Annotated in this window: 211 protein-coding genes, 7 tRNA genes, 3 pseudogenes and 1 riboswitch (2 of these 222 cut by a window edge); of the genes and pseudogenes, 159 read left to right on the top strand and 62 right to left on the bottom strand. The window is 70.6% G+C overall.

The features are described from left to right. From OHB49_RS33310 to prcA, 3 genes and pseudogenes are all read left to right on the top strand, one after another. Positions 1-135, top strand: a pseudogene (locus OHB49_RS33310) (endonuclease domain-containing protein) (its annotated part extends 51 nt beyond the left edge of the window); the annotation flags it as partial. Then, positions 87-932 (top strand): proteasome subunit beta, encoded by an 846-nt coding sequence (gene prcB / locus OHB49_RS33315; RefSeq protein WP_030968485.1) that lies wholly within the window; start codon positions 87-89, stop codon positions 930-932. The pseudogene OHB49_RS33310 and the gene prcB, both read left to right, overlap by 49 nt. A 58-nt stretch (positions 933-990) precedes the next feature. Next, complete coding sequence (prcA, locus tag OHB49_RS33320; RefSeq protein WP_030968487.1) at positions 991-1,818, top strand: proteasome subunit alpha; 828 nt, start codon at positions 991-993, stop codon at positions 1,816-1,818. A gap of 53 nt (positions 1,819-1,871) precedes the next feature. Here prcA and OHB49_RS33325 read toward each other — a convergent pair whose 3' ends face one another. After that, entirely contained in the window at positions 1,872-2,903 is a 1,032-nt protein-coding gene (locus tag OHB49_RS33325) for a LacI family DNA-binding transcriptional regulator (RefSeq protein WP_329164658.1), read from the bottom strand. Between the two features lie 139 nt (positions 2,904-3,042). Here OHB49_RS33325 and OHB49_RS33330 point away from each other — a divergent pair, with 139 nt between their 5' ends. The 12 genes from OHB49_RS33330 (at position 3,043) to OHB49_RS33385 (ending at position 15,078) form a co-directional block, all read left to right on the top strand. Then, positions 3,043-4,302, top strand: a complete 1,260-nt coding sequence (locus tag OHB49_RS33330) for an MFS transporter (RefSeq protein WP_329164659.1) — start codon at positions 3,043-3,045, stop codon at positions 4,300-4,302. A gap of 9 nt (positions 4,303-4,311) precedes the next feature. Then, positions 4,312-5,673, top strand: a complete 1,362-nt coding sequence (pafA, locus tag OHB49_RS33335) for a Pup--protein ligase (RefSeq protein WP_267006067.1) — start codon at positions 4,312-4,314, stop codon at positions 5,671-5,673. A gap of 125 nt (positions 5,674-5,798) precedes the next feature. After that, positions 5,799-6,734, top strand: a complete 936-nt coding sequence (locus tag OHB49_RS33340) for an FKBP-type peptidyl-prolyl cis-trans isomerase (RefSeq protein ID WP_030968495.1) — start codon at positions 5,799-5,801, stop codon at positions 6,732-6,734. Between the two features lie 43 nt (positions 6,735-6,777). Then, entirely contained in the window at positions 6,778-7,149 is a 372-nt protein-coding gene (locus OHB49_RS33345; RefSeq protein WP_030968497.1) for an FKBP-type peptidyl-prolyl cis-trans isomerase, read from the top strand. A gap of 140 nt (positions 7,150-7,289) precedes the next feature. Beyond that, complete coding sequence (locus OHB49_RS33350; RefSeq protein WP_030968499.1) at positions 7,290-8,243, top strand: helix-turn-helix transcriptional regulator; 954 nt, start codon at positions 7,290-7,292, stop codon at positions 8,241-8,243. A 13-nt stretch (positions 8,244-8,256) separates the two neighbouring features. After that, entirely contained in the window at positions 8,257-9,213 is a 957-nt protein-coding gene (locus tag OHB49_RS33355) for a helix-turn-helix transcriptional regulator (RefSeq protein WP_030968501.1), read from the top strand. Positions 9,214-9,231: 18 nt separating this feature from the next. Beyond that, positions 9,232-9,501, top strand: a complete 270-nt coding sequence (locus OHB49_RS33360) for a hypothetical protein (protein WP_329164661.1) — start codon at positions 9,232-9,234, stop codon at positions 9,499-9,501. 43 nt (positions 9,502-9,544) lie between these two features. Beyond that, positions 9,545-9,742 (top strand): hypothetical protein, encoded by a 198-nt coding sequence (locus OHB49_RS33365; RefSeq protein WP_030968505.1) that lies wholly within the window; start codon positions 9,545-9,547, stop codon positions 9,740-9,742. Positions 9,743-9,983: 241 nt separating this feature from the next. Beyond that, positions 9,984-10,274, top strand: coding sequence for a Sec-independent protein translocase subunit TatA (gene tatA / locus OHB49_RS33370; RefSeq protein ID WP_030918467.1), 291 nt, complete (start codon positions 9,984-9,986; stop codon positions 10,272-10,274). Between the two features lie 62 nt (positions 10,275-10,336). Further along, positions 10,337-11,287 carry a twin-arginine translocase subunit TatC gene (tatC, locus tag OHB49_RS33375; RefSeq protein WP_030968508.1) on the top strand — a complete coding sequence of 317 codons (951 nt, stop codon included), beginning with the start codon at positions 10,337-10,339 and terminating at the stop codon, positions 11,285-11,287. An 18-nt stretch (positions 11,288-11,305) separates the two neighbouring features. Further along, positions 11,306-12,196, top strand: coding sequence for a diacylglycerol kinase (locus tag OHB49_RS33380; protein ID WP_030968510.1), 891 nt, complete (start codon positions 11,306-11,308; stop codon positions 12,194-12,196). A gap of 50 nt (positions 12,197-12,246) precedes the next feature. Continuing rightward, positions 12,247-15,078 (top strand): DEAD/DEAH box helicase, encoded by a 2,832-nt coding sequence (locus tag OHB49_RS33385; protein ID WP_329164663.1) that lies wholly within the window; start codon positions 12,247-12,249, stop codon positions 15,076-15,078. 134 nt (positions 15,079-15,212) lie between these two features. Here OHB49_RS33385 and atzF read toward each other — a convergent pair whose 3' ends face one another. Genes atzF through OHB49_RS33405 form a run of 4 tightly spaced genes read right to left on the bottom strand, consistent with a single transcriptional unit; the run spans position 15,213 to position 21,837 of the window. Continuing rightward, complete coding sequence (gene atzF, locus OHB49_RS33390; protein ID WP_329164664.1) at positions 15,213-16,856, bottom strand: allophanate hydrolase; 1,644 nt, start codon at positions 16,854-16,856, stop codon at positions 15,213-15,215. A gap of 9 nt (positions 16,857-16,865) precedes the next feature. Then, positions 16,866-20,390, bottom strand: a complete 3,525-nt coding sequence (locus OHB49_RS33395; protein WP_329164665.1) for a 5-oxoprolinase/urea amidolyase family protein — start codon at positions 20,388-20,390, stop codon at positions 16,866-16,868. Continuing rightward, positions 20,387-21,022 carry an urea amidolyase associated protein UAAP2 gene (locus OHB49_RS33400; RefSeq protein WP_313936437.1) on the bottom strand — a complete coding sequence of 212 codons (636 nt, stop codon included), beginning with the start codon at positions 21,020-21,022 and terminating at the stop codon, positions 20,387-20,389. Before OHB49_RS33400 ends, OHB49_RS33395 begins: the two co-directional genes overlap by 4 nt. Continuing rightward, entirely contained in the window at positions 21,019-21,837 is an 819-nt protein-coding gene (locus tag OHB49_RS33405; protein WP_329164666.1) for an urea amidolyase associated protein UAAP1, read from the bottom strand. The genes OHB49_RS33400 and OHB49_RS33405 overlap by 4 nt, the downstream gene beginning before the upstream one ends. A 200-nt stretch (positions 21,838-22,037) precedes the next feature. Between OHB49_RS33405 and OHB49_RS33410 the strand changes: the two genes are divergently transcribed. Further along, positions 22,038-22,670, top strand: a complete 633-nt coding sequence (locus OHB49_RS33410) for a TetR/AcrR family transcriptional regulator (RefSeq protein ID WP_030968524.1) — start codon at positions 22,038-22,040, stop codon at positions 22,668-22,670. A 179-nt stretch (positions 22,671-22,849) separates the two neighbouring features. On the opposite strand, the gene OHB49_RS33415 is transcribed toward OHB49_RS33410, so the two are convergent. From OHB49_RS33415 to OHB49_RS33460, 10 genes are all read right to left on the bottom strand, one after another. Continuing rightward, entirely contained in the window at positions 22,850-23,287 is a 438-nt protein-coding gene (locus OHB49_RS33415; RefSeq protein WP_078852584.1) for an SPW repeat protein, read from the bottom strand. A 116-nt stretch (positions 23,288-23,403) separates the two neighbouring features. Next, a complete protein-coding gene (locus tag OHB49_RS33420) occupies positions 23,404-24,255 on the bottom strand; it encodes an ADP-ribosylglycohydrolase family protein (RefSeq protein WP_329164667.1) in 852 nt (283 codons plus the stop codon). Positions 24,256-24,259: 4 nt separating this feature from the next. After that, positions 24,260-25,792, bottom strand: a complete 1,533-nt coding sequence (locus OHB49_RS33425) for an amino acid permease (protein ID WP_329164669.1) — start codon at positions 25,790-25,792, stop codon at positions 24,260-24,262. Between the two features lie 44 nt (positions 25,793-25,836). Further along, complete coding sequence (locus OHB49_RS33430; RefSeq protein ID WP_329164671.1) at positions 25,837-26,856, bottom strand: isopenicillin N synthase family dioxygenase; 1,020 nt, start codon at positions 26,854-26,856, stop codon at positions 25,837-25,839. Further along, positions 26,856-27,716: a hypothetical protein gene (locus tag OHB49_RS33435; protein ID WP_329164672.1), complete on the bottom strand. Its 861-nt coding sequence runs from the start codon at positions 27,714-27,716 to the stop codon at positions 26,856-26,858. The genes OHB49_RS33430 and OHB49_RS33435 overlap by 1 nt, the downstream gene beginning before the upstream one ends. A gap of 188 nt (positions 27,717-27,904) precedes the next feature. Continuing rightward, entirely contained in the window at positions 27,905-28,549 is a 645-nt protein-coding gene (locus OHB49_RS33440) for a fasciclin domain-containing protein (protein ID WP_329164673.1), read from the bottom strand. Between the two features lie 87 nt (positions 28,550-28,636). Next, on the bottom strand, positions 28,637-30,172 hold the full coding sequence (locus OHB49_RS33445; protein ID WP_329166705.1) for a molybdopterin-dependent oxidoreductase: 1,536 nt from the start codon (positions 30,170-30,172) through the stop codon (positions 28,637-28,639). 321 nt (positions 30,173-30,493) lie between these two features. Further along, positions 30,494-31,858, bottom strand: a complete 1,365-nt coding sequence (locus tag OHB49_RS33450) for a cryptochrome/photolyase family protein (RefSeq protein WP_329164676.1) — start codon at positions 31,856-31,858, stop codon at positions 30,494-30,496. Positions 31,859-31,871: 13 nt separating this feature from the next. Continuing rightward, positions 31,872-32,627, bottom strand: a complete 756-nt coding sequence (locus OHB49_RS33455) for an anti-sigma factor (protein WP_329166706.1) — start codon at positions 32,625-32,627, stop codon at positions 31,872-31,874. 14 nt (positions 32,628-32,641) lie between these two features. Continuing rightward, positions 32,642-33,226, bottom strand: coding sequence for a sigma-70 family RNA polymerase sigma factor (locus OHB49_RS33460; RefSeq protein ID WP_313936426.1), 585 nt, complete (start codon positions 33,224-33,226; stop codon positions 32,642-32,644). 190 nt (positions 33,227-33,416) lie between these two features. Here OHB49_RS33460 and OHB49_RS33465 point away from each other — a divergent pair, with 190 nt between their 5' ends. The 3 genes from OHB49_RS33465 to OHB49_RS33475 all read left to right on the top strand — a co-directional run bounded on the left by OHB49_RS33465 (position 33,417) and on the right by OHB49_RS33475 (position 36,107). Next, on the top strand, positions 33,417-34,079 hold the full coding sequence (locus OHB49_RS33465) for a PadR family transcriptional regulator (protein WP_030968545.1): 663 nt from the start codon (positions 33,417-33,419) through the stop codon (positions 34,077-34,079). 238 nt (positions 34,080-34,317) lie between these two features. Next, entirely contained in the window at positions 34,318-35,331 is a 1,014-nt protein-coding gene (locus OHB49_RS33470) for an ATP-binding cassette domain-containing protein (RefSeq protein ID WP_329164677.1), read from the top strand. Continuing rightward, a complete protein-coding gene (locus tag OHB49_RS33475; protein ID WP_030968549.1) occupies positions 35,328-36,107 on the top strand; it encodes an ABC transporter permease in 780 nt (259 codons plus the stop codon). Before OHB49_RS33470 ends, OHB49_RS33475 begins: the two co-directional genes overlap by 4 nt. 152 nt (positions 36,108-36,259) lie before the next feature. Here the strand turns inward: OHB49_RS33475 and OHB49_RS33480 are convergent, their stop codons facing one another. Together OHB49_RS33480 and OHB49_RS33485 are read right to left on the bottom strand one after the other, a co-directional pair. Further along, entirely contained in the window at positions 36,260-37,102 is an 843-nt protein-coding gene (locus OHB49_RS33480) for a siderophore-interacting protein (RefSeq protein WP_329164679.1), read from the bottom strand. A 46-nt stretch (positions 37,103-37,148) separates the two neighbouring features. After that, on the bottom strand, positions 37,149-38,057 hold the full coding sequence (locus OHB49_RS33485) for a 5'-3' exonuclease (protein ID WP_329166708.1): 909 nt from the start codon (positions 38,055-38,057) through the stop codon (positions 37,149-37,151). 286 nt (positions 38,058-38,343) lie between these two features. Here OHB49_RS33485 and OHB49_RS33490 point away from each other — a divergent pair, with 286 nt between their 5' ends. The 4 genes from OHB49_RS33490 (at position 38,344) to OHB49_RS33505 (ending at position 43,477) form a co-directional block, all read left to right on the top strand. After that, positions 38,344-39,411, top strand: coding sequence for a quaternary amine ABC transporter ATP-binding protein (locus OHB49_RS33490; protein ID WP_329164680.1), 1,068 nt, complete (start codon positions 38,344-38,346; stop codon positions 39,409-39,411). Further along, positions 39,404-42,031 carry an ABC transporter permease/substrate binding protein gene (locus OHB49_RS33495; protein ID WP_329164681.1) on the top strand — a complete coding sequence of 876 codons (2,628 nt, stop codon included), beginning with the start codon at positions 39,404-39,406 and terminating at the stop codon, positions 42,029-42,031. Before OHB49_RS33490 ends, OHB49_RS33495 begins: the two co-directional genes overlap by 8 nt. Before the next feature lie 153 nt (positions 42,032-42,184). Next, positions 42,185-42,730 (top strand): helix-turn-helix domain-containing protein, encoded by a 546-nt coding sequence (locus OHB49_RS33500; protein WP_030918529.1) that lies wholly within the window; start codon positions 42,185-42,187, stop codon positions 42,728-42,730. 6 nt (positions 42,731-42,736) lie between these two features. Further along, positions 42,737-43,477 (top strand): helical backbone metal receptor, encoded by a 741-nt coding sequence (locus OHB49_RS33505; protein WP_329164683.1) that lies wholly within the window; start codon positions 42,737-42,739, stop codon positions 43,475-43,477. On the opposite strand, the gene OHB49_RS33510 is transcribed toward OHB49_RS33505, so the two are convergent. Then, the gene (locus OHB49_RS33510; protein WP_329164685.1) at positions 43,416-44,570 is read right to left on the bottom strand and encodes a TDT family transporter; all 1,155 of its coding nucleotides are present in this window, start codon (positions 44,568-44,570) and stop codon (positions 43,416-43,418) included. The two genes, OHB49_RS33505 and OHB49_RS33510, sit on opposite strands and share 62 nt — an antisense overlap. A 70-nt stretch (positions 44,571-44,640) precedes the next feature. Here OHB49_RS33510 and OHB49_RS33515 point away from each other — a divergent pair, with 70 nt between their 5' ends. Both OHB49_RS33515 and OHB49_RS33520 read left to right on the top strand, forming a co-directional pair. Further along, positions 44,641-45,582 (top strand): LysR family transcriptional regulator, encoded by a 942-nt coding sequence (locus OHB49_RS33515; RefSeq protein WP_329164686.1) that lies wholly within the window; start codon positions 44,641-44,643, stop codon positions 45,580-45,582. An 88-nt stretch (positions 45,583-45,670) separates the two neighbouring features. Next, the gene (locus OHB49_RS33520; RefSeq protein ID WP_329164687.1) at positions 45,671-46,639 is read left to right on the top strand and encodes an aminoglycoside phosphotransferase family protein; all 969 of its coding nucleotides are present in this window, start codon (positions 45,671-45,673) and stop codon (positions 46,637-46,639) included. Between the two features lie 18 nt (positions 46,640-46,657). Here OHB49_RS33520 and OHB49_RS33525 read toward each other — a convergent pair whose 3' ends face one another. Next, a complete protein-coding gene (locus OHB49_RS33525; RefSeq protein ID WP_329164688.1) occupies positions 46,658-47,353 on the bottom strand; it encodes a gamma-glutamyl-gamma-aminobutyrate hydrolase family protein in 696 nt (231 codons plus the stop codon). A 92-nt stretch (positions 47,354-47,445) separates the two neighbouring features. Beyond that, the gene (locus OHB49_RS33530; protein ID WP_052189308.1) at positions 47,446-48,189 is read right to left on the bottom strand and encodes a FadR/GntR family transcriptional regulator; all 744 of its coding nucleotides are present in this window, start codon (positions 48,187-48,189) and stop codon (positions 47,446-47,448) included. Between the two features lie 75 nt (positions 48,190-48,264). Here OHB49_RS33530 and OHB49_RS33535 point away from each other — a divergent pair, with 75 nt between their 5' ends. From OHB49_RS33535 to OHB49_RS33550, 4 genes are all read left to right on the top strand, one after another. Continuing rightward, entirely contained in the window at positions 48,265-49,626 is a 1,362-nt protein-coding gene (locus tag OHB49_RS33535) for a glutamine synthetase family protein (RefSeq protein ID WP_329164689.1), read from the top strand. 8 nt (positions 49,627-49,634) lie between these two features. Further along, the gene (locus OHB49_RS33540; protein ID WP_030968569.1) at positions 49,635-50,999 is read left to right on the top strand and encodes an aldehyde dehydrogenase family protein; all 1,365 of its coding nucleotides are present in this window, start codon (positions 49,635-49,637) and stop codon (positions 50,997-50,999) included. A gap of 6 nt (positions 51,000-51,005) precedes the next feature. Further along, positions 51,006-51,794: a 3-oxoacyl-ACP reductase gene (locus tag OHB49_RS33545; protein ID WP_030968571.1), complete on the top strand. Its 789-nt coding sequence runs from the start codon at positions 51,006-51,008 to the stop codon at positions 51,792-51,794. A 98-nt stretch (positions 51,795-51,892) separates the two neighbouring features. Next, positions 51,893-52,810 carry a DUF2510 domain-containing protein gene (locus OHB49_RS33550; RefSeq protein ID WP_329164690.1) on the top strand — a complete coding sequence of 306 codons (918 nt, stop codon included), beginning with the start codon at positions 51,893-51,895 and terminating at the stop codon, positions 52,808-52,810. A 31-nt stretch (positions 52,811-52,841) separates the two neighbouring features. Here the strand turns inward: OHB49_RS33550 and OHB49_RS33555 are convergent, their stop codons facing one another. Next, a complete protein-coding gene (locus OHB49_RS33555) occupies positions 52,842-54,044 on the bottom strand; it encodes an amino acid deaminase/aldolase (RefSeq protein WP_329164692.1) in 1,203 nt (400 codons plus the stop codon). 634 nt (positions 54,045-54,678) lie between these two features. Between OHB49_RS33555 and OHB49_RS33560 the strand changes: the two genes are divergently transcribed. Both OHB49_RS33560 and mycP read left to right on the top strand, forming a co-directional pair. Further along, a complete protein-coding gene (locus tag OHB49_RS33560; RefSeq protein WP_443079681.1) occupies positions 54,679-55,578 on the top strand; it encodes a hypothetical protein in 900 nt (299 codons plus the stop codon). Further along, positions 55,575-56,783, top strand: coding sequence for a type VII secretion-associated serine protease mycosin (gene mycP / locus OHB49_RS33565; protein ID WP_329164694.1), 1,209 nt, complete (start codon positions 55,575-55,577; stop codon positions 56,781-56,783). Before OHB49_RS33560 ends, mycP begins: the two co-directional genes overlap by 4 nt. Before the next feature lie 43 nt (positions 56,784-56,826). On the opposite strand, the gene OHB49_RS33570 is transcribed toward mycP, so the two are convergent. Then, complete coding sequence (locus OHB49_RS33570; protein ID WP_329164695.1) at positions 56,827-57,756, bottom strand: serine hydrolase; 930 nt, start codon at positions 57,754-57,756, stop codon at positions 56,827-56,829. 87 nt (positions 57,757-57,843) lie between these two features. On the opposite strand from OHB49_RS33570, the gene OHB49_RS33575 reads away from it, so the two are divergent. Then, positions 57,844-58,572 (top strand): SseB family protein, encoded by a 729-nt coding sequence (locus tag OHB49_RS33575; protein WP_329164696.1) that lies wholly within the window; start codon positions 57,844-57,846, stop codon positions 58,570-58,572. Positions 58,573-58,663: 91 nt separating this feature from the next. Here OHB49_RS33575 and OHB49_RS33580 read toward each other — a convergent pair whose 3' ends face one another. Further along, the gene (locus OHB49_RS33580; RefSeq protein WP_030968584.1) at positions 58,664-59,026 is read right to left on the bottom strand and encodes a DUF1844 domain-containing protein; all 363 of its coding nucleotides are present in this window, start codon (positions 59,024-59,026) and stop codon (positions 58,664-58,666) included. A gap of 306 nt (positions 59,027-59,332) precedes the next feature. On the opposite strand from OHB49_RS33580, the gene infC reads away from it, so the two are divergent. The 9 genes from infC (at position 59,333) to OHB49_RS33625 (ending at position 69,444) form a co-directional block, all read left to right on the top strand. Continuing rightward, a complete protein-coding gene (gene infC / locus OHB49_RS33585; RefSeq protein WP_313936408.1) occupies positions 59,333-60,082 on the top strand; it encodes a translation initiation factor IF-3 in 750 nt (249 codons plus the stop codon). 120 nt (positions 60,083-60,202) lie between these two features. Continuing rightward, positions 60,203-60,397 (top strand): 50S ribosomal protein L35, encoded by a 195-nt coding sequence (rpmI, locus tag OHB49_RS33590; RefSeq protein WP_030918579.1) that lies wholly within the window; start codon positions 60,203-60,205, stop codon positions 60,395-60,397. Between the two features lie 106 nt (positions 60,398-60,503). Then, on the top strand, positions 60,504-60,887 hold the full coding sequence (gene rplT / locus OHB49_RS33595) for a 50S ribosomal protein L20 (protein WP_003970214.1): 384 nt from the start codon (positions 60,504-60,506) through the stop codon (positions 60,885-60,887). A 132-nt stretch (positions 60,888-61,019) separates the two neighbouring features. Further along, the gene (locus tag OHB49_RS33600) at positions 61,020-61,862 is read left to right on the top strand and encodes a TrmH family RNA methyltransferase (RefSeq protein ID WP_326744005.1); all 843 of its coding nucleotides are present in this window, start codon (positions 61,020-61,022) and stop codon (positions 61,860-61,862) included. 156 nt (positions 61,863-62,018) lie between these two features. After that, complete coding sequence (locus OHB49_RS33605; RefSeq protein ID WP_443079588.1) at positions 62,019-63,143, top strand: ATP-binding protein; 1,125 nt, start codon at positions 62,019-62,021, stop codon at positions 63,141-63,143. Positions 63,144-63,342: 199 nt separating this feature from the next. After that, the gene (gene pheS / locus OHB49_RS33610) at positions 63,343-64,482 is read left to right on the top strand and encodes a phenylalanine--tRNA ligase subunit alpha (RefSeq protein WP_329164699.1); all 1,140 of its coding nucleotides are present in this window, start codon (positions 63,343-63,345) and stop codon (positions 64,480-64,482) included. After that, entirely contained in the window at positions 64,482-66,992 is a 2,511-nt protein-coding gene (gene pheT / locus OHB49_RS33615) for a phenylalanine--tRNA ligase subunit beta (protein WP_329164701.1), read from the top strand. Before pheS ends, pheT begins: the two co-directional genes overlap by 1 nt. Positions 66,993-67,507: 515 nt before the next feature. Beyond that, complete coding sequence (locus OHB49_RS33620) at positions 67,508-68,848, top strand: transcriptional regulator (protein ID WP_329164703.1); 1,341 nt, start codon at positions 67,508-67,510, stop codon at positions 68,846-68,848. Positions 68,849-68,913: 65 nt separating this feature from the next. Next, entirely contained in the window at positions 68,914-69,444 is a 531-nt protein-coding gene (locus OHB49_RS33625; RefSeq protein ID WP_030968591.1) for an NUDIX hydrolase, read from the top strand. 101 nt (positions 69,445-69,545) lie between these two features. On the opposite strand, the gene OHB49_RS33630 is transcribed toward OHB49_RS33625, so the two are convergent. Then, positions 69,546-70,406 carry a 3-hydroxybutyryl-CoA dehydrogenase gene (locus OHB49_RS33630; protein WP_329164705.1) on the bottom strand — a complete coding sequence of 287 codons (861 nt, stop codon included), beginning with the start codon at positions 70,404-70,406 and terminating at the stop codon, positions 69,546-69,548. Between the two features lie 189 nt (positions 70,407-70,595). On the opposite strand from OHB49_RS33630, the gene OHB49_RS33635 reads away from it, so the two are divergent. After that, positions 70,596-71,891 (top strand): glycoside hydrolase family 10 protein, encoded by a 1,296-nt coding sequence (locus OHB49_RS33635; protein WP_443079682.1) that lies wholly within the window; start codon positions 70,596-70,598, stop codon positions 71,889-71,891. A 68-nt stretch (positions 71,892-71,959) separates the two neighbouring features. On the opposite strand, the gene OHB49_RS33640 is transcribed toward OHB49_RS33635, so the two are convergent. Together OHB49_RS33640 and OHB49_RS33645 are read right to left on the bottom strand one after the other, a co-directional pair. Next, positions 71,960-72,172 (bottom strand): DUF1918 domain-containing protein, encoded by a 213-nt coding sequence (locus OHB49_RS33640; protein WP_030968594.1) that lies wholly within the window; start codon positions 72,170-72,172, stop codon positions 71,960-71,962. A 74-nt stretch (positions 72,173-72,246) separates the two neighbouring features. Further along, positions 72,247-72,911: pseudogene (locus OHB49_RS33645) on the bottom strand (EamA family transporter). Here OHB49_RS33645 and OHB49_RS33650 point away from each other — a divergent pair. From OHB49_RS33650 to OHB49_RS33665, 4 genes are all read left to right on the top strand, one after another. After that, the gene (locus OHB49_RS33650; protein ID WP_329164707.1) at positions 72,910-74,391 is read left to right on the top strand and encodes an aminotransferase-like domain-containing protein; all 1,482 of its coding nucleotides are present in this window, start codon (positions 72,910-72,912) and stop codon (positions 74,389-74,391) included. The pseudogene OHB49_RS33645 and the gene OHB49_RS33650 overlap by 2 nt on opposite strands. Beyond that, a complete protein-coding gene (locus tag OHB49_RS33655) occupies positions 74,384-74,830 on the top strand; it encodes a GNAT family N-acetyltransferase (RefSeq protein ID WP_030968597.1) in 447 nt (148 codons plus the stop codon). Before OHB49_RS33650 ends, OHB49_RS33655 begins: the two co-directional genes overlap by 8 nt. A 49-nt stretch (positions 74,831-74,879) precedes the next feature. Next, positions 74,880-75,455 carry a histidine phosphatase family protein gene (locus OHB49_RS33660; RefSeq protein ID WP_329164709.1) on the top strand — a complete coding sequence of 192 codons (576 nt, stop codon included), beginning with the start codon at positions 74,880-74,882 and terminating at the stop codon, positions 75,453-75,455. Positions 75,456-75,569: 114 nt separating this feature from the next. Beyond that, positions 75,570-76,721, top strand: coding sequence for a serine hydrolase domain-containing protein (locus OHB49_RS33665; RefSeq protein WP_329164710.1), 1,152 nt, complete (start codon positions 75,570-75,572; stop codon positions 76,719-76,721). Between the two features lie 140 nt (positions 76,722-76,861). Here the strand turns inward: OHB49_RS33665 and OHB49_RS33670 are convergent, their stop codons facing one another. The 3 genes from OHB49_RS33670 to OHB49_RS33680 form a co-directional block, all read right to left on the bottom strand. After that, complete coding sequence (locus tag OHB49_RS33670; protein ID WP_030968600.1) at positions 76,862-77,053, bottom strand: hypothetical protein; 192 nt, start codon at positions 77,051-77,053, stop codon at positions 76,862-76,864. 49 nt (positions 77,054-77,102) lie between these two features. Then, positions 77,103-77,846 (bottom strand): Clp protease N-terminal domain-containing protein, encoded by a 744-nt coding sequence (locus OHB49_RS33675; protein WP_329164712.1) that lies wholly within the window; start codon positions 77,844-77,846, stop codon positions 77,103-77,105. Positions 77,847-78,074: 228 nt separating this feature from the next. Beyond that, entirely contained in the window at positions 78,075-78,572 is a 498-nt protein-coding gene (locus tag OHB49_RS33680; RefSeq protein WP_030968602.1) for a peptidylprolyl isomerase, read from the bottom strand. A 281-nt stretch (positions 78,573-78,853) separates the two neighbouring features. Here OHB49_RS33680 and argC point away from each other — a divergent pair, with 281 nt between their 5' ends. From argC to OHB49_RS33705, 5 genes are read left to right on the top strand one after another with little or no spacing between them, the layout of a single operon-like run. Next, positions 78,854-79,882 (top strand): N-acetyl-gamma-glutamyl-phosphate reductase, encoded by a 1,029-nt coding sequence (argC, locus tag OHB49_RS33685; protein ID WP_030968603.1) that lies wholly within the window; start codon positions 78,854-78,856, stop codon positions 79,880-79,882. Beyond that, complete coding sequence (argJ, locus tag OHB49_RS33690; protein WP_329164713.1) at positions 79,879-81,033, top strand: bifunctional glutamate N-acetyltransferase/amino-acid acetyltransferase ArgJ; 1,155 nt, start codon at positions 79,879-79,881, stop codon at positions 81,031-81,033. The genes argC and argJ overlap by 4 nt, the downstream gene beginning before the upstream one ends. Next, on the top strand, positions 81,030-81,950 hold the full coding sequence (argB, locus tag OHB49_RS33695) for an acetylglutamate kinase (protein WP_030968605.1): 921 nt from the start codon (positions 81,030-81,032) through the stop codon (positions 81,948-81,950). The genes argJ and argB overlap by 4 nt, the downstream gene beginning before the upstream one ends. Then, positions 81,947-83,158 carry an acetylornithine transaminase gene (locus OHB49_RS33700; RefSeq protein WP_329164715.1) on the top strand — a complete coding sequence of 404 codons (1,212 nt, stop codon included), beginning with the start codon at positions 81,947-81,949 and terminating at the stop codon, positions 83,156-83,158. The genes argB and OHB49_RS33700 overlap by 4 nt, the downstream gene beginning before the upstream one ends. A gap of 10 nt (positions 83,159-83,168) precedes the next feature. Continuing rightward, positions 83,169-83,705, top strand: a complete 537-nt coding sequence (locus OHB49_RS33705; protein ID WP_329164717.1) for an arginine repressor — start codon at positions 83,169-83,171, stop codon at positions 83,703-83,705. A gap of 18 nt (positions 83,706-83,723) precedes the next feature. Here the strand turns inward: OHB49_RS33705 and OHB49_RS33710 are convergent, their stop codons facing one another. Continuing rightward, positions 83,724-84,425 (bottom strand): L,D-transpeptidase family protein, encoded by a 702-nt coding sequence (locus tag OHB49_RS33710; protein ID WP_329164719.1) that lies wholly within the window; start codon positions 84,423-84,425, stop codon positions 83,724-83,726. A 64-nt stretch (positions 84,426-84,489) separates the two neighbouring features. Beyond that, entirely contained in the window at positions 84,490-85,080 is a 591-nt protein-coding gene (locus OHB49_RS33715; RefSeq protein ID WP_030968613.1) for a pyridoxamine 5'-phosphate oxidase family protein, read from the bottom strand. A 217-nt stretch (positions 85,081-85,297) separates the two neighbouring features. Between OHB49_RS33715 and OHB49_RS33720 the strand changes: the two genes are divergently transcribed. From OHB49_RS33720 to sigJ, 4 genes are all read left to right on the top strand, one after another. Beyond that, positions 85,298-86,491 (top strand): argininosuccinate synthase, encoded by a 1,194-nt coding sequence (locus tag OHB49_RS33720; RefSeq protein ID WP_329164720.1) that lies wholly within the window; start codon positions 85,298-85,300, stop codon positions 86,489-86,491. Positions 86,492-86,580: 89 nt separating this feature from the next. Then, a complete protein-coding gene (gene argH, locus OHB49_RS33725) occupies positions 86,581-88,014 on the top strand; it encodes an argininosuccinate lyase (protein ID WP_329164722.1) in 1,434 nt (477 codons plus the stop codon). A gap of 71 nt (positions 88,015-88,085) precedes the next feature. Continuing rightward, on the top strand, positions 88,086-89,057 hold the full coding sequence (locus OHB49_RS33730; RefSeq protein ID WP_329164724.1) for an aldo/keto reductase: 972 nt from the start codon (positions 88,086-88,088) through the stop codon (positions 89,055-89,057). A 113-nt stretch (positions 89,058-89,170) separates the two neighbouring features. Beyond that, on the top strand, positions 89,171-90,070 hold the full coding sequence (gene sigJ, locus OHB49_RS33735; protein ID WP_329164725.1) for an RNA polymerase sigma factor SigJ: 900 nt from the start codon (positions 89,171-89,173) through the stop codon (positions 90,068-90,070). A 227-nt stretch (positions 90,071-90,297) separates the two neighbouring features. Here sigJ and helR read toward each other — a convergent pair whose 3' ends face one another. Both helR and OHB49_RS33745 read right to left on the bottom strand, forming a co-directional pair. Further along, positions 90,298-92,466, bottom strand: a complete 2,169-nt coding sequence (gene helR / locus OHB49_RS33740) for an RNA polymerase recycling motor ATPase HelR (protein ID WP_329164726.1) — start codon at positions 92,464-92,466, stop codon at positions 90,298-90,300. Positions 92,467-92,657: 191 nt separating this feature from the next. Beyond that, positions 92,658-93,899 (bottom strand): glycosyltransferase, encoded by a 1,242-nt coding sequence (locus OHB49_RS33745; protein WP_329164727.1) that lies wholly within the window; start codon positions 93,897-93,899, stop codon positions 92,658-92,660. A 574-nt stretch (positions 93,900-94,473) separates the two neighbouring features. Between OHB49_RS33745 and OHB49_RS33750 the strand changes: the two genes are divergently transcribed. Further along, positions 94,474-95,025 (top strand): TetR/AcrR family transcriptional regulator, encoded by a 552-nt coding sequence (locus tag OHB49_RS33750; RefSeq protein WP_329164729.1) that lies wholly within the window; start codon positions 94,474-94,476, stop codon positions 95,023-95,025. Continuing rightward, complete coding sequence (locus OHB49_RS33755) at positions 95,022-96,566, top strand: MFS transporter (RefSeq protein ID WP_030968628.1); 1,545 nt, start codon at positions 95,022-95,024, stop codon at positions 96,564-96,566. The genes OHB49_RS33750 and OHB49_RS33755 overlap by 4 nt, the downstream gene beginning before the upstream one ends. A 112-nt stretch (positions 96,567-96,678) precedes the next feature. On the opposite strand, the gene OHB49_RS33760 is transcribed toward OHB49_RS33755, so the two are convergent. Then, positions 96,679-97,350 (bottom strand): lysophospholipid acyltransferase family protein, encoded by a 672-nt coding sequence (locus OHB49_RS33760; RefSeq protein WP_329164730.1) that lies wholly within the window; start codon positions 97,348-97,350, stop codon positions 96,679-96,681. A 235-nt stretch (positions 97,351-97,585) separates the two neighbouring features. On the opposite strand from OHB49_RS33760, the gene OHB49_RS33765 reads away from it, so the two are divergent. The 3 genes from OHB49_RS33765 (at position 97,586) to OHB49_RS33775 (ending at position 99,960) form a co-directional block, all read left to right on the top strand. After that, the gene (locus tag OHB49_RS33765; RefSeq protein ID WP_030968631.1) at positions 97,586-98,761 is read left to right on the top strand and encodes a glycerophosphodiester phosphodiesterase; all 1,176 of its coding nucleotides are present in this window, start codon (positions 97,586-97,588) and stop codon (positions 98,759-98,761) included. A 99-nt stretch (positions 98,762-98,860) separates the two neighbouring features. Then, entirely contained in the window at positions 98,861-99,409 is a 549-nt protein-coding gene (locus tag OHB49_RS33770) for a sigma-70 family RNA polymerase sigma factor (protein ID WP_329164731.1), read from the top strand. 47 nt (positions 99,410-99,456) lie between these two features. Next, on the top strand, positions 99,457-99,960 hold the full coding sequence (locus OHB49_RS33775; RefSeq protein ID WP_329164732.1) for a GNAT family N-acetyltransferase: 504 nt from the start codon (positions 99,457-99,459) through the stop codon (positions 99,958-99,960). An 18-nt stretch (positions 99,961-99,978) separates the two neighbouring features. Here OHB49_RS33775 and OHB49_RS33780 read toward each other — a convergent pair whose 3' ends face one another. Beyond that, positions 99,979-100,416: a hypothetical protein gene (locus OHB49_RS33780; RefSeq protein WP_030968637.1), complete on the bottom strand. Its 438-nt coding sequence runs from the start codon at positions 100,414-100,416 to the stop codon at positions 99,979-99,981. Positions 100,417-100,418: 2 nt separating this feature from the next. Further along, positions 100,419-100,778 carry a hypothetical protein gene (locus OHB49_RS33785; RefSeq protein ID WP_030968639.1) on the bottom strand — a complete coding sequence of 120 codons (360 nt, stop codon included), beginning with the start codon at positions 100,776-100,778 and terminating at the stop codon, positions 100,419-100,421. Between the two features lie 71 nt (positions 100,779-100,849). Here OHB49_RS33785 and OHB49_RS33790 point away from each other — a divergent pair, with 71 nt between their 5' ends. The 9 genes from OHB49_RS33790 to OHB49_RS33830 all read left to right on the top strand — a co-directional run bounded on the left by OHB49_RS33790 (position 100,850) and on the right by OHB49_RS33830 (position 112,693). Then, positions 100,850-101,497 (top strand): HAD family hydrolase, encoded by a 648-nt coding sequence (locus tag OHB49_RS33790; RefSeq protein ID WP_030968641.1) that lies wholly within the window; start codon positions 100,850-100,852, stop codon positions 101,495-101,497. 388 nt (positions 101,498-101,885) lie between these two features. Then, positions 101,886-102,965: a methionine ABC transporter ATP-binding protein gene (locus tag OHB49_RS33795; protein ID WP_329164733.1), complete on the top strand. Its 1,080-nt coding sequence runs from the start codon at positions 101,886-101,888 to the stop codon at positions 102,963-102,965. Beyond that, positions 102,962-103,633, top strand: a complete 672-nt coding sequence (locus OHB49_RS33800) for a methionine ABC transporter permease (RefSeq protein WP_030968645.1) — start codon at positions 102,962-102,964, stop codon at positions 103,631-103,633. The genes OHB49_RS33795 and OHB49_RS33800 overlap by 4 nt, the downstream gene beginning before the upstream one ends. 74 nt (positions 103,634-103,707) lie before the next feature. Then, complete coding sequence (locus OHB49_RS33805; RefSeq protein WP_329164734.1) at positions 103,708-104,574, top strand: MetQ/NlpA family ABC transporter substrate-binding protein; 867 nt, start codon at positions 103,708-103,710, stop codon at positions 104,572-104,574. 102 nt (positions 104,575-104,676) lie between these two features. Then, positions 104,677-105,354 carry a GNAT family N-acetyltransferase gene (locus OHB49_RS33810; protein WP_030968649.1) on the top strand — a complete coding sequence of 226 codons (678 nt, stop codon included), beginning with the start codon at positions 104,677-104,679 and terminating at the stop codon, positions 105,352-105,354. Between the two features lie 118 nt (positions 105,355-105,472). Then, positions 105,473-106,708 carry a precorrin-6y C5,15-methyltransferase (decarboxylating) subunit CbiE gene (gene cbiE / locus OHB49_RS33815; RefSeq protein ID WP_030968651.1) on the top strand — a complete coding sequence of 412 codons (1,236 nt, stop codon included), beginning with the start codon at positions 105,473-105,475 and terminating at the stop codon, positions 106,706-106,708. A gap of 333 nt (positions 106,709-107,041) precedes the next feature. After that, positions 107,042-110,317 carry a nicotinate-nucleotide--dimethylbenzimidazole phosphoribosyltransferase gene (gene cobT / locus OHB49_RS33820; RefSeq protein ID WP_329164737.1) on the top strand — a complete coding sequence of 1,092 codons (3,276 nt, stop codon included), beginning with the start codon at positions 107,042-107,044 and terminating at the stop codon, positions 110,315-110,317. A gap of 236 nt (positions 110,318-110,553) precedes the next feature. Continuing rightward, positions 110,554-111,810 carry a uroporphyrinogen-III C-methyltransferase gene (cobA, locus tag OHB49_RS33825; RefSeq protein WP_329164738.1) on the top strand — a complete coding sequence of 419 codons (1,257 nt, stop codon included), beginning with the start codon at positions 110,554-110,556 and terminating at the stop codon, positions 111,808-111,810. Between the two features lie 64 nt (positions 111,811-111,874). Continuing rightward, a complete protein-coding gene (locus tag OHB49_RS33830) occupies positions 111,875-112,693 on the top strand; it encodes a TrmH family RNA methyltransferase (RefSeq protein WP_329164740.1) in 819 nt (272 codons plus the stop codon). Positions 112,694-112,711: 18 nt separating this feature from the next. On the opposite strand, the gene OHB49_RS33835 is transcribed toward OHB49_RS33830, so the two are convergent. Beyond that, complete coding sequence (locus OHB49_RS33835) at positions 112,712-114,028, bottom strand: protein kinase domain-containing protein (protein WP_030968658.1); 1,317 nt, start codon at positions 114,026-114,028, stop codon at positions 112,712-112,714. Positions 114,029-114,233: 205 nt separating this feature from the next. On the opposite strand from OHB49_RS33835, the gene OHB49_RS33840 reads away from it, so the two are divergent. From OHB49_RS33840 to OHB49_RS45905, 6 genes are all read left to right on the top strand, one after another. Then, a complete protein-coding gene (locus OHB49_RS33840; protein ID WP_030918716.1) occupies positions 114,234-114,491 on the top strand; it encodes a hypothetical protein in 258 nt (85 codons plus the stop codon). A 189-nt stretch (positions 114,492-114,680) separates the two neighbouring features. Beyond that, positions 114,681-114,890: a hypothetical protein gene (locus OHB49_RS33845; RefSeq protein WP_030968659.1), complete on the top strand. Its 210-nt coding sequence runs from the start codon at positions 114,681-114,683 to the stop codon at positions 114,888-114,890. Between the two features lie 321 nt (positions 114,891-115,211). Beyond that, complete coding sequence (locus tag OHB49_RS33850; protein WP_329164742.1) at positions 115,212-116,207, top strand: phosphotransferase family protein; 996 nt, start codon at positions 115,212-115,214, stop codon at positions 116,205-116,207. A 67-nt stretch (positions 116,208-116,274) separates the two neighbouring features. Then, positions 116,275-116,559: a TFIIB-type zinc ribbon-containing protein gene (locus OHB49_RS33855; protein ID WP_030968663.1), complete on the top strand. Its 285-nt coding sequence runs from the start codon at positions 116,275-116,277 to the stop codon at positions 116,557-116,559. 148 nt (positions 116,560-116,707) lie between these two features. Continuing rightward, the gene (locus OHB49_RS33860) at positions 116,708-118,054 is read left to right on the top strand and encodes an L-lactate MFS transporter (RefSeq protein WP_329164743.1); all 1,347 of its coding nucleotides are present in this window, start codon (positions 116,708-116,710) and stop codon (positions 118,052-118,054) included. After that, on the top strand, positions 118,035-118,151 hold the full coding sequence (locus OHB49_RS45905) for an MFS transporter small subunit (RefSeq protein ID WP_415924710.1): 117 nt from the start codon (positions 118,035-118,037) through the stop codon (positions 118,149-118,151). The genes OHB49_RS33860 and OHB49_RS45905 overlap by 20 nt, the downstream gene beginning before the upstream one ends. Positions 118,152-118,214: 63 nt before the next feature. On the opposite strand, the gene OHB49_RS33865 is transcribed toward OHB49_RS45905, so the two are convergent. The 5 genes from OHB49_RS33865 to OHB49_RS33885 all read right to left on the bottom strand — a co-directional run bounded on the left by OHB49_RS33865 (position 118,215) and on the right by OHB49_RS33885 (position 118,659). Next, positions 118,215-118,289: transfer RNA gene (locus tag OHB49_RS33865), tRNA-Val, on the bottom strand. A 23-nt stretch (positions 118,290-118,312) separates the two neighbouring features. Beyond that, a tRNA-Val gene (locus OHB49_RS33870) sits at positions 118,313-118,384 on the bottom strand. 18 nt (positions 118,385-118,402) lie between these two features. Beyond that, positions 118,403-118,474: transfer RNA gene (locus tag OHB49_RS33875), tRNA-Val, on the bottom strand. A 1-nt stretch (position 118,475) separates the two neighbouring features. Beyond that, positions 118,476-118,549 (bottom strand) — tRNA-Cys (locus tag OHB49_RS33880). Between the two features lie 37 nt (positions 118,550-118,586). Beyond that, positions 118,587-118,659: transfer RNA gene (locus OHB49_RS33885), tRNA-Gly, on the bottom strand. Positions 118,660-118,822: 163 nt separating this feature from the next. Between OHB49_RS33885 and OHB49_RS33890 the strand changes: the two genes are divergently transcribed. From OHB49_RS33890 to OHB49_RS33900, 3 genes are all read left to right on the top strand, one after another. Continuing rightward, the gene (locus OHB49_RS33890; RefSeq protein ID WP_329166713.1) at positions 118,823-119,857 is read left to right on the top strand and encodes a chorismate-binding protein; all 1,035 of its coding nucleotides are present in this window, start codon (positions 118,823-118,825) and stop codon (positions 119,855-119,857) included. Next, complete coding sequence (locus OHB49_RS33895; RefSeq protein ID WP_030968668.1) at positions 119,857-120,678, top strand: aminotransferase class IV; 822 nt, start codon at positions 119,857-119,859, stop codon at positions 120,676-120,678. Before OHB49_RS33890 ends, OHB49_RS33895 begins: the two co-directional genes overlap by 1 nt. 72 nt (positions 120,679-120,750) lie before the next feature. After that, positions 120,751-121,590, top strand: coding sequence for a GNAT family N-acetyltransferase (locus OHB49_RS33900; RefSeq protein WP_329164746.1), 840 nt, complete (start codon positions 120,751-120,753; stop codon positions 121,588-121,590). A 39-nt stretch (positions 121,591-121,629) separates the two neighbouring features. Here OHB49_RS33900 and OHB49_RS33905 read toward each other — a convergent pair whose 3' ends face one another. Then, a complete protein-coding gene (locus OHB49_RS33905; protein ID WP_313936361.1) occupies positions 121,630-122,145 on the bottom strand; it encodes a DsbA family protein in 516 nt (171 codons plus the stop codon). A 224-nt stretch (positions 122,146-122,369) separates the two neighbouring features. Between OHB49_RS33905 and OHB49_RS33910 the strand changes: the two genes are divergently transcribed. The 4 genes from OHB49_RS33910 (at position 122,370) to OHB49_RS33925 (ending at position 125,389) form a co-directional block, all read left to right on the top strand. Beyond that, on the top strand, positions 122,370-122,819 hold the full coding sequence (locus tag OHB49_RS33910; RefSeq protein WP_030968674.1) for a hypothetical protein: 450 nt from the start codon (positions 122,370-122,372) through the stop codon (positions 122,817-122,819). A 156-nt stretch (positions 122,820-122,975) separates the two neighbouring features. After that, on the top strand, positions 122,976-123,995 hold the full coding sequence (locus OHB49_RS33915; RefSeq protein ID WP_030968676.1) for a LacI family DNA-binding transcriptional regulator: 1,020 nt from the start codon (positions 122,976-122,978) through the stop codon (positions 123,993-123,995). Between the two features lie 101 nt (positions 123,996-124,096). Beyond that, entirely contained in the window at positions 124,097-125,068 is a 972-nt protein-coding gene (locus OHB49_RS33920; protein WP_329164748.1) for an acetylxylan esterase, read from the top strand. Between the two features lie 165 nt (positions 125,069-125,233). Then, positions 125,234-125,389, top strand: a complete 156-nt coding sequence (locus OHB49_RS33925) for a hypothetical protein (RefSeq protein ID WP_176902249.1) — start codon at positions 125,234-125,236, stop codon at positions 125,387-125,389. Between the two features lie 15 nt (positions 125,390-125,404). Here OHB49_RS33925 and OHB49_RS33930 read toward each other — a convergent pair whose 3' ends face one another. Both OHB49_RS33930 and OHB49_RS33935 read right to left on the bottom strand, forming a co-directional pair. After that, positions 125,405-125,977, bottom strand: coding sequence for a CGNR zinc finger domain-containing protein (locus tag OHB49_RS33930; protein ID WP_329164750.1), 573 nt, complete (start codon positions 125,975-125,977; stop codon positions 125,405-125,407). A gap of 354 nt (positions 125,978-126,331) precedes the next feature. After that, on the bottom strand, positions 126,332-126,745 hold the full coding sequence (locus OHB49_RS33935) for an SsgA family sporulation/cell division regulator (protein WP_003959770.1): 414 nt from the start codon (positions 126,743-126,745) through the stop codon (positions 126,332-126,334). 190 nt (positions 126,746-126,935) lie between these two features. Here OHB49_RS33935 and OHB49_RS33940 point away from each other — a divergent pair, with 190 nt between their 5' ends. The 3 genes and pseudogenes from OHB49_RS33940 to OHB49_RS33950 all read left to right on the top strand — a co-directional run. Beyond that, the gene (locus tag OHB49_RS33940) at positions 126,936-127,427 is read left to right on the top strand and encodes a TIGR02611 family protein (protein WP_329164752.1); all 492 of its coding nucleotides are present in this window, start codon (positions 126,936-126,938) and stop codon (positions 127,425-127,427) included. A gap of 54 nt (positions 127,428-127,481) precedes the next feature. Beyond that, positions 127,482-127,553: transfer RNA gene (locus tag OHB49_RS33945), tRNA-Val, on the top strand. Positions 127,554-127,683: 130 nt separating this feature from the next. Then, positions 127,684-128,128: pseudogene (locus OHB49_RS33950) on the top strand (exo-rhamnogalacturonan lyase family protein); the annotation flags it as partial. On the opposite strand, the gene OHB49_RS33955 reads toward OHB49_RS33950, so the two are convergent. After that, positions 128,129-130,600: an SCO7613 C-terminal domain-containing membrane protein gene (locus tag OHB49_RS33955; RefSeq protein ID WP_329164754.1), complete on the bottom strand. Its 2,472-nt coding sequence runs from the start codon at positions 130,598-130,600 to the stop codon at positions 128,129-128,131. An 83-nt stretch (positions 130,601-130,683) separates the two neighbouring features. Here OHB49_RS33955 and OHB49_RS33960 point away from each other — a divergent pair, with 83 nt between their 5' ends. Together OHB49_RS33960 and OHB49_RS33965 are read left to right on the top strand one after the other, a co-directional pair. Then, positions 130,684-131,130, top strand: a complete 447-nt coding sequence (locus OHB49_RS33960) for an SRPBCC family protein (protein WP_030968689.1) — start codon at positions 130,684-130,686, stop codon at positions 131,128-131,130. 39 nt (positions 131,131-131,169) lie between these two features. After that, a tRNA-Val gene (locus tag OHB49_RS33965) sits at positions 131,170-131,241 on the top strand. A 92-nt stretch (positions 131,242-131,333) separates the two neighbouring features. Here the strand turns inward: OHB49_RS33965 and OHB49_RS33970 are convergent. Further along, positions 131,334-132,059, bottom strand: a complete 726-nt coding sequence (locus tag OHB49_RS33970; RefSeq protein WP_030968691.1) for a 3'-5' exonuclease — start codon at positions 132,057-132,059, stop codon at positions 131,334-131,336. 195 nt (positions 132,060-132,254) lie between these two features. On the opposite strand from OHB49_RS33970, the gene OHB49_RS33975 reads away from it, so the two are divergent. The 3 genes from OHB49_RS33975 (at position 132,255) to thrS (ending at position 136,239) form a co-directional block, all read left to right on the top strand. Beyond that, entirely contained in the window at positions 132,255-132,851 is a 597-nt protein-coding gene (locus OHB49_RS33975; protein WP_030968692.1) for a DUF4365 domain-containing protein, read from the top strand. After that, complete coding sequence (locus OHB49_RS33980) at positions 132,851-134,134, top strand: hypothetical protein (protein ID WP_329164756.1); 1,284 nt, start codon at positions 132,851-132,853, stop codon at positions 134,132-134,134. Before OHB49_RS33975 ends, OHB49_RS33980 begins: the two co-directional genes overlap by 1 nt. Before the next feature lie 128 nt (positions 134,135-134,262). After that, positions 134,263-136,239: a threonine--tRNA ligase gene (gene thrS / locus OHB49_RS33985; RefSeq protein WP_329164757.1), complete on the top strand. Its 1,977-nt coding sequence runs from the start codon at positions 134,263-134,265 to the stop codon at positions 136,237-136,239. Between the two features lie 31 nt (positions 136,240-136,270). Here thrS and OHB49_RS33990 read toward each other — a convergent pair whose 3' ends face one another. Beyond that, entirely contained in the window at positions 136,271-136,948 is a 678-nt protein-coding gene (locus OHB49_RS33990; protein WP_329164758.1) for a potassium channel family protein, read from the bottom strand. 66 nt (positions 136,949-137,014) lie between these two features. On the opposite strand from OHB49_RS33990, the gene OHB49_RS33995 reads away from it, so the two are divergent. Beyond that, positions 137,015-137,575: an HIT family protein gene (locus tag OHB49_RS33995; RefSeq protein ID WP_267006182.1), complete on the top strand. Its 561-nt coding sequence runs from the start codon at positions 137,015-137,017 to the stop codon at positions 137,573-137,575. 69 nt (positions 137,576-137,644) lie between these two features. On the opposite strand, the gene OHB49_RS34000 is transcribed toward OHB49_RS33995, so the two are convergent. Next, positions 137,645-139,315, bottom strand: coding sequence for a hypothetical protein (locus OHB49_RS34000; RefSeq protein ID WP_329164759.1), 1,671 nt, complete (start codon positions 139,313-139,315; stop codon positions 137,645-137,647). Between the two features lie 145 nt (positions 139,316-139,460). Beyond that, positions 139,461-141,686 (bottom strand): elongation factor G-like protein EF-G2, encoded by a 2,226-nt coding sequence (locus OHB49_RS34005; RefSeq protein ID WP_329164760.1) that lies wholly within the window; start codon positions 141,684-141,686, stop codon positions 139,461-139,463. A 268-nt stretch (positions 141,687-141,954) separates the two neighbouring features. Here OHB49_RS34005 and pgsA point away from each other — a divergent pair, with 268 nt between their 5' ends. The 15 genes from pgsA (at position 141,955) to OHB49_RS34080 (ending at position 157,499) form a co-directional block, all read left to right on the top strand. Next, positions 141,955-142,626 (top strand): phosphatidylinositol phosphate synthase, encoded by a 672-nt coding sequence (gene pgsA, locus OHB49_RS34010; protein WP_030968704.1) that lies wholly within the window; start codon positions 141,955-141,957, stop codon positions 142,624-142,626. Next, positions 142,623-143,558: a phosphatidylinositol mannoside acyltransferase gene (locus tag OHB49_RS34015; protein ID WP_329164761.1), complete on the top strand. Its 936-nt coding sequence runs from the start codon at positions 142,623-142,625 to the stop codon at positions 143,556-143,558. Before pgsA ends, OHB49_RS34015 begins: the two co-directional genes overlap by 4 nt. Further along, positions 143,555-144,715, top strand: coding sequence for a glycosyltransferase family 4 protein (locus tag OHB49_RS34020; protein WP_329164762.1), 1,161 nt, complete (start codon positions 143,555-143,557; stop codon positions 144,713-144,715). The genes OHB49_RS34015 and OHB49_RS34020 overlap by 4 nt, the downstream gene beginning before the upstream one ends. A 214-nt stretch (positions 144,716-144,929) precedes the next feature. Further along, on the top strand, positions 144,930-145,475 hold the full coding sequence (locus tag OHB49_RS34025) for a hypothetical protein (protein ID WP_030968720.1): 546 nt from the start codon (positions 144,930-144,932) through the stop codon (positions 145,473-145,475). 258 nt (positions 145,476-145,733) lie between these two features. After that, a complete protein-coding gene (gene pdxS, locus OHB49_RS34030) occupies positions 145,734-146,654 on the top strand; it encodes a pyridoxal 5'-phosphate synthase lyase subunit PdxS (protein ID WP_030968722.1) in 921 nt (306 codons plus the stop codon). Positions 146,655-146,660: 6 nt separating this feature from the next. Beyond that, positions 146,661-147,254 carry a pyridoxal 5'-phosphate synthase glutaminase subunit PdxT gene (pdxT, locus tag OHB49_RS34035; protein ID WP_329164764.1) on the top strand — a complete coding sequence of 198 codons (594 nt, stop codon included), beginning with the start codon at positions 146,661-146,663 and terminating at the stop codon, positions 147,252-147,254. A gap of 62 nt (positions 147,255-147,316) precedes the next feature. Beyond that, positions 147,317-148,069 (top strand): YebC/PmpR family DNA-binding transcriptional regulator, encoded by a 753-nt coding sequence (locus tag OHB49_RS34040; protein ID WP_030918812.1) that lies wholly within the window; start codon positions 147,317-147,319, stop codon positions 148,067-148,069. Positions 148,070-148,190: 121 nt separating this feature from the next. Further along, on the top strand, positions 148,191-148,763 hold the full coding sequence (gene ruvC, locus OHB49_RS34045) for a crossover junction endodeoxyribonuclease RuvC (RefSeq protein ID WP_030918815.1): 573 nt from the start codon (positions 148,191-148,193) through the stop codon (positions 148,761-148,763). Then, positions 148,760-149,386 carry a Holliday junction branch migration protein RuvA gene (gene ruvA, locus OHB49_RS34050; protein ID WP_030968728.1) on the top strand — a complete coding sequence of 209 codons (627 nt, stop codon included), beginning with the start codon at positions 148,760-148,762 and terminating at the stop codon, positions 149,384-149,386. Before ruvC ends, ruvA begins: the two co-directional genes overlap by 4 nt. 71 nt (positions 149,387-149,457) lie before the next feature. Then, positions 149,458-150,531 carry a Holliday junction branch migration DNA helicase RuvB gene (gene ruvB / locus OHB49_RS34055; RefSeq protein ID WP_329164766.1) on the top strand — a complete coding sequence of 358 codons (1,074 nt, stop codon included), beginning with the start codon at positions 149,458-149,460 and terminating at the stop codon, positions 150,529-150,531. A 165-nt stretch (positions 150,532-150,696) separates the two neighbouring features. Then, complete coding sequence (gene yajC, locus OHB49_RS34060) at positions 150,697-151,212, top strand: preprotein translocase subunit YajC (protein WP_329164767.1); 516 nt, start codon at positions 150,697-150,699, stop codon at positions 151,210-151,212. A gap of 147 nt (positions 151,213-151,359) precedes the next feature. Further along, entirely contained in the window at positions 151,360-153,102 is a 1,743-nt protein-coding gene (secD, locus tag OHB49_RS34065; RefSeq protein WP_329164769.1) for a protein translocase subunit SecD, read from the top strand. 1 nt (position 153,103) lies between these two features. Beyond that, a complete protein-coding gene (secF, locus tag OHB49_RS34070; protein ID WP_030968736.1) occupies positions 153,104-154,207 on the top strand; it encodes a protein translocase subunit SecF in 1,104 nt (367 codons plus the stop codon). Then, entirely contained in the window at positions 154,204-154,755 is a 552-nt protein-coding gene (locus OHB49_RS34075) for an adenine phosphoribosyltransferase (RefSeq protein ID WP_030968737.1), read from the top strand. The genes secF and OHB49_RS34075 overlap by 4 nt, the downstream gene beginning before the upstream one ends. Positions 154,756-155,057: 302 nt before the next feature. Beyond that, positions 155,058-157,499 (top strand): RelA/SpoT family protein, encoded by a 2,442-nt coding sequence (locus OHB49_RS34080; protein WP_392757770.1) that lies wholly within the window; start codon positions 155,058-155,060, stop codon positions 157,497-157,499. A 77-nt stretch (positions 157,500-157,576) separates the two neighbouring features. On the opposite strand, the gene OHB49_RS34085 is transcribed toward OHB49_RS34080, so the two are convergent. Together OHB49_RS34085 and OHB49_RS34090 are read right to left on the bottom strand one after the other, a co-directional pair. Continuing rightward, positions 157,577-158,806 carry a DUF349 domain-containing protein gene (locus tag OHB49_RS34085; protein WP_329164772.1) on the bottom strand — a complete coding sequence of 410 codons (1,230 nt, stop codon included), beginning with the start codon at positions 158,804-158,806 and terminating at the stop codon, positions 157,577-157,579. A 204-nt stretch (positions 158,807-159,010) separates the two neighbouring features. Then, entirely contained in the window at positions 159,011-159,796 is a 786-nt protein-coding gene (locus tag OHB49_RS34090; protein WP_030968742.1) for a peptidylprolyl isomerase, read from the bottom strand. A gap of 159 nt (positions 159,797-159,955) precedes the next feature. Between OHB49_RS34090 and OHB49_RS34095 the strand changes: the two genes are divergently transcribed. From OHB49_RS34095 to OHB49_RS34110, 4 genes are all read left to right on the top strand, one after another. After that, positions 159,956-160,642 carry an MBL fold metallo-hydrolase gene (locus OHB49_RS34095; protein WP_327123876.1) on the top strand — a complete coding sequence of 229 codons (687 nt, stop codon included), beginning with the start codon at positions 159,956-159,958 and terminating at the stop codon, positions 160,640-160,642. A gap of 14 nt (positions 160,643-160,656) precedes the next feature. Continuing rightward, a complete protein-coding gene (gene hisS, locus OHB49_RS34100; RefSeq protein WP_329164774.1) occupies positions 160,657-161,919 on the top strand; it encodes a histidine--tRNA ligase in 1,263 nt (420 codons plus the stop codon). A gap of 359 nt (positions 161,920-162,278) precedes the next feature. Then, positions 162,279-162,914, top strand: coding sequence for a vitamin K epoxide reductase family protein (locus tag OHB49_RS34105; protein WP_329164775.1), 636 nt, complete (start codon positions 162,279-162,281; stop codon positions 162,912-162,914). A gap of 66 nt (positions 162,915-162,980) precedes the next feature. Continuing rightward, entirely contained in the window at positions 162,981-164,354 is a 1,374-nt protein-coding gene (locus OHB49_RS34110) for a replication-associated recombination protein A (protein ID WP_030968749.1), read from the top strand. 30 nt (positions 164,355-164,384) lie between these two features. On the opposite strand, the gene OHB49_RS34115 is transcribed toward OHB49_RS34110, so the two are convergent. Continuing rightward, positions 164,385-165,086, bottom strand: coding sequence for a DUF2470 domain-containing protein (locus OHB49_RS34115; protein WP_030968751.1), 702 nt, complete (start codon positions 165,084-165,086; stop codon positions 164,385-164,387). 188 nt (positions 165,087-165,274) lie between these two features. On the opposite strand from OHB49_RS34115, the gene rpsD reads away from it, so the two are divergent. Further along, a complete protein-coding gene (rpsD, locus tag OHB49_RS34120; RefSeq protein ID WP_030918857.1) occupies positions 165,275-165,889 on the top strand; it encodes a 30S ribosomal protein S4 in 615 nt (204 codons plus the stop codon). 17 nt (positions 165,890-165,906) lie between these two features. Here rpsD and OHB49_RS34125 read toward each other — a convergent pair whose 3' ends face one another. Continuing rightward, positions 165,907-168,120 (bottom strand): ATP-binding protein, encoded by a 2,214-nt coding sequence (locus tag OHB49_RS34125; RefSeq protein WP_329164777.1) that lies wholly within the window; start codon positions 168,118-168,120, stop codon positions 165,907-165,909. A 163-nt stretch (positions 168,121-168,283) separates the two neighbouring features. Here OHB49_RS34125 and OHB49_RS34130 point away from each other — a divergent pair, with 163 nt between their 5' ends. From OHB49_RS34130 to nusB, 14 genes are all read left to right on the top strand, one after another. After that, positions 168,284-168,733: a DUF948 domain-containing protein gene (locus OHB49_RS34130; protein ID WP_030968755.1), complete on the top strand. Its 450-nt coding sequence runs from the start codon at positions 168,284-168,286 to the stop codon at positions 168,731-168,733. 7 nt (positions 168,734-168,740) lie between these two features. After that, positions 168,741-169,109, top strand: coding sequence for a DUF6167 family protein (locus OHB49_RS34135; RefSeq protein ID WP_329164778.1), 369 nt, complete (start codon positions 168,741-168,743; stop codon positions 169,107-169,109). Next, on the top strand, positions 169,109-171,778 hold the full coding sequence (gene alaS, locus OHB49_RS34140; protein ID WP_329164779.1) for an alanine--tRNA ligase: 2,670 nt from the start codon (positions 169,109-169,111) through the stop codon (positions 171,776-171,778). Before OHB49_RS34135 ends, alaS begins: the two co-directional genes overlap by 1 nt. Positions 171,779-171,795: 17 nt before the next feature. Further along, positions 171,796-172,260 (top strand): Holliday junction resolvase RuvX, encoded by a 465-nt coding sequence (gene ruvX, locus OHB49_RS34145; RefSeq protein ID WP_030918871.1) that lies wholly within the window; start codon positions 171,796-171,798, stop codon positions 172,258-172,260. 95 nt (positions 172,261-172,355) lie between these two features. Then, the gene (gene mltG, locus OHB49_RS34150; protein WP_329164780.1) at positions 172,356-174,149 is read left to right on the top strand and encodes an endolytic transglycosylase MltG; all 1,794 of its coding nucleotides are present in this window, start codon (positions 172,356-172,358) and stop codon (positions 174,147-174,149) included. Continuing rightward, positions 174,146-174,976 carry a shikimate dehydrogenase gene (locus OHB49_RS34155; protein ID WP_329164781.1) on the top strand — a complete coding sequence of 277 codons (831 nt, stop codon included), beginning with the start codon at positions 174,146-174,148 and terminating at the stop codon, positions 174,974-174,976. Before mltG ends, OHB49_RS34155 begins: the two co-directional genes overlap by 4 nt. A 159-nt stretch (positions 174,977-175,135) precedes the next feature. Beyond that, positions 175,136-175,546 carry a serine/threonine protein kinase gene (locus OHB49_RS34160; RefSeq protein ID WP_329164782.1) on the top strand — a complete coding sequence of 137 codons (411 nt, stop codon included), beginning with the start codon at positions 175,136-175,138 and terminating at the stop codon, positions 175,544-175,546. Between the two features lie 241 nt (positions 175,547-175,787). Next, positions 175,788-176,972 (top strand): chorismate synthase, encoded by a 1,185-nt coding sequence (aroC, locus tag OHB49_RS34165; protein WP_030968769.1) that lies wholly within the window; start codon positions 175,788-175,790, stop codon positions 176,970-176,972. Further along, positions 176,969-178,615 (top strand): 3-dehydroquinate synthase, encoded by a 1,647-nt coding sequence (gene aroB / locus OHB49_RS34170; RefSeq protein ID WP_329164783.1) that lies wholly within the window; start codon positions 176,969-176,971, stop codon positions 178,613-178,615. The genes aroC and aroB overlap by 4 nt, the downstream gene beginning before the upstream one ends. Beyond that, complete coding sequence (gene aroQ / locus OHB49_RS34175) at positions 178,612-179,052, top strand: type II 3-dehydroquinate dehydratase (protein WP_313936329.1); 441 nt, start codon at positions 178,612-178,614, stop codon at positions 179,050-179,052. The genes aroB and aroQ overlap by 4 nt, the downstream gene beginning before the upstream one ends. A 138-nt stretch (positions 179,053-179,190) precedes the next feature. Then, complete coding sequence (locus tag OHB49_RS34180) at positions 179,191-180,024, top strand: Pro-rich N-terminal domain-containing protein (RefSeq protein WP_329164784.1); 834 nt, start codon at positions 179,191-179,193, stop codon at positions 180,022-180,024. A gap of 112 nt (positions 180,025-180,136) precedes the next feature. Beyond that, the gene (locus tag OHB49_RS34185; protein WP_030968777.1) at positions 180,137-181,243 is read left to right on the top strand and encodes an aminopeptidase P family protein; all 1,107 of its coding nucleotides are present in this window, start codon (positions 180,137-180,139) and stop codon (positions 181,241-181,243) included. A gap of 49 nt (positions 181,244-181,292) precedes the next feature. After that, complete coding sequence (gene efp, locus OHB49_RS34190) at positions 181,293-181,859, top strand: elongation factor P (protein ID WP_030918902.1); 567 nt, start codon at positions 181,293-181,295, stop codon at positions 181,857-181,859. A 2-nt stretch (positions 181,860-181,861) separates the two neighbouring features. After that, positions 181,862-182,293 (top strand): transcription antitermination factor NusB, encoded by a 432-nt coding sequence (gene nusB, locus OHB49_RS34195; RefSeq protein ID WP_030968779.1) that lies wholly within the window; start codon positions 181,862-181,864, stop codon positions 182,291-182,293. A gap of 507 nt (positions 182,294-182,800) precedes the next feature. Here the strand turns inward: nusB and bldD are convergent. After that, complete coding sequence (gene bldD, locus OHB49_RS34200) at positions 182,801-183,301, bottom strand: transcriptional regulator BldD (protein ID WP_014157378.1); 501 nt, start codon at positions 183,299-183,301, stop codon at positions 182,801-182,803. 197 nt (positions 183,302-183,498) lie between these two features. On the opposite strand from bldD, the gene pyrR reads away from it, so the two are divergent. From pyrR to OHB49_RS34270, 14 genes are all read left to right on the top strand, one after another. Beyond that, on the top strand, positions 183,499-184,083 hold the full coding sequence (pyrR, locus tag OHB49_RS34205) for a bifunctional pyr operon transcriptional regulator/uracil phosphoribosyltransferase PyrR (RefSeq protein WP_267006215.1): 585 nt from the start codon (positions 183,499-183,501) through the stop codon (positions 184,081-184,083). 91 nt (positions 184,084-184,174) lie between these two features. Beyond that, positions 184,175-185,200, top strand: coding sequence for an aspartate carbamoyltransferase catalytic subunit (locus tag OHB49_RS34210; protein WP_329166715.1), 1,026 nt, complete (start codon positions 184,175-184,177; stop codon positions 185,198-185,200). A 2-nt stretch (positions 185,201-185,202) separates the two neighbouring features. Continuing rightward, positions 185,203-186,489 (top strand): dihydroorotase, encoded by a 1,287-nt coding sequence (locus OHB49_RS34215; protein WP_093775360.1) that lies wholly within the window; start codon positions 185,203-185,205, stop codon positions 186,487-186,489. Then, positions 186,486-187,067: a PH-like domain-containing protein gene (locus OHB49_RS34220; RefSeq protein WP_329164788.1), complete on the top strand. Its 582-nt coding sequence runs from the start codon at positions 186,486-186,488 to the stop codon at positions 187,065-187,067. Before OHB49_RS34215 ends, OHB49_RS34220 begins: the two co-directional genes overlap by 4 nt. Next, on the top strand, positions 187,064-188,206 hold the full coding sequence (gene carA / locus OHB49_RS34225; RefSeq protein WP_030968790.1) for a glutamine-hydrolyzing carbamoyl-phosphate synthase small subunit: 1,143 nt from the start codon (positions 187,064-187,066) through the stop codon (positions 188,204-188,206). The genes OHB49_RS34220 and carA overlap by 4 nt, the downstream gene beginning before the upstream one ends. Further along, on the top strand, positions 188,199-191,507 hold the full coding sequence (carB, locus tag OHB49_RS34230) for a carbamoyl-phosphate synthase large subunit (RefSeq protein WP_329164790.1): 3,309 nt from the start codon (positions 188,199-188,201) through the stop codon (positions 191,505-191,507). The genes carA and carB overlap by 8 nt, the downstream gene beginning before the upstream one ends. Positions 191,508-191,571: 64 nt before the next feature. Beyond that, positions 191,572-192,681, top strand: coding sequence for a quinone-dependent dihydroorotate dehydrogenase (locus OHB49_RS34235; RefSeq protein WP_329164792.1), 1,110 nt, complete (start codon positions 191,572-191,574; stop codon positions 192,679-192,681). Further along, complete coding sequence (gene pyrF, locus OHB49_RS34240) at positions 192,678-193,517, top strand: orotidine-5'-phosphate decarboxylase (RefSeq protein ID WP_313936320.1); 840 nt, start codon at positions 192,678-192,680, stop codon at positions 193,515-193,517. Before OHB49_RS34235 ends, pyrF begins: the two co-directional genes overlap by 4 nt. 244 nt (positions 193,518-193,761) lie before the next feature. Next, positions 193,762-194,085 (top strand): integration host factor, encoded by a 324-nt coding sequence (locus OHB49_RS34245; protein ID WP_014157387.1) that lies wholly within the window; start codon positions 193,762-193,764, stop codon positions 194,083-194,085. 38 nt (positions 194,086-194,123) lie between these two features. Beyond that, positions 194,124-194,741 (top strand): guanylate kinase, encoded by a 618-nt coding sequence (gmk, locus tag OHB49_RS34250; RefSeq protein ID WP_037851577.1) that lies wholly within the window; start codon positions 194,124-194,126, stop codon positions 194,739-194,741. 83 nt (positions 194,742-194,824) lie between these two features. Further along, the gene (gene rpoZ, locus OHB49_RS34255; RefSeq protein WP_030610454.1) at positions 194,825-195,097 is read left to right on the top strand and encodes a DNA-directed RNA polymerase subunit omega; all 273 of its coding nucleotides are present in this window, start codon (positions 194,825-194,827) and stop codon (positions 195,095-195,097) included. 142 nt (positions 195,098-195,239) lie between these two features. Further along, positions 195,240-196,442 (top strand): bifunctional phosphopantothenoylcysteine decarboxylase/phosphopantothenate--cysteine ligase CoaBC, encoded by a 1,203-nt coding sequence (gene coaBC, locus OHB49_RS34260; RefSeq protein WP_329164795.1) that lies wholly within the window; start codon positions 195,240-195,242, stop codon positions 196,440-196,442. Positions 196,443-196,686: 244 nt separating this feature from the next. Further along, complete coding sequence (gene metK, locus OHB49_RS34265; RefSeq protein ID WP_030918939.1) at positions 196,687-197,895, top strand: methionine adenosyltransferase; 1,209 nt, start codon at positions 196,687-196,689, stop codon at positions 197,893-197,895. A gap of 138 nt (positions 197,896-198,033) precedes the next feature. Further along, positions 198,034-200,178 carry a primosomal protein N' gene (locus tag OHB49_RS34270; RefSeq protein WP_313936316.1) on the top strand — a complete coding sequence of 715 codons (2,145 nt, stop codon included), beginning with the start codon at positions 198,034-198,036 and terminating at the stop codon, positions 200,176-200,178. Positions 200,179-200,249: 71 nt separating this feature from the next. Here OHB49_RS34270 and OHB49_RS34275 read toward each other — a convergent pair whose 3' ends face one another. Continuing rightward, on the bottom strand, positions 200,250-200,798 hold the full coding sequence (locus OHB49_RS34275; RefSeq protein WP_329164798.1) for a hypothetical protein: 549 nt from the start codon (positions 200,796-200,798) through the stop codon (positions 200,250-200,252). Positions 200,799-201,192: 394 nt separating this feature from the next. On the opposite strand from OHB49_RS34275, the gene fmt reads away from it, so the two are divergent. The 4 genes from fmt to OHB49_RS34295 all read left to right on the top strand — a co-directional run bounded on the left by fmt (position 201,193) and on the right by OHB49_RS34295 (position 205,904). After that, positions 201,193-202,125, top strand: coding sequence for a methionyl-tRNA formyltransferase (fmt, locus tag OHB49_RS34280; protein ID WP_329164799.1), 933 nt, complete (start codon positions 201,193-201,195; stop codon positions 202,123-202,125). 147 nt (positions 202,126-202,272) lie between these two features. Next, positions 202,273-203,706, top strand: a complete 1,434-nt coding sequence (locus tag OHB49_RS34285) for an RsmB/NOP family class I SAM-dependent RNA methyltransferase (protein ID WP_030968810.1) — start codon at positions 202,273-202,275, stop codon at positions 203,704-203,706. A 322-nt stretch (positions 203,707-204,028) separates the two neighbouring features. Next, the gene (gene rpe / locus OHB49_RS34290; protein WP_030968812.1) at positions 204,029-204,712 is read left to right on the top strand and encodes a ribulose-phosphate 3-epimerase; all 684 of its coding nucleotides are present in this window, start codon (positions 204,029-204,031) and stop codon (positions 204,710-204,712) included. Between the two features lie 175 nt (positions 204,713-204,887). Then, positions 204,888-205,904, top strand: a complete 1,017-nt coding sequence (locus OHB49_RS34295) for a sugar-binding transcriptional regulator (protein ID WP_030918957.1) — start codon at positions 204,888-204,890, stop codon at positions 205,902-205,904. A gap of 108 nt (positions 205,905-206,012) precedes the next feature. Here the strand turns inward: OHB49_RS34295 and OHB49_RS34300 are convergent, their stop codons facing one another. Beyond that, positions 206,013-207,035, bottom strand: a complete 1,023-nt coding sequence (locus tag OHB49_RS34300; protein WP_329164800.1) for a terpene synthase family protein — start codon at positions 207,033-207,035, stop codon at positions 206,013-206,015. Between the two features lie 305 nt (positions 207,036-207,340). Here OHB49_RS34300 and OHB49_RS34305 point away from each other — a divergent pair, with 305 nt between their 5' ends. After that, the gene (locus tag OHB49_RS34305) at positions 207,341-208,807 is read left to right on the top strand and encodes a GuaB1 family IMP dehydrogenase-related protein (protein WP_030968818.1); all 1,467 of its coding nucleotides are present in this window, start codon (positions 207,341-207,343) and stop codon (positions 208,805-208,807) included. 96 nt (positions 208,808-208,903) lie between these two features. Here OHB49_RS34305 and OHB49_RS34310 read toward each other — a convergent pair whose 3' ends face one another. Beyond that, a complete protein-coding gene (locus OHB49_RS34310) occupies positions 208,904-209,899 on the bottom strand; it encodes a GDSL-type esterase/lipase family protein (RefSeq protein ID WP_329164801.1) in 996 nt (331 codons plus the stop codon). A gap of 157 nt (positions 209,900-210,056) precedes the next feature. On the opposite strand from OHB49_RS34310, the gene OHB49_RS34315 reads away from it, so the two are divergent. The 3 genes from OHB49_RS34315 (at position 210,057) to OHB49_RS34325 (ending at position 213,318) form a co-directional block, all read left to right on the top strand. Beyond that, a complete protein-coding gene (locus OHB49_RS34315; RefSeq protein ID WP_030918969.1) occupies positions 210,057-210,512 on the top strand; it encodes an Lrp/AsnC family transcriptional regulator in 456 nt (151 codons plus the stop codon). A 253-nt stretch (positions 210,513-210,765) separates the two neighbouring features. Beyond that, on the top strand, positions 210,766-211,563 hold the full coding sequence (locus tag OHB49_RS34320; protein ID WP_329164802.1) for a carbon-nitrogen hydrolase family protein: 798 nt from the start codon (positions 210,766-210,768) through the stop codon (positions 211,561-211,563). A 48-nt stretch (positions 211,564-211,611) separates the two neighbouring features. After that, positions 211,612-213,318: a flavin monoamine oxidase family protein gene (locus tag OHB49_RS34325; protein WP_329164804.1), complete on the top strand. Its 1,707-nt coding sequence runs from the start codon at positions 211,612-211,614 to the stop codon at positions 213,316-213,318. A 123-nt stretch (positions 213,319-213,441) separates the two neighbouring features. Here OHB49_RS34325 and OHB49_RS34330 read toward each other — a convergent pair whose 3' ends face one another. From OHB49_RS34330 to OHB49_RS34340, 3 genes are all read right to left on the bottom strand, one after another. Then, entirely contained in the window at positions 213,442-214,161 is a 720-nt protein-coding gene (locus tag OHB49_RS34330; RefSeq protein ID WP_443079589.1) for a DUF5995 family protein, read from the bottom strand. 141 nt (positions 214,162-214,302) lie between these two features. Continuing rightward, the gene (locus tag OHB49_RS34335) at positions 214,303-215,208 is read right to left on the bottom strand and encodes a UTP--glucose-1-phosphate uridylyltransferase (RefSeq protein WP_329164805.1); all 906 of its coding nucleotides are present in this window, start codon (positions 215,206-215,208) and stop codon (positions 214,303-214,305) included. Positions 215,209-215,227: 19 nt separating this feature from the next. Then, positions 215,228-216,619 carry a uracil-xanthine permease family protein gene (locus tag OHB49_RS34340; protein WP_329166719.1) on the bottom strand — a complete coding sequence of 464 codons (1,392 nt, stop codon included), beginning with the start codon at positions 216,617-216,619 and terminating at the stop codon, positions 215,228-215,230. 267 nt (positions 216,620-216,886) lie between these two features. Here OHB49_RS34340 and OHB49_RS34345 point away from each other — a divergent pair, with 267 nt between their 5' ends. Continuing rightward, positions 216,887-218,182, top strand: coding sequence for an alginate lyase family protein (locus OHB49_RS34345; protein ID WP_329164807.1), 1,296 nt, complete (start codon positions 216,887-216,889; stop codon positions 218,180-218,182). A 50-nt stretch (positions 218,183-218,232) separates the two neighbouring features. Here the strand turns inward: OHB49_RS34345 and OHB49_RS34350 are convergent, their stop codons facing one another. Next, positions 218,233-219,459, bottom strand: a complete 1,227-nt coding sequence (locus OHB49_RS34350; protein WP_329164808.1) for an MFS transporter — start codon at positions 219,457-219,459, stop codon at positions 218,233-218,235. A 149-nt stretch (positions 219,460-219,608) separates the two neighbouring features. Here OHB49_RS34350 and OHB49_RS34355 point away from each other — a divergent pair, with 149 nt between their 5' ends. From OHB49_RS34355 to OHB49_RS34405, 11 genes are all read left to right on the top strand, one after another. Continuing rightward, positions 219,609-220,814, top strand: a complete 1,206-nt coding sequence (locus tag OHB49_RS34355) for an ROK family transcriptional regulator (protein WP_329164809.1) — start codon at positions 219,609-219,611, stop codon at positions 220,812-220,814. Positions 220,815-221,060: 246 nt separating this feature from the next. Next, positions 221,061-221,191: riboswitch (FMN riboswitch) on the top strand. Between the two features lie 159 nt (positions 221,192-221,350). Next, positions 221,351-222,451 carry a bifunctional diaminohydroxyphosphoribosylaminopyrimidine deaminase/5-amino-6-(5-phosphoribosylamino)uracil reductase RibD gene (ribD, locus tag OHB49_RS34360; RefSeq protein WP_329164811.1) on the top strand — a complete coding sequence of 367 codons (1,101 nt, stop codon included), beginning with the start codon at positions 221,351-221,353 and terminating at the stop codon, positions 222,449-222,451. Next, a complete protein-coding gene (locus OHB49_RS34365) occupies positions 222,452-223,060 on the top strand; it encodes a riboflavin synthase (protein ID WP_030968842.1) in 609 nt (202 codons plus the stop codon). After that, positions 223,057-223,701 (top strand): nicotinamide mononucleotide transporter family protein, encoded by a 645-nt coding sequence (locus tag OHB49_RS34370; protein ID WP_030919002.1) that lies wholly within the window; start codon positions 223,057-223,059, stop codon positions 223,699-223,701. The genes OHB49_RS34365 and OHB49_RS34370 overlap by 4 nt, the downstream gene beginning before the upstream one ends. Then, positions 223,698-224,996 carry a bifunctional 3,4-dihydroxy-2-butanone-4-phosphate synthase/GTP cyclohydrolase II gene (locus OHB49_RS34375; protein WP_329164812.1) on the top strand — a complete coding sequence of 433 codons (1,299 nt, stop codon included), beginning with the start codon at positions 223,698-223,700 and terminating at the stop codon, positions 224,994-224,996. The genes OHB49_RS34370 and OHB49_RS34375 overlap by 4 nt, the downstream gene beginning before the upstream one ends. A gap of 29 nt (positions 224,997-225,025) precedes the next feature. After that, the gene (ribH, locus tag OHB49_RS34380) at positions 225,026-225,511 is read left to right on the top strand and encodes a 6,7-dimethyl-8-ribityllumazine synthase (protein WP_030919009.1); all 486 of its coding nucleotides are present in this window, start codon (positions 225,026-225,028) and stop codon (positions 225,509-225,511) included. A 35-nt stretch (positions 225,512-225,546) separates the two neighbouring features. Then, positions 225,547-225,819, top strand: a complete 273-nt coding sequence (locus OHB49_RS34385; protein WP_018524273.1) for a phosphoribosyl-ATP diphosphatase — start codon at positions 225,547-225,549, stop codon at positions 225,817-225,819. 64 nt (positions 225,820-225,883) lie between these two features. Then, entirely contained in the window at positions 225,884-226,732 is an 849-nt protein-coding gene (gene hisG, locus OHB49_RS34390) for an ATP phosphoribosyltransferase (RefSeq protein WP_030968848.1), read from the top strand. A gap of 58 nt (positions 226,733-226,790) precedes the next feature. Then, a complete protein-coding gene (locus OHB49_RS34395) occupies positions 226,791-227,255 on the top strand; it encodes a PH domain-containing protein (protein WP_030968850.1) in 465 nt (154 codons plus the stop codon). Between the two features lie 186 nt (positions 227,256-227,441). Further along, a complete protein-coding gene (locus tag OHB49_RS34400; protein WP_329164814.1) occupies positions 227,442-228,812 on the top strand; it encodes a hemolysin family protein in 1,371 nt (456 codons plus the stop codon). Further along, a protein-coding gene (locus OHB49_RS34405; RefSeq protein ID WP_030968855.1) for a hemolysin family protein crosses the window boundary here: on the top strand, positions 228,809-228,980 show its 5' portion. It continues 941 nt past the right edge of the window; 172 of the gene's 1,113 nt are visible here — the first part of the coding sequence; its start codon is at positions 228,809-228,811; the stop codon falls past the right edge of the window. The genes OHB49_RS34400 and OHB49_RS34405 overlap by 4 nt, the downstream gene beginning before the upstream one ends.

Here is a 228,980-nt window from a genome sequence, read left to right on the forward strand (position 1 = left end):
TGCTTCAACTGCAATTCGGCCATCGGCACGTTGGGAGATGATCCTGACACCTTCCGCAGGGCCATCGCTTACCTGGAGGGAAACGCGTGGAAGCCAACACTCGTAGCACCGGGCGTCTACCAGCTGCCTTCCTGACGCCGGGATCCTCTTCGTTCATGGACTTCCTGTCCGACCAGTCGCCCGAGATGCTCCCGGGCAACCGGCACCTGCCGCCCATGCAGGGGGCCATCGAGGCGCCGCACGGGACGACCATCGTCGCCGCGACGTTCCCGGGCGGCGTGGTGCTCGCCGGTGACCGGCGGGCGACCATGGGCAACATGATCGCGCAGCGCGACATCGAGAAGGTCTTCCCGGCCGACGAGTACTCGGCGGTGGGCATCGCCGGCACGGCCGGTCTCGCGGTGGAGATGGTCAAGCTCTTCCAGCTGGAGCTGGAGCACTTCGAGAAGGTCGAGGGCGCCCAGCTCTCCCTGGAGGGCAAGGCGAACCGGCTCTCCACGATGATCCGCAGCAATCTGGCCATGGCCATGCAGGGCCTCGCCGTGGTCCCGCTCTTCGCCGGCTTCGACGTCGACCGCGAGAAGGGCCGGATCTTCTCGTACGACGTCACCGGCGGGCGGTCCGAGGAGCTCGGCTACGCGGCCACCGGCTCCGGGTCGATCTTCGCCCGCGGGTCGATGAAGAAGCTCTACCGCGAGGACCTGACGGAGCAGCAGACGCTCACCCTGGTCGTACAGGCGCTGTACGACGCCGCGGACGACGACTCGGCGACCGGCGGTCCGGATGTGGCCCGGCGGATCTATCCGATCGTCACCGTCATCACCGACGAGGGCTTCAGGAAGCTCACCGAGGCGGAATCCTCCGAGATCGCCCGGGCGATCCTGGAGCGCCGGCTGGAACAGCCCGACGGCCCGCGTGCCGCGCTGCTCTGATCCCGGTTCCAGGGCCTCTTCGATGGACTCGTCACTGACAGAAAGGGACGGATAGCCGGTGTCGACGCCGTTCTATGTCTCACCTCAGCAGGCCATGGCCGACCGGGCGGAATACGCCCGGAAGGGCATCGCCCGTGGTCGCAGCCTGGTTGTGCTGCAGTACGCCGACGGCATTGTGTTCGTCGGCGAGAACCCGTCCCGTGCGCTGCACAAGTTCAGCGAGATCTATGACCGGATCGGTTTCGCCGCTGCCGGTAAGTACAACGAGTACGAGAATCTCCGCATCGGCGGTGTCCGTTACGCCGATCTGCGCGGATACACGTACGACCGTGACGATGTGACGGCCCGCGGACTGGCCAACGTCTATGCGCAGACGCTGGGCACCATTTTCTCCAGTGCGGCCGAGAAGCCGTACGAGGTGGAGCTGGTGGTCGCCGAAGTGGGCGCCAGGCCCGAGGGCGACCAGATCTACCGGCTGCCGCACGACGGCTCGATCGTGGACGAGCACGGCTCCGTCGCGGTCGGCGGCAACGCGGAGCAGATCAGTACGTTCCTGGACCAGCGCCACCGTGACGGGATGACGCTGGCCGAGGCCCTCAAGCTGGCCGTGCAGGCGCTCTCCCGTGATCCCAACGGGAGTGAGCGGGAGATCCCCGCCGAGCGTCTCGAGGTGGCGGTCCTGGACCGTACGAGGCCTCAGCAGCGGAAGTTCAAGCGGATCGTGGGGCGGCAGCTGGCGCGGCTGCTGGAGGCGGACGGTGGCTCCGCGCCGACGGACGCCCCCTCCGACATCGAGGACGGCGAGGGTTCCGAGTCCTCCGCGAGCACGACGGATGTCACCAAGTCCAGTGATTCCGGTGGCGACGTGGAGTCCCCCGACAAGTAGTCCATCGCTGTGTCCGTGCCCCGGTCCGCCGTTCCTGGTGGGCCGGGGCACAGTCATGACCGGGGCGGCGGGGGCGCGGAGGAGCCGCGCACGACCAGGTGCACGGGCAGGCTGCCGGGTTCGGCCGGGCGGCCGTCCAGGACGGCCAGCAGGGCGGTCATGCCGCGCTCGCCGACCTGTTCGGCGGGGAGCCGCACGGTGGTGAGTTCGGGTTCGACGGCGGTCGCCAGGGCCAGATCGTCGAAGCCGGTGACGGAGACGTCGTCGGGGACCCGGAGCCCGAGCCGGCGGGCCGCCTTGCAGGCGCCCGCGGCGAGGATGTCGTCGTCGCAGATGATCGCGGTCGGCCGGGGGCCGGGGGCGGCCAGCGCGTGCTCCGCGGCCGCCCGGCCGGCCCGCACGTCGAGTGCTGCGGGCACGGTCCGCACGACGGCGCCCGGCACCCCCTGTACGGCGTCGTGGACGGCCCGGGCACGGACGGCGAAGGTCCAGGAGTCGATGGCCGACGCGAGATGGATGAAGCGGCGGTGGCCGAGGGCGAGCAGATGGTCCGTCACCTGCCGCATGCCGTCGGCGATGTCGAGGTTGACGCGGGCCGCGACGCCCGTGTCCGCGGGGTCGCTGTCCAGCATGACCAGGGGCAGGTCGGCGCCGTGCAGGGCACCGAGTGCGTCGGCGGCCATCGAGGAGGCGATGACTCCGTCGAGTGCTGCGCGGGCGGAGGCGAAGGGGTCCCGGGCCGGCCCCGTGCCGTCGGGGGAGGGGTACAGGACGACCCCGAAGCCGTGCTCAGCGGCGACCGCGGCGGCGCCGGTGTAGACGCGGGCGAAGAACTCGTTCGTGAGGGCGGGGACGACCAGCAGTGCCGTCCTGGTGCGGCCGAGGCGGAGGCTGCGGGCGGCGAGATTCGGCCGGTAGCCGAGGTCCTGGGTGGCGCTGCGGACACGCTCGGCGGTGGCCTCGGAGACCCTGCCGCGCCATTTGTCGCCCAGCACGAGCGAGACGGTGGCCTGCGAGACGCCTGCGGCCCGCGCGACGTCGCGGCTGGTGGGCCGGGCCGGGGCGGGCTGTGATGCGCTGGTCACTGGGACCTCCGGACGGGTGCGGTGCTGGTGCGTGCGGTGAGGTGGACCTGTGGACTGGGCACATGGTACGTATGAACCTCGACGTTATACGTAAAACGTCGGGCGTCGGAAGAACGTCCGAGAGAGATGGGGGCGAGACATGGCCGCGGGTTATCTGGACATCCTCCGGGCGCGGCATGCCACCCGGCTGCTGGTCGGCACACTGGTGGGCCGGCTGCCCAGCGGCACCGCGCACATCGCGATCGTCCTGTTCACCCGTGCCGAGGGCGGCAGCTACACCCTCGCGGGGGCCCTCGCGGCCGTGTACGGCCTCTCCACGGCGGTCGGGCAGCCCCTGCTGGGCCGGGCCGTGGACCTGTACGGCCAGCCTCGCGTCCAGCTCCCCGCGTCCGTGCTGTCCGCGCTGGGCATGGCCCTGCTGGCCCTGGCAGGCCTCGGATCGCTGCCGCTGGCCTACGCCGCCGTGATCGTGGCCGGCGTCTGCACACCGCCGCTGGAGGGCGGCCTGCGGGCCCTGTGGCCGACGGTCCTGGGGCGCGAGGACCGGGTGCACCGCGCGTACGCCATGGACGCGGTGGCCCAGGAGGTCATGTTCACCGTGGGGCCGCTGCTGGTGACGGTGCTGGTCTCGCTCTGGTCGCCCGCCGCCGCGCTGCTCGTCATCAACGCGATCGGGGTGCTCGGGGCGCTCTCGGTGGTGGTCTCGGAGCCCTCCCGTACCTGGCGTTCGGCGCCCCGCGAGGCGCACTGGCTGGGCGCTCTGCGCTCACCGGGCCTGCTGGCGCTGCTCGGTTCCTTCTTCTTCGTCGGACTCGCCCTGGGGTCCATCACGGTGGCGGGTATCGCGTACGCCGACGACCACGGCCGGGAGTCGGTGTACGGCTGGCTGATGGCGGCGCTCGGACTGGGCGCGCTCATCGGCGGCGTGGCGTACGGGGCGTGGCAGTGGGCCGGGGCGCCGGAGCGCCGGCTGCGGGCCATCGTCGCGCTGCTGGCACTCGGCTATCTGCCGCTGATGCTCACGCCCGGGGTGGTGCCGATGACCGTACTGGCCGCGCTCGCCGGGGTGTTCCTGGCGCCCGCGATCGCGTGCTCGTTCATCGTGGTGGACCGGCATGCTCCGCGGGGCACGGTGACGGAGGCGTTCTCCTGGCTCGTGACGACGTTCGGGGTCGGCGCGGCGGCGGGAACGGCCTTGGCGGGCCCGGCCGTAGAGCTGGGCGGGACGGCGCAGGGCTTCGCCGTCGCGGGGGCCGGTGGGGTGGTCGCGCTGCTGGTTCTGCTGGCCACGGGAAGGGTCCTCGCAGTTCCCGGGCGTACGCCGGTTGCTGTGCGGGTATCGGAAAATGATCGAAACGGTGCTGTCGAACCCGGTTTCAGCTCGGGCCATCAGGCGTAATGTTCAGTCATGGACCGCCGCATTTTCGGGCTGGAGAACGAGTACGGCGTCACGTGCACGTTCAGGGGACAGCGCCGACTGTCTCCTGACGAAGTGGCGCGCTACCTCTTCCGCCGTGTTGTGTCATGGGGCCGCAGCAGCAATGTCTTTCTGCGGAACGGCGCCCGCCTCTACCTCGACGTGGGATCGCATCCGGAATATGCAACCCCCGAATGCGACAATCTGACCGAGCTGGTCACCCACGACAAGGCAGGCGAGCGCATTCTCGAAGGCCTGCTCGTCGACGCCGAACGCCGCCTGCACGAGGAGGGAATCGCGGGCGACGTCTATCTCTTCAAGAACAACACCGATTCGGCGGGAAACTCCTACGGGTGTCACGAGAACTACCTCGTGGCGCGACACGGAGAATTCTCCCGGCTCGCGGACATCCTCATTCCTTTCCTCGTCACGAGGCAGCTGCTCTGCGGAGCGGGCAAGGTGCTGCAGACCCCGCGCGGCGCGGTCTACTGCGTCAGCCAGCGTGCCGAGCACATCTGGGAGGGCGTCAGTTCCGCGACGACGCGCTCCCGTCCGATCATCAACACACGTGACGAACCGCACGCCGACGCGGAGCGGTACCGCCGCCTCCATGTCATCGTCGGTGACTCGAACATGTCCGAGACGACGATGCTGCTCAAGGTCGGCGCGACGGACCTGGTGCTCCGGATGATCGAAGCGGGCACGGTGATGCGCGATCTGACACTGGAGAACCCGATCCGGGCGATCCGCGAGGTCAGCCACGACATCACGGGGCAGCGCAAGGTCCGCCTCGCCAGTGGCCGCGAGGCGTCGGCCATCGAGGTGCAGCGCGAGTACTACGAGAAGGCCGCGGACTTCGTCGATCGCCGAGGCATCCGCACCGGCACCGTCGCCCAGGTCCTGGAGCTGTGGGGGCGCACGCTCGACGCGATCGAGGCCGAGGACCTCGACCGGATCGACACCGAGATCGACTGGGTGATGAAGTACAGGCTCATCGAGCGGTACCGGGCCAAGCACAACATGACCATGTCGCATCCGCGGGTCGCCCAGATAGATCTCGCGTACCACGACATCCACCGTCGGCGCGGGCTGTACTACCTGCTGGAGCGGAAGGGGCAGGCAGCCCGTATCTGCAACGACCTGAAGATCTTCGAGGGCAAGTCGGTGCCCCCGCAGACCACCCGGGCGCGGCTGCGCGGCGACTTCATCCGAAGGGCGCAGGAGCAGCGGCGGGACTTCACCGTCGACTGGGTCCATCTCAAGCTCAACGACCAGGCACAGCGCACGGTGTTGTGCAAGGACCCGTTCCGTTCGGTGGACGACCGAGTGGAGAAGCTGATCGCGGGTATGTGAGCCGGCGCAGGACGCGCCTCGGCACTTGTGCGACTCGGGCCCCGTACGTCCTCGTACGGGGCCCTGTGCACGCCCTAGAGTGTCGGGGACTCAACCATCTGTGTCGTCTGAGATCTGAGGAACCAGTGCGCCGACTTGCCGCCCTTCTCGTTGTCCCCCTGCTGCTGTTGACGGCGGCGTGCGGTGGCGACGGCAAGGGCTCCGACTCCGCCTCGAAGAACGGATTCCCCGCGATCACCGCGGGTGCGAAGTTCGGCGAGAAGCCCACCTTGTCCAAGGGACAGGGCGATCCGCCCAAGGAGCTGAAGACGCAGGTCATCAGTGAGGGTGATGGCGCGAAGCTCAAGAACGGCGACGCGATCCAGGTCAACTACCTCGGACAGGCGTGGGACTCCACCAAGCCGTTCGACAACAGTTTCGACCGCAAGCAGCCCTTCGATCTGACGCTCGGTGCGGGCATGGTCATCAAGGGCTGGGACCAGGGCCTCGTCGGCCAGAAGGTCGGCAGCCGCGTCGAGCTGGTCATTCCGCCCGACCTCGGTTACGGCGCGCAGGGCCAGGGCGACATCAAGCCGAACGCCACCCTCGTCTTCGTCGTGGACATCCTGAAGGCCACGCAGATCCCGACGTCCGCCAAGGGCACCGCGGTCGCCCAGGACAACGTCGACCTGCCGAAGGTGGGCACCAACACCGACGGCAAGGCGCCTTCGGTCAAGATTCCGGAGAAGACCGACCCGCCGAAGAAGCTGGTCTCCAACTACGTCCTGGAGTCCAACGGCGAGGTCATCAAGGAGACCGACAGCGTCGTCGTGAACTACGTGGGCCTGCTGTGGAAGGACGGGAAGACGTTCGACAGCACCTACGCCCAGGGCAAGACCCAGACCTTCCCGCTGGCCCAGGTCACCCTCAAGGGCCTGAAGAACGGTCTGATCGGCAAGAAGATCGGCAGCCGTGTCCTGCTGGTCATCCCGCCGGACCAGGCGTTCGGTGACAAGGCGCAGCAGTCCATCCCCGCCAAGTCCACCCTGGTGTTCGCCGTGGACCTGCTGGCAAAGATGTAAGACTGTCCCGGTTGTCCAGTTCATCATTTGGAGGAGCAGTTCAGTGAGCATCGAGAAGCCCGAGATCGACTTCCCGGGTGGCGAGCCGCCGGCCGACCTGGAGATCAAGGACATCTGGGAGGGCGACGGCGAGGTCGCCAAGGCCGGCGACATGGTCAAGGTCCACTACGTGGGCGTGGCCTTCTCCACCGGCGAGGAGTTCGACGCCTCCTGGAACCGTGGCACCCCGCTGCAGTTCCAGCTCGGTGTCGGTCAGGTCATCTCCGGCTGGGACCAGGGCGTGCAGGGCATGAAGGTCGGCGGCCGTCGCCAGCTGACCATCCCCGCGCACCTCGCCTACGGTGACCGCGGCGCCGGCGGCCGTATCGCCCCGGGCGAGACGCTGATCTTCGTCTGCGACCTGGTCGCCGTCTGATATCCGTCCCCGGACGCATCTCGAGGGCCCGTGCTGGACTGCACGGGCCCTCGTTCCGTCCGGTGCAGGCCCTCGCTTTTGTCCGGACACCCGGGAGCGGTACGGTCGATCGTCGTAGAGCAAGTAGAAAAGGGGCGTCGATGGCCATTGCCAAGGCCGAGCGGCTGATGAACCTGGCGCTGTGCCTGCTGGGGACCCGGCGCCCGCTCAGCAAGCGCGAGCTGCGCGGGTCCATCGAGGCGTACCTGGAAGCGGGCTCCGACGACGCCTTCAACCGGATGTTCGAGCGCGACAAGGACGATCTGCGCGAGCTCGGTCTGGTCATCGAGACCGTGGACAACCTGGACGGCGACACCGGCTATCTGGCCCGCCGGGACAGCAACCGGCTGCCGCCGATCACGCTGGACGCCGAGGAGGCCGCGGCGCTCGGTCTGGCCGCGAAGGTCTGGCAGCAGGCCCGGCTCGCCGGCGCGGCCAGCGGTGCGCTGCAGAAGCTGCGGGCCGCGGGGATGCCGGAGGCCGAGGACGCGTACGAGGTGCACAGCGCGCTCGAACCCCGCATTCCGGTGCATGAGACCGCGTTCGAGCCGTTGATGCTGGCGTGCCGCGACCGCCGTCCGGTCACCTTCGACTACCGCAAGGCCAACGCCGCCCGGCCCGAGCAGCGCCAGGTCGAGCCCTGGACGCTGGAGTGCTGGCGCGGGCACTGGTATCTGGCGGGCTGGGACCGGGACCGTGCCGCCGAGCGGGTGTTCCGGCTGTCCAGGATCACCGGCCGGGTCCGCTCGCGGGCCGGGGCCTTCACCGCCGAGGTGCCCGATGTGGTGACCGTCCGGGAGACCGTGGAGAGCTGGGCGGGGGAGACGGCGACCCGGACCGCGCTGATCAGGCTGCGGTCGGGTTCCGGCTACCCGCTGCGGTCGCGCGCGATATCCGTGCGGGAACTCGGAGACGGCTGGGACGAGTTGGAGATCCCGTACGGACACGGTCTGGACGCCTGGCTCGTCGAGTTCGGCCCGGACGTCGTCGTGCGGGAACCCGCGGATCTGCGGGCCGATGTGGTGGACCGGCTGCGCGCCGTGGCCAAGGACTGAAGGGACCGTATTCATGGCGACGAACGCGATCGACCAGACGCGCCGGATGCTGTCCCTGGTGACGTATCTGCGGGAGCGCCCCGGCGCCCATGTGCAGGACGTCGCCCGTGCTTTCGGGATCACCGAGGACGAGCTGATCTCGGACCTGGATGTGCTCCCCATGTGCGGGACGAGCTTCCGCGGCGGCGATCTGCTGGACATCGACACCGACGGCGACCGGATCTGGTGGCACAACCCGGACGACGTGGCCGAGCCGCTGCGGCTCGCGGCCGACGAGGCGACGGCTCTGCTGGTCGCCGCGCGCGCCGTGGCCACACTGCCGGGGCTGCGGGAGAGCGACCGGCAGGCGCTGCTGCGGGCCACCGCCAAGCTGGAGACGGCGGCCGGTGAGGCGGCGGCGGCGAGCTCCCGGCTCTCGGTCACCTTCGAGTCGGAGGGCGGCGTCTTCGCCGATGTCGACCGGGCGATCTCCGAGCGGCGCAGGCTGTGGCTGCGGTACTACTCGCCCGCGCGCGACGAGCTCACCGAGCGTGAGGTGGACCCGATCCGGCTGTTCGCCGTGGGGCACACGTACATGGAGGCCTGGTGCCGGCTCTCCGAGGCCCGGCGCACGTTCCGGCTGGACCGGGTCGCCGAGATCCGGCTGCTGGACGAGCCGTCCGCGCCCCCGGAGCTGGAACTGCGGGATCTCTCCGAGGGGCTGGTGCAGCCGGCGGCCGAGGATCCCGAGGTCGTGATCGAGGTGGGGCCCGGTGGCCGCTGGGTCGCCGAGTACTACCCGCACGACAGCGCCGAGGAACTGACCGACGGCGGACTGCGGATCACGTTGCGCACCCCCGATCCGGCCTCGCTGCGCAGGCTCGCGCTCCGGCTCGGCGGGGAAGGGCACATCGTCGCCCCGCAGGAGCTGGCGCAGAGCGCACGGCAGGCGGCGCGGGCGGCGCTGGCGGCCTATGACGGCCCGGCCTGAGCGGATACCTGAGGAGATATGAGCAATATGTCTGTGGTGTCAGGTATCTCGACTGTGGTGGTACCCGAGTCCGTACGGTTCAGGGCCGCCTGCCCGGACTGTCGCGGGCGCTTCGAGCTCGCGGCGGGCGCCCTGCGCCTCGCCATCGGCGCCAGCCGCCGTACGACGTTCTACTCCTTCACCTGCCCCGAGTGCGGAGCAGCTGTCCGCAAGCCGGCCGGGGAGCGGATCATTGAGCTCCTGACCGGCGGCGGTGTGCGGACGCTCCGCCTCCACGCCGGGCTGTAGCGGTCCGGACACCGGCCCACCTAGACATATCGAGGCTCTGCGCATGTTCTGGCCCATGCTCGCCATCGCCCTGGGGTTCCTCGGCATCGCCGTCCTCGGCGTGCTGGCCGTCAAGGTCTTCGTCGAGGCCCAGCGCCTGGGGCACCAGGTGACCCGCACCACTGAGCGCATCAACCGGGCGGCCGAGGATCTCGAACGGGCCGCCACCGACCTCGCAGCCACCGGTGAATCCCTCCGGTAGACCAGGTCTTTCGGGTCGGGCCGGTCGATCGGGGAGGGCGCGGCCTCCAGTTTCTCAGGATCGGAGGGTACGCTGCACTGGCGGCCCTGAGAGCGAGGCGTGGGCCGTAATCGCAAGGATGCATGGGTATTGCCCTGCGTTTACTCCTGCGGGATACGATCGCTGACAGTACGAAGATCGGACGTCTGTCCGACGTTCGATCAGCCCCACCCCTGCTGCCTCGGTGAGAAGGTACACGCATATGTTCGGAAGGCTCGGCGCTCCCGAGATCATCCTGATCCTCGTCGTCATTGTTCTGCTGTTCGGCGCGAAGAAGCTTCCTGACATGGCTCGCTCGCTCGGCAAGTCGGCCCGCATCCTCAAGAGCGAGGCCAAGGCCATGAAGTCGGAGGGCAACCCGTCGGCCACCCCCGCCGACCCGCCGCACGACCCCGCTCAGGACCAGGCTGCCCCGCGCACGATCAAGGCCGCACCCGGCGATGTGACGAGTTCGCGGCCGGTCGCCGAGCCGACCGACTCGACCAACCGCTGACAACTGGGCCGACGCAGGCGCCGTGATCGGTGACGGCCTGCTGCACGAGATGAGGACGTGGGTTGCTCAAGTCTGCCCGCAAACAGGAGACGGACCCCGAGGGCCGCATGCCCTTGGTGGAGCACCTGCGTGAGCTGCGCAACCGGCTGGCGAAGGCTCTCCTGGCGATCGTCGTCGTCACGATCGTCGCCGCGTTCTTCTACAAGGGGATCATCGAGTTCTTCACCGACCCGGTGCTGAAGGCGGTCGGTTGCGATTCGAGCTTCGCCGAACTCGCCAAGAAGGAGGACGGCACCTGTGCGCGCATCGTCCTGAACGGTCTGCTGACGCCGTTCACCCTTGCGCTCAAGGTCTCCCTGATGGCAGGCGTCGTCCTTTCGTCGCCGATCTGGCTCTACCAGCTCTGGGCGTTCATCGCCCCGGGGCTGCACAGGCACGAGAAGAAGTACTCGCTGGCCTTCGTCGGCGCGGGCTTCCCGCTCTTCCTCGCCGGTGGGTTCTTCGCGTACAAGACGCTGCCCACGATGGCGAAGGTCCTGCTGGACTTCTCGCCGGCCGGTCTGGACAACCAGCTGCCGCTCGACGACCTGCTGGACCTGATCACCCGCATGGTGGTGGTCTTCGGGCTCTCCTTCGAGCTGCCCCTGCTGCTCGTCATGCTCAACCTCGGTGGCGTCATCACGGGCAAGCGGATGCTCGGCTGGTGGCGCGGCATGATCATGGGCATCACGGTCTTCGCCGCACTGGCGACGCCCAGTACGGACCCGCTGACCATGCTGGCGCTCGCCGGGCCGATCTGGGTCCTGTACTTCTGCGCGACGGCGCTGTCGCTCCTCAACGACCGCCGCAAGGCACAGCGCGCGGCGGAGGGTCCCGCCGATGACGAGGCGTCGGAGCTGGACCTCACTCCGGAGGACGTCGGTGAGATCGAACCGGTCTCGTCCGTCAGGTCGCTGCCGGCGCAGTCGGGGCCGGACCGTGACCGGGTGAACGGTTACGACGACATCACCTGACCTTGTAAGGTCCCCCGGGTGACCAGCGAGATCACCCTTTTCGTCAATCCCACCGCAGGACGCGGCCGGGGCGCGCACGCCGCGCAGCCGGCCGCTTCCGCATTGCGGGACGCCGGATTCTCCGTACGTACGGTCCTCGGCGAGGACGCCGACGACGCGCTGCGGCGGGCCCGTGAGGCAGTCGACGGCGGGACCGGCGCACTGATAGCCGTGGGCGGGGACGGCATGATGTCCCTCGCCCTCCAGGCCGTGGCCGGGACCATGACGCCGCTCGGTGTGATCGCCGTCGGCACCGGCAACGACTTCGCCCGCGCCCTCGGCCTGCCGATACGGGACCCGGCCGCTGCGGGCCGGCTCGCCGCCGAGGCGCTCAAGGGCGGGGCGATCAGGGACATCGACCTCGGCCGGGTCGGCGACCGGTGGTTCGGGTCCGTGCTCGCCTCCGGCTTCGACTCCCGGGTCAACGACCGGGGCAACCGGATGCGCTGGGTCGGCGGACGGTTCAAGTACGACCTCGCGATCCTCGCCGAACTCGCTGCGTTCCGGACGATCCCGTACCGCATCAGGCTCGACGGCGGGCCGGTCCAGGAGATCGAGGCGACGCTCATCGCGGTCGGCAACGGCTCCACCTACGGCGGGGGCATGCGGATCTGTGCGGACGCCGTCATGGACGACGGGCTCTTCGACGTGACCGTCGTCGGCGACTGCAGCCGTACGACGCTGCTCAAGGTGTTTCCCCGGGTCTACCGGGGAACGCACCTCGACCACCCCGCGGTCACCGTGCACCGGGTCTCGTCGATCGAGCTGGCCGCCGCCTCCGTCACCGCCTACGCGGACGGCGAACCGCTCGGTGCGCTGCCGCTCACCGCCACGTGCGTGCCGGCTGCGGTCAGGGTTCTTGCACAGTGAAATAAAGATCGCGCTGACTGTCAGAGGTGACGGGTACGCTCGTAAGCAAGATGACAGAGGACCTCTCACCAGCTGAGCGATACCAGGCATTCCGGATCCGCGCCGCCGAGCAGGCCACGGCACTCGCGCCCTTCCGCGAGATGTACGAGTTCGATCTGGACCCGTTCCAGATAGAGGCATGCAAGGCCCTGGAAGCGGGTAAGGGGGTGCTGGTCGCCGCCCCGACGGGGTCGGGCAAGACGATCGTCGGCGAGTTCGCCGTGCATCTCGCGCTCCGCCAGGGGCGCAAGTGCTTCTACACCACGCCCATCAAGGCCCTGTCGAACCAGAAGTACGCCGATCTGGTCAAGCGCTACGGCGCGGACAAGGTCGGCCTGCTGACCGGCGACAACAGCGTCAACGCCGATGCCCCGGTGGTCGTCATGACCACCGAAGTGCTGCGGAACATGCTGTACGCGGGCTCGCAGGCGCTCCGCGGCCTCGGTCATGTCGTGATGGACGAGGTGCACTACCTCTCCGACCGCTTCCGCGGCGCGGTGTGGGAGGAAGTGATCATTCATCTGCCGGATTCGGTGACGCTGGTGTCGCTCTCGGCGACCGTGTCCAACGCCGAGGAGTTCGGCGACTGGCTGGACACCGTCCGCGGCGACACCGAAGTGATCGTCGCCGAGAGCCGGCCCGTGCCGCTCTGGCAGCACGTACTGGCCGGCCGCCGGATGTACGACCTCTTCGAGGAGGAGACCGACCACGGCGGCCGTGGCGCCGGCCGCCGCGAGGTCAACCCCGACCTCGTCCGGCTCGCCCGCATGGAGAACCAGCGCGGGTACAACCCGCGCGAGCGCCGCCGCGGAAAGATGGTGCGCGAGGCGGACCGCGAGCGCGAGCGGCGCCAGCGCAGCCGGATCTGGACCCCGTCCAGGCCCGAGGTCATCGACCGGCTGGACGCGGAAGGGCTGCTGCCCGCGATCACGTTCATCTTCAGCCGGGCCGGCTGCGAGGCCGCCGTGCAGCAGTGTCTGCAGGCCGGACTGCGCCTCAACGACGAGGACAGGCGCCGGCTGGTGCGGGAGATCGTCGAGGAGCGCACCGCGTCCATCCCCGGCGAGGACCTCCACGTCCTCGGCTACTACGAATGGCTCGAAGGGCTGGAGCGGGGTATCGCCGCCCACCACGCGGGCATGCTGCCGACCTTCAAGGAGGTCGTCGAGGAGCTGTTCGTACGCGGGCTGGTCAAGGCCGTCTTCGCGACGGAGACCCTCGCCCTCGGCATCAACATGCCCGCGCGCTCCGTGGTGTTGGAGAAGCTCGTCAAGTGGAACGGCGAGCAGCACGCGGACATCACCCCCGGCGAGTACACCCAGCTGACCGGTCGTGCCGGGCGGCGCGGGATCGATGTCGAAGGCCATGCGGTGGTCCTGTGGCAGCGCGGCATGGACCCGGGGGCGCTGGCCGGACTCGCGGGTACGCGCACCTATCCGCTGCGGTCCAGCTTCCGGCCCTCGTACAACATGGCCGTCAACCTGGTGCACCAGTTCGGGCGGCACCGGTCGCGCGAGCTGCTGGAGACCTCGTTCGCACAGTTCCAGGCCGACCGGTCGGTCGTCGGGATCTCCCGGCAGGTGCAGAAGAACGAGGAGGGCCTGGCGGGTTACCGCGAGGGCATGACCTGCCACCTCGGTGACTTCGAGGAGTACGCGCGGCTGCGCCGCGACCTCAAGGAGCGGGAGACGGAGCTCGCCAAGCACGGTGCTTCGCAGCGCCGTGCGGCGGCTGCGGCGTCCCTGGAGAAGCTGAAGCCGGGCGACGTCATCCACGTGCCGACCGGGAAGTTCGCCGGGCTGGCGCTCGTGCTGGACCCGGGGCTGCCGGCCGGGCGGGTCAACGGGTACCGGGGGCTCGAATACAACGACGGGCCGCGGCCGTTGGTGCTGACCTCCGAGCGACAGGTCAAGCGGCTCGCCGCGATCGACTTCCCCGTGCCGGTCGAGGCCGTGGAGCGGATGCGGGTGCCCAAGTCCTTCAACCCGCGGTCGCCGCAGTCGAGGCGGGATCTGGCGTCGGCGCTGCGGACGAAGGCGGGGCACATCGTGCCGGAGCGGCACCGCAGGGGCCGGGCCGAGGCCGCCGACGACCAGCAGATCGCCCGCTACCGGGCCGAGCTGCGGGCGCACCCCTGCCATGGGTGCGCCGAGCGCGAGGACCATGCGCGGTGGGCGGAGCGGTACCACCGCCTGCAGCGGGACACGAAGCAGCTGGAGCGGCGGATCGAGGGGCGGACGAACACGATTGCCCGCACCTTCGACCGGATCGTCGCGCTCCTCACCGAGCTGGACTATCTGCGGGGCAACGAGGTCACCGAGCACGGGCGGCGGCTGGCCCGGCTGTACGGCGAGCTGGACCTGCTGGCGAGCGAGTGTCTCCGGGCCGGTGTGTGGGAGGGGCTGAACCCGGCGGAGCTCGCCGCCTGTGTGTCGGCGCTGGTGTACGAGGCGCGGCAGGCGGACGACGCGGTGGCACCGAAGCTGCCGTCCGGGCCGGCGAAGACGGCGATGGCCGAGATGGTCCACATCTGGGGGCGGCTCGATGCCCTGGAGGAGGACTTCAAGATCAACCAGGCGGAGGGGGTCGGGCAGCGGGAGCCCGATCTCGGGTTCGCCTGGGCGGTCTACATGTGGGCGTCGGGGCGGACGCTGGACGAGGTGCTGCGCGAGGCGGAGATGCCGGCAGGGGACTTCGTACGGTGGTGCAAGCAGGTGATCGATGTGCTGGGGCAGATCGCTGCTGCGGTACCGGGGGGCGGGGAAAGCTCCGTGGCTCGCAATGCGCGCAAGGCGATGGACGCGGTGCTGCGGGGGGTTGTGGCTTACAGCTCGGTGGGGTGACGGGGCCTCTGCCCCGACCCCGGTCCTCAGCGCCGGAGGGCTGGATCACTGACCGGACGGGGTGGGGCCGGGTGGATCGGCCGCCCGTCCGGGGAGAGGGCCGGGGGTCGGTACTGCGCCAACCGTGCTCCCGGTCAGTGGTCGAGGTAGCCGCGCCAGCCGCGGTGCACCGTGATGTCCGTTGCGCTGCGCAGGGCGTAGGGCTCGCACAGGAAGCCGGGCGCGGTTGTGCCGTCCGAGAGTTCCACCCGGCCCAGTGCCATGGGGGACGGGAGCTCCGCCGTGAGGCGGCCCAGACCCTCAGGGGGCAGTTCCCACACTTCCACCTCGATCTCAGCGCCGCCTTCGCCCACCCGTTCCAGGCCCGGCTTGGGCGGGTCGGTGCGTAGGGCGTGCAGGCGGTACACCGGGGCCGTGGTCGTCGTGCGGAGCAAGTGGGCACCCAGGGACAGGAGTTGAGGGTTCAGGGGCTGGCCCGTCAGATGGGCGCCCGCGACGACCAGCCTGGTGGGCGGGGTCAGCAGCGCGGTGATGCGTGCCAGGCGTTCATCCGTGTGGGCCGGGCCGATCAGCATCACGCCGAAGGGGTGTCCGGCCACGTCGCCGGCCGGGGCGGCCACCGCGCACAGGCCGAACAGGTTGGTGGAGTTGGTGAACCGGCCCAGCCGTGCGTTGGCGCCCAGCGGGTCCGCGGCCACCTCCGCCAGCGTGGGGTGACCCGGTGCGGTGGGCAGGAGAAGGGCGTCGGCGTCGGAGAGGGCCGCCATGGCGGCATCACGCAGAACCGCCAGCCGGTCCCGGTCGGCGAACAGACGGTGTGCCGGGATGTCCCGGGCCGCCGTGATGATGTGGGCGACGGTGGGGTCGAGATCGGCGGCGGGGGCGGTGTCGACGAATGCGCCGACCGCCGTGTAGCGCTCGGCCACGAATGCTCCGTCGTACAGCAGGGCTGCGGCTTCGAGGAAGGGGGCCAGGTCCACCGGTTGCAGATGCGCGCCCGCCGCGTGGAGGCGGACGGCCGCTGCCTCGTACGCCTCCGCCCAGCCGGGGTCCAGCTCGCCCAGCTGTCCGGTCGCCGGGACCGCGATACGCCAGGGACCCGGTGTCCGGGCGGGTGCGGACCGCGGCGTGGCCGTGGTCATCAGGGCGAGCGCCTGCTCGGCCTCGGGGAGCGTACGGGCGAAGACGGTGACACAGTCCAGGCTTGCGCAGGCCGGGACCACACCGTCGGTCGGGACCAGGCCGCGGGTCGGCTTCAGGCCCACGATCCCGTTGAACGCGGCCGGGATCCGGCCGGAGCCCGCGGTGTCGGTGCCGAGCGACAGGTCGGCGATGCCGAGCGCGACGGCGACCGCGGAACCGGAGCTGGAGCCTCCGCTGATCCGCGACGGGTCATGGGCGTGGCGGACCGCTCCGTAGGGGGAGCGGGTGCCGACCAGCCCCGTGGCGAACTGGTCGAGGTTGGTCGTGCCGATCACCAGGGCTCCGGCCGCACGGAGGCGGGCCACGGCCGGGGCGTCGGCCGTCGGCTTGTACGCGTACGAAGGGCAGCCCGCGGTGGTGGGGAGGCCGGCGACATCGATGTTGCCCTTGACGGCCAGCAAGCGGCCGGCGAGGGGGAGATGTTCCCCCGCGGCCACGCGGGCATCGAGGGTTCCGGCCTCGGCCTCCACCTCGGGCAGCGGGCGCAGGTCGATCCAGATCTCCGGACGGTCGACGGCCTCGATCCGGGCGTGGGCGGCGCGGACCCGGGCCAGTACGGGTGTGGACGTGGTCATGTGTGCTCCTCAGTTCGTGGGGGGCGGGGCCAGGACCAGCAGTGCCGTGCCCGGTTCCACCTGGGCACCCGGCCGGGTGAGGATCTCCACGACGATGCCGTCCGCCGGGGCGTGGACCCGGGACTCCATCTTCATCGCCTCCAGTGCGAGAAGAGGCTGACCCGCCGTCACCGTGTCGCCCGCGGCGACGTTCAGCTGCCAGACCGACGCCGCGAACTCGGCCTCCACCAGCCGGCCGCCCGACGGCACCGTCACTTCGGCCGCCGGTGGCGCGGGTTCCGTGGCGGCCTCCGCCCGCGCGAACTCGCCGGCCGCCTCCCAGGCGTCCCGTTCCGCCGAGAAGGCGGCGCCCTGACGGGTGCGGAACCCGGCGATCGAGTCGGCGTTGTCGGCCAGGAACTTCTCGTACCGCGCCAGGGAGAACTCGCCCTCCTCGATGCGCGGTACGAACCGGCCCGACGCGATGTCCGCGCGGAGCTCCAGGAGTTCGTCCGCCTCCACCGGGTACCACTTGATCCGGTCGAAGAACCTCAGCAGCCACGGTGAGCCGGGCTCGAAAGCGCCGCGCTGCTGCCACCCCGACCACACCTGGGTGGTGCGCCCGACGAACTGGTAACCGCCCGGCCCCTCCATCCCGTAGATGCAGAGATAGGCGCCGCCGATGCCGACCGAGTTCTCCGCCGTCCAGGTGCGGGCCGGGTTGTACTTGGTGGTGACCAGACGGTGCCGGGGGTCGAGCGGGGTGGCTACCGGTGCGCCCAGATAGACGTCGCCGAGCCCCAGCACCAGATACTCGGCGTCGAAGACCGTGCGGTACACGTCGTCGACCGAGTCCAGGCCGTTGACCCGGCGGATGAACTCGATGTTCCACGGGCACCAGGGGGCGTCGTCGCGTACCCCCGCCATATAGCGGGCGATGGCCTCGCGGGTCGCCGGATCGTCCCAGGACAGCGGCAGATGCACGGTCCGCGACGGCACGGTCAGAGCGTCCGTGGGCGGGAGCGCCGCCTCGGTGGCGTGGAGGAGTGCCAGGAGCCGGTGCTGGGGGAGTAGTTCCGGATCCGTCTGGATCTGGAGCGAGCGGATGCCGGGTGTGAGGCCGGTGATGCCGGGTACGGCCGCCGCGGTCAGCGCCTCCATCAGGGCGTGCACCCGCATCCGCAGGGCCAGGTCCAGCTGCATCGGGCCGTACTCGACCAGCACGTTGTCGTCGCCGCTGCGGCGGTACGTGACATCGTCGCTCCGGTACAGGATGCCGCCGTCGACGATGTCCGGGCGCCGCTCGCCGGTGATCGTCACCGGTGTGAAGCTGACCGTGTCGCCGGGCCGTAGCTGGCCCAGCTTCCACCGTTCGCCCGTCACCACGGTCGCCGGGCAGACGAAGCCGCCCAGCGACGGCCCGTCGGGGCCGAGCAGCACAGGCATGTCTCCCGTGTAGTCGACGGCGCCCACCGAGTACGGCGTGTCATGGATGTTCGAGGGGTGGAGTCCGGCCTCGCCGCCGTCGGTGCGGGCCCAGCGCGGCTTGGGGCCGACCAGCCGGACACCGGTGCGGGCCGAGTTGAAGTGGACCTTCCAGTCGGCGGCGTAGAAGTCGTGGATGTCCTCCTCGGTGAAGAACTCCGGTGCGGCGTGCGGGCCTTCGGCCGCGCCTATCTGCCAGCTGCCACCGATGTGCGGACGGTCGGACTCCGGTACGGGGGCGCTCGGGGTACGCGCCGCGCCGCCGTGCAGGACGTCGCCCGTGCGCAGGGCCCGGCCGCCGTGTCCGCCGAAGCCGCCGAGGGTGAAGGTCGCCGCGCTGCCTAGGAAGCCGGGCACGTCCAGGCCGCCGCCGGCGAAGAGGACGTACGTACGCAGACCGTGTCCGTCCGGTGCGCCGACCGCGAGTGTGGAGCCCGCCGGGACGGTGAAGGGTTCCCACAGGGCGACCGGTTCGCCGTCGACCGTCACGGCGGCGGGTGCGCCCGTGACACAGACCGTGGTCGGGTGGGTGAACCGCAGGGCCGGGCCCTGGAGCGTGCATTCGAGACCGGGTGCGCCCGCGTCATTGCCGAGCGCGGTGTTGCCGAGGCGGAACGACAGGTCGTCCATCGGGCCCGACGGCGGGACGCCGACCTGCCAGTAGCCCGTGCGGCCGGGCCAGTCCTGCACCGTGGTGAGGGTGCCGCCGGAGACCACCTCGATGCGCGGGGTCGGGTCGCTGACGGTGGCGAGCGTGGCCGTGGAGTGCGTGGCGGTGTGGACCCGGTCATCGGCCAGAGCGGCCCGTACCAGTCCGAGGTTGGTCTCGATGCCGTCGATCCGGGTGGCGGCGAGTGCCGTGTCCAGCCGTGCGAGGGCGTCGGCGCGGTCGGTGCCGTACGCGACGACCTTCGCCAGCATCGGGTCGTACGACGTCGTCACCTCCGTCCCCGTCTCGACCCAGGTGTCGACACGGACTCCCTCGGGGAACGCGACCCGGGTCAGCAGGCCCGCGCCTGGGCGGTGGTCGCGGGTCGGGTCCTCGGCGTAGACCCGGGCCTCGACGGCATGGCCGCGCGGCGTATCCGGTTCGCGTACGACGTCCGTGTCGCCCTGGGCGAGGCGCAGCATCCACTCGACGAGGTCGACGCCGTAGATCTCCTCGGTGACCGGGTGTTCGACCTGGAGGCGGGTGTTGACCTCCAGGAAGTACGCCTCCGCGCGCGCCGCGTCGTAGACGAACTCCACCGTGCCCGCCGAGCGGTAGTCGACCGCCGCGCACAGATCCTGGGCGGACGCGGCCAGTTGTTCACGGACGTGCGGCGGCAGCCCCGGGGCGGGGGCTTCCTCCAAAACCTTCTGGTTGCGGCGCTGCAGGGAGCAGTCGCGGTCGCCGAAGGTCACCACCCGGCCCCGGCCGTCGCCGAAGACCTGAACCTCGACATGGCGGGCGTCCTCCACGAGGCGTTCGAGGAAGACACCGGCGGAGGAGAAGGACGCGGCGGCGACCCGCTGCACCCGCTCCCAGGCGTCGGCGAGTTCGTCGACGGATCGACATGACGACATGCCGATCCCGCCGCCACCGCCGGTCGCCTTGAGCATCACGGGATAGCCGATGCGGTCTGCCGCCGCCACCGCCGACGGCAGGTCGGGGAGCAGCCCGGTGCCGGGGGCGAGCGGTACGCCCGCGGCCTCGGCGGCCGCGCGAGCGGTGTGCTTCGCTCCGAACAGCTCCAGCTGCTCGGCGGTCGGGCCGACGAAGACGATCCCCGCGTCCTCGCAGCGCCGGGCGAACCCGGCGTCCTCGGAGAGGAAGCCGTAGCCGGGGTGGATGGCTCCGGCCCCGGTGTCCTTGGCGGCCTTCAGGACCAGGTCGGCGTCGAGGTACGAGTCCTTGGCGGGCGCGGGACCCAGCCGTATCGCCGTGTCGGCGAGGCGGACATGGGGCGCTGAGCGGTCCGGGTCGGAGAAGACCGCGACCGTGCGGAGACCGAGGCGGCGGGCGGTGCGGATGATCCGTACCGCGATCTCGCCCCGGTTGGCCACCAGCAGTGTGTCGAAATTCGTCATGCGGTGGCCTCACCGATGGTGGCTTCGACGGCCGTCGGGTCGAAGCCGTTGCAGGGGTTGTTGATCTGGGGGCAGTTGGAGACCAGGACCAGGACGTCCCGTTCGGCGCGCAGGGTGACCCGCAGACCGGGGGCGGAGATGCCGTCGACGATGCCGAGCGTGCCGTCCTTCTCCACGGGGACGTTCATGTACCAGTTGATGTTGGAGACCAGATCGCGCTTGCCGAGCCCGTGCCGGGCGCCCTCCGCGAGGAAGTTGTCCACACAGGCGTGCTGCGACCAGGTGTGGTGCCCGTAGCGCAGGGTGTTGGACTCCTTGGAGCAGGCGCCGCCGACCGTGTCGTGGCGGCCGCAGGTGTCCTCGGTGACCGTCATCAGCGGGGTGTGCTCGTTGGACAGCAGCACGCTGCCGGTGGTGAGGAAGATGCTGCCCTGTGCGTGGACGGTGTCCGGGGCGCTGTAGCGGACGGCGGTGTCCTGGGCGTCGTACACCAGGAAGTCCACGGCCTGATTGCCGTGCAGATCGGTCAGCGTGAGCTGTTCGCCGGCACGGACGACGGCGGACCAGGCGGCCCGCGCGGGGATCACGTCCGAGCTGCGGACGGTGCCGGTGACAGTGGTGGCGACGGTCATGCGAGCCCCCTGGCGGTGAGGAAGTCGAGCGTGTTGAGGAAGGCCCGGCGGCCCTCCGGTGTGGCGTCCCAGAGCGGGTCCCCGGGCGCGGTCGGGCGGGCGCGCCAGGCCAGCACCTCCAACGGGGTGCAGACGTAGTCGGGGCGCGGGTCCAGCGGATGCGGGACGTTGGCGATGAGCACGGTCAGGTCCTGCTCGGCGCGGAGCGTCACCGACGCGCCGGGCCCGGCGGAGCCGGTGAAGTCCAGGGCCCCGTCCTCACGTACCTCGACACCCTGGAAGAAGGAGAGCGACGGCGGCAGATCGCGCGGCCCGAGCCCGTTCTTCGCGGCAGCGAGCTTCAGCAGCTCCCGGCCCGCCGGGGACGGCGACTGCGGGGCGCCGTCCCCGTACCGCTCCGTGTTGCGTACGAGGGTCGACGTGCCGCACACGGCGTCGTGCCGGCCCGAGCCGTCGGCGACCACCGAGGCGAGGACCCGCCCCTGGTCGGAGAGGAGCAGCCGGTCGGCGCCGAGGTAGGCGTTCCACTGGACCTTGACGGTGTCCGCGGTGTTGAGCCGCTCCCAGGGGCGCCCGTCCACGTACAGCAGCAGATGGGCGCAGGCGTCCCCCGCGAGATCGGTGAGCCGGAGCTCGGTGCCGCGGGCGAGTACCCGGTGGGTGTAGTTGCCCCCTGCCACGGTCTCGGCCCAGACCGGCGTGCCGGGGACGGCCGCGGGCCAGTCGCTCGCGGGTACCACCGGCATGGTTTCGGTACGGATGCCGTGCTGGGCGCGGGCGTGGTCCCGGGCTCCGTGTGTCGTCGCTGTCGCCATGGCTGGACCCTCCGGCTCGACGTGCCTGTGTCGATCGCGCACTGCTGTCGCGCACCTCTGTGGTGCATTTCCGTCGCTTATTTCTGTCGCGTGACAGAAATTAGGACGCGGGCGAGTCGGGGCCATTGCCCGTCCGTTGCACGGGAGTTACCGAGTGCTCACCAAGATCGGGTCGGGCACGGATGTGCGACGATCGGCCCATGTCCACCACCGGGAGACGGGTCGGCCGGCCGCGCGCCCAGCAGCGCGCGGACAGCGGACTGTCCGCGCGCGAAGAGCTGCTGACTGCCGCCGCCGAGCTGTTCACCACCCGCGGGTATGCCGCGACCACCACCCGGGCCGTCGCGGAACGGGCAGGCATGCGGCAGGCGACGATGTACCACTACGTCGCGGGCAAGGAGGACCTCCTGGCGGAGCTCCTGGAATCCACGGTCACTCCGTCGTTGGCGCTGGCCGGGAAGCTGCTCGCCGACGATGCGACGGCCGCCGAGGACCGGCTGTGGGAACTCTGTCGCTCCGACGTGGCGTTGCTGTGCGGCGGGCCGTACAACCTGGGCGCCCTGTACGTACTGCCCGAGGTGCGGGCCGAGCGGTTCGCCGGCTTCCACCGGGTGCGGGACGAGCTGAAGGAGGCGTACGGGACGCTGCTGGCGGCGACCCGGGCGGGGGCGGCGCTGGACGAGGAGGAGCTGGCCCTCCGTACCGATCTGGTCTTCGGACTCATCGAGGGTGTGATCCTGGTCCGGCGTTCGGGGCCGGAACGGCCGGTGGCCGCGTTCGCCGCGGCGACGGCGGATGCGGCGCTGAGAATTGTGGGGGCGCGGTCCGACTGAGGACCTGCCCGCCCGGCCAGGGGGTGTGTGCCGTTGCGGCGGACCATGCCTCGGTCGGCCCGGCGCCCGGCCGGCACGCGCGGTGCGGACGGGGCACGCCTCGGCCGGCCCGCTCGGTGCGGACCGGCCGACGGCTTTCCGTCCTCCGTTCGTCCCGGCGGCGATCCGCCGGGCAGGTGCTAGGTCCGACTGCTCTTCATCGAGGCACCGACGCAGATCAGCCCGAGCACCAGCGCCAGACCGCCGATGATGACGTTGTTGAGGATGACGCCCATGTCGGGGCTGCTGCCGACGATCCACGGCGACAGGATCATCCAGATGCCCATGGCGCAGATGGCCCAGCTCAGGCCGTACATCCGGGCCGGCATCACGGTGAACCCGAGTCCCAGCACCGCGATCGCGATCCCCATGATCAGGTTGTGCTGCACGAGTGTGGGTTGGCTCGCGGTGAAGTGGAGCACCCAGGGCGAGATGGCGCAGTAGAGGCCGACGAGGAACACCGGTCCGTCCACGAGTGCCACATCGCGACCACCGAGCATGCGGGCATAGCGTTCCCGCATTTCGGAAACATCCGGGTGACTGGTTATGTCAGCGCGGGTGTGTGAGACGTTGGACATGAGAGTCGTCTCCTTCGATCCTGCAGGCCCGACCGCGGAGGGTGAGGGTGAAGTGCGGTAGGCGCCTCCTCCCACCATTCTGCGCTTATCTGGGCCTTATGTGCATGTTTCGTCCCCTAGGAACGGTGCGAATCCAGGTTGCGGGCCAGGGCCGTCAGCTGTGCCGTTCGCAGGACCCGGTCCCCGAACCCCGGCAGCGGGACATGCAGCGGCTCCGTCCAGCGCGACGGGATCGCCCCCCTCCCGTGCACCGCCCCGGCCAGGCCGCCGGTGACGGCCGCGACCGTGTCGGTGTCCCCGCCCACGTCGATGGCGGCCGCCAGCGCGGCCTCGAAGGTATGTGTCGTACGCAGCGCCCACACCGCGGTGCCCAGGCACGGCCACACCGCCCCGTTGAACTCCGTCGCCAGGCCGGGGTGCCAGTCGGGGGTGAGGACCGACGCCCAGCGTTCGCGCTGGTCGTCGTGTACGGCGGCCAGGGCGCCCGGGAGGGCGGCGTCCATCGTCGCCGCCCGCGCCGCCGGCTCCGGGCCGTCGGCCCGTGCGAAGTACACGGCGGAGGTCGCCGCCCGCATCAGCGAACCGTTGCCCGCCGCACGCCCCTCGACCTGGAAGTGGAGTGCGGCGGCCACATCCCAGGGATCGCCGCTCGTCAGGACGTACTCGGTCTGCAGACCGATGTCCTTCGGCTCGCCCGCCGCCCACCGCCGGAACCTGCCGAACATGTCGGCGAGGTCGAGGCCGTCCCGCTCCAGCAGGGACTCACCGACCAGGACGGCCATCTGGGTGTCGTCCGTCGCCTCGCCCGGATCCCAGCCACCGCCCCCGCACATCGCTCCGACGCCCTCCGGGAACCGGGTCGTGTACACACCCGCAGGACCGAACTCGAACGGCGCCCCGAGCGCGTCCCCGACCGCCGATCCGACGACGGCGCCCACCACCCGGTCCTGCCTGCTCCCCTGGTCCATGGAGTCAGCGTAGGGAGACCGACGACCTGCTCCGGTACACCCGATATGCCGCGCCCACCAGGACCGTCGCGGTCAGGAACAGGACCGTGAACCACTGGAAGTACCAGTGCCCGCCCGCGGGGTCGTACACCGCGGCCCGCGGCCAGGCGAGATTGACGGTCATCACCAGCCCGTACAGCAGCGCGAGCGCGTTGACGGCAATGCCCCAGCGGCCCAGTGAGAACAGCGGCCGGCCCGTCTCGTCCACGGCGTCCGTCCGAGCGGCGAACGTACCGCGCAGCCGGCGGACCAGCAGCGGGCCCGTCACCATCGAGTACGCCAGGTACAGCATCACTATGCAGGTGGTGCCGATCGCCAGGAACGCGTCGGGCGACGCGAAGTTGAGCAGCAGCAGGACCGCCGAGAGCACGCCCACGACGACTGCCGGGGCGGTCGGCATTCCGGTACGCGCGTTTACCTTGGACAGCAGGGCGGAGCACGGCAGCTGGCCGTCGCGGGCCATCGAGAACAGCATCCGGCAGGCCGCCGTCTGCACGGCGAGGGTCGCCACGGCGATGGCGATCACCACGTCGACCAGGAGCACCCGGCCGACTCCGTCGCCGAGACTGCTGGTCAGCACGTAACTCATGCCGTCGACGGCGAGATGACCGTCGGTCAGGCTGGGCGCCGCCAGCAGCCCGCCCAGCACCAGCAGTCCGCCGAGCAGACCGGCGGCGCCCAGGGCGGAGAGGATGGTGCGAGGCGCGGTACGGCGCGGGTCGCGGGTCTCCTCGCTCATCTCGCCCGCACTGTCGAAGCCGATCATGACGTACGCGGCCGTGAACGAACCCACCAGCAGCGCGCCGAACACTCCCGTCCCGGCGCCACCGGTGTGGAAGGTGACGGACGGGGTGCGTTCCGAGTGGGTGAGGAGCAGCACAACGATCAGCGCGGCGCCGATGATCTCGGCGGTGACACCGATCCGGTTGATGATCGACATCACGCGGTTGTCGACGATGTTCACCAGCGTGGTGAGGACCAGCAGGATGGTGCCGAGCAGCGCCGCGTTCGTGGCACCCGTCGGGGACAGCGGAGCCGGGTCGCCGCCGATCAGCTGGAACCCCGACCAGATGGGCGGCATGACCATCTGCAGGGCCAGCGCGGCCGCGGCGACCACCACGATCTGGCCGATGACCATGATCCAGCCCGCGAACCAGCCGAAGGTCAGGTTGGACAGCCGCGACGACCACTGATAGATCGCGCCGGATATCGGGTAGCGGGCGGCGAGTTCGGCGAAGCAGGCGGCGACGAGCAGCTGGCCGATCAGCACTGCGGGCCACGCCCAGAAGAAGACCGGGCCGCCGAAGGAGTAGCCGACGGCGAAGAACTGGAAGACCGTCGTCAGCACCGAGATGAACGAGAAGCCCGCGGCGAAAGAGGCGTAGCGGCCGAGGCTGCGGTGGAGCTCCTGGCGGTAGCCGAACTCCTGCAGGAGAGGGCCCGATTCGGCGGGGACGGGTGGATCGGGGAGTACGTCGGTGGGCGCGGTGACGGACATGGCAGCACCTGCTCTCAGGGGCGAGGAGGGGAAACGGACGGAGTTCAGGAACGAGGGGCGTGGCGGGCTTCCTGGCCGAACGAGGAGAGGGGTAGGGCCCCCGCGGGCAGCGCTGTCTCGCCGTCGGCCAGCCGCCGCCCGAGATAGCGGAAGGTCTGGACGGTCTGCGCGTAGAGGTGTTCGCCGGCGACGACCCCGGGGCGCGCGGGCCGGCCGGGACCGGTGAAGGCGGGCAGCGGAGCGATGGTCGTGTCGTAGTCGACTGTGCAGAACAGCGGGAAGGAGTAGCGCTCCTCGGTGACCTTGCGGACCCGGTGGGAGGTGGCGGCGAACTCGCCGTTGGTCCAGAGCTCCAGCAGATCACCGGTGTTGACGACGAAGCAGTCGTCGAGCGGCGGTGCGTCGATCCACTCGCCGGCGCCGTTCATCACCTCCAGACCGGGGGCGGTGGGGCGCAGCAGGGTGAAGCATTCGTAGTCGGTGTGGGCGCCGATGCCGGGGCGGTCCTCCGCTGTCGGGTCGTACGGGTAGTGGATCAGCCGGAGCTGGCTGGTGGGCCGGGTGAGATACGGGGCGAACGCGTCCCGGGGCAGACCGAGCGCCTCGGCGAAACCCCCGAACAGGGTGTGGCCCAGGGCGAGGACGGCGTCGTACCAGGCGGTGACCGGCTCACGGAACCCGGACACTGCCGGCCACTGGTTGGGGCCGAGCAACGGACCTGTGGCGTCGGGGAGTTCGAGGGAGAGGTCGAAGGCCTCCTTGCGGTCGGCGGTGGCGCCGGCGAAGACTTCCTCGCCCTCGGGGACGTAACCGCGATGGTTGGACGACTTCCCGATCCAGCAGGCCATCTTCTCCTCGACGGGCCGGGCGAAGAACGCCTTCGCGGCGTCGAGCAGCCGGTCGAAGAGCGCGGGGTCGATGCCATGACCCGAGAGGTAGAGGAAGCCGGTCTCGCGGGCGGCGCGGCCCAACTCGGCCACGGCGCGGGCGCGTTCCTCGGGCGGGCCGACGCGCAGGGCCGTGATGTCCACGACCGGTAGCTCGGTGAAGGAGGTCGGGGACATCAGCGGAGGCCTTCCGGTGCGGGCGCGGACGCGGTCGCGGATGCGGCGAGGGCAGTGGTTGCGGTGGAGTGGAGCGCGGCGAGGAGTCCCTCGGCGGCGGTGATCTCGAAGGCCCGGGTGTACGAGGTGCCGTCGGGCCGCGCGTCGTTCACCACCAGTCCCGCGCAGCCGTCGAGCGCCGGGGCCGGTACGGCGCCCACACGGTGGGGCAGCGTCGAGCGCTCGACGGTCCACCGGCCGTGGTCGATCCGCCCGAGGGAGAGCTCGAAGTCGAGGAGGGCACGGGCCCGGCCGATGTCGGCGGCGCCGCGTACCAGTTCGGCCAGCGAGGCATCGGCGGGCAGCGGTTCGGCGCGGTCGCGCACCTGGGCGAACCGGTCGCCGGCCCGGATCAGCAGCCCCGTGCAGCCGGTCTCCGGATCGAACAGCTCGACGGCGGCGGACGGTCCGGCGCTGCGCACCGGGCGCCAGTGTTCGAGGTATGCGACGTGTACGCCCGTCTCGACGAGCACGGCGCCCTCGCGGCGCAGCCGCCCGGCGTCCGGGAGTCCGACGGGCCCGAAGTCGAGGGTTCGGGCCCAGTGGAACACGTCGGAGCGCTGCCGCAGCCGCCCCGCGAAGGCCTCCTGGCGGGTGAGCCCCAGAAGTTCCTCGAAACGGAGGTCGGACAGGGAGGTGACGCCGGGGTGGCGGGGGTGGTTCGCGGGCTGCCGCAGATCCGCGTACCGGGCAGGGCCCTGCACCCAGGTCACGGCAGTGGTGGTGTCCCGGCGCCCGTCCGCGTCGACGAGCAGCGAACGGTGCCAGACACCGGTCAGTTCGGGGACGGACGGCGGGAGGGCGTGCGGCTTCGCGGACATGGCGGCCCCTTGCGGCGCAGCGGCCGGAGCCGCATTCCTGTCGGATGACAGAAATTAGGGAGAGCCTGTTTCCGCTGAATGACACGGCCGTGTCCGTGCGGCGCCGAAGTGCTCACTGTGGTCGGGCACGGCAGAGACCGGCCGGGGCGGTGACGCAGCCCCGGCCGGCCGATGGCGACCTTGTGGCGCTACTGCGGGGGCATCAGCACGGTGTCGACGATGTACACCGTGGCGTTGGCGGTCGGGACATTGCCGCAGACGACCTTCGAGTTGTCGTTCACCGTGTACGCCAGGCCCGAGCCGGAGGTCGTCAGCTCGCTCTTGGCCAGCGTGGCGAAGGACCCCTTGTCCAGCTGCTGCGGCGCCAGCTTCCGCCCCACCACGTGATACGTCAGGACCTTGGTGAGCTGCTCCTTGTCCGCCAGCAGCTTGTCCAGGTCGGCCTGCGGGATCTTGGCGAACGCGTCATCGGTCGGGGCGAACACGGTGATGTTCTGCGCGTTGTTGAGGGTGTCGACCAGACCGGCCTTCTTCACCGCGGCGACCAGCGTGGAGAGCGCCGGGTTGTGCGAGGCTGCCGTGGCGACCGGGTCCTTCGCCATACCTGCGAAGCTGCCCGCACCGTCCTTCGGCACGGACGAACAGGCCGGTCCGAACGCCTCGTTCATATCCATCGAGTCGCTCGCCGCGGCCGACGGCGATGTCTTGGCCGCGCTTGCGGTGGAGCCGGACGAGGAGTCCTTGGAATCGCTGGAGCAGGCCGTCAGGGCCAGCGGCAGAAGCGCGGCGGCGGAGACGGCGACGGCGGCACGGCGAAGGTGCAGAGGGGGCATGTGATTCTCCTGGGGAGAGATGCGCGAGGCGCGCGAGACGGGTGGGAACGAAGAAGTGAATGCGGCTGCGTGTGGGGGGTGTTCAGGTCAGGACACGTCGACCACCACCGAGTGCCAGCCGGTCGCACCGTTCGGGACGGTGCCGACGCGTTCGCCGGTCTGGGTGGCCCCGGTGCCGTCGGTCGCACGGACCTCCAGCGTGTGATGGCCGGAGGTGGCCGGCCACTCCCACACCCACTGGCGCCAGGTGTCCCGGTTGTCCTGTGCCGCGAGCCGGGCCGGATGCCACGCGCCGCCGTCGACCCGTACCTCCACCCGGGAGATCCCCCGGTGCTGGGCCCAGGCCACCCCGGCGACGGGCACGACGCCGGGCTTCGGCGAGGCGAACGGACGCGGTGTGTCGATCCGGGACTCCGTCTTGACCGGCGCCTGCCGGGACCAGCTGCGCCTGACCCAGTAGGCGTCGTACGAGGCGAACGTCGTCAGCTCGATGTCCTTGATCCACTTGCAGGCCGAGACGTACCCGTACAGTCCCGGCACGACCATGCGGACCGGGAAGCCGTGCGCGAACGGCAGGGGTTCGCCGTTCATGCCGAGGGCGAGGATCGCGTCGCGCCCGTCCATGACCGTCTCGACCGGCGTGCCGATCGTCATGCCGTCGACGGAACGCGCCACGATCTGGTCGGCGGGACCGCCCCGCGAAGGCGGTTTCACCCCGGCCTCACGCAGCAGATCGGCCAGCCGCACACCGATCCACCGGGCGTTGCCCACGTACGGGCCGCCGACCTCGTTGGAGACGCATGCCAGGGTGATGTCGCGTTCGATGATCTCCCGCCCCAGCAGGTCCTGGAAGCTGACCGTGAGAGGGCGGGCGACTCCCCTGCCGTGGATCCGCAGCCGCCACGAATCGGCGTCGACGCGCGGCACGACCAGGGCGGTGTCCACCCGGTAGAAGCTCTTGTTCGGGGTGATGAACGAGCTCAGCCCGCGAATCCGCAGATCCGCCCCGGGCGGCACGGCGGGCGCCGGCGACTCGGGTACCGGGAGGACGAGATCACGCCGTGAGGCGGCGGCACCGGCCTGGACGGAGGACGTCAGTCGCCGTCCCAGGAACCCCGCACCGGCCGAGGCCGCCGCCGCAGCGGTCGCCGCGATCACGAAACCGCGCCGGTCGAAGGCGCCGTCCCGCTGCCCGTCCCTCACTCCAGCCGCGGGAGAGGGACGGAGCACCGGGCCGAGCCGTCCGGCCAGGAGATACAGCACTCCTGCGGCCACCACGGCACCCACCACCGAGGGCAGGGCATCGGTGGGGCTGCCTTCCGGCCGTCCCACCGCCGCCACTGCCCCGACCACGCCGAAGACCAGAACGGCCGCCGAGCCGAGCCGCCGGTGCCGCGACGCCAGGATCCCGACCGCCACCGCGAATACCGCCAGCAGCGCCAGGATGCCGAGTTGGAGCACCAGTTTGTCGGCGGTGCCGAAGTGCCGTACGGCGAAGTCCTTCACGGCTGGGGGAGTGCGGTCGATGACCGCCCCGCCCACCGCCGCGATCGGCCCCGCCTCCGGACGTACGACAGCCGAGGCCAGTTCGGCCACGGCCAGGGCGCAGAACCCGGCGATCAGACCGCTGAGCCCGGCGAAACCGGCACGTGTCCAGCGGGATCGCCGGGACCCGGTGGCCCCGTGCTCCTGCACATCGTTCTGTTCTTCGCTCACATCTGGGGTTCGTCACCGGTCGGCCTGCGGATTGGTCCGTCACCCGATCGAATGAGAAACGGTCATCGGCCAATCCCTCGGGGCGCCGGCTACGGATCACCTTCGAGGGGCCCTGCGCGAGGGCGCGTTCGGCGCGCACCGGGCTCCATCCGGCACGGGTCGGCACCCGCCGGACCCGGATCGGCGGGTTCTTCACCGGCCGCCGTGGAAGCGCTGAGCAGCCGGCCGTCAGCCGAGGCCGCGCGCCTGTTCGAACCGGGCGCGGGCCTCGTCCAGGTCCACCACCGGATCCGGGTAGCCGAGCCGCGCCCGGTCCGGGCCGGTGAGCTTCCACGGCTCGTGGACCACAGCGTCCTCCACGCCTGCCAGCTCCGGCACCCAGCGCCGTACGTACCTGCCCCGCGGATCGAACCGCTTGCCCTGGACCACCGGATTGAGCACCCGGTTGGGGCGGGTGTCCGTACCGGTGCCCGCCACCCACTGCCAGTTGAGCTGATTGTTCGCCAGATCCCCGTCGACCAGGAGATCCAGGAAGTGACGGGCGCCGACGCGCCAGTCCACGTACAGCGTCTTCGTGAGAAAGCTCGCGACCAGCATCCGGCCCCGATTGTGCATCCAGCCCTCGTGCGCCAGCTGTCGCATCGCCGCGTCGACCAGCGGATAGCCGGTGAGTCCGGCACACCACGCCTCGATCTCGCCGGGGTCGGACCGCCAACTGTCGCCCCGCGGACGGTAGTCGGCCCATGCCGCGTCCGGCCGGGCGGCGAGGACCTGGTGGTGGAAGTCCCGCCAGGCCAGCTGCCGTACGAACGCGTCGGCGCCCGGTCCGCCCTTCTCCCGTGCCCGGTTCACCAGTTCGGCGGCGGAGAGGCAGCCGAAGTGCAGATACGGCGACAGCCGGGACGTCGCGTCCCCGCCGAGGTCGTCGTGGCCGGTCCCGTAGTCGGCCATCGGGCCGTGCAGCCAGGATGCCAGCAGCCTGCGCCCTGCCGTCTCGCCGCCCTCGGCGAGACCCGGTGAGACGCCCGTGACCTCCGCTCGCGTCGGCAGCGGTGCGGAGGTTGCGGTGTCCGGCACCCGTACCGTCCGGGGACCGGTCAGTGTGCCCCGTACCCCTTCCGCCTCCCAGCGGCGGAAGTACGGGGTGAACACCGCGAAATGGTCGCGTCCCGCCGGCACGACCCGGCCCGGTGCGAGCGCGGTGACCACTGCGTCATGGACGTGCAGGGTGCAGCCGGCAGCCCCGAGAGCCGTACGCAGACGGTCCTCGCGTTCCCGCGCGTACCCGCTCACCCCGGCCGCGATGTGCAGACTCCGCGCACCGGTCTCCGCGACCACGGCGCATGCCTCGGGGACGACGTCGCCGCGGCGGACGACGAGCCGGCCGCCCCGGCGGCGCAGCTCCGCGTCGAGACCGACGAGGCAGTCGGCGAGGAACGCCCGCCGGTTCGGCGCGTCGAAACCGGCCCGGCGGATCCCGTCGTCCTCGACGAAGAGGGGGACGACGGCATCCGTCCCGCGCACGGCCGCGGACAGGACGGGGTTGTCGTGCAGCCGCAGGTCGGAGGTGAACAGCGCCACCGAGACGGTCATGGCAAGGAGCCCCTCATGCGGTCGGGAAGGTCAGCAGCGCCAGCGGCGCGGACGTCGGCTGTGTGGAGCCGCCGGCCGGCTCGAGGGTGATCCCTATGCCCGACGCCTCGTCGACGGGGCCGTCCAGCAGCACGGTGTTGCTGGTCGCCGCCCGGTTCATGAGGCCCGCGGACCGCATGGTCCCGCGGTCGTCGAACCACAACTGGTACACCTTGCCGCCGGGGGGCGGCGCCATCCCCGAGGTCACGAACACGGCCCGGTTCTCGCTCTGCGAGACCACGACCGTGCCCTTCGCCCCGCCCTTCAGCGCGCCGGACCTCGTCCTCGCGTCCGGCGCCGCGAGGACCTGCGCCATCTGCTCACTCCGCTGCTGCGCCCGCTGCGTCTCCTGCTGCGCGTCCCGGGCGACCTGGTTCTGCCACACCGCGATCCCGCCGAACCCGGCAGCGGCGGCCAGAGCCGCGGCAAGTGCGAACTTCGGCCAGCGGCCGGCCCGTTGGGCCGAAGGGGCCGAGTGGGAGCGCCGGCCGTGCGACGGGGATTCCTGCCGCACGGCCGTGATCTCCCGCAGCACCCGGTCGCGCAGCTCGCGCGGCGCGGCCGCGGACACCGCGAGCCCGAGCCGGGTGGCGGTCTCGGACAGCTCCCGCACCTCCACCGCGCAGGCCTCGCAGTCGCCGAGATGGCGTTCGAACTCCCTGCGCTCGGCGTCCGGCAGCGCGTGCAGGGCGTACGCCCCGGTCAGCGTGTGCAGTTCGGCCCCGCTCATGCGATCCACCTTGCTCATGCGCTCACCCCGAGGCAGTCGCGCAGCCGGATCAGCCCGTCGCGCAGTCGTGTCTTGATCGTCCCGAGCGGTACGGAGAGGAGTTCCGCCACTTCGCGGTAGGTCAGACCGCGGTAGTAGGCCAGCGTGACGGACTGTCGTTGCAGCTCGGTCAGGGTCCGCAGGCAGCGGCGTACCTGCTCCCGCTCCAGCCGGCTCTCGACCTGCTCGGTGACCTCGTCGAACTCCGGCGTACGGTCCAGCAGCGCCGCCCGGTGCTCCCGGGCCGTCGTCGCCTCGACGGAGCGCACCCGGTCCACCGCCCGGTGATGGGCCAGGGTCAGCACCCAGTTCATGGCGGTGCCGCGGGAAGCCTGGAAACGCGGGGCGGTCCGCCACACCTCGACCAGCACCTCCTGCGCCACCTCCTCGGACTGTGCGGGGTCGCGCAGCACACTCCGTACAAGACCGAGGACCGGGCCGCAGACCACGTCGTACACCCTGGCGAACGCATCCTGGTCGCCCCGGGCCACCAGCTCCAGGAGCTCCTGGAGATCGGGCCCCGCCGATGGTGCTCCGCTGATGTGCACGGCTACTTTCACGCGGGCTTCCTCCCAGGATGCGCATCGGTTCCGTGAGGTGATTCGGAGCCGACGGCAGCGCGGATTGGTCAGTGCGCGAAATCCTTCCACGTGGCTCCGAATTCGCGATACATCGTGGTTGACGTGTCGTGGCACTCGCGATATGTTCGTCCACGAGTATTCGATGGCGGAGTGAAGGGTGGTGGGGGCGGTGGCCAAACGGCGCAAGCTCACCAATCCACTGGCGCTGACGGTGATGGTGCTGCTCGCGGAGCGGTCCATGCATCCGTACGAGATCGCCCAGACGCTTCGCCGACGCGGCAAGGAACACAGCGTCAAGATCAATTTCGGCTCGCTGTACACCGTCGTCCAGAACCTGGAGAAGCACGGTTACGTCGAAGTGGCCGGTGTGCAGCGCCAGGGCAACCGCCCCGAGCGCACGCTCTACGGCCTCACCGAGGCGGGGCGCGTCGAAATGGTCGACTGGCTCTCCGATCTGCTGGCCGCGCCGGCCGCCGAGTACCCGGTCTTCGAGACCGCGCTCTCGCTGCTGCCGGTGCTGCCGCCGGAGGACGTGGCGGAACTGCTGGAGACCCGGGAGGCGGCACTGGAGCTCCAGTCCGCAGCGCTCCGGGGTGTCCTCGGTCAGCTGACGGGGAAGCTGCCCCGGGTGTTCGTCGTGGAGACCGAGTACCAGCTCCACATGATCGACGCACAGCTGGAGTGGATCAAGAAATTCCGCACCGAGCTCGCCGACGCCACGATCAGCGGTATCGAGGAGTGGAAGTCCTTCCACGAGACCGGCGAAGTGCCGCAGGACTGGCAGGACCTGGACGAACAGGAGATCGTCCTCGACCCGGAGCGGAAGACGTAGCGCAACGAGGACCGCACGAGCACAGGAGCACTACCGGAGAAGAAGTACCGGAGACGAAGAAAGACCCTGGCAGGGGGCTGTTGGAGCAGCGCCCGCCAGGGTCTCGAACCCCGGACCGGCCACGCCGTGAGGGCGAGCCAGGCGATCGAGGTGCGGCACACCCAGGATAGCCCGGCTCCTTTCACGTGGATCGGTTCGGTATGCCCGAACACCCCACTGACCACAGGAGAGCTCTGTCATGAGCACCCGTGCGCCCGCAGTAGAGGCGCGACAACTGATCAAGACCTATCCCGGCGATGTCACCGCGCTGAACGGCATGGACCTCAGCGTCGGCGCCGGCACGGTCTTCGGACTCCTCGGCCCCAACGGTGCCGGAAAGTCCACCACCGTGAAGATCCTCACCACCCTCGCCCGCCCGGACTCCGGAGCCGCGACGGTCGCCGGACACGACGTCCTGCGCCACCCCGACCGGGTCCGCCGCGCGATAGGTGTCGTCGCCCAGAAGTCCGGCGCCGACCCCGTCGCCACCGGCCGGGAGAACCTGCTGCTGCAGGGCAGGCTCTACGGGATGCGGGGTGCCGCGATCCAGCGCCGCGCCGATGAGCTCCTGGACCGCTTCGATCTCGCCGACGCCGCCAAGCGCCAGGTCAAGGGGTACTCCGGCGGCATGCAACGCCGCCTCGACGTGGCGCTCGGTCTGGTCCACCGGCCCGAGGTGCTCTTCCTCGACGAGCCCACCACCGGACTCGACCCCGAGGCCCGGACGGCCATGTGGGACGAGATCTCCCGGCTGGCCGGCGACGAGGGCCTCACGATCGTGCTTACCACGCACTACCTGGAGGAGGCCGACCGGCTCGCCGAACGCATCGCGATCGTCGACCGCGGCCGGATCGTCGTCGAGGGCACCCCCGACGAGCTCAAGGGTGAACTCCGGGGTGACGCCGTCCACATGGAGCTGCGCGCCGACGGCGACCGTACGGCGATCACCGCCGCCCTCACCGGACTGCCCGGGGTGTACGAGGTGCAGGCCGACGGGCGCCGGGTGAGCGTCCGCGCCGAGGACGGCGCCGCCGCCGTCCCCGTACTGCTCACCGCTCTGGAGCAGGCCGGTGCGTCGGTCGCCGCCGCCACCGTCGCCCGCCCCTCCCTCGACGACGTCTATCTGCGCTACGCGGGACGCCGCTTCTCCGAGGCCGAGGCCGCAGATGACGGGCAGGCCCCCGCTCCAATTGCCGCAGGAGGCCCCCGATGAGCAGCCAGACCCTCGCCCAGACCTGGTACATGACGCAGCGGCAGCTGATGGCGATCATCAGGCAGCCGGTCTTCCTGGCGATCTCCCTGATCCAGCCCGTGATCTGGCTGTTCCTGTTCGGCAACCTCTTCAAGAAGGTCGTCGAGCTCGGCGGCTTCGGGACAACGTCCTATCTGGACTACCTGATCCCGGGCATCGTGGTGATGAGCGCCCTCGGTTCGAGTATGTGGGCCGGGATGGGAACCCTGGAGGAGATCGAGCGGGGCACGCTCAACCGTTTCCTGACCACCCCGGTGAGCCGGAACGCGCTGATGAACGCCAACGTCGTGCAGAACGGCATCAGCACCGCCGTGCAGTCGGTGATCATCGTGCTGCTCGGCTGGGCCGCCGGTGCCACCTACCCGGGCGGAGCGGGCGGACTGCTGATCCTCCTCGTCGCGTCGATCCTGCTCGGTACGGTCTTCGGCGCGCTCTCCAACGCCTTGGGGATGCTGGTCCGCCAGCGTGAGTCGATCATCGGCATCAACACGTTTCTCCTGCTGCCGCTGACCTTCCTCTCGTCCTCGTTCATGGCGCCGAGTCAGATGCCGTCGTGGATGCGGCAGATCGCGGACTTCAACCCGGTCAACTGGGCGATGGTGGCGGGCCGTTCGGCGCTGACCGCCGACCCCGACTGGGGTCTGGTGCTCAGCCGCGGAGGAGCGCTGCTGGCCCTCGCGGTGGCGGCGGTCTGGCTGTCGACCCGCACCTTCCGCTCGTACCAGAAGTCCGTCTGACGGTCGGGGGTGCGGCGGGGACTACGACAGCGGCGCGTCCCGGAGCCGGTCCGGGTGCGTGGACCCCGTGACACGCGTACGCCCCGGTCGCCGTCCGTCCTGGACGGTGACCGGGGCGTACGTGCCCACAGGAGGCGGCCGGATGCGGTGACTTACGCCGCGCGCTCCTGCTCGCGCTCCACCTGCTCGTTCCACTCGCGCTTCACCGAGCGCCAGGCGTCGTCGTTCTGGCCGAGGCGCCAGTAGCCGGAGATCGACAGCTGCGACAGCGGGATCTTCCGGTCGAGACGCAGGTGCCGGCGGATCTCCTTCACGAATCCCGCCTCGCCGTGCACGAACGCCTGGACCTCGCCCGCGGGGAAGTCCAGCGACTTCACCGCCGCGGTCACGGCCTCGCCGACCGGACGCTCACCGCGGTGCAACCAGGTGAGCTCCACCCCGTCGGCCGTCTCGATCTTCTGCTCCTCGGACGCGTCCGCCACCTCGATGTACGCGTGCGCCACCGCGCCCGTGGGCATCTGCTCCAGCGCCGCCGCGATCGCCGGCAGAGCGCTCTCGTCACCGGCCAGGAGGTGCCAGTCCGCAGACGCGTCCGGCCCGTACCCGCCGCCGGGGCCCAGGAACGTCACCTGATCGCCCGGAGCCGCCCGCAGCGCCCACGGGCCGGCCAAGCCCTCGTCGCCGTGCACCACGAAGTCGATCGCCAGCTCCCGGGTGACCGGGTCCCAGGAGCGGACCGTGTAGGTGCGGGTGGTGGGCCACAGCTCGCGCGGGTACTCCTCGCGGATGCGGGCCATGTCGAACGGGTGCGCATAGTCCGCGCCGTCGGGTGCGAAGCACAGCTTGACGTAGTGGTCGGTGAACCCGGACAACGTGAAACCGGCCAGGCCGTCACCACCGAGTACCACGCGCACCATGTGCGGGGTTATCCGCTCGGTGCGCAGGACCTGGGCCCCTTGCGCCGTGGGTGCCTGCCGCGCCGGTCGTTCTGCCACGAGGTTCTCCCTGCTCCGAATGCTTAGGCTTGCCTAAGTTAGCACCTCATGCCCGGAGCGCGGAGAGCAGGCGCTGCAGGGCGCCGCCCAGGCCCCACTGGTCGGCCAGTGCCTCGAGGGAGGCGGGATCGCGCGGCTCGGTGGGCAGCGCGGGATCGAACTCGGGCAGCGGCACGTCACCGGCGACCCGGACCACCGTCGGTGCGACGGCCACGTAGTCCCGCGCCTCGTCGAGCCGTTTGCGCTGCGAAGGCGTCAGCCTGGACGCCGGATCGTCCACCGCGGCCATGATCCCGGCCAGGTCGCCGAAGGTGTCCAGCAGTTTCGCCGCCGTCTTCTCGCCGATGCCGGGGACCCCCGGCAGCCCGTCGCTCGGGTCGCCGCGCAGCAGCGCCAGATCCACATAGCCGGAGCCGTCCACCCCGTACTTCTCGCGCAGCCACGCCTCGTCCGTGAGCTGGAGCGACCCGACACCCTTCAGCGGGTAGAGCACCCGTACCCCGCGGGCGTCGTCGACCAGCTGGTAGAGGTCCCGGTCGCCGGTGACGATGTCCACCGGGCCGGGGGACAGGCCGGTGAGCGTGCCGATCACGTCGTCCGCCTCGTACTCCGCGACACCGACCCGGGCGATGCCGAGCGCGTCGAGCACGTCCTCGATGATCGGGACCTGGGGGGCAAGTGTGTCGGGGGTCTCCTCCTCGTCGGGCAGCCCGTCGGCGGTCTCCACCGCGACGCGGTGTGCCTTGTACGAGGGAATCAGCTCGACCCGCCAGTGCGGCCGCCAGTCCGCGTCCATGCAGGCCACCAGATCGTCCGGCCGGTGGTCCTGGACGAGCCGACCGATGAAGTCGAGCAGGCCGCGCACGGCGTTGACCGGCGTGCCGTCCGGCGCGCGCACCGAATCGGGGACCCCGAAGTAGGCGCGGTAGTAGAGGGAAGCGGTGTCGAGGAGCATCAGGCGTCGCGTCACACCTCGATCATGCCGCACGCCACTGACACCGGCCCGGAAGTGAACTGGATCACTCTTCTGTTTGGTCCAGGTAAGTGTGGGCAGGCGCGGCACCGGAGCGGATCACGTCGCAATTGCAACTCATGCGCGTGCCAAGCGGGCAGAATCCGCGCCGCTCCACGGTCTGCCGGAGGGGGTGGCAGACCGTTTCGGTTCAACGCGTGAGGTGTATGTGTCAAGGCTGCAAGCCGAACACTTGTACAAGGTATTCGGCAGACGACCCGATCAAGCCGTGCAGAAGCTCGAGAGCGGCACGGACCGCGACGAGCTGCGCGCCGACGGAACGACCGCAGCGGTGATCGACGCCTCGTTCACCGTCGAACCGGGACAGATCTTCGTCGTGATGGGTCTGTCCGGATCCGGCAAGTCCACGTTGTTGCGGATGCTCAACGGCCTGCTGGATCCCACAGCCGGACGCGTGCTGTTCGACGGCCAGGACCTGACCGCCCTGAGCCCGCGCGAACTGCGCACCGTCCGCTCCTCCAAGATCAGCATGGTCTTCCAGCACTTCGCTCTCTTCCCGCACCGGAGCGTCCTGGAGAACGCCGGGTACGGCCTCGAGGTGCAGGGCGTGCCGCGCGCCGAGCGTGAGAAGCGTGCTGCCGAGGCGCTGGAGCTGACCGGCCTCGCCGGCTGGGAGAAGTCCTGGCCCGACGAATTGTCCGGCGGTATGCAGCAGCGCGTCGGCCTGGCCCGTGCCCTCGCCACCGACGCCGATCTGCTGCTGATGGACGAGTCCTTCAGCGCGCTCGACCCGCTGATCCGCCGCGACATGCAGGACCAGCTGCTCGAACTCCAGAAGAGGCTCAAGAAGACCATCGTCTTCATCACCCACGACCTCAACGAGGCCATGCGCCTCGGTGACCGGATCGCTGTGATGCGGGACGGAAAGATCGTCCAGCTCGGGACGGCCGAGGACATCCTCGTCACCCCGGCCAACGACTACGTCGCCTCCTTCACCCAGGACGTCGACCGCTCCCGGGTGCTGACCGCGGGCGCGATCATGGCCGAGCCGCACACCGTCCTGGGCACCGAGGCGGACGACGGCACGGAACTCCGTACGCCCGCCGACATCCTCCGGTCGGCGCCGGCCACGGTCTCCGAGTCCACCCCGATCATCGAGCTGTTCACGCCCTGCTCGCGCAGCGGAGTCGCGGTCGCCGTGACCGGCGCCGACGGCCGACTCGTCGGGGTCGTGCCCCGGTCCCGGCTGCTCGCCGTCCTCGGCGAGCCGATGAGCCCCACCGAGCTCCCGCAGGACGCCGCCACCACGATGAAGAAGGTGGCCGCCGATGTTTAGGATCCCGCTCGGTGAATGGGTGGACACTGCGGTCGACTGGCTGCAGACCCACCTGGCCTGGCTGTTCGACGCGATCAGCTCGGTCGTCAGCGGCATGTTCGACGGCATAGCCGCCGTACTCTCCGCCCCTGCCCCGCTGCTCTTCGCGGGCATCCTCGCCGTCATCGCCTGGTGGCTGCGCGGCCTGCTCCCGGGTGTGCTCGCCTTCGTGGGCTTCGCGCTCATCGACTCCGTCGAGCTGTGGGACGAAGCGATGGACACCCTCACCCTGGTGCTCGTCGCCACCATCGTCACGCTTGTGCTGGCCGTGCCGCTCGGAATCTGGGCGGCCCGCTCGAAGGCCGTGTCCGCGGTGACCCGGCCGGTCCTCGACTTCATGCAGACCATGCCCGCCATGGTCTATCTGATCCCCGGCGTCATCTTCTTCGGCGTCGGCGTGGTGCCCGGCATCATCGCCACGATCATCTTCGCGCTGCCCCCGGGCGTCCGGATGACCGAGCTCGGCATCCGTCAGGTCGACGGCGAACTCGTGGAGGCTGCCGAGGCCTTCGGCACCACCTCGCGCAACACCCTGCTGCGGGTCCAGCTGCCGCTCGCCCTGCCCACGATCATGGCGGGCATCAACCAGGTCATCATGCTGGGCCTGTCCATGGTGGTCATCGCCGGCATGGTCGGCGGCGGCGGCCTCGGCGGTTCCGTCTACCGCGCCATCGGCAACGTCGACGTCGGCCTCGGCTTCGAGGCGGGCGTCTCCATCGTCATCCTGGCGATGTACCTGGACCGGATGACCGGCGCGCTCGGCCGCGAGGTCTCCCCGCTGGCCCGTCGCGCCCTCGCCAGGGCCCAGTCGGTGGCCGGCGGACTGAAGATCTGGAACCACCGGCCGCAGCCCGCCGTCGCGGTCGTCGGCGTCGTCGTCCTGGCCCTCGTCGCAGGCGGCATGGGCATGTTCGGTACGTCGAAGTCGGAGACCGGCACCGTCACCGACGCCGCGAACATCGGCAAGGGCAAGAAGATCAGCATGGGATACATCCCGTGGGACGAGGGCATCGCCTCCACCTTCCTGTGGAAGGAACTGCTGGAGCAGCGTGGCTTCGAGGTCGACGTCAAGCAGTACGAGGCCGGCGCGCTCTACACCGGTATGGCGGGCGGCCAGATCGACTTCGAGACCGACTCCTGGCTGCCGGTCACCCATGCCACGTACTGGAAGAAGTACCAGGACCGCCTGGAGGACATGGGCTCCTGGTACGGCCCCACCTCCCTGGAGCTGGCCGTTCCCTCGTACGTGAAGGGCGTCGACTCGCTCGACGACCTCAAGGGCAAGGCGTCCGACTTCAAGGGACGGGTCGTCGGCATCGAGCCGAGCGCCGGTGAGACGGGCCTGCTCAAGGACAAGATCCTGCCGGGCTACGGCCTCGACAAGGAGTACAAGGTCGTCGACGGCTCGACGCCCTCGATGCTCGCCGAGCTGAAGCGCGCGTACGCCAAGAAGGAACCGATCGTCGTCCCGCTGTGGTCGCCGCACTGGGCGTACAACCAGTACGACCTCACCAAGCTCAAGGACCCCAAGAACCTCTGGGGCAAGGGCGACGGCATCCACACCCTGACCCGCAAGGGCTTCGCCGGCGACAACCCCGAGGTCAGCAAGTGGCTCAAGAGCTTCAAGATGACCGAGGACCAGCTCACGAGTCTTGAGGCGAAGATCCAGACGACCGGCAAGGGCAAGGAGCAGGACGCCGTCCGTGCCTGGCTGAAGGACAACCCGGGCGTCGCCGACAAGTGGACGCCCGTCGCCAAGGCGGCGAAGGGCGCGAGCGGCAAGGACGAGCGCGACCGTACCGTCGAGATGGCCTGGTTCCCCTGGGAGGAGGACATCGCCGCCACGTACCTGTGGAAGGCCGTCCTGGAGGACCGCGGTTACAAGATCAACCTGAAGCAGTTCGAGGTCGGTCCGATGTATGCCGCGATGTCCCGCGGTCAGCTCGACGTGCAGTTCGACGGCTGGCTGCCGTACACCCAGAAGAACTACTGGAACAAGTACGGCTCCCAGCTCACCGACCTCGGATCGTGGTACGGGCCGACCTCGCTGGAGATCGCCGTCCCCTCGTACGTCAAGGGCATCGAGTCGTACAAGGACCTCAAGGGCCGCGGTGACGAGTTCAAGAACCGCATCATCGGCATCGAGCCCGGCACCGCCACCATGGCCAACCTGAAGAACAACGTGCTGCCCGCCTACGGCCTGGACAAGGAGTACAAGGTCGTCGACAGCTCGACGCCCTCGATGCTCGCCGAGCTGAAGCGCGCGTACGCCAAGAAGGAACCGATCGCGGTCCTGCTCTGGACGCCGCACTGGGCGTACAACCAGTACGACCTCACCAAGCTGAAGGACCCCAAGAAGGCCTTCGGCAACGGCGACACCATCCGTACGATCGCGAGCAAGGACTTCCCGAAGAACTACCCGCAGCTCACCAAGTGGTTCAAGGACTTCAAGCTCAGCGAGCAGCAGCTGGCCGGCCTGGAGAACGAGATCCAGAAGCGCGGGACGGGACACGAGGAAGAAGCCGTGAAGGCCTGGATGGACAAGAATCCGGGCATCGCGGACAAGATGGCTCCCCAGTAGCAGGAGCCTGACACAGCCGGAAGGGGTGGGTGCCGCCGATGGGCGGACCCACCCCTTCCGGCTGTGTGACGTTCCTTTACCGGCCGTCCTTGCGTAACCGTGTGCGTAAGGTGCTGGCAGCCGGAAGGATGACGAGTCGGGAGGGAGCCGGACATGGACGACAAGGAAGCACTCCGCGTGGGCGCCGCGGTCCGCCGACGGCGCAGAACTCTGGGGCTCACACTGGCCGCGGTCGCCACCCGCAGCGGCCTGTCCGTGCCGTTCCTCAGCCAGATCGAGAACGAGCGGGCCAGACCCAGCGCCCGGTCGCTGGACCGGGTGGCCGACGCCCTGGAGACCACCACGGCGCGGCTGCGCGCCGCCGCCGACTCGGCGCGCGCTGTCGAGCTGGTCCGGGCGGGCGAGGGCGACGGGGCACGCCGAGTGGTGCGAGGGCGGCATCAGCTCAGTGCGCTGGAGTTCACCGGCGAAATGGATCTCGGGCGGGAGTTCCAGCACCGCAACGACGAGGTGATGTACGTCGTGGAGGGCGCCGCCGAGGTGGAGGCGGAGGGGCAGGCGTACCGGCTGGAGCGCGGCGACACCCTGTTCCTGTCGGGTGGCGTACGGCACCGCTGGCGGGCCACGATGCCGGAGACCCGGCTGCTGGTCGTCGCGGTCGCGGAACATGTCGACGCCACGAACGACCCGAGGCGCTGAGACCCGGTGTCCGAATCGGTGTCCGTCCCGGCCCCGGCGCTCCGCGTCGTCTCGCTCGTCCCCTCGCTCACCGAAGCCGTCGCCGCCACCGCCCCCGGCCTCCTCGTCGGTGTCACCGACTGGTGCACCCATCCGGCCGGTCTGACCGCCGCACGCATCGGCGGAACCAAGAACCCCGATGTTGCCGCGATCGTCGCGCTCCGCCCCGATCTCGTCGTCGCCAACGAGGAGGAGAACCGCGCACCCGACCTCGCCGCGCTGCGTGCCGCGGGCATCGAGGTCCTCACCACCGAGATCCGCAGCCTCGACCAGGCCTTCGCCGAACTGCACCGTGTCCTGGTGACCGGCTGCGGGCTGGCCAGGCCACGCTGGCTCGACGAGGCCGAGGCCGCCTGGGCGGCGCTCCCGCCGCCGGACGAGCCGCGCCGCGCGATCGTGCCGATCTGGCGCCGGCCCTGGATGGTGCTGGGCCGCGACACGTTCGCGGGCGAACTGCTGGCCCGGCTCGGTGTGCGGAACGTGTACGCCGGTCACACCGAGCGCTACCCCCGCATCCCGCTCGACGAACTGAACGCGGCGGGCGCCGACCTGGTCGTCCTGCCCGACGAGCCGTACCGCTTCACCGCAGGCGATGGACCCGAGGCCTTCCCCGCACTGCCCGCCGTACTCGTCGACGGGCGGTACCTCACGTGGTACGGGCCGTCACTGGCCGGGGCGCCTGCGGCGCTGCGAGCAGCGCTCCGCTGACCAGCCCGCGCAGCGTCCGCAGCCCTGCCACCGCCCACGCCGACACCAGCAGCACGTACAGCGCGACGGCCAGCCAGGTGAACGCCGTCAGCCCGGTGTGCCGGGCCAGCCCCGCCGCGCCGGTGACACACGTGCCGACGGGGAAGGTGAAGCCCCACCAGGTCATGCTGAACGTCATGCCGCCCCGTAGCGCCCGCACCACCATCGACACGGCCAGCGCCAGCCACAGCAGCGCGAACCCCATCACCGGCACCCCGTACAGCACGGCGAACGCCCCGGGCGCGGAGGCGTACGGCGCCCCGATCGCACCCGGCGCCACATCGGCGAGCTGACCGACCGCGGTCGTCGACTGGCCCAGCGGACCGAGGACCAGGAACAACGTGGGGGTCAGGGCGAGCGGCAGCGGACCCTGGTGGACCAGCCGCGCGAAGATCAGCGGCAGCATCGTCAGCGTCGCCAGCAGGCTCAGCCCGAACATCGCGTAGCAGGCGAGCAGCATCGCCTCCTGCCACTGACCGGCGGGCAGCTCCGGCACCAGCAGCGGGCCGAGTGCCGCGGAGACCATCGGCGCCACCACCGGCAGCAGCCAGACCGGCGACGCCGTCCCGGGTGCCGGACGGTGGCGTACGACCATCAGATACGGGATGGCGACCGCGACGGCCAGGCCGATCGCCGTGCCCGCGCTGTAGAGCACCACGTCCACGGCGAGGGCCGCCCGATGCCCGACGACATCCCGGCCGACCACCATCGTGGAGCCGCCGACGGCCAGCAGCGCCATCGAGAGGCAGCCGTAGAACGGGGCGACGGCCGGGTCGAGGAGATGGGCGCGGGCCTGGTCGCGGTGGGCGGACCAGTGCCCGGCGCGGGCGGCGAGAACCGCCATGAGGAGTAGCGCCGAGAGCGCCCACACCACCGTGCAGGCAGCGCGCAGCCCGGGCACGTGCACGGGAAGCGCCGCGCCCGCGCCGGCCACGATGGCGGTGCCCATGACCGTCGCGTACCAGTTGGGGCCGATGTACCGCAGAGAAGGAAGCCGCACAGCGGCGGAGTACGGGGCGCTCGTCCGGGCGCGGGTCTGCGGAAAGATGGCCATGCCACGATCCTTGCCCCGGGGGCCGTCCCCCACCAGGGAGCTTGTCTCTATGAGGTCATAAGCTGGCTTTATGCCCAGCGACGCACCCGCACCCGTCCTCCTGTCCCACCGGGTCCCCGACCTCGGAGCGCTGGAGCTGCTGCTGGCCGTCGCCCGGCACGGCAGCCTGGGACGGGCGGCACGGGACGTCGGCATCACCCAGCCCGCCGCCAGCAGCCGCATCCGGTCGATGGAGCGACAGCTCGGCGTGGCCCTCCTCGACCGCTCGCCGCGCGGATCCCGGCTCACCGACGCGGGCGCGCTCGTCACCGACTGGGCGCGCCGGATCGTCGAGGCCGCCGAGGCATTCGATGTGGGCGCGCAGGCGCTGCGCGACCGGCGCGACTCCCGGCTGCGGGTCGCCGCCTCCATGACCATCGCCGAATATCTGCTGCCCGGCTGGCTGATCGCGCTGCGCGCCGCACGGCCGGACACCGCGGTCTCCTTGCTCGCGGGCAACTCGGCGGCGGTCGCGGGGCGCCTGCTCGCCGGGGAGGCCGACCTCGGATTCGTGGAGGGACTGTTCATACCGGAGGGCCTCGACGGCACGGTGATCGCGCACGACCGTCTCGTCGTCGTGGTCGCCCCGTCCCACGCGTGGGCCGGCCGCCGCACCCCGCTGACGCCGCAGGAACTGGCTGCGACCCCATTGATCCTGCGCGAGCGCGGCTCCGGCACCCGGCAGGTCCTGGACGCGGCACTCGCCGTGCACGGCGGGCTGGCGCAGCCATTGCTCGAACTGTCGTCCACGACGGCGGTGAAGGGGGCGGCGGAGAGCGGCGCGGGGCCGTGCGTGCTGAGCGAACTGGCGCTGGGGGAGGAGCTGTCCTCGCGGCGGCTGGTGAAGATCCCGGTGGCGGGGGTGCGGCTGAGGCGGCAGCTGCGGGCGGTCTGGCCCTCGGGACACCGGCCGGCGGGCCCGGCTCGCGACCTGCTGTCGCTGACGGGGCGATCGAGCCCGTCCGACGGTTGAGGACACAAGGTCAGGACAGGGGCTCAGGGACGCCTTCCCCCGCGAAAATGGGTTGGCCGGCCTGTGCCGGGGGGCCAAGGATGCACAGATGACAGTGACCGCCCCGCCGGCCTCGGGCGTCCGCCACCACTGGGCCGACCTCCCGGACTCCGTACGCAGCGCCGTCGAGGACATCCTCGGTGCCCGCGTCGTCCACGCGCAGAGCCAGAGCGGCGGGTTCTCACCGGGAGTCGCCGCCCGGGTCCGGCTCACCGACGGACGACGCGCGTTCGTCAAGGCGGTCAGCGCCGAGGCGAACCCGGGCAGCCCCGACCTGCACCGCGCCGAGGCCCGGAACACCGCCGCTCTCCCGCCCGGCGCCCCCGTGCCGCGGCTGCTGGGATCGTACGACGACGGGACCCGGGTCGCCCTCGTCCTCCAGGACATCGACGGCCGCCAGCCGCGCATCCCCTGGACGTCGGCGGAGCTGGACCGGGTCCTGACAGCGGTCGGCGAGCTGAACCGGACCCTGACTCCGGCCCCGATCGAGGCGCCCGCCGTCGCCGACAGCGAGGCCGAGACGTTCAGCGGCTGGCGGACCCTGCTTGCCGCGCGTGACTCCGACGGTCTGCCCGGGCGGCTCGACCCGTGGGCCGCACGCCACCTCGACGTACTCGCGGGGCTGGAGTCCGGCTGGTCCGGGCCCGCCACCGGCGACAGCCTCGCCCATGGGGATCTGCGCGCCGACAACATCCTGCTCACCGACGACCGGGTGGTGTTCGTCGACTGGCCGCACGCGCTGCGAGCCGCGCCCTGGTTCGATCTGCTGGTGATGCTGCCGTGCGTGGCCGCCCAGGGCGGCCCCGACCCGGACACCGTGTTCACCACGCACTCCCTGGGGCGCGCCGCCGACCCGGCCGGAGTGAACGCGGTCCTTGCCGCGCTCGCCGGCTACTTCGTCGCGCACTCGCTGATGCCGGACCCACCGGGGCTGCCGACCGTAAGGGCGTTCCAGGGCGCGCAGGGGGCGGCGGCGCTGGAATGGCTGCGCGGCAGGCTCGGACGGCGCACGCGGTAGCCGCCGGACGGTGAACGATCAGCCGCGCGCCGCCTCCGTCACCAGCGCCTGCATGACCCGCAGGTCGTCACCCATCTCCGGATGCCACTGAACCCCGAGCGCCCACCGGGCCCCCGGCAGTTCGACCGCCTCCACCGTGCCGTCCGCCGCGTGGGCCGACGCCACCAGGTCCGGTGCGAGGCGGTCCACGGCCTGGTGGTGGTAGGTCGGCACGGCGGTCTCCTCGGGCACGATCGATGCGTAGCGCGTCCCCGGCACAGGTGTCACCGGGTGCTCGCCGAGGACCCCGGCCTTCCCGTCCGGCCCGGCATGCCCGTCCAGGTGCTGGACGAGGGTGCCGCCGAACGCCACATTCATGAGCTGCATGCCACGGCAGATGCCGAGCACCGGTGTGCCGGACCCCAGGGCGGCATCGAGCAGGGCCAGCTCCCAGGCGTCGCGCTCCCGGTTCGGCGGCCCCGTCCTCGGACCGGGCTCCGCGCCGTACCGTGCGGGCTCGACATCGGCGCCGCCCGCGATGACGAGCCCGTCCAGCCGGGCCACGGCGGCCGCCGCCCGGTCAGGGGCGTCCGGCGACAGGAGGGCGGCGAGGCCCCCGGAGCGCTGGACCAGCCGCGGGTAGGCGGACGGGAGCAGCGCGGCGGGCAGTTCCCAGACACCCCAGCGGGCGACGGGCTCCAGATAGGTGGTGACGCCGATGAGCGGTACGGACATGGCGGGACCTTCCGGTCGGCCGCCTGCGGGCGGACTCGGTTCAATGGTGCTCATGAATACCTTTGCGTTGCGGTGGGTCGCCGCGCAAGCGGTCAGGCCAGGAATCCGCGCAGCAGCGCCGCCGTGCCCGCGCAGTGTTCACGCATCACGGCGCGCGCCGCTTCGGCGTCCCCGTCGAGCACCGCCTCGACGAGCGCGGTGTGCTGATGCTGCGAGTGCTCCAGGTTCCGCACGAGCAGCGGTATGCAGTCCAGCAGGTCGTTCACGGTGGCCCGGACGGCCGCGTACTGCGCGGTCAGTGAAGCGGAGCCGGACAGCTCGGCCAGTGTCAGATGCAGAAGGGTGTCGCGCCTGCGGTAGTCGGGCAGAGGTGCATCGTGTGTCGCCGCCAGAGCCGTACGCAGCCGTTCCGCGCCCTCGTCCGTCAGTCCGTGGGTGGCGCACAGTTCGGCCGCGCCGGTCTCCAGCGCCTCACGGAAGCGCAGGACGTCCTCGATGTCGACGGCCGCCACCCGGCGGCGCAGTTCGTCCTCGCCGGGGCTGTCGGTACGGGGGAGCACGAAGGTGCCGCCGTACCTCCCTCGTCTGCTCTCCACCAGCCGCTGGTCCTGCAGCACCTTCAGCACCTCGCGCAGCGTGACCCGGCTGATCCCGAGCAGCTCGGCCAGGTCGCGCTCGGCGGGCAGCCGCTCGCCGCCGGGCACCAGGCCGAGCCTGACCACCTGGAGGATCTGTTCGAGCGCCTCCTCGAAGCCGTTGCCCGCGCGCACGGGCCGCAGCACGGGTCGCAGTTGCCGCACGGAGCCGTGCCGGCCGGACTCGCTTTCCTGCGCCACGTCCCGTCCTCTCTTCCCAACAATGGTTCTTCCCCATACCTTATGACTTCCGGCTGACCGAAGGAGGATCTTCCCGTGGCAGACCGCACACCCCCGCTGGAGGTCGAGGAACTACGGATCCTCGTCGAGAGCGGTGAGATCGACACTGTCGTCCTGGCCTTCCCCGACATGCAGGGACGGCTGCAGGGCAAGCGGTTCGCCGCCCGCTTCTTCCTCGACGAGGTCCTGGAACACGGCACGGAGGGCTGCAACTATCTGCTCGCCGTCGACACCGACATGAACACCGTCGACGGCTACGCCATGTCCTCCTGGGAGCGCGGCTACGGCGACTTCGCCATGCACCCCGACCTCACCACCCTGCGGCGCGTCCCATGGAACGACGGCACGGCCATGGTCGTCGCCGACCTCGCCTGGGAGGACGGCACACCCGTTGTCGCCGCGCCCCGCCAGATCCTCCGCCGCCAGCTGGAGCGTCTCGCCGAGCACGGTTTCACCGCGCATGTCGGCACCGAGCTCGAATTCATCGTCTTCAAGGACACCTACGAAGAGGCGTGGGACCGGAACTACCGCGATCTGACCCCGGCCAACCAGTACAACATCGACTACTCGGTCCTCGGCACCGGCCGCATCGAACCCCTGCTCCGTCGCATCCGCAACGAGATGGCGGCCGCGGGCCTGACCGTCGAGTCCGCGAAGGGTGAGTGCAACCCCGGACAGCACGAGATCGTCTTCCGGTACGACGAGGCCCTGGTCACCTGCGACCAGCACGCCGTCTACAAGACCGGTGCCAAGGAGATCGCCGCCCAGGAGGGCGTCGCGCTCACCTTCATGGCCAAGTTCAACGAGCGCGAGGGCAACTCCTGCCACATCCACCTCTCCCTCCAGGACGCGGACGGGCGCAACGTCATGGCGGGCGAAGCGGGCGGCATGTCCCCGGTGATGCGCCACTTCCTCGCCGGACAGCTCGCCGCACTGCGCGATTTCTCCCTGCTCTACGCGCCGAACATCAACTCGTACAAGCGCTTCCAGCCCGGCTCGTTCGCCCCCACCGCGGTCGCCTGGGGCCACGACAACCGCACCTGTTCGCTCCGCGTCGTCGGTCACGGCCGCTCGACCCGGTTCGAGAACCGGCTGCCCGGCGGTGACGTCAACCCGCACCTCGCCGTCGCCGGTCTGATCGCCGCCGGCCTGCACGGCATCGAGCAGAAGCTCGAACTCCCCGAACCCTGCGAGGGCAACGCCTACACCACCGCGTACGACCACGTCCCCACCACACTCCGTGAAGCCGCCGGCCTCTGGGAGAAGAGCGACCTGGCGAAGGCGGCCTTCGGCGACGACGTCGTCGCGCACTACCGCAACATGGCGCGCGTCGAACTCGAAGCATTCGACGCAGCGGTGACCGACTGGGAGCTCCGTCGCTCCTTCGAACGTCTGTGAGGCACTCCGTGACCACCGAGCACCAGGTACTCAACCCGGCGACCGAAGAAGTCGTAGCGATCGTCCCGGCCACCACCGCGGCCGAGGTCGACACCGCCGTGCGCCGGGCAGCGGCCGCCCAGCGGATCTGGGCGGCAATGGCCCCCGCGGACCGCGCGCGCCTGCTGCGCCGCTTCGCCGCGGCCGTCGACGAACACCGCGAGGAGCTGGCCCGGCTGGAGGTCCGTGAGGCCGGCCACACCCTCGCCAACGCCCGGTGGGAAGCGGGCAACGTCCGCGATCTGCTCGAATTCGCCGCCGGGGGAGTCGAGCGGCTCAGCGGCCGGCAGATCCCGGTCCCGGGCGGCATCGACCTCACCCTGCTCGAACCCCTCGGCGTCGTCGGCGTGATCGCCCCGTGGAACTTCCCGATGCCGATCGCCGCCTGGGGCGTCGCCCCCGCCCTCGCGGCAGGCAATGCCGTCCTCCTCAAGCCCGCCGAGACCACCCCGCTCACCGCACTGCGACTCGCCCGACTCGCCCTGGAAGCAGGCCTGCCTGAGCATCTCTTCCAGGTGCTGCCCGGAGCCGGTGCCGAAACGGGCAACGCCCTCGTCGAACACCCCGGTGTCGCCAAGATCGTCTTCACCGGCTCCACCCGGGTCGGCAAGCAGATCATGGCCAGGTGCGCCGAGCGCGTGAAGCGACTCACCCTCGAACTCGGCGGCAAGAGCCCCAACATCGTCTTCGCCGACGCCGACATCGAGGCAGCCGCGGCCGCCGCGCCCATGGCGTTCCTCGACAACGCGGGCCAGGACTGCTGCGCCCGCACCCGCATCCTCGTCCAGCGCTCCGCCTACGACCGCTTCCTCGAACTCCTCGCCCCGGCCGTCGCCTCGGTCGTCGTCGGCGACCCCTCCGACGAGAAGACCGGGATGGGGCCGCTGATCTCCCGGGCCCAGCTGGAACGCGTACGGTCGTACGTCCCCGAGGGCGCGACCGCGATCCGGGGCGGCGCACCCGAGGGCCCCGGGTTCTGGTTCCCACCGACCGTGCTGACCGACGCCCGCCCCGACTCGCCCGTGGCCACCGAAGAGGTCTTCGGACCGGTCGCCGTCGTCCTGCCCTTCGAGGACGAAGCCGACGCCGTCCGGCTCGCGAACGCGACCGAGTACGGCCTCGCCGGCTCCATCTGGACCCGGGACGTCGGCCGCGCGCTGCGCGTCTCCCAAGCGGTCCAGGCCGGGAACCTGTCCGTCAACTCGCACTCCAGCGTTCGCTACTGGACCCCGTTCGGTGGCTACAAGCAGTCCGGTCTCGGCCGGGAACTGGGCCCCGACGCCCTGACCGCCTTCACCGAAACCAAGAACGTCTTCATCAGTACGGAGGCCTGAACCAGCATGACCACCGACACCGAGAACATCTGCCGCCGCCTGGTCGGCCGCACCGCCGTCATCACCGGCGCCGGCAGCGGCATCGGCCTCGCCACCGCGCGCCGCCTGGCATCCGAGGGCGCCCACGTCGTCTGCGCGGACATCGACGAGACCGCGGGCAAGGCCGCGGCCGACGAGGCCGGCGGCATCTTCGTACGCACCGATGTCACCGACCCCGAACAGGTCGAGGCGCTCTTCAAGGCCGCGTACGACACCTACGGCTCCGTCGACATCGCCTTCAACAACGCGGGCATCTCGCCGCCCGACGACGACTCCATCCTCACCACCGGACTGGAGGCCTGGAAGCGCGTCCAGGACGTCAACCTCACCTCCGTCTACCTCTGTTGCAAGTCCGCCCTCCCCTACATGCGGCGCCAGGGCCGCGGCTCGATCATCAACACCGCGTCGTTCGTGGCCGTCATGGGCGCGGCCACCAGCCAGATCTCGTACACCGCGTCCAAGGGCGGCGTGCTCGCCATGTCCCGCGAGCTCGGTGTCCAGTTCGCCCGCGAAGGCATCCGCGTCAACGCGCTCTGCCCCGGGCCGGTCAACACCCCGCTGCTCCAGGAGCTGTTCGCCAAGGACCCGGAGCGCGCGGCCCGCCGGCTGGTGCACATCCCGGTCGGCCGGTTCGCGGAGGCCACCGAGATCGCGGCGGCGGTCGCATTCCTCGCGAGCGACGACTCCTCGTTCGTGAACGCCACGGACTTCCTGGTCGACGGTGGAATCTCCGGCGCGTACGTCACGCCCGTCTGACCGGCGCCTCGTCATGTGCGAGCTCATGACTCCACGCCCGCCCACGTCGAACCGCCCGCCCTGGGCTCCCGTTGACGGCTGAACCCTAGAGTGGAGGCATGAGCAACGCGACACCGCCCGGCTGGTACCCGGACTCCGCGACCCCGGGCACCGACCGGTGGTGGGACGGCACGGCATGGACCGCTCACACCCGGCCGAACACGCCCGCACCGCAGCAGCCGGTCCCACCCCCGTACGCAGGCGGAGGCAGCGGCGGCGGGGGCGGCGTCCGGACCGTGGCGATCGCGACGGCGGCCCTGGTCGTAGTCGGTGCCGCCGTCACCGGGGCCGTCCTGCTGGGCGGGGACGACGGAGGTACGGATTCCAAGTCGTCCGGGCCGACCCGCTCCGCACCGCTCCCCACCGCCACCGCCACCGCCACGGCCGGCGGGGACGGTCCGGCGACGGACCCGACGCTGCTCGTCGACCAGCTCAACGGCATCACCCTGCCGATCCCCGACGGCTGGGAGAAGCCTGAGAGCACTGTTGACAAGGCCCTCACCATGCGCACGGCCGGCTCCTACGCCTGCCCCGGCGACTCCTCCGCCTTCTGCTACCACGGCACGGTGACCACGCGTACGGCGAGCGAGACGGACCTCGCTTCCGCCGAGGCCCTGGCCAAGCAGGACATCACCACCGCGGCCGACAAGGCGTACGAGGAGAACATCGTCGGCGACCGGATCCACGGAGGCATCACCTCCCATGAGCAGCTGAGATCGGCATCGGTCAGCGTGGCGGGCCGCACGGGCTACGAGGTGCGCTGGCGGGTCCACACGGCCAAGGGGCCCGGCGGCTACGTGCAGTCGCTCGTCTTCCCGTCGACGGTCGGCAGCGAATCGCCGGTCATCGTGCGCTACGCCTTCGACGCGGGACCCGGCGGACCGCCGCTCTCCCTCATGGACACCCTCACCCGGGCCATCCGGCCGATCGACGACAGCGAGACCGGCGGCGGCGTCGGCAGCTCCGTGGCTCCCTGACGTCCGGTCAGGAGGTCAGGGAGCCAGAAGGTCAGAGGAACGTCTGCCCCTCGCCGCGGTACGTCGGCACGGTCGCCGTCACCCGGTCGCCCTCGATCAGCTGCAGCTCGTCGAAGCGCTCGCACAGCTCACCGGCCTTCGCGTGCCGGAACCACACCTTGTCGCCGATCAGCAGATCGTCGGCCGGGGCACCGAGCAGCGGTGTCTGCACCTCGCCGGGCCCTTCCTGCGGGTCGTAGCGCAGTCCCTCCGGCAGATACGGAACGGGCAGCCGGTCCGCCCCCGCGGCCCCCGACGCCGGGTAGCCGCCGCCGAGCACCGTCACCACCCCTACGCCGGGCCGCCGCACCACGGGCTGCGCGAACAGCGCCGCCGGGCGGGCCGCGAACGACGTGTAGTTGTCGAACAGCCGCGGCGCGTAGAGCCCCGACCCGGCCGCGATCTCGGTCACCGCCGGCTCCGCCGCCGTGTGCTGCACACTGCCGGTGCCGCCGCCGTTCACGAACTCCAGATCCGGTGCCACCGCCCGCACGGCCCGGACCACCTCCGCCCGCCGGGCCGCCAGCTCCTTGCGGGCGGTCGCCTGCATCAGCCGGATCGCCCTGGAACGCAGCGGCCGGCCCGCGACCGAGTCCCCGACCCCGGCGATGTGCCCCTCGTACGCCATCAGGCCGACCAGCCGGAAACCGGGCCTGCGCGCCACCGAGCGGGCCAGCTCCGCGAGCTGGGCGGGCGAGCGCAGCGGCGAACGCAGCGCCCCGATCCTGACCCGGCCACCGAGCAGCCGCAGCGACGTGTCCAGCTCCAGACAGACCCGGATCTCTTCCTGGCCACCGGCCCGCGCCGCGTCGATCAGCTCCAGCTGCGCATGGTCGTCCACCATCACCGTGACCGCGGCGGCCAGCTTCGGGTCCCCGGCCAGCTCGGCGAAGGCGGACCGGTCGGCCGACGGATAGGCCAGCAGTACGTCGTCGAAACCGGCTCGGGCAAGCCACAGCGACTCGGCGAGCGTGAACGACATCACCCCGGCGAACCCCGGCCGCGCGAGCACCCGCTCCAGCAGCGCCCGGCAGCGCACCGACTTGCTCGCGACCCGGATCGGCTTCCCCGCCGCCCGGCGGATCAGGTCGTCGGCGTTGGCGTCGAAGGCATCCAGATCGACCACGGCGATCGGGGCGTCGAGATGTGCGGTGGCCCGCTCGTAGCGGGTCCGGTCAGCGGCACGCGCAGTCATGGCCGCAGCTTGCCAGACACCTTTACCACTGGGTAGGGGGACGATCGGGGCAGATCTCCCAGGGGCGCGACGCCCGACTCCCGCCGGGCCCGTCGCAGCCCGTAGAGTAACGGGACGCGGTGACCAACAGGCCTGCCTGTGAAGGTGATCCGCGAGCGGTACGGAACGTGGACCAGGGGGGCGGATGAGTACCGAGGCGCAGCGCGCTCCCGTGCCGCCCCGTCCGACGGCGCCACCACGCCCGGCCGCACCACCGGACGCCCACGGGAACCCGGGGCGTACGACCGGGGCGGCGCCCCCGCCCCCGGCCCAGCCGCCGCAGCCGGCGGCTCCGGCCCGCCAGGGAACGGCCCCGGCCGACCAGGCTCCGGATGCGTCGGCGTTCGGCGCGCCCACGCCCGCACCTGAGCGCACCGCACCCGCCGTTCCCGCGCAGGACGCGCCGACGCGCGAACCGCATGCCGCTGCCGCATCCCCGACCTCCCCGGCCACGCACCCGTCGGAGCCGGAGCCGGTGGAGACGACCACTCGGCTCCGCGTCGTGCCCGCGGCCGCTGCCGCACCGGCCCCCACCACCCCGTCCCGCCTCGGCACGACGCCGCCCCCGCCGACCCGGCGACGGCCCGTGGGGGCGGTGGATCTCACCCCGCGTCCCGGCGCGACCCCGCCGCGCCCCGGCGGCTACTTCCCGCCCGCGCAGACGCACTCCCACGCCCTGCCGTACCCCAGGCCCGAGACGCCCGCAGAGACCACCACCCGGCTGCGTCCGGTCCGTACCCGCCGCCCCGCACGGACCGCCGCCGCGGCGGCCTGTGTGGTGCTCGGGCTCGGACTGATCGGCGGAGCGGTCACCGGCAGCTGGCTCATCAGCGACTCCTCGGCCGACGCCGGTGCACGCGACCCCTACGCCACCGGGCGCACCGTCTGGCACAACGTCCCCGTGGACACCCTGTTCCCCCGCACCCTCAAAGGGGACGGCGCGGGGCCCGGCGGCGCGGACCGGGTCTGGACCCGGATCGCCGTCGCCCCGGACAGCGGCTGCACGACCGCCCTGGACCCGCTGCTGCTCAAGACGATCCGCCCGGTCGGCTGCGAGCGGCTGCTGCGCGCCACCTACGTGGACGCCACCTCCAGCAGTGTCACCACGGTCGGCATGATCTTCACCCAGGGCTCCACCGACGCCATGCGAGCGCTGAGCACCAGATTCTCCGATCAGCACCTCGACGCGCGCACCGACCTGATGCCCCGTACGTACGCGGTCAAGGACACGGCCGCGGCCGGATTCGGCGACCGGCAGCGCGCCAGCTGGACCGTCCATGTGCTGACCGAGGTGCCGGTCGTCGTGTTCGCCGTCTCCGGGTTCGCGGACGGACGTACGGTCGGCGATCCGCAGCCGGTCGCGAAGGCGATCGCCGCGGACGCGACCACGGCCGCCGCCCAGGCCGGCCTCGGCCATGAGGCCAAGGGCATCGCCGACCGGATCGAGCGCGGGCTGCGCCGGACCGTCACCGACGTCTCGGAGCAGCCGCGATGAACAGCCGCCGCCACCGCCGCGCCGTCGGCGCGCTCTGCGCCGCCACCGCGTTCACGCTGCTCCCCGCCGTCCCCGCCCGCGCGGACACCATCCGGCCGCAGCAATGGGGGCTGCAGGCGCTCCACACCGACCGGGCCTGGCAGACGACCAAGGGCAAGGGCATCACCGTCGCCGTCGTCGACACCGGGGTCGACGACAGCCTCCCCGACCTGGCGGGCCAGGTACTGCCCGGCAAGGACCTGATCGGCTTCGGCGCCGGGCGCGGCGACCGTTCGTGGGCCCGGCACGGCACCGCGATGGCCGGAATCATCGCGGGCCGCGGCCACGGCGTCGGCCGCGCCGACGGAGTGCTCGGCATCGCCCCCGAGGCGAAGATCCTCCCGGTCCGGGTGATCCTCGAAGCCTCCGACCCGTCCCGTGACAAGGCCCGCGAGTCCCGCGGTACGGCCCTGGCCGACGGCATCCGCTGGGCCGCCGACCACGGCGCCGACGTCATCAACCTCTCCCTGGGCGACGACAGCGCGTCCGCGCACCCCGAGGGCGGCGAGGACGCCGCCATCCAGTACGCGCTGAAGAAGGGCGCCGTCGTCGTCGCGTCGGCGGGCAACGGAGGCGAGAAGGGCGACCACATCTCGTACCCCGCCGCCTACCCCGGCGTGATCGCGGTCGCCGCCGTCGACCGGTACGGCACCCACGCGGCCTTCTCCACCCGCCACTGGTACGCCACCGTCAGCGCTCCCGGCGTCGACATAGTGGTCCCGGCCCCCGACCGTCACTACTACATCGAGTGGGGCACATCGGCCGCCTCCGCGTTCGTGTCCGGCGCGGTCGCGCTGGTCCGGGCCGCCCATCCGGGACTCACGCCCGCCCAGGTGAAGACGCTCCTGACGGACACGGCCCGCAGCTCCCCGGAGGGTGGCCGCGACGACTCCCGGGGCTACGGCATCGTCGACCCGGCCGCCGCGATCAAGGCGGGCGGCAAGCTGCGCAAGGCCGGTCTGCGGGCAGAGGCGGAGTCGGCCGGCTCCGCCGACTCCGCAAAGGCCGGCTACCGCAAGCGGTACTTCGGCCCCGGCCCCACCGCGCAGCACCGGGACGACGGCCCATCAGGCTGGCTCGCCCCGGCCGCGGGCGGCCTGGGAGCCGTACTGCTGGCACTGGCCGTGCTGCTGTGGCGCGACAGGAGAACCTCCGCACGCCGCTGAAGCCGTGGCGGCGATCCGGTCGTCCGGCCGCGAGGCCCGTACGTCATCGGTCCGCCCCGTCGAGCACCCCGATCGCCGCCTTCGCGACCGACTCCACCCGCTCGATCCCCGTCGCCATCGTCTGCTGCCCGGCGGATAGCACCGCCACCAGGTACGTGTGCCCGTTGCTCTTCACCTGCCCGATGCTGTTGATGTCCCAGAGGCCGGTGGCGCTCCGCGGCATCCACCCGTTCTTCAGCGCCCAGTCGCTGCCCGCCGCGGACACCCCCCAGTGCTGATCGGCCGCCACGTTCCGCATCAGCCCCTGCAGATAGGCGCGGGAGTCCTCGGTCAGCTTCGAGTGCGTACCGAACACCGTCTTCAGCAGCATCAGCTGATCCGCCGCCGTGGTCCTGGTCAGCCCCCACGCAGCCGCAGCGGTCGTGCCGACCAGGCCGAACCGGGCGTTGGCCGTGTCGAGCCCGGCCGTCCCGCCGATCGTCCGCAGCAGCGTGGTGGCGGCGGCGTTGTCGCTGTTCTCGATCATGGTGACGGAGCGGCTGCGTTCGTACGCGGTGAGCTCCCGCCCCTGGTCCTGGGCCCGGAGCAGCAGCGCCGCGAGGATGTCGACCTTGACGATGCTCGCGGTGGCGTACGTCCCGTTCCCGTACACCGCACCGGCCCCGACCGCGGCGTCCAGCACCGCGACCGACACGCTGGAGTCGCCGGCCAGCGGCGCCACCGCCTCGGCCAGCTCCGCGTCCAGATCCACCTCGGGCTCCTCGCTCGTCACCACCGGAGCCGGCGGGCCCGGAGCCGGTGAGTCCGCGGCCGACGACACGGAGGCGACGGGGCCGGGTCCCGGATCCGACCACCGGCCCACCAGATACATCCCGCCCGCAACGGAACCGGCCAGCAGGAACACGGTGGCCACGGACGCGGACAGTACGGACGTACGCATCTTCGTACTTGTCTTCGGTATCGGCAGGGTCATGGAACCGGACGCTAGGAAGGGCACCTGGCAACGGGCTGTGGTCCACCTGAGGGCATCGTGAGAAACCGCACCGACTACGCTCACCCTGTGGCGCAGAAGAACATTCCGGACTCCGGTTACTCCGACGACGATGGCACGGCCGACCCCGTACTGACCGCGGCACTCGCCGCCTGGGCCGGGGACCGTACGGCCATCGGCCCAGTCCTCGAGGCGCTCAAGGGCGCCCGCCTCCTGGTCCCCGTCGTAGCCGTCCTCGGGGAAGTGGAGGAGGACGAAACCGGGCTGCGCCGGGAGAAGACCAGTGACATGGCCGTGCCCACGCTCCAGGCCGGGGACCGTCGCGCCCTGCCCGCCTTCACCTCGACCGACTCGCTGGCGCTCTGGGACCCGCAGGCCCGCCCCGTCGCCGTACCCCTGCACCAGGCGCTGCAGGCCGCCGCGCACGAGAAGGCGGACACGGTGGTGCTCGACCTCGCAGGTCCCGTCGCGTTCGAGCTGACCGGCTCCGCACTGCTCGCGCTCGCCGAGGGCCGCACCAGCGCCGACCCGCTGGACGACCCGGCGGTCACCTCCGCGGTACGCGAGGCGGTCGCCGCCGAGCCCGCGGTGATCCGCGCCCATCTCGTCCCGGGCCGGGACGGCGGCACCCTCGCCCTGGTCCTGGCGCCCGACGCGGCCCCTGCCGACGCGGCCCGCCGGGTTGCGGAGTCCCTGGCTGCCGACGAGGTGCTGCGCGCCCGGCTGGTGCGGGGCCTGGACCTGGCGCTGCTTCCGGCCGACGCGATCACTCCCGGTGAGCCGCTCTTCGCACGCTGATCACCCGACCGGCCCGCGAACGGCGTGAGCCCCCCGCCCGGACGGGCAGGGGGCTCACGGTCGTCGAAGGAGGGAAAAGGGCGGGGCGGGCTCAGCCGAAGACGGGGCCGGTGTACTTCTCGCCGGGGCCCTGGCCCGGCTCGTCCGGAACGAGCGACGCCTCGCGGAACGCCAGCTGCAGCGACTTCAGACCGTCCCGCAGCGGCGCCGCGTGGAACGAGCTGATCTCGGTGGTGCTCGCGTCCAGCAGGCCGGCCAGCGCGTGCACCAGCTTGCGGGCCTCGTCGAGGTCCTTGTGCTTGTCGCCGTCCTCGGTCAGACCGAGCTTCACGGCGGCGGCGCTCATCAGATTGACGGCGACCGTCACGATCACCTCGACCGCGGGGACCTCCGCGATGTCGCGGGCCATGTCGTCGAAGCCGGGGGTTTCACTGCTGGGGGTCGCGTCACTCATGAGCCATACGATAGGCCCACGCCTGCCTGCCCCCGTCCGCGGGAGCTGCGCGAGCGGTGCACGGGTCGCACCACCCCGGGGGAGCTGCTAACCTTGTGTAACGACCGGCTGGGCATCTATGTGCCCGGCCCACAAGTGGAGGCTCCGATCTCCCACCTGACCATCCTTCGGGACGGCAGGTCACCGGTCAGGTGGCGCCCATCGTTCCGTACGGACGATGGAGCCGCCCGATGCGCCCCGCGGTTGACCGCGGCGGTGTTCCGGTTTTCCAGGAGCCCCGCCTGTGTCCCGTCCGGGGCATTTTTGATGTGCTGGTGCGGTTGGTCTCAGGAAAACAGACGTTACGTGGCTGTCCGCCAGGCGGCCGCGTGGTGCTACCGAGGAGGATCCATCAGCGCCGAGCCCCGCATCAACGACCGGATTCGCGTTCCCGAGGTGCGACTTGTCGGTCCCAGCGGCGAGCAGGTCGGGATTGTTCCGCTTGCCAAGGCCCTGGAACTCGCACAGGAGTACGACCTCGACCTGGTCGAGGTGGCGGCGACCGCCCGTCCGCCCGTGTGCAAGCTCATGGACTACGGGAAGTTCAAGTACGAGTCGGCCATGAAGGCCCGTGAGGCGCGCAAGAACCAGGCGCACACGGTCATCAAGGAGATGAAGCTCCGGCCGAAGATCGACCCGCACGACTATGACACCAAGAAGGGTCACGTCGTCCGGTTCCTCAAGCAGGGCGACAAGGTCAAGATCACGATCATGTTCCGTGGTCGTGAGCAGTCCCGTCCTGAGCTGGGCTTCCGACTGCTTCAGCGTCTCGCTTCGGACGTCGAGGAACTCGGCTTCATCGAGTCGAATCCGAAGCAGGACGGCCGGAACATGATCATGGTTCTGGGCCCGCACAAGAAGAAGACCGAAGCCATGGCCGAGGCCCGCGAGGCTCAGGCCGCCCGCAAGGCGGAGCGTCAGGGTTACACGCCCGACGCCGAGGCTGCGGAAGAGGCTGCCGAGGCTCCGGCCGAAGCGCAGCCCGAGGCTTCGACCGATACACCTTCCGAGGCGTGACCTCAGGGGGCGCCATCCAGGCGGCCCCGGGTCCCCCCGGAATTCCCACCAAGATCTGACGCCCCTGCTGTCCGGTGCCCGCACCGCGAGGGGCGCCACTGACGAGGAGAGAACGGCGCGATGCCGAAGAACAAGACGCACAGCGGTGCCAGCAAGCGCTTCAAGATCACCGGCTCCGGCAAGGTGCTCCGCGAGAAGGCCGGCAAGCGCCACCTGCTCGAGCACAAGTCGTCCAAGAAGACTCGCTCGCTGACCGGCACGGTCGTCGTGGCTCCGGCCGACGCCAAGAAGATCAAGAAGCTTCTCGGCAAGTGAGGCCAGGCCCCCGGTGAGTCCGGGGGCACGACCTCTGTCACACCGGGACCAATTCGTTTCCGGGCCGTGTGAGTCCAACCACGGCCCCGCTACAAGGAGTTAACAAGTGGCACGCGTCAAGCGGGCAGTCAACGCCCACAAGAAGCGCCGGGCAATCCTCGAGGCCGCCAGCGGTTACCGCGGTCAGCGCTCGCGCCTGTACCGCAAGGCCAAGGAGCAGGTCACCCACTCCCTGGTCTACAACTACAACGACCGCAAGAAGCGCAAGGGCGACTTCCGTCAGCTGTGGATTCAGCGCATCAACGCCGCTGCCCGCCAGAACGGCATGACGTACAACCGCCTCATCCAGGGTCTGAAGGCCGCCAACATCGAGGTGGACCGCAAGATCCTGGCCGAGCTCGCGGTCAACGACGCCAACGCGTTCGCCGCCCTCGTCGAGGTTGCCCAGAAGGCCCTCCCGAGCGACGTCAACGCCCCGAAGGCCGCCTGATCCAGGGCACACTTCTTGGCTTTGAGCCGGACCCGCAGGCGCTCGTCGCCTGCGGGTCCGGTGCGTTGCACGAGGTGTTCCGCACCTCCGCCCGATCCGTACCTCCGCACGCAGAGAGGCCCGCCGCCGACCATGGGCACCCCCGAACTGATCTCCCCGCGATCGCCGCGTGTCGCCGCCGCCCGGCGCCTTGCCAGGCGCAACTTCCGCGGCAAGGAGCGACGGTTCATCGCCGAGGGGCCGCAGGCCGTGCGCGAGGCCGCCGAGCACCGCGGCAGCGACGGTGAGCCGACGCTGCTGGAGCTCTTCGCCACCGTCGAGGCGGCCGAGCGGTACGCCGGCATCGTCGACGCCGCCCACGCGGCCGGCGCCCGGGTGCACCTCGCCGACGGCGACACGCTCGCCGAGATGTCGCAGACCGTCACACCGCAGGGCCTGATCGGTGTCTGCCGCTTCCTCGACTCGCCGTTCGAGTCCATCCTCGCCGCGAAGCCCACCCTGGTCGCCGTCCTCGCCCATGTACGCGACCCCGGGAACGCCGGCACGGTGCTGCGCTGTGCCGACGCCGCCGGTGCCGACGCCGTCGTGCTCACGGACGCCTCCGTGGACCTGTACAACCCCAAGTCCGTGCGTGCGTCCGTCGGTTCGCTATTCCATCTGCCGGTCGCCGTCGGTGTACCGGTCGAGCAGGCGGTGCAGGGGCTGCGGGACGCGGGCGTACGGATCCTCGCCGCCGACGGCGCGGGCGACGACGACCTCGACGACGAGCTCGACGCGGGCACCATGGGTGGGCCGACCGCCTGGGTCTTCGGCAACGAGGCCTGGGGCCTGCCGGAGGAGACCCGGGCGCTCGCCGACGCCGTCGTACGGGTGCCGATCCACGGCAAGGCGGAGAGCCTCAACCTCGCCACCGCCGCGGCCGTCTGTCTGTACGCCTCGGCGCGCGCCCAACGCCCCCGCCGCACCACCGGCTGAGCGTCCCGCGCCCCCAGGCCCGTATCCGGCCGTCCGGCGCATCACAGCGGTGCGCTGCCGCAGGGTGTCGCTCCGTGACCGACGACTAGTAGGGTGACGGACTCGGGGCCCACTGCACCGGTTCGAGAGGTGGGGTACGGGAATATGGCAGTCGGCATGAGCAGGCCGCGCGAGTCGCACATCGGCCGCGCGGACAGCATCGCGACCGTCACAACGGTCGCGGACGCGGACGGAGCCATCGACCCCGACGACCTCCCCGACGGTCTCGTCATCGCCGACGAGACGGGCCGGGTCATCTGCTTCAACTCCGCCGCCGCCCGGATCACCGCCGTCCCCCGGGCCGCCGCTCTCGGCCGCCCGCTGGAACACGCACTGCCGCTGGAGGACCTGAAGGGCCGCCGCTGGTGGGCGCTGACCGACCCGTACGGCGGCCTCGCCACCCGGGTCGGACAGCCCGAGCGGAATCTGCTGCTTCCCGGCGGCCGTGAGGTGCTGGTCTCCGCCCGGTACGTACGCGAGCGCCCCACCGGGCCCGTACGCCGGCTGGTGATCAGCCTGCGCGGCACCGAGGCCCGCCGCCGCACCGAGCGCAGCCACGCCGAACTGATCGCGACCGTCGCCCATGAGCTGCGCTCCCCGCTGACCTCGGTCAAGGGCTTCACCGCGACCCTGCTCGCCAAGTGGGAGCGGTTCACCGACGACCAGAAGCGGCTGATGCTGGAGACCGTCGACGCCGATGCCAACCGCGTCACCCGGCTCATCGCCGAACTGCTCGACATCTCCCGGATCGACTCGGGGCGCCTGGAACTGCGCCGCCAGCCGGTCGACCTCTCCGCCGCCGTCGAGCGGCACATCCAGGCCCTCACCGCGACCGGTCTGGCCCCCGACCGGTTCCTCGTCCGCACCCGGCAGCCGCTGCCCGCCGTCTGGGCCGACCCGGACAAGGTCGACCAGGTGCTGGGGAACCTGCTGGAAAACGCGGTGCGCCACGGCGAGGGAACCGTCACCATTGAGGTCGCACCCGCACCCGTGACCAGCGACGAGAAGGGAACGGCCGTCACCGTGAGCGACGAAGGCCCCGGCATCCCCGAGGAGTCGATGGGCCGTGTCTTCACCCGCTTCTGGCGCGGGAGCAAGCGGGGCGGGACGGGACTGGGCCTCTACATCGTCAAGGGCATCGTGGAGGCGCACGGCGGCACGATCACGGTCGGCCGAGGGCCCGGCGGCGGTGCCGAGTTCCGATTTATTCTGCCCGTGGGGGCGCCGGCCTACCTGAAATAGGCGAGCTTGCGCAGCAATCAGGCAGGGTGGCGGTGGGCGACGGGAGGGCCTGAGCAGCCCGCGGGCCTCTTCGACCCCTCGCGGCCTTTAGACTCGACCTTTGGCACCTTTGTGTCCTCCAGTCGTCGAGCGGGGCCACGGGGGTCCGGGGGTATCCCCCGGTAAGAGCAGTATCAGCCAATCGGAAGCACGGGAAGAGATGTCGGCACCGAACAAGTCGTACGACCCAGTCGAGGTCGAGGCACTGAAACCGGAAGCGATCGAGCGCATGCGGGACGAGGCGTTCGCTGCCTTCGCCGCCGCGGGCGACCTCGACGCGCTCGCCCAGGCGAAGACCGCGCACACCGGCGGTACCTCGCCCCTGTCGCTCGCCAACCGGGAGATCGGCGCCCTGCCGCCGCAGGCCAAGGCCGAGGCGGGTAAGCGCGTGGGCCAGGCCCGCGGCGCCGTGAGCAAGGCCCTCGCCGCCCGTCAGGCGGAGCTGGAGGCCGAGCGGGACGCCCGTGTGCTGGTCGAGGAGGCGGTGGACGTCACGCTGCCGTACGACCGCACTCCGGCCGGCGCCCGCCACCCGCTGACGACCATCATGGAGCGCGTCGCGGACGTCTTCGTGGCCATGGGCTACGAGGTCGCCGAGGGCCCCGAGGTCGAGGCGGAGTGGTTCAACTTCGACGCCCTGAACTTCGTGCCCGACCACCCGGCCCGGCAGATGCAGGACACCTTCTTCGTCCAGGGCACCACGCCCGAGGGGAAGCCGACCGCGGGCGACGAGTCCGGCGTCGTGCTGCGCACGCACACCTCGCCGGTCCAGGCCCGCACCCTGCTCGACCGCGAGCCGCCCGTCTACGTCGTCTGCCCGGGCCGGGTCTACCGGACCGACGAGCTCGACGCGACACACACGCCGGTCTTCCACCAGATCGAGCTGCTCGCCGTCGACGAGGGCCTCACCATGGCCGACCTCAAGGGCACCCTCGACCACATGGTCCAGGCGCTCTTCGGCCCGGACATGAAGACCCGGCTGCGGCCGAACTTCTTCCCGTTCACCGAGCCGTCCGCCGAGATGGACATGGTCTGCTACGTCTGCCGCGGCGAGTCCGTCGGCAACCCGGACCGCCCCTGCCGCACCTGCGGCAGCGAGGGCTGGATCGAGCTCGGCGGCTGCGGCATGGTCAACCCCAAGGTGCTCATCGCCTGCGGTGTCGACCCCCAGAAGTACAGCGGATTCGCCTTCGGGTTCGGCATCGAGCGGATGCTGATGTTCCGCCACAACGTGGAAGACATGCGAGACATGGTCGAGGGTGACGTCCGGTTCACCCGGCCGTTCGGGATGGAGATCTGATGCGCGTCCCGCTTTCCTGGCTGCGGGAGTACGTCGACCTGCCGGCGACGGCGACCGGCCGTGACGTACAGGCCAAGCTCGTCGCCGTCGGTCTCGAGGTCGAGACCGTCGAGCAGATCGGCGCCGGCCTCAAGGGCCCCCTGGTCGTCGGACAGGTACTGACCATCGAGGAGCTGGAGGGCTTCAAGAAGCCCATCCGCTTCTGCACCGTCGACGTCGGCTCCGCCAACGGCACCGGTGAGCCGCAGGAGATCGTCTGCGGAGCCCGCAACTTCGCCGTCGGCGACAAGGTCGTCGTGGTCCTCCCGGGCGCCGTGCTGCCCGGCGACTTCGCGATCGCCGCGCGCAAGACGTACGGCAGGACCTCGCACGGCATGATCTGCTCCACCGACGAGCTCGGCATGGGCGACGACGGTACGCACGGCATCATCGTGCTGCCGCCGGAGCACGAGGTCGGCACCGATGCGATCGAGCTGCTCGAGCTCGTCGACGAGGTCCTCGACATCGCCGTCACGCCCGACCGCGGCTACTGCCTCTCCATGCGTGGCGTGGCCCGCGAGACCGCCATCGCGTACGGGCTGCCGCTGCGCGACCCGGCGCTCCTCGACGTTCCCGCGCCGAACGCGTTCGGTTACCCGGTGAAGATCGCCGACCCGATCGGCTGCGACAGGTTCACCGCGCGCACCGTCGTCGGCCTGGAGCCCGAGGCGCGTTCCCCGATCTGGCTGCAGCGCAGGCTGCAGAAGGCCGGGATGCGCCCGATCTCGCTCGCCGTCGACATCACCAACTATGTGATGCTGGAGCTCGGCCAGCCGCTGCACGCCTACGACCGCACCCGCATCGACGGGCCGATCGGGGTGCGCCGCGCCCAGCAGGGCGAGAAGCTCACCACGCTCGACGGGACGGTCCGCGTCCTCGACGCCGAGGACCTGGTCATCACCGACGACCGCGGCCCGATCGGCCTCGCGGGCGTCATGGGCGGCGCCAACACGGAGATCGCCGACGTCAAGAACGGTGAGAACACCACCGAGGTCGTCATCGAGGCCGCGCACTTCGACGCGATCTCGATCGCCCGGACCGCGCGCCGCCACAAGCTGTCCTCCGAGGCGTCCAAGCGCTTCGAGCGCGGCGTCGACCCGCAGGCCGCGGCCGCTGCCGCGCAGCGCACCGTCGACCTGCTGGTGCTGCTCGCCGGCGGCACCGCCGAGGCCGGTGTCACCGAGGTCACCGCCCCGTCCGCGCCCCGCACCATCGCGATGCCCGCGGACCACCCCGACCGGGTGGCCGGTGTCGCGTACGGCCGCGAGACCGTGGTACGCCGCCTCCAGCAGGTCGGCTGCGACGTCTACGGGCAGGACGAGCTCCTCGTCACTGTGCCGTCCTGGCGGCCCGACCTGAGCGAGCCGAACGACCTCGCCGAAGAGGTCATCCGGCTCGAGGGGTACGAGAACCTTCCGTCCACCCTGCCGACGCCGCCGTCCGGCCGTGGGCTCACCGACCGCCAGCGGCTGCACCGCAGGTTCGGCCGGGCGCTGGCCGGAGCCGGCTATGTCGAGGCCCTGAACTACCCGTTCATCGGCGACGCCGTGCTCGACCAGCTCGGACTCGACGCCGACGACGCCCGCCGTCGTACGGTCAAGCTCGTCAACCCGCTCTCCGACGAGGAGCCGGCGCTGCGCACCACGCTGCTGCCGGGCCTGCTCGGCGCACTGCGGCGCAACGACGGCCGCGGCAGCCACGACCTCGCGCTCTTCGAGACCGGTCTGGTCTTCAGGCCGACCGGCGACGAGACGCAGACCGAACGGCTGACCGTCGACCGCCGTCCCACCGACGACGAGATCGCCGGCCTGAATGCCGCACTGCCGCGTCAGCCGCGCCGCGCCGCGGTCGTCCTCGCGGGCGCCCGCGAGCAGGCCGGCTGGTGGGGCAAGGGCCGCCCGGCCGACTGGGCGGACTCCATCGAGGCCGCCCGCACGATCGCCCGTGAGGCCGGCGTCGAGCTGACCGTCCGCAGCGACCAGCACGCTCCGTGGCACCCCGGCCGCTGCGCCGCGCTGTTCGTGACGGTGGGCGGCGAGGAGACGCTCGTCGGACACGCCGGTGAGCTGCACCCGCGTGTCATCAAGGAGCTCCACCTGCCGGAGCGGACCTGCGCCATGGAGATCGAGCTCGACCTCCTGGAGCAGGCCGTCCACGGTGCGCTCCAGGCGCCGCGGATCTCCACCTTCCCGGTGGCGACCCAGGACGTCGCGCTGATCGTCGCGCAGGACGTGCCCGCCACGACGGTGGAGGATGCGCTGCGGGCCGGCGCCGGTCAACTCCTCGAATCGCTGCGGCTGTTCGACGTCTTCACCGGCGAACAGATCGGCGAGGGCAAGAAGTCGCTGGCGTACGCGCTGCGGTTCCGGGCCCCGGACCGCACGCTGACCGTCGACGAGGCCACGGCCGCCCGCGACGCGGCGGTCGCCCTGGCCGCCGAGCGGACCGGTGCGGTACTGCGCGGAGCGTAGTAGGCCCACGGCGACCGTCCGGCGGGTGCGCGTGCCTTCCCGGGCGCGATCTCACCTGCTGCCTCGACGGCATGGGAGGGATCCCTCGACGGGCTTGAAGGCAAGTGGTGAGGAGGGGGCGTATCCGGTGGACGGATACGCCCCCTCCTCCTGTGCTCGCCGAACGGCGGGGGACCGCACGCGGGCCCCGTCCCGGCCCGGGGGAACCCGGTTCCGGTACGGCCCCGCAGCCACCCTCCGATCAGTGGGCAGTGGGTCGTGCGATCCTGCGCCGCCCGCGCTGCCACGGAGTGTCGGGCAGGTCGGCAGGGCGAACGGCGCGGGTGCGGGTCGTCGACTGTACGAGGGGGAGCAGACGACCCGGCCGCCTCTTGCGAGGCGACTGATTCAACCGATCGGCGACCAGGCGCAACAGAGTGCGCAGCGGGACGGTTCGGGCATTCCGTTCACACCCCGTGTGAAACGTGCTCCACTGGGGCGACACGCCTCAAGGCGTATCCGGCGGAGGAGGGGCAATGGAGCCCAACATTCTGCTCGAGGCCCTGATCGACGAGGCGGGCGTCTCCCGGGCGGGCCTCGCCGCGCACGTCAATCGGGCCGGGCGTGCCCGAGGGCTGTCCCTGCGGTACGAACACACCGCCGTGGCACGCTGGTTGAAGGGCCAGCGCCCGCGCGGTCAGGTGCCCGACCTGATCTGTGAGGTGCTCGGCGACCGGCTGCACCGGCCGGTTTCGCTCGCCGACATCGGGATGGCGTGCCCCGGCGGCAGTGCACCCGTGCCGGCCTCCACGCTCACCGGGTTCGTCGAGCGGGCCACCGCGCTGTGGCGGTCCGACGAACAGCAGCGCCCGCACGTCCTCGCCTCGGCGGCCGTCACCGGTACGACGGCGGTGATGCCGGTCTGGGAGTGGGAGAACCCGCCGGAGGACGCCGATGTCTCCCGTGCCGGTACGACACGTGTCTCCCCGGCCGACATAGCGATGCTGCGTGCGGCCCGTTCCCACTACGAACTGATGTACCGCAGGGCAGGTGGCATCGCGACCCGTTCCCGCATTGTCGGTTTCCTCAACGCCGAGACCGCCCCGCTGCTGCGCGGCGGCTACAGCGATGCGCTGGGCCGCCAGCTGCACCGGGCGACCGGCGGGCTGGTGGCCGTCGCGGGCATCTGCGCCTACGACTCCGACGCGCACGGTCTTGCCCAGCGCTACTTCCACCAGGCGCTGCGGCTGGCCAAGGCGAGCGGGGACCGGGGGCTCGGCGGGTATGTGATCGCTCTGCTCGTCAACCAGTCGCTGTTCCTGGCGGAGTACCGGCAGTCCGTCGCGTTCGCGGAGGCGGCGCTGCGGGCCGCCGGCCGGGACATCACACCCGCGCTGGCCGCCGATCTGTACGCGATGCAGGCCAAGGCGTACGCCCATCTCGGCGACGGCCACAGTGCCCTGGAGCGCATCCGGCGCGCCGAGTCGGAGGCCGGACGCATCCGTCCCGGGCACGAGCCCGACGAGACGGGGTACGTCGAGCCGGGCCTGGTCAATGTGCAGGTGGCCGAGGCGCTGCTCCGCCTCGGCGATCTGCCGGGGGCGCGGGAGCACGCCGCCGCGGCGGTACGGACGCCGGCGCACGACCGGGGCCGCGTACACCGGCTGGCCATACTGACGCACATCGAGCTGCGGCAGGGGGAGGCGGACCGAGCGGCCGGCACGGCGGCCGAAATGGCGGAACGGGTCCGGGGGATGGAGTCGCAGCGGCTGCGGGACCGGCTGCGCGCGGTGCGCCAGGATCTGATCGCGAGTCGCTGCGCCGACGCGGAGCGGGCCGCCGAACTCATCGAAGGCGCGTTGCGCGTACCGCTCTGAACGTTCCCCTCCGGCGCTGCTCCTGCTGCGATGTTGCCACCAACATGTCGGAAGGTGGCAGAACTGTGCAGTGGACGAATCTGAACGAACAAACCGTGTATGAAAACCGCTGGTTCCGGGTCAATCTGGCGGACGTCGCACTCCCCGACGGCCGACACCTCGACCACTACCTCGTGCGGCTGCGCCCCGTCGCGGCGGCAACCGTCGTCAACGAGGCCAATGAGGTACTCCTGCTGTGGCGGCACCGGTTCATCACCGACAGCTGGGGGTGGGAACTGGCCGCGGGCGTCGTCGAGGACGGCGAGGACATCGCCGCCGCGGCCGCCCGGGAGATGGAGGAGGAGACCGGCTGGCGCCCCGGCCCGCTGCGGCCGCTGCTGACCGTGGAGCCGTCGAACGGCCTCACCGACGCCCGGCACCACCTCTACTGGGCCGAGGAGGCCAGCTGGACCGGGCATCCGCAGGACGACTTCGAGTCGTCGCGGCGCGAGTGGATTCCGCTCAAGCTGGTGCCCGACATGATCGCCCGGGGCGAGGTCCCGGCCGCCAACATGGTGGCCGGGCTGATGATGCTCCATCACTTACGGCTGGGGTGAGCCCGGACCACCGCCCGGACGGGACCCGGGCTCCGTGACAGCCACGCACGCGGGGCCGGCCGGGGCGTCCCCGGCCGGCCCCGTGCGGCCCCGATCAGCGGTCAGGAGTACGGGTAGAAGCCCGAGCCCGTCTTGCGGCCGAGCCGGCCCGCGTCCACCATCCGCTGGAGCAGCGGGGGAGCGGCGTACAGCGGCTCCTTGAACTCGGCGTACATCGAGTCGGCGACCGAGGCCACGGTGTCCAGACCGATCAGGTCGGAGAGCTTCAGCGGGCCCATCGGGTGGGCGCAGCCGAGCTCCATGCCGTTGTCGATGTCCTCGCGGCTGGCGATCCCCGACTCGAACATCCGGATCGCGGAGAGCAGATACGGGATCAGCAGCGCGTTGACGACGAAGCCGGAGCGGTCCTGGGCGCGGATCGGGTGCTTGTCGAGCACGTCCTGCACCAGGGCCTCGGCGCGCGTGACCGTCTCGTCGGACGTGGTCAGCGCGGGGATCAGCTCGACGAGCTTCTGCACCGGGGCCGGGTTGAAGAAGTGGATGCCGATGACCTGGTCCGGGCGGGAGGTCGCGACGGCCAGCTTCACCAGCGGGATCGACGAGGTGTTGGAGGCCAAGATCGCGTCCCGCCGGGTCACCACCTGGTCGAGCACCTGGAAGATCTCGGTCTTGACCTGCTCGTTCTCCACGACGGCCTCGATGACGAGATCGCGGTCCGCGAACTCGCCGAGGTCGGTGGTGAAGCTGAGGCGACCGAGTGTCTCGTCGCGCTCCACCTCCGTGATCTTGCCGCGTTCGGCGGCCTTGGAGAGGGAGTTGTGGAGCCGGGTGCGACCGATCTCCAGCGCCTCGCCGGTGGTCTCGGCCACCTTGACCTCGAGGCCGCTGCGGGCGCACACCTCCGCGATGCCTGCGCCCATCTGGCCACAGCCCACCACTCCGACGCGTGCAATGTCGGCCATAGAGTCCGTCACCTCGTGCCTTTCGCTGATCTCCGTTCGGCGGACACCCGTCTGATTCCGGGCCCTGCCTCGACCCCCCGACGTTACTCCGCGACCTATGGACCATGACGGGCCGGGGCGGGCATGCTCAGCGTTACGCCCGATACCAGGGTGATGGATGAGGACACAGAGACGGCAGGTGGCAACGGAATGCGGCAAATCGCCCGAAGGGGCTTTGTGGCGGGTGCGGCCGGAGTGGTCGCGGGGGTAGTTGCAGGAACCGCGGGGGCGGGTGAGGCCGTCGCCGTGACGCAGACTGTTCCAAAGGCCCGGACAGGTGCGTCGTCCGAGCAGCAGGCCCGCTCCCACTCCGTCGCCCGGCGTGAGCTGCGCGGCATGTGGGTCGCCACCGTCGCCAACATCGACTGGCCGTCCGCGCCCGGCCTGACAGCGGCGGAGCAGCAGGCCGAGCTGATCGACTACCTCGACGAGGCGGTCGACCGGCGGCTGAACGCCGTGATCCTCCAGGTCCGCCCGACCGCCGACGCGTTCTGGCCGTCGCCCTACGAGCCGTGGGCCCAGTACCTCACCGGGGTCCAGGGTCAGGACCCCGGCTGGGACCCGCTGGGCACGGCCGTCCGCGAGGCGCACCGGCGCGGCCTCGAACTGCACGCCTGGTTCAACCCGTACCGGGTCGCCAACCACACCGACCCGTCCCGGCTGATCCCCACCCACCCCGCACGTCTGCACCCGGACTGGGTCCTGCCGTACGGCGGGAAGCTCTACTACAACCCCGGACTGCCCGAGGTCCGCCGCTTCGTCCAGGACGCCATGCTCGACGCGGTCCGCCGCTACGACATCGACGCCGTCCACTGGGACGACTACTTCTACCCGTACCCGGTCGCCGGACAGGTCTTCGACGACGACGCCACGTACGCGAAGTACGGCGCGGACTTCCCGGACAAGGCCGCCTGGCGCCGCGACAACACCGACAAGCTGGTGCGTGAGACCGCCGAGCGGATCAAGAAGATCAAGAAGAACGTCCAGTTCGGGATCAGCCCGTTCGGAGTCTGGCGCAACGCCGCGACCGACCCGCTCGGCTCGGACACCAAGGCAGGTGTGCAGACCTACGACGATCTGCACGCGGACACCCGCGGCTGGGTCAAGAAGGGCTGGATCGACTACATCTGCCCGCAGATCTACTGGAACATCGGCTTCGCCGCCGCCGACTACGCCAAGCTGCTGCCCTGGTGGGACGAGGTCGTACGGGGCACGGGTGTCGATCTCTTCGTCGGGGAGGCGCTCTACAAGGCCGGTGACCCGGCCCAGCCGGCCGCCTGGCAGGACCCGGCCGAACTCTCCCGTCATCTGGACTTCGCCGCCGCCTACGACCAGGTGCGCGGCCATGTCTACTTCTCAGGGAAGGACGTCGTGACCGACCGGATCGGCACGATGGCGCAGGTGGTCGCCGACCACTATCGACACAGGGTGCGCCCTCCTCGCTGACCCGAGGGGGCCGGAGGGGAGCGCACCTGGCTGTGGTGGTGCGGTCGGGGATGGTCCGCCCGGGGGCCCTACAGGGTCTCCGGGCCCCGGTGCCGGACCACGGTGTGCTGAACGACGGTGTCAGGACCTGGCGAAACCAGGTGTTCGTGGCCGTCGTCGGCGCGGACGCGGTACGGGGGAGCGCCCCCGTCACCGAGCACTTCGACGATCTCTGCGACCCTGTCGTGCTGTCCCACGGTCCTGCCGTGCGTCAGCAGCCGGTCGCCCGGGTGTGCCTCCATCGGGAGTGACCTCCTCACGGGTGGCGGTCCTTGTCGACAAGTCTATGACCGGATGCCCTTGCGCACCGGGCGGACTACCGCCGAGCCCCCGACCGCTGGGTTGCCGCGATACAGACGAGCACGGCCACCGCCGCTACCGGCGCGGCCGCCGAGACCTCCTCACCGAGCAGCAGGAACGACCACACCAGAGTCAGCAGCGGCTGCGCGAGCTGAAGCTGACTGGCCCGCGGAACGCCGATCTCCGCCATGCCCCGGTACCAGATGTACAGGCCGACGAAGGTCGAACCCACCGCGACCCACACCAGGCCGATGATCCCGTGCGCGGTCAGCCGCACCGGCTCGAGGGGGAGCGCGACCGCCGCGCCCGCCACCATCAGCGGAGCCGCGAGGACCAGCGCCCAGCCGATCACCTGCCACCCCGGCATCACCCCCGCCAGCCTGCCGCCCTCCGCGTACCCCGCCGCGCACACCAGCAGACGACCGCGAGCCCGCTCCAGTGGCGGCGGTCCGGTATCGGGACCCGTCCCGCGAGCAGCATCCCGCCCGCGATCAGCGCGGCCAGCAGGCTGCGCAGGATCACCAGCGACCAGGGGCCGAAGCTCTCCAGCCCCCAGACGGTGGACGGAAACGTCAGCGAGAAGGCGACCACGCCGAGTCCGGCGAGAAGACTGCCGGTCCTGCCCGTCGGCGGGGCGACCGCTATCGGCGTGGATCGGGTAGCGCTATCCTTTGCTCTCATGCAGGAGCGTAGCAGCGTCGCCGAACTGACCAGTTCCCTACGGGCTGAGCTGAACCGCTACTCACCAGGTGGGAAGCTGCCGTCGAGTCGGGCTCTCGTGGAGCGATTCCGGGTCAGCCCCGTGACCGTCTCCCGGGCCATCGCGCAGCTCGCTGCCGAGGGGCTCGTCGTCACCCGCCCCGGCTCCGGCGCCTTCCGGGCGCAGCCCCGTACCGACGTGTCCCCGCCCGGCGACACCTCCTGGCAGGAGATCTCCCTCAGTGGCGACGGCGGCCCCGAGGTCGTGCCGCGAACCGTCGACGCGTCCGGTGTCCTGATCACACTCGTCGCACCGCCGCCCGGCGTCATCGAACTGAACGGCGGCTACCTCCACCCCTCGCTCCAGCCCGAACGGGCCCTCGCCGCCGCCCTCGCCCGGGCCGGCCGCCGCCCCGGCGCCTGGGGCCGCCCGCCCACCGACGGTCTCACCGAACTGCGCGCCTGGTTCGCCCGCGAGATCGGGCCCTCGCTCACCGCCGCCGACGTGCTGATCACCGCGGGCGGCCAGAGCGCCCTGGCCACCGCCCTGCGCGCCCTTGCCCCGCCCGGCGCCCCCGTCCTCGTCGAATCGCCCACCTACCCGGGCATGCTGGCGGCCGCCCGCGCCACCGGACTGCGGCCGGTCCCGGTGCCGGTCGACGCCGACGGGGTGCGACCCGAACTGCTCGCCGCAGCCTTCCGGGCCACCGGCGCGCGCGTTTTCGTATGTCAGCCGCTCTTCCAGAACCCGACCGGTGCGGTCCTCGCCCCGGCCCGGCGCGGCGAAGTCGTCCGGATCGCCCGCGAGGCGGGGGCCTTCGTCGTCGAGGACGACTTCGCCCGCCGGCTCGTCCACGACGACGCGGGCCCGTTGCCGGCGCCGCTTGCCGCCGACGACCCCGACGGCGTCGTCGTGTACGTCTGCTCCCTCACCAAGGTCACCGCACCCAGCCTGCGGGTGGGTGCGCTGGCCGCCCGCGGACCGGTACGGGAACGGCTGCGTGCCCTCCAGGTCGTCGACAACTTCTTCGTCCCCCGCCCGCTCCAGGAAGCCACCCTGGAACTGGTCGGCTCCCCGGCCTGGGGTCACCATCTGCGGTCCGTATCGACGGAGCTGAAGAACCGGCGGACCGTCATGACGGCCGCGCTGAGGCTGGAACTGCCCGACTTCTCGCTCCCGCACATCCCCGCGGGCGGCGGCAGTCTCTGGCTGCGGCTGCCGGACGCGGCGACGAGCGCGGACGAAGCGGCGTTCGTCTCGGCCGCACTGCGCGCGGGCGTCGCGATCGCGCCGGGCCGCCCCTACTACTGCGCCGAACCTCCGTCCGCCCAGGTGCGGTTGAGCTTTGCGGCCGTCGCCGGAGCGGGCGAGATCACCGAGGGAGTGCGCCGACTGCGCTCCGCCTGCGACAAACTCTTCGCCGCCTCCGGCCCGCACCATCTATCCTCCGGGCATGACTGACAGCCCCCAGCAGCGTTACGAGATCTCGTCCGATCCGGCCCGGCTGGACCCGGCCCGGATCCATCACTGGCTCTCCACCGACGCCTACTGGGCCCTGGGCCGTACCCGCGAGAAGCAGGACCTGGCGATCGCCGGCTCGCTCAACTTCGGTGCGTACGACACCATTTCGGGGGAACAGGTCGGCTACGCCCGGGTGGTGACGGATCACGCCACCTTCGCCTGGCTCTGTGACGTGTACGTCGACCGGCCGGCCCGCGGTCACGGTCTCGGCACCCGGCTCGCCGCCGCCGTGCGCGACCACCTCGCCCCGACCGGCCTCCGCAGGCTCACGCTCGCCACCGACGACGCCCACGGGGTCTACGAGAAGGTCGGCTTCAAGCCGTTGGGGAGCCCCGAGAAGTGGATGCATCTCCGGCTCGACGCCGTCGGATCCGTCTGACCAGGCGCCCCCTTGACCTGGGCGGGCGTTCCGCTCCACGATCTGCGCCATGAGTGTTCGAGTCTCGCTCGTCGCCGCGGCGCGCAGCTCCTCACTGCTCGCCGAGCGCTTCGACGACGACCGGCCGCTCGACCAGGCCGGCTGGCACGAGGTGCAGCTCGCCGCGCAGGCCCTGGTGCCCCTGGGTGCCGCCGAACTGCGCTACTGCTCGCCGACGGCACGCAGCCGCGCCACCGGGGAGGCGCTCGGTTACGCCCCGATGGCCCAACCGGCTCTGCGCGACTGCGACATGGGCCGCTGGCGCGGCTTGACCCTCTCCGATGTGGCGGCCCGCGAACCGGCCGCGGTGGACGCCTGGCTCGCCGACCCGCGCTCGGCGCCGCACGGCGGTGAACCCCTGCTCGCGTTCATCTCGCGGATAGGGGGCTGGCTGGACACCCGCCCCGCCTGCGAGGGTTCGATCGTCGCCGTCGCGGAGCCGGCCGTCGTCCGGGCAGCCCTCGTCTACGCGCTGGGGGTGCCGCCCTCGACGTACTGGAACGTGGACGTCCGACCGCTCTCCATCATCACGCTCATCGGCGGGCCGGGCCGCTGGTGCCTGCGGCTCGAAGCGGGACCCCGCTGATCCGGTGAACCGTTCCGCCGTGGGAGTTCCCGACATCTTCCCGCCGGTCCGACCAGTCGGTATGTTGCCCATCGACCCTGCACCACCAGGCATGTCCAGGCGAGGGAGGCCACCGTGCCGCAGATCCACGGCCACTGCGACGACCGATTCTCAGGTGTACGCGCCGCATTCGAAGCGAATTTCCGGGAGCGCGACGAACTCGGCGCGGCCGTCACGGTCCTGGTCGACGGGGAACCCGTGGCCGACCTCTGGGGCGGCTGGGCCGACGAGGCCCGGACCCGCCCCTGGGAGCGGGAAACCCTGGTCAACGTCTGGTCCACCAGCAAGGGCCCGACCGCGCTCTGCGCCCACATCCTCGCGGACCGGGGGCTGCTCGACTTCGACGCCCCCGTCGCCACGTACTGGCCGGAATTCGCCGCGGCCGGCAAGGAAGCCGTTCTCGTACGCCATCTGCTCTCGCACCGCTCGGGTGTGGCCGGGCTGCGCGAGCCGCACAGCCTGGACGACCTGTACGACTGGGAGGTGACCACCACCCGGCTGGCGGCGACCGAGCCCTGGTGGGAACCCGGAACCCGATCGGGATACCACGCGCTCTCGTACGGCTTCCTGGTCGGCGAGGTCATCCGCCGGATCACCGGACTGCTGCCGGGCGAGTTCCTCCGGCAGGAGGTCACCGGACCGCTCGGTATCGACTTCACCATCGGCCTTCCGGAGAAGGAGGCGGACCGCGTCGCGGAGCTCGTCGTGCCGAAGTCCGCCGCGGGCGAGCAGGCGGCGCTGTTCGCCCGGATGGCGCCGGTGGCCGTCGCTTCGCTGCTCAACCCGCCGACCGGCGCGCCCGCAGCCAATACGCCCGAGTGGCGGGCCGCCGAGATCCCCGCGGCCAACGGCCACGGCACCGCCCGCGCCGTCGCCGCGCTCTACGGGATCTTCGCCGGCCGGGGCCGGCTCGGCGACCGGCGGATCCTCTCCGAGGCGGCCGCCGAGCGAGCCCGCGAGGGTCAGGGCAGCTGCCGGGACCTGGTGCTCGGCATCGGCTTCGACCACGACACGGAGATCGCCCTCGGCCTGTGGCTGAGCGGCCCACAGGCCTCGTACGGCCCCAATCCGCGCGCTTTCGGTCATGACGGCGCGGGCGGCTCCTGCGGCCTCGCCGACCCGGAGGCGGGCGTCGCCCTGGGGTACGTCATGAACCGGATGGGCCCGCACATCGCAGACGACCCGCGCAAGATGGCGCTGATCGAGGCGGTGTACGAGGCGCTCTGACGTGTCGGCCGGGCCGGTTCCCCGGCCCGGCCGCGAGGCCGCTTCACAGGTGCCGGGCGCTCGGCCCCCGGCGTCGGCCACGAGAAGACGTGTGCCGCGGCGGGCTCGTGCGTGTGTCCGTATGTGATGCGGGGTGGGGTTCAGGCGAGCTGGGTGGGCTCGTCCCGCAGTCCGGCCCCGGTCTGCTCCCGGATCTCCCGGTCGTCCGCGTGACCGTGCACCGACACGGCCAGATCGCTCGTGGCGCGGACCACTTCCTCCGGCTCACCGGAGAGGGCAGGGGTGCATTTCGTCTCGCTGGGATACTCCCGGCAGTCGGTGACCTTCCGCATGAGGCACCTCCTTGCTCCCTTCCACTCTATTGCGGCCGTTCGCGCCGGGTCAGTCCTCCTGGCGTGCGCCGGCGGCGGCGAGCGTGACGGCCTCGGCGATGCCGGTCTCCGCGGTCGCCTTGTCGATGCCCAGCCCGCTCAGCACGCCAGAGCCGTCCTCGTGCTCCAGCAGGGCGAGCAGGATGTGCTCCGTGCCCACGTAGTTGTGGCCCAGCCGCAGGGCCTCCCGGAACGTCAGCTCGAGCACCTTGCGGGCCCCGGCGTCGTACGGGATGAGCTCCGGGAGCTCGTCCGCCGCGGGTGGCAGCGCCTCGGTCGCGGCCTGGCGGACGGAGTCCAGGGCGATGCCCTGCGCCTTGATGAATGCCGCGGCGAGCCCCTCCGGCTCGCTGAGCAGTCCGAGCGCCAGATGTTCGGGCAGGATCTCGTCGTTGTCTGCGGCGCGGGCCTCGTTCTGTGCGGCCATCACGACGTTCCGCGCCCGCGGGGTGAACCGGCTGAACCCCTGACCGGGGTCGAGGTCCGACGGTTCGCCGGGAGCCTTGGCGACGAAGCGCTTCTGGGCCGCCTGCCGGGTGACGCCCATGCTCTTGCCGATCTCCGTCCAGGAGGCCCCGGAGCGCCGGGCCTGGTCGACGAAGTGGCCGATCAGATGGTCGGCCACGTCACCGAGGTGGTCCGCGGCGATGACCGCGTCCGAGAGCTGCTCGAGAGCGTCGGAGTGGACATTCTTGATGGCCTCGATCAGGTCGTCGAGCCGAACCGGGTTCGTCATGCGTACGGGTTTCGTCATGTGTCAACCGTAGGTTGACGGTCATGCAGTGTCAATCATCGGTTGACACTGCATGGAAGACGGAAGGTGTGCGCAGACACGCAGAGCGCGCCGGACCGGCAGGTGGCCGGCCCGACGCGCTCGGGTGCGGTGCGCGAGGGGAGGAGTGGTGTCGCGTCCGGAGGGGGTCAGGCGGTGTAGTCCATCCCGGCCAGGCACCTCAGGTGCGCCCGCGAGTCCCTCGTACGGTCAGAGGACGCCGCAGTCGGCGATGGTGACCTTCGCCCGGGTCTTGCCGCTCTGCGAGCCGTAGCTCTCGATCTTCTTGACCAGGTCCATGCTCTCCTGGCCGTCGACCTCGCCGAACACGACGTGCTTGCCGTCCAGCCACGACGTCACGATCGTGGTGATGAAGAACTGCGAGCCGTTGCTGTTCGGGCCCGCGTTCGCCATCGAGAGCAGACCGGGCTTGTCGTGCGTGAGCTTGAAGTTCTCGTCGGCGAACTTCTCGCCGTAGATGCTCTTGCCGCCGCGGCCGTCGCCGCTGGTGAAGTCGCCGCCCTGGAGCATGAAGTCGGGGATGACCCGGTGGAAGGAAGAGCCCTTGTAGCCGAAGCCCTTCTCGCCGGTCGCCAGCGCGCGGAAGTTCTCCGTGGTCTTCGGGACCACGTCGTCGAACAGGTTGAACGTGATCCGCCCGGCGGGCTCGTCATTGATGGTGATGTCGAAAAAAACCTTGGTCGTCATGGTTCCATCCTGACATCCGGGCTGTCGGCCACCACCGCAAGGGGTGGCCCGAGGGCCCGATCGGCCGGGGGCGGCCAGGTGGGACCCCTGCGGGCGGGGTGCTCGTCATCGGGCGCCGGCGGAACTGCAGGGGTGTGCCGTCCGCGCCAAAAGGGCCGACTGGCACGCTCGGACTCGGCGGCGCGGCCGATCGGCTCGTGTACGCGGCCGATCGGCTCGTGTGGCCTTTGCATAAAAGTGCAGCGATGCGTATAGTCATGCCATCGACGAGGAGGATTTCGATGCCGGTACGTGCAGCGGTAGCAGGAGCGAGCGGATACGCCGGCGGGGAGCTGCTCCGTCTGCTGCTGGTTCACCCCGAGGTCGAGATCGGGGCCCTCACCGGCAACACCAACGCGGGGCAGAAGCTCGGCGCCCTGCAGCCCCATCTCCGGCCGCTCGCCGACCGGGTCCTGCAGCCGACCACCGCCGAGATCCTCGCCGGGCACGACGTCGTCTTTCTCGCCCTGCCGCACGGGCAGTCCGCCGCCGTCGCGCAGCAGCTCGGTGACGAGGTGCTCGTCGTCGACATGGGCGCCGACTTCCGGCTGACGGACGCCGCGGACTGGGAGAAGTTCTACGGGTCGCCGCACGCCGGGACCTGGCCCTACGGTCTGCCCGAACTGCCCGGTGCCCGCGCCGCGCTGGCGGGGTCCAAGCGGATCGCGGTGCCCGGCTGCTACCCGACGGCCGTCTCCCTCGCGCTCTTCCCGGCGTACGCCGCCCAGCTCGCCGAGCCCGAGGCCGTGATCGTCGCCGCGTCCGGTACCTCCGGTGCGGGCAAGGCGGCCAAGCCGCATCTGCTCGGTTCCGAGGTGATGGGCAACATGTCCCCGTACGGCGTCGGCGGTGTCCACCGGCACACCCCGGAAATGATCCAGAACCTCAGCGCCGCGGCCGGCGAGCCGGTCACGGTCTCCTTCACGCCGACCCTGGCGCCGATGCCCCGCGGCATCCTCGCCACGTGCAGCGCAAAGGCGAAGCCGGGTGTGAGTGCCGAGTCGGTTCGTACCGCGTACGAGAAGGCGTTCGCCGAGGAACCGTTCGTCGACCTGCTCCCCGAGGGGGAGTGGCCCGCCACAGCGTCCGTCTACGGTTCCAACGCCGTACAGATTCAGGTCGCCTACGACGAGGCGGCAGGCCGGATCATCGTCATCAGCGCCATCGACAACCTTGCCAAGGGCACCGCCGGCGGCGCCCTGCAGAGCATGAACATCGCCCTCGGACTCCCCGAGGACACTGGTCTTTCCACGATCGGAGTGGCACCGTGAGCGTCACGGCAGCACAGGGGTTCTCGGCGGCGGGTATCGCCGCGGGGATCAAGGAGAGCGGCAACCCGGATCTGGCCCTCGTGGTCAACAACGGGCCGCGCCGCGCCGCCGCGGGAGTCTTCACCTCGAACCGCGTGAAGGCCGCCCCCGTCCTCTGGTCGGAGCAGGTCCTCAAGGGCGGCCAAGTCACCGCCGTCGTTCTCAACTCCGGTGGCGCCAACGCCTGTACCGGCCCGCAGGGCTTCCAGGACACCCACGCCACCGCCGAGAAGGCCGCCGAGGTCCTCGTCGGCCACAGTGCCGGTGAGATCGCCGTCGCGTCGACCGGGCTGATCGGCACGCTGCTCCCGATGGACAAGCTGCTGCCCGGCATCGAGACCGCCGCCGCGGCGCTGAGCGAGCACGGCGGCGAGAAGGCCGCCATCGCGATCAAGACCACGGACACCGTCCACAAGACCGCCGTCGCGGGCGGCAACGGCTGGACCGTGGGCGGGATGGCCAAGGGTGCGGGCATGCTCGCGCCGGGACTCGCCACCATGCTGGTCGTCCTCACCACCGACGCCGATGTGGAAGCGGCCGGTCTTGACTCCGCGCTGCGCGCCGCCACCCGCACCACCTTCGACCGGGTCGACTCCGACGGCTGCATGTCGACCAATGACACCGTGCTGCTGCTGGCTTCCGGTGCGAGCGGTGTCACCCCGGAACAGGGCGAGTTCGCGGAGGCCGTACGGACCGTCTGCGCCGACCTGGCCCGGCAGCTGATCGGTGACGCCGAGGGCGCCTCGAAGGACATCCGGATCGAGGTCATCAACGCCGCGACCGAGGACGACGCCGTCGAGGTGGGCCGCTCCATCGCGCGTAACAACCTCCTCAAGTGCGCCATCCACGGCGAGGACCCCAACTGGGGCCGGGTCCTCTCCGCGATCGGCACGACGAAGGCGGCCTTCGAGCCCGACGAGCTGAACGTCGCCATCAACGGCGTCTGGGTCTGCAAGAACGGCGGCGTCGGCGAGGACCGCGACCTGGTCGACATGCGCTACCGGGAGGTCGAGATCACCGCCGACCTGGCCACCGGAACCGAGTCCGCCGTCATCTGGGCCAACGACCTCACCGCGGACTACGTCCACGAGAACAGCGCGTACAGCTCATGAGCGCGGCGCGGAAACACACCGCACTCCCGAAGGCGGAGATCCTCATCGAGGCGCTGCCCTGGCTGACCCGGCACAACGGCAAGACCGTCGTCATCAAGTTCGGCGGCAACGCCATGATCGACGAGGAGCTGAAGGCGGCCTTCGCCCAGGACGTCGTCTTCCTGCGGCAGGCCGGCCTCAAGCCCGTCGTCGTGCACGGGGGTGGCCCGCAGATCAGCGCCCAGCTCGACAAGCAGGGCCTGGTCAGCGAGTTCAAGGCGGGGCTGCGCGTCACCACGCCCGAGGCGATGGACGTCGTACGGATGGTGCTGGCCGGACAGGTCCAGCGCGAGCTCGTCGGCCTGCTCAACCAGCACGGCCCGCTCGCCGTCGGCATGACCGGCGAGGACGCCCACACCATCACCGCCACCCGGCACCGCCCCACCATCGACGGCGAACTCGTCGACATCGGCCGGGTCGGCGAGATCACCGCGATCGACACCGGGGCCATCCAGGCGCTGCTCGACGACGGCCGGATCCCGGTCGTCTCCTCCATCGCGCGCTCCGCCGACGACAACCACGTCTACAACGTCAACGCCGACACCGCGGCCGCCGCACTCGCCGCCGCGCTGAACGCCGAGACGCTGATGGTCCTCACCGACGTCGAGGGCCTCTACGAGGACTGGCCCAACAGCGACGACGTGATCAGCAGGCTCACCGCGACCGAGCTGGAGAAGCTGCTGCCGGAGCTGTCCAGCGGCATGGTCCCGAAGATGCAGGGCTGCCTGCACGCCGTACGCAACGGTGTCGAGACCGCCCGGGTCATCGACGGCCGGGTCCAGCACTCGATCCTGCTGGAAATCTTCACCGACGAAGGCATCGGCACGATGGTCGTGCCCGACGCGGCCGACGTACCCGACGCACAGGGGGAAGCATGACCAACGCCGAGCTTTCGCAGCGCTGGCAGGGCTCGCTCATGGACAACTACGGCACCCCGCAGCTCTCCCTGGTCCGCGGCGAAGGTGCCCGTGTGTGGGACGCCGACGGCACCGAGTACCTCGACTTCGTCGGCGGCATCGCGGTGAACGCGCTGGGCCACGCCCACCCCGCCGTCGTCGAGGCCGTCTCGACCCAGATCGCCTCGCTGGGCCATGTCTCCAACCTTTTCATCGCCGAACCGCCCGTCGCGCTCGCCGAACGGCTCCTCCAGCTCTTCGGCCGGACCGGCCGCGTCTACTTCTCCAACTCGGGCGCCGAGGCCAACGAGGCCGCCTTCAAGATCGGCCGGCTCACCGGGCGGACCCATATGGTCGCCACCGACGGCGGCTTCCACGGCCGGACCATGGGCGCGCTCGCCCTCACCGGCCAGCCGAAGAAGCGGGAGCCCTTCCTTCCGCTGCCCGGCGACGTCACACATGTGCCGTACGGCGACGTCGACGCCCTCCGGGCCGCCGTGACCACCGACACCGCGCTGGTGATCATCGAGCCCATCCAGGGTGAGAACGGTGTGGTCGTCCCGCCCAAGGGCTATCTGGAGGCGGCCCGGGAGATCACCCGGGCCACCGGCACCCTGCTCGTCCTCGACGAGGTGCAGACCGGTGTCGGCCGGTGCGGCCAGTGGTTCGAGTACCAGGCCCACCAGGGCGTCGAGCCCGACATCGTCACCCTCGCCAAGGGGCTCGGCGGCGGGCTGCCGATCGGCGCCACCGTCGCCTTCGGCGCGACGGCCGACCTGCTGAAGCCCGGCCAGCACGGCACGACGTTCGGCGGCAACCCGATCGCCTGCGCCGCCGGTCTCGCCGTTCTGGACACACTCGCCGCCGACGGCGCCCTGGACCGGGTGAAGCGGCTCGGCGAGAGGATCCGGGACGGTGTCGAGGCCCTGGGGCACCCATTGGTCTCCCACGTCCGTGGCTCCGGTCTGTTGCTGGGTATCGTGCTCACCGAGCCCCTTGCGCCGCAGGTGCAACAGGCGGCTCAGGGAGCCGGACTCCTGGTGAACGTGCCCGCCCCCGATGTCGTACGGCTCATGCCGCCGCTGATCATCGGTGACGCAGAGGTGGATGCGTTCCTGGCGGCACTGTCCGGCGCTCTCGACGCGGCACACGGGGACGGACAATCCGGAGAGAAGCGCTCCGGAGAATGAGGCGACGACGATGACCGAGGCGCAGGAATCCGAGTTCGGCGGGCCGTCCGTGCCGCAGACCCGCACGGCACGCCACCGCCGGATCGTGGACATCCTGAACCGGCTGCCGGTGCGCTCGCAGAGCCAGCTGGCGAAGCTCCTGGCCGACGACGGACTGAGCGTCACCCAGGCGACGCTCTCCCGCGATCTGGATGAACTGGGCGCGGTGAAGATCCGCAACACCGGCGGCGAGCTGATCTACGCCGTGCCGAGCGAGGGCGGCTTCCGCACCCCGCAGGCACCCCTCGGCGAGTCCGCAAAGGAGGAGCGGATGCGGCGCCTCTCCTCCGAACTGCTCATCTCGGCGGAGGCCTCGGCCAACCTCGTGGTGCTGCGTACGCCCCCGGGCGCGGCCCAGTTCCTGGCCTCGGCCATCGACCAGGCGGAGCTGCACGACGTCCTCGGCACCATCGCGGGCGACGACACGCTGATGCTGATCAGCCGGGACCCGGCGGGCGGTCAGGGGCTCGCCGACCACCTGCTGCGGCTGGCACAGAACAGTCGCTGAGCGGCCCGGAGAGACGGATCAGTAGCGGGTGATCGCGGTCGTGCCCGAATGGGTCCCGATCGCGATGTGCGGTCGGCGGGCCGGGTCCGCCCAGGCCAGGATCCGATCCATCGAAGGCGCCGGTACCGAGACGCAGCCGGCGGTCGCACCGCTCCCGTTCACATGCAGGAAAATCCCCGCACCCCGGCCGCGCACCGGCCGGTCGTAGTTGAACCCGATGACCAGTGCGCGGGCGTACTGCTTCGGGTACGCGACCAGATGCTCGGCCTCGCCGGCCCCGCAGTCCGCGGGCAGCGGCTCCACCCAACGGTTGTAGGCGCGCGCCGCGTTGTCCTGGCACCACCACGACCGGTCGCCGGCCCTGCGGTACGGATAGCGGGTCCCGGCCGGCACCGCTTCGACGCCGAAGGCGTACGGCAGGTCGTACAGACCGGTGGGGGTGGTGTTCGTGCCCTGGATCCGCGTGTCCCCCTCGGTCAGCCCCTTCGCCCCGAACCGGGCCGGCGCGGACCCGGCCCGTACCCACTTCCCCGACTGCAGGTTCCACCAGCTGACGGTGCCCGTGGTGGATCCCGTGCCGGGCGCCTCGGCCGTGATCAGCTGCGAGCCGCCGCCCGTGTCGGCCAGCCGCTCCGGCAGCGGGGGCGAATCGGCTTGGCGGGCCGCCGAAGAACCCACGAGGGCGAGCAGAACCGACCCGGTCACCAGAGATGTGCGCATGGACCGGACGGTAGACCCGACGGCGCCGGGCCGACCGCCGCACGTACTCCGTACGGCCCAGCGGTCAGTCCACGGTGGGCATCACGGGCAGCGGGAGCGGCAGTCCCGGCAGCCCGTCGATGCTCGCCGCGATGTACTCCTTCTTGCCGAAGTACTCGCTGAGCGAGGTGTCGTCCTCGCGCGCGAAGCGCTGGGCGTGCAGCGGCCGGTCCTCCTCGTAGGACATGTACGGCACCGCGAACCCGCAGGTGTCCCGGATCAGCTCGGCCGTCACCACGATGATGGCGCGTAGCCCGTGCGGGGCCGGGTCGACGGTAAAACGGCCGAGCAGCCCCGGGAACCGCGGATCGTCACGGAAGACCGGCTCGCCGCGGCCGTGCACCCGCACGATGTTCGGCGGCCCCTGGAAGGCACACCACATCAGAGTGATGCGACCGTTCTCCCGGAGATGGGCCACGGTCTCCGCATTGCTCCCGGCGAAGTCCAGATAGGCCACGGTCCGCTCGTCGAGGACCGCGAAGGAGCCGCTGACCCCCTTGGGAGAGAGGTTGACCGTGCCGTCACCGCCCAGCGGGGCGGTCGCGGTGAAGAAGATGTGCTGCTCTTCGATGAAGGTCCTGAGCCGTCCGTCGATACGTGCGTATGTCTTTCCCATGCGGCGAGTATCGGCGCCGAGGCGGCGCCCGGCAGGGGCATTTCAGCCGGCGGGACACCGCTGCCGGACCGATCGTAGAGGGCCGCACGGTGTCCCGGCCCGGCATTTACGGTCCGGGCTCGTGCGTTCGGGTGAGCCGTTGATCAGCGGCTTTGACAAACCATACGGAGGACTGCATAGTTATACCCAACAGTGAATGCACCGTAAGGAGAAACCCGTGACCGAGCGCGTCGTACTCGCCTACTCGGGCGGCCTGGACACCTCCGTCGCCATCGGCTGGATCGCCGAGGAGACGGGCGCCGAGGTCATCGCCGTTGCCGTGGATGTCGGCCAGGGCGGCGAGGACCTGGACGTCATTCGTAAGCGCGCGCTCGCCTGCGGTGCCGTCGAGGCCGAGGTCGCGGACGCCAAGGACGAGTTCGCCGAGGAGTACTGTCTCCCGGCGATCAAGGCCAACGCCCTCTACATGGACCGCTACCCGCTGGTGTCGGCCCTCTCCCGGCCGACCATCGTCAAGCACCTCGTCGCCGCCGCCAAGAAGCACAACGCAGGCATCGTCGCCCACGGCTGCACCGGCAAGGGCAACGACCAGGTCCGCTTCGAGGCCGGCATCTCCGCGCTCGGCCCCGACCTGAAGTGCATCGCCCCGGTCCGTGACTACGCGATGACCCGGGACAAGGCGATCGCCTTCTGCGAGGAGAAGAACCTCCCGATCGCGACCACCAAGAAGTCCCCGTACTCGATCGACCAGAACGTCTTCGGGCGCGCCGTCGAGACGGGCTTCCTGGAGGACATCTGGAACGCCCCGATCGAGGACATCTACGAGTACACCGAGAACCCGGCCACCCTGCGCGAGGCCGACGAGGTCGTCATCTCCTTCAAGGAGGGCGCCCCGGTCGCCATCGACGGCAAGCCCGTCACCGTCCTCCAGGCGATCCAGCAGCTCAACGAGCGGGCCGGCGCCCAGGGCATCGGCCGGATCGACATGGTCGAGGACCGGCTCGTCGGCATCAAGTCCCGCGAGGTGTACGAGGCCCCCGGCGCGATCGCACTGATCACCGCCCACCAGGAGCTGGAGAACGTCACCGTCGAGCGCGAGCTGGCCCGCTACAAGCGGCAGGTCGAGCAGCGCTGGGGCGAGATGGTCTACGACGGCCTGTGGTTCTCCCCGCTCAAGCGCGCCCTGGACGGCTTCATCAACGAGGCCAACCAGCACGTCACCGGTGACATCCGGATGACGCTGCACGCCGGCCGTGCCGTCGTCACCGGGCGGAAGTCCAGCGAGTCGCTGTACGACTTCAACCTCGCCACCTACGACTCGGGCGACACGTTCGACCAGTCCAAGGCACAGGGCTTCATCGAGATCTTCGGCCTTTCGTCGAAGATCGCCGCCAAGCGTGACCTGGCCTGACGCCGTCCCGTTTACGTCACCGCCTCCCCGTTCCTCCGCGGCGGGGAGGCGGTCGCACATCCACCCTCTTGTCTCTTGAGGAGCACGCAGTGAGCAATGGCAACGGCAACAGCGACGTACGCCTCTGGGGCGCCCGCTTCGCCGACGGTCCGGCCGAGGCGCTGGCGAAGCTGTCCGCCTCCGTCCACTTCGACTGGCGGCTCGCGCCGTACGACATCGCCGGCTCCCGCGCCCACGCTCGCGTCCTCAACAAGGCGGGCCTGCTCACCGATGACGAGCTGACCCGCATGATCGCCGGTCTCGACCAGCTCGAAGCCGATGTCGCCGACGGGTCGTTCACCGGCACCATCGCCGATGAGGACGTCCACACCGCGCTGGAGCGCGGCCTGCTGGAGCGACTCGGCCCCGACCTCGGCGGCAAGCTGCGCGCCGGCCGGTCCCGTAACGACCAGATCGCCACGCTCTTCCGGATGTACCTGCGCGACCACGCCCGGATCATCGGCGGTCTGATCGCCGAGCTCCAGGAGGCGCTGGTCGGCCTCGCCGAGGCCCACCCGGACGTCGCCATGCCGGGCCGGACGCACCTCCAGCACGCCCAGCCCGTCCTCTTCGCCCACCACGTCCTGGCCCACGTGCAGCCCCTGTCCCGGGACGCCGAGCGGCTGCGGCAGTGGGACGAGCGGACGGCCGTTTCCCCGTACGGCTCCGGCGCGCTGGCCGGCTCCTCGCTCGGCCTCGACCCGGAGGCGGTCGCCGCGGACCTCGGCTTCGAGCACGGTTCGGTCGCCAACTCCATCGACGGCACGGCCTCCCGCGACTTCGTCGCCGAGTTCGCGTTCATCACCGCGATGATCGGCGTCAACCTCTCCCGGATCGCGGAGGAGGTCATCATCTGGAACACGAAGGAGTTCTCCTTCGTCACCCTGCACGACGCCTTCTCCACCGGCTCCTCGATCATGCCGCAGAAGAAGAACCCGGACATCGCCGAGCTCGCCCGCGGCAAGTCCGGGCGGCTGATCGGCAATCTGACGGGCCTGATGGCGACGCTGAAGGCTCTCCCGCTCGCGTACAACCGCGACCTCCAGGAGGACAAGGAGCCGGTCTTCGACTCCTGCGACCAGCTCGAGGTCCTGCTGCCCGCCTTCACCGGCATGATGGCCACGCTCACCGTCAACCGCGAGCGGATGGAGGAGCTCGCCCCGGCCGGTTTCTCGCTCGCCACCGACATCGCCGAGTGGCTGGTCAAGCAGGGCGTCCCGTTCCGCGTCGCGCACGAGGTCGCGGGCGAGTGCGTCAAGGAGTGCGAGCAGCACGGCATCGAGCTCGACGAGCTCACCGACGAGCAGTTCGCGAAGATCTCCGAGCACCTCACCCCCGAGGTCCGCACGGTCCTCAATGTGCCGGGCGCGCTCGCCGCCCGTGACGGACGCGGCGGTACGGCCCCGTCGGCCGTCGCCGTACAGCTCGCCGAGGTCAAGAACGACCTGGCGGCACAGCACGCGTGGGCCACCGCCCGTCAGTAGGTCACGGGAACGGCATCGCGGGCTACGTTGGTCGGGACGGAGTTACGGACCCGACCCACGAGGAGCCCGCGATGCCCTTCGCCCGCCTGGCCTCAGCGACGACCCCGACCGCCCATATCGGGCTCGGCCTGGCCGCGGTCGGCAGGCCCGGCTACATCAATCTCCATCGCGACCGGGACCTGCCCGGGACCCGCAGCGTCGAGGCACTGCGCGAGCACACCCATGAGCTTCTCGACGCCGCCTATGCGCAGGGCGTCCGCTACTTCGACGTGGCTCGCTCCTACGGCCGTGCCGAGGAGTTCCTCGGCGACTGGCTGACCACTCGCCCGGACGTGCGTGACGTCGTCATCGGCAGCAAATGGGGCTACACCTACACCGCCGGCTGGAGCGTCGACGCCGAGGCGCACGAGGTCAAGGACCACAGCCTCGCCACCTTCGAACGTCAGCGTGCCGAGACCGCGGCGCTGCTGGGCGACCGGCTCGACCTCTACCAGATCCACTCCGTGACAGCCGACAGTCCGGCCCTCACCGACAAGGAACTGCACGAGCGGCTCGCAGCCCTCGCCGCGGACGGGGTCACCGTCGGCCTGTCCACCAGCGGCCCCGGCCAGGCGGACGCCATCCGCGCCGCCCTCGCCGTCACCGTCGACGGCGAACCCCTCTTCCGTACGGTGCAGGCCACCTACAACGCCCTGGAGACGTCGGCCGGACAGGCGCTCGCCGAGGCGCACGACGCAGGCCTGACCGTGATCGTCAAGGAAGCGATGGCCAACGGCCGGCTCGCCGGAACGGACGCTCCCGCCGTCGTCCAGGAGATCGCTGCCGAGGCGGGCCTCGGCAGCGACGCGGTCGCCCTCGCGCTGATCCTGCACCAGCCGTGGGCCGACGTCGTCCTCTCCGGCGCGGCGACCGTCACCCAGCTCGTCAGTAACCTCCACGCCCCTGTCCTCGACCTCGACGAGCAGCGGCGGGACCGGCTGGACGCGCTGGTGGAGGAGCCCGAGGCGTACTGGCGCCACCGCGCCGGGCTGCCCTGGAGCTGACCGGCGAAGCGCCTCGATTCCTTGATCACCGGATTCTGCGTCACTTCGGTGTGTCACATCGTTCTCGTTCGATTCGTCAGTGCGGTGACGGAACACGACGGAGGAATGGGCCTGTGGACGAGAACGAGTTTCTGGCGGAACGCTTCGAGGAGAACCGGACCCGTCTGAGGGCCGTGGCCTACCGGATGCTCGGCTCGCTTACCGAGGCGGACGACGCCGTCCAGGAAGCCTGGATCCGGCTCAGCCGCTCCGACGACCGGCAGATCGAGAACCTGAGCGGCTGGCTGACGACGGTCGTCGGCCGGGTCTGCCTGGACATGCTGCGCTCGCGCCGGTCCCGGCGCGAGGAACCCCTGGAGACGCAGCCGGCGGGCGCCGACGCCCCCGAGCCGGTCCTCGGCCCGCAGTCCGGAAGCGACCCCGAACACCAGGCGCTGGTCGCCGACTCGGTGGGGCTGGCGCTGCTGGTGGTCCTGGAGACCCTGGACCCCGCGGAACGGCTCGCCTTCGTGCTCCACGACATGTTCGCGGTGCCGTTCGACGAGATCGGTCGCATCGTGGACCGGAGCCCGGCCGCAGCCCGGCAGCTCGCCAGCCGGGCTCGTCGCCGCGTCCAGGGCGTGGACCGGGTGCCGGATCCCGATCTCGCTCGCAAGCGTGAGGTCGTCGACGCGTTCCTGGCGGCCGCCCGGGGCGGTGACTTCGAGGCGCTCGTCGCCGTGCTCGACCCGGACGTGGTGGCACGGTCCGACGGCGGCGCCGGCGGCGTCGGCGCTCCGTCGGTGGTGCGCGGGGCCGCTTCGGTCGCCCGCCAGGCGATCATGTTCGCACCGTTCGCGCAGTCGTCCCGGACGGCCCTGGTCGACGGGGCCCCGGCAGTCATCTCGATCCGCGACGGGCAGCGGTTCTCGGTCATGCGCTTCACGATCGAGCGCGACAGGGTCGTCGAGCTGTACGTGGTCAACGATCCGGCCCGCCTTCCCGAGCTGGACCTGACCGTCCTCGGCGACTGACGACGCCCGGGGAAGGGCGGGGCGGACCGGGGCGGGCCGGGCAGGACCGGGGGCAGCTCCCGCCCCGGTCCGCACCCACTGTGCCGGCGCGTCGAAGTCCGCCTGCTCGAGGCCGGTCCTCGGGTCGATCCGGCGCAGCGCCTCGCCCGGTCCGTGCCCGGCGACCCACTCCCGGTCCCGCTCGCCGATCTCGTCGCCGACCCCGGCGAACGGCCGCCCGGCCGACGTCAGGAGCTCGTGAGGATGACGAGTTGCTGGGTCGCTCGAGTCATCGCGACATAGCGGTCGACCGCTCCTTCGATGCCGTTGCCGAACTCCTCCGGGTCGATGAGGACGACCAGGTCGAACTCGAGCCCCTTCGACAGCTCCGGAGTCAGCGACCGGACACGGGACGTCGTCCGGAACGTGGGATCGCCGATGACGCAGGCGATCCCGTCGGCATGTGCGGCGAGCCAGGTGTCGAGGATCGAGCTCAGATCCGAAACGGATCCGTGTGCGACGGGGACGCCGCTGCTGCGGATGGAGGCCGGCACGTTGGCGTCCGGGAGCACGGCCCGGATGACCGGCTCGGCTTCCGCCATGACTTCTTCCGGCGTCCGGTAGTTGATGCTCAGGGAGGCCAGGTTGATCCGGTCGAGCCCGATCCGCTCGAGCCGTTCCTGCCACGACTCCGTGAACCCGTGCCTGGCCTGGGCGCGGTCCCCGACGATGGTGAAGCTCCGGGACGGGCACCGGACCAGCAGCATCTGCCACTCCGCGTCGGTGAGTTCCTGAGCCTCGTCCACGACGATGTGCGCGAACGGGCCGGCGAGCAGGTCCGGGTCGACGTTGGTCAGTTCGGACTCGTCGACCAGGCTGACCTGGGCGTCTTCGCCGCGCAGCATCGTCACCAGGCCTTCGCCCTCGTCACCGTCGGCGCCGGAGTTGGACACGGCCTCGATCAGGCTGTCGACGACCTGGGTCATGCGCTCGCGCTGGGCGGCGAGGATGGCCTTGTGCCGACGCTCGCGCCGCGCCGCCTCCGGATCGCCGAGCCGCTGCCGCGCCGCGTCCAGGAGCGGCAGGTCGGACACCGTCCAGGCCTGGGCGTCCCCGCGCTGCAGCTTCTGAACGTCGTCGGGGCTGAGCCAGGGAGCGCACATCCGCAGATAGGCGGGTACCGACCACAGGTCTCCGACGAGGTCAGCCGCTTCGAGCAGCGGCCACGCGCGGTCGAAGGCCGTGATCAGTTCCCTGTTCTGCCGCAGCGACTTGCGGAGCAGGTCGGCCGAGACGTCGCCGTCGTGCTTGTCCACCAGGATCGTGAGCAGCTCCTCCCAGACCTGTTCGCGCGCCTCGTTGTGCGGAGTACCGGGTTCTGCCGCTTCGAACGCCACGGCCCAGTCGTCGGCGCTCAGCCAGATGTCGGACCAGTGAGTCGTGACCGTCATCCCCTTCGTAGGCGGCTCCTCATAGAACCTGACGGTCGTCTCGATCGCCTTCACCAGGTTCGCGGACGACTTCAGGGCGGCCACGTCCGGGTCGGCCTCGACCGCTGCTGCGGCTCCCTCGGCGACGAGGTCCCGCAGCGTGCAGGTCTGCACGCCCTCCTCGCCGAGGCTGGGGAGGACGTCGGCGACGTAGGCCAGGTAGGGCCGGTGCGGACCGACGAACAGCACACCGCCCCGACGGTGACCGAGGCGAGGGTCGGAGTAGAGGAGGTAGGCGGAACGGTGCAGAGCGACGACGGTCTTCCCCGTACCCGGGCCGCCGTCGACGACGAGAGCGCCGCGGGATCCCGCACGGATGATGGCGTCCTGGTCGGCCTGGATGGTGCCGAGCACGTCTCGCATCCGTGCCGACCTGTTGCTGCCCAGGCTGGCGATGAAGGCGGACTGGTCGTCGAGCGCGGCGTGCCCGGCGAACCCGTCCGAGGTGAAGACCTCGTCCCAGTAGTCGCTGATCCGGCCGCGGGTCCAGCGATACCTGCGGCGGCTTGCCAGACCCATCGGGTTGGCGTGGGTGGCTCCGAAGAACGGCTCGGCCGCGGGGGAGCGCCAGTCGAGCAGCAGCCGACGGCCCGTGCTGTCCGTAAGGCCAAGTCGTCCGACGTACACCGGTTCGGGGTCGTCCGCGCTGACCATGTGCCCGAGGCACAGGTCCAGACCGAAGCGACGCAGTGCGCGCAGACGAGTGGTCAGCCGGTGGATCTCCGCGTCCCGGTCCATCGCCTGCCGGCCCACGCCGCCGGGTGCCCTGCGCTCGGCATCGAGGCGGTCGGACAGTTCGGTGATCGCCTGCTCAAGGCTCTCCGCGAGGGCCGCGAAGTGCTGCTCGTCACCGGCGATCAGCGTCGGGCCGGCCTTGGGGGAAAGGTGGTCGGGAAGGTCAAACACGCTGGTGGTCAGCGGGTTCACGTAATCGGCTCCGATCTGAGGTCGCTCGCGACCATGTGCGTGCGGCAAGGCGTCTGGACTGGGGTGACGAACCGGGTGGCCGTGACGAGCAACGCTCCGCCCGGCGTCGGACCCGTGGCCGTTGTCGGTCGAGGTCGTCAGGGTGTGCAGGTTCCCGTGCTCCGGGTCCTGGCTCGGTGATCCCTCGTGGTTCACGCGGACATCGGCGCCCTTTCCCGGCTGATCGTGTCGAGCAGCAGCTTCGCGGCCACCGTCGCCCCGTCGGCGCGGACCGCGCCGGCCACGGCCCTCGCTCGGGCGCGGGTCTCAGGTGTCAGGGCCGTCCTGAGCGCGGCGGACAGGGACTCGGTGGTCGGGGTAGGACCGTCGTGTGCCGCGCCGATGCCCAGGCCCGCCACCCGGCCGGCCCAGTACGGCTGGTCCGCCAACTGGGGTACCACCACTTGGGGAGCGCCGGCCCGGGCGGCCGTGGTCGTGGTGCCCGCGCCGCCGTGGTGCACGACGGCGGCCACCCGGCCGAACAGTGCCTGCTGGTTGACCTCGCCGACGACGAAGCAGTCGTCATGGTCGTCGATCAGGGCAAGGTCGGCCCAGCCGCGCGAGGCGAGTACGCGGCAGCCCTGCGCGCGGACGACCTCGACGGCCACCTGGGCGACGTCCTTCGAAGCGCGCATGGGCATGCTGCCGAAGCCCACGTACACCGGTGGTTCGCCGGCCTCGAGGAACGCTTCCAGGTCGTCCGGGAGCGGGCGTTCGTCCGGCAGGATCCACGCGCCGGTCTGCACGACGTCGAGGTCCGGTGTCTCCTGCCACGGGTCCAGGGTCGGGTCCGTCGCCAGCCACGGCCGGTCGCCGATGACGTAGTCGCGGACGTTGCCCACCGGGGGCAGGCCGATCGACGCCCGGTTGACGTTGAGCGCCTCACCGAACAGCGCATTGATGTTCTGGACGTCCAGGTCCCACAGCACCCGGTTGTCGGTCACGTCCGGCGGGAACGGCCGGCCCGGATAGGCCAGCGGCGGGTGGTGCGGCGACGGCAGGGTGAGCTGCTGGAAAGTCACGGACACGGAGCGGATGCCCAGTTTCTCGGCCACCGACCGCGCGCCGGCCGCGGCCGGCATCGCGCCGGTCGCCACCAGCACATCACATCCCTCGGCCGCCGCGGGGACCGCGGCGAACTGACTGGCGATCAACTCGGCGGCGCGCCGCGGCAGGTTCGCCGACGACGGCGGCGGCGACGCAGTCGTCAGCGCGCGCGCCGACTGGCCGACGGGCACCATCGGCACGCCGACATCGGCCAGTCGCTGCGCGAAGTCCTCGTCCGGCGGCGCGCACACCCGCACCTCCGCGCCGAGTGCCCGCAACTGCACCGCGAGTCCCACCAACGGCTCGACGTCCCCGCGCGACCCATACGTAGACAACAACACACGCACTCCGTGACTCTCCCAACTCCGTCGGTTCCGGCTTCGGCCGCCGATTCTGCGGCATGACCCGGGCCTTGCCGCAAGGCCCCCCATGCGCTATACGTTGAGAGTGGAAAGGAGTGGGTACTCCTCTTTCCTCTTCCTCGTCCGCTGTGAACGGACGACCTCCTCGAGAAGCGCCGCGCCTCGTACGGCACTGTCGGCCCTCTTCACGAGCCACTGGCGACTGGCTGTCCGCCCGTCCGGTGGATGCCTACGACCCGGGCCATGAAGCAGTCGGCGCGCAGACGCGCGACGGTGCGCGAACCGGTGAATCGCCGAGCCGCCCGGTCACGACGTGCCGGAGACGGTCCTGCGGGAGCCTAGGGTCGCTCGCATGACGACCATCGACGTGGCAGACCTCGGCCGAAGCATCGAGTCGAGGTCGCCCGCGACCGTGGTGCCCCGACCGGCTCGGATCTCCTCCTTTCCGGCGCCCGGACGCCGCCCCGGCGCCCGATAGGTGCCGGCAACCAGCACTTCGCACCGGAGAGCCAGGATCAGGAATGAGACGATGGTGTCTCATTTGGGTTATGGTTGTCTCATGACTGTCGACCGTGAGCAGGTGCTGCGCAGCGCTGCCGCTCTGCTGACCCGTAAATCGACCGCCACCATGGATGAGGTCGCCAAGGCCGCGGGCATCGGACGCGCCACCTTGCACCGGCACTTCGCCGGACGGGACGCTCTGGTCAGAGCGTTGGAGAACCTGGGGATCCAGGAGTTCGAAGCGGCCCTCGACGCTGCCGCGCTCGGCGAAGGGCCCTCGGAGCAGGCGCTGCGCCGGCTGATCGCGGCTGTCGAACCGAGCGCCGGACTGCTGTCCTTCCTCGTCACCGAGAACCAGCTCTTCGAGGGTGACGAGGTGAACGAGGGCTGGAACCGGCTGGACGCGCGGGTCTCCGCCTTCTTCCGGCGCGGCCAGGAGCGCGGCGAGTTCCGGATCGACCTGACCCCCGCCTGGCTGACCGAGGCCCTGTACGGGCTCGTCTCCACCGGCGCCTGGGCCGTCCAGGCGGGCCGGGTAGCCGGACAGGACTTCCAGTACATGATCGTCGAGCTGTTGCTCGGCGGAGCACGCCGGAGCGTGGAGCAATGACCAGCATCGAACAGTACGCGGCGACCTCGGACGAGCTGCGCCGCCCCGGACGGTGGATCGCGCTGGCCGTGCTCGTCCTCGCCGTGCTGCTGGTGGCCATCGACGCCACCGTCCTGGGCCTTGCGACGCCGTTCCTCACCGAGGATCTCGAGCCGACCGGCACCCAGCTGCTCTGGATCGGCGACGTCTACTCGTTCGTCATCGCCGGGCTCCTGGTCTCCATGGGCAGCCTCGGTGACCGCATCGGCCGCAAGAAGCTGCTGTTGAGCGGCGCCACGGCGTTCGGCGCGGTCTCCGTGCTCAACGCGTACGCGAACAGCCCAGAGATGATGATCCTGGCGCGGGCACTGCTCGGCGTCGCGGGCGCCACCTTGATGCCGTCCACCCTCGCCCTGATCCGCAACCTCTTCAACGACCCGCGCGAGCGCTCACTGGCCATCGGTATCTGGGGTGCCATGGCCTCCGCGGGCGCGGCCGTCGGCCCGGTCGTCGGCGGGTTCCTGCTGGAGCACTTCTGGTGGGGGTCGGTCTTTCTGATCAACCTGCCGGTGATGGCGGTCCTCGTGGTCGTCGGCGTCCGGATGATCCCCGAGTCGAAGAACCCGGCGCCCGGCCCCTGGGACCTGATGAGTGTCGCGCTCTCCCTGGTCGGCATGATCGGTGTCGTGTACGCCATCAAGGATCTGGCCGCACACGGGGCGAGCTGGGAGGTCGCCGTCGCGGGGATCGGCGGTGCGGTCGCACTCTGGTGGTTCGTACGCAGGCAGCTCAAGCTGCCGGATCCGCTGCTGGACATGCGGCTGTTCCACCACCGGGGTTTCTCGGGCGCGGTCCTCGCCGATCTGCTGACCATCCTCGGCCTGTCCGGACTGGTCTTCTTCCTCTCCCAGTTCCTGCAACTGGTTCAGGGGCGCGGCCCGCTGGAGGCCGGACTCGCCGAGTTGCCGGCCGCCGTCGGAGCGGTGACCTGCGGTCTGATCGCCGGTCAGGCCGCCCGCCGGTTCACGGTCCGGTTCGTGGTGTCCGCCGGGCTCGCGGCAGTCGGTCTCGCGCTCGCCGCCGTCACCTTCGTCCACCAGGAGACCGGCTATCCACTGATCGGCCTGCTGCTGCTGGTCGTCGGCATCGGCGCGGGCTTCGCCTTCACCGTGACCTCGGACGTGATCCTCTCCAGCGTCCCGAAGGAGCACGCGGGCTCCGCGTCCGCGGTCTCCGAGACGGCGTACGAACTCGGCGCCGCCCTCGGCATCGCCCTGCTCGGCTCCATCGTCACCGGCGTCTACCAGGACTTCGTCACCCCGCACGGCGTCCCGGCCGGTGCCGCAGCGGCGGCCCACGAGTCCCTGGGCGGCGCCGTCGAAGCGGCCCACGGCCTCCCGGCGGAGCAGGCGCACGCACTGGTCTCGGCGGCACAGGACTCGTTCGTCGACGGGTTGCACATCGCCGCGGGCATCGGCGCGGTGGTCCTGATCGCGACGGCGGCCGCCGCCTGGTTCCTGCTGCGCGGCCAGGCGCTGGAGGAGGAGATCGAGCATCCGTAGAGTTCTCCGCGAGCTGTCGCGCCTTCGGCCGTACGAGTGGTCGTGAGATACGGAAGGGCCCGTACCGCCAAGCGGGGTACGGGCCCTTCCGATGTCCTGCGGATCCGCCCGATCAGGCGGCCTTGGCTTTCGTCGCATACATGTCGACGTACTCCTGGCCGGAGAGCCGCATCACCTCGGCCATCACGGAGTCCGTCACCGCCCGCAGCACGTAGCGGTCGCGGTCCATGCCCTCGTAGCGGGAGAACTCCATCGGCTCACCGAACCGGACCGTCACCTTGCCGGGCCTGGGGAGTCCCGCACCACCTGGCTGCAGCTTGTCCGTGCCGATCATCGCGAACGGCACCACGGGCGCACCCGTCATCAGAGTCAGCCGTGCGATGCCCGTACGGCCCCGGTAGAGCCGCCCGTCGGGGGAGCGGGTGCCCTCCGGGTAGATGGCGAACGCCTTGCCCTGCTCCAGCACCCGACGGCCCGTCATCAGCGCCGCGACACCGCCGCGTCCGCCGTCCCGGTCCACCGGGATCATGCCGCAGCCGGTGAAGAACCAGGCCATCAGCCGGCCCTTGAGCCCCTTGCCCGTCACGTACTCGTCCTTGCCGATGTAGAACACCGGCCGGTCGCAGCAGATCGGCATGATCATCGAGTCGATGAACGTCAGATGGTTGCCCGCGAGGATCACCGGACCGTCTCCGGGGATGTTCTTCACGCCTTCCACCTGGGGGCGGAACATCAGGCGCAAGAGCGGTCCGAGCACTGCCTTGATGAGTGCGTGTCGGGACAACGGTTCCTCCGGTGTAGTGGCCAGGGCCGGCCGAGGCGCGGGATCGTGACGGTATATGCAGGTGAGGACGATACTCGCGGGTACTCGCTGATCGCACATCGGGTTCATCGAGTGGATACGCAGTGTTGACGTGTGTTTCCGCCATGTTCGTCCACGGGCTGCCGCACGGATGGCGCAGTTCCCTACGATCAGGCCTCGCTCGACGGTGCCACACATCACATGCGAGGGAGCAGTCATGACAGAGCGTGCGCAGGCGAACCCCGGTCGGCGGACCGTCCTGGGAGCGGGAGCGGCCGTCCTGGGCGCGGCCGCCCTCGGACTGCCGGGTACGGCGAACGCCGCCGAGAACACGGCCGGGTCCGTCGACGGTCGGTCCGGCGGTCACGGTCACCGGCTGGACCTTCCGGTGCCGACCGTCATCGGGCACCGCGGCACCAGCGGCTACCGCCCCGAGCACACCCTCGGCTCGTACCAGCTGGCACTCGACATGGGTGCGCACATCATCGAGCAGGACCTGGTGCCCACCAAGGACGGCCACCTTGTCTGCCGTCACGAGAACGACATAACCGCCACCACCGATGTCTCCGCCCACCCCGAGTTCGCGAGCCGCAGGACGACGAAGACCGTCGACGGCGTCTCCCTCACCGGCTGGTTCACCGAGGACTTCACCCTCGCCGAGCTGAAGACGCTCCGCGCCAAGGAGCGCATCCCCGGCAACCGTCAGAAGAACACCCTCTATGACGGCCGCTGGGAGGTCCCCACCTTCGAAGAGGTGCTCCAGTGGGCCGACCGTGAGGGCCGCAGGCGCGGGAAGCAGGTCTGGCTGTACGTCGAGACGAAGCACCCCACCTACTTCCGCGGCCTCGGCCTCGGCCTGGAGGAGCCGCTTGCCAAGCTGCTGCGCCGCTACGACCGCCACCGCAAGCAGTCGCCGCTCATCCTCCAGTCCTTCGAGCCCACCAGCATCCAGCGGCTCTCGAAGCTCGTCGCCACCCCGCGTGTCGTCCTGCTCTCCGGAGCGGGATCGAAGCCCTGGGACTTCGTGGCGACCGGTGACCCGCGCACCGTCGACGATCTCGTCAAGCCCTCGGGGCTGACGTGGCTGGCGTCCTTCGCGCAGGGTATCGGCCCCACCCTGGACCTGATCATCCCCAAGGACGCGTCGGGCCGGCTCGCCACGCCGACCACCCTGGTGAAGGACGCGCACGCGCAGGGCCTGATCCTGCACCCGTACACCATGCGCAACGAGAACACCTTCCTGCCCGCCGACTTCCGGCGCGGTACGGACCCCAACGCGTACGGCGACGCATTCGGCGCGTTCCAGGCGTACTTCGCGACAGGTATTGACGGGATCTTCTCCGACAACCCGGACACGGCTCTGCTCGCCGCGGCCGACTTCACCGGGAACTGACCCCGCCGCGCACGTCAGCACCCGGCCGGGCATGCCCCGGTCGGGTGGTGCGTCCCGCGGACGGGAACGGGCCGTCCGCGGGTGTACGTCGGGTGGGGTATGACGCTTCTCGCAGACGCCGCCGCGCAGGCTCCCACGGCCGTGGTCCACGCCCTGTACCCCCTCGTCAGTGCCGAGGCGACGGCCGAGGCGAGCGACGCGGCGGCGGGCGCGGCCGTCGAACCCGCCGATCTCGAACAGGCTGTCTGGCTGCGGCTGCTGGAGCTGCTCGCGGATCAGCGACCGCCGGCGGACCCGGCGCGCTGGGTCCGCGACACCGTACGGGCGGAGGTGCGCCGGGCCCGCCGTACCGCCCGGCGCGAACGTCCGTACGCCGACGAGCCCACCGCGGATCCTGCCCGCTGCCCCGAGCGTTTGGCGGTCGGCGCCGACGAACGCAGGGCGCTGCACGCCGCGGTGGGCCGGCTGCCCGGTCGGTGCGCCGGGCTGCTCACCGCGATGCTCGCTCCGGGCGACCCCACCTACCGGGAGATCGCAGGGAAGTTGGGTATGTCACAAGGCAGTTTGGGTCCGATCCGTTCCCGATGCCTTGGATGTCTGCGCAGAATGCTCGCTGCGGAGGTTGTCGTTCCTGAACTGCGGGGATAGGAGCTGTTAGGCAACCGGCGGATCAGGTGAGCGGGAGGCATGCACACATGGGCATGAGTGTGATCATCTCGGCGGCGACGACAGAGGACGCCGAACAGATCTTGAAGCTCCAGTACCTCTGCTTTCAGAGCGAGGCGGAGCTGTACGGGAACTACCGGATCGACCCGCTTGTGCAGACCCTCGAATCGGTCCGTGACGAACTGACCGCGAACCTGGTGTTCGTGGCGCGGCTCGGGGACGAAGTCGTCGGCGCGGTACGCGGATCCAGCGATCCGGACGGCATCGGGCAGATAGCCAAGCTCTGCGTCCACCCCCGGCTCCAGGGGCACGGGCTCGGCGCCCGGCTGCTGCGGGCCGCTGAGTCCGCGCTCGCGGACGAGCAGTCGGCCACCCGCTTCCGGCTGCACACCGGGCACCGCAGCGAGACCAACCTGCGGCTCTACCGGCGGGCGGGTTACGCACCCGTGGGCAGCACCACCGGTGAGGACGGTGTCCGGCTCATCCAGCTGGAGAAGGACGCCGTCGCGCCGGCCTTCGTCGCCAGCGCCTGAGCGGCGACGACGCGGACGTCACACGTTCTTGGCGCGACGCAGCCAGATCATCCCGGTGACCGGCAGGATCACCGGGATGAACAGGTAGTCCCGGCCCAGGTACGACCAGACGGTGGCGTCCGCGAAGGCCGACGGCTCGACCAGGGTCCACGTACCGACGAGAAGGACGCCCGCGAGCTCGGCGGCGCAGCACACCAGCGCCGTCCTGCGCGCCTTCTCGCCCCCGCGGACCAGCGAGTAAGTGATGAAGCCGTACACCAGGGCGGCGACGGCCGACAGCACGTAGGCGAGCGGCGCCCTGCCGAAGTCCAGGATCATCTGGACGATCGAGCGGGAGGCGGCCGCGACGGTGAACACCCCGTAGAACCAGACGAGTACGCGGCCGGGGCCGGTCCCCAGCTCGAACCGGGCCTTCTGCCCGGATGCGGAACCGGATGTGGTGTCGGTCTCGGTCACGGTCAGCTTCCCCAGATGTCGTAGAGCCGTACTTGCAGAACGGCCAGCACGACCGCGCCTGCCGCCACCGTCACCGAACCCCATCGGGTCCGCTCGGTCAGCGACAGGAAACCTGCCGCGGGCACGGCGGCGAACGCCCCGATCAGATAACAGATGAAGATCGTCATGCCCTGGTCCGGCCGCTCGCCCCGGGCAAGCTGCACGATCCCCACCACCAGCTGGGCCAGCGCCAGCAGCGACACCACGGCCATTCCGATGAAGTGCCAGTCCTTGGTCGGCTGGTCCCGGTAGGCGGCGAAACCGCACCAGGCGGCGAGGGCGAGCGCGGTCACGGAGACCGCGACCGTCAGGGCGTCAAGCATGAGCCGAGGGTATTACGGCCCAAACGGCCCCCTGCGTGCGCCCCCGTACCCGGGCGCTAGGGTCGGCGGACATGAAGATCCACGCCGAGGCCCTGCTGTTCGACAACGACGGAACGCTGCTCTCCTCCATCGAGTCCGTCCGCCGCTGCTGGACCAGGTGGGCGCAGGAGTACGGCGTCACGGCGGAGGATTTCTCCGGCATCGAACTGCACGGCCGTACGGCCGTCGAGATCATTGCCGAGCTGCTGCCCGCGGACCGGGTCGACGGGGCCCTGGCCCGTATCGAACAGCTGGAGGTCGAGGACGTCCCCGGCGGCGTCGTGGTGCTCCCCGGCACCAAGGAGCTGCTCGGTTCGCTGCCCGCACACCGCTGGGCCGTCGTCACCTCCGCCACCCGCCCGCTGGGCGAGGCGCGGCTGCGCGAGGCAGGCATCGACTTCCCGGTGATGATCGCCGCCGAGGACATCACCCGTGGCAAGCCGGACCCCGAGCCGTACCTCCTTGCGGCCCGTCGCCTCGGCGTCGACCCGGCCCGCTGCGTGGTCTTCGAGGACGCCCCCGCCGGGCTGCGGGCCGGACGGGCGGCTGGGATGACGACCGTGGCCTTGGCCACAACACACGAACGCGTCGAGCTGGTCGCCGACGCGGTCGTAACTGATCTATCCGCCATAACCGTGCAGGTCACAGCCGCGGGAGTGGAAATCTCCACCGCGGACTGAACCGGGCGGCACGGCGGTCCATGGCTGTCCGCTATACGGACAGGCGGGCAGGCCGGAACATTACGTCTGTTTTACTTGGCGCATGACCACGACGAGCAGCCGCACCCTTGCGACCGAGGCGATCACGACGCCCGGTGCTCGTTGTATGTGTCGAATGCGCGCCTTCTGAGGGCCCCCGCCTGAGCCTCGCGCCCCGAAGCGAGACCGAGCCCACGCCGTCCGCACCCAGCGGAACGAGCTGCTCCAGCACGTACCTGCCCCGGCCGACCGCCGCCGCAGCCGTGCCGAGACCCACCGGCCGAACACCCGAGTCCGAACAGTCTCTTCAGACGAATGCCCCGTGCCCGGCGGACACCGCGCCGTGCACTCGACAGTGACGGAAACCCCTGTGATCACCACTACGGGCCTCACGAAGGTCTATCAGTCGCGCGGCCGCGAGGTCACCGCCCTGGACGGCGTCGACCTGCACGTCCGCGAGGGCGAGGTGTACGGCGTCATCGGACAGAGCGGCGCCGGCAAGTCCTCCCTGATCCGCTGCATCAATCTGCTGGAGCGCCCCACCTCGGGCACCGTGACCGTGGCCGGCCAGGACCTCACCGCCCTCGCGGGCCGGGGCCGCCGGGCCGGCAAGGAGCTCCGCGAGGCGCGCAGCCGTATCGGCATGGTCTTCCAGCACTTCAACCTGCTGGCCTCGCGCAACGTCCAGGACAACATCGAGCTCCCGCTGGAGATCCTCGGCGTCCCCGGTCGCGACCGCACCCGCAAGGCCCTCGAACTCCTCGACCTGGTCGGCCTGGCCGACAAGGCGAAGGCCTACCCCGGCCAGCTCTCCGGCGGCCAGAAGCAGCGCGTCGGCATCGCCCGGGCGCTGGCCGGAGACCCCAAGGTGCTGCTCTCCGACGAGGCGACGTCCGCCCTCGACCCGGAGACCACCCGCTCCATCCTCCAACTGCTGCGCGACCTCAACCAGCAGCTCGGTCTGACCGTCCTGCTCATCACGCACGAGATGGACGTCGTCAAGACGATCTGCGACTCGGCCGCCCTCATGCAGAAGGGCCGCATCGTCGAGTCCGGCACCGTCGGCGAACTGCTCGCCACTCCCGGCTCCGAACTGGCCCACGAGCTGTTCCCGGTCGGCGGTACGGCCTCCGGTCCCGACCGCACGGTCGTCGACGTCACCTTCCACGGCGAGGCCGCGACCCAGCCGGTGATCTCCCAGCTCTCCCGTACGTACAACATCGACATCTCGATCCTGGGTGCCGCGATGGACACCGTCGGCGGCAACCAGGTCGGCCGGATGCGCATCGAGCTGCCCGGCCGCTTCGAGGAGAACGTCGTCCCGATCGGCTTCCTGCGCGAGCAGGGCCTGCAGGCCGAGGTCGTGGACACGGCCGACGCCGACGGCATCCCCGCACAGACCCCCGCCGCAGGCACCCAGACCCCGCTCACCGAGGAGGTGGCCAAGTGACCTGGTCCGAAATGCAGCCACTGCTGTCCCAGGGAACCGTCGACACCCTCTACATGGTGCTGTGGTCCGCGGTCGTCACCGTCCTCGTCGGGCTGCCGCTCGGTGTCCTGCTGGTCCTCACCGACAAGGGCGGACTGCTCCAGAACACCGTGGTGAACAAGGTCGTCGGCGTGATCGTGAACATCGGCCGCTCGCTGCCGTTCATCATCCTGCTGATCGCCCTGATCCCCTTCACCACCTGGGTCGTCGGAACCTTCATCGGCCCGACCGCGATGATCGTGCCGCTCGCCGTCGGCGCCATCCCGTTCTTCGCCCGGCTCGTCGAGACGGCCGTCCGCGAGGTCGACCACGGGCTCGTCGAAGCCGTCCAGTCGATGGGCGGATCCATCCCGACGATCGTGCGCAAGGTCCTGCTGCCGCAGGCTCTGCCGTCGCTCGTCTCCGCGGTCACCACCACCGTCATCGTGCTCATCGGATACTCCGCGATGGCCGGCGCGGTCGGCGGCGAAGGGCTCGGCTCCAAGGCCGTTACCTACGGATTCCAGCGCTTCGACAACCAGTTCATGCTCATCACCGTCGCGCTGCTGATCGTCATCGTGACCGTCGTCCAGCTGATCGGCGACGTGGCCGTGCGGCTGCTGGCCCGCCGGGGCCGCACCGCCTCCTGAGACCTTCTCTCCGCTCACAAGCCCGAACTCCTTGTCCGGGCGCACCACCTCACCATCAGAAAGAGGCACTTTTCGTGCGTAAGAACATCAAGATCACCGCAGCTGCCGCCGCCACCGCCGCCCTCGCCTTCGGCCTCACCGCCTGCGGCACGTCGTCCGACCCGGCCTCCACGAGCGAGACCGGCGCCAAGGCCGACACCTCCAAGGCGCTCGTCGTCGCCGCGTCCCCGACGCCGCACGCCGACATCCTGAACTTCGTCAAGAAGAACCTGGCGGCCAAGGCGGGCCTCAAGCTGGAGGTCAAGGAGTTCACGGACTACGTCCTGCCGAACACCGCCACCGAGAACGGCCAGGTCGACGCCAACTTCTTCCAGCACGTGCCGTACCTCGACGACTTCAACAAGAAGAACAACACCCACATCGTCGCGGTCGCCAACGTGCACCTGGAGCCGCTCGGCCTCTACTCCAAGAAGGTCAAGGACCTGAAGGACATCAAGGCCGGCCAGACCATCGCCGTACCGAACGACACCACCAACGAGGGCCGTGCGCTGCAGCTCCTCGCCGCGAACGGACTGATCACCGTCAAGGACGGTGTCGGCACCAACGCCAAGCTCAGCGACATCACGGACAAGAAGGGCCTGGAGTTCAAGGAGCTGGAGGCCGCAACCGTGCCCCGCGCCCTGAACGATGTCGACGCCGCCGTCATCAACGGCAACTACGCCATCGAGGCCAAGCTCCAGCCCGCCAAGGACGCCCTCGTGCTGGAGAAGGCGGAGAACAACCCGTACGCCAACATCCTCGCCGTGAAGGCGGGCAACGAGAAGGACGTCCGCGTCCAGAAGCTCGTGAAGCTCCTCCACTCCGACGAGGTCAAGAAGTTCATCGAGGACACCTACAAGGGCTCCGTCGTCCCGGCCTTCGGTCCCGTCGCCAAGTCCTGACCCCCGTACCGCATCCGCGTGGCCGAGCCCCGCGCACCCCACCGGGGTGTGCGGGGCTCCGCCGTGCGCACCCGGCCATGCACAACGTCCGCCCGATGCTGCATGCTGTGCCTTTACACGGTCTTCGGCATGGAGCTGCGCATGACTTCCACCTTTCCGTCCATCTCCATCAGCACGGATCGGTTGGTGCTGCGCCCGTTCGACATGACGGACGTCCCCGCGTACATCGAGATGATGAACGACGAACTCGTCACCGCCTGGACGGAGGCGCCCCACCCCTACACCCAGGTCGACGCGGAACGCTGGGTCCGCCGGATCGCCCCCGCGCAGCGCACCAGCGGTGACGGGATCGTCTTCGCCGTCACCGAGTTCCTCACCCAGCGCCTCGTCGGCTCGGTGCGGCTCCGGAACACCGACTGGCGCACCCTCGCCACCGAAGCCGCGTACATCACCGCTCCCTGGGCCCGAGGCGAGGGATACGCCACCGAGTCCCTGCTCGCCGTCGCCCAGTGGCTCTTCCGCGACCAGCGCTTCGAACGCATCGAACTGCGCACCGCCGCCGACAACACCGCCTCCCAGCAGGTCGCCCAGAAACTCGGCTGCATCAGCGAGGGGGTCCTTCGCAACGCCCGAATAGCGAGGACCCAGACCGAGGACGGCGGCTGGACCGACATCAGGACCGATCTGATCGTCTGGGGACTGCTTCCCGAGGACCTCGAAGGAGTCGCCGAGCAGCTGGCCGACGCAGGCGGATACGGCACCTACAGCGACTGGAACTGACGCCGGAACCGACGTCGGGGACCGCACCGGTCCGGACCGGTCGGGGACCAGGTACTCTCACCCTGCCCGCCGCTCGTGGGCAGCCCCACCTGCGACAACTCCAGGAGACTGACGAAAGATGGCCGACCGGGTCACGGTGATCGGCTGGGACGGCTCGCCACTGACCGCAGCGGCCGGGGCCGCGCTCTCGGCCGCCACCCTCGTCGCGGGCGCCGCCCACCACCTCGCACTCCCCGAAGTCCCGGCAACCGCCGAACGGATCCGCCTCGGCTCCATCGACCTCGCCGCCCGCAGGATCGCCGGCCACCGCGGCAGCGCCGTGGTCCTCGCCGACGGCGACCCCGGCTTCTTCGGAGTCGTACGCAATCTCCGCGCACCCGAACACGGCCTGGAAGTCGAAGTCGTGCCCGCCGTGTCCGCCGTCGCCACCGCGTTCGCCCGCGCCGGCATGCCCTGGGAGGACGCCCAGATCGTCGTCGCCCACCCCCGCACCCTGCGCCGCGCCGTCAACGTCTGCCGGGCCCACCACAAGGTCGCCGTCCTCACCTCGCCCGGCGCGGGTCCGGCCGAACTCGCCCTGCTCCTCGAAGGCGTGCACCGCACCTTCGTCATCTGCGAGGAACTCGGCACCGCACGCGAACAGGTCACCGTCGTCACCTCCGACAAGGCCGCCGACCACGTCTGGCGCGACCCGAACGTCGTGATCGTCATCGGTGGCGGCCCCGAGCAGCAGTCCACCGGCACCGGCTCCTGGATCGCCGGCCGCCACCCCCAGGGCGTACGCGGCTGGGCACTGCCCTCGGACGCCTACCCCGGCAGCGCGACGGACCCGGAAGGGGAGTCGAGCGAGGGCGAGTCCCCGGGGCTGCGGGCCGCCCAACTCGCCCGCCTCGGCCCGCGTACCGGCGACCTCGTCTGGGACATCGGCTCCGGCAGCGGAGCTCTTGCCGTGGAGGCCGCAGGGTTCGGTGCGGCGGTGCTGGCCGTCGACAGCGACCCGGACGCCTGCGCCCGGACGACGGCCGCGGCCCGGGCCTTCGGCGTACAGCTCCAGGTCGTCCAGGGCCGTGCCCCGCACGTGCTGGAGCGGCTGCCGGAGCCCGATGTCGTACGGATCGGTGGCGGCGGGGTCCCCGTCGTCACGGCTGTCGCCGACCGCAGGCCGGAACGGATCGTCACCCATGCGTCGACCCGGGACGAGGCCGAGGCGCTCGGTGCGGCACTCGCCGAGAACGGCTACACCGTCGAGTGCGCCCTCCTCCAGTCCGTCGAACTCGACACGGCCGCATGGTCGGAGCGCGAACGCACGGTCGTGTTTCTGCTCTCAGCGCTGCGGTCGGACCTCGCCCCCTGACCCGGTCGGTGTGCGGCGCGGGGTAGGCTGGCCGATCGTTGTACCGCACCCGGTCGTTCGTCGCTTCGTTCGTCAATGTCCGGAAAAGGGGACCGTTTTGGACCCCGTTGTGGTACGGCGGACCCGGGGGGTGCGCAACGTGGCGCAGTCCACAGCGAGCCGTGGCGGAACTACCTGCCGCGGCGGCGAACGGCCGCGAGAATGATGCGTGTCCGCGACCGATTCGTGCCGCGCGGCGAGCCCGCTCGTTCTTCATGACGAGCACCGGCGTGCCGTGTTCGGGCGTCCCGGGCGAAGGGCCGAAGGAGCACTGACGATGGGCGAGGGGTACGCATGAGTGACACCGGCCAGATCCCGGGCGAGGGACTGCCGGAGAACGCAGGCATGGTGGAGCAGCCGGGCAACCCCGCCCCGGGTGCGTACACCTTCCTCGCTCCCTCCGAGCATGCGTCCGAGGACGACGATCTTCTGCTGATGCCGAGCCCGCAGGGCGCCTGGAGCGAACCGCAGGTCGCCCCGGTCCCCGGTCAGCCGGTGGGCGGCGGCGACGTACAGGCACCGGCGCCGCTGGAGGGACAGGCCGCGTACCAGACGCAGCCGCAGGGCTATGTCGGTGGTGTGCAGGCCGTGCAGGCCCAGGGACCCGTGCAGGTCCAGGAGGCACCGGACCCGGCCGTGTACGCCGTTCAGCAGGCCGTGGCCGGAGCGATGACCGAGACCGGGCAGGGCACGCACGAGTCGGGCGGCCGTGACTCGGGTGCCGTCGATCTCAATGGCGTACGCATGCCGGCACCGGCCTCCGTTGCCGTACCGGTCGCGGCCGCCCCCGTGCGCCGGCCGCTGCACCGCGGCCCGGCCTCGGGCGAGTCGACCCCGTCGTACGGCGGGACGCCGACCGGCGGTGTGGTCCGTTCGCTCGCCGACCGCGGACCCGCCGAGGCGCCGCAGACCCCGATGCCCGCACGGCACGCGGGACCGCCCACCACCGGTCCCGAGTACCTCGACCTGCCGGGCCCGCAGCTCGGCGAGATCCCGCCGCAGGCCGGCAGCCCGTGGGCGGCGCACGTACCGGAACAGGTCGCGGTGCCCGTGGCAGTGGCAGTGGCAACGGAAGCCGTGACCGCGGAAGCGGCCGCAGAAACGGTCGTCCCGGAGCCGGTTGCCGAGCCGGTGCAGGTCGCACAGCTGGTCGAGGCCGCGCCCGCCGCTGCCGGGGCTTTTGCGGACGGCGCATCCAACGGCGCATCCATGGGCCGGTTCGTGCCCGTGGAGGGGTCCGTGCCGACGACTCCGCACCTGGCCCCGACGCCGGTCGTGGAGCAGGTCGTCACGGAGCAGGTCGCGCAGCCGGAAGCCGTCGTCGAGCCGGCGCCCGTGCCCGAACCCGCGTCCGTTCCGGAGCCCCAGGTCCGGCCCGAGCAGGTCGCGATCGCCATCGAGCCGGTGCCGGCCCCGGTTGTCGAGACCCCCGAGATCCCCGAGCCCGTCGCAGCCGTGCCTGCTGCGGCCGAAGTGCCCGCGCCCGAACCGGTACCCGCGCCGGAGCCGGTGGTCGTCCCCGCGCCCGTCGTCGTGGCCGAGCCCGACGCCGTACTCGTGGCAGAGCCGGAGCCGGAGCCGGTCGCCGCTCCGGAGGAACCCGTCCCCGCGCCCGTCGTCGGGACCGCCCCCGAACCGGTCCTCGTGCCCGAGCTCGAGACCGGCCCCGAGGTCATCGAGACCCCGGACCTCACGCCCATCGACGCCGGCCAGGACTTCGAGGCGCCCGCGGCGGACCAGGGGCCCACGGAGCCGGTCCGGACCCCTGCCGAGGGGACCCCGGTGGCCGAGGCGCCGGTCGACGAGGTGCCACCGCCCGCCGCGGAGACTCCCGACCGGGCCGCCGCCTCCGGGTACGACGACGCCGAGCGCGAAGCCGTGCTCCGGGTCATGCGCGAGCGTCGCGACATCCGCAACGGCTTCCGCAGCGACCCCATCCCGCACGAGGTCCTGCTCCGCGTCCTCGAGGCCGCGCACACGGCGCCCAGCGTCGGCCACTCGCAGCCCTGGGACTTCGTCGTCATCCGCTCCGCGGAGACCCGCCGCTCCATGCACGAACTGGCGCAGCGTCAACGCGACGCGTACGCCAAATCGCTGCCCAAGGGCCGGGCCAAGCAGTTCAAGGAACTGAAGATCGAGGCCATCCTCGACACCCCGGTGAACATCGTCGTCACCGCCGACCCCACCCGCGGCGGCCGCCACACCCTCGGCCGGCACACCCAGCCGCAGATGGCCCCGTACTCCTCGGCACTCGCCGTCGAGAACCTGTGGCTCGCCGCGCGCGCCGAGGGTCTCGGCGTCGGCTGGGTCAGCTTCTTCGACGAGCGCGAGATGGTCCGCGCTCTCGGCCTGCCCGAGCACCTCGAAGTCGTCGCGTACCTCTGTGTCGGTTATGTCGACGAGTTCCCCGAGGAGCCCGAGCTGATGCAGGCGGGCTGGTCCAAGCGACGCCCGCTGTCCTGGGTCGTCCACGAGGAGACGTACGGTCGCCGCGCGCTGCCCGGCGAGGAGCCGCACGACCTGCTGCAGGAGACCATCTCCAACATCCGTCCGCTGGACGCCAAGGCACTCGGCGAGGCCTGGGAACGCCAGAAGCGGATGACCAAGCCGGCGGGTGCGCTCGGCATGCTGGAGATCATCTCCGCACAGCTGTCGGGTCTCTCCCGGATGTGCCCGCCGCCGATCCCGGAGCCCGCGGCTGTCGCGATCTTCGCCGGGGACCACGGGGTGCACGCCCAGGGCGTCACCGCGTGGCCGCAGGAGGTCACCGGCCAGATGGTCGCCAACTTCCTCGGCGGCGGCGCGGTCTGCAACGCATTCGCGGCCCAGGTCGGTGCCGAGGTGTGTGTCGTCGACGTCGGCGTCGCCACGGAGCTGCCCGCGACCCCCGGCCTGCTGCCGCGCAAGGTGCGTGCGGGAACGGCCGACTTCACGACCGGTCCGGCCCTCACCCGTGAAGAGGTCCTCGCGGCCATCGAGGTCGGCATCGAGACCGCCCGCGATCTGGTGGCAGCGGGCAACAAGGGCCTGCTCACCGGTGAGATGGGCATCGCCAACACCACCGCGTCCGCCGCGCTGATCTGCGTGTACACGGGCATGGATCCGGCCGAGGTGACCGGTCGTGGCACCGGGATCAACGACGAGATGCACGCCCGCAAGGTCGACGTGGTCCGCCGTGGCCTCGAACTGCACCAGCCCGACCCGTCCGACCCGATCGGCGTGCTTGCCGCGGTCGGCGGCCTGGAGCACGCCGCGATGGCAGGATTCCTGCTGGGCGGTGCGTCGTTGCGTACGCCGGTCGTCCTGGACGGGGTGAGTGCGGGCGCCGCGGCCCTGGTCGCCCGGGCGATCGCCCCCGAGGCCCTGGCCGCATGCATCGCCGGTCACCGCAGCGCGGAGCCCGGCCATGTCGCCGCGCTCAACAAGCTGGGCCTGCGCCCGCTCGTCGACCTCGACCTCCGCCTCGGCGAGGGCACGGGTGCGCTGCTGGCGCTGCCGATCGTGCAGAGTGCGGCGCGGGCGATGCACGAGGTGGCGACGTTCGACTCGGCGGGCGTCACCGAGAAGTAGCGCCCGGGCTTGGTCGGCCTCGCCGGCGCTTGAGGCGCGGGGGACGGGCGGAGCCCGGGTTCCCGGAACGGGTGGGTGGGGGAGAGCTCCGCGCAGCGGCCCCCCACCCACCCCGCCGGCCCGCCCCGCCGCACCCCGTATCGTTGACCCACACCTCACAAAACCGCACGTCACAGCCGCTCCATCGCCGTAGCGGCCCGCACGCACCCCGTATCGCCCGAGGAGCCCGCACCGCCATGGCCGAGCACGCCGATCACCCCGCGTACCCCGTCGGACTGCGCCTGAGCGGGCGCCGCGTCGTCGTTGTCGGCGGCGGTCAGGTCGCGCAGCGCCGCCTCCCCGCACTCATCGCGGCGGGCGCCGACATCACCCTCGTATCGCCGTCCGCGACGCCGTCCGTCGAGGCGATGGCCGACGCCGGTGAGATCCACTGGGAGCGCCGCCGGTACGAGGACGGGGACCTCACCGACACCTGGTACGCGCTCATCGCCTCCGACGACGCCGCCGCGAACGAGGCCGCGTCCGCCGAGGCCGAGCGCACCCGCACCTGGTGCGTGCGCAGCGACAACGCCGACGTCGCCACGGCCTGGACCCCGGCCACCGGCCGCAGCGAGGGCGTGACCGTCGCAGTCCTCTCCACCGACGCGCAGGGCCGCGACCCGCGCCACTCCGCCGCCGTCCGCGACGCCATCGTCGAGGGTCTGCGCGACGGCACGCTCGCCGCCCCGCACCACCGCACCCGCCCCACCCCCGGCGTATCCCTGGTCGGCGGCGGCCCCGGCGACCCCGACCTGATCACCGTGCGCGGGCGGCGCCTGCTCGCCGAGGCCGATGTCGTCATCGCCGACCGGCTCGGCCCGCGCGACCTGCTCGACGAACTGCCGCCGCACGTCGAGGTGATCGACGCCGCGAAGATCCCGTACGGCCGCTTCATGGCGCAGGAGGCGATCAACCAGGCGCTCATCGAGCACGCCAAGGCGGGCAAGGCCGTCGTCCGGCTCAAGGGCGGCGACCCGTTCGTCTTCGGCCGGGGCATGGAGGAGGCACAGGCGCTCGCCGCCGAAGGCATCCCGTGCACCGTCGTCCCCGGGATCTCGAGCTCGATCTCCGTACCCGGCGCGGCCGGTATCCCCGTCACCCACCGTGGGGTCGCCCACGAGTTCACCGTGGTGAGCGGCCATGTCGCCCCCGACGACGAGCGTTCGCTGGTCGACTGGGCGGCACTCGCGCAGCTGCGTGGCACCCTCGTGCTGCTGATGGCCGTGGACAAGATCGGCGCCATCGCCAAGGCCCTCATCGCCCACGGCAAGGCGCCCGGGACACCGGTCGCCCTGATCCAGGAGGGGACCACGGCGGCGCAGCGCAGGGTCGACGCGACCCTCGCGACCGTCGGCGAACGGGCCGCCGCCGAAGAGGTACGTCCCCCGGCCGTGATCGTCATCGGTGACGTCGTCGCCGTCGGTACGGCCACCCTCCCGAATCCCGCCGAGTAACCAGCGGTAACGGATCTTCTTCCAAGCCGTTGGCACGACACACCGGACAAGGCAGTATCAACCTGTGGCAGATCTCATCACCGTCGACGACCCTGACGACCCGCGCCTGCGCGACTACACGGGCCTGACCGACGTCGAACTCCGGCGCAGGCGAGAGCCCGCCGAGGGCCTCTTCATCGCCGAGGGCGAGAAGGTGATCAGACGCGCCAGGCACGCCGGGTACGAGATGCGGTCCATGCTGCTCTCGGCGAAGTGGGTCGACCTGATGCGCGACGTCATCGACGAGGTCCCGGCGCCGGTGTACGCGGTCAGCCCGGAGCTCGCCGAGCGGGTCACCGGCTACCACGTGCATCGCGGTGCGCTCGCCTCCATGCAGCGCAAACCACTTCCGACGGCCGACGAACTGCTGACGAAGACCCGCCGGGTCGTCGTCATGGAGTCGGTCAACGACCACACCAACATCGGCGCCATCTTCCGCAGCGCCGCCGCCCTCGGCATGGACGCGGTGCTGCTCTCCCCGGACTGCGCGGACCCGCTCTACCGGCGCTCCGTCAAGGTCTCCATGGGCGCGGTCTTCTCCGTCCCGTACGCGCGTCTCGACAGCTGGCCCAAGGCCCTGGAGACCGTACGGGAGGCGGGCTTCAAACTCCTGGCACTCACCCCCGACGACAAGGCCAGCAGCATCGACGAGGCGGCGCCGCACCGGATGGACAAGGTGGCACTGATGCTCGGCGCCGAGGGCGACGGACTGTCCACGCAGGCCCTGGTCGCCGCCGACGAATGGGTACGCATCCCGATGGCGCACGGCGTCGACTCGCTGAACGTGGGCGCGGCCGCCGCAGTCGCGTTCTACGCGGTGGCGTCGGGCCGCCCGCAGGACTGACCGGCTGTTTGCCGGCGCCTACTGCCGGGGCAGCAGGTGCTGTTCCTGCGCTTCATGCTGTTCCTGCTGTCCCGGGGCCTGTGTGACGCCCAGCCCACGGGCCGGTCCCTGGCAACCCTGCGCCGCCGCGATCCCCAGCGCCACCAGCAGCGTCACCACGACGAAGACGACCAGACGCTGGCGCAGCAGTCGCGGGTTGGCCGGACGCCGACCCGTCGATGTCGTACGGGTCCCGGGCCGGGTTCCCGGTCGCCCCTTCGTGCCGTTCGTCCCGTTGGTGGCCTGGGGGCGCTTTCCGGAGCGCGTGGTGTTGCGCGGCGGCTGCGGCCGCGAGCCCCCCGTACGGGGCGACGTCGTGCGCGAGGGCGCCGTCTGCCGGGTCTGCGGACGCGGCGCCGGAGGGCTCGCCGCACGCCGGGTCTGCTGTTCGGTGTACGGGCCGTCGAGCCGGCCGGTCGGCCGGTCCAGCTCCTGCGCCGAGCGCTGCACGGGCGGCCGGCTCTCGTGCAGTCCCTGCGCCTCGCGGGCCGCGATCTCCTTGAGCCGCATGGAGAGTTGAAGCGTGCTCGGCCGCTCCTCCGGATCCTTCGCCAGGCAGGCACTCACCAGCGGCGCCAGCGCGTCGTGGACGTCGTACAACTGCGGTTCCTCGTGCACCACGCGGTACAGCATCACCTCGGAACTGCCGTGCCCGAAAGGCGAGTCGGCCATCGCCGCGTACGCCAGCGTGGCACCGAGCGAGAACACGTCCGTCGCGGGGGTGACCGCCGCTCCCCGCACCTGCTCGGGCGCCAGGAAGCCGGGCGAGCCCACGGCCGTACCGACATGCGTGAGCGTGCTCGCCCCGGTCGCCCAGGCGATCCCGAAATCGATGATCCGGGGGCCCTTGGGGGAGAGGAGGATGTTCGACGGCTTCAGATCACGGTGGACGACACCGGCCTCGTGCACCGCCACCAGCCCCTCGGAGAGCGCCGCCCCGATCGACGCCACCTCGGCCGCCGACAGCGGGCCTTCCTCGGCCACCTTGTCGTGCAGGGAGGGGCCGGGGACGTACTGCGTGGCGAACCACGGGCGGTCGGCCTCAAGATCGGCCGCCACCAGACGGGCCGTACAGCCGCCGCGGATCCGCCGTGCCGCCGACACCTCGCGCGCGAAACGCGAACGGAACTCCTGGTCCTCGGCGAGATCCGGGCGGATCACCTTGAGCGCCACCCGCTGGCCGCGCCGGTCCGAACCCAGATAGACGACACCCATGCCGCCCGCTCCGAGCCGTCTGTGCAGCCTGAACGAGCCGACGACACGCGGGTCCTCGCGCCGGAGCCGCATCATCGCCATGTCTGCCCATCCCCGCTGCCTGGTCCGCCTGACGTGGCACAGCTTACGTACCCGTGGCCCGGCGCGCTCAGAGGCCGCGCCCTCGTCCGCCCATCGATTGTCAGTGCCGGGTGGGAAACTTGAAGGGTGGTCAGGGAGCCGCGGATCCACGCTCCCCGGCCCGTGCGAGATCTCAAAGGTCCGTCGCAGAAGGGGGATTGGATCAGTGAAAGGCGATCGAGTCGAAATAGTCGTGGACGCCGGGGACACGACGCGTACCTACGAAGTGGTGGCCGGTAGAGCGGGTCGCCGGGTGGAGACGGCCGTCCGTCGAGGGGTGGTCGAAGTGAGTGAAGTCACTCGCAACGGCTCCGTGGTGCGCACCGCCCGCTTCATGGCGGCCAGGGTGCTCGCCCTGGTCGAACAGCCGGTCCCCCGGGAGGACGCGTCCGAGCGCCCCCTCCGGGAAGACCCCAAGGTCTAGTGCCCGATCTCCACCCAGAGGAGTACGCCGAGCAGCGACGGCTCATCCTCCGGGAGGCCCGGCATTCGATACGCGGGCATGACGACCCGCGCCCCGGGCGTCCCTAATGTTGAAGTCGAGCGGCGGGCGTTGCACTCGTCCCCCGAGGTCAGACGCCCGCCGCTCCCACAACAGGTCAGGAGAGGAACCATGGCGGACACGGCAGCGCGGACGATGATCCGTACGCAGGGGCGCAGGGCACATGCCGCGTTCGGCAGCCGCCCGTCGTCCGGTACCCGCCACCCGCTGGTGGCGACGGCCATGGTTCTTCCTCTGGCGGCCCTGCTCGTAGTCGTCTTCGGCGGCTGGGACGCAGTGGTCACACAGGCGTCGTCCGTGGGTGTGATGCTGGGGCGCTGAGCGGCGCCCCGGGTCCGGAAGAGCGGTCCGGACCGGGACATCGGGCCAACAGCCCCGTGGGGACGGGGGTGCGGCGGACGGCAGCGTTTGTCCGGTCAGCTGGGGAGCTGACCGGACATCGCGCTTTCCGGGGGTCCTCGCGCCCGGCTCCCGGGTACGCCGCGTCCGGCCGCGCCCCTGGGGCCGTCGCGCCCGGCCGCGCCCTGTACGGAGGGTTTCGCGTCGGCGCCCGGCGCCGCACCACGGCGTGCGCGGCGGCGCGTACGCTCATCGGCGGGCCCGGGCGGAACCGGACCGCATCTGCTGCCACCGGGGGAGACCGTGACCACCGCAGTCGTCCGCGCGCTGGGCGCCCTCGCTCATGACGTGGCCCACCCGCCCACGGGCACCGAGGCTCCGTGCAGCTGCCCGGCCCCGGCGGTGCTCGCGGACCGCGCCGACGGCACAGTCGTCCGCAGTGGTGCGGTGGTCGCGAAGGCCCACGCCCCGGACACCGACACCACGGCCCTGGCCGTCCGCCTCGCCCTGGCCGCGTCTCCCGCCCTGACCGGCATCCTCCTGCCACCCGTACCCCGGCCCGCCGGGGCCACCGCCCCCAACTCCACGGTGCACGGCCGCTCCGTGACCCTGTGGCCCCACGGCGAACCCGTGGACCCCGCAGACCCCGACGCCGCCCCCTGGGAGGAGGCAGCCGTCCTCCTGGCCCGGCTCCACCGCACCGCACCACCGACCCCACCCCGGGCCGTGCGGGCGCTCCCCGCGATGCGTGGCCCCGCGAAGGCCGCACTCGCCGTGGCCCGGATGTGCCGGGCCCGGCCCGGCGACCCGGCCACCGTCCCCGTACGCGAAGCATGGCGGCGGCTGCCCGCCTGGGCCCGCGACGAGGACGTCGCGCCCCCGCACCGCTCGCGCTTCCTCTGCCATGGCGATCTGCATCTCGGCCAGCTCGTCCGCCACCCCTCCCCGCACGGCCCCTGGCTGCTCATCGACGTCGACGACCTGGGCCTCGGTGATCCCGCCTGGGACCTCGCGCGTCCCGCCGCCTGGTACGCGGCCGGGCTGCTGCCTCCCGATGTCTGGCTGCGCTTCCTGGACGCCTACCGGGCAGCCGGCGGGCCGGCCGTACGCGCCGATGGCGACCCCTGGCCCGACCTGGACGTCCCGGCCCGAGCCCTGACGGTGCAGACCGCCGCGCTGGCGTTCGCCAAGTCTGCTGCGGAGCAGAGAACTCCGGATGAAGTGGAACAGATGATGATCGACGCCTGTGCCCGAATTGCGTCCCTCCCGCACGAGTTGGCCGCCGAACACTCGTCGTAGGGTGAACCGATCGTCTCCGGGCATGAATTCCGGGACGGCGAACCGACGGCGAGGAGCTGAGCCGACCATGCAGTGTCCCAAGTGCCACGCGCAGATGCAGACATACAACCGCAATGGCATCCAGATCGAGCAGTGCAGCGGCTGCCGGGGGATATTTCTCGACTACGGCGAGCTGGAGTCCCTGACCCGCATCGAGGCGCAGTGGACGCAGCAGGCGCCGCCCGTGCCGCCGGCCCCTCAGGCCTACCCGGCCGCACCCGCCCCCGCCTGGGGTGCTCCGCAACACCACGGTGGCCACCACGGCGGTCACTACCGGCACAAGAGTTTCGGCCACATGCTCTTCTCGTCCTGATCGGGCCGACGCCATGCTGCGGGCCCGGACGCACGGTGTCCGGGCCCGCAGCACGCACTGCGCACGGCCCGGACCGCAGTGCATACCGTCGACAAAGTCTTGTCGGACATCTAGGCACCGACATGGTTGATCCTTAAAGTTCCGGCCCATGACCTTCCTCGACAGGTCCCGGACCGTCGCACCACCCGGCTGGAGCCGCTGGCTAGTCCCGCCCGCCGCCCTCGCTGTGCATCTCTCGATCGGGCAGGCTTATGCCTGGAGCGTGTTCAAGCCCCCACTCGAGTCGGCTCTCGACCTTTCCGGTACCGCCAGCGCCCTTCCCTTCCAACTCGCCATCGTCATGCTCGGCCTCTCCGCGGCCTTCGGCGGCACCCTCGTCGAACGCAACGGACCGCGCTGGGCGATGTTCGTCTCCCTCGTCTGCTTCTCCTCGGGTTTCCTCGTCGCCGCCCTCGGTGTGGCCACCGGTCAGTTCTGGCTGGTCGTCCTCGGCTATGGCTTCATCGGTGGTATCGGACTCGGCATCGGCTACATCTCGCCGGTCTCCACGCTCATCAAGTGGTTCCCCGATCGCCCCGGCATGGCCACCGGCATCGCCATCATGGGCTTCGGCGGTGGAGCGCTGATCGCCTCGCCCTGGTCGACCGGGATGCTCGAAGCCTTCGGCTCCGACAGCGCGGGGATCGCCACTGCCTTCCTGGTCCACGGTCTCGCCTACGCCGGTTTCATGGCGCTCGGCGTCTTCCTCGTCCGGGTGCCGCCGGACGGCTGGCTCCCGGCCGGTCACCGGCCGGAGGCGGCGCCCCGCCGCCTCGTCACCACGGCCCAGGTATCCGCTCGCAACGCGCTGCGGACACCGCAGTTCTGGTGTCTGTGGGTGGTGCTCTGCATGAACGTCACCGCGGGCATCGGCATTCTGGAGAAGGCCGCGCCCATGATCTCGGACTTCTTCACGGGCACCTCGGCCCCGGTCACGGTCTCCGCCGCGGCAGGCTTCGTCGCCCTGCTCTCCCTGGCGAACATGACCGGCCGGCTCCTGTGGTCCTCGACCTCGGACCTCATCGGCCGCAAGAACATGTACCGCATCTACCTGGGCGTCGGCGCCCTGATGTACCTGACGATCGTCGAGTTCGGCAGCTCCAAGCCGCTCTTCATCTGCTGCGCGCTGGTGATTCTGTCGTTCTACGGAGGCGGATTCGCCACGATCCCCGCCTATCTGCAGGACCTCTTCGGCACGTATCAGGTCGGCGCCATCCACGGTCGGCTGCTGACTGCCTGGTCCACCGCCGGCGTCCTCGGCCCGCTGATCGTCAACTGGGTGGCGGACGCGGGCGAGCGGGCGGGCCACAGCGGGTCCGACCTGTACACGACATCGCTGACGATCATGATCGGACTACTGATCGTCGGCTTCGTCGCCAATGAACTCGTACGCCCCGTCCATCCACGCTTCCACGAGGCAGCGGAGAGGAAGACCCGTGCACACCAGCAGTCGTAGAACACTCACTGCCGTGGTCTGGCTCTGGGTCGCCCTGCCGTTCGCCTACGGGCTGTACGAACTGATCCGTAAGGCCACCCAACTCTTCACCGGCTGACCCCGGTCGGGCACACTGCGGAAACGACGAAGCCCCGGTCGTCGAGACGACCGGGGCTTCGGCTGGTGCGCGATACTGGGATTGAACCAGTGACCTCTTCCGTGTCAGGGAAGCGCTCTCCCGCTGAGCTAATCGCGCAGGGTGAACCTGCGTGTACTGCGTGCGCGATACTGGGATTGAACCAGTGACCTCTTCCGTGTCAGGGAAGCGCTCTCCCGCTGAGCTAATCGCGCGGGATCCTTGCGGACCAGTGGACGATACTGGGATTGAACCAGTGACCTCTTCCGTGTCAGGGAAGCGCTCTCCCGCTGAGCTAATCGTCCTTGGAGGTGGAGACGGGATTTGAACCCGTGTAGACGGCTTTGCAGGCCGTTGCCTCGCCTCTCGGCCACTCCACCAGGAGTGCAGGGGTTCGGGAAAAGATCCCCCACTTCGAGCGGACGACGAGATTCGAACTCGCGACCCTCACCTTGGCAAGGTGATGCTCTACCAACTGAGCCACGTCCGCTTGTCGTTTCCGGTTCACTTGCGTGTCCCGGCGACGTGTTGAACTCTAGCGGATTCCCGGGCCAGTACAAAAACGCGTTTGTGCAGCGTGCTGCGGTGCGTTCGCCCCGGCGCAGGTCACCGCGGGCCGTCCTAGACTCAGCAACGTGCACGACCTCGCCCCAATGGCCCGCTTCGACGGCCTCATCGCGTCCGATCTGCAGGACGTGACCAGTGATCCCGCCGCCCTCGACTCATCCGGCTTCTGGGCCGTATGTGCCGATTTCGAGGGCGATCTCGTCTGCGCCCGCTTCGGCACCGTACGGAGCGCGCCGGTGCCCGCGCCCGTGCCCGGTGCCTGGCGCGGCCCCCGGGCCGGCGACTGGATCTCGTCCCTGGACCGGGCCGCGTACACCGCCGGAGTACGTCGCATCCGCGAGTACATAGCGGCGGGCGAGGTCTACCAGGCCAACCTCTGCCGGGTGATGACCGCGGTGCTGCCGGACCCGGCTGCCGCGGACGTCGACGCCCTCACCGCGCTGCTGGCACTCGGCAACCCCGCCCCCTATGCAGGAACGATCCGGCTGCCCGCGCACGGCGTGGAGGTCGCCACCGCGTCCCCCGAACTCTTCCTGAAGCGGGACGGCCGGACCGTCGAGTCCGGACCGATCAAGGGCACCGGCCGCACCGAGGCCGATCTGCTGGAGAAGGACCACGCCGAGAACGTGATGATCGTCGACCTGGTCCGCAACGACCTGGGCCGGGTCTGCGCCACCGGATCGGTCACCGTCCCCGACCTCTGCGTGGTGGAGAAGCACCCGGGGCTCGTGCATCTCGTCTCCACCGTGCGCGGCCGCCTCGCCGACGGCGTCGGCTGGCCCGAGCTGCTCGCCGCCGCGTTCCCACCCGGCTCCGTCACCGGGGCGCCCAAGTCCAGCGCCCTCCGGATCATCGACTCGCTGGAGACCGCGCCCCGCGGTCCCTACTGCGGTGGCATCGGCTGGGTCGACGCCGACCGCTCCACCGCCGGCCTCGCCGTCGGTATCCGGACCTTCTGGGTCGACCGCACCGAAGTCGCCCCGGTCCTCCGGTTCGGCACCGGCGCCGGCATCACCTGGGGCTCCGACCCTGAACGGGAATGGGACGAGACCGAGCTGAAGGCGGCCCGGCTGCTCGCTGTAGCGTCGGGCGCTCACCGAGAGACTGGAAGGACCGCGTGATGAGGATCTGGGTCAACGGCGCACTGCGCGACGAGGCCGACGCCAGGGTGTCCGTGTTCGACCACGGACTGACCGTGGGCGACGGCATCTTCGAGACCGTCAAGACCACCGCCGGCCGGCCCTTCGCCCTCACCCGGCATCTCGACCGGCTGACCCGCTCGGCCCGCGGTCTCGGCCTGCCGGACCCCGACCTCGACGAGGTGCGCCGGGCATGCGCCGCGGTCATCGACGCCAACCCCATGGAGCTCGGACGGCTGCGCATCACGTACACCGGCGGTCTCTCCCCGCTCGGCTCCGACCGTGGCAACGAGGGGGCGGGCCTGGTCGTCGCCCTCGGGAAATCCACCCGACGCCACGACACCACCGCCGTGATCACCGTCCCCTGGACGCGCAACGAGCGCGGCGCGCTCGCCGGGCTCAAGACCACGTCGTACGCGGAGAATGTCGTCGCCCTCGCCCGCGCCCATGAACAGGGCGCCTCGGAGGCACTCTTCGCCAACACCGTCGGGCAGCTCTGCGAAGGCACCGGAACCAACGTCTTCGTGGTCCTCGACGGACGGCTGCACACCCCGCCGCTCGCGTCCGGCTGCCTTGCCGGGATCACCCGCGCACTGGTCGTCGAGTGGGCAGGGGCGCACGAGACCGAACTGCCCATGGACGTGCTGGAGCACGCCGACGAGGTGTTCGTGACCTCGAGCCTGCGGGACGTCCAGGCCGTCCACCGGATCGACGGCCGCGAGCTGCCCGGCACGCCAGGACCCGTGACGGCGAAGGCCATGCGAGTCTTCGACGAGCGTGCCGGGAACGACCTCGATCCGTGAGCCCGATCCGTCCCGCGGCCGGATCCGCAAAATCGGGTGACGGACCGCGGCTCAGCGGATAGAACACCGGTGATGACCACGACCCTCCGGCCGACCGGGCCGATCCAGCAAGGCGCCGACGGCGCGAGGATCCGCGTCTACGACGTGTGCGACAACGGACGGCCGGTCGGGGCCGTCGAGATCGGCACCGACCCGGGGTTCGGAGCGACGGCGGGGGTGCTCCGCTCCCTGCGGATCGACGAACCGAACCGCAGGCGCGGCCGCGGCACCATCGCCGCACTCGCCGCCGAGGAAGTGCTGCGCGGCTGGGGATGCTCCCGGCTGGCGCTCTCGGTGGAGCCGGACAACACAGCCGGCCAGCGGCTCGCCGCCGCGCTCGGCTACACCGAGCGCAGCAAGAACATGATCAAGGATCTGCCGCAGATCCCTCCCGTCCTGCCGGACGGCGTCACCGGGCGACCGATGACGCCGGAGGAGTTCGCGCAGTGGGAGAGCAGCGCCATCACCGGTTACGCGGAGACCTGGATCGCCCGCGGCGTCCCGGAGGTCGAGGCCATGCGGAAGGCCGAGATCTCCCACCGGACATATCTGCCGCACGGACTCGCCACGGAGGGCGCGCATCTGCACGCCCTGGTCCATGAGGACGACGGGACCGTGGGACATGTCTGGGTGTCGCGGTTCGAGATGCACCCGGGAACGGTGGTCGGGTACGTCTTCGACGTCGAGGTGAGGGAGGATTTCCGCGGCCGCGGGTTCGGCCGGGCGCTGATGCTCGAGGCGGAACGCATCGCGCTGGCCGCCGGGCACGAGCGGATCGGTCTGCATGTCCTCTCGTCCAACACTCCGGCGGTCCGGCTGTACGAGTCGCTCGGTTACGAAGCGACCCGGTACAACCTCGTCAAGGCCCTGTAGCCGTCGGCAGGTCCGGGGCCGGCTGCCGAGGGGGTGCCGTCAGGCCTGCTCGGCGAGCAGCCGGTCGGCGATCTCCTCGATCCGTTCGCGCAGCCCGTCCTGATTCCTGCTGCCGTCCAGCGTCTCGCCGCCGATCACATACGTGGGGGTGCCGGTCACGCCGATGGCCTTGCCCTCGGCCTGGTCGGCGTCGACCATCAGCATGTGCCGCCCGTCGATCAGGGCGGTGTCGAACTCCTCGGCGTCGAGACCGAGTTCACGCGCCACCTCGATCAGCAGCGGCTCGCCCGTGCGGCCGAGCTCGTCGGTCCTGGCCAGCACGGCCTCGATGTACGGCCAGTCCTTGCCCTGCTCCGCGGCCTCCTCGGCGGCCTGCGCCGCGGCGTAGGCGTGCTTGTGCTTCTCCAGCGGGAAGTGCCGCAGGCGCACGTCGAGCCGGTCCCCGTACCGGGCGCGAAGGGCGTGCACATCGGTGAGGGCATGGTGGCAGTCGGGGCACTGGAGCTCGCACCAGACATCGAGGACGACCGGGGCTGCGGGGGTGGAATCGCTCATGGATCCAGTCTCCCAGGGGCCGTGTGCGCATCCCAATCGGCATCCGCCCCGGCCCCGGGTGGACATCCGCCCGGGCCCCGTTCGGTATGCGACCGGACTCCGGTCGGCCACCTGGGGAGGATCCTGGCCCTGAAATGTCCCTGATGTGGTCCTGGATCATGGCGAGCCGCCGGGTGGGCGGTGCAGGATGGAAGGGACGTTTCCCCGCGCGCCTGGAGGCCCCGATGCTTGCCGAGACCATTTGCTCCGCGGTGTCCGCGGCGGGCTTGGGCATCGCCGCCGTGACCGCGTACCGGAAGCGCTTCCTGGCCGCGACCCGGATCGCCGCCTATTCCCTGGTCCCGATCGGTCTGGTGCTCACCGGGGTCGTCCAGTGGGTCTCCGACATCGCCTTCAAGCCCAGCGTCTGGCTCGGCTTCGGACTGCTCGGGCTGGCCTGGCTGCTCTTCATGACCACGCGTGCGATCGAACGCCGAGGTGTCGGCACCCGCAAGGAACGCAAGGCCGCCGCACGGGCGGCGCAGCGTGACGCCGTCGCGCCCGCTGTGTCGGCGCCCTCCCTCGGGGGTGGCCTACCGGCGGCCCAGCCGCAGGCGAAGCCGAAGCAGCAGACCACCGCCGCGGGTGAGGACTTCAGCGACATCGAGGCCATCCTGAAGAAGCACGGCATCTGAGATCCCGCAGGCAGGGCACCGGCGGCGGGGCAGCGGCCAATCACTGGTGAATCGATTCATGGATGATGGTTGACGCGCTCCCGTGATCCTTGACGCTCTACGGGGATGGGGCTAGCGTCCCGGTCGGATTGAAACAATTCAGGTAGGGCAGGCCAAGTGGCGCGTGTGGCAGGGATCAAGGATGTGGCCCGGCAGGCCGGAGTCTCCGTGGGCACCGTGTCCAATGTGATCAATCGGCCCGAAGCGGTGCTGCCGGAGACCCGGGCCAGGGTGCTGGCCGCGATCGAGGACCTCGGGTACGTACGCAGCGAGTCCGCGCGCCAGCTCAGGGCCGGCCGCAGCCGGATCATGGCGCTGCTGGTCCTCGACATGGGCAACCCGTTCTTCGTCGACGTGGCCCGGGGGGCCGAGCGCGCCGCGCGGCAGGCCGGCCTCGGGGTGATGGTCTGCAACAGCGGCCAGAGCCCGGCGGAGGAGGCCGAGTACCTGGGGCTCTTCGCCGAGCAGCGGGTGTGCGGTGTGCTGGTCACGCCGGCCGATGCGACCGGCCGCAATCTGGAGGCGTTCAGGCGCCACCGCATCCCCTTCGTGCTGGTGGACCGGGTCGCGTCCTCCACCGGGACCTGTGCCGTCTCCGTCGACGACGTGCGGGGTGGCGCCCTCGCCGTCGGTCACCTCGTCTCGGCCGGGCACCGCGCGGTCGCGTACGTCAGCGGCCCCGGCGACCTTCACCAGATCAGGGACCGCCGGGAGGGTGCCCTGTCGGCCCTCGCCGAGGCCGGGCTGGGGCCCGAGGCGCTCGTCGAGATCCCCTCCGAGCGCCTGGACGTGGCGGCGGGCCGCGACGCCGGGGCCCGGCTGCTCGGGCTCGTACCCCGGCCGACCGCTGTGTTCTGCGCGAACGACCTGCTGGCTCTCGGCGTACTGCAGTCGCTGTACGCGGCCGGCGTGCGGGTGCCGCAGGACATCGCCATCGTCGGCTACGACGACATCGAATTCGCAGCCGCCGCTGCCGTACCGCTCACCTCGGTCCGCCAGCCCGCCGTCATGATGGGCCGGCTGGCCGCGGAGCTCCTGCTGGAGGAGGCGGACGAGGAGGACGGCACGCACGAGCACCGCAGCGTGGTGCTCCAGCCGGAGCTGGTCGTGCGCGCCTCCAGCGCGGCGGCGCACTGACCGGGCCGGCGCCCGGTTCCCCGGTCCGCGCCCGGGACTCGCTTCCTTCCGTGTTCCTGTCAGTCCGTCCCTTCCAGCCTCATGTCCGAAACGGAGACGCCGTGCCCCTGTTCGACCTTCCTCTGGATCAACTCCGCGACTACCGCCCGGAGTCCGGTGAACCCGCCGACTTCGACGCCTTCTGGAAGCGCACCCTCGACGAGTCGTCGGCGTTCCCGCTCGACCCCGAATTCGAGCCGTACGACGGGGCGTTGAGCACGGTCGACGTACACGACGTGACCTTCTCGGGATGGGGCGGTCATCGCATACGCGCCTGGCTGAACGTTCCCGCGGGCGCCGAGGGTCCCCTCCCGTGCGTCGTCCACTACCTCGGCTACGGCGGCGGTCGCGGACTGCCGCACGACCACCTGGTCTGGCCCGCGGCCGGCTGGGCCACTCTGCTCGTCGACACCCGCGGCCAGGGCGCGGTCAACAGTCACTCGGCGGGTTCCACGCCCGACCCGCACGGCGGCGCCAACCCGCAGTCGCCCGGCTTCATGACCCGAGGCATCCTCGACCCCGACGCCTACTACTACCGGCGTGTGTTCACCGACGCGGTACGCGCCGTCGAGGTGGCCCGTACCCATCCGTCCGTCGACCCGGACCGGATCGTCGTGCACGGCGGCAGCCAGGGCGGCGGCATCGCCCAGGCGGTGGCCGGGCTCAGCCCGCATGTGAAGGCCGCGCTGATCGACGTACCGTTCCTGTCCCACTTCCGGCGGGCCGTCGAGATCACAGACAAGGATCCGTACCAGGAGATCGTGCGCTTCCTCGCCACCCAACACGGCCTCGCCGAGCAGGTGTTCCGTACGCTTTCCTACTTCGACGGCATCAGCTTCGCCGCCCGGGCCACCGTCCCGGCGCTCTACTCGGTGGCGCTGATGGACACCGTCTGCCCGCCGTCGACGGTCTTCGCCGCCTACAACCACTGGGCGGGCCCGAAGGAGATCGAGGTCTACCCCTGGAACAACCACGAGGGCGGCTCATCGGCCCACCGGGCCGTCCAGCTGCGCATGTTGCGCGATCTCGGCTGAGCGTTACGGGGACGGGGGGCGCGGGAAGCCGGCCGCGGTCCCGAATGTGTGACGGCGAATCGGACGCCGGAGCGAATCATCTCGGTCATGGTGAGAGTGAACTCCCGTCACAAAAAGGCGTGTTGATCGCCAGCGGAGTCCTGCCTGCGTCATGATCGTCCCGAGATGGTGGACACCTCCCGGGGCGATGCCCCCGCACCCCCCGACGAAGAGCCGCGTGGCTGCCTCTTCGCGCTGTCCCAGCCCCCTCTGATGATCTTCCTCGCGGTGGTCGGCAGCCTGCTGCTGATGGCCGCGTTGCACGATCTCTTCCTGCTGTGAGCGGCCGGTGAGCGGTCAGCCGGCCGCTTCCCTGCGGCGCGCCCGGTACGCCGCGACATGCAGCCGATTACCGCAGGTGCGGCTGGAGCAGTACCGGCGGGAGCGGTTGCGGGACAGATCCACGAACGCGTCCCGGCAGTCCGGTGCCTCGCAGCGCCGAAGCCGCTCCAGCTCGCCCGCCACGACGATGAAGGCCAGCGCCATGCCGCAGTCGGCCGCCAGATGGTCGGCGATCGATGCGTCCGGTGCGAAGTAATGCACATGCCAGTCGTAGTCGTCGTGGTTGCTGAGCTGCGGCGTGGTACCCGCGGCGGCCACGAGGCTGTTGACGAGACCGGCGGCGATCCGGGTGTCCTGCGTCGCGAAGATCTCCGCGAACCGGGTCCGTACGTCCTGTACGGCCCGCAGGTCCTTCTCGCCGAGGTCGCCCACGCCGCTGATGCGATGGCGCCGGGCGAATTCGTAAAGCGCTTCGACGCCGGCGAGGCCGTCGTTCCGCTCGTCCTCGGGCCGGTCGGTCTCCGGCGCGGTGTTCACCAGATCGACCACCGTGTCGAGGGCGATCCGGGTGTCGTGGGGGATCAGCACGCTTTCGCTCCCTGGCCTCCGGCGAGCGGGCGCTCGCCGATGCCGGCTGACTCTACTGGCTCAGCGAAGACGCACAGGAGCCCGAGAGGGCCCGTGGAGCCGGCGAGGAGCGCCTTACCGACCCAGGTGGGCACCAGGGGGCTGCGGGAGGCGTACGGGGGCACTGGGGGCGCGCTGGGCATGTCAGGCGCAGATCGGTGGGCCGGATGTGCGCCGGTGCGCACCCGCGCACATCGCACCGACGCCGTGACCACGGTGGTTTCCGTGGTCACGGCGCCGGTGTCTGCCCTATGCGGTTGTCTGCGCGGCACCGTCGCCCCGAGTCGGACGGCGCCCTGCAGCTCTCGATCTGGCTCAGCTCTCGGCCAGGATGTGTGAGAGCTCCGTATCGAGGTCGAAGTGACGATGCTCGGTGCCGGGCGGCACCGCGGCGTCGGTCCTCTTCAGGAACGACTCCAGGGCCCTCGCCGGGGCCTCGAGCAGGGCTTCGCCCTCTGGGGAGCTCAGCGCGATGCAGACGACGCCCTGGCCGTGACTTCGGGATGGCCAGACGCGAACGTCTCCGGTGCCGGTGGGCCTGTGCAGCCCCTCGGCAAGGAGGTCGCGGGCGAATACCCATTCGACCGTCTCCTCCGCTCCGGTGTGGAAGGTGGCGTGCACGGCATACGGATCGGCCGTGTCATACCGCAGGCCCGCGGGTACAGGCAGTGAGGACTCGCTCGACACAACGAGGCGCAGGTGCAGCTCGCAGCTGACCGTGGTGTTCATAAGCGCCAGGGCCTTTCGCTCAGTGTGCGCTCGGGGATTCGCACGTCGGCGAAATCGACATGCCACCTACGGTGGCGTTGTAAACCCCTCTGACCTTTTTGTGGCGCTTCAGGTAGCTCGTGCAGCGGTGTGTAACTTTGGGTTATGCGGCCATTCCGGTGACAAAGACCGTTCCGGTAGGTTGGGGTCTATGAATGCGGAGAGTGACGCGCGGGACGAGGCCGCCGCACCGGCGGCCCCGGCGCCCGCTACGGGGGACGTGACGGGGGACGTGACGCCGGACGTCACGGAGGGTGTGACGAAGGGGGAACGGGAGCTCGGATCACGGGCGCCCGGCTTCATCAAGGCGTCCAGGGCGCTCCATGTGAGCTGGCAGGTCGGCGTCTTCGTGGTCGGCCTCGCCGTGGTCGTGGCGGGCATCATCATGCTGCCGCTGCCAGGGCCCGGCTGGCTGGTGATCTTCGGCGGCATGGCGATCTGGGCGACGGAGTTCGTCTGGGCGCAGCTGGTGCTGCGCTGGACCCGTCGCAAGGTCACCGAGGCGGCGCAGAAGGCGCTCGATCCCAAGGTCCGGCGACGGAACATCATCCTCACCGTGGTCGGGCTGGTGATCGTCGCCGTACTGGTCGGGATCTATGTCTGGAAGTTCGGGATCACGATGCCGTGGAAGATCCACGAGTGACCCGACGGTGGTCGGAGAGCGCCGTTGACATGGGGTAATGTTTGCGGTGCGCCCGGGCGATTAGCTCAGTGGGAGAGCGCTTCGTTCACACCGAAGAGGTCACTGGTTCGAAACCAGTATCGCCCACCCGGACAGAGGGCCCGTGAGACTGCAAAGTCTCACGGGCCCTCTGCGTTTCCCCGGCCCGATCCGGTGCCGCCGGCCCGTGTCGCCGCGTGCGGGTCGAAGCGCTTCGACCGTTTTCGTCCCGACCGTCGACCTCCGCAAGATCCGTACCGAGCCCTGCACGCCCGACCGGCACGCCCTCTCCATCGGCTTCGGCACCGACTGGAGCGGCCTCGTCTCCGCCTGGCTCACCGAATGGGAACGCGGCGGACCCAGGGCGGACAAGGCGAAGGCCCGTGTCCTCGGCACCATGGAGACGATCGCCGCTCAGCCAACGGCTTCGTCCAGGGCAGCGGCCTGTACGACTTCGACACCGGGAAGTTCGCCGTCGCCACCGAACCCGTCGTCAGCGTCTCCCACCTGTCCGCGGTCGTCGGACTGAACGAGCTGTGCGTCGAACTCATCGCCTCGTCCACAGGCCCGAGTTCGAGGACGCATATCTGGACTACCGCCGGTACTTCAACGCCACCAAAGCGGAGCAGACCGCGCGCTACGGAACGGACTTCGGCAGCCTGCCGCTGTTCCAGGGCCACTCCTCAGCGCATCCGGCCCAGGGCGTCCTTCAGCCGCCGCGCGTCGCGCAGCCGCTGCTCGTACGTCGCCCCGACCACCAGCAGCAGCAGACCGGCCAGCGCGGGCGGCAGCCAGCGCGGAAGTGCCCCCACGACCTGGATCACATACGGCGCCAGTTCGTGCAGCGCGTCCATGGCCAGCACCGCACCACCGAGCAGCAGCAGCGCCTGCAGCCGCAGCCGCGCTCCGGCCAGCGTGATCACCAACGCCGCCACGCCGAGCAGCAGCGGCCGCACCCATGACGGGTCGACCCAGGCCGCGAAGAGACTCGGCATCAGCGTCGCCGCCAGCCCGGCCCCGTACGCGGTCCAGGAGGACGCCACCGGATCACGGCGCCGCCGCAGCACACCGACCACCAGCGCGGGCACCGTCACCGGCAGGGTGTACGCCTCCGGGGCCGACACATCCGAAGCCGACAGCCGCACCCAGGTCGCCAGGACGAACAGGAACACCGCCAGATACCCGGCCGTCGGCCGCCGCTCCGCACGCACGGCCGTGCCCGCCGCCAGCACCCCGCACAGCGCGAGGACCAGAGCCAGGAACGGCGCATCCGGTACGGCCATCGCGACCGCCACCGCACCGGCGACGGCGCCGGTCAGCTCGACCGGCAACGCCGACGGCCCGCCCCGCAGCCGCGCCCCGAGCAGGACCGTGACCGTGGGGACGACCAGCATGAGCGGCGCGGCCCGGTACGCCGCCAGCTCCAGCGAGGCCCCCAGCGCACCGGCAAGCACCATCGCGCACACCACGGCCGCACACGCCGGCACCGCCTGAATCAGTCGGGTCACCCGTGCCGCATCGGCACGCGTCCTCACCGCCGCCGCCCCGAACAGCACCAGCAGCGCGCCGAACACCCCATAGGTGGCGGGCTCCACGGCCAGCGACAGCGCCCCCGCACTCACCGCCCCGGCCACGGCGCACACCAGCGCGGCACACGCCACAGGGTCCGCGCCGCGGCGCACCGCCCGTACTGTCACGGCGAGGAGCGCCGCGACCAGCACCGACTGCACCACCACCGCCACCGGGTACGGAGCGTCCAGGGCGACGGGCAGCACCAACAGCCCCGCCCAGCCGAGCACCAGGCCACTCGCACCCGCCGCACCCCGCCATGCCGCGCCGGGGGAGCCCACCGCTCCGGCCGTTCGCACACACCACGTCCACCAGCGGTACGCCGCACCCGTCAGACCGGCCACCACCAACAGAATCACCGGAGCCGTGGAGAGCTGCGACCATTCCACCCCCTCCATCCCCAGTGCACCGCGGGCACGGCCCTCCGGCACGCCCGACCACACCGCCGTCAACCGCGAGACCGGACCCAGCAGCGTCATCGCGACCGCGGGCGCCGCGGACAGCACCGACCCGGCGACCACCGCACCCGACGCCCACAGCACTCCCTGCCCCACCGGTCGCGGCAGCGGAGCCCGTACCGCCGTCAGAAGCACCAGACCGCACAGCAGATACGCCGGAACCGACCAGTCGTCAGCCGCCCCCGCACGCAGCGCACCGCCCACCCCGGCCACCACGGCGAGCCCGGCCAGGAGTCCACCGGCCACCGCGAACTCCTTCGGCGCCCGCCACACCCCGAACAGCGCGACCGCCGCCCCCGCCAGCAGCAGCGCCCCGGGCGTCACCGCCGCCGCCGTACCGGCCGACACCGACAGCGCCAGAGCCACCACCAGCCCGGCCGCCCCTGAAAGACAACCACCGACGGCCGCGGTCGCCCGCACCGCAACACCCTTGCCCAGCAGGGCGATCGCGGAGTCCAGCGCCGCCGTCAACAGCAGCGCCCCGGCGAAGACCGACGCCTGCGCACCCACCGCCCAGGTCCACAGCACCAGCGTGAACTGCACGCTCACCACGGCCATCGGCAGCGGCAGACGCAGCTTGCCGAGTGCCAGACCGTAGGCTGCCCACAGAACGGCCAGCACTGCCGAAGCGGCCGAGGCGAACCCGGGACCGCCGGTGTCCGGCGCCGCCACCCGGTGCAGCGCATAGGCATCCAGCACCATCAGCACCAGTGCGAGCGCGCCCAGCGACTCGGCCGTCGACGACAGCCCACGGCGCAGCAGCACGGCAGGGGCGGCCAGCGTGGCGACCGTCACCAGAGCGAGCACCGCCGAGCGGCCGCCGATCCCCATCTGACCCCAGCTGACCAGGGTGAACGCGATCGCCGCGATCGTCAGCAGCAGACCGCCCAGGGTCAGCAGCACATTCTGTGCACTGCGCGGCGGCACGGGGGCCGCCGAGGGGAACGAGGGCGCGGACGCGGCCGGGGCCGGCCGTCCGGGCTGCGATGCGGGAGGCGTGGCCGGCGGCTGCAGAACACTCATCAGCCAGGCACGACGGGTCAGCAGTTGCATCCGGCGGGCGTCCAGCCGGGCCAGTTCACGGTCGAGGAGCGCCAATTCCTCGGCGGGCGGCGGCACATGTTCCATGAGCGGAGTGTGGCGCGGCCCACAGGCTCGGACATGCGCTCGGATACTCAGCTGGAGGACTGAGTACGCGCAGACTGGGACCCATGGACTGGAGCCATTACCGTTTTGTGAGTATCTGGGACGTATCCGCCCCGCCGGCTGTCGTGTACGGAGTCCTCGAACGCGCCGAGGAGTATCCGCGATGGTGGCCGCAGATCCGCGAGGCCGCCACCGTCGACGACGCCACCGGGACCATGCGGATCCGCTCCTTCCTCCCGTACGACCTCGTGATGACCGTCCGCGAGAGCCGCCGCGACCCGGCGGCCGGAGTGCTCGAAGTGACCCTCGACGGCGACCTCGACGGCTGGGCCCGCTGGACCGTCACCGCACACGGCACCGGCACCCGTGCCACGTACGAGCAGGAGGTCGAGGTGCGCCGGACGGTGATGCGGCTGCTCGCGGTGCCGGGACGTGTGGTGTTCCGGGCGAACCACGCGCTGATGATGCGGGCGGGACGCCGAGGGCTGGTGGCCCGTCTTGAAGGAGTTTGAACCACACCCGCCGAGACCTGTATGGTTCATTGCGTTCCCGGGCGATTAGCTCAGTGGGAGAGCGCTTCGTTCACACCGAAGAGGTCACTGGTTCGAAACCAGTATCGCCCACCCCGGGAGAGGCCGGTCCGTCTGCGTCATCGACGGACCGGCCTCTGCACGTCCGGATCACGATCATGGGACCGGCTTCCGCAGGCCCGCGATCATGCCGCCGCCGGCAGTTCCGGACGCAGCGGCCAGGCCGGGTCCACCGCCTCCGGCGTACCGCTCTTCGCGAACCACGCCTGCAGCCCGCGCGCCTGCGCCGCATGCCACACCGCCTGCAACGCATGCAGCTCCGACGGGGACAATCGCTCCAGACGCGACGAGAAGCGCCGCCCCACCGCCCGCACCAGCTCCAGCGACGCCGCCGCATCGGCGGCCGCATCATGGGCGCCGTCCAGCACCACCTCGTACTGCGCACAGAGGTCGGTGAGCGTGCGCCGGCCCTTGCGGTAGCGGTCCAGATGCTTGTCGAGGACCCGCGGATCCAGTACGCACAGCGGCGTGTTCTCCAGGTACCCGGCCAGCGACGACGCCCGGTGCCGCTTCAGCTCCCGGTCCAGCAGCGTCAGATCGAACGGCGCGTTCATCACGACGAGAGGCCGCCCGGCCGCGCACTGCTCGGCGAGCGCCCGGGCTATCTCCTCCACCACCGGCGCAGGCCACCGGCCGTTGCGCTGAAGGTGATCGTCGGTCAGACCGTGGATCTCGGTGGCCCCCACGGGCACCGGCACCCCCGGATTCACCAGCCAGCGGGTCACGCGCATGCGCCCGCCCGCCGTGTCCTGGACGACCAGGGCCGCCGAAACGATGCGGTCCTCCTCGACGTCCACTCCTGTTGTCTCGGTGTCAAAAGCGGCCAGTGGCCCCTCATACCAGTGAGTCATCCCCGAACTCCTCGTGCCCGACCGGCAGATGGCGTGATTCCCCTGCCCGATTCGGTGATACCCGGGCCCTTTGCCTGATACGCCGTTTGCGGACCGCTCCGTGCGGTGACAACACAGGTGACGGGCGAGGAAGTTGCCCCGAGTACTCACCAACCGAACGAACCGAACGGCACAGCCCGGAAGGCATACGGAGCCATGGCGCTCGCGCAGCCCGAATCAGGGGGCCCCTCCCGTGCCGAAGGCTACGGGGGAGGGCTGTTGCCCCAGCAGATCGCTCCGCTGCGCGGCACACTCGCCACCACCGCCTGCATGGAGACCCTCCAGGTGGGCTACTTGCACGCGGTCGCGGCCGCGGCGGGGTGCTCCCTGTCGCAGCCCTTCCCCGACAACGGCATCGACTGGCATGTCAGCCACGGCGCCCCCGGTCACCTCGTCGACGACGAGGTGACCATAAAGGTGCAGCTGAAATGCACCTATCAGATACCACCGCACCCGGCCGGACCGACGTTCGCCTTCACGCTGGACAACGCCCACCTCGTGAAGCTCGCCCGGACGCCCGTGTCGGTGCACAAGATCCTGGTCGTGATGGTTGTGCCCCGCAGCCAGGACGACTGGCTGCGGGCCGGACACGACCGGCTCGACCTGCGGCACTGCTGCTACTGGACCAACCTGGCCGGCCACGCGGTGACAGGCCGGCACAGGACCACTGTGCGGATCCCGACCACGCGCATATTCGACGACCGCGCGCTCTGCGAGATCATGACGCGGGTCGGGGCGGGAGGGAGACCCTGATGCACCGGCCGATGGACGAGCCCGTCGACGCAGCGATGCCGTCGGGCACGCGACCACACCCCAGCGAGACGGTGAGCCACTGGCCCACCGCGCTGCCGCCCGTCGGGGACATCCCCGATCCCGCCCGCGTCGACCCCGCGGTCCTCGGCGCCCTGCTGGACCGGCACGGCTGGCGTCGCCGCGGCGGGTCGGCCGGACGGTACAGCCGATGGACCCCGCCGGGAACCGTGGCACCCTCCGGCGGCGGTACGAGTCTGCTGGTACCCGACACCACGGCCTTCCCCGACAGCGAGGACCTCCTCGCCGAGGCACTCACCGCGCTCGCCCGAAGCGCCGCACCCTCGGCCCGTGACGTTCTGGTCTCCCTCGCCGTGCCCAGCGACGAGGTCCGCTGGTGGCGCGATGTCCCCGACGGTGCGCTCGGGGCGGCGGGCGCCGCCGGAGCGGCCAGCTGGAGCGGCGCCGAACAGCTGCGTGCCGCGGCCCGGCAGATCCTTCTCGCCGGGGCGCTCGCCGTGCGGGGGCGCACCGGCTTCCACGGCGCACGCCACCGCCGCAGGGCCCTCGCCTCGCTCGAAGGCATCCTCGTCGGACCTGCGCCGGGTGGCCGCGATCTCACCGCGTATCTCCCCGTCGAACCGGGCCGCGCCGTCTCCGTACGGCTCTACCACGCCCTGCACGCGACCCGCGAGGCCATCGACTTCCAGCGCGCCACCGGGGGCATGGAGGCCTTCGACGGCGCTGTCGAAGCCGGTGTCAGCCGGGAGCTGACCCAGGCCGTCATCGCCCTGGTCCGCGGCTCGGAGGGGACGAGGATCTCCCTCGCCTGGGCGCCCGCCGCGGGCACCCCCGAAGGCTGCCCGGCCCGCCCCGAACCGGTCGAGTTCTCACCCGGCGACCTGCCTGCCCTGCGGCTGGCCGGTGCCCGCTACATCGAGGACGAACCCGCCGTCAACGTACAAATCACGGGGGCCGTTGTCCGGATGCGCCGCTCGGGACCGCGCGGCGCCGGAATCGTACGGCTGCGGGTCCTGGCGGGCGCCGAGGTCCCGCACGTACGGCTGGAGCTCGACGAGGAGGCGTACCGGATCGCCGGTCACGCCCATCTCGTCGGGCTGCCGATCCGGGTGGAGGGGCGGCTGGAGAGCCGGGACGGCTTCCGGCGGCTGACGCGGGCCTCGCAGGTGGTACCCGTACAGGTCGACGAGGCGGAACGGGACCGGCTGATGAAATCGCTCCAGGAGAACCTCGACTTCTTCGAGGAGGCCTGCACGGGCGAATAGGCGCACCGTGCCGGGCGGGCGGGCGGCCGGAGCGAACCCTTTCGCTAAGGGGGCCATCGGCTCGGTACGATTCGTCTTGCGTGCGCAGTGGAACAGGGCGCGCACCCCCCTTCAGTCAGGAGAGACCGGTGTCAGACGTCCGTGTGATCATCCAACGCGATTCCGAGCGGGAAGAGCGCGTGGTGACGACGGGCACTACGGCTGCCGAGCTCTTCCCCGGCGAGCGCACCGTCGTCGCCGCCCGGGTCGCCGGTGAGCTGAAGGACCTCGCGTACGTCGTCGCCGACGGCGAGGTCGTCGAGCCCGTCGAGATCTCCTCGGAGGACGGCCTGAACATCCTCCGGCACTCCACCGCGCACGTCATGGCGCAGGCCGTGCAGGAGCTCTTCCCCGAGGCCAAGCTCGGCATCGGCCCGCCGGTCAAGGACGGCTTCTACTACGACTTCGACGTCGAGAAGCCGTTCACGCCCGAGGACCTCAAGGCCATCGAGAAGAAGATGCAGGAGATCCAGAAGCGGGGACAGCGGTTCTCCCGCCGGGTCGTCACCGACGAGGCCGCCCGCGAGGAGCTGGCCGACGAGCCGTACAAGCTGGAGCTCATCGGCATCAAGGGTGCCGCCTCCACGGACGACGGCGCCGATGTCGAGGTGGGCGGCGGCGAGCTGACCATCTACGACAACCTGGACGCCAAGACCGGTGACCTGTGCTGGAAGGACCTCTGCCGTGGTCCGCACCTGCCGACCACCCGGAACATCCCGGCGTTCAAGCTGATGCGGAACGCCGCGGCGTACTGGCGGGGCAGCGAGAAGAACCCGATGCTCCAGCGCATCTACGGCACCGCCTGGCCCACCAAGGACGAGCTCAAGGCGCATCTGGAGTTCCTGGAGGAGGCCGCCAAGCGCGACCACCGCAAGCTCGGCAACGAGCTGGACCTGTTCTCCTTCCCCGACGAGATCGGCCCCGGCCTCGCCGTCTTCCACCCCAAGGGCGGCATCGTCCGCCGGGCCATGGAGGACTACTCGCGCAAGCGGCACGAGGAGGAGGGCTACGAGTTCGTCTACTCGCCGCACGCCACCAAGGGCAAGCTCTTCGAGAAGTCCGGCCACCTGGACTGGTACGCCGAAGGCATGTACCCGCCCATGCAGCTCGACGACGGGGTGGACTACTACCTCAAGCCGATGAACTGCCCCATGCACAACCTGATCTTCGACGCGCGCGGCCGCTCCTACCGTGAACTGCCGCTGCGTCTCTTCGAGTTCGGCACGGTGTACCGCTACGAGAAGTCGGGTGTGGTGCACGGCCTGACCCGCTCGCGTGGTTTCACGCAGGACGACGCGCACATCTACTGCACCAAGGAGCAGATGGCGGAGGAGCTCGACAAGACGCTCACCTTCGTCCTGAACCTGCTGCGCGACTACGGTCTGACCGACTTCTACCTGGAGCTCTCCACCAAGGATCCGGAGAAGTTCGTCGGCTCGGACGAGATCTGGGACGAGGCCACCGAGACGCTGCGCCAGGTGGCCGAGAAGCAGGGCCTGCCCCTGGTTCCCGACCCGGGCGGCGCCGCGTTCTACGGCCCGAAGATCTCGGTCCAGTGCAAGGACGCCATCGGCCGCACCTGGCAGATGTCGACCGTGCAGCTCGACTTCAACCTGCCGGAGCGCTTCGACCTGGAGTACACCGGCCCGGACGGGACCAAGCAGCGCCCGGTCATGATCCACCGCGCCCTGTTCGGCTCCATCGAGCGGTTCTTCGCCGTGCTGCTCGAGCACTACGCGGGTGCGTTCCCGGTGTGGCTGGCCCCGGTGCAGGCGGTCGGCATCCCGATCGGCGACGCGCACATCCCGTACCTCCAGGAGTTCGCGGCGGCGGCCAGGAAGAAGGGGCTGCGGGTCGAGGTGGACGCCTCGTCCGACCGCATGCAGAAGAAGATCCGCAACCAGCAGAAGGCCAAGGTGCCCTTCATGATCATCGCGGGTGACGAGGACATGGCCAACGGCGCCGTCTCCTTCCGCTACCGCGACGGATCGCAGGAGAACGGCATCCTGGTCGACGAGGCCATCGCCAAGATCCAGAAGGCCGTCGAGGACCGCGTCCAGGTCTGACCGCCGGGAGACTCGAGGGGCCCACGCAGCGCTAGCCGCTCCGCGTGGGCCCCTTCTCGTCCTCCCGGGTGAACACCTGCACCAGCCATGACGAGAACGAACCCGTCACTGCCCCCAGCAGCGCCAGACCGCAGACCATCAGCCCCGCCGCGACGGTCCGGCCGCCCGCCGTGACCGGGACCGTGTCGCCGTACCCCACTGTCGTGAGCGTTTCGCACGCCCACCACACCGCGTCGCCGAATGTACGGATCGTGGCGCCCGGAGCATCGTGCTCCTGGTGGTACACGGCCAGCGCGGCCGAGAAGCCGAGCAGCAGTGCGGTGAGTCCGGCGTAGGTGATCACCCGGGCATACAGACTCAGTCGTGGCTGCTCCCTTCGCCGCTGGACCGCCGTGTAGAGCCGGATCACACGCAACGGCCGCAGCAGCGGGAGCACCAGCACCACCGTGTCCAGCCAGTGGGTGCGCAGGAACCGCAGGCCCTGGCCGCTGAGCCGGATCCGTACGACGAAGTCCACCGCGAAGAGCAGCCAGGTGAACCAGACCAGGGCCAGGGAGAGGTTGCGCCAGGGCTCGGCGTCGTGGGGGGCGAGGACCCGGCCCGCGTACCCGAGCAGGAAGACCAGCGAGGCGACGAAGAGCGGTACTTCCGTGCGCTGCTCCCAGCGGCTGAACCGCAGAGGGGTGGAGTCCGTGGGCTGGGCGCTCATCGCCTCAGCATCGCCGTCCGCCGACCTGTGCGGCCCCGGCGACACGCGCGGCGGGAGTGAAGCAATATGCTGATCGGCATGACGACTGAGCCGGAGCAGCAGATCGGAGTGGGAACGCCCGACGCGTTCCAGCGCCTGTGGACGCCTCACCGGATGGCGTACATCCAGGGTGAGAACAAGCCGACCGGCCCGGAGGCCGGCGACGGCTGTCCGTTCTGTGCGATCCCGGCGAAGTCGGACGAGGACGGACTCGTCGTGGCGCGCGGCGAGAAGGTCTATGCCGTGCTCAACCTGTATCCGTACAACGGCGGCCACCTCATGGTGGTGCCGTACCGGCATGTCGCCGACTACACGGAGCTGGACGGTCCGGAGACGCTTGAGCTGGCCGACTTCACCAAGCGCGCCATGTCGGCGCTGCGGACGGCCTCGGGGGCGCACGGCTTCAACATCGGGATGAACCAGGGAGCGGTGGCGGGCGCGGGCATCGCTGCCCATCTGCATCAGCACCTGGTACCGCGCTGGGGTGGCGACACGAACTTCATGCCGGTGGTGGGTCATACGAAGGTGCTGCCGCAGCTGCTGGCCGACACCCGGAAGATGCTGGCCGACGCCTGGCCCGCGGCCTGAGTCGAGCGGTACGAATGTGGGGCGCCCCCGAGTGGTCCGGGGCGCCCCACACGCGTATCGACTGCGTCGCTATGCGTCGTACACGTCGGCCTTCTTCGGCATCGGATCCTGCACGAATCCGCTGAGAATCATGGAGCGGTTGTCGAAGCGCTCCGTGTTGACGCCGTTCTCGTCGAGGACGCGGAGCGCCGCGCTGTGCACGGCCCGCAGGACGGGGGTGGCGGCGCGGATCGCGTCGTCCGCCATGAAGCGGTGGCGCCACGGCTTCTCGGCCCAGGCGTGGCGCAGGCCGAACGGCTCCGGGAGGGTGATCTTGCCGCCCAGGTGGTCGAGCAGCGGCGGGTACCAGGTGAAGGGGGCACGCAGGGCCAGGCGGACGACCTCCTTGGACTCCACCAGCGGGAGCATCACCTTGCGGGTCTCCCAGAACCTGACCGTCTTGTTGACCGTCTTCTCCTTGGCTTTCGGCTTGCTCGTGAAGAGCGAGTGGACGGGGCCCAGGGCGTGCCCGGTGACCTCGATCCGCAGCGTTTCGTGGAGCACCGTGACAGTGATCATCATGGTGATCACCAGCTGGCCGTCCCAGAGGGTGAACTGGACGCCCAGGTAGTGCCGGTCGCCGCTGCCGAACTGCTGGTGGTTGCAGATCCGCTGTATCTCGTGCGGCTTGATCTGGAAGGTGGCGACGTCCTCGCCGGCCGGGCGGGTGACCTCGTCGGCGTTCTCGCCGACGGGCGAGACGATCCAGTGCGTGACCGACGGCTTGGGGAAGCCGCCGGTGTGCAGCGGGCCGCGTTCCAGCATCTTGAGCTGGTCGTGGATGACGCGAATGAGGTCCCAGCTGCGGAACTGGTGGAATTCCTTGCCGGGATCCTTGGAGACGAGCTCCTCGGCGAGCTGCCAGCTGCCCCAGCGGGTTCCCATGCCGAGGATGCCCTTGGGGCCGGCGTAGAAGACGGAGTTGGACTGCTGCTCGGCCGCCAGCTTCTCCAGGCCCTGGCGGAGCGCCTCGCGGGAGGTCTCGTTCGGATTCTTCGGTACGGCCTCGGGGATCTTGGCGATGACACCGCCGCCGGAGAGCAGCCCTTCCCAGCGGGCGCGCATGTCCTTGGCCGACGTCTCGGCGATCCGTTTGGCGATCAGCCAGCCGATGACGGGGGCGACGATCATCGCGCGCAGGTACAGCGCGAGGAGTCCGGTGACCGGCAGTTTGATCAGGAAGAACAGGGCCGCGATGCCGATCACGGGGAGCAGGGCGATACCGAGGGCGCTGAGTGCCTTGTCCTTGGTGGCGCCCAGGCCGTCGCGGAGGCGGAACGCAAGCACCCACAGGAGCAGTCCGGGCAGGAAGAGGAAGCCGAACACCACGGTGACCAGGGTCAGTTTGGTGTCCCGGGCCTTGCGGAGCCGGGTCGCGGACAGGCAGTGCTCGACGACGGTCTGCGGGTCGGTGCCGAAGGACTGGATGAGGGCCTTGCGGGCGCCGCCCAGCATGCGTTCCTGCACGGCGCGGGAGAAGGCCTCGCCGAGGTTGGGGGCGAAGTATTTGCTCTTGAAGAGCTTGGAGCGACCCTCGTCGATCTTGGACTTGTGCCACTCGCTGTCGGCCTTGAGGATGTCTTCCACCGGGCTGTCGCGGTACGCGGCGGAGGCCAGGGCGTTCGTCGCCACCGCCTGTCCGGCCGCACCCTGGAGCGGGACCTGCGCTCCGGGAGAGAAATCGAATCCGTCGTTGGCCACTGTCGCCCCCACTTGCCACCAAGGATCTGCTCCTGCGGCCTTCCCAACTGCCGCGCCCGGCACACCTTCTGAGCTGGGATCACAGCGTATCGTCCGGATCAATGCGCTGCCCGTCCTTGTGGACAAGGACGGGCAGCGCTGTCAACTATGTGCCGTTTGGGGCGTTTTCCTGCTCTTCGCGGATGCGGTCCGCGAGCTGCGGGGGCATCGCCTCGTGCCGGGCGTACGACCGGTCGAACCGGCCGGTACCGTGTGACAGCGAGCGCAGGTCGACCGCGTACCGGCCGATCTCCACCTCCGGCACTTCGGCCCGTACGAGGGTGCGTCCCGGCCCCGACTGCTCGGTGCCGACCACCCGCCCGCGCCGCCCCGACAGATCGCTCATCACCGGCCCCACGTAGTCGTCGGGGATCAGGACCTGGACCTCGGAGACGGGTTCGAGGAGCTGGATACGGGCGTCCGCGGCCGCCTCCCGCAGCGCCAGTGCGCCTGCCGCCTGGAACGCGGCGTCGGACGAGTCCACGGAGTGCGCCTTCCCGTCCCGCAGGGTGATCCGGACGTCGACCAGGGGATGGCCGGCCGCCACTCCGCGGGCTGCCTGGGCGCGTACCCCCTTCTCCACGGACGGGATGAACTGGCGCGGTACCGCGCCGCCGACCACCTTGTCGACGAATTCGATGCCCGAACCGGGGGGCAGCGGCTCCACGTCGATCTCGCAGATGGCGTACTGGCCGTGGCCGCCGGACTGCTTGACGTGCCGGCCGCGGCCGGTCGACGGGCCGGCGAACGTCTCGCGCAGGGGCACCCGGTGCGGTACGGCGTCGACCTGGACCCCGTACCGGGTGCGCAGCCGGTCCAGGGCCACGTCCTGATGGGCTTCGCCGAGGCACCACAGGACCACCTGATGCGTGTCCTGGTTCTGTTCGAGGCGCATGGTCGGGTCCTCGGCGACGAGCCGTGCGAGACCTTGGGAGAGCTTGTCGTCGTCCGCCTTGCTGTGTGCCTCGATGGCGAGGGGCAGCAGTGGATCGGGCATGGTCCAGGGCTCCATCAGCAGCGGATCCTCCGGGGCCGAGAGGGTGTCCCCGGTCTCGGCGCTGCCCAGTTTGGCGACGCAGGCCAGATCTCCGGCGATGCAGCTGGTCAGGGCGCGCTGCTGCTTGCCGAAGGGGGCGGTGAGCGCGCCGACCCGGACCTCCGCGTCGTGGAAGGGACGGGGTTCGTGGCCGGGATCGGTGAGGCCGTGGCCGAGGACATGGACGGTTTCGTCGGGGCGCAGGGTGCCGGAGAAGACGCGGACGAGTGAGACGCGTCCGACATACGGGTCGGAGGCCGTCTTGACCACCTCGGCGACCAGTGGTCCTTGGGGATCGCAGGCCGGGGCGGGGCGCAGGGCGCCCTGCGGGGTGGTGACGGCGGGCAGCGGGCGCTCCAGCGGGGTCGGGAAGCCGCCCGTGATCAGGTCGAGGAGTTCGACGGTGCCGATGCCCTGGCGGGCGCCGTCGGTGGCCGGTGCCGCGGTGAGGACGGGGTGGAAGGTGCCGCGGGCGACGGCGCGCTCAAGGTCGTCGATGAGGGTCTTGATGTCGATGTCCTCGCCGCCGAGGTAGCGGTCCATCAGGGTCTCGTCCTCGCTCTCGGCGATGATCCCTTCGATCAGCCGGCTGCGGGCGTCCTGGAGCGGTGTCTGCTGGTCGTCGGCGGGCGGGGTCGCCTTCCGCTCGCCGCTGGAGTAGTCGAAGATCCGCTGCGAGAGGAGTCCGGTGAGTCCGGTCAGCGGGGCGTGCCCGTCCGGGCCCTCGGCGCCCAGCACCGGAAGATAGAGCGGCAGCACGGCATCGGGGTCGTCGCCGCCGAAGATCTCTCCGCAGACCCGGGTCATCCCGTCGAAGGAGGTGCGCGCGGTGTCGAGGTGGGTGACGACGATCGCGCGCGGCATGCCGACGGCGGCGCACTCCTCCCATACGGCGCGTGTGGTGCCCACCACTGCGTCGGCCTCCTGGGCCGCGGAGACAACGAAGAGGGCCGCGTCCGCTGCCCGCAGACCGGCCCTGAGTTCCCCGACGAAGTCGGCGTATCCGGGGGTGTCCAACAGATTGATCTTGCACCCGCCCCATTCGACGGGGACCACGGAGAGCTGTACTGAGCGTTGCTGGCGGTGTTCGATCTCGTCGTAGTCGGAGATCGTCCCGCCGTCTTCGACCCGGCCGGCCCGGTTGACCGCTCCGGCGGTCTGTGCGAGGGCTTCGACGAGGGTGGTCTTGCCTGAGCCGCTGTGGCCGACCAGCACCACATTCCGTATGGAGGAGGGCCGGTCGGCCGTTGCTGCTCTGCCGGCGGCCCCGGTGTGTGCGTGTGCCTTGTCGCCCATGATGTGCCTCCCGGTGGAGTGCGCTGTGCGGGGAGCTTGCCTGGCGCGTTGAGGGGAGATGAGGGGCGCGGGCACTGGGGAGCCGCCGCGGCGGCTTCGGCGACGCCCGCGGTAATTCGAGCTTTCCACTCCGGTCGGCTTGCGTCCATACGTCGTACGCCGACGCACCTGGACGGGTGCCCGGAGGTTGGACCCCTGCACGGGTGACTACGATGGGCCAGCCGGTGGCCGAAGGGGCCGCACGGCCCACCGACCCCTCGGGAAGGCCATGCTGAACAAGTACGCGCGTGCATTTTTTACGCGTGTCCTCACACCGTTCGCCGCACTGCTGCTCCGTCTCGGCGTGAGCCCTGACGCGGTCACGCTCATCGGTACGGCCGGAGTGATGGCAGGTGCGCTGGTCTTCTTCCCCATGGGCGAGTTCTTCTGGGGCACGATCGTCATCACGATCTTCGTCTTCTCCGACCTCGTAGACGGGAACATGGCCCGGCAGGCCGGTATCTCCAGCCGCTGGGGCGCGTTCCTGGACTCGACGCTGGACCGGGTCGCCGACGGGGCGATCTTCGGCGGGTTCGCGCTCTGGTACGCGGGCAACGGCGACGACAACGTGCTGTGCGCGGTGGCGATCTTCTGCCTGGCCAGCGGCCAGGTGGTCTCGTACACGAAGGCCCGCGGCGAATCGATCGGCCTGCCGGTCGCGGTCAACGGTCTGGTCGAGCGTGCCGAGCGGCTGGTGATCTCGCTGGTGGCGGCCGGGCTGGCCGGGCTCCACAAGTTCGGTGTGCCGGGGATCGACATCCTGCTGCCGATCGCGCTGTGGATCGTCGCCATCGGCAGTCTGGTGACGCTCGTGCAGCGGGTGGTGACCGTGCGCCGCGAGTCCGCGGAGGCCGACGCGGCCGCCGCGGCGGCGGACCGGGGGAGCGAGGCCGCCCAGTGAGCGGCACCCAGGGGGAGTCGAAGCCAGGGCTGAAGGATCGGCTGACCGACGGTCTGTACGGGCTCGGCTGGGGCGCGGTGAAGAAGCTCCCCGAACCGGTCGCGCAGGCCCTCTTCCGTGCCCTCGCCGACCAGGTGTGGAAGCGGCGCGGCAAGAGTGTGCTGCGGCTGGAGTCGAACCTGGCGAGGGTGGTGCCGGACGCGAGCCCGGCCCGCCTGGCCGAGCTCTCCAGGGCCGGGATGCGCTCGTACATGCGCTACTGGATGGAGTCGTTCCGCCTGCCGACGTGGAGTCCGGAGCGGATCAAGGCCGGCATAGACGTCTCGGACGCCCGCCGGCTGACCGACGGTCTCGACGCCGGACGCGGTGTGATCCTTGCCCTGCCTCACCTGGCCAACTGGGATCTGGCAGGGGCCTGGGTCACCACCGATATGAAGGTGCCGTTCACCACGGTCGCCGAGCGGCTGAAGCCCGAATCCCTGTACGACCGGTTCGTCGCCTACCGCGAGGGGCTCGGCATGGAGGTCCTGCCGCACACCGGCGGATCCGCCTTCGGCACCCTGGCACGGCGCCTGCGCGACGGCGGCCTGGTCTGTCTGGTCTCCGACCGCGATCTGTCCGCATCCGGTGTCGAGGTGACGTTCTTCGGCGACACGGCACGGATGCCCGCCGGCCCCGCGCTGCTGGCCCAGCAGACCGGTGCGCTGCTGCTGCCCGTGACCCTCCGGTACGACGGGACTCCGGTGATGAAGGCACGGATCCACCCGGCCGTCGAGGTGCCCGAGTCAGGTACGCGTACCGAGAAGACGTCTGTGATGACACAGGCGCTGGCCGATGCCTTCGCCACCGGAATCGCGGAGCACCCGGAGGACTGGCACATGCTGCAGCGGCTCTGGCTCGCCGACCTCGAACCCAGGGAGGAGCAGTCGTGAAGATCGGCATCGTCTGCCCGTACTCCTGGGACGTACCGGGCGGCGTGCAGTTCCATATCCGCGACCTGGCCGAGCACCTGATCCGCCTCGGTCACCAGGTGTCGGTGCTGGCCCCCGCCGACGACGAGACGCCGCTGCCGCCGTACGTGGTGTCCGCGGGCCGGGCCGTACCCGTCCCGTACAACGGCTCCGTCGCCCGGCTGAACTTCGGATTCCTCTCCGCTGCGCGGGTGCGCCGCTGGCTGCACGACGGCACCTTCGACGTGATCCACATCCATGAGCCGACCTCGCCGTCGCTGGGGCTGCTCACCTGCTGGGCCGCGCAGGGGCCGATCGTCGCCACGTTCCACACCTCCAACCCGCGCTCCCGGGCGATGATCGCCGCCTACCCGATCCTGCAGCCCGCGCTGGAGAAGATCAGCGCGCGCATCGCGGTGAGCGAGTACGCGCGCCGGACCCTGGTCGAGCACCTCGGCGGTGACGCGGTGGTCATTCCGAACGGGGTCGACGTCGGCTTCTTCGACAAGGCCGAGCCCAAGCCCGAATGGCAGGGCGGGACGATCGGCTTCATCGGGCGCATCGACGAGCCGCGCAAGGGCCTGCCAGTCCTGATGAGGGCACTGCCCGCGATCCTCGCAGCCCGCCCGGACACCAGGCTGCTGGTGGCGGGCCGGGGTGACGAGGAGGAGGCCGTCGCCTCGCTGCCCGAGGAGATGCGCGAGCGCGTCGAATTCCTCGGCATGGTGAGCGACGAGGACAAGGCAAGGCTGCTGCGCAGTGTCGACGTGTACGTGGCCCCCAACACGGGCGGCGAGAGCTTCGGGATCATTCTGGTCGAGGCGATGTCGGCGGGTGCACCGGTCCTCGCCAGCGATCTGGATGCGTTCGCCCAGGTACTGGACCTGGGCGCGGCGGGCGAGCTGTTCGCCAACGAGGACGCGGACGCGCTGGCGGCGGCGGCGATCCGGCTGCTCGGCGATCCTGAGCGGCGCGCGGAGCTGAGCCATCGGGGCAGCGCGCATGTGCGGCGGTTCGACTGGTCGACGGTGGCGGCGGACATCCTCGCGGTGTACGAGACGGTGACGGACGGGGCCGCATCGGTGGCGACGGACGAACGCACGGGCCTGCGGGCCCGGTTCGGGCTGGCCCGACCCTGAGGCCTGACGCTCCTGTTCCGGGCCGGCCGGCCCAGGTCCGTCCGGGCTTCGTGCGGTCCGGCCCGGGGCGGTGGACCGCATGTCCGGGCATCTCGGGGCCGTCCGTCCCGGGCCCGACCGGCGCGATCGAGGGCCAGGGTCCGGGGCTGCTTCCCGGGCAGGGGTGCGGGCCGGAGGGCGGGGACGCGCGCGGCCGACGGTAGCCTTGCGGCCCGTGACCGAAACCCTCATCTGGATCGCCGTCGCGATCGTCGCGATCGGCCTGTACCTCAGCTGGACCGCCGGACGGCTGGACCGGCTGCACACGCGGATCGACGCCGCCCGCGCCGCCCTCGACGCACAACTGCTGCGCCGTGCCTCGGTCACCCAGGAACTGGCCACGTCGGGTGTCCTCGACCCGGCCGCGTCCATCGTGCTGTACGAGGCCGCGCACGCGGCCCGGCAGTCGGAGGAGGAGCACCGCGAGGTCGCGGAGAGCGAGCTCAGCACCGCGCTGCGGGCGGTGTTCGGCGAGCCGGCCCAGGTGGAGGCCGTGAAGGAGATCCCCGGCGGCGAGGAGGCCGCGTCGGAGCTGGCCGCGGCCGTGCGACGGGTCCCGATGGCGCGGCGGTTCCACAACGACGCGGTGCGCGCGGCGCGTGCGCTGCGCAGGCACCGCACGGTGCGCTGGTTCCGGCTGGCCGGACACGCACCGTTCCCCTTGGCCTTCGAGATGGACGACGAGCCGCCGGTCGCGCTGGCGGACCGCCCGGTCAGCTGACGGGAGAACGGCCGCCACCGGGCCCTCATCTCCCGCACGGAGGGCCTGTACGTGGCGCACAGGATCACCACTCGTGCCGAGAGGCCCCCCGCTCCTGCTCGGTGCAAGGTGTGCCGTTCACCCCGTAGACGGCCGTACGCCGCCAGAACGATCCACCGGCCTGCCATTGGCCCTTGCTGTGGACTGGTTCCGAGGAGTTTGCTGAGCAGAGCACCAACGAGCACCATCAGCATCTTTTTCTCCGAGTGAGGTCGATCCGTGTCCACGCTTCCCACCACCCCGCAGTCCACCGACTCCCCGGCGACCGGCACCGCGCGCGTCAAGCGCGGCATGGCCGAGCAGCTCAAGGGCGGCGTGATCATGGACGTCGTCAACGCCGAGCAGGCGAAGATCGCCGAGGACGCGGGCGCCGTGGCCGTCATGGCACTCGAGCGGGTGCCCGCCGACATCCGCAAGGACGGCGGCGTGGCCCGGATGTCCGACCCGAACATGATCGAAGAGATCATCGAGGCCGTCTCCATCCCGGTGATGGCGAAGTCCCGCATCGGCCACTTCGTCGAGGCCCAGGTCCTGCAGTCCCTCGGCGTCGACTACATCGACGAGTCCGAGGTCCTCACCCCGGCCGACGAGGTCAACCACAGCGACAAGTTCGCTTTCACCACGCCGTTCGTCTGCGGCGCCACCAACCTGGGCGAGGCGCTGCGCCGCATCGCCGAGGGTGCGGCCATGATCCGCTCGAAGGGCGAGGCCGGCACCGGCAACGTCGTCGAGGCGGTCCGCCACCTGCGCCAGATCAAGAACGAGATCGCCCGGCTGCGCGGCTACGACAACAACGAGCTGTACGCCGCAGCCAAGGAGCTCCGCGCCCCGTACGAGCTGGTCAAGGAGGTCGCCGAGCTCGGCAAGCTGCCCGTCGTCCTGTTCTCCGCGGGTGGCGTGGCCACCCCGGCCGACGCCGCGCTGATGCGCCAGCTCGGTGCCGAGGGCGTCTTCGTCGGCTCCGGCATCTTCAAGTCCGGCGACCCGGCCAAGCGCGCCGCCGCCATCGTGAAGGCCACCACCTTCTACGACGACCCGAAGATCATCGCGGATGCCTCCCGCAACCTGGGTGAGGCCATGGTCGGCATCAACTGCGACACGCTGCCCGAGACCGAGCGCTACGCCAACCGCGGCTGGTAGTCACTGATGAGCGACACCCCTGTGATCGGAGTCCTGGCTCTTCAGGGCGACGTACGGGAGCACCTGATCGCCCTGGCCTCGGCCGATGCCCTGGCCAGGCCGATCCGGCGCCCCGAGGAACTCGCCGAGGTCGACGGTCTTGTCATACCCGGCGGTGAGTCCACCACCATGTCCAAGCTGGCCGTCCTGTTCGGCATGCTGGAGCCGCTGCGCGAGCGGGTACGCGCCGGAATGCCGGTCTACGGCACCTGCGCGGGAATGATCCTGCTGGCGGACAAGATCCTCGACCCGCGCTCGGGCCAGGAGACCATCGGCGGCATCGACATGATCGTGCGCCGTAACGCCTTCGGGCGGCAGAACGAGTCCTTCGAGGCGGCCGTCGAGGTCACCGGAATCGACGGCGGTCCGGTCGAAGGCGTCTTCATCCGGGCCCCCTGGGTGGAGTCGGTCGGCGCACAGGCCCAGGTCGTGGCCGAGCACGGTGGTCACATCGTCGCCGTACGGCAGGGAAACGCCCTGGCGACGTCATTTCACCCGGAACTGACCGGGGACCACCGAGTTCACGCGCTCTTCGTCGACATGGTGCGCGCAGTCCGCTGACTCGATCCCGGTAGGATCTCTCGGGTTCGTTAAGAAATTGGTGACGCGAAGGAGACAGGCAGATGTCCGGCCACTCTAAATGGGCTACGACGAAGCACAAGAAGGCCGTGATTGACGCCAAGCGCGGCAAGCTCTTCGCGAAGCTGATCAAGAACATCGAGGTCGCGGCCCGCACCGGCGGTGTGGACCCCGAGGGCAACCCGACCCTCGTCGATGCGATCCAGAAGGCCAAGAAGAGCTCCGTCCCGAACAAGAACATCGACTCCGCGGTCAAGCGCGGTGGCGGTCTCGAAGCGGGCGGCGTCGACTACCAGACGATCATGTACGAGGGTTACGGCCCGAACGGTGTCGCGGTGCTCATCGAGTGCCTCACCGACAACCGCAACCGTGCTGCCTCCGACGTGCGGGTCGCGATGACCCGCAACGGTGGTTCGATGGCCGACCCGGGTTCGGTCTCGTACCTGTTCAACCGCAAGGGCGTCGTCATCGTCCCCAAGGGCGAGCTGACCGAGGACGACGTCCTCGGTGCGGTGCTCGACGCGGGCGCCGAGGAGGTCAACGACCTCGGTGAGTCCTACGAGGTCGTCAGCGAGGCCACGGACATGGTCGCGGTCCGTACCGCGCTCCAGCAGGCCGGCATCGACTACGACTCCGCCGAGGCCAACTTCCTGCCCACCATGCAGGTCGAGCTGGACGAGGAAGGCGCACGCAAGATCTTCAAGCTGATCGACGCGCTGGAGGACAGCGACGACGTGCAGAACGTCTTCGCCAACTTCGACGTCTCGGACGAGGTCATGGAGAAGGTCGACGCCTGAGGCGCACTCAGCACAGCCTTCAGCACGGGCCGGCGGGGACACACCCCGTCGGCCCGTCGCATTGTCAGTGCGAGCCGATAGCCTGCGGGAACAGTTGACCGATCGGCAGAGGGGGCGCTTCATGCGGGTACTGGGCGTGGACCCGGGGCTGACCCGGTGCGGCGTCGGCGTCGTCGAAGGCGTCGCGGGCCGCCCGCTGACGATGCTCGGGGTCGGCGTCGTGCGCACCCCGGCCGATGCGGAGCTCGGCCACCGACTGGTCGCCATCGAGCGAGGCATCGAGGAGTGGCTCGACGAGCACCGTCCCGAATTCGTCGCCGTGGAGCGGGTGTTCAGCCAGCACAACGTGCGTACGGTGATGGGCACCGCGCAGGCCAGCGCGGTCGCCATGCTCTGCGCCTCCCGCCGCGGCATCCCCGTCGCCCTGCACACCCCCAGTGAGGTCAAGGCCGCCGTCACCGGCAGCGGTCGCGCCGACAAGGCGCAGGTCGGCGCGATGGTCACCCGGCTGCTGAGGCTCGACGCCCCGCCGAAGCCGGCCGACGCCGCCGACGCGCTGGCCCTGGCCATCTGCCACATATGGCGGGCCCCGGCCGTCAACCGCCTCCAGCAGGCGCATGCGGCCGCCGCGGCGGCCCGCACCCCGCGCGTTCCCCGTACCCCCGCAGTTCCCGTCCGGAAGGTCCCCCGATGATCGCCTTCGTCAGCGGCCCCGTCGCCGCACTCGCCCCGACCACGGCCGTGATCGAGGTCGGTGGCATCGGCATGGCCGTCCAGTGCAGCCCCCACACCCTCGCCGACCTGCGGATCGGTCAGGAGGCCAGGCTGGCCACCTCGCTCGTCGTGCGGGAGGACTCGCTGACGCTCTACGGCTTCGCCGACGACGACCAGCGGCAGGTCTTCGAGCTGCTGCAGACCGCCAGCGGCGTCGGCCCGAGGCTCGCCCAGGCGATGCTGGCCGTGCACAGCCCGGACGCCCTGCGCCTCGCCGTCTCCTCCGGCGACGAGAAGGCGCTCACCGCTGTCCCCGGCATCGGCAAGAAGGGTGCGCAGAAACTCCTTCTCGAGCTGAAGGACAGGCTCGGCGAGCCCGTCGGCGCCCACATCGGCCGGCAGGGGATCGGCACCGCCGTCTCCTCCTCCTGGCGCGACCAGCTGCATGCCGCCCTGATCGGCCTCGGCTACGCGAGCCGTGAGGCCGACGAAGCGGTCTCCGCCGTTGCCCCGCAGGCCGAGGCCGCCCTCGCCGAGGGCGCCCAGCCGCCCGTACCGCAGCTGCTGCGCGCCGCCCTGCAGACCCTCAACCGCGCACGCTGACCGGACGCGACACCCCGACGCACGGGCATCGCACGGCCCGGCACCGAAACACCCGAGGCGGGACTGACCGAATGAACTGGGACGACACCGGACCCGACACCGACGAGCGGCTCGACGAGCGCCTCGTCGACGCAGGCGCGGACGGCGAGGACACCGCGGTCGAAGCCGCCCTGCGGCCGAAGGACCTCGACGAGTTCGTCGGCCAGGAGAAGGTGCGCGAACAGCTCGACCTGGTCCTGAAGGCGGCCCTGGCCCGTGGCGCCACCGCCGACCACGTCCTGCTCTCCGGTGCCCCCGGCCTCGGCAAGACCACCCTCTCCATGATCATCGCTGCCGAGATGGGCGCCCCGATCCGGATCACTTCCGGTCCGGCCATCCAGCACGCGGGCGACCTCGCCGCGATCCTTTCCTCCCTCCAGGAGGGCGAGGTCCTCTTCCTCGACGAGATCCACCGCATGTCACGGCCCGCCGAAGAGATGCTCTACATGGCCATGGAGGACTTCCGGGTCGACGTCATCGTCGGCAAGGGCCCCGGCGCCACCGCCATCCCGCTGGAGCTGCCGCCCTTCACCCTGGTCGGTGCCACCACCCGGGCCGGACTCCTGCCGCCACCGCTGCGCGACCGCTTCGGGTTCACCGGCCACATGGAGTTCTACGCCCCCGCCGAACTGGAACGCGTCATCCACCGCTCGGCCCGCCTCCTCGACGTCGCGATAGACGCCGACGGCGCCGCCGAGATCGCCGGCCGTTCCCGCGGCACGCCCCGTATCGCCAACCGTCTGCTGCGCCGCGTCCGTGACTACGCCCAGGTCAAGGCGGACGGCCGGATCGACCGCACCGTCGCTGCCGCGGCCCTCAGGGTGTACGAGGTCGACGCCAGGGGCCTGGACCGGCTGGACCGGGCGGTGCTCGGAGCGCTGCTGAAGCTCTTCGGCGGCGGCCCGGTCGGCCTGTCCACCCTCGCGGTGGCCGTGGGGGAGGAGCGCGAGACGGTCGAGGAGGTCGCGGAGCCCTTCCTGGTACGGGAAGGTCTGCTGGCCAGGACGCCGAGGGGCCGGGTCGCCACCCCGGCGGCCTGGACCCATCTGGGTCTCGTCCCCCCGTCCCATGGCGGAAAAGGACAACAGGGTCTTTTTGGGGCGTGATGCGTCACAGGTTGCCCCAGATCAGGAACCACGGTGCCATGCTGGGCGTTGTTCCATCGATGCGGACTCGCTTAGACTCCGCCGATGCCGTCCGTACAGGGCGGCGTACCCACCCCCGTAGATCAGGCCGCCTTCCAGCGCGGTCGTGCGAAGGAAACTCGTCCCGTGAATCCCGTGACTCTCCTCCCCTTCATCGTGCTCATCGGGGCCATGTTCCTGATGACCCGGTCCGCCAAGAAGAAGCAGGCTGCCGCCGCGCAGATGCGCAACGAGATGCAGCCCGGCACCGGCGTCCGGACGATCGGGGGCATGTACGCCACCGTCAAGGAGCTGCACGACGACACGGTTGTCCTTGAGGTCGCACCCGGCGTCCACGCCATCTACGCCAAGAACTCCATCGGCGCCGTCCTCGACGACGCGGAGTACAACCGGATCGTCCACGGTGACGGCGACGACATCGACGGCGCGATCGTGCCGGACGACGCCTCCTCGCTGACCGAGGCGGCCGGCGCCGACGAGCCCGTCGAGGCCGACGCGGACGACGACTCCTCGGACAAGGCCAAGATCGACCTGGGCAAGAAGGCCGAGGCCGACGACGTCGAGCCGAAGGACGAGCCGAAGGCCGAGCCGAAGGACGTCAAGGCCGATGAGAAGGCCGACGGCGAGGCCGACGCGAAGTAGGGCATGACTCGGGGGATGCTGTGAGCCTACCGGCGTCCGGCATCCCCCGGAACGTGCGGTCTTCTGCGGGGGCAGGTCCCCACAACACTTCGTGGCCGCTCGGGCGCGTACCCGGCGCGGGGCGGTTGGACAGGGAGAAACGAGAAGGTGGCAGCACCGAAGAAGGGCCGAGGGCCGTCCGGCGGCCAGGGCAGGCCGGGGCGTGCCCTGGCTCTGATCCTGATCGCCATGGTCGCGCTCACCGGCGGGATGTTCTTGTCCGGTCACACCACGCCTCGGCTGGGTATCGACCTGGCGGGCGGCACGTCGATCACGCTCAAGGCGAAGAGCCAGCCCGGCAAGCCCGACGCGATCAACCCGACCAACATGGACACCGCGGTCAGCATCATCGAACGCCGTGTCAATGGTCTGGGTGTCTCGGAGGCCGAGGTCCAGACCCAGGGCCGGGACAACATCATCGTCAACATCCCCAAGGGGACGAACTCGAAGCAGGCCCGGGAACAGGTCGGTACGACCGCCCAGCTCTACTTCCGGCCGGTGCTCACCGTGACCGCGGGCCAGGCCACGCCCACCGACACCGCCAGCCCTTCGGCATCCGGTTCGGCCAAGCCGAGCGCCTCGCCCAGCGACAAGGAGACGGCCTCCGGTTCGAAGGCCACTCCCTCGGCCAGCGCCACCACCCAGGGCCGCGCGGTCACCGGCGCCCTGAAGAAGGACACGTCGCCCAGCCCCAGCACCAGCGCCTCCGGGACGCCGAAGGCGTCCGCGAGCCCTTCGGCCTCGGTCGACCCGGCCACCGCCGAGCTCCAGAAGCGGTTCGCCGCTCTGGACTGCTCCACCAAGGCAGGCCGTGCGAAGGCCGGTGCCAACGCGAAGCCCACCGACACCACGATCGCGTGCAGCTCCGAGGGTGACGCCAAGTACGTCCTCGGCCCGGCCGAGGTCTCCGGTACGGACGTGGACAGCGCCAAGGCCACGATCGACCAGCAGCGCGGCATGTGGATCGTGCAGATGGACTTCACCGACAAGGGCTCGAAGAAGTTCCAGCAGATCACCTCCAAGCTGTCGCAGCAGCAGTCGCCGATGAACCAGTTCGCCATCGCGCTCGACGGCGAGGTCGTCTCCGCGCCCCAGGTGAACGAGACTCTCAGCGGCAGCGCCGAGATCTCCGGCAGCTTCACCCAGCAGTCCGCCCAGGACCTGGCGAACGTGCTGTCGTACGGTGCGCTCCCGCTGTCCTTCGACGAGGACACGGTCACCACCGTCACCGCCGCGCTCGGCGGTGAGCAGCTCCAGGCGGGCCTGATCGCCGGCGCGATCGGTCTGGCCCTGGTCGTCATCTACCTGGTTGCCTATTACCGCGGCCTTGCGCTCATCGCGCTCCTGAGCCTCCTGGTCTCCGGCATCCTGACCTACACGCTCATGTCGCTGCTCGGCCCGGCCATCGGCTTCGCGCTGAACCTCCCCGCGGTCTGTGGTGCCATCGTGGCGATCGGTATCACCGCGGACTCGTTCATCGTGTACTTCGAACGCATCCGGGACGAGATCCGCGACGGCCGCACGCTGCGTCCGGCCGTCGAGCGTGCCTGGCCGCGCGCCCGGCGCACCATCCTGGTCTCCGACTTCGTGTCGTTCCTCGCCGCCGCGGTGCTCTTCATCGTGACCGTCGGCAAGGTCCAGGGCTTCGCCTTCACGCTGGGTCTCACCACCCTGCTCGACGTGGTCGTGGTGTTCCTCTTCACCAAGCCCGTCATGACGCTGATGGCCCGTACGAAGTTCTTCTCCGGCGGTCACCCGTGGTCCGGCCTGGACCCGAAGCGGCTCGGCGCCAAGCCGCCGCTGCGCCGCACGCGTCGTGTCAACGCCCCCACCGACCCGAAGGAGGCGTGAGATGTCGCGACTCGGCAGTCTCGGCTCCCGGCTCTACCGCGGCGAGGTCGCTTACGACTTCATCGGCAAGCGCAAGATCTGGTACGGCGTCTCGATCCTGATCACCATCACGGCTGTCGTCGCCCTGGCGGTCGGCGGCCTCAACATGGGGATCGAGTTCAAGGGCGGCGCGGTCTTCACAACTCCGTCGACCAGCGCCACGGTCGCCCAGGCGGAGGAATCCGCGGTCTCCGCCTCCGGACACCAGGCGATCGTCCAGAAGCTCGGCAACGGCGGTCTGCGCATTCAGATCACCGAAGTCGACCTGGCGAAGTCGGACGCGATCAAGACGGAGCTCGCCAAGGACCTCAAGGTCCCCGAGGAGAAGATCAACGCCGACCTGGTCGGCCCCAGCTGGGGTGAGCAGATCGCCAACAAGGCCTGGACCGGCCTCGGCATCTTCATGATCCTCGTGGTGATCTACCTGGCCATCGCGTTCGAGTGGCGGATGGCGATCGCGGCCCTGGTCGCGCTGATCCACGACATCACGATCACGGTGGGTATCTACGCCCTGGTCGGCTTCGAGGTCACCCCGGGTACCGTGATCGGTCTGCTGACCATCCTCGGTTACTCCCTGTACGACACGGTCGTCGTCTTCGACAGCCTCAAGGAGGGCACGAAGGGGATCACCAAGCAGACCCGCTGGACGTACAGCGAGATCGCCAACCGCTCGATCAACGGCACGCTGGTCCGTTCCATCAACACCACCGTCGTGGCGCTGCTGCCGGTCGCCGGTCTGCTGTTCATCGGTGGTGGCGTTCTCGGCGCCGGCATGCTGAACGACATCTCGCTGTCGCTCTTCGTCGGCCTCGCCGCCGGTGCGTACTCCTCGATCTTCATCGCCACCCCGCTGGTCGCCGACCTCAAGGAACGCGAGCCGCAGATCAAGGCCCTGAAGAAGCGGATTCTCGCCAAGCGCGCGGCAGCCGCCGCCAAGGGCGAGTCAGCCGAGGACGAGCAGTCGCAGGACGACGACGTCCCCGTGGACGCCGCACCCACCGCCGCGGTGGTCGGTCAGCGCCAGCAGCCCAGGGGTCACGGCCGGACTCCGGGGAAGCGCCGATGACCAGCACCACCGAGAGCATCAGGGAACTGCTGCTCAGCCGGATCCGTGATGTGGCGGACTACCCGAAGCCGGGCGTGATGTTCAAGGACATCACCCCGCTGCTCGCGGACCCGGTGGCGTTCACGGCTCTCACCGACTCCCTCGCGGAGCTGTGCGTCCGGCACGGCGCCACGAAGATCGTCGGTCTCGAGGCGCGCGGCTTCATCCTGGCCGCGCCGGTCGCGGTCCGGGCCGGGCTCGGTTTCGTACCCGTCCGCAAGGCCGGGAAGCTGCCCGGAGCCACGCTCAGCCAGGCGTACGAGCTGGAGTACGGCACCGCGGAGATCGAGATCCACGCCGAGGACCTCGCTCCCGACGACCGGATCATGGTCATCGACGACGTCCTCGCCACCGGCGGCACCGCCGAGGCCTCGCTGGAGCTGATCCGCAGGGCCGGTGCCCAGGTCGCGGGCGTCGCGGTCCTCATGGAGCTCGGTTTCCTCGCGGGCCGGGCCCGGCTGGAGCAGGGGCTCGAAGGTGCCCCGCTGGAGGCTCTGATCACGATCTGAGCGTCGCGCGCGGTAGCGGACCGTACGCGGACGCACACCTGCAGACACAGGACGGGCACCCGGGAACAGCCGGGTGCCCGTCCCGCGTTGTGAAAGGTCTCACCGTCCCCGGGGGAGCTCCGGCCGCAGGGTCGATACGATGGCCTTTCCGGGTGTCCGGATCCGCACGAGGAGCGCTCTTGCCAGACGAGGCCCAGCCAGTCGCCGCCCCGCAGCCCGACAAGCCCGCGGCGGTCCCAGCCACGCCCGAGAAGAAGCAGCCCGCGGCGAAGGAGAAGCCGAAGCCCCCGGCCCCCGAACCCGTGCGCAGCCCGGCGCAGGCGCCCATCAAGGCGAACGGGTCCGCCGACCGGCCGGCCCCGGCCTCGCCGGCGCCGACAGCTCCGAAGCCCCCGGCCAAGCCCGCCGTCAAGCCTGTGGCACCGGCCGGCTCCGTGGCTCGTTCCGGCGGCTCCTCCAACCGGGTACGGGCCAGGCTCGCCCGGCTCGGCGTGCAGCGCTCCAGCCCGTACAACCCGGTTCTCGAACCGCTGCTGCGTGCCGTCCGCAGCAACGACCCCAAGATCGAGACGTCCACGCTGCGTCAGATCGAGCGCGCCTACCAGGTCGCCGAGCGCTGGCACCGCGGCCAGAAGCGCAAGAGCGGCGACCCGTACATCACACACCCGCTCGCCGTCACGACGATCCTCGCCGAACTCGGCATGGACCCGGCGACGCTGATGGCCGGCCTGCTGCACGACACGGTCGAGGACACCGAGTACGGCCTCGACACGCTGCGCCGCGACTTCGGCGACCAGGTCGCGCTGCTCGTCGACGGTGTGACCAAGCTCGACAAGGTCAAGTTCGGCGAGGCCGCACAGGCCGAGACCGTACGCAAGATGGTCGTCGCCATGGCCAAGGACCCCCGGGTCCTCGTCATCAAGCTCGCCGACCGGCTGCACAACATGCGCACCATGCGCTATCTCAAGCGGGAGAAGCAGGAGAAGAAGGCCCGCGAGACGCTGGAGATCTACGCGCCCCTGGCACACCGCCTGGGCATGAACACCATCAAGTGGGAACTGGAGGACCTCGCCTTCGCGATCCTCTACCCGAAGATGTACGACGAGATCGTCCGTCTCGTCGCCGAGCGGGCGCCCAAGCGTGACGAGTACCTCGCCATAGTGACCGACGAGGTCCAGGCCGACCTGCGCGCCGCCCGGATCAAGGCCACCGTCACGGGACGCCCGAAGCACTACTACAGCGTCTACCAGAAGATGATCGTGCGGGGCCGGGACTTCGCCGAGATCTACGACCTGGTGGGCATCCGCGTCCTCGTCGACACCGTTCGCGACTGTTATGCGGCACTCGGCACCGTGCACGCGCGATGGAATCCGGTCCCCGGCCGGTTCAAGGACTACATCGCGATGCCCAAGTTCAACATGTACCAGTCGCTGCACACCACGGTGATCGGTCCCAGCGGCAAGCCCGTCGAGCTGCAGATCCGCACCTTCGACATGCACCGTCGCGCCGAGTACGGCATCGCCGCGCACTGGAAGTACAAGCAGGAGGCCGTGGCGGGCGCCTCCAAGGTCCGTACCGACGTACCGAAGAACACCGGTCGTGGCCAGGACACCGTCAACGACATGGCGTGGCTGCGCCAGCTCCTGGACTGGCAGAAGGAGACCGAGGACCCCAGCGAGTTCCTGGACTCGCTGCGCTTCGACCTCTCGCGCAACGAGGTCTTCGTCTTCACGCCGAAGGGCGACGTCATAGCGCTCCCCGCGGGTGCGACACCGGTCGACTTCGCGTACGCCGTGCACACGGAGGTCGGCCACCGGACGATAGGAGCACGTGTCAACGGGCGGCTCGTACCGCTCGAATCGACCCTCGACAACGGCGACCTGGTGGAGGTCTTCACCTCCAAGGCGGCCGGCGCGGGACCGTCCCGGGACTGGCTCGGCTTCGTCAAGTCGCCGCGCGCCCGGAACAAGATCCGCGCCTGGTTCTCCAAGGAGCGCCGCGACGAGGCGATCGAGCAGGGCAAGGACTCCATCGCGCGAGCCATGCGCAAGCAGAACCTGCCGATCCAGCGGATCCTGACCGGCGACTCGCTGGTCACGCTCGCCCACGAGATGCGCTACCCCGACATCTCGTCGCTGTATGCGGCGATCGGCGAGGGTCATGTCGCGGCGGCGGGCGTCGTACAGAAGCTGGTGCAGGCGCTCGGCGGTGAGGACGCCGCCAACGAGGATCTCGCGGAGAGCTCGCCGCCGTCCCGCAGCCGCCACAAGCGCCGCTCCAACACCGACCCGGGTGTGGTCGTCAAGGGTGTCGAGGACGTCTGGGTCAAACTGGCCCGCTGCTGTACACCCGTCCCCGGTGACCCGATCATCGGCTTCGTCACCCGCGGCAGCGGCGTCTCCGTGCACCGCGCCGACTGCGTCAACGTCGACTCGCTGTCGCAGCAGCCGGAGCGGATCCTCGAGGTCGAATGGGCACCCACCCAGTCCTCGGTCTTCCTGGTCGCCATCCAGGTCGAGGCGCTGGACCGGTCGCGGCTGCTCTCGGACGTCACGCGTGTCCTGTCCGACCAGCACGTCAACATCCTGTCCGCGGCCGTGCAGACCTCGCGGGACCGGGTGGCCACCTCGCGCTTCACCTTCGAGATGGGCGACCCGAAGCACCTCGGACACGTCCTGAAGGCCGTACGGGGCGTGGAGGGCGTCTACGACGTCTACCGCGTGACCTCGGCCCGCAGGCCGTAAGCGCACCTCGCACCGCACACAAGGAAGGGGCTCCCGTACGTCACGTACGGGAGCCCCTTCCTTGTGTGCGGTGTTGTTCAGCCGCCGAACTCCTCCAGGCCCTTCAGCGCCTGGTCCAGGAGTGCCTGGCGGCCCTCCAGCTCACGGGCCAGCTTGTCGGCCCGGGCGTTGTTGCCCGCGGCGCGCGCCGTGTCGATCTGCGTACGCAGCTTGTCCACGGCAGCCTGCAGCTGACCGGTCAGACCCTCGGCGCGCGCACGCGCCTCCGGGTTCGTCCGGCGCCACTCGGACTCCTCGGCCTCCTGGAGCGCCCGCTCCACCGCCTGCATCCGCCCCTCGATCTTCGGGCGGGCGTCACGCGGGACATGGCCGATGGCTTCCCAGCGCTCGTTGATGGCACGGAACGCGGCCCTCGCCGCCTTCAGGTCCTTCACCGGCACCAGCTTCTCGGCCTCGACCGCGAGCTCCTCCTTCAGCTTGAGGTTCTCGCCCTGCTCCGCGTCCCGCTCGGCGAAGACCTCGCCGCGGGCGGCGAAGAAGACGTCCTGCGCACCGCGGAAGCGGTTCCACAGATCGTCCTCCGCCTCGCGCTGGGCGCGGCCCGCCGCCTTCCACTCCGTCATCAGATCGCGGTAGCGCGCGGCCGTCGTACCCCAGTCGGTGGAACCGGACAGCGCCTCGGCCTCGACGACCAGCTTCTCCTTGGCCTTGCGGGCCTCCTCGCGCTGGGCGTCCAGCGAGGCGAAGTGCGCCTTACGGCGCTTGGAGAACGCCGAGCGCGCGTGCGAGAAGCGGTGCCACAGCTCGTCGTCCGACTTGCGGTCGAGCCGCGGCAGGCCCTTCCACGTGTCGACGAGCGCCCGCAGCCGCTCGCCCGCGGAGCGCCACTGCTCGCTCTGCGCCAGCTCCTCGGCCTCGACGACCAGCGCCTCCTTGGCGTGCTTCGCCTCGTCGGTCTGCTTCGCCTTCTGGACCTTGCGCTCCTCGCGGCGGGAATCGACCGTCGCGACCAGCGCGTCCAGGCGCTTGCGCAACGCGTCGAGGTCACCGACCGCATGATGCTCGTCGACCTGCTGACGCAGATGCTCGATGGCGGTCGTTGCGTCCTTCGCCGACAGGTCGGTGGTCTTCACCCGCCGTTCGAGGAGGCCGATCTCGACCACGATGCCCTCGTACTTGCGCTCGAAGTAGGCCAGAGCCTCCTCGGGTGAGCCGGCCTGCCACGATCCGACCACCTGCTCGCCATCGGCTGTACGCACGTACACGGTGCCCGTCTCGTCGACGCGGCCCCACGGGTCGCTGCTCACAGCGCCTCCTCCACCTGATGCCTGTGAGGGGGTTCGCCCCCCTGGCATCGTCCACAGTTTCCTGGGGCGGGCTGCGCGCCCGCCCTGCACAACGCCAATCTAGGCGACCGGCCGCCCGGCTGTCCGCACTCAGCGCGGCCGAATTCTTCGGCCCGCACCACGACGGCCGGACCGGGCTCGCCGGGCCGGCCGCCCCGGTCGGGGTCAGGCCTTGTCGACGGCCGCCTTCGAGATGGTGACGGCCTTCTTCGGGGCACCGTCGGCCGCGCCACCGGTGACACCGGCGGTCCCGACCGCCTTCACGGCCTTGAGCGAGGCGGCGTCCATCGTGCCGAACGGCGTGTAGGTGGGCGGCAGTTTGCTGTCCTTGTACACCAGGAAGAACTGGCTGCCGCCGGTGTGCGGCTGACCGGTGTTGGCCATCGCCACCGTGCCCGCCGGGTATGTCACCGTGCCGTCCTTGCCCGCCTTGCCCAGCGCGGTCAGGTTCTCGTCCGGGATCGTGTAGCCCGGGCCGCCCGTGCCGTCACCCTTGGGATCACCGCACTGCAGGACGAAAATGCCCTGTGTGGTGAGCCGGTGACACTTCGTGCCGTCGAAGAACCCCTTGTCCGCGAGGGACTTGAACGAGTTCGTCGTGTGCGGGGTCTTCGCCGCGTCCATCGTGAACGCGATGTCGCCCTGGTTCGTCTTGAGCGACAACGTGTACTTCGACTTCTTGTCGATCTTCATCGCCGGCTCGGGCGCACTGCTCTCGCTCGCCGAGGGTGAGGGGGACGGGCTGGTGCTCGACGCCGCGTCCTTCTTGTCCTTGTCGTCGCCGCCGAGGGAGACGAACGCGGTGACTCCGACGACCGCCACCACGGCCAGCGCGGACGCGATGACGACGGTGAGTCGCCTGGTTTTGCGGCGGGCCTCCTCCCGGCGCTGCTGCTGCCGCTCGAACTTCTCCCTGGCGAGCTGCCGCCGCCGCTGATCGCTGCTGACCACCGGGTGATCTCCTTGTACGTCGTGTGATCGGGCCTGGGTTGCCCCGTACCGTATATGGGTTAGCTGTGGAATGAGGAGCGCCGGTAGGCTCTGAACTGCCGCGACCTTCTCAGCCGCAGTCGGCCGCACCCCTCCGTCGGACGACCATTAAGGACGATCGTGCTCATTGCCGGGTTCCCCGCCGGGGCCTGGGGGACCAATTGCTATGTGGTCGCCCCCGCCGCCGGTGAGGAGTGCGTGATCATCGACCCGGGCCACCAGGCCACCCAGGGAGTCGAGGACGCGCTGAAGAAGCATCGGCTGAAGCCGGTCGCCGTAGTGCTCACCCACGGGCACATCGACCATGTCGCCTCGGTCGTCCCGGTGTGCGGCGCGCACGATGTCCCTGCCTGGATCCACCCCGAGGACCGGTACATGATGAGCGACCCGGAGAAGGCCCTCGGCCGCTCCATCGGGATGCCGCTCATGGGCGAGCTGACGGTGGGGGAGCCGGACGACGTCAAGGAGCTGAGCGACGGTGCCCAGCTGTTGCTGGCCGGTCTGGAGTTCGGTGTCGCGCATGCGCCCGGTCATACCAGGGGGTCGGTGACGTTCAGGATGCCCGAGGCCGCGGATGTTCCCCAGGTCCTCTTCTCGGGCGACCTGCTCTTCGCCGGCTCCGTCGGACGCACCGACCTGCCTGGCGGCGACCACGCCGAGCTGCTCGAGTCGCTGGCCCGTGTGTGCCTGCCGCTCGACGACTCGACCGTGGTGCTGTCCGGCCACGGCCCCCAGACGACCATCGGCCGCGAGCGCGCCTCGAACCCGTATCTGCACGGGCTGGCCGCGCCCCGACGAGGAATGTGACGAGAGTTAGAACCGTGAGCACCTTCAAGGCCCCCAAGGGCACGTACGACCTGACCCCGCCCGACTCCGCGAAGTACCTCGCGGTGCGCGAGGCGCTCTCCGCACCGCTGAAGAACTCCGGCTACGGGTACATCGAGACGCCCGGCTTCGAGGACGTCGCGCTCTTCTCGCGTGGAGTCGGTGAGTCCACCGACATCGTGAGCAAGGAGATGTACACCCTCACCACCAAGGGCGGCTCCGAGCTGGCGCTGCGCCCCGAGGGCACCGCGTCCGTGCTGCGTGCCGCACTGGAGGCCAACCTCCACAAGCTCGGCAACCTGCCCGTCAAGCTCTGGTACTCCGGCTCGTACTACCGCTACGAGCGCCCGCAGAAGGGCCGCTACCGGCACTTCTCGCAGGTCGGTGCCGAGGCGATCGGTGCCGAGGACCCGGCACTGGACGCCGAGCTGATCATCCTGGCCGACCAGGCGTACCGCACGCTGGGCCTGCAGAATTTCCGGATCCTGCTGAACTCGCTGGGCGACAAGGAGTGCCGTCCCGTCTACCGGGACGCGCTCCAGGAGTTCCTGCGCGAGCTCGACCTGGACGAAGACACCCGCCGCCGCATCGACCTCAATCCGCTGCGGGTCCTCGACGACAAGCGCCCCGAGGTGCAGAAGCAGCTGGTCGGCGCACCGGTCCTGCGCGACTACCTGTGCGACGCATGCAAGGCGTACCACGAGGAGGTCCGCGATCTGCTGACCGCGGCGGGTGTGGTGTACGAGGACGACGAGAAGCTCGTCCGCGGCCTCGACTACTACACCCGCACCACCTTCGAGTTCGTCCACGACGGACTCGGCTCGCAGTCGGCGGTCGGCGGCGGCGGCCGCTACGACGGCCTGTCCGAGATGATCGGCGGCCCGGCGCTCCCGTCGGTCGGCTGGGCGCTGGGCGTGGACCGTACGGTGCTCGCGCTGGAGGCCGAGGGCATCGAGCTCGAACTGCCCTCGTCCACCAGCGTCTTCGCGGTGCCGCTCGGCGAGGAGGCCCGCCGGGTGCTGTTCGCCAAGGTGACGGAGTTGCGCCGAGCGGGCGTCGCCGCCGACTTCGCGTTCGGCGGCCGCGGTCTCAAGGGCGCGATGAAGAGCGCCAACCGGTCCGGCGCCCGCTTCACCGTCGTCGCGGGCGAACGTGATCTCGCCGACGGCGTGGTCCAGCTGAAGGACATGGAGTCGGGTGAGCAGCAGGCGGTCGCGCTCGACGCGCTGGTCGCCGAGGTCCAGCAGAAGCTGGCCTGATCCACTGTCTCCGACTGTGCCCGCCCGGTCCGCCGGGCGGGCACAGTGCGTTTACAGCCCCCGTGCCGTCAACTCCGCGGGAGCCGGTTCATCCTGGCCGGCGAGAAACACGGCGGTCCACGGTGGAAGCCGGGGGCGGCGCTCCGACGTGGCTGCCCGCCGTCCGTAATGCCTGGGCAGGCCCCGTACGGCCGCCACCGGTTCGGTCATGGCGTGGAGTGGCTCACGAGAGCCGCGCGTCCCCTGCCGCCCGTGAGTGCGTCCCTCCGTACGCCTTTATGCCCATCGAACGGATGGCAGATGAGGTGGTGCGGCACAATGACCATGCCCAGCAGGCCACTCACTGATGGAACGGCGATATGACGACTGCAGCGGTTGACCATCCCTCCTCGGACCAGGACGAGGACGGCCGGAAGCGGACCATCGGCGGCAGTCGCGCGTTCGCACTGCTGCTGGTGATCACGGGCGCCGCCGGTCTCCTCGCCGCCTGGGTGATCACGATCGACAAGTTCAAGCTGCTCGAGGACCCCAGCTTCACCCCGGGCTGCAGCCTCAACCCCGTGGTCTCGTGCGGCAACATCATGAAGAGCGAGCAGGCGTCCGCCTTCGGGTTCCCGAACCCGATGCTGGGACTCGCCACCTACTCCGTCGTCATCGGCATCGGGCTGGCCCTGCTCGCCGGCGCCCGTTTCCGCGGCTGGTACTGGCTCGGCCTCAACGCGGGCACACTGTTCGGCGTCGGCTTCTGCACCTGGCTGCAGTACCAGTCGCTGTACAACATCAACTCGCTCTGCCTGTGGTGCTGCCTGGCCTGGGTCGCGACGATCTTCATGTTCTGCTACGTCACCACGCACAACATCAAGCACCGGATCGTGCCCGCGCCGAACTGGCTGCGCAACGGACTGACGGAGTTCCACTGGGTGCCGCCGGTCCTCTGGGTGGGCATCATCGGCATGTTGATCCTGACCCGCTGGTGGGACTTCTGGACCAGCTGACCGTCCGCGCCGGGAGCGGGCACCGGCCCGGCCGGGCTGTCAGTGCCGTGACATAGGCTTCAAAACGTGGAGCCCGACCTCTTTACCGCAGCCGCCGAAGACCGCCAGGAGAAGGACCCGTCCAGCAGCCCCCTCGCTGTCCGGATGCGCCCTCGTATCCTCGACGAGGTCGTCGGCCAGCAGCATCTGCTGAAGCCGGGCTCGCCGCTGCGCCGCCTCGTCGGCGAAGGGGGCGGCGGGCCTGCCGGCCCGTCGTCGGTGATCCTCTGGGGCCCGCCCGGCATCGGCAAGACGACTCTGGCGTACGTGGTCAGCAAGGCCACCAACAAGCGCTTCGTCGAGCTCTCCGCGATCACCGCGGGGGTCAAGGAAGTACGGGCCGTCATCGAGAGCGCCCGCCGCGCCACCGGCGGCTACGGCAAGGAGACCGTCCTCTTCCTCGACGAGATCCACCGCTTCTCCAAGGCCCAGCAGGACTCACTGCTGCCGGCGGTGGAGAACCGCTGGGTGACGCTCATCGCTGCGACGACCGAGAATCCGTACTTCTCGATCATCTCGCCGCTTCTGTCGCGCTCGCTGCTCCTGACCCTCGAATCGCTCACCGACGACGATCTGCGCGCCCTGATGCGCCGCGCCCTGACCGCCGAGCACGGCCTCGGCGGGGCGGTCACACTGCCCGAGGACGCCGAGGCCCATCTGCTGCGCATCGCGGGCGGTGACGCGCGCCGCGCGCTGACGGCGCTGGAGGCCGCGGCCGGTGCGGCGCTCGCCATGCAGGAGAAGGAGGTCACCCTCCAGACGGTCGAGGCGACCGTCGACCGGGCGGCCGTGAAGTACGACCGGGACGGCGACCAGCACTACGACGTGGCGAGTGCCCTGATCAAGTCGATCCGCGGCTCCGACGTGGACGCGGCGCTGCACTACCTGGCCCGGATGATCGAGGCGGGGGAGGACCCGCGGTTCATCGCCCGGCGGCTGATGATCTCCGCCAGTGAGGACATCGGCCTCGCCGACCCGACGGCGCTGCCCACAGCGGTCGCCGCCGCCCAGGCCGTCGCCATGATCGGCTTCCCGGAGGCGGCGCTCACCCTCAGCCACGCCACGATCGCGCTGGCGCTCGCCCCCAAGTCCAATGCGGCGACGCTGGCGATCTCCGCCGCCCAGGAGGATGTGCGCAACGGCCTGGCGGGCCCGGTCCCGGCGCATCTGCGCGACGGCCACTACAAGGGGGCCGCCAAACTGGGCCATGCGCAGGGCTACGTCTATCCGCACGATGTCCCCGGCGGGATCGCGGCGCAGCAGTACGCCCCGGACGCGGTGGCCGACAAGCGCTACTACCGGCCCACCCGGTACGGCGCCGAGGCGCGCTATGCGGATGTGGTGGACCGGGTCCGCGAGCGGCTGGGCCGCGGTGGTTCCGACGACGCGACGGACGCCTGACGCTCCTCCTCCGGACGGTGGGGCACCCGTTCAGCGTGCGGCCGCTTCGAACAGTGTGTGCATCGCGTGGCGCAGTCCGGTGACGTCGCGCACCGGCTCGGGGAATTCGAAGCGTGCGTCGAAGCACCGCCCGTCGGCCTCGCAGAAGCGCACCCGCAGCCCGTGCCGGTCGAGCGCGACCGGCACGACCGAGGGCCGGTGGGCCGCGCAGCTGCCGTCCGCCCGCTCTCCCAGCAGCCCGCACAGCAGCGCCACCTGTTCGCCGTGCGCCGCGTGCAGATGCTGCAGCAGCTCCGCCTCGTGGGCGACGAGCGGGTCGGCGGCGGCGTCCCGGAATTCCTCCGGTTCGACGTCCTGGGCGCCCCACAGATCGTCGACGTACGCCTCACCGGTCTCCAGCCGCAGCATCATCCGTCCGGGCCCGGCCATGCCCGGTACGGAGGTGAGCCATCCGGAGATCCAGCCGCGGCCACGGATGCGGTGCGGTACGGAGACCGGTGCGACGTCCGTGATCTCCAACACGGCGGTCAGTTCGTCGTCCTGGGCGCGCGTGGCGGCCCGTACGGCCGGGGAATCGGCGGGAAACTCGAGGAACAGATCGCCCTCGGGGCCTACGCTGCGGTCCAGCGGCACCAGCTGGTCGAAACCGGCTGTGGTCAGCCCGGGGATGAGCAGTACCGCCGAACAGGTACTCTGTACGAGAGTTCGTGTGCGCTCGGCTGCTGACGGCATCCGAGTGTTTTCAAGCCCGCTGGGACGCGGCTGACCACGATCTGATCGGTCCTCCGTCGTATCGACGCCCTCGATGGCGTCGACGCTGTCAGTGCTGTCCGTGACGTGTGTGGTGTTCCCAGGGCGAGACATGCGATCTCCTTGAGTAAGGTGAGCCTAACCTAACCCACAACGGAGGTCTGGAGAACGTGCCTAATCAGTCGCGTCCCAAGGTCAAGAAGTCTCGTGCGCTCGGCATCGCCCTGACGCCGAAGGCCGTCAAGTACTTCGAGGCCCGCCCCTACCCGCCGGGCGAGCACGGCCGTGGCCGCAAGCAGAACTCGGACTACAAGGTCCGTCTGCTCGAGAAGCAGCGTCTGCGCGCCCAGTACGACATCAGCGAGCGCCAGATGGCGCGCGCCTACGACCGCGCCAAGAAGGCCGAGGGCAAGACGGGCGAGGCGCTCGTCGTCGAGCTCGAGCGCCGTCTCGACGCGCTGGTCCTGCGTTCGGGCATCGCCCGCACGATCTACCAGGCCCGCCAGATGGTCGTCCACGGCCACATCGAGGTCGACGGCCGCAAGGTCGACAAGCCGTCCTTCCGCGTCCGTCCCGACAACATCGTGATGGTCCGCGAGCGCAGCCGCGACAAGCACCCCTTCCAGGTGGCCCGCGAGGGTGGTTACGCCCCCGACGGCGAGACCCCGCGCTACCTGCAGGTGAACCTGAAGGCCCTGGCCTTCCGCCTGGACCGGGACCCGAACCGCAAGGAGATCCCGGTGATCTGCGACGAGCAGCTCGTCGTCGAGTACTACGCCCGCTGATCCAGGCGTAGCCGCTCTCACCAGCGCTCAGGCCCGCCCCTCCCCGAAGCCGGGGAGGCGGCGGGCTTCCGCGTTCTGCCGTCCGGGGCCGGTACGGGACCACGCCGCTGTGCCTTCACGCCGGGACGGTCCACGGGCCGGCACGCCAGCGCCCGTGCCACCGCCGCGTCCGGATCCAGCTGTGCACCCGCCCGCCGACCCGATTCGTACCGTGCGTCGCCCAGCTCCCGCCGTGCCAGCCGCTCGCACTCCGCCCGGGGCCTGCCGTAGTACGCCGAACCGAACAGCGGCAGCCCCACCGACGGCCAGATCCGCTCGGCGGCCCCCTGCAGCACCGCTGCCTCCGCCGCATCCCCCTCGACCGCCGTGACCAGTGCCAGCAGTTCCATGGCAAGGACGGACCCGAGCAGGTCATGGAAGGTGTGGCCGATCGCCAGGGACTCCCGGAGCAGTTCCCGGGCGCACTCCGGCCGCCCCTGCTGCAGCTGCGCGTAGGCCAGCACGAAGAGCGCGTAGGAGAGTGCCCACCGCTCCCCGCGGTCCTCGCAGACCTCCCTGACCTCCTGGCAGATCTCCGCAGCGGCCTCCAGGTCCCCGCGGAACCCGACCGCCATCGCCAGTTCGATCTGGGCCATCAGCACATTGCTGTTCAACTCGCCGAGGTCCCGGTAGCGCCTCAGGGCGTCCTGCAACAGTTCCTCCGCGCGGACCATGTCGTCCGTGACGAGGGCCAGACATCCCGTGCGGTGCACCGCGTAGGCCTGGGCCGTCGCGTCACCGGTCCGGTCCGCCTCCTCCCGGCACTCGTGCAACGCGGAGATCGCACCGACCGCGTCCCCCTGCAGCACGGCCACATACCCGAGCACCCACAGCGCCTTGAGCCGGGAGGGTTCGTACGGCGTCTCCTCCTCCAGTACGTGGTTCAGCCAGTGCCGCCCCTCCGAGAGGCGCCCGCAGCCGACCCAGAGGAACCAGAGCGTGCCCGCCAGGTACTGCGCGAGATGGGCCTCGTCCGGGCACTCCAGCGAACACTCCATCGCCTGGCGCAGATTGGGCAGTTCGCTCTCGGCCCGGGCCGCGACCTCGCCCTGCCGTGGGCTGAACCAGTCGAGCTCGCACCAGGTGGCGAGCCCCAGGAACCAGTCCCGGTGGCGCCGTCGTAACCGGTCCGTGTCGCCGGTGGCGGCCAGCCACTCGGCGCCGTACTCGCGCACCGTGTCCAGCATCCGGTAGCGGGTGCCCACCGCCGAGTCCTCGCGCAGCACCACGGACTGCGCCAGCAGCCCCGTCAGCACATCGAGCACCGACTCGGCCGGCAGCTCGGGGCTGCTGCAGATGTACTCGACGGCCTCCAGATCGAACTGCCCGGCGAATACCGACAGCCGCGCCCACAACAGCCGCTGCTCCGGGGCGCACAGCTCATGGCTCCAGCCGATGGCCGTACGGAGCGTCTGGTGGCGTGCCTGCGCGCTGCGGCTGGCACCGGTCAGCAGCCGGAAGCGGTCGTCCAGGCGCTGCAGCACCTGTTCCGTGGACAGGGCGCGAAGCCGTCCGGCGGCCAGTTCCAGCGCGAGCGGGATCCCGTCCAGCCGACGGCACAGCTCCCGCGCCGATCCGCGGTTGTCCTCCGTCAGCCGGAACCCCGGGCACACCGCCGCGGCCCGTTCCGCGAACAGCGTCATCGCGTCCTCTTCGGCCATCGGCGCTAGCGGATAGGTGACCTCACCGTCCAGCTCCAGGGGCCGCCGTCCGGCGGCCAGCACCCGCAGCTGCGGGGCCCTGCGCAGCAGCGCGCACACCAACTCGGCGCAGGCGTCGACAAGATGCTCGAAGCCGTCGATGACCAGCAGGAGCCGGCGTCCGGTGAGATGTTCGAGAAGTGTCGTGCGGGGCGGGCGACCGGTGTGATCGGTGAGTCCCAGCGCATCGATCACGGCATGTTCCAGCAGCCCGGGGTCGTGGACGGCGGACAGCTCCACCAGCCGGACCCCGTCGCAGTACCGTTTCTCCAGGAGAGCCGCAGCCCGGACGGCACATCGGGTCTTCCCCACGCCACCCACCCCGACCACGGTGACCAGTCTCGATTCCGTCAGCAGACGGCCCAGGTCGGCCAGCTCCTCGTCACGTCCCACGAATCGGTTCAGTTCCGCCGGGAGATTGCCACGGGCCGTGGTGCCCGGGCTCGGAGCGTCGGGGGAGTCGTCCGGGGAGGGGCGCTGGGAGCGTCGCATGAACACGCAGAGTACTGGCCCGGCAGCTCTCCGTACAATCTCCTTTGTGCAACTCCCGATCCCCCCATCCCCAATGCGGTAGGGGGCGCGCCCCCCGGCGCGATAGGGTCGGGAGACGACGATTCGACAAGCCAGGGAGCGGTGCAACGTGTCCGGTGGAGAGGTGGCCGGGATCCTGGTGGCCGTCTTCTGGGCGATCCTGGTCTCGTTCCTCGCCGTCGTCCTGGTGAGGCTGGCCCAGACGCTCAGGGCAACCACCAAGCTCGTGGCGGAAGTGACCGAACAGGCCGTTCCGCTGCTCGCCGACGCCTCCGCGACGGTGCGCTCCGCGCAGACCCAGCTCGACAAGGTCGACGCGATCGCGACGGACGTCCAGGAGGTCACCTCCAACGCCTCGGCGCTCTCCACCACCGTCGCATCGACCTTCGGCGGACCACTGGTCAAGGTGGCCGCGTTCGGCTACGGAGTGCGGCAGGCCATCGGCCGCCGGACCTCCTCGGAAGCCGAACCGGCCCGCCGGGCGCCGCGTCGCACGGTGATCGTCGGCCGTACGGTGCCGTCCGCGAGGGCCAAGAAGCGCGGCGGCAGAAGCTCCCGCGGATCGAAGGACTGACGCAGCGATGTTCCGCCGTACGTTCTGGTTCACCGCCGGCGCAGCCGCCGGTGTCTGGGCCACCACCAAGGTCAACCGGAAGCTCAAGCAACTGACCCCCGAGAGCCTGGCGGCGCGTGCCGCCGACAAGGCGATCGAGGGAGGTCACAAGCTCAAGGACTTCGCCCTGGACGTCCGCGACGGCATGGTCCGGCGCGAGGCCGAGCTGGGGGAGGCGCTGGGCCTGCAGGCACCGATCGACCCCGAGCTCCCGGTACAGCGTCATTTCGCGGTCGAGGCGGCCGAGCCCGCCCCGGCCGCAGACGCCACCGCCCACCGCAAGCTCCCCTACAACTCGTACAACGACAACTCGTACAACCGGAATGAGGACCACTGATGGAGTCGGCTGAAATTCGTCGCCGCTGGCTGAGCTTCTTCGAGGAGCGCGGGCACACCGTCGTGCCTTCGGCGTCGCTCATCGCGGACGACCCGACTCTGCTGCTGGTCCCCGCGGGCATGGTCCCCTTCAAGCCGTACTTCCTCGGCGAGGTCAAGCCGCCCGCCCCGCGCGTCACCAGCGTGCAGAAGTGCGTGCGTACGCCCGACATCGAAGAGGTCGGCAAGACCACCCGGCACGGCACCTTCTTCCAGATGTGCGGGAACTTCTCGTTCGGCGACTACTTCAAGGAAGGCGCCATCAGCTACGCCTGGGAGGCTCTCACCACCTCCGTGGCGGACGGCGGCTTCGGTCTCGACCCCGAGCGACTGTGGATCACGGTCTACCTCGACGACGACGAGGCCGAGCAGATCTGGCGCGACAAGATCGGCGTCCCGGCCGAACGCATCCAGCGTCTGGGCAAGAAGGACAACTTCTGGTCCATGGGCGTCCCCGGCCCGTGCGGCCCCTGCTCCGAGATCAACTACGACCGCGGCCCCGAATTCGGTGTCGAGGGCGGCCCGGCCGTCAACGACGAGCGCTACGTGGAGATCTGGAACCTGGTCTTCATGCAGTACGAGCGGGGCGCCGGCGACGGCAAGGAGGACTTCCCGATCCTCGGTGACCTGCCGTCCAAGAACATCGACACCGGCCTCGGCCTCGAGCGCCTCGCGATGATCCTGCAGGACGTGCAGAACCTGTACGAGATCGACACCTCGATGGCCGTCATCGAGAAGGCCACCGAGCTGACCGGGGTGCGCTACGGCGAGAACCACACCTCCGACGTCTCGCTCCGGGTCGTCACCGACCACATGCGTACATCCGTCATGCTCATCGGCGACGGTGTCACCCCCGGCAACGAGGGCCGCGGCTACGTCCTGCGCCGCATCATGCGCCGCGCCGTCCGCAACATGCGTCTCCTCGGCGCCACCGGGCCGGTCGTCGCCGAGCTCGTCGACACGGTCATCAAGTCGATGGGTCAGCAGTACCCGGAGCTGATCACCGACCGCAAGCGCATCGAGACCGTCGCGCTCGCCGAAGAGGCCGCCTTCCTGAAGGCGCTCAAGGGCGGCACCAACATCCTCGACACCGCCGTCACCGAGACCAAGGCCGCCGGCGGCAAGGTCCTCGCCGGCGACAAGGCGTTCCTGCTCCACGACACCTGGGGCTTCCCGATCGACCTCACCCTGGAGATGGCCGCCGAACAGGGCCTCGCCGTGGACGAGGACGGCTTCCGCCGCCTGATGAAGGAGCAGCGGGACCGTGCCAAGGCCGACGCCAAGGCCAAGAAGACCGGTCACGCCGACCTGTCCGCCTACCGCGAGGTGGCCGACAAGTCGGGCTCCACCGAGTTCACCGGCTACACCTCCACCGAGGGCGAGTCGACGATCGTCGGCCTCCTCGTCGACGGGATCTCCTCGCCCGCCGCCACCGAGGGCGACGAGGTCGAGGTCGTCCTCGACCGCACGCCGTTCTACGCCGAGGGCGGCGGCCAGCTCGCCGACCAGGGCCGGATCCGGCTCGACACCGGCGCCGTCATCCAGGTGCGCGACGTCCAGCAGCCGGTCCCGGGCGTCTCCGTGCACAAGGGCACGGTCCAGGTCGGCGAGGTGACGGTCGGCGCCACCGCCTACGCCGCGATCGACACCACCCGCCGCCGCGCCATCGCCCGCGCCCACAGCGCCACGCACCTCACGCACCAGGCGCTCCGTGACGCCCTCGGCCCGACGGCCGCCCAGGCCGGTTCGGAGAACTCGCCGGGCCGCTTCCGCTTCGACTTCGGTTCCCCCGCCGCCGTCCCCGGCACGGTCCTGACCGACGTGGAGCAGAAGATCAACGAGGTCCTCTCCCGGGAGCTCGACGTCCAGGCCGAGGTCATGTCGATCGACGAGGCCAAGAAGCAGGGCGCCATCGCCGAGTTCGGCGAGAAGTACGGCGAGCGGGTCCGGGTCGTCACCATCGGCGACTTCTCCAAGGAGCTCTGCGGCGGTACGCACGTCCACAACACCGCTCAGCTGGGTCTGGTGAAGCTGCTCGGCGAGTCGTCCATCGGCTCCGGCGTGCGCCGTATCGAGGCCCTCGTCGGCGTCGACGCGTACAACTTCCTGGCCAAGGAGCACACGGTCGTCGCCCAGCTCCAGGAGCTGGTCAAGGGCCGCCCCGAGGAGCTTCCTGAGAAGGTCTCCGCCATGCTCGGCAAGCTCAAGGACGCCGAGAAGGAGATCGAGAAGTTCCGCGCGGAGAAGGTTCTCCAGGCCGCCGGCGGACTCGCCGACTCCGCCAAGGACGTACGCGGTGTCGCCCTGGTCACCGGACAGGTGCCGGACGGGACGTCCGCCGACGACCTGCGCAGGCTGGTCCTCGACGTCCGGGGCCGCATCCAGGGCGGCCGCCCGGCCGTCGTGGCGCTGTTCACCACGGCCAACGGCCGCCCGCTCACCGTCATCGCCACCAACGAGGCCGCCCGCGAGCGTGGCCTCAAGGCCGGTGACCTGGTCCGTACGGCTGCCAAGACCCTCGGCGGCGGTGGCGGCGGCAAGCCGGACGTCGCCCAGGGCGGCGGCCAGAACCCCGCCGCCATCGGCGAGGCCGTCGCCGCTGTCGAACGCCTCGTCACCGAGACGGCGTGACGGCGGAAGTGACCCAGATGCGCCGTGGACGTCGCCTCGCGATCGACGTCGGGGACGCCCGGATCGGGGTCGCCTCGTGCGACCCCGACGGGATCCTCGCCACGCCGGTGGAAACCGTGCCGGGACGCGACGTCCCGGCCGCCCACCGGCGGCTGGGGCAGATCGTCGAGGAGTACGAGCCCATCGAGATCATCATCGGTCTGCCCAGATCCCTGGGTGGCGGTGAAGGGCCCGCCGCGGCCAAGGTCCGGCTGTTCGCCCAGGAGGTCGCCCGCTCGGCCGCACCCATTCCGGTGCGATTGGTGGACGAGAGGATGACCACAGTGACCGCGAGTCAGGGACTGCGCGCCTCGGGTGTGAAGTCCAAGAAGGGCCGGTCTGTCATCGATCAGGCTGCCGCTGTGGTGATCCTCCAGAACGCTCTGGAGTCGGAGCGGGCGTCAGGTAAAGCTCCGGGCGAAGGCGTCGAAGTGGTTGTCTGATCGCGATACGGTAACGTTCCGCGCGATGCGGCGGTGTTCGAACAAACACCGCACAGCAAAGAGGCGGAAGTTCGTCTCGCGGCTCTAGGGGATCGATGACTGAGTATGGCCGGGGCCCTGGCTCCGAACCGTGGCATCCCGAGGATCCCCTCTATGGGGACCAGGGATGGGACGGCCAGCAGGCTGCCCACGGCCAGAGCCAGTACGGCGGCCCGCAGCAGTCCTATCCGCAGGACCCCTACGCCCAGCAGCCGCAGCAGATGTACCCCCAGCATCAGCAGCACCAGCAGTACGGCTCGCCTCAGGACCCGTACGCGCAGGACCCGTATGCGCAGCAGCGGCAGCCGCAGCAGCACGACCCTTACGCCCAGGACCCGTATGGGCAGCAGCAGCCGCAGCAGCAGCCGCATGACCCGTATGCCCAGCAGGCTCCGCAGCACCAGCAGTACAACGGTGGCTGGGACACCGGTCAGCAGCCCGCGGCGATGCCGCCCTACGACGGCCAGGCGCAGGACGCGTACGGGAACCGGCAGGGTGGCTACGGCGCATCGCACGACCCCTACGGCACTCCCGAGGCGTACCCGCCGCCGCAGCCCCCGGGCCGGCGTGAGGCCGCGCCCGAACAGGCCCCACCGCGTAACCCCGACTGGGACCCGGACGAGCCCGAGGAGGAGACGCACCCCTTCTTCACGGGCGTCGACGACGACCGCGATGTCCGGCGCCCCCGTGACGACGATGACGAGTACGACGACGACCCGCGTGAGTCGCGCAGAGGCGGCGACAGCGAACGCCGCGGCAAGGGCAAGAAGAAGAGCCGCAACGGCTGCGCCTGCCTCGTCGTCTCCCTGGTCCTCGCCGGCGGTCTCGGCGGCGCGGCCTACTTCGGCTACACGTACTGGCAGGAACAATTCGGCCCCGCACCCGACTACTCGGGCCAGGGCTCCGGCAGCGTCGAGGTGGAGATCCCGAAGCTCGCCCTCGGCAACGAGATCGGCAACATCCTGAAGGAGAAGGGCGTCGTCAAGAGCGTCGACGCCTTCGTCGCGGCGCAGACCGAGAACCCCAAGGGGAAATCGATCCAGGCCGGCGTCTATGTCCTCAAGGAGCACATGTCCGCGGCCGAGGCCGTGAAGATGATGCTCGACCCTAAGAGCCAGAATCTGCTGATCATTCCTGAGGGCACGACCAACAGGAACGTCTACAAGATGGTTGACACGAAGCTCGGCCTCAAGGCCGGCACCACCAAAGACGTAGCCAAGAAGAACGTCGGCGATCTCGGGCTGCCGGACTGGGCCGATGACGACCCGGTCGTCGACGACCGGCTGGAGGGCTTCCTCTATCCCGCGGCCTACCCGGTCACCAAGGAGATGAAGCCCGAGGCCGTCCTCAAGAAGATGGTCTCCCGGGCCAACCAGGAGTACGGCAAGGTCGACCTGGAGTCGAACGCCAAGAAGCTGGGCCTCAAGAACCCCTGGCAGCTGATCACGGTCGCCAGCCTCGTTCAGGCCGAGGGCAAGTACAAGCACGACTTCGACAAGGTCGCCCGGGTCGTCTACAACCGGCTCAAGCCCAACAACACCGAGACCTACGGACTGCTGGACTTCGACTCCACCGTGAACTACGCCAAGGCCCAGAGCACCCTGGACACGGGCCCGGTGGCGGACCTGCGGAAGTTCAAGGACCCGTACAACACGTACTACGTCCACGGGCTGCCGCCGGGTCCCATCAACAACCCCGGCGAAGCGGCGCTTCACTCGGCGATCAAGCCCACTCCCGGGCCTTGGTACTACTTCGTGTCCGTGACCGCGGACAAGACCGTGTTCGCGGTCACCAACGAAGAGCACGAGCGCAATCGCAAGAAGTACGAACAGGAGAAGTCGGGTCAGTGAGCACCATCCGACGGGCGGCCGTCCTCGGCTCGCCCATCGCCCACTCGCTCTCCCCGGTCCTGCACCGGGCCGCGTACGCGGAACTGGGTCTCGACCACTGGTCGTACGATCGCTTCGAGATCGACGAGGCCGCGCTCCCCGGGTTCGTCCAGGGGCTCGACTCCACGTGGGCCGGTCTTTCACTGACCATGCCGCTCAAGCGCGCGATCATCCCCCTGCTGGACTCCGTCAGCGAGACCGCGTCGTCGGTGGAGGCCGTCAACACGGTCGTCTTCACGGAGGACGGTCGACGGATCGGCGACAACACCGATATTCCAGGGATGATCGCGGCCTTGCGGGAACGCGGCGTGGACCAGGTGGAATCCGCGTCGATCCTCGGTGCGGGGGCTACCGCCTCATCCGCACTGGCGGCGCTTTCCCACGTCTGTACCGGTCCTGTCACCGCCTACGTACGCAGTGCCACCCGTGCTGCGGAGATGCGAGGCTGGGGCGAGAGGCTCGGTGTCGAGGTGCGCACTCTGGAATGGAGCCTGGCCGTTCGGGCCTTTGATGCCGAGTTGGTGATCGCTACGACTCCGGCGGGTGCCACGGATGAGCTGGCGGGCGCCGTTCCGGGCACTGCCGGTGTCTTGTTCGACGTTCTGTACGAGCCCTGGCCGACGGCTCTGTCCTCTGCGTGGCCGGGTCGAGGAACGGTCCTCGGGGGCATGGACCTCCTGGTGCATCAGGCCGTGCTTCAGGTCGAACTCATGACGGGCTGTGTTCCCGCACCGCTGCGTGAGATGAGAGCAGCCGGTGAACGTGCTCTCGAAGGGCTCAGGGATTAGTTTCGGTCGCAGTCCGGCCGATTTGATGTGAGCAGATCAATTCAGGTTGTCGGACTGCTACGTTCTCCCGTCGTGGAGCCGGTGTTGATCACATCGGCCAGGAGGGGAGAGATTGTGCGCACGTTGGTGAGCCGCGGGCTTACGGTGTCGGTAGCTGCCTTGAGCACGCTGATCGCTGGTACGGGTGTGGCCAGCGCATCGAGTCCCGCGGACAAGGCTGTGGCCGCTTGTGGGTCCAGTTACTACGTCCAGCGGCAGCAGTCGATGGGACTGGGGCAGAACACAACTGTATTCCTGCTGTACAGCGCCTCGACGCGCAACAACTGTGTGGTCACCGTGAAACACGAGAACGCGGGCGCGTACTACGGAACGGCGACCGGTCTCGGCGCGGGAATCCAGGCGGAGGGCGGGGCCTGGAAGAAGGACGACGGGGACTACAAGTACTACGCAGGTCCTGTGTATCTGAGCGCGGCCGGCCAGTGCGTTCGCTTCTGGGGACACTACGAGGAGATCGGGGCCTCCAGCATCCGGGACTGGTATCACACCAGCACCTTCGGTAATTGCGGCTGACGACAAGAGCACCGAGGACCCGGCCACCCTATGCGGGGCCGGGTCCTCGGTGCTCCGTCGGAGCCGCCTCCTCCGGCCGGGTTTCAGGTACCTGGTGCATCCAGGCCACGTCTTCGAGCGTCCGACAGCTGGTACGCCGATCAGATCCACCTCCCGGGCATGGGAGGATCAAAGGCGGCGGGCCAGGGCCGCGCACCCGGTCGCGCCGTTGCAGTTTCAGGCGCGAGCATGAGGAGCACCGTTGAGCAGGTTGCGCTGGCTGACCGCAGGGGAGTCGCACGGCCCCGCACTGGTGGCGACGCTGGAGGGTCTTCCCGCCGGCGTCCCGATCACCACGGAGATGGTGGCGGACGCACTCGCCCGGCGGCGGCTCGGCTATGGCCGCGGCGCTCGGATGAAGTTCGAGAAGGACGAGGTCACCTTCCTCGGCGGGGTGCGCCACGGGCTCACCATGGGCTCCCCGGTCGCCGTGATGGTGGGCAACACCGAATGGCCCAAGTGGGAGCAGGTCATGTCGGCCGACCCGGTCGACCCCGACGAACTGGCCAAGCTGGCCCGTAACGCCCCGCTGACCCGCCCGCGCCCCGGCCACGCCGACCTCGCGGGCATGCAGAAGTACGGCTTCGACGAGGCCCGGCCGATCCTGGAGCGCGCCAGCGCCCGGGAGACCGCGGCCCGGGTGGCGCTCGGCGCCGTCGCGCGGTCGTACCTCAAGGAGACCGCGGGCATCGAGATCGTCAGCCACGTCGTCGAACTGGCCGCGGCCAAGGCGCCCTACGGTGTCTACCCCACGCCCGCCGACGTCGAGAAGCTCGACGCCGACCCGGTGCGCTGCCTCGACGCCGCCGCGAGCAAGGAAATGGTCGCCGAGATCGACCAGGCCCACAAGGACGGCGACACCCTCGGCGGTGTTGTCGAGGTGCTCGCGTACGGCGTGCCGGTCGGCCTCGGCTCGCACGTGCACTGGGACCGGCGTCTCGATGCCCGTCTCGCCGCCGCTCTCATGGGCATTCAGGCCATCAAGGGTGTCGAGGTCGGCGACGGCTTCGACCTGGCCAGGGTCCCCGGCTCGAAGGCACACGACGAGATCCTGGTCACCGAGGACGGCATCAAGCGCGCCTCCGGCCGTTCCGGCGGCACCGAGGGCGGTCTGACCACCGGAGAGCTGCTGCGGGTCCGCGCCGCGATGAAGCCCATCGCGACAGTGCCGCGCGCGCTGGCCACCGTCGACGTCGTCACCGGGGAGCCCGCCAAGGCGCACCACCAGCGCTCCGATGTCTGTGCCGTGCCGGCCGCCGGGATCGTCGCCGAGGCGATGGTCGCGCTGGTCCTGGCCGACGCCGTCGCGGAGAAGTTCGGCGGCGACAGCGTCCCCGAGACCCACCGCAACGTCCAGTCGTACCTCGACCACCTCCAGATCCGATGAGCGGCCCGTTGATCGTCCTCGTCGGCCCGATGGGCGTCGGCAAGTCCACGGTCGGTGAGCTCCTCGCCGACCGGCTCGGCACCACCTACCGGGACACCGACGCGGACGTCGTGGCCACGGCGGGCAAGCCGATCTCGGAGATCTTCTACGACGAGGGCGAGGAACACTTCCGCGAGCTGGAGCGAGAGGCGGTACGCGCCGCGGTCGCCGAGCACACGGGCATCCTGTCGCTCGGCGGCGGAGCCGTACTCGACGAGACGACCCGCACCCTGCTCGCCGACCACGCGGTCGTCTATCTCTCGATGGACGTCGAAGAGGCCGTCAAGCGGGTGGGGCTGAACACCGCGCGCCCGCTGCTCGCCGTCAACCCGCGCCGACAGTGGCGCGAGCTGATGGACGCCCGCCGCCATCTCTACACCGAGGTGGCCAGGGCGACCGTCGCCACCGACGGGCGCACCCCCGAAGAGGTCACCCAAGCGGTCCTCGACGCACTGGAACTGCCGGAGCGCGCGGGCGACCCCGCGGCGCCCGGCCGGGAGAACACACACATGACGGACCAGGGACCCACGCGCATCCAGATCGCCGGCAGTGCGGGCACCGACCCGTACGAGGTGCTGATCGGCCGGCAGCTGCTCGGCGAACTGCCGTCGCTCATCGGCGACCGCGCCCAGCGGGTCGCGGTCCTGCACCCCGAGGCGCTCGCCGAGACCGGCGAGGCGGTCCGTCAGGACCTCGCCGACCAGGGGTACGAGGCCATCGCGATCCAGCTGCCGAACGCCGAGGAGGCCAAGACCGTCGAGGTCGCGGCGTACTGCTGGAAGGCGCTCGGCCAGACCGGCTTCACCCGCACCGATGTGATCGTCGGCGTCGGTGGCGGCGCCACCACGGACGTGGCCGGGTTCGTCGCGGCGACCTGGCTGCGCGGGGTGCGCTGGATCGCCGTACCGACGACGGTGCTCGCCATGGTCGACGCGGCGGTCGGCGGCAAGACCGGCATCAACACCGCCGAGGGCAAGAACCTCGTCGGCGCCTTCCACCCGCCGGCCGGGGTGCTCTGCGACCTCGCCTCCCTCGACTCGCTGCCCGTGCACGACTACGTCAGCGGGATGGCCGAGATCATCAAGGCCGGTTTCATCGCCGACCCGGCGATCCTCGACCTGATCGAGTCGGACCCTGAAGGTGCCCGTACGCCCGCCGGACCGCACACCGCCGAGCTGATCGAGCGCTCCATCCGGGTGAAGGCCGAGGTCGTCTCCAGCGACCTCAAGGAGTCCGGTCTGCGCGAGATCCTCAACTACGGTCACACCCTCGGCCACGCCATCGAGAAGAACGAGCGCTACAAGTGGCGCCACGGCGCGGCCGTCTCCATCGGGATGGTCTTCGCCGCCGAGCTCGGCCGCCTGGCCGGCCGCCTCGACGACGCCACCGCCGACCGGCACCGGGCGATCCTGGAGTCGGTCGGACTGCCGCTCACCTACCGCGGTGACCAGTGGCCCAAGCTGCTGGAGAACATGAAGGTCGACAAGAAGTCCCGCGGCGACCTGCTCCGCTTCATCGTCCTCGACGGCCTGGGCAAGCCCACCGTCCTGGAGGGCCCCGACCCGGCCGTGCTGCTCGCCGCGTACGGGGAGGTGTCGGCGTGACCCGCAGGGTCTTCGTGCTCAACGGGCCGAACCTCGGCCGGCTCGGATCCCGTGAGCCCGATGTGTACGGAGCGACGTCGTACGCCGGACTCGTCGAGACCTGCCGGGCGCTCGGCAAGGAGCTCGGCTTCGACGTCGACGTCCGGGAGACCAACGACGAGGGCGAGCTGATCCGCTGGCTGCACGAGGCAGCGGATGGTTCGATTCCGGTCGTTCTGAACCCGGGAGCGTTCACCCACTACTCGTACGGAATGCGGGACGCGGCCGCGCAGCGCACCGCCCCGCTGATCGAGGTGCACATCTCGAACCCGTACGCACGGGAGGAATTCCGCCACACCTCCGTGGTCGCACCGGTCGCCACGGGGACCGTGGCCGGATTCGGCATCGGCTCCTACCGCCTCGCGCTCCGCGCCCTCGCGGACGAACTGACGGACTGACAGGCCGCGTACCGGTCGGCCGGACCCGGCCGACGGGCACTCCGTACCGTCCCCGACCGTTGCCTCTGTGGCGGCCGGGGACGGTACGGTTGCCGTTCCACCAGCGCCAGTTGCCTGTACGAGACGGAGTGGCACCGGATGCAGCACGCAGTGGGGGCCCCGCTGCCGCCGCCCCAAGGACCCGGAAACGGACCTGCCGGCTGGACGCACCAGGCCCAGCACCCCGGACACCCCGGTCCGCCGGGGCCCCCGCCCCCGCCGGCACCCCAGGGCCAGGGCCAGGGCCAGGGCTGGTCCGGGCCCGCCCCGCACCACGCCCCCGCGCCCGTCTCCCGGGAGACCACCGGGCACGTCCAGCTGCCGCCAGGTGGTCCCGTCCCGCTGCCCGCGCCACCCGCCGAGCCCGGCACGGGCACGGCGACGCTCGCCGTCCTCCTGATCGGTCCGGCGGGCGCGGGCAAGACCACCGTGGCCAAGCTGTGGGCCAGCCGCCGCCGGGTCCCCACGGCGCACGTCAGCCTCGACGACGTCCGCGAATGGGTCTGCTCCGGCTTCGCCGACCCGCAGGCCGGGTGGAACGACCACTCGGAGGCCCAGTACCGGCTGGCCCGCCGCACCTGTGGCTTCGCCGCCCGCAATTTCCTGGCCAACGGCATCTCCTGCATCCTCGACGACGCGGTGTTCCCCGACCGCCCGGTCGTCGGCCTCGGCGGCTGGAAGCGCCATGTGGGCCCGGGACTGCTGCCCGTGGTGCTCCTCCCCGGCCTGGAGATCGTGCTGGAGCGCAACGCCGCCCGCAGCGGCAACCGCCGGCTGTCGGACGAGGAGGTCGCCCGGATCCACGGCAGGATGGCGGGCTGGTACGGCTCGGGGCTGCCGATCATCGACAACTCGACCTACGACGTGGAGACCACGGCCCGCGTCCTCGACGACATACTCGCCCGCTCCATAGCCAGCCCGCCCGCATGGTGACGGCCCGGCGGGTCCCGGTTCCGCACACCTGAGCGCGGGCCCCGGCCTGCGGCGGCCCCCGGTCGGATGCGCTGACCGGGCAGCCCGGCGCTCCCGCTCGTAGGCTCATGGCATGTCAGAGGTGTACACCGTCCGCCGCGCGCTGCTGCGGGACCGGTGCGCCGCCGTCGGATCCGCGGCCGCTCTGGTCTCCCGCCCCGCGAACGTCCGCTACCTCGCGGGCGGGGCGCCCCCGGGCGCCGTGCTGCTGCTCGGCCCCGACGAGGACGTCCTGGTCTGCCCCCGAGCGCCGACCGGCGATCCCGTCCAGGGGCGCACCGACGACGAGTTGCGGCTGGCCCTGCTGCCCGCCTCCGACGGCGATCCGGTGGTCGCAGCCGCCGACCTGGCCACCTCCTCCGGCGCGGAATCGCTCGCCGTGGAGGAACACGATCTGACCGTGGCCCGCCACCGGGCCATGCACGCGGTCGCCCCGCGGCTCCGGCTGGCCGACCTCGGCGCCACGGTGGAGCAGCTGCGCGTCGTCAAGGACGAGGAGGAGATCGCCTGCCTGCGGATCGCTGCCGAGATCACCGACCAGGCACTCGGTGAACTCCTCGAATCGATCCTCGTCGGCCGCACCGAACGCCATCTCGCACTGGAACTGGAACGGCGGCTGGTGGACCACGGCGCCGACGGGCCCGCCTTCTCGACCTCCGTCGCGACCGGACCCAACTCGGGCCAGGGCCGTCACCGGCCCTCCGACCGGCGGGTGGAGGAGGGAGATTTCCTCTCCGTCTGCCTCGGCGCGAACTATCGCGGCTACCGGTGCGAGATCGGTCGTACATTTGTCATCGGGACCGCGCCGGCCGCCTGGCAGATCGACCTCTACGACCTGGTTTTCGCCGCTCAGCGGGCCGGACGCGAGGCCCTGGTCCCCGGCGCCGCGTACCGCGATGTGGACCGCGCGGCCCGCCATCTCCTGGACTCCGCGGGCCACGGCGACGGCCTCGCGCCCTCGACCGGGCACGGGGTGGGGCTCGAAATCGACGAGGACCCGCAGCTGGCACCGGCAGCCATGGGTAAACTGGACGCTTGTGTGCCGGTCACCGTCGAACCGGGAGTTCACCTCCCGGGCCGGGGCGGGGTCCGGATCGATGACACGCTCGTCGTGCGCCCCGAGGCGGACGGCGGACCCGAGCTACTCACCATTACGACCAAGGAGCTGCTCGCGCTCTAGCGCGCATCCTTGGTTGTCCACCAGCTTCAGTCCAGGAGATTCCGCAACCGTGGCTTCCACGAACGACCTCAAGAACGGCCTGGTGCTCAAGCTCGACGGAGGCCAGCTCTGGTCCGTCGTCGAGTTCCAGCACGTCAAGCCCGGCAAGGGCCCGGCTTTCGTGCGCACCAAGCTCAAGAACGTGCTGTCCGGCAAGGTCGTCGACAAGACGTTCAACGCCGGCGTGAAGGTCGAGACGGCCACCATTGACCGCCGCGACATGCAGTTCTCGTACATGGACGGCGAGTACTTCGTCTTCATGGACATGGACACGTACGACCAGCTCATGGTCGACCGCAAGGCTGTCGGCGACGCCGCCAACTTCCTGATCGAGGGCTTCACGGCCTCCGTCGCCCAGCACGAGGGCGAGGTGCTCTACGTCGAGCTGCCGGCCGCCGTCGAGCTGACCATCCAGCACACCGACCCGGGCGTCCAGGGCGACCGCTCCACCGGCGGCACCAAGCCCGCCACGCTGGAGACCGGTTACGAGATCGGCGTCCCGCTCTTCATCACCACGGGTGAGAAGATCAAGGTCGACACCCGCACGGGCGACTACCTCGGCCGGGTGAACAGCTAACCGTGGCTGCTCGGAACACGGCCCGCAAGCGAGCCTTCCAGATCCTCTTCGAGGCCGACCAGCGCGGTGAGTCCGTGCAGACGGTCCTCGCGGACTGGGTGCGGCTCTCGCGGTCCGACACCCGTCAGCCCCCGGTCACCGAGTACACGATGGAGCTCGTCGAGGGGTACGCGCAGTACGCCGACCGGATCGACGACCTCATCATCACCTACGCCGTGGACTGGGAGATCGACCGCATGCCGGTCGTCGACCGGAACATCCTGCGGCTCGGTGCGTACGAGCTGATCTGGGTGGACGGGACGCCGGACGCGGTGGTGATCGACGAGGCGGTCCAGCTCGCCAAGGAGTTCTCCACCGATGACTCCCCGTCCTTCGTGAACGGGCTGCTGGCCCGCTTCAAGGACCTCAAGCCGAACCTTCGCCGGGAGTCGTAGCTTCTGGCGGAGTTCAGCCCACGAAGGGCCCACGGTCGCACGACCGTGGGCCCTTCGGCGTGCTACTCCCGGGCGAGGCGGGGTGCGGTGCCCCGGTACGGGGTGGGTGTCCTCGTCCTCGATCACCGGACGGCTTCGACAGGTGCGCCGGCCGCCCCGGTACGGCGCTGCGCCGCCACGCGGTGCGGTAGTGGGTGGTCCGGAGCCCCTCCGGGGGCCGGACCGGCAGCCGCGCGTCTGCGGCGATTCGTTCTTCCGGGGGTGAGGGGCAAGTGGCAGAGCAAGTGATGCAGAGGTGGGGCCGTTCGGGGGAGTCCCCGACCTCGTGAGCCGGCACACGTGCGGGGTACGCGCTCGATCCCGTCCGGCGATCGAGGACGGAACCCTCGACCCGGACCCGGGCCCGGGCACCGGCAGCGGGCAACAAAAAACGCCGGGATGCCCGGGGCCCAAATGGGGACCCGGCCAACCCGGCGTTACGTTTCTTCGGAGCTTCAGACCCGCACGTCAGCCCTCGTCGTGGGCGACCGCGCGGCGCGCGTCCGCATCCAGGACGCCCCAGCTGATCAGCTGCTCGGTGAGCACGGACGGCGACTGGTCGTAGATCACGGCCAGGGTGCGCAGGTCGTCCTGGCGGATCGAGAGCACCTTGCCGTTGTAGTCACCGCGCTGGCTCTGGATCGTCGCCGCGTAGCGCTGCAGCGGTCCGGCCTTCTCCGGCGGGACGTGGGCGAGGCGCTCCAGGTCCAGGACAAGCTTCGGCGGCGGCTCGGCGGCCCCGCCGGGCGTCGTACCGGGCAGAAGCTCCTGCACCGGGACACCGTAGAAGTCCGCCAGCTCGGCGAGACGCTGTACGGTCACGGCACGGTCGCCGCGCTCGTACGAACCGACCACGACGGCCTTCCAGCGGCCCTGGGACTTCTCCTCCACACCATGGAGGGAGAGGCCCTGCTGGGTGCGGATGGCACGGAGCTTGGCCCCGAGCTGTTTTGCGTATTCGCTGGACATAAGGCTCCCCGGACGAAGTCTGGTAACTCACTGTGAGGTTACGCAGCGTTACTTGGATGCGTCAAGCCGAATGGTCCGCACCGGCACCTCCCGGGATTGTGACCAAGGCTCCGTGCAAGGCCTGGTAACGTTGATGAAGCAAATTTCGACGTCCTTTAAGGTCCGTCCAGTGAGGCGGAGAAGGAGGTCCGTTTCTTATGGACGCACAGCACGAAGCCACCGGCAATGCGGCACGCCCCGTTCTCGAGGCTCCCGACATCGCTCGAGTACTGACCCGAATCGCCCACGAAATCGTCGAACGCGCCAAGGGCGCCGACGATGTGGTGCTCCTCGGCATCCCGACACGAGGCGTCTTCCTCGCCCGTCGGCTGGCCGACAAGCTCGAAGAGATCACCGGCCGCAAGGTGCCGGTCGGCTCCCTCGACATCACCATGTACCGCGACGACCTGCGGCTGCGCCCGGCGCGCGCCCTGGCCCGCACCGAGATCCCCGGCGAGGGTATCGAGGGCCGACTGGTCGTCCTGGTCGACGACGTGCTCTTCTCCGGCCGTACGATCCGCGCCGCGCTCGACGCGCTCGGCGACATCGGCCGCCCCCGCGCGGTGCAACTCGCGGTCCTTGTCGACCGCGGCCACCGCGAACTCCCCATCCGCGCCGACTACGTCGGCAAGAACCTCCCCACGTCGCTGCGGGAGACGGTCAAGGTCCAGCTGGCCGAGGAGGACGGCCGCGACGCCGTGCTGCTCGGTGTCCAGCAGACCGCCCCGGCGGGCGCGCAGTAGCTGCACTCACCCGTACGGCCGGCATCCGGTCGTACGACAGCTTCCGCACGCCCGCATGCCTGAACCCTCCAGCCACCCGGAGAACACCCAGATGAAGCGTCACCTCATCTCGGCCGCCGACCTCACCCGCGACGACGCCGTGCTGATCCTCGACACCGCCGAGGAGATGGCCCGCGTCGCCGACCGGCCGATCAAGAAGCTCCCGACCCTGCGCGGCCGAACCGTCGTCAACCTCTTCTTCGAGGACTCGACGCGTACCCGCATCTCCTTCGAGGCCGCCGCCAAGCGCCTCTCCGCCGATGTCATCAACTTCTCCGCGAAGGGCTCATCCGTCTCCAAGGGCGAGTCGCTCAAGGACACCGCGCTGACCCTGGAGGCGATGGGCGCGGACGCCGTCGTCATCCGGCACGGTGCCTCCGGCGCCCCGTACCGCCTCGCCACCTCCGGCTGGATCGACGGCGCCGTCGTCAACGCCGGTGACGGTACGCACGAGCACCCCACCCAGGCGCTCCTGGACGCCTTCACCATGCGCCGCAGGCTGGTCGGGGCCGATGCCGGGCTCGGCCGGGACCTGGAAGGGCGACGGATGACGATCGTCGGCGACATCCTGCACAGCCGGGTCGCCCGCTCCAACGTGCACCTGCTGCACACCCTCGGCGCCCACGTCACACTGGTGGCCCCGCCGACCCTCGTCCCGGTCGGTGTCGAGCAGTGGCCGTGCGACGTCAGCTACAGCCTCGACGAGGTGCTGCCGAAGTCCGACGCGGTGATGATGCTGCGTGTGCAGCGCGAACGGATGAACGCCGCGTACTTCCCGACCGAGCGCGAGTACTCCCGCCGCTACGGCCTGGACGGCGAGCGCATGGCGAAGATGCCCGGGCACGCCATCGTCATGCACCCCGGCCCGATGGTCCGCGGCATGGAGATCACCGCCGAGGTCGCCGACTCCGACCGGTGCACGGTCGTCGAGCAGGTCGCCAACGGCGTCTCGATCCGCATGGCGGTCCTGTACCTGCTGCTGGGCGGCTCCGAGCCCGCCGCACCCTCCCACCCGTCGCCCGCCGCCATGCTTGATCGAAGCGCTGCGCGCCCCGCCGATTCCGAGGAGAACAAGTAACCATGAGCAAGATCCTTATTCGCGGCGCGAAGATCCTCGGCGGCGAGCCGCAGGACGTCCTGATCGACGGCGAGACCATCGCGCAGGTCGGTACGGGTATCGATGCCGGAGACGCCGTGGTGGTCGAGGCCGAGGGGCAGATTCTGCTGCCCGGGCTGGTCGACCTCCACACCCACCTGCGCGAGCCCGGCCGCGAGGACTCCGAGACCGTCCTCACCGGCACCAAGGCCGCGGCGGTCGGCGGCTTCACCGCCGTGCATGCCATGGCGAACACCTTCCCGGTCGCCGACACCGCCGGCGTCGTCGAGCAGGTCTGGCGGCTCGGCAAGGAGTCCGGCTATTGCGACGTGCAGCCGATCGGCGCCGTCACCGTCGGCCTGGAGGGCAAGCACCTCGCCGAACTCGGCGCCATGCACGATTCGGCCGCCGGAGTGAAAGTCTTCTCCGACGACGGCAAGTGCGTCGACGACGCCGTGATCATGCGGCGCGCGCTGGAGTACGTGAAGGCGTTCGACGGTGTCGTCGCCCAGCACGCCCAGGAGCCCCGCCTCACCGAGGGCGCCCAGATGAACGAGGGCATCGTCTCGGCCGAGCTCGGCCTCGGTGGCTGGCCCGCCGTCGCCGAGGAGTCGATCATCGCCCGCGATGTCCTCCTCGCCGCCCACGTCGACTCCCGGGTGCACATCTGCCACCTGTCGACCGCCGGCTCCGTCGAGATCGTCCGCTGGGCCAAGTCCAAGGGCTGGAACGTCACCGCCGAGGTCACCCCGCACCACCTGCTCCTCACCGACGAGCTCGTACGGTCGTACAACCCCGTCTACAAGGTGAACCCGCCGCTGCGTACCGAGGCCGATGTGATGGCCCTGCGCGAGGCGCTCGCCGATGGCACGATCGACTGCGTCGCCACCGACCACGCCCCGCACCCGCACGAGGACAAGGACTGCGAGTGGGCCGCGGCCGCCATGGGCATGGTGGGCTTGGAGACCGCGCTCTCGGTCGTCCAGCAGACGATGGTCGAGACCGGTCTGCTCGACTGGACGGGTGTCGCGGACCGGATGTCCGTCCGCCCCGCGGCCATCGGCCGCCTGGAAGGCCACGGCCGTCCCGTCTCGCCCGGTGAGCCTGCCAACCTCACGCTGGTCGATCCGGCATACCGTGGAGTCGTGGACCCCGCGGGCTTCGCCTCCCGCAGCCGCAACACCCCGTACGAGGGGCGCGAGCTGCCGGGTCGCGTCACCCACACGTTCCTGCGGGGCCGTGCCACGGTCGTCGACGGGAAGCTCGCGTGACATCACTCACCCCCCTGTACCAGCTGGCCGCCGAGCAGAAGTCGGCGGACGTGACCGACCTGTCCGCCCGCATCAGCTGGGTGATCGGACTCGTCGTCTTCATCGCCTTCGTCTACTGGCTGATGCGCCAGGGATGGAAGTGGCGGGGAACCCTGCAGTCCGACCTGCCGGAGCTGCCCGTCACGCCGGACGGGTACGCGGCACAGCCACCCCTGCTGACGATGACCGGCCGCTACCACGCCTCGACGACCGCCGGGCATTGGCTCGACCGGATCGTCGCCCACGGCCTCGGCACCCGCAGCCGCGTCGAGCTCACCCTGACCGAACAGGGTCTCGACGTCGTACGCCCCGGCGCGGCCGACTTCTTCGTCCCGGCCGCGCAGCTGCGTGACGCCCGGCTCGACAAGGGCATCGCGGGCAAGGTCCTCCCCGAGGGCGGCCTGCTGATCATCACCTGGGCGCTCGGCGACAAGCTGATCGACTCCGGCTTCCGCTCCGACCACTCGGCCGAACACGCGGCCTGGGTCGACGCCATCCACCACCTCACCGACAGCACTACGGAAGGCATCGCGCGATGACGACCTCCACCCGGGGAGCCTCCAGGGTTCCCGCCGTACTCGTCCTGGAGGACGGCCGCGCCTTCCGCGGCCGTGCCTATGGGGCCGTGGGGGAGACCTTCGGCGAGGCGGTGTTCTCCACCGGCATGACGGGCTACCAGGAGACGCTGACCGACCCGTCGTACCACCGCCAGGTCGTCGTGATGACCGCCCCGCACGTAGGCAACACCGGTGTGAACGACGAGGACCCCGAGTCGCAGCGGATCTGGGTCGCCGGATACGTGGTGCGCGACCCCGCGCGGCTGCCCTCCAACTGGCGCTCGCAGCGCTCGCTCGACGAGGAGCTGGAGCGTCAGGGAGTCGTCGGCATCAGCGGCATCGACACCCGCGCCCTCACCCGCCACCTGCGCGAGCGCGGCGCCATGCGCGTCGGCATCTTCTCCGGTGACGCCGTCGCCGACGAGGCCGCCCTGCTGGCCCGCGTCAAGGAAGCCCCCGAGATGGTGGGCGCCGACCTGTCCGCCGAGGTCGCGACCAAGGAGACGTACGTCGTCCCCGCGATCGGCACGAAGAAGTTCACCGTCGCCGCGATCGACCTCGGCATCAAGGGCATGACCCCGCACCGGATGGCCGAGCGCGGCATCGAGGTGCACGTCCTGCCCGCCACCGCCACCCTCGACGAGGTGTACGCGGTCGAGCCCGACGGAGTCTTCTTCTCCAACGGCCCCGGCGACCCGGCCACCGCCGACCACCCGGTCTCCGTCATGCAGGGCGTCCTGGAGCGGAGGACGCCGCTCTTCGGCATCTGCTTCGGCAACCAGATCCTGGGCCGTGCCCTCGGCTTCGGCACCTACAAGCTGAAGTACGGCCACCGCGGCATCAACCAGCCGGTGCAGGACCGCACAACCGGCAAGGTCGAGGTCACCGCGCACAACCACGGCTTCGCCGTCGACGCCCCGCTGGACAAGGTGTCCGACACGAAGTTCGGCCGCGCCGAGGTCTCCCACGTCTGCCTGAACGACCAGGTCGTCGAGGGATTGCAACTCCTCGACCAGCCGGCCTTCAGCGTCCAGTACCACCCCGAGGCGGCCGCCGGCCCGCACGACGCCGCGTACCTCTTCGACCGTTTCGTATCCCTGATGGAGGGCCAGCGTGCCTAAGCGCTCCGATATCCAGTCCGTCCTGGTCATCGGCTCCGGCCCGATCGTCATCGGACAGGCCGCCGAGTTCGACTACTCCGGCACCCAGGCCTGCCGCGTCCTCAAGGCCGAGGGCCTGCGCGTCATCCTGGTGAACTCCAACCCGGCGACGATCATGACCGACCCGGAGATCGCCGACGCCACGTACGTCGAGCCGATCACCCCCGAGTTCGTCGAGAAGATCATCGCCAAGGAGCGCCCCGACGCGCTGCTCCCGACGCTGGGCGGCCAGACCGCGCTCAACACCGCGATCTCCATGCACGAGAACGGTGTCCTGGAGAAGTACGGCGTCGAGCTCATCGGCGCCAACGTCGAGGCCATCAACAAGGGCGAGGATCGCGACCTCTTCAAGGGCGTCGTCGAGGCCGTCAAGGCCAAGATCGGCTATGGCGAGTCCGCCCGCTCGGTCATCTGCCACTCCATGGACGACGTACTGGGGGGCGTCGACACGCTCGGCGGCTACCCCGTCGTCGTCCGCCCCTCCTTCACCATGGGCGGCGCCGGTTCCGGCTTCGCGCACGACGAGGAGGAGCTGCGCCGGATCGCCGGTCAGGGCCTCACGCTCTCCCCGACCACCGAGGTGCTCCTGGAGGAGTCCATCCTCGGCTGGAAGGAGTACGAGCTGGAGCTGATGCGCGACAAGAACGACAACGTCGTGGTCGTGTGCTCCATCGAGAACTTCGACCCGATGGGCGTCCACACGGGTGACTCGATCACCGTGGCCCCGGCGATGACGCTCACCGACCGCGAGTACCAGCGGCTGCGCGACATCGGCATCGCGATCATCCGCGAGGTCGGCGTCGACACCGGCGGCTGCAACATCCAGTTCGCCATCGACCCGACCGACGGCCGCGTCATCGTGATCGAGATGAACCCGCGCGTCTCCCGCTCCTCGGCGCTGGCGTCGAAGGCCACCGGCTTCCCGATCGCCAAGATCGCCGCCAAGCTGGCCGTCGGCTACACGCTCGACGAGATCCCCAACGACATCACCGAGAAGACCCCGGCCTCCTTCGAGCCGACGCTCGACTACGTCGTGGTCAAGGCCCCGCGGTTCGCCTTCGAGAAGTTCCCGTCCGCCGACTCCACCCTGACCACCACCATGAAGTCGGTGGGCGAGGCCATGGCGATCGGCCGCAACTTCACCGAGGCGCTGCAGAAGGCCCTGCGCTCCCTGGAGAAGAAGGGCTCGCAGTTCACCTTCATCGGCGAGACCGGTGACAAGGCCGAGCTGCTCGCCGAGGCGGTCCGGCCGACCGACGGCCGTATCAACACCGTCATGCAGGCGATCCGGGCCGGCGCCACCCAGGAAGAGGTCTTCGAGGCCACGAAGATCGACCCCTGGTTCGTCGACCAGCTGTTCCTGATCAAGGAGATCGCCGACGAGCTGGCCGCCGCCGACAAGCTCGACCCCGAGCTGCTCGCCGAGGCCAAGCGGCACGGTTTCTCCGACGCCCAGATCGCCGAGATCCGCGATCTGCGCGAGGACGTCGTCCGCGAGGTGCGGCACGCGCTCGGTATCCGCCCGGTCTACAAGACGGTCGACACCTGCGCCGCCGAGTTCGCCGCGAACACGCCGTACTTCTACTCCTCGTACGACGAGGAGAGCGAGGTCGCGACACGCACCAAGCCCGCGGTGATCATCCTCGGTTCGGGCCCCAACCGCATCGGCCAGGGCATCGAGTTCGACTACTCCTGCGTCCACGCCTCCTTCGCGCTGAGCGACGCCGGCTACGAGACCGTGATGGTCAACTGCAACCCGGAGACGGTCTCCACCGACTACGACACCTCCGACCGCCTGTACTTCGAGCCGCTGACGCTCGAGGACGTGCTGGAGATCGTGCACGCCGAGTCCCTCGCGGGCCCGATCGCCGGTGTCATCGTCCAGCTCGGCGGCCAGACCCCGCTGGGCCTGTCGCAGGCGCTCAAGGACAACGGCGTGCCGGTCGTCGGCACCTCGCCGGAGGCGATCCACGCCGCCGAGGACCGCGGCGCCTTCGGCCGGGTCCTGGCCGAGGCCGGACTCCCGGCCCCGAAGCACGGCACCGCCACCACCTTCGCCGAGGCCAAGGCCATCGCCGACGAGATCGGCTACCCCGTCCTCGTGCGCCCGTCGTACGTGCTCGGCGGCCGCGGCATGGAGATCGTGTACGACGAGGCGCGGCTGTCCTCGTACATCGCCGAGTCCACCGAGATCAGCCCCACCCGGCCGGTCCTGGTCGACCGCTTCCTCGACGACGCCATCGAGATCGACGTCGACGCGCTCTACGACGGCACCGAGCTCTACCTCGGCGGCGTCATGGAGCACATCGAGGAGGCCGGCATCCACTCCGGCGACTCCGCCTGCGCACTGCCCCCGATCACTCTCGGCGGCTACGACATCAAGCGGCTTCGGGCCTCCACCGAGGGCATCGCCAAGGGCGTCGGCGTCCGCGGACTGATCAACATCCAGTTCGCGCTCGCCGGCGACATCCTGTACGTCCTGGAGGCCAACCCGCGCGCCTCGCGCACCGTCCCCTTCACCTCGAAGGCGACCGCGGTCCCGCTCGCCAAGGCCGCCGCCCGCATCTCGCTGGGCGCGACCGTCGCCGAGCTGCGCGAGGAGGGTCTGCTGCCGAAGAACGGCGACGGCGGCACCCTGCCGCTCGACGCGCCGATCTCCGTCAAGGAGGCCGTCATGCCGTGGTCGCGGTTCCGCGACATCCACGGCCGCGGTGTCGACACCGTCCTCGGCCCGGAGATGCGCTCCACCGGTGAGGTCATGGGCATCGACTCGGTCTTCGGCACGGCGTACGCCAAGTCTCAGGCCGGCGCGTACGGCCCGCTGCCCACCAAGGGCCGCGCGTTCATCTCCGTCGCCAACCGCGACAAGCGCTCGATGATCTTCCCGGCGCGCGAGCTGGTCGCCCACGGCTTCGAGCTGCTGGCCACGTCCGGCACCGCCGAGGTGCTCAAGCGCAACGGCATCCACGCCACGGTCGTGCGCAAGCAGTCCGAGGGCGTCGGACCGCAGGGCGAGAGGACCATCGTCCAGCTCATCCACGACGGCGAGGTCGACCTGATCGTCAACACGCCGTACGGAACGGGCGGCCGGCTCGACGGCTACGAGATCCGTACCGCGGCCGTCGCCCGGTCCGTGCCGTGCCTCACGACGGTCCAGGCGCTCGCCGCCGCCGTCCAGGGCATCGACGCACTCAACCACGGAGACGTCGGCGTACGTTCCCTCCAGGAACACGCGGAACATCTGACCGCGGCGCGCGACTAGCAGGCCCAGCAGGGGGACACCGGAAACGGTGTCCCCCTCTCTGTGAGGACACCGAGGACACCCGATGTACAAGTTCTTCTTCCAGCTGGTCTTCAAGCGGATGGACCCGGAGCAGGCCCACTACCTGGCCTTCCGGTGGATCCGCCTCGCGGCCCGCATCCCCGTGCTGCGTACGTTCGTCGCAGCGGCGCTCGCCCCCCGCTACAAGGAGCTGCGCACCGAGGCCCTCGGCCTGCGCATGCACGGCCCGTTCGGCCTCGCCGCGGGCTTCGACAAGAACGCCGTCGCAATCGACGGCATGTCGATGCTCGGCTTCGACCACATCGAGATCGGTACGGTCACCGGCGAGCCGCAGCCCGGCAACCCCAAGAAGCGCCTCTTCCGCCTCGTGGCGGACCGCGCGCTGATCAACCGCATGGGATTCAACAACGAGGGCTCCGCCGCCGTGGCCGAGCGCCTGGCCACCCGCAACCCGGTCTTCCGGACCACGGTCGGCGTCAACATCGGCAAGACCAAGGTCGTGCCGGAGACCGAAGCCGTCGGCGACTACGTGAAGTCGACCGAACGGCTCGCCCGCCACGCCGACTACCTCGTCGTCAACGTCTCCTCGCCCAACACGCCCGGCCTGCGCAACCTCCAGGCCACCGAGGCCCTGCGCCCGCTGCTGACCGCCGTGCGCGAGGCGGCCGACCGGACCGTCACCGACCGCCGGGTCCCGCTCCTCGTCAAGATCGCCCCTGATCTCGCGGACGAGGACGTCGACGCGGTCGCCGACCTCGCGGTCGAGCTGGGCCTGGACGGCATCATCGCCACCAACACCACCATCGCCCGCGACGGCCTCGGGCTGAAGTCCTCGCCGTCGCTGGTGAAGGAGACCGGCGGACTCTCCGGCGCGCCCCTCAAGGCGCGCTCCCTGGAGGTCCTGCAGCGGCTCTACGCGCGCGTCGGCGACGAGATCACCCTCGTGGGCGTCGGCGGCATCGAGACGGCCGAGGACGCCTGGCAGCGCATCCTCGCCGGCGCCACCCTCGTCCAGGGTTACAGCGCCTTCATCTACGAGGGCCCGTTCTACGCCCGCGCGATCCACAAGGGTCTGGCCGCGCGCCTCGCCGCCTCCCCGTACGCCACCCTCGCCGAGGCCGTCGGCGCCGAGACCCGGAAGGTCATGAAGTGACCCCTGAACCCTTCGGCGCGCGACTGCGCCGTGCCATGGACACCCGCGGGCCGCTCTGCGTCGGCATCGACCCGCACGCCTCGCTGCTCACCGCCTGGGGCCTGAACGACGACATCGCGGGCCTGGAGCGGTTCACCCGTACGGTCGTCGAGGCGCTGGCCGACCGGGTCGCCGTCCTCAAGCCGCAGTCGGCGTTCTTCGAGCGGTTCGGCTCGCGCGGCATCGCCGTCCTGGAGAAGGCCGTCGAGGAGTCGCGGGCCGCCGGAGCGCTCGTCCTGATGGACGCCAAGCGCGGCGACATCGGCTCCACCATGGGCGCCTACGCGGCGACCTACCTGGACAAGGGCTCGCCGCTCTTCTCCGACGCGCTCACCGTCTCGCCGTACCTCGGCTTCGGTTCGCTGCGACCGGCGCTCGACGCGGCCGTCCTCTCCGGTTCGGGCGTCTTCGTCCTCGGCCTCACCTCCAACCCGGAGGGCGCCGAGGTGCAGCGGGCCACCGCCGCCGACGGCCGGTCGCTTGCCCAGCTGATGCTCGACCACGTGGCCGCCGAGAACGAGGGCGCCACGCCGCTCGGCTCGGTCGGTGCGGTGATCGGCGCCACACTCGGCGACGCGGGGGTGAACCTGGCGGTCAACGGACCGCTGCTGGCCCCCGGCATCGGTGCGCAGGGCGCCACCCCCGCCGATCTGCCGGGTGTCTTCGGCGCCGCGGTGGGCAATGTGCTGCCGAGCGTGAGCCGGGGCGTGCTGCGCCACGGACCCGACGCGTCAGGGCTGCGCGAAGCCGCCGATCGGCTCACGGACGAGGTCCGCGCGGCCGTCCCGGCAAGCTGACGATGCCACGTAACAGCGTGTTGGCGGAATCCTGACCAAAAATCTCGGTAGTTATGCCTGAAATGTCCTGGTCGGCCAAGGCTGACCAGGACTTTTCGTCTGTTCTCGCTGACTCGGGCGGCCTTGGCCGCTAGTCTCCGTCGAGAGCCAACGTGCACAGGTTGTTCGTTGCTCACCAGGTGTGGGGCGATTAGGTTCCTCACCGGTCCGTATCCGACAGATCGACATCCGAGGTGACGTAGGCGTGGCTCTTCCGCCCCTTACCCCTGAACAGCGCGCAGCCGCGCTCGAAAAGGCCGCCGCGGCTCGCCGGGAGCGGGCCGAGGTCAAGAATCGACTCAAGCACTCCGGCGCCTCCCTCCACGAGGTCATCAAGCAGGGCCAGGAGAACGACGTCATCGGCAAGATGAAGGTCTCCGCCCTTCTCGAGTCCCTGCCCGGCGTGGGCAAGGTCCGCGCCAAGCAGATCATGGAGCGGCTCGGGATCTCCGAGAGCCGCCGGGTCCGAGGTCTCGGCTCCAACCAGATTGCTTCCCTGGAGCGAGAGTTCGGCGGCTCTGCCGCCTGACGTTCTCAGGCACCCCTGAGAACGGGGATAATCGCTCCATGGCTGCAACATCCCGGGGGACGTCCCCCGTACCCCCGGACGTACGTCCGCGGCTGACCGTGCTCTCCGGCCCCTCCGGGGTCGGCAAGAGCACGGTCGTCGCGCACATGCGCAAGGTCCACCCCGAGGTCTGGCTCTCGGTGTCGGCGACGACCCGCAGGCCGCGCCCCGGCGAGCGCAACGGCGTCCACTACTTCTTCGTGGACAACGACGAGTTCGACAAGCTGATCGCCAACGGCGAGCTGCTCGAGTGGGCCGAGTTCGCCGGCAATCGCTACGGCACTCCGCGCCGGGCCGTGCTCGAACGCCTGGAGGCGGGCGAACCGGTCCTCCTGGAGATCGATCTCCAGGGGGCGCGACTGGTCCGTCAGTCGATGTCCGACGCGCGGCTGGTCTTCCTCGCCCCGCCCAGCTGGGACGAGCTGGTTCGCCGGCTCACCGGCCGCGGGACCGAGGCGCCGGAGGTCATCGAGCGACGACTCGCCGCCGCGAAGGTCGAACTCGCTGCCGAATCCGAGTTCGATACGACGCTGGTCAACACCTCCGTCGAGGACGTGGCACGCGAGCTGCTAGCCTTGATGTTGCAGACTTCCGCCCGCCGTGAGAGCAGCGACTGACGCAGCCGACCCGGATCGCCACCCCGGCGGAACCAGCACTGTCAAAGATCTCTTTGATTTTTACCCCCTTCGGAAGGCAGAGAGTGTCCTCTTCCATCACCACGCCCGAGGGCATCATCAACCCGCCGATTGATGAGCTCCTCGAGGCCACCGACTCGAAGTACAGCCTTGTGATCTACGCCGCCAAGCGCGCGCGCCAGATCAACGCGTACTACTCGCAGCTCGGCGAGGGCCTCCTCGAGTACGTCGGTCCGCTCGTCGACACGCACGTGCACGAGAAGCCGCTGTCGATCGCGCTCCGCGAGATCAACGCGGGCCTGCTGACCTCCGAGGCCGTCGAGGGCCCCGCGCAGTAGGCAGGAATTGCACCTTCACCACAGGCCCGGCGGTCACCCGCCGGGCCTGTGGTGTGTCCGGGGCTGTGGGAGCCGCTCGGACGCCGTGAGGCAGCATGGGGGTGTACGTATCCGAGTACGTACCCGAGTGCGGGGAGACGCAGTGGAGAAGCCGAAGGTCGTTCTGGGGGTCAGCGGGGGCATCGCCGCCTACAAGGCGTGTGAGCTGCTGCGACGGCTGACCGAATCCGGTCATGACGTACGCGTCGTCCCGACCGGGTCGGCGCTGAACTTCGTGGGCGCCGCGACCTGGTCGGCGCTCTCCGGACACCCCGTGTCGACCGAGGTGTGGAACGACGTCCACGAGGTGCCGCACGTGCGCATCGGTCAGGGTGCCGACCTCGTCGTGGTCGCCCCCGCCACCGCCGACATGCTGGCCAAGGCCGCCCACGGCCTCGCCGACGACCTCCTCACCAACACGCTGCTCACCGCCCGCTGTCCGGTGGTCTTCGCGCCCGCCATGCACACCGAGATGTGGGAGCACCCCGCCACCCAGGAGAACGTCGCCACGCTCCGCCGGCGCGGCGCCGTCGTCATCGAGCCCGCCGTCGGCCGGCTCACCGGCGTCGACACCGGCAAGGGCCGGCTGCCCGACCCCGGCGAGATCTTCGAGGTCTGCCGCCGGGTGCTGGCCCGCGGGCCCGTCGAACCCGATCTGGCGGGCCGCCACGTGGTGATCAGCGCGGGCGGTACCCGGGAGCCGCTCGACCCGGTCCGCTACCTCGGCAACCGCTCCTCCGGCAAGCAGGGGTACGCACTGGCCCGAACCGCGGTCGCTCGCGGCGCCCGCGTCACCCTCATCGAGGCCAACACCGGGATGCCCGACCCGTCCGGCGCCGACGTCGTACGCGTCGGCACCGCGGTGCAGCTGCGTGAAGCCGTGCTGAAGGCCGCAGCCGACGCCGATGTGGTGGTGATGGCGGCGGCGGTCGCCGACTTCCGCCCGGCCGAGTACGCCCAGGGGAAGATCAAGAAGAAGGACGGCCAGGAGCCCGCCCCGATCACGCTCGTACGCAATCCCGACATCCTCGCCGAGGTCTCCGCCGAGCGGGCCACGCCGGGCCAGATCGTCGTCGGCTTCGCAGCCGAGACCGACGACGTCCTCGCCAACGGCCGGGAGAAGCTCCGCCGCAAGGGCTGCGATCTCCTGGTCGTCAACGAGGTGGGGGAGCGCAAGACCTTCGGCTCCGAGGAGAACGAAGCGGTGGTGCTCGCGGCCGACGGCGGCGAGACACCCGTGCCGTACGGTCCGAAGGAAGGGCTCGCCGACACGATCTGGGATCTTGTGACGGCGCGTTTCGTGTGAATACCTCGTTCAGCCCCTCTCAAGTGCCTGAAACCCCCTAAAAATGGGCATACCGGGTCTGTTCGGGGCGTGATTGTCGTACCGCAGCAAGCAGTGCCGCATGTCACAGAACTTCCAAAGGGCGAGACACGTTGTCCGACAACCGATAGCGACCGATAAACTGGGTGCCGGACCGTGCCGGGCGCAGCTCCCGGACGGTCCGCCAATGATCAGCCAGCAGCCGCTGCAACCCCCAGGGAGCGATGTGTCCCGCCGTCTCTTCACCTCGGAATCTGTCACCGAGGGTCACCCCGACAAGATCGCTGACCAGATCAGCGACACCATTCTCGACGCCCTCCTGCGCGAGGACCCGACTTCGCGCGTCGCCGTCGAGACCTTGATCACCACCGGTCTGGTGCATGTCGCGGGTGAGGTCACGACCAAGGCCTACGCCGACATCCCGACGCTGGTGCGTAACAAGATCCTGGAGATCGGTTACGACTCCTCCAAGAAGGGCTTCGACGGCGCCTCCTGTGGCGTCTCGGTGTCCATCGGCGCACAGTCCCCGGACATCGCGCAGGGCGTCGACACGGCGTACGAGAAGCGTGTCGAGGGCGACGAGGACGAGCTCGACAAGCAGGGCGCGGGCGACCAGGGCCTGATGTTCGGCTACGCCTGCGACGAGACCCCGGAGCTCATGCCGCTCCCGATCTACGTGGCGCACCGTCTCTCGCGCCGGCTGTCCGAGGTCCGCAAGAACGGGACCATCCCCTACCTGCGTCCCGACGGCAAGACGCAGGTCACCATCGAGTACGACGGCGACAAGGCCGTCCGTCTCGACACGGTCGTCGTCTCCTCGCAGCACGCGAGCGACATCGACCTCGACTCGCTGCTCGCCCCCGACATCCGCGAATTCGTCGTCGAGCACGTCCTCGCGCAGCTGATCGAGGACGGCATCAAGCTGGACACCGACGGTTACCGGCTGCTGGTGAACCCGACCGGCCGCTTCGAGATCGGCGGCCCGATGGGCGACGCCGGTCTGACCGGCCGCAAGATCATCATCGACACGTACGGCGGCATGGCCCGCCACGGCGGCGGCGCCTTCTCGGGCAAGGACCCGTCGAAGGTGGACCGCTCGGCGGCGTACGCGATGCGCTGGGTCGCCAAGAACGTCGTCGCGGCGGGCCTCGCGGCGCGCTGCGAGGTGCAGGTGGCGTACGCGATCGGCAAGGCCGAGCCGGTCGGCCTGTTCGTCGAGACGTTCGGCACCGCCGCCATCGAGACCGAGAAGATCGAGCACGCCATCGGTGAGGTCTTCGACCTCCGCCCGGCCGCGATCATCCGCGACCTCGACCTGCTGCGTCCGATCTACGCCCAGACCGCGGCGTACGGCCACTTCGGCCGCGAGCTTCCCGACTTCACCTGGGAGCGCACGGACCGCGTGGAAGCACTGCGCAAGGCGGCCGGGCTGTAAGCCTGCCGCTCTCGCCCGTACGCCGGGGCCCGGACGCCGCACGCGGTGTCCGGGCCCCGGTGCGTGCGGCCCCGGAGGGTCGGGGAGAACGGTCCCGGGCAGGGGCCGCTGTCAGTCGTGTCTGGTAGGAATTTGGCTGTGAGCAGCGACAACGAGCAGTCCGCGGAGCCCGAGGGCGGGGCGCCGGAGCAGCTTGCGCTCATTCGGGAGACCGTACGGAAGGCGAATGTGCCGCGGGCCAAGCCGCGGACCTGGCGGGGGGCCGCACTCGCCAAGGAGCTGCCCGTCGCCCGGGTGCTGGTCAACAAGGGCGTACTCCACCTCGACCAGTACTTCGACTACGCCGTGCCGGAAGAGCTCGACGCCGAGGCGCAGCCCGGTGTGCGGGTGCGGGTGCGGTTCGGGGCCGGGGGGCGCAATGTCCGCGCCGGGCGCCGTGAGGGCGGCGGGCTGATCGACGGGTTCCTCATCGAACGGCGTGCCGAGTCGGACTACCAGGGGGCGCTCGCCGCGCTCGCCTATGTCGTATCGCCCGAGCCGGTTCTCGGACCCGAGCTCCTCGCCCTGTCCCGGGCCGTGGCCGACCGGTACGCGGGCAGTCTCGCCGATGTGCTGCAGCTCGCCGTGCCGCCCAGGAACGGACGGGCCGAGTCCAAGCCGTCGCCGGAACCGCTCCCGCCGCCTCCGGCGCCGTCGGCCGGGAGCTGGGAGCGGTACGAGCAGGGGCCCGCGTTCCTGCGGGCGCTGGCCGAGGGCGAGGCGCCCCGGGCCGTATGGACCGCGCTGCCGGGGCCGCACTGGCCGCAGGAGATCGCCAGGGCGGTCGCCGCGACCCTCGCCTCCGGGCGGGGTGCGCTCGTCGTAGTACCGGACGGGCGCAGTGCCGGGCGGGTGGACGCCGCGCTCACCGAGGTGCTGGGGGCGGGTCGCCACGCGCTGCTGACCGCCGACTCCGGGCCCGAGAAGCGGTACCGGGAGTGGCTCGCCGTGCGGCGCGGATCCGTGCGCGCGGTGGTCGGGACGCGGGCCGCCATGTTCGCGCCGGTCGCGGATCTGGGCCTGGTCGCCGTGTGGGACGACGGCGACTCCAGCCACAGCGACGACAACGCCCCGTTCCCGCATGTCCGCGAGGTCCTGGAGTTGCGGGCCGCGCACGGCCGGTGCGCGTTCCTGCTCGGCGGGACGAACTGCACGGTGGAGGCCGCCCAGCTGGTGGAGAGCGGCTGGGCGCTGCCGCTGCGCGCGGACCGGGAACAGCTGCGGATCGCGGCGCCGCTGATCCGTACCGTCGGCGACGGCGAGCTGGCCCGGGACGGGGCGGCCCGGGCGGCGCGGCTGCCCAGCCTCGCCTGGCAGACCGTGCGGGACGGGCTGCGCAGTGGACCGGTGCTGGTGCAGGTGCCGCGTCGTGGGTACGCGCCCCGGCTGGCCTGCGAGCGCTGCCGTGAGCCCGCCCGGTGCCGGCACTGCGCGGGACCGCTGGAGGCACCGGACGAGCGGGATCTCAACTGTGCCTGGTGCGGCCGGGCCGAGACCGCCTGGCACTGTGTCGCCTGCGGCGCCAACCGGCTGCGGGCCCAGATCGTCGGCGCCCGGCGGACCGCCGAGGAGCTCGGCCGGGCGTTCCCCGCCGTGCCGGTGCGCACGTCCGGGCGCGACCACATCCTCGACTCCGTGCCCGATGTGCCCGCGCTGGTGGTCAGCACCCCCGGCGCCGAGCCCGTCGCCGAGGGCGGCTACGCGGCCGCGCTGCTGCTCGACGGCTGGGCGATGGTCGGCCGCCCCGACCTGAGGGCCGGCGAGGAGGCGCTGCGCCGCTGGACCGCCGCGGCGTCACTCGTACGGGGGCAGCAGGAAGGCGGGACGGTGGTGATCGTCGCCGAACCGACGCTGCGGCCGGTCCAGGCGCTGGTGCGCTGGGACCCGGTCGGCCACGCCCGCCGCGAGCTGGCTGAACGCGCCGAGCTGGGCTTCCCGCCGGTGTCCCGGATGGCCTCGGTGACCGGCCCGCCGGAGGCTCTCGCCGCCTTCCTCGCCGCCGCGGAACTGCCGCCGGAGGCGGAGGTGCTCGGCCCGGTCCCGGCGCCGCGCACCGAACCCGGCAGACCGCGCAGACCGTGGGAGGCGCCGGTGGGGGAGAGCTGGGAGCGGGCACTGCTCAGGGTGCCGCCGGGCAGCGGCGCCGCGCTCGCCGCCGCTCTGAAGACGGCGCAGGCGGCGCGGATGGCCCGAGGGAACGGCGATCCGGTACGGATCAGGGTCGATCCCCCGGACATCGGCTGACCGGACGTGCGGCGAGCCACATACGACTGCCCCTCCGTGCGTCGGGCACGGCGGGGCAGAGGGGGGTTCGGTCAGCCGTTGCGCGGGCCGGGGAAGACGCCGGGGCGCAGATCCTCACGCAGGGCCGGGCGGTCCGCCGAGGGCTGTGGCGGCATCGAGCGGGCCGCGGGTACGGCGGGCAGTGCCGACGACGCGCCGGGCCCGGGCGTCACGGGCAGGGGACGCGTCCCCGCGGTCTCCGCGGCCATCTCCGCCGCCCCCGGCTGCGGGGTGTTCCGGCGGGCGCCGTAGCGGCGGTGGACCGCCTGCTTGGTGACCCCGAGTGCGGAGCCCACCGCGTCCCAGGAGAAGCCCAGCGAGCGGTCGAAGTCCACTGCCGCCGTCACCAGGGTCTCGACGCTGTCCCGCAGTTCCTGGGCCAGTCTGACGGTGGGGGCCGGGGCCCTGCCGTAGACGACGAAGCCCGTGGACGGGCCGGAGCGGCGCGGACGGTAGACGTTGCCCAGTTGGGCGGTGAGCGTGCGCAGTGCGTCCACCTGCCGCCGGACCCGCTCGATGTCCCGCACCAACAGATGCAGGCTGGCCCGCGCTTGGGCGTCGTGGGTTGCGTGGTCGGCCATGAAGAAGCCTCTCGAACCGGCGTTGAAAGGGGCCGGACCGCACCTGGCGGCCCGCTTCGGTCAATCTCTCTTGACCAACGCGTCACCCGGTGCTGTGGTCACGCTTCAGGGGCGTACGCGCATATGCGCGGGGCGCACGGTCGTGCGTACGCCCCGGGCGGTTGCCGCCCGAGAGCGTGCCTTAGTCCCTGGTGGATCGGCGCGCGGCGTCGGATGCGGTGCGGTGCACCGCAAGGCGGAGGGACGTCCGCATACTGGATGTATTCGGGTGTTCCGACGACGCGGAGAGGCGCCGTGGTCGTCGTCGCGCGCCCGCCAGGGATTACGGGACAGCCCTTAGACTGGTGCGTTGCTCGTCACCGTACGTTTCGGCCTGAGAGGCAGTCAGCCACCCATGAAGCTCGTCTTCGCAGGCACCCCCGAGGTAGCCGTACCCGCCCTGGACGCCCTGATCTCCTCCGGCCGGCACGAAGTGGCCGCCGTCGTCACCCGCCCCGACGCTCCGGCCGGACGCGGCCGTCGACTGGTCGCCAGCCCCGTCGCGGAGCGCGCCGAGGAAGCCGGGATCGAGGTGCTGAAGCCCGTCCGGCCGCGCGACGAGGACTTCCTCGCACGGCTGCGGGAGATCGCCCCGGACTGCTGCCCGGTCGTCGCCTACGGGGCGCTGCTGCCCAAGACCGCGCTCGACATCCCCGCCCGTGGCTGGGTCAATCTGCACTTCTCGCTGCTCCCGGCCTGGCGCGGCGCGGCCCCCGTGCAGCACGCGGTGATGGCCGGGGACGAGGTCACCGGTGCCTCGACCTTCCTGATCGAGGAGGGACTCGACTCCGGACCGGTGTACGGCGTCCTCACCGAGGAGGTACGGCCCACCGACACCAGCGGCGATCTGCTCACCCGGCTCGCATTTGCCGGCGCCGGGCTGCTCGCCGCGACCATGGACGGCATCGAGGACGGCACCCTGCACGCCGTGCCGCAGCCGGAGGAGGGCGTCACCCTCGCACCGAAGATCACCGTCGAGGACGCCCAGGTGCAGTGGTCGGCGCCCGCACTGCGGGTCGACCGGGTGGTGCGCGGCTGCACCCCCGCCCCCGGGGCATGGACGATCTTCCGGGGGGAACGGCTCAAGCTGATCCAGGCCGTGCCCGTCCTGGACCGCGCCGACCTGGCGCCCGGCGAGCTGTCCGCGTCCAAGAACAATGTGTACGTCGGCACCGGATCGCACGCCGTCGAGCTGCTCTGGGTCCAGCCGCAGGGCAAGAAGCCGATGCGGGCCGCGGACTGGGCGCGCGGGGTGCGGATCGCTCCGGGGGAGCTGATCGGGGTCTGAGACCTGTCCGGCGCCCCGTTCCGGCGGGGACGCCGGAACAGGGCCGTCCGGTGGCCTGTCCTGCCCTGAAACGCCGGACGGGCTCGATCCGACGGCGACGTAGGCTGGGAGGGTTCGCCCCCTCACCATCAGCGGAGCACCTTTCACGTGAACGACCAGCAGCGTCGCCGTCCCGCCAAGCCCCATCGCCGGCCCCAGAAGGACCCGGTCCGGTTCCTCGCCTTCGAGGCGCTCCGGGCTGTCGACGAACGCGATGCGTACGCCAACCTCGTCCTGCCCCCGCTGCTGAAGAAGGCACGCGCGAAGGGCGACTTCGACGCCAGGGACGCGGCACTGGCGACCGAGCTGGTCTACGGAACGCTGCGGCGCCAGGGCACGTACGACGCGATCGTCGCGTCCTGCATCGACCGGCCGCTGCGCGAGGTCGACCCGCCCGTCCTCGATGTGCTGAACATGGGCGTGCACCAGCTGCTCGGCACCCGTATCCCCACCCACGCCGCGGTCTCCGCCAGTGTGGAGCTGGCCCGGGTGGTGCTCGGCGAGGGACGGGCGAAGTTCGTCAATGCCGTGCTGCGGAAGGTTTCCGCGGACGACCTCGACGGCTGGGTGGCGCGTGTCGCCCCGTCGTACGACGAGGACGCCGAGGACCACCTCGCCGTCGTGCACTCGCACCCCCGGTGGATCGTCTCCGCCCTATGGGACGCGCTGGGCGGCGGCCGCGCCGGGATCGAGGATCTCCTCGAAGCCGACAACGAACGGCCCGAGGTCACCCTCGTCGCCCGCCCCGGCCGTTCCAGCACCGATGAGCTGTTCACAGCCCTCGGCGACGAGAACGGGCTGCCCGGCCGCTGGTCGCCCTATGCCGTACGGATGGCCGAGGGCGGCGAGCCCGGCGCCCTGGCCGCCGTGCAGGAAGGCCGTGCCGGGGTCCAGGACGAGGGCAGCCAGCTGGTGGCCACGGCCCTCGCCAACGCGCCGGTGGACGGCAGCGACACCCGGTGGCTCGACGGCTGCGCCGGGCCGGGCGGCAAGGCCGCGCTGCTCGCCGCCCTCGCCGCCGAACGTGGCGCCGCCCTGCTCGCCGCCGAGAAGCAGCCGCACCGGGCCCGGCTCGTCGAGCGCGCGCTGGCCGGCAACCCCGGCCCGTACCAGGTCATCACCGCCGACGGCACCCGCCCGCCGTGGCAGCCCGACAGCTTCGACCGGGTCCTGATGGACGTCCCGTGCTCCGGCCTCGGCGCGCTGCGCCGCCGCCCGGAGTCCCGCTGGCGCCGCCGCGCGGAGGACCTGGAGAGCTTCGCGCCGCTGCAACGGGGCCTGCTGCGGGAGGCGTTGAAGGCCGTGCGGGTCGGCGGCATCGTCGGTTACGCGACCTGCTCCCCGCATCTCGCGGAGACCCGAGTGGTCGTCGAGGACGTGCTGAAGGGGCGCGGCGGTCAGCCGGTCGAGGCGGAGTGGGTGGACGCGCGCCCGCTGATGCCCGGTGTGCCCGCGCTGGGTGACGGACCCGACGTCCAGCTGTGGCCGCATCTGCACGGCACGGACGCGATGTACCTGGCCCTGCTGCGGCGTACTGCGTAAGGACCGGCACCGTCGGCCTCACGCGCTGCGGTGACCTGTGACGCGTGCGGGCGGTGGCGGGGTGTGCGTCCCACAGCGACCGCGGCCGGTGCCGGACCCACGCGTAACGAAATTGCGTAACGAAACCCTCGCCCCTGCGGTACGCGGTGCCGGGAGAGGGCCGCCGCCGCAGGGCCTGGACCGCTGCCGATCGGCCCGACGAGGGCCGAATCACCCGGATCGGGCGGCGGAAACCCCTGGATTTCGCGAACTGTAATGATCCCGTGAGGCTTTGGCCCGCACCTGGGCGGGGAAGTGCCGCGGAACATGGCAGGCTTGGCACATGGCCCAGATCAACCCGAGCATCCTGTCCGCCGACTTCGCTCGCCTCGCCGAGGAGGCGAGGGCCGTCGAAGGCGCCGACTGGCTCCATGTCGATGTCATGGACAACCACTTTGTGCCCAACCTGACCCTCGGCGTGCCCATCGTGGAATCGCTCAGCCGGGCCACGGACACTCCGCTGGACTGTCACCTGATGATCGACGACCCGGACCGCTGGGCACCGCAGTACGTCGAGGCGGGGGCCGGCTCGGTCACCTTCCACGCGGAGGCCGCGGCAGCGCCCGTACGGCTGGCGCGGGAGATCCGGGCCAAGGGGGCCCGCGCCTCCATGGCGCTCAAGCCCGCGACGCCCATCGAGCCGTACGAGGACCTGCTCCCCGAGCTCGACATGCTGTTGATCATGACGGTGGAGCCGGGCTTCGGCGGCCAGGCCTTCCTGGACATCATGCTGCCGAAGATCCGCCGTACCCGTGAGCTGATCTCCAAGCACGGTCTGGAGATGTGGCTCCAGGTCGACGGCGGGGTCTCCGAGTCCACCATCGAGCGGTGCGCCGAGGCCGGTGCGGACGTTTTCGTCGCCGGTTCCGCGGTGTACGGGGCCCAGGATCCGGCCGAGGCGGTACGCGCCCTGCGTGCCAAGGCGGACGGGACGATCGCCTCGGCGGGCTGGGCGTGCAACCACTGAAGCCGGCGGCGACGTCGGCAGTGACGACGCGGCCCGGTCGGGCCCCGGTTGCCGGTCGGCCCGGCCAAGGGCAGATGAACGCGGTCCGACGGGACCGATCAAGGACCGCCGGATCTGACAGGATGAACGGCGTATCGAGCGTGTGAACAGCAGTGAGGAGATCGCGGTGTCTGCTATGTCGGCGGGACGGTCCGCCCTGCGGATGGGGCCCGCGGAGCTGGTGCAGGCGGCGGCCATGGCCCGCCGCTTCTACCTCGAGGGAAAGTCGAAGATCCAGATCGCCGAGGAGTTCGGCGTCAGCCGCTTCAAGGTGGCCCGGGTCCTGGAGACGGCGCTCGAGCGTGACCTCGTACGGATCGAGATCCGGGTCCCCGCGGAGTTGGACGCGGAGCGTTCCGACGCGCTGCGGGCCCGCTACGGGCTGCGGCACGCGGTCGTCGTCGAGTCTCCCGCGGAGGAGCAGGACGACGCCCCGGACCCGGAGAACCTGGGCGAGGTCGCGGCCGATCTTCTCGGCGAACTGGTGAACGAAGGCGATGTCCTGGGCCTGGCCTGGGGCAGGTCCACCATCCACATGGCGGCGGCCCTCGACCGGCTGCCGCCGTGCACGGTCGTGCAGCTCACCGGGGTGTACGACGCGGGTACCGCCGAGCGCGGTTCGGTCGAGGCGGTCCGGCGGGCCGCCCAGGTCTCCGGCGGCGAGGCCCACCCGATCTATGCGCCGATGCTGCTGCCCGACCCGGCCACGGCCGCCGCGCTGCGCCATCAGACCGGCATCGCGCGCGCCTTCGAGTACTTCGACAAGGTGACCGTCGCCGCGGTCTCCATCGGCTCCTGGGAGCCGGGTATCTCCACCGTCCACGACATGCTGACCGACGAGGAGCGGGAGCACTACGCGTCGCTCGGCGTCGCTGCCGAGATGTCCGCGCACCTCTTCGACACGGAGGGGCGCCGGGTCGGCCGCGACCTGGGCGAGCGGTGCATCACCGTCGAGGCGGACCGGCTGCGGCGGATCCCCGAGGTGGTGGCGATCGCGGGCGGCCAGCGCAAGGCGGCGGCGATCGGGGCGGTCCTGCGGTCCGGTCTGGTCACCAGCCTGGTGACGGACACATCGGCCGCCGAATATCTGCTGACGGAGTCCGCGGCGCCGCGGCGTCCCGCGCTGGAGCGGGCCGACCCGGACGGGGACTGAGCGGGACCGGGCGACGCCCTGGACGGGCCGCCCGTCGGCCACTGCACCCCGGCCGCCGGACGGGGGCTCCCCGCCTCCCGCCGGCGGCCGATGTGATGCGCTACGGGGTCAGTCCTGGCGTACGCCCAGGACCGTCGGCTCCAGGTACTGCTGCGGCTCCTTGTACTGGCTGACGTCCGCCGGGTTGTAGCGCGGCGTCTGCCGCGACCAGTCCAGATTGCCGCGCATCCAGCTCCGCATCCCGTTCATGTACGGGACGAGCATCCCGGACAGCAGCGGGTAGGCCGTCACCAGCTCGGCCTCGGCGGCCAGGAAGCGCTCCGTCTCCCTGGCGATCTCCGCGCAGACGTGCTCGAGCGCCTGCTGCTTGCCGTATCCACGGTGGTGCCGGACCAGATGGACGAGGTTGTGGATCTCGCCGAGGACCTGTTCCTTCTCGTACGAGTACACGTCATTGGCCCAGCACACGACGTTGCACGAGGCTTCGAGCGCGACGATGAACCGGGGGTCGTTGTGGATCGACTCGGGTGCCTCGATACCGGCCACGATCTCTATCAGGTCCATGCAGACATGTATGGCGCCGGTGTGCCGCCGCTTGGCGATGTACGTCTCCTCGGACGGCACGACACCGTTCGCCCGGTTACCCGCCTCCCAGGTGGTGGCCGTGGTGAGGTACGTGATCAGGTGCCAGGCGAACCGTCGCAGCCAGTGCGCGGCCGCATTCGGCGTGGTGCGTTCCCACAGGTCGGCCAGGGCGACCACCGCGGCCGGCAGATCCTCGTCCGGCAGTGGGCCGGTGCCGGTGCCCTGGACCACTGTGCGCATCAGCGCCACCACGTCGCGCACCCGGTCCGGGCTGCGGCCGAGATGGCCGTCGTCGAGCTGGTCGTCGACGAGAAACAGCCACACGAACCAGTCGGCGACGAGATCGAGATTCTCGGCGTTCGCGGTCGGATACACCATGCCGACGAACGCGCCGAAGTCGGCTTGCTCGAAGCGCTCCCTGGCTGAATCCCGGTGTACCAGACCGGTGCTGCGCGTCCAGCTGTCGAGGTGCACACGTGTGTGCGCGACGTGCGGGTTCGTCTGCTGGGGGAACGGGCAGTAGATGTCCGGCAGTTCGTTCTCCACGGGCGGGTCTGGATCCTCTCCGGTCGTACGTGTGACGGAAGTTGGGGCCGTTCCGCCTGTTCCTCGGGACCTGTTTGCGACCCGCGGGACCTGCGCGTTTGAAGCTACCTGACCCCTTGTCACCAGGTCCAGGGAAGATGATCGCGAATGGTTGAAAGCTGTTCGGGTAGTGTCTGCGGGTAAGGCAGGTTCCACTTGCCCGGGACTCCCGCACGCAGCCCTTGTAGGAACGTATGAACGCGGGAGCCTTTTGCTGTGTCTTCAGGGCAGCGACCTGCGCGGTTCCCTATGAAAAAATGAGCCTTATGCGTTTTCTTGAGCCCGGCACCGGTCGCTACACAGAGTCCCCCTCGGTCCCGTACGACCTGACGTACGACGATGTCTTCATGGTTCCGGGCCGCTCAGCGGTCGGTTCCCGCCAGGGGGTCGACCTCTCCTCGCCGGACGGCACCGGCACCACCATCCCGCTCGTCGTCGCCAATATGACGGCGATCGCGGGCCGCCGGATGGCCGAAACGATCGCCCGCCGCGGCGGGCTGGTCGTCATCCCCCAGGACATCCCGATCGACGTCGTCACCGACGTCATCTCCTGGGTCAAGACACGCCACCTCGTGCTCGACACGCCGATCGTGCTGGCCCCGGGCCAGACCGTGGCCGACGCCCTGTCCCTGCTGCCGAAGCGCGCGCACGGCGCCGGCGTCGTCGTCGACGACGAGCAGCGGCCCATCGGCGTCGTCACCGACCACGACCTGACCGGTGTCGACCGCTTCACCCAGCTGTCCGAGGTCATGTCCAAGGACCTGGTGCTGCTCGACGCGGACATCGATCCGCGCGACGCGTTCACCAAGCTCGACGGAGCCCACCGCAAGCTCGCCCCCGCGGTCGACGCGGACGGCCGGCTCGTCGGCATCCTCACCCGTAAGGCCGCGCTCCGCGCCACCCTCTACACCCCGGCCACCGACGCCGCCGGCAAGCTGCGGATCGCCGCTGCCGTCGGGATCAACGGCGATGTCGCGGGCAAGGCCAAGCAGCTCCTCGACGCGGGCGTCGACACCCTCGTCGTGGACACCGCGCACGGCCATCAGGAGTCCATGATCAGCGCGGTCCGTGCGGTCCGTGCGCTGGACCCGCAGGTGCCGATCGTGGCCGGCAACATCGTCGCCGCCGAGGGCGTGCGCGACCTCATCGAGGCCGGCGCGGACATCATCAAGGTCGGTGTCGGCCCCGGCGCCATGTGCACCACCCGGATGATGACCGGGGTCGGGCGGCCCCAGTTCTCCGCGGTGCTGGAGTGCGCCGCCGAGGCGAAGAAGTACGGCAAGCACGTCTGGGCGGACGGCGGCGTCCGCCACCCGCGCGATGTCGCCATGGCGCTCGCCGCGGGCGCGTCCAACGTGATGATCGGCTCCTGGTTCGCCGGTACGTACGAGTCGCCCGGCGACCTCCAGCAGTCCGCCGACGGGCGCTACTACAAGGAGTCCTTCGGCATGGCGTCCGCGCGCGCCGTGAAGAACCGCACGTCGGACGAGTCGGCGTACGACCGGGCCCGCAAGGCGCTCTTCGAGGAGGGCATCTCCACCTCGCGGATGTTCCTGGACCCGGCCCGCCCCGGCGTCGAGGATCTGATCGACTCGATCATCGCGGGCGTCCGCTCCTCGTGCACGTACGCCGGAGCGGCGTCCCTGGAGGAGTTCGCCGAGAAGGCGGTCGTCGGTGTGCAGAGCGCCGCCGGTTACGCCGAGGGCAAGGCGCTGCACGCCAGCTGGAGCTAGGGCATCTCGCTCCCGGTGGCGCCGGGATGCGACGAGGAGGAAGTCCGGGCCGCCGACGCGGCCCGGACTTCTTCCGTCGGCGGGGGAGGACGTCACTCAGCAGTCCGCCGCGGATAGGTAGGGGGCGAGCGCCTCCGTGACGGCCGCCGCCAGACGGGCGTGGCCGGCGTCGTGCGGGTGCAGGCCGTCCGCCAGGTGCTCCGGCCCGAGGACATCGCGTCCCGGCAGCACGGACAGCCGGGAGTCGCCCGCGCGGACGAGGTCGGCACCGGCCTCCTCCAGTGCCGTCCGCAGCTCGCGCAGAGTGGCCCCGAGGGCGTTCGGGGTGTCCTCGGCGTCCGGGCACAGGAGCGGTGAGACGAGCAGCAACGGTGTCCCGGGGTGGCCCGCGCGCACCAGGGTGATGAACGCGCGCACCGTCTCGTACAGCAGCGGCGCCGAGAACGGCACTCCTGACCAGCAGTTCGTACCGAACGCCAGCGTCAGTACGTCGGCCGGGAGCGCCGCGATCTGCTCGGCGACGCACAGCTCCCCGCGCGCCGACCCGGCGTACCCCAGATTGACCGCGTCCAGCCCGAGCGCGCGGCCGGCCACCGCGGGCCACGCGTTGGCGGGGCGCGTGGACCACCAGCCCTCGGTGATCGAATCGCCGTGCACCACCCACCGCGGCTGCGCCGGAGCGGGCAGCAGCGTGCCGCCCACCGCCCGCACGCCGAGGATCAGGGGGGACTGTCCCTGCGGCGGATGAACGGTGAACGGGCCTTCCCCGGGCGGGAGTACGAGCACGGCGACCGCCTCCTCGGCGGGCTCCGCGAAAGTCTCCGCCACGCACCGGTCGCCCTGCCAGAGCGCGAACACGTGGGCGAGGTCGTGCAGCTCGTCCGCCGGGTCGGGCACCGCGGCGCGGTAGCGGATCTCCACCGCACGCGCACCCGGTGCCAGGAACTCCAGCCGTACCCCGATGGGCAGCAGCGCCCGCGCCCCGGTGTCCCACGGCAGCCGCGCCAGATCGGCGGGGTCGGCCCGCACCGTACGCACACCGTCCCGCCAGGCCACACCGCGCAGAAAGAGGTCGGGGTCGAGCCAGGTCATCGGGTCTCCGTTCGGTAGGGGTGCGCACTGCACCCTTACCCCGCCGCGTCGCCCCGACGTCCGTACGGCCCCGTTCTCCACCGCGTGTTCTACTTCGGGTGCGGCACGGTGTGCCGCAGTCCCCGAACGCCCATCGCAGAGAAGTGATCCACCTGAAGTGCGACTGAACGATCTCGACGAACGCATCGTCCACGCCCTTGCCGAGGATGCCCGCCGCTCCTACGCCGACATCGGCGCGATCATCGGCCTCTCCGCGCCCGCGGTGAAGCGCCGCGTCGACCGGTTGCGCGCGGAGGGGGCCATCACCGGCTTCACCGTACGGGTGGATCCGGCGGCGCTCGGCTGGGAGACCGAGGGATACATCGAGATCTACTGCAGCCGCAACACCTCGCCGGAGGCGATCAAGAGCGGTCTGGCGCGCTATCCGGAGATCGCGTCGGCCTCCACCGTCACCGGGGAGGCGGACGCGATCGTCCAGGTCTTCGCCGCAGACATGCGCCACTTCGAGCAGGTGCTGGAGCGGATCGCGGGCGAGCCCTACGTGGAACGCACCAAGTCGGTGCTGGTGTTGTCACCGCTGCTGCGGCGGTACTCCTCAGGGACCCCGGGCTGATCACACAGGCGGTCGGCGGCTCGCCGGCCCGTCCTGCCGGGGCCGCGCACATGCACCTGGGCAGGTGGTCCTCGGCGAGACCGAAATCACCCCTCTGACCTGCAACGACGCTCCGCGCAACGAATCGCCGCCGCACGGGTGGATCGCGCAATGGATCGACGGTCGGCGCGCAACGCTCGCAGCTTGTCCGGCCGGAATCCCGGCCCGTACGGTCTATACGTCCCCGCTCAGCCCGCACCGCCCGAGGTCTGCCATGCCGCCGTTGCGCACCGCCCTGCTCCAGAGCTCCGGACGTCCGGGCTCGGTGGCCGAGAACATCAAGGTGCTCGACGAGGCCGCCGGCCGCGCGGCAGCGGCCGGGGCCAGGCTGCTGGTCAGCCCCGAACTGTTCCTCACCGGATACGCCATCGGCGACGACGTGCCCCGGCTGGCCGAGCCCGCCGACGGCGCCTCCGCGCGGATCATCGCCGACATCGCCGTACGGCACGGGCTCGCGGTCCTGTACGGCTACCCGGAGCGCGCGGACGAGCTGATCTTCAACGCGGCGCAGCTGATCGGCCCGGACGGCACCCGGCTCGCCAACTACCGCAAGACCCACCTGTTCGGCTGCTTCGAGCAGCAGTGGTTCACCCCGGGCGAGCAGCCCGTCGTCCAGGCCGAGCTGGACGGCGTACGCATCGGGATCATGATCTGTTACGACGTCGAGTTCCCGGAGAACGTACGGGCGCACGCGCTCGCCGCCACCGACCTGCTGCTGGTGCCGACCGCGCAGATGCACCCCTTCCAGTTCGTCGCCGAGTCCGTCGTGCCGGTCCGTGCCTTCGAGAGCCAGATGTATGTCGCGTACGTCAACAGGACAGGTCCGGAAGGCGAGTTCGAGTTCGTCGGGCTGAGCTGCCTGGCCGGCCCCGACAGCACCGTCCGCACCCGGGCCGGACGCGGCGAGGAACTTGTCGTCGGCGATGTCGACCCGGAGTTCCTGAGCGCGTCCCGCGCCGCCAACCCGTATCTGCACGACCGTCGCCCCGGTCTGTACGGCTCCCTCGTCTGAGCCCGCGCCGTCCCGCTTCCTCTTTCCCGTGCAAGGAGTCCGTACCCCATGACGTCCACGGTGCCCAACGCCGTCCAGCACACCGACGCGCAGCCGCCGATCACCATGTTCGGGCCGGACTTCCCCTATGCGTACGACGACTTCCTGGCCCACCCCGCTGGGCTCGGCCAGATACCGGCGACCGAGCACGGCACCGAGGTGGCCGTCATCGGTGGCGGGCTCTCCGGCATCGTGGCCGCGTACGAACTGATGAAGATGGGCCTCAAGCCCGTCGTCTACGAGGCGGACCAGATCGGCGGGCGGCTGCGTACCGTCGGTTTCGACGGCTGCGACCCCTCGCTGACCGCCGAGATGGGCGCGATGCGCTTCCCGCCGTCCTCCACGGCGCTGCAGCACTACATCGACCTGGTGGGTCTGCGGACCGAGCCGTTCCCGAACCCGCTGTCCCCCGCCACCCCGTCGACCGTCGTCGACCTCAAGGGCGAGTCGCACTACGCGGAGACCATCGCCGATCTCCCGCAGGTCTACCGCGATGTGATGGACGCCTGGAACGCCTGCCTGGAGGAGGGCGCCGACTTCTCCGACATGAACCGGGCGATGCGCGAGCGCGACGTGCCGCGCATCCGGGAGATCTGGTCGAAGCTCGTCGAGAAGCTCGACAACCAGACCTTCTACGGCTTCCTCTGCGCCTCCGACGCCTTCAAGTCGTTCCGGCACCGTGAGATCTTCGGCCAGGTCGGCTTCGGCACCGGCGGCTGGGACACCGACTTCCCCAACTCGATCCTGGAGATTCTGCGGGTCGTCTACACCGAGGCCGACGACCATCACCGCGGCATCGTCGGCGGCAGCCAGCAGCTCCCGCTGCGGCTCTGGGAGCGCGAGCCGCAGAAGATCGTGCACTGGCCGCTCGGCACGTCGCTGTCCTCGCTGCACGACGGCGAGCCCCGCCCCGCCGTGACCCGGCTGCACCGCACCGCCGGGAACCGGATCACCGTCACCGACGCGACCGGCGACATCCGCACCTTCCGGGCGGCGATCTTCACCGGCCAGTCCTGGCTGCTGCTCTCCAAGATCGACTGCGACGACGCGCTGTTCCCCATCGACCACTGGACGGCGATGGAACGCACCCACTACATGGAGTCGTCGAAGCTGTTCGTTCCTGTCGACCGGCCGTTCTGGCTGGACAAGGCCGTCGACGACAGAGGGGTTCCCACGGGCCGGGACGTCATGTCGATGACACTCACCGACCGGATGACCCGGGGTACCTATCTCCTCGACGACGGGCCCGACAAGCCGGCCGTCATCTGCCTCTCGTACACCTGGTGCGACGACAGCCTGAAGTGGCTGCCGCTCTCTCCGAACGAGCGCATGGAGGTCATGCTGAAGTCGCTCGGCGAGATCTACCCGGACGTCGACATCAGGAAGCACATCATCGGCAACCCGGTGACGGTCTCCTGGGAGAACGAGCCCTACTTCATGGGCGCGTTCAAGGCCAACCTGCCGGGTCACTACCGCTATCAGCGGCGGCTGTTCACCCACTTCATGCAGGACCGGCTGCCCGCCGACAAGCGCGGACTCTTCCTCGCGGGCGACGATATCTCCTGGACGGCCGGATGGGCCGAGGGCGCCGTGCAGACCGCGCTCAACGCGGTCTGGGGTGTGATGAACCAGTTCGGCGGCGCCACGGATGCGACGAACCCCGGCCCCGGTGACGTCTTCGACGACATCGCCCCGGTCGAACTCCCGGAGGACTGACCGGCGTCACGCGGGCCGGCGGACGCTGCGCCGCCGGCCCCGGCCGGGCTCCGGCACCGAGCGGCAGACGGCGCACCGGATGGGCCGTCGTCGCGGTGCGGTCGCCTTCGCGGCGGTGTGCGGTCAGTGGCACGGAGTGAGCAGACAGCGCCCCACCAGACCCGCACCCGCGTCCATCCGCTGCCGGAACTCCTCGGCGAGCACCGGGAGATCACGCAGCCGCCACAGCACCCGGGCCGCCGACCACGCCGCCTCGCGAGCCCGGTCCAGACTCCATGACCCCAGCAGATGGGTCAGCGGATCCGCGACCTCCAGCAGATCGGGTCCCGGCATCAGGTCCTCCCGGATCTGCTCCTCCAGCATCGTGAGGAGATCGCCCACCTGGTCGAACTCGTCCTGCAGGTCCGGCGGAGCGCAGCGGAGCGTGCGGCACGTGTCCACCACGGCGAGCGCCAGATCGTGGCCGATGTGTGCGTTGATCCCCGCCATCGCGAACTGCAGCGGCCGTACGCCGGGATGGTGCCGGTACTGGAACAGCGGGCGCCAGCAGTCGGGCGGCCGGTGCCCCGCCGACGCTGCGTCGACGGCCGCGAGATAGCGCTCCGCGAACTTCATGTCCAGGGCGGCCGCGGCCGGCCGGTCAGGGAACGCGCCTTCGGCGATCTGCCGGTCGATGTTGTCGGTGACTGTCAGATAGACCCGGTTGAAGACCGCCACCCCGTCGACCGGCGGCCAGGAGGACTGAAGGTCACGCATCCGCCCGAGCACCGAGGTGACAGCGGGCGGCGCGGCGACGGGACCGGCCCGGTCCGCGAACTGCTCCATCTGCTTGAACTGCGCCATGGGGGCAGCGTCCCAGCCATGGGCCCGCGGCGGCGCCGACGGGCCGTGGGTTCATCGGAACGGGGGAACGACGGCAGAGCCATCGGTGCCCCGGAGGCCCGCCCCGGGTCGTTCCGGACGGGGGAGTGCGGTGGTGTGCGGTCAGGCCGAAGGCGTCTCGCCGACTTCTTGCGCGAGCCTGCGCAGATGGGGGCCGTACTCCGGGTCGGCGAGCGCGGCGGCGAACTGGGCGGTGAGATAGGCCAGCGGGTTGCCGGTGTCGTACCACTGGCCCTCGATGACCTGCCCGTACACGGCGCGGCCGGCTGCGTAGGCGTTGATCGCGTCGGTCAGGTAGACCTCGCCGGTGCGGTGTTCGTACCAGCGTTCCGTCTGCCGGCGCAGCTCGTCGACGATCCCGGGGGTCACGACGTATCCACCGATGGCCGCGTACGCCGACGGGGCGTCCTGCGGCTTCGGCTTCTCGACGAGGCCGGTGATGCGCAGGAGCCCGTCGTTCAGGTCCTCCTTGACGACGGGCACGCCGTAGCGGTGGGAGTCGGCGGGGTCCATCGGCATGAGAGCGAGTACGGGGCAGCTCGTCGCCTCGTACGCCCTGATCAGCTGCTGCGCACGCGGAGTCCCGGCGACGAAGACGTCATCCGGCCACAGGACCAGCATCGGCTCGTCACCGAAGTTCCGCGCCGCGTTGAGGACGGGGGTTCCGTTGCCGTACGGGCCGTGCTGGTCGAGGTAGGTGATGTGCCCGAGCCTGGACAGGTCCCCGACTTCCTCCACGGCGTCCGCGTATGCGTTCCTGCCGTCCGCGCGGAGCTGGGCGACGAGCGTGGGGTTGGGCCGGAAGTGGTCCTGGATCAGTCCCTTGCCGCCCGAGACGACGATGGTGATGTCCGTGATGCCCGAGGCCACGAGTTCGCGCACGGTGTGTTCGATCACCGGCTTGTCACCGACCGGCAGCATCTCCTTCGGCGTCGCCTTCGTGAGCGGGAGAAGGCGTGAGCCGAGGCCCGCAGCGGGGATGACTGCCCTGCGGATGGTGGTGGACATGAGTTCCTCCCGGAACGGGCTACTGCGTGGGCGGCTTCGAGTCGTCGTACGTGGACGTTCCCGCGTCCAGCAGGGGCTCCTGCGGCTTCAGATGGGCCGGGGCGAAGGCCCGCAGCACGTGGTAGCCGGTGATCACGACGATGGTGCCGAGCGCGATCCCGCTCAGTTCGAAGTCGTGGGTGATCTTCAGGCTGACCCCGCCGACACCGATGATGATGCCCGCGGCGGCCGGCACCAGGTTCAGCGGGTTGCGGAGGTCGACGTTGCCGCTCATCCAGATCTGGGCGCCCAGCAGGCCGATCATCCCGTACAGGATGACGGTGATGCCGCCCAGGACCCCGCCCGGGATGGCCGCGACCACCGCGCCGAACTTGGGGCAGAGTCCGAACAGCAGAGCGAAGCAGGCGGCGGCCCAGTACGCGGCGGTGGAGTAGACCCGGGTCGCGGCCATGACGCCGATGTTCTCGGAGTACGTGGTGTTGGGCGGGCCACCCACGGCGGTGGAGAGCATGGAGGCTGCGCCGTCCGCCGCGATCGCGGTGCCGAGCTTGTCGTCCAGCGAGTCACCGGTCATCTCGCCCACGGCCTTGACGTGCCCCGCGTTCTCCGCGATCAGCGCGATCACCACCGGCAGCGCGACCAGGATGGCCGACCATTCGAAGCTCGGGGAGTGGAAGGACGGCAGTCCGATCCAGTCGGCCTTGGAGACACCCGACAGGTCGAGCCGCCAGTGGTCGACCGCCTCGGCGCCGCCGGCCGGTGAATGGATCTTGCCGAAGACCCGGTCCAGCACCCAGGACAGCACGTAGCCGAAGACCAGACCGAGGAAGATCGCGATGCGCGAGAAGAATCCGCGCAGGCACACCACGGCCATGCCGGTGAAGAGCATGACCAGCAGCGCGGTCCACTGGTCCTGCGGCCAGTACGTCGACGCGGTGACCGGCGCCAGGTTGAAGCCGATGAGCATGACGACGGCGCCGGTGACCACGGGCGGCATCGCCGCGTGGATGATCCGGGCACCGAAGCGCTGCACCGCGAGACCCGCGAGGAAGAGCGCCACGCCGACGACGAAGACCGCCCCGGTGACGACGGCACTGTCCCCGCCACCGGCCCGGATCGTCGCGGCCACGCCCACGAAGGAGAGCGAACAGCCGAGATAGCTGGGCACCCGGCCGCGCGTGGCGAGCAGGAAGATGGCCGTCGCGACACCGGACATCATGATCGCGAGGTTCGGGTCCAGCCCCATGAGCACCGGGGCGACGAACGAAGCGCCGAACATCGCAACCACGTGCTGGGCGCCGAGCCCGAACGTACGGGGCCAGGAGAGCCGCTCATCGGGCCGGACCACGGCCCCCGGTGCGGGGGTCTTTCCGTCGCCGTGCAAGGTCCAGCGCACGCCGAGGCCGCCCATGGTCGCTCCCTGTGTGTCCGTGTGTGGGTCCGTGCGGTGCCCGGTGCCGTGTTCGTGCGGGCCCGGCGCCACCGCGGAGAAGATCAGCGCCATGGTAATGCCGGAGCGGTGTCGACCCGTGTCCGGGTTGCGTTGCGCGAGCCCCGCCCGAAGGTCCTATCCATGAATCGTGCGCGAAGCATTGTCACTCCGAACAGGCGGCTCTACGCTCACACGGTCTTGCTCGTGAACATCATTCACATATCTGATTCATGAGGGGAGTGCTCGATGAGCGAAAGACCTCGTCGGCGTCTCGGAGCCCTGCTCACCACCGCCGTTGCCCTGGCCGCCGTCCTGGTGCCGGCCGCCTCCTCCGCGGCCGCCACCGCCCACGGCCACCGCCCGCCGCCCCGGGTGCCGAGGACCGTGGTCATCGACGGCCACCGCATTCAGCAGGCCAAGCTGCGGCTCGACCACGGCGACCGGGCTCTGCGCACGGCTGTCGACGCGCTGACCGTGAAGGCGGACAGCTGGCTGGACCAGGGCCCCTGGACGGTCGTCGACAAGCCGAAGCCCGCACCGAGCGGGGACCCGCACGACTACCTGAGCCAGGCCCCGTACTGGTGGCCCTCCCAGCCGAAGACCGCGGACAACCCGTGGGGCTGTCCGTACGTCCAGCGCGACGGCGAACGCAACCCCGAGGTCGACACCGGCACCGACCGCCCCGACATCGGCAAGGTCTTCAACTCGGTCACCACGCTCAGCCTCGCCTGGTACTACACGGGCCGGAAGCAGTACGCCGAGCACGCCTCGGACATCCTGCGTACCTGGTTCCTCGACCCCGCGACCCGGATGAACCCCAACCTGAACCACGGGCAGTTCATCCCCTGCAAGTACGACGGCCGGGCCATCGGCATCATCGACTTCTCCCAGCAGTACACCTCGGTCCTGGACGCCATCGCGCTCCTCGACACCGGTGCGCCCGGCTGGTCGAAGAACGACCGGACCGGCATGCGGGCCTGGAACACGTCGTTCCTGGACTGGCTGGTCAACTCGGACTTCGGCAAGCAGGAATCGGCCGCCCAGAACAACCACGGCACCTTCCAGGACATGCAGATCGCCGGACTCGCCCTCGCCACCGGTGACAAGGACCTCGCCCGCAAGGTCGTCCTTGACGCGCGTGCGCTGCGGATCGACCCGCAGATCGCCGGCGACGGCACCCAGCCGCAGGAGCTGGCACGCACCCGCAGCTGGCACTACTCGACCTTCGACCTGGTCGCCTACACGCGGCTCGCCGCGATCGGCAAGCAGGTCGGTGTGGACCTCTGGGCGTACCGAGGGCCGCAGGGGCAGAGCCTGTTCAAGGCGGTCGACTATCTGCTGCCCGCCGCGACCGGGGCGGCCCCCTGGCCGCACCCCGAGCTGGAGTTCTACCGGTACGCGGCCAGTGACATCGTGCACGCTGCCGCCGACGCCGGTGACCGGCAGGCGCAGGCCGCCGTACCGCAACTGGAGACGCCGCCCGGCGGCGACCTCTGGGCGCTGCGGCCCGCAGCGGAACAGCTCGACTCGATCGCCGGCTGACCGCCCGCGGGCGGGGCTCCCCCCGGAGCCCCGCCCGCGGAACGAGCCCATCAGGCCCGGGGCTCGGCCGCCGTCTCCGGTACGCCGACCGCCTTCGCCGCGACCTGGCGGTCGCCCGCCCGCAGCACCCCGGCCCCCAGCACCAGGCCGAACGCCAACACCGTCACCAGGCCGAACGACACGACCAGCGAGGTCGCCTCGGCCAGCGAACCGATCGCCGACGGGGCGATCAGCCCCGAGGTGTACGTGATCGTGGCGACGCCCGCGATCGCCTGGCTCGGGTTCGGCCCGCTGCGCCCCGCCGCCGCGAACGCGAGGGGGACGACCACGGCGACACCGAGGCCCAGCAGCCCGAAACCGCACATCGCCGGAACCACGCCCGGCGCAAAGACCACCAGCACACCCCCGACGGTTGCCAGCAATCCGCCCACCCGCACGGTCCTGACCGCACCGAACCGGTCGACGACCTTGTCCCCGGCGATCCGGGCCACCGCCATCGTCAGTGCGAACGCCGTCGTGGACGCGGCCGCGAGCCCGGCGGAGCTGTCCATGATGTCCCGGAGGTAGACCGCCGACCAGTCCAGACTGGCTCCCTCGGCGAACACCGCGCAGAACCCCACCGCGCCGATGACCAGCGCAGACCTGGGCGGCAGGGTGAACCGCGGCGGCGGCTCCTCGTCCGGCTCGCTGCGCAGATCCAGTACGCCCTGACAGGCGATCAGGCCGAGCACGGTGAGCACGAGAGCGGCGAGGACATGGTGCAGCCGGGCGTCAGCGCCGATATGGGCGGCCACGGTGCCCGCCGCGGAACCGATCAGGGCGCCCACGCTCCACATGCCGTGCAGCCCGGACATGATCGACTTGTCGAGACGGTTCTCCACCTCGACACCGAGGGCGTTCATGGCCACGTCCGACATGCCGGCCGACGCCCCGAACACGAAGAGCGCCGCGCACAGCGTCAGCAGGTTCGGTGCCAGCGAGGGCAGCGTCAGCGCAAGCGTCCACAGCGCCAGCAGTCCGCGCAGTGCGGTTCTGGCGCCGAAGCGATGGCTGATCGCACCGGCCAACGGCATGGCGAGCGAGGCGCCGATCGCCGGGAAGGCCAGGGCGATGCCCAGCTGACCCGCACTCGCCCCGGCGTGGTCCTGGATCCAGGGCACGCGGGTGGCGAAGCTGCCGGTCACCGCGCCGTGCACGGTGAAGACCGCGGCGATCGCGAACCTGGCCCGCCTCACCTGCTCCGTGCCGAAGACCGTCTCTGTGGATTCCGTCGTCATGCCGCCGTGCCCTCCCCTGGGAATTCTCTGTCGCGGTCGGCCCCCGCGCCTGACGTCACGGTGCGGTCAGTAAACTATCAGGAACCCTGCCTGATAAATAGGCCGTCAAGGCCCCGGCCCGCGCGGCAGTGATCTGGAAGGATCCCGGCATGCCCGCATCACCGAGCACCGCCCGGGTCATCAACGACCGGCTCGCCCTTCGACTGCTCCAGGAGGACGGCCCGCTGACGGCCACCCAGCTCAAGGTCCTGACCGGGCTCTCCCGTCCCACCGTCGCCGACCTGGTGGAGCGGTTGCAGGGGGCCGGCCTGATCCAGGTCGTCGGCGAGAGCGGCTCCGAGCGGCGCGGTCCCAACGCCCGGTTGTACGGGATCGTCGCGGACCGCGCCCACCTCGCCGCCCTCGACGTGCGCACCGACAGCGTCACCGTCGTCGTCGCCGATCTGCTCGGCGTCACGCTCGCCGAGGCCACCCTGCCGATCGGCAGCGACACGGGCACCGAAACCGCCGCGGAACAGGCGGCCGCACTGCTGGAGGGCACCGCGCGCGAGGCGGGTGCCGCACCGCTGCACAGCGTCGGTATCGGCGCCCCCGGCCTGATCGACCCGGTCACCGGCGAGCTCCACGACACCACCGGCCTGCCCGCCTGGCACCGTCGCCTCGTCCGGGTGCTCCAGCAGCGGCTGCCCGCGACCGTGCTCGTCGAGAACGAGACCAACCTGGCCGCCGTCGCCGAACACCGCCTGGGCGCGGCCCAGGACCGCGACACCTTCGTCCTGCTCTGGCTCGGTCACGGCATCGGCGCCGCCGTGATGCTGGACGGCAAACTGCGCCGCGGAGCCTCCGGCGGTGCGGGCGAGATCGGCTTCCTGCCCGTGCCCGGCACGGCAGGGATCCCCTCCGCGGTCAACTGCGACGGCGGGTTCCACTCCCTGGTGGGCGCGGCATCGGTGTGCGAACTGGCCCTGGGGCACGGCATCGACGTGCGTACGCGGATGGGCGCCGGGGAGCAGGAGCCGGCTGCCGCGTTCGCCGTACGGGCCGCCCTGGCCGGGCAAGGGGAGAGCGAGGCATTCCTCTCCGCCCTCGCCGACCGCCTCGCGGTGGGCGCTGCCGCCGTCGCCTCGGTCATCGACCCCGGCTGTGTGGTCCTCGCCGGCGAGGTCGGTCACGCGGGCGGCGAAGCGCTGGCGTCCCGGGTCGAGGAGCGGCTGGCCATGATGTCCCCGCTGCGGACGGAGGTCAGAGCGGGCCTGCTGGGCGGCTCCGCGGTGCTCCGTGGCGCGCTGCTCGCCGCACGCGATGCGGCTCAGGACGAGCTGTTCACCGCGCGCGGCGTGGGCAGCGCTCCGTGAGGAACTCCTCGAACGTGGTCTTCCCGACGGCTCGTCCGGGCGTCAGATGCCCACCCCGCCGGTCACCAGAAGCGTCGTCATGGAACCAGCCTGTCAGAGACACGCGAACGGGCGGGCCGGAACCTCCTCGTGCGCACGTCCGTGGGTACGGGCGCGAGCCCGCCCGGGACCGGGCTGTGAGCCACTCCACACCTCTCGTCCGTATGGCGCATGGGCAGGCGTGGCAGACTGATCCTGTAACAGCAGCAGCGCACTCCGGGGTCGGTGCAATTCCGAACCGGCGGTTATAGTCCGCGACCCGTCCGCATCCAGCGGCCGGTTGACCAGGTGAGATTCCTGGACCGACGGTTAAAGTCCGGATGGGAGGCAGTGCGCGGCGGGCCGTCACAGATACGCCGCCGTCGGCGGATGCGTCTTCCGGGTTTCCGGAAGACCCGCGTCCGTGTCTTCGGTTTCGGCGTTCCCTGTTGCGTTCCGCTTCATCTGTCGTCATCGACAGGCCCCGGAGTCCGTGCCCGAAGAGGCAGGAGGACCCGGTGGACACCGCAGCCGACAGCACCGCCATGGGCCGAGCGATCACGCTCGCCGCCCGCGGACTCGGCTCCACCAGCCCCAACCCGGTCGTCGGGTGCGTGATTCTCGACGCCGAGGGACGCCCGGCCGGTGAAGGCTTCCACCAGCGCGCCGGAGGGCCGCACGCCGAGATCCACGCCCTGCGCGCAGCAGGTGAGAAGGCCCGCGGCGGCACCGCGTACGTCACTCTCGAGCCCTGTAACCACACCGGTCGCACCGGCCCCTGCGCCCAGGCGCTGATCGAGGCCGGCGTCAGCCGTGTCGTGTACGCGGTGGCCGACCCGACCCCGCAGGCCACCGGGGGTGCGGACACCCTCCGCGCAGCCGGGATCAAGGCCGAACAGGGACTCCTCGCCGACGAGGCCGAGGCGGGCAACGCCGCATGGCTGACCTCGGTGCGGCTCGGCCGTCCGTACGTCCTGTGGAAGTACGCCGCGACGCTCGACGGCCGGATCGCCGCCGCCGACGCCACCAGCCGCTGGATCACCTCTCCCGAGTCGCGCGCCGACGTCCACCGGCTGCGCGCCGAGGCCGACGCCGTCGTGGTCGGCTCGGGCACCGCCCGTACCGACGACCCCCAGCTCGGTGTGCGAGGCGTCGAGGGCGCCGTACAGCCGCTGCGCGTGGTTGTCGACACCGGTGCCACGGCGGTGCGCCCCGGCGCCCGCGTCCTCGACGGCACGGCGCCCACCCTGGTCGCGGTCGCCGAGGACGCCGACACCGGCCATCTGCCCGAGGGGACCGTCCTGCGGCTGCCGCGTGCCGCCACCGGCCCCGGCCTGGACATCCACGCGCTGCTCGCGGCCCTGCACACGCGCGGCGTGCGCTCCGTACTCCTCGAAGGCGGCCCGACCCTGGCCGGGGCCTTCGTCGCGGCGGGAACGGTCGACAAGGTCGTCGGCTATCTCGCCCCTGTGCTCCTCGGCGCCGGCCCCGCGGCCCTCGCCGACGCAGGAATCTCCACCATCGCCCAGGCGTTGCGCCTCCACGTGACCGAGACCGTACGCATCGGCCCCGATCTGCGCATCACCGCCGTCCCCGGCCCTGCCCGGAAGGGAAACTGAGTGTTCACCGGAATTGTCGAAGAACTGGGTGAGGTCACCGCCGTCGAGAAGCTCGGCGACGCCTCCCGATTCCGCCTGCGCGGTCCCGTAGTCACCGAAGGCGCCAAGCACGGCGACTCCATCGCCGTCAACGGCGTCTGCCTCACCGTCGTCGACCTCGGCGACGGCGAGTTCACCGCCGATGTGATGGCCGAGACCCTGAACCGGTCCAGCCTCGGCGCGCTGGAGACCGGCTCCCGGGTCAACCTGGAGCGCCCCATGGCGGTGGGCGGCAGGCTCGGCGGGCACATCGTCCAGGGGCACGTCGACGGCACGGGCCGCATCGTCGACCGCAAGATCTCCGAGAACTGGGAGATCGTGAAGATCTCCCTCCCGGCGGAGCTGACCCGGTACGTGGTGGAGAAGGGCTCGATCACCGTCGACGGCGTGAGCCTGACCGTCGTCGACGCCGGACCCGACTACTTCACCATCAGCCTCATCCCCACCACCCTCGCCCTGACCACGCTCGGCATCAAGGAGCCCGGCGACCCGGTCAACCTCGAGGTGGACGTCATCGCGAAGTACGTCGAGCGGCTGCTCGGCGACCGGGACCGGGAGGACACGAAGTGAGCGCCGTCGGCTGGCTCAACTCGGAGGCCTTCGCCCTGTTCGGCCAGCACATCAAGTGGTCCGACATGATCGGCAACACGGTCGGCCTGGCCGCCCTCGCGCTCGGCTGGCGGCGCTCCATATGGACCTGGCCCGCCCAGCTGGTCTCCGGCGTGATCCTGCTGGCCGCCTTCGCCTCCGCCCACCTCTCGGGCAGCGCGGGCAAGCAGCTGGTGGTGATCGTCGTGGCCGCGTGGGGCTGGTGGTCGTGGAACCGCGGCAAGCAGCAGGCCCAGGACGGCTCCATCGCCGTACGGTTCGCCAGCTGGCGCGAGCGCGCATTCCTGGTCGGCGGCGCAGCCCTCGGCACTCTCGCCGTCGGCGGGCTGTTCACCGCGTTCCCGACGCTGTCGTGGGACCCGTGGCCCGACGCGTACATCTTCGTCGGCACGGTCGTCGCGATGTACGCACAGGCGCGCGGCATGGTCGAGTTCTGGTTCGCCTGGCTGCTGGTCGACCTGGTCGGTGTGCCGCTGAACTTCGCCAACGGCTTCGCCTTCTCCGGCTTCGTCTACGTCATTTACGGCGCCCTCGTCCTGTGGGGCATGCGCGACTGGTGGCTGCGTACGCGGACACCCGCTCTGGAAGGAGCCACGGCATGACTGCCCAGCCCACCTGGTTGCACCCGGAACATGACAGCGTCGTCGAGGACCTCTCCCTCGACCCCGTCGAGCAGGCGATCCGCGACATCGCGGCCGGACGCCCCGTCGTCGTCGTCGACGACGAGGACCGGGAGAACGAGGGCGACCTCGTCATCGCGGCCGAGATGGCCACGCCCGAGATCGTCGCCTTCATGATGAGCGAATGCCGCGGCCTGATCTGCGCGCCGATGGAGAACGACGAACTGGAGCGGCTCGAACTGCCGCAGATGGTCAACCACAACACCGAGTCGATGCGCACGGCGTTCACCGTCTCGGTCGACGCCTCCGCGGCACACGGCGTGACCACCGGCATCTCCGCGGCCGACCGGGCCACCACGCTCCGGATGCTGGCGGGCGGCCAGGCCGGCCCCGCCGACTTCGTGCGCCCCGGCCACATCTTCCCGCTCCGCGCCCGGTCCGGCGGTGTACTCGTCCGCAACGGCCACACCGAGGCGGCCGTCGACCTGGCCCGGCTCGCCGGGCTGCGGCCCGCCGGTGCGATCGTGGAGATCGCCGGCGAGGACGGGGTGATGCTGCGTCTGCCCGAGCTGGTGCCGTTCGCCCGCAAGCACGGCCTCACGATCATCTCGATCGAGGACCTGATCGCCTACCGCCGTTCCTCCGAGCCGACCGTCCGCCGCGAGGCGGAGGTCCGGCTGCCGACATCGTTCGGCGAGTTCACCGCGTACGGCTACCGCTCCACGGTCGACGGTGTCGAGCATGTCGCGCTCGTCCACGGCGACCTCGGTGACGGCGACGACATTCTCGTCCGGGTCCACTCCGAGTGCCTGACCGGCGACATCTTCCAGTCCCAGCGCTGCGACTGCGGCCCCCAGCTGCACGCGGCCATGGCGCGCATCACCGACGAGGGCCGCGGCGTCGTCGTCTATCTGCGCGGCCACGAGGGCCGCGGCATCGGCCTGCTCTCCAAGCTGCGCGCGTACGAACTCCAGGAGCACGGTGTCGACACCCTCGACGCCAACCTGGAGCTCGGTCTGCCCGCCGACGCCCGGGACTACGGGGCAGGCGCCCAGATCCTCAAGGATCTCGGCGTCCACGGCGTCCGGCTGATGACCAACAACCCCGACAAGACCGCCGCACTCGTGCGGCACGGCCTCGCGATCACCGGCCGCGAGCCGATGCCCGTCCAGGCCGGCGAGCACAACCTGCGGTACCTGCGCACCAAGCGGGACCGCATGGGACACGACCTGCCCTGGCTCGACGCCGCCTCGGTGTCGACCTGCGGCAACCAGTAACGATCACGGAAACGAGCGGTAGGAGAATCATGAGCGGCAAGGGCGCACCCGAACTGTCCGTACGCAACTGCGGTGACCTGCGGGTGGCGGTGATCGCCGCCCAGTGGCACGAGAAGGTCATGGACGGCCTCGTCGACGGCGCACTGCGCGCCCTGCACGACCTCGGCATCGACGAGCCGACACTGCTCCGGGTGCCCGGCAGCTTCGAGCTCCCGGTCGTCGCCAAGGTGCTGGCCGGCCGCGGCTACGACGCGATCGTCGCCCTCGGTGTGATCATCCGCGGTGGCACGCCCCACTTCGAGTACGTGTCCCACGGCGTCACCAACGGCCTCACCCAGGTCGCCGTCGACACCGGGGTCCCGGTCGGCTTCGGCGTACTGACCTGTGACACCGAGGAGCAGGCGCTCGACCGGGCCGGCCTCGAGGGCTCCAACGAGGACAAGGGGCACGAAGCGGTCACGGCGGCCGTCGCCACCGCTGCCACGCTGCGCACCGTCAGCGAGCCCTGGCGCTGAGCGAGGGTGCGGCACCCCGTACTCTAAGAACCATCATGGCGAACAAAACCTTCGAAGAGCTCTTCGCCGAGCTGCAGCTCAAGGCCGCCAACGGCGACCCCTCCACCTCCCGCACCGCCGAGCTGGTGGACAAGGGAGTCCATGCCATCGGCAAGAAGGTCGTCGAGGAGGCCGCCGAAGTCTGGATGGCCGCCGAGCACGAGAGCAAGGACGCCGCCGCCGAGGAGATCTCGCAGCTGCTGTACCACGTCCAGGTGATGATGGTCGCCCGCGGGATCTCCCTCGACGACGTCTACGCGCACCTCTGAGCACGACCGCCGCACACCTTCACATCCGCACAAGACTCCCTCCTCGCAAAGGAAACCTGACCTCATGCTGCGCATCGCCGTCCCCAACAAGGGTTCACTCTCCGGGCCTGCGATGGCGATGCTCCATGAGGCCGGCTACCAGCAGCGCAAGGAGTCGAAGGAACTCGTCCTCGTCGACCCCGAGAACGAGGTCGAGTTCTTCTACCTGCGGCCGCGCGACATCGCGATCTACGTCAGCTCCGGCCGCCTCGACATCGGCATCACCGGCCGCGACCTGCTGCTGGACTCCGGGGCCGATGCCGAGGAGATCCTCCAGCTCGGGTTCGCACGCTCCACCTTCCGTTACGCCACCAAGCCCGGCACGGCCGACGGCCCGCAGGACTTCGACGGCATGACCATCGCCACCTCCTACGAGGGCATCGTCGCCAAGCACCTCGCCGACGTGGGCGTCACCGCCTCCGTCGTGCACCTCGACGGCGCGGTCGAGACCGCCATCGAGCTCGGGGTCGCGCAGGTCATCGCCGATGTGGTGGAGACCGGCACCAGCCTGCGCAACGCCGGACTCGAAGTGATCGGCGAGCCGATCATGAAGTCGGAGGCCGTCGTCATCCGCCGTACGGGTGCCCCCCAGGACGACCCCAAGGTGCAGCAGTTCCTCCGCCGCCTGCAGGGCGTCCTGGTCGCCCGCAGCTACGTGATGATGGACTACGACTGCCGCGTCGAGCACCTGGAGCGCGCGGTGGCCCTGACCCCGGGCCTGGAGTCGCCGACCATCTCCCCGCTGCACCACGAGGGCTGGGTCGCCGTCCGTTCCATGGTCGCCGCCAAGGAGGCCCAGCGGATCATGGACGACCTTTACGAGCTCGGCGCCCGCGCCATCCTCACGACGGCCATCCACGCCTGCCGCCTCTGACGGCCGGACAGCCAGCGACCCACCGGCAGCCAGACCCACCGGAAGACAGAAGAACACCATGTCCGCCCCCGCGCCCCGGCCCGAACTCCCCACTCTCCCGGTCACCTTCCGGCCGACCCGCACCCGGGTGGTCCTGCTGACCGTGGGAGCCGCGATGTTCGTCGTCATCACCGTCATCGCCATGAGCCTGGAGCAGCTGAGCCCGGGGGAGCGGGTCAGCTTCGTCTTCACCGCGCTGCTCTTCTTCGCCGTCTTGGCGCTGCTGAGCCGCCCCAAGGTCGTCGCCGACGACCACGGGGTGACCGTGGTCAATCTCACCCGCACCCGAAGGCTGTCCTGGGCGGAGATCGTCCGCGTCAACCTGCGCGCCGGCGACCCGTGGGTCTTCCTCGACCTCAGCGACGGGACCAGCATGCCCGCCCTCGGCATCCAGCCCGGAATCGCCAAGGAACAGGCCATTCGCGACGCCGGTACGCTCCGCGCCCTCGCCGAGAATCACGGCACGGGTACGGACAACGGCTGAGCCCACTGCCCCGTTCGGCCACTTCTTGATTACTCTGGAGGGCGGTGGCGCCCTGTGTGCGCCCCGCCCCGCACCGAGGGCCCCTGAGGCCGGCGGGGCTTTCCTTCGACCCAAGGAGTGACTCCCTCCAGCAATGGACGGATCGTCCGGTAGTACCTGCGCCGCCCCATCCCAGGAGGCGGCGGCATGACCACCCCCTTGCTGCTTCTCAGTGCGGCATTCCTTCTCATCCTCGCCAACGGATTCTTCGTGGCAGCCGAGTTCGGGCTTGTCACGGTGGAGCGGCCGGACGCCGAGCGCGCTGCCGCCGCGGGCGACCGGCGGGCCCGTACCGTCGTCGACGCCCTGCGCGAGCTCTCCTTCCAGCTCTCCGGCACCCAGCTCGGCATCACGATCACCTCACTGGTCGTCGGCATGCTTGCCGAACCGGCACTCGCCCAGCTGCTGGCCGGACCGCTCACCGCGACCGGACTCCCCGACGGGGCCGTACCCGGCGTCAGTGTGGTGATCGGGATGCTGGTCGCCTCCGCCGTCCAGATGGTGATCGGCGAGCTCGTACCGAAGAACTGGGCCGTCTCCCGGCCGCTCCAGGTCGCACGGTTCGTCGCCGGCCCCCAGCACCGCTTCGCCAGCGCGCTGCGGCCGGTGATCACCCTGCTGAACACCGTCGCCAACCGGCTGGTGCGGCTGCTCGGCGTCGAACCCACCGACGAGCTGGCATCCGCCCGCACCCCCGGTGAACTGGTCTCCCTGGCCCGGCACTCCGCCGAGGCCGGCACCCTCGAACAGGACACCGCGGATCTCTTCGTACGGACCCTGTCGCTCGCCGGGCTCACTGCACAGCACGTCATGACCCCGCGCGTGAGGGTCAGCGCCCTGCAGTCGACCGCGACCGCGGCGGACGTCCTCAACCTCACCCGTGCCACCGGCCTCTCCCGCTTCCCGGTCTACCGGGACCGGATCGACGAGGTCGTCGGCATGATCCACCTCAAGGACGCGCTCGCCGTACCCGCCCAGGAGCGGCGGCGCACCCCGGCAGGGCGGATCGCCGTACCGCCCCTCCTCGTCCCCGAGACGCTCCCCGTCGAACAGCTGCTCCAGCGCCTGCGCAAGGAGCAGCCGATCGCCGTCGTGGTGGACGAGTACGGCGGCACCGCCGGTGTCGTCACGCTCGAGGACATCATCGAGGAACTGGTCGGCGAGGTCAGGGACGAGCACGACGCGGAAGGCGCCGACCGGCCCGAACTGGCCGTGGCCGCCTCGGAGGACGGCCGTCCCGCCTGGGACGCCGAGGGCAGCTGCCGGGTTCTCACCCTGCGCCGGATAGGCCTTGACGTGCCGGAAGGACCGTACGAGACCGTGGCCGGACTGGTCGCCGATCTCCTCGGACGGATCCCCGCCCCCGGCGACCGGGCCGAACTGCCTGGCTGGCGGATCTCGGTCCGCCAGGTGGGTCACTACCGCGCCGAACAGGTTCGCTTCGTACACATCGCCGATGTGCCGGAAACCGTCGACGCGCCGTCGGCGGAACGCGGTGTCCTGGAGGTCGCACGATGAGCGTCGTCCAGTTGCTCTTCGCCGGGCTCCTCGTACTGGCGAACGGGTTCTTCGTGGGTGCTGAGTTCGCACTCGTCTCCGTACGCCGCAGCCAGATCGAACCCCTCGCGGCGGCCGGATCGGGCAGGGCCCGTCAGGTGCTGTACGGCCTGGAGAACCTGCCGCAGA

Origin of the sequence: Streptomyces sp. NBC_01717 (genome assembly GCF_036248255.1) — a bacterium.
In the GTDB taxonomy this organism is placed as follows: Bacteria; Actinomycetota; Actinomycetes; order Streptomycetales; family Streptomycetaceae; genus Streptomyces.

What these genes read in the sequence shown, in the direction of transcription:
- OHB49_RS33330 (WP_329164659.1), top strand. Translation starts at nt 3,043, where the DNA reads ATGGCCGCGGGTTATCTGGACATCCTCCGGGCGCGGCATGCCACCCGG.
- pafA (WP_267006067.1), top strand. Translation starts at nt 4,312, where the DNA reads ATGGACCGCCGCATTTTCGGGCTGGAGAACGAGTACGGCGTCACGTGC.
- OHB49_RS33350 (WP_030968499.1), top strand. Translation starts at nt 7,290, where the DNA reads ATGGCCATTGCCAAGGCCGAGCGGCTGATGAACCTGGCGCTGTGCCTG.
- OHB49_RS33355 (WP_030968501.1), top strand. Translation starts at nt 8,257, where the DNA reads ATGGCGACGAACGCGATCGACCAGACGCGCCGGATGCTGTCCCTGGTG.
- OHB49_RS33360 (WP_329164661.1), top strand. Translation starts at nt 9,232, where the DNA reads ATGAGCAATATGTCTGTGGTGTCAGGTATCTCGACTGTGGTGGTACCC.
- OHB49_RS33365 (WP_030968505.1), top strand. Translation starts at nt 9,545, where the DNA reads ATGTTCTGGCCCATGCTCGCCATCGCCCTGGGGTTCCTCGGCATCGCC.
- tatA (WP_030918467.1), top strand. Translation starts at nt 9,984, where the DNA reads ATGTTCGGAAGGCTCGGCGCTCCCGAGATCATCCTGATCCTCGTCGTC.
- OHB49_RS33385 (WP_329164663.1), top strand. Translation starts at nt 12,247, where the DNA reads ATGACAGAGGACCTCTCACCAGCTGAGCGATACCAGGCATTCCGGATC.
- atzF (WP_329164664.1), bottom strand. Translation starts at nt 16,856, where the DNA reads ATGACCACGTCCACACCCGTACTGGCCCGGGTCCGCGCCGCCCACGCC.
- OHB49_RS33395 (WP_329164665.1), bottom strand. Translation starts at nt 20,390, where the DNA reads ATGACGAATTTCGACACACTGCTGGTGGCCAACCGGGGCGAGATCGCG.
- OHB49_RS33400 (WP_313936437.1), bottom strand. Translation starts at nt 21,022, where the DNA reads ATGACCGTCGCCACCACTGTCACCGGCACCGTCCGCAGCTCGGACGTG.
- OHB49_RS33405 (WP_329164666.1), bottom strand. Translation starts at nt 21,837, where the DNA reads ATGGCGACAGCGACGACACACGGAGCCCGGGACCACGCCCGCGCCCAG.
- OHB49_RS33410 (WP_030968524.1), top strand. Translation starts at nt 22,038, where the DNA reads ATGTCCACCACCGGGAGACGGGTCGGCCGGCCGCGCGCCCAGCAGCGC.
- OHB49_RS33415 (WP_078852584.1), bottom strand. Translation starts at nt 23,287, where the DNA reads ATGTCCAACGTCTCACACACCCGCGCTGACATAACCAGTCACCCGGAT.
- OHB49_RS33420 (WP_329164667.1), bottom strand. Translation starts at nt 24,255, where the DNA reads ATGGACCAGGGGAGCAGGCAGGACCGGGTGGTGGGCGCCGTCGTCGGA.
- OHB49_RS33425 (WP_329164669.1), bottom strand. Translation starts at nt 25,792, where the DNA reads ATGTCCGTCACCGCGCCCACCGACGTACTCCCCGATCCACCCGTCCCC.
- OHB49_RS33430 (WP_329164671.1), bottom strand. Translation starts at nt 26,856, where the DNA reads ATGTCCCCGACCTCCTTCACCGAGCTACCGGTCGTGGACATCACGGCC.
- OHB49_RS33435 (WP_329164672.1), bottom strand. Translation starts at nt 27,716, where the DNA reads ATGTCCGCGAAGCCGCACGCCCTCCCGCCGTCCGTCCCCGAACTGACC.
- OHB49_RS33440 (WP_329164673.1), bottom strand. Translation starts at nt 28,549, where the DNA reads ATGCCCCCTCTGCACCTTCGCCGTGCCGCCGTCGCCGTCTCCGCCGCC.
- OHB49_RS33450 (WP_329164676.1), bottom strand. Translation starts at nt 31,858, where the DNA reads ATGACCGTCTCGGTGGCGCTGTTCACCTCCGACCTGCGGCTGCACGAC.
- OHB49_RS33455 (WP_329166706.1), bottom strand. Translation starts at nt 32,627, where the DNA reads ATGAGCGGGGCCGAACTGCACACGCTGACCGGGGCGTACGCCCTGCAC.
- OHB49_RS33470 (WP_329164677.1), top strand. Translation starts at nt 34,318, where the DNA reads ATGAGCACCCGTGCGCCCGCAGTAGAGGCGCGACAACTGATCAAGACC.
- OHB49_RS33475 (WP_030968549.1), top strand. Translation starts at nt 35,328, where the DNA reads ATGAGCAGCCAGACCCTCGCCCAGACCTGGTACATGACGCAGCGGCAG.
- OHB49_RS33485 (WP_329166708.1), bottom strand. Translation starts at nt 38,057, where the DNA reads ATGCTCCTCGACACCGCTTCCCTCTACTACCGCGCCTACTTCGGGGTC.
- OHB49_RS33495 (WP_329164681.1), top strand. Translation starts at nt 39,404, where the DNA reads ATGTTTAGGATCCCGCTCGGTGAATGGGTGGACACTGCGGTCGACTGG.
- OHB49_RS33500 (WP_030918529.1), top strand. Translation starts at nt 42,185, where the DNA reads ATGGACGACAAGGAAGCACTCCGCGTGGGCGCCGCGGTCCGCCGACGG.
- OHB49_RS33510 (WP_329164685.1), bottom strand. Translation starts at nt 44,570, where the DNA reads ATGGCCATCTTTCCGCAGACCCGCGCCCGGACGAGCGCCCCGTACTCC.
- OHB49_RS33515 (WP_329164686.1), top strand. Translation starts at nt 44,641, where the DNA reads ATGCCCAGCGACGCACCCGCACCCGTCCTCCTGTCCCACCGGGTCCCC.
- OHB49_RS33520 (WP_329164687.1), top strand. Translation starts at nt 45,671, where the DNA reads ATGACAGTGACCGCCCCGCCGGCCTCGGGCGTCCGCCACCACTGGGCC.
- OHB49_RS33525 (WP_329164688.1), bottom strand. Translation starts at nt 47,353, where the DNA reads ATGTCCGTACCGCTCATCGGCGTCACCACCTATCTGGAGCCCGTCGCC.
- OHB49_RS33545 (WP_030968571.1), top strand. Translation starts at nt 51,006, where the DNA reads ATGACCACCGACACCGAGAACATCTGCCGCCGCCTGGTCGGCCGCACC.
- OHB49_RS33550 (WP_329164690.1), top strand. Translation starts at nt 51,893, where the DNA reads ATGAGCAACGCGACACCGCCCGGCTGGTACCCGGACTCCGCGACCCCG.
- OHB49_RS33555 (WP_329164692.1), bottom strand. Translation starts at nt 54,044, where the DNA reads ATGACTGCGCGTGCCGCTGACCGGACCCGCTACGAGCGGGCCACCGCA.
- mycP (WP_329164694.1), top strand. Translation starts at nt 55,575, where the DNA reads ATGAACAGCCGCCGCCACCGCCGCGCCGTCGGCGCGCTCTGCGCCGCC.
- OHB49_RS33570 (WP_329164695.1), bottom strand. Translation starts at nt 57,756, where the DNA reads ATGACCCTGCCGATACCGAAGACAAGTACGAAGATGCGTACGTCCGTA.
- OHB49_RS33580 (WP_030968584.1), bottom strand. Translation starts at nt 59,026, where the DNA reads ATGAGTGACGCGACCCCCAGCAGTGAAACCCCCGGCTTCGACGACATG.
- infC (WP_313936408.1), top strand. Translation starts at nt 59,333, where the DNA reads ATGTGCTGGTGCGGTTGGTCTCAGGAAAACAGACGTTACGTGGCTGTC.
- rpmI (WP_030918579.1), top strand. Translation starts at nt 60,203, where the DNA reads ATGCCGAAGAACAAGACGCACAGCGGTGCCAGCAAGCGCTTCAAGATC.
- OHB49_RS33600 (WP_326744005.1), top strand. Translation starts at nt 61,020, where the DNA reads ATGGGCACCCCCGAACTGATCTCCCCGCGATCGCCGCGTGTCGCCGCC.
- OHB49_RS33605 (WP_443079588.1), top strand. Translation starts at nt 62,019, where the DNA reads ATGAGCAGGCCGCGCGAGTCGCACATCGGCCGCGCGGACAGCATCGCG.
- pheS (WP_329164699.1), top strand. Translation starts at nt 63,343, where the DNA reads ATGTCGGCACCGAACAAGTCGTACGACCCAGTCGAGGTCGAGGCACTG.
- pheT (WP_329164701.1), top strand. Translation starts at nt 64,482, where the DNA reads ATGCGCGTCCCGCTTTCCTGGCTGCGGGAGTACGTCGACCTGCCGGCG.
- OHB49_RS33620 (WP_329164703.1), top strand. Translation starts at nt 67,508, where the DNA reads ATGGAGCCCAACATTCTGCTCGAGGCCCTGATCGACGAGGCGGGCGTC.
- OHB49_RS33630 (WP_329164705.1), bottom strand. Translation starts at nt 70,406, where the DNA reads ATGGCCGACATTGCACGCGTCGGAGTGGTGGGCTGTGGCCAGATGGGC.
- OHB49_RS33635 (WP_443079682.1), top strand. Translation starts at nt 70,596, where the DNA reads ATGCGGCAAATCGCCCGAAGGGGCTTTGTGGCGGGTGCGGCCGGAGTG.
- OHB49_RS33640 (WP_030968594.1), bottom strand. Translation starts at nt 72,172, where the DNA reads ATGGAGGCACACCCGGGCGACCGGCTGCTGACGCACGGCAGGACCGTG.
- OHB49_RS33650 (WP_329164707.1), top strand. Translation starts at nt 72,910, where the DNA reads ATGCAGGAGCGTAGCAGCGTCGCCGAACTGACCAGTTCCCTACGGGCT.
- OHB49_RS33655 (WP_030968597.1), top strand. Translation starts at nt 74,384, where the DNA reads ATGACTGACAGCCCCCAGCAGCGTTACGAGATCTCGTCCGATCCGGCC.
- OHB49_RS33660 (WP_329164709.1), top strand. Translation starts at nt 74,880, where the DNA reads ATGAGTGTTCGAGTCTCGCTCGTCGCCGCGGCGCGCAGCTCCTCACTG.
- OHB49_RS33670 (WP_030968600.1), bottom strand. Translation starts at nt 77,053, where the DNA reads ATGCGGAAGGTCACCGACTGCCGGGAGTATCCCAGCGAGACGAAATGC.
- OHB49_RS33675 (WP_329164712.1), bottom strand. Translation starts at nt 77,846, where the DNA reads ATGACGAAACCCGTACGCATGACGAACCCGGTTCGGCTCGACGACCTG.
- OHB49_RS33680 (WP_030968602.1), bottom strand. Translation starts at nt 78,572, where the DNA reads ATGACGACCAAGGTTTTTTTCGACATCACCATCAATGACGAGCCCGCC.
- argC (WP_030968603.1), top strand. Translation starts at nt 78,854, where the DNA reads ATGCCGGTACGTGCAGCGGTAGCAGGAGCGAGCGGATACGCCGGCGGG.
- argB (WP_030968605.1), top strand. Translation starts at nt 81,030, where the DNA reads ATGAGCGCGGCGCGGAAACACACCGCACTCCCGAAGGCGGAGATCCTC.
- OHB49_RS33700 (WP_329164715.1), top strand. Translation starts at nt 81,947, where the DNA reads ATGACCAACGCCGAGCTTTCGCAGCGCTGGCAGGGCTCGCTCATGGAC.
- OHB49_RS33705 (WP_329164717.1), top strand. Translation starts at nt 83,169, where the DNA reads ATGACCGAGGCGCAGGAATCCGAGTTCGGCGGGCCGTCCGTGCCGCAG.
- OHB49_RS33710 (WP_329164719.1), bottom strand. Translation starts at nt 84,425, where the DNA reads ATGCGCACATCTCTGGTGACCGGGTCGGTTCTGCTCGCCCTCGTGGGT.
- OHB49_RS33715 (WP_030968613.1), bottom strand. Translation starts at nt 85,080, where the DNA reads ATGGGAAAGACATACGCACGTATCGACGGACGGCTCAGGACCTTCATC.
- OHB49_RS33730 (WP_329164724.1), top strand. Translation starts at nt 88,086, where the DNA reads ATGCCCTTCGCCCGCCTGGCCTCAGCGACGACCCCGACCGCCCATATC.
- OHB49_RS33750 (WP_329164729.1), top strand. Translation starts at nt 94,474, where the DNA reads ATGACTGTCGACCGTGAGCAGGTGCTGCGCAGCGCTGCCGCTCTGCTG.
- OHB49_RS33755 (WP_030968628.1), top strand. Translation starts at nt 95,022, where the DNA reads ATGACCAGCATCGAACAGTACGCGGCGACCTCGGACGAGCTGCGCCGC.
- OHB49_RS33765 (WP_030968631.1), top strand. Translation starts at nt 97,586, where the DNA reads ATGACAGAGCGTGCGCAGGCGAACCCCGGTCGGCGGACCGTCCTGGGA.
- OHB49_RS33770 (WP_329164731.1), top strand. Translation starts at nt 98,861, where the DNA reads ATGACGCTTCTCGCAGACGCCGCCGCGCAGGCTCCCACGGCCGTGGTC.
- OHB49_RS33775 (WP_329164732.1), top strand. Translation starts at nt 99,457, where the DNA reads ATGGGCATGAGTGTGATCATCTCGGCGGCGACGACAGAGGACGCCGAA.
- OHB49_RS33785 (WP_030968639.1), bottom strand. Translation starts at nt 100,778, where the DNA reads ATGCTTGACGCCCTGACGGTCGCGGTCTCCGTGACCGCGCTCGCCCTC.
- OHB49_RS33790 (WP_030968641.1), top strand. Translation starts at nt 100,850, where the DNA reads ATGAAGATCCACGCCGAGGCCCTGCTGTTCGACAACGACGGAACGCTG.
- OHB49_RS33810 (WP_030968649.1), top strand. Translation starts at nt 104,677, where the DNA reads ATGCTGTGCCTTTACACGGTCTTCGGCATGGAGCTGCGCATGACTTCC.
- cbiE (WP_030968651.1), top strand. Translation starts at nt 105,473, where the DNA reads ATGGCCGACCGGGTCACGGTGATCGGCTGGGACGGCTCGCCACTGACC.
- cobT (WP_329164737.1), top strand. Translation starts at nt 107,042, where the DNA reads ATGAGTGACACCGGCCAGATCCCGGGCGAGGGACTGCCGGAGAACGCA.
- cobA (WP_329164738.1), top strand. Translation starts at nt 110,554, where the DNA reads ATGGCCGAGCACGCCGATCACCCCGCGTACCCCGTCGGACTGCGCCTG.
- OHB49_RS33835 (WP_030968658.1), bottom strand. Translation starts at nt 114,028, where the DNA reads ATGGCGATGATGCGGCTCCGGCGCGAGGACCCGCGTGTCGTCGGCTCG.
- OHB49_RS33845 (WP_030968659.1), top strand. Translation starts at nt 114,681, where the DNA reads ATGGCGGACACGGCAGCGCGGACGATGATCCGTACGCAGGGGCGCAGG.
- OHB49_RS33855 (WP_030968663.1), top strand. Translation starts at nt 116,275, where the DNA reads ATGCAGTGTCCCAAGTGCCACGCGCAGATGCAGACATACAACCGCAAT.
- OHB49_RS33860 (WP_329164743.1), top strand. Translation starts at nt 116,708, where the DNA reads ATGACCTTCCTCGACAGGTCCCGGACCGTCGCACCACCCGGCTGGAGC.
- OHB49_RS33890 (WP_329166713.1), top strand. Translation starts at nt 118,823, where the DNA reads ATGGCCCGCTTCGACGGCCTCATCGCGTCCGATCTGCAGGACGTGACC.
- OHB49_RS33895 (WP_030968668.1), top strand. Translation starts at nt 119,857, where the DNA reads ATGAGGATCTGGGTCAACGGCGCACTGCGCGACGAGGCCGACGCCAGG.
- OHB49_RS33900 (WP_329164746.1), top strand. Translation starts at nt 120,751, where the DNA reads ATGACCACGACCCTCCGGCCGACCGGGCCGATCCAGCAAGGCGCCGAC.
- OHB49_RS33905 (WP_313936361.1), bottom strand. Translation starts at nt 122,145, where the DNA reads ATGAGCGATTCCACCCCCGCAGCCCCGGTCGTCCTCGATGTCTGGTGC.
- OHB49_RS33910 (WP_030968674.1), top strand. Translation starts at nt 122,370, where the DNA reads ATGCTTGCCGAGACCATTTGCTCCGCGGTGTCCGCGGCGGGCTTGGGC.
- OHB49_RS33925 (WP_176902249.1), top strand. Translation starts at nt 125,234, where the DNA reads ATGGTGGACACCTCCCGGGGCGATGCCCCCGCACCCCCCGACGAAGAG.
- OHB49_RS33935 (WP_003959770.1), bottom strand. Translation starts at nt 126,745, where the DNA reads ATGAACACCACGGTCAGCTGCGAGCTGCACCTGCGCCTCGTTGTGTCG.
- OHB49_RS33940 (WP_329164752.1), top strand. Translation starts at nt 126,936, where the DNA reads ATGAATGCGGAGAGTGACGCGCGGGACGAGGCCGCCGCACCGGCGGCC.
- OHB49_RS33955 (WP_329164754.1), bottom strand. Translation starts at nt 130,600, where the DNA reads ATGGAACATGTGCCGCCGCCCGCCGAGGAATTGGCGCTCCTCGACCGT.
- OHB49_RS33960 (WP_030968689.1), top strand. Translation starts at nt 130,684, where the DNA reads ATGGACTGGAGCCATTACCGTTTTGTGAGTATCTGGGACGTATCCGCC.
- OHB49_RS33970 (WP_030968691.1), bottom strand. Translation starts at nt 132,059, where the DNA reads ATGACTCACTGGTATGAGGGGCCACTGGCCGCTTTTGACACCGAGACA.
- OHB49_RS33975 (WP_030968692.1), top strand. Translation starts at nt 132,255, where the DNA reads ATGGCGCTCGCGCAGCCCGAATCAGGGGGCCCCTCCCGTGCCGAAGGC.
- OHB49_RS33980 (WP_329164756.1), top strand. Translation starts at nt 132,851, where the DNA reads ATGCACCGGCCGATGGACGAGCCCGTCGACGCAGCGATGCCGTCGGGC.
- OHB49_RS33990 (WP_329164758.1), bottom strand. Translation starts at nt 136,948, where the DNA reads ATGAGCGCCCAGCCCACGGACTCCACCCCTCTGCGGTTCAGCCGCTGG.
- OHB49_RS33995 (WP_267006182.1), top strand. Translation starts at nt 137,015, where the DNA reads ATGCTGATCGGCATGACGACTGAGCCGGAGCAGCAGATCGGAGTGGGA.
- OHB49_RS34005 (WP_329164760.1), bottom strand. Translation starts at nt 141,686, where the DNA reads ATGGGCGACAAGGCACACGCACACACCGGGGCCGCCGGCAGAGCAGCA.
- pgsA (WP_030968704.1), top strand. Translation starts at nt 141,955, where the DNA reads ATGCTGAACAAGTACGCGCGTGCATTTTTTACGCGTGTCCTCACACCG.
- pdxT (WP_329164764.1), top strand. Translation starts at nt 146,661, where the DNA reads ATGAGCGACACCCCTGTGATCGGAGTCCTGGCTCTTCAGGGCGACGTA.
- OHB49_RS34040 (WP_030918812.1), top strand. Translation starts at nt 147,317, where the DNA reads ATGTCCGGCCACTCTAAATGGGCTACGACGAAGCACAAGAAGGCCGTG.
- ruvC (WP_030918815.1), top strand. Translation starts at nt 148,191, where the DNA reads ATGCGGGTACTGGGCGTGGACCCGGGGCTGACCCGGTGCGGCGTCGGC.
- ruvA (WP_030968728.1), top strand. Translation starts at nt 148,760, where the DNA reads ATGATCGCCTTCGTCAGCGGCCCCGTCGCCGCACTCGCCCCGACCACG.
- ruvB (WP_329164766.1), top strand. Translation starts at nt 149,458, where the DNA reads ATGAACTGGGACGACACCGGACCCGACACCGACGAGCGGCTCGACGAG.
- secF (WP_030968736.1), top strand. Translation starts at nt 153,104, where the DNA reads ATGTCGCGACTCGGCAGTCTCGGCTCCCGGCTCTACCGCGGCGAGGTC.
- OHB49_RS34075 (WP_030968737.1), top strand. Translation starts at nt 154,204, where the DNA reads ATGACCAGCACCACCGAGAGCATCAGGGAACTGCTGCTCAGCCGGATC.
- OHB49_RS34105 (WP_329164775.1), top strand. Translation starts at nt 162,279, where the DNA reads ATGACGACTGCAGCGGTTGACCATCCCTCCTCGGACCAGGACGAGGAC.
- OHB49_RS34115 (WP_030968751.1), bottom strand. Translation starts at nt 165,086, where the DNA reads ATGCCGTCAGCAGCCGAGCGCACACGAACTCTCGTACAGAGTACCTGT.
- OHB49_RS34125 (WP_329164777.1), bottom strand. Translation starts at nt 168,120, where the DNA reads ATGCGACGCTCCCAGCGCCCCTCCCCGGACGACTCCCCCGACGCTCCG.
- OHB49_RS34135 (WP_329164778.1), top strand. Translation starts at nt 168,741, where the DNA reads ATGTTCCGCCGTACGTTCTGGTTCACCGCCGGCGCAGCCGCCGGTGTC.
- alaS (WP_329164779.1), top strand. Translation starts at nt 169,109, where the DNA reads ATGGAGTCGGCTGAAATTCGTCGCCGCTGGCTGAGCTTCTTCGAGGAG.
- ruvX (WP_030918871.1), top strand. Translation starts at nt 171,796, where the DNA reads ATGCGCCGTGGACGTCGCCTCGCGATCGACGTCGGGGACGCCCGGATC.
- mltG (WP_329164780.1), top strand. Translation starts at nt 172,356, where the DNA reads ATGACTGAGTATGGCCGGGGCCCTGGCTCCGAACCGTGGCATCCCGAG.
- aroB (WP_329164783.1), top strand. Translation starts at nt 176,969, where the DNA reads ATGAGCGGCCCGTTGATCGTCCTCGTCGGCCCGATGGGCGTCGGCAAG.
- OHB49_RS34180 (WP_329164784.1), top strand. Translation starts at nt 179,191, where the DNA reads ATGCAGCACGCAGTGGGGGCCCCGCTGCCGCCGCCCCAAGGACCCGGA.
- OHB49_RS34185 (WP_030968777.1), top strand. Translation starts at nt 180,137, where the DNA reads ATGTCAGAGGTGTACACCGTCCGCCGCGCGCTGCTGCGGGACCGGTGC.
- bldD (WP_014157378.1), bottom strand. Translation starts at nt 183,301, where the DNA reads ATGTCCAGCGAATACGCAAAACAGCTCGGGGCCAAGCTCCGTGCCATC.
- pyrR (WP_267006215.1), top strand. Translation starts at nt 183,499, where the DNA reads ATGGACGCACAGCACGAAGCCACCGGCAATGCGGCACGCCCCGTTCTC.
- OHB49_RS34210 (WP_329166715.1), top strand. Translation starts at nt 184,175, where the DNA reads ATGAAGCGTCACCTCATCTCGGCCGCCGACCTCACCCGCGACGACGCC.
- OHB49_RS34215 (WP_093775360.1), top strand. Translation starts at nt 185,203, where the DNA reads ATGAGCAAGATCCTTATTCGCGGCGCGAAGATCCTCGGCGGCGAGCCG.
- carA (WP_030968790.1), top strand. Translation starts at nt 187,064, where the DNA reads ATGACGACCTCCACCCGGGGAGCCTCCAGGGTTCCCGCCGTACTCGTC.
- OHB49_RS34235 (WP_329164792.1), top strand. Translation starts at nt 191,572, where the DNA reads ATGTACAAGTTCTTCTTCCAGCTGGTCTTCAAGCGGATGGACCCGGAG.
- gmk (WP_037851577.1), top strand. Translation starts at nt 194,124, where the DNA reads ATGGCTGCAACATCCCGGGGGACGTCCCCCGTACCCCCGGACGTACGT.
- OHB49_RS34275 (WP_329164798.1), bottom strand. Translation starts at nt 200,798, where the DNA reads ATGGCCGACCACGCAACCCACGACGCCCAAGCGCGGGCCAGCCTGCAT.
- fmt (WP_329164799.1), top strand. Translation starts at nt 201,193, where the DNA reads ATGAAGCTCGTCTTCGCAGGCACCCCCGAGGTAGCCGTACCCGCCCTG.
- rpe (WP_030968812.1), top strand. Translation starts at nt 204,029, where the DNA reads ATGGCCCAGATCAACCCGAGCATCCTGTCCGCCGACTTCGCTCGCCTC.
- OHB49_RS34295 (WP_030918957.1), top strand. Translation starts at nt 204,888, where the DNA reads ATGTCGGCGGGACGGTCCGCCCTGCGGATGGGGCCCGCGGAGCTGGTG.
- OHB49_RS34305 (WP_030968818.1), top strand. Translation starts at nt 207,341, where the DNA reads ATGCGTTTTCTTGAGCCCGGCACCGGTCGCTACACAGAGTCCCCCTCG.
- OHB49_RS34310 (WP_329164801.1), bottom strand. Translation starts at nt 209,899, where the DNA reads ATGACCTGGCTCGACCCCGACCTCTTTCTGCGCGGTGTGGCCTGGCGG.
- OHB49_RS34320 (WP_329164802.1), top strand. Translation starts at nt 210,766, where the DNA reads ATGCCGCCGTTGCGCACCGCCCTGCTCCAGAGCTCCGGACGTCCGGGC.
- OHB49_RS34325 (WP_329164804.1), top strand. Translation starts at nt 211,612, where the DNA reads ATGACGTCCACGGTGCCCAACGCCGTCCAGCACACCGACGCGCAGCCG.
- OHB49_RS34330 (WP_443079589.1), bottom strand. Translation starts at nt 214,161, where the DNA reads ATGGCGCAGTTCAAGCAGATGGAGCAGTTCGCGGACCGGGCCGGTCCC.
- OHB49_RS34335 (WP_329164805.1), bottom strand. Translation starts at nt 215,208, where the DNA reads ATGTCCACCACCATCCGCAGGGCAGTCATCCCCGCTGCGGGCCTCGGC.
- OHB49_RS34340 (WP_329166719.1), bottom strand. Translation starts at nt 216,619, where the DNA reads ATGGGCGGCCTCGGCGTGCGCTGGACCTTGCACGGCGACGGAAAGACC.
- OHB49_RS34345 (WP_329164807.1), top strand. Translation starts at nt 216,887, where the DNA reads ATGAGCGAAAGACCTCGTCGGCGTCTCGGAGCCCTGCTCACCACCGCC.
- OHB49_RS34350 (WP_329164808.1), bottom strand. Translation starts at nt 219,459, where the DNA reads ATGACGACGGAATCCACAGAGACGGTCTTCGGCACGGAGCAGGTGAGG.
- OHB49_RS34355 (WP_329164809.1), top strand. Translation starts at nt 219,609, where the DNA reads ATGCCCGCATCACCGAGCACCGCCCGGGTCATCAACGACCGGCTCGCC.
- OHB49_RS34375 (WP_329164812.1), top strand. Translation starts at nt 223,698, where the DNA reads ATGACTGCCCAGCCCACCTGGTTGCACCCGGAACATGACAGCGTCGTC.
- ribH (WP_030919009.1), top strand. Translation starts at nt 225,026, where the DNA reads ATGAGCGGCAAGGGCGCACCCGAACTGTCCGTACGCAACTGCGGTGAC.
- OHB49_RS34385 (WP_018524273.1), top strand. Translation starts at nt 225,547, where the DNA reads ATGGCGAACAAAACCTTCGAAGAGCTCTTCGCCGAGCTGCAGCTCAAG.
- hisG (WP_030968848.1), top strand. Translation starts at nt 225,884, where the DNA reads ATGCTGCGCATCGCCGTCCCCAACAAGGGTTCACTCTCCGGGCCTGCG.
- OHB49_RS34395 (WP_030968850.1), top strand. Translation starts at nt 226,791, where the DNA reads ATGTCCGCCCCCGCGCCCCGGCCCGAACTCCCCACTCTCCCGGTCACC.
- OHB49_RS34400 (WP_329164814.1), top strand. Translation starts at nt 227,442, where the DNA reads ATGACCACCCCCTTGCTGCTTCTCAGTGCGGCATTCCTTCTCATCCTC.